Origin of the sequence: Sphingomonas adhaesiva (assembly GCF_036946305.1) — a bacterium.
GTDB classification, from domain to species: domain Bacteria; phylum Pseudomonadota; class Alphaproteobacteria; order Sphingomonadales; family Sphingomonadaceae; genus Sphingomonas; species Sphingomonas adhaesiva_B.
Genome location: NZ_JAQIJJ010000005.1, coordinates 114,373 through 336,765, shown reverse-complemented (window position 1 = coordinate 336,765; position 222,393 = coordinate 114,373). Strand labels below are relative to the sequence as shown.

Here is a 222,393-nt window from a genome sequence, read left to right as displayed (position 1 = left end):
AGCACCCCGCGCGGCATCACCGCGCCCAGCAGGAACCCGCCGAAGACCGCGTGCATCCCCACCGCATCCATCGCGAAGGCGGCGAGCAGGAACAGCATCAGCGCCACGCCCAGCTCCGCCTGCCCGACGCGTCCGGCGCGCTCCGCCCGGCGCCCCAGCGGCGCCAGCAGCCGCGGCCCGAGCGTCAGGACGACGGTGGCGAACAGCAGCGCGCCGCCGATCGCCTTCACCGCCACACCCCCGCCCCGTCGCCCAGCGTCGCCAGCACCACCGCCAGCACCGTCCACGCGCCCGCATCGTCGATCGCGCCCGCCGACAGCGACAGCGTGCCCAGCGGCGTGCCCGACAGCCCGCGCTCGTGGATGATCCGCGCCAGCATCGGGGAAGGCGGTGATCGCGATGCACGCGCCCATGAACAAGGTCGCCTGCGCACCAGACACGCTGGGCGCGAACAGCCCCGGCACCTGGCGCAGCCACGGCGTGATCGCCACCGCGACCAGGAACGGCGCCGCCATTCCGGACAAGGACACCGCGCTGGCGCTGCGCGCATTGCCGCGGAAGTGATCGCCGCGGAACCCCAGCCCGACGACGAACATGTACAACCCGACACCCAGTTGCGCGATCGCGTAGAGCAGCCCGCGCATCTCCTTGGGGAACAGCATCGCCTGCCATTCCGGCGCCAGCAGCCCGAGCAGCGACGGGCCGAGCACCACGCCCGCGATCATCTCGCCCACCACCTGCGGCTGTCCCAGGAAGCGGTGCGCGGCCCAGCCGACCGTGCGCGACACCGCGACGATCGCGAACAATTGCAGGAAAAACAGGATACTGATGTCGGCCAGCGCCATGGCGCACTCCCCCCGGGCGGTCGTTGCGCGCAGCCTGTACAGCAAGTCGCGCGATTTCTCTAACATGGACTAGTCGAACGTCCCGCGTTGCGACATCATGCGCGTCCACGCGTTGGTGCGGGGACCGGGCGTTTACCGGTCGTCAATCCGCGCAGGAGTAGGGCGGTTAGTACAACGGCGACGCAGAAGGACCGTCACATGGCATTGGTAGCCACCCTGTACAGCGACGATGCCCGCGGTGCGGAGCGTCGCCAGGTCGAGCTGGACGGCACGCTGCGCGGTCCGGCGCATACGCCGCACGACGTGCTGGTCAGCGAATTGTCCGCCAACGGTTTCCGCGTTCCCGTGACGGGGGCGCTGTCGGTCGGCGCGCGCATCACGCTGGGGCTGAACGGCGTGGGCGCACGCGCCGCGCGGATCGTGCGCCGCGCGGGCGAGGACCAATATGGCTGCGAGTTCGTCTCGCCGCTGACCCCGGGCGAGCTGGCGGCGGCGCTGAACGCGGAGCCGGCGGAGCTGATCCGCTTCCCGCAGACCGCGATGGTGGTGCCCGCCGACGCGCTGCCGGAGCCGGACGTCGGCCGCTTTCCCGGTCCGGTGCGGCTCGCCATCCTGATGGGCGGCGGGCTGATCGCCTGGGGCGCCACGATCGCGGCGGCGATCGCGCTGTTCTGACGCGATCGCCGGGGTCGCGCGCGCCGCTACACCGGGACCGACAGCGGCGCTGATGTCGTCTTCGTCGTCGTCGCCAGCATCCGCGCCACCTGCGCGGCGAAGGCGTCGACCGCGAACGGCTTCGTCATCAATTCCATGCCGTCGTCGAGGAAGCCGGAGCGCACGCGCGCCTGCTCCGCATACCCCGTCACGAACAGCACCTTCAGCCCCGGCATCGTCGCGCGCGCATGGTCGGCGACGGCGCGGCCGTTGACCCCGGGCAGCCCGACGTCGGTCACCAGCAGCCGGATATCGGGACGCGTGTCGAGCAGCGCGATCGCCTGATGGCCGTCGACCGCCTGGATCACGCGACAGCCCAGTTGCTCCAGCACCTCGACCGCCAGCATCCGCACCGCGGGATCGTCCTCCACCAGCAGGACGCCCGCGCCGGCGTCGATCGCGACCGGCGTCGCGGCGTGCAGCGGTGCGGCCACCACCGCGTCGGGGGCGGCACGGCGCAGCAACAGCGTCACGGTCGTTCCCTCGCCCGGCTGCGACACGATGCGCGCATGTCCGCCGGTCTGGCGCGCGAAGCCATAGATCATCGACAGCCCCAGCCCGGTGCCATGCCCGATCGGCTTGGTGGTGAAGAACGGATCGAACGCCTTGGCGATCGTGTCCGCCGACATGCCGATGCCGGTGTCGGCGACGCTGACGGCGATATAGTCGCCCGGCTCCGGCGCGTCCGTCCCGCCGATCTCGCCGCGCTCGACGCGGCGACGTTCGGTGGCGATGGTCAGCCGCCCGCCGTCCGGCATCGCGTCGCGCGCGTTGATCGCCAGGTTCAGCAGCGCGCTTTCCAGCTGGTTGGCATCGGTCGTCGCGGCACCGGCATCCGCGGCGAGCGCCAGGTCGAGCGCGATATCCTCGCCCAGCGTGCGGCGCAGCAGGTCCTCGACCGAGGCGACCGCATGGTTGACGTCGACCGCGCGCACGTCGAGCGACTGGCGCCGCGAAAAGGCGAGCAGCCGCTGCGTCAGCCCCGCGGCGCGCTGCGCCGATGTCGCGGCGGCGTCGATATAGCGATCGACGCGCTCCATCCGCCCGTCGGCGATGAAGCGGCGTACCAGCTCCAGGCTGCCGATGACGCCGGTCAACAGATTGTTGAAATCGTGCGCGATGCCGCCGGTCAGCTGGCCGACCGCCTCCATCTTCTGGCTCTGGCGCAACTGTTCCTCGGCCAGCGCCAGTGCCGCGCTCTGCTGGCGCCCGGCGGTGACGTCGCGCAGCACGGCGTAGATCATGCCGTCGCGCGGCACCGCATGCCAGCTCAGCCAGCGATGGCCGCCGTCGCGGGTGCGATAGCGCACCTCCAGCCCGGCGACGCGCTCGCCGCGCGCCAGCGCCGCGAGCGCCTCCTCGATCGCGGCGCGGTCGTCGTCATGGACCAGCCCGGTCACCGCCTGTCCGGCCAGGTCCGCGACGCGCCAGCCCAGCGTGTCCTGCCACGCCGGGTTCAGCTCGCGATAGCGCCCCTCCGGGGTGACGACGCACAACAGGTCGGGCGACGCCTGCCAGATCTGGTCGCGCTCGCGCGTGCGCTCCGCCACCGCTTCCTGAAGCGAGCGTTCGCGCTCCTTGCGCTCGGTCTGGTCGAGCATCGCGCCGATCATCCGCGTCGCGCGCCCCTCGCCATCGCGGATCACGAAGCCGCGATCGCGCACATCGGCATAGCTGCCGTCGGCGCGGCGGAAGCGATAATCGTCCGTCCAGGCGCTGCCGCTGCCGTCGATCACCGCATGGATGCTGCGGTCGATCCGCGCGCGATCGTCGGGGTGGATATGGTCGAGCCACCATTGCCCGCTGCCCTCGATCGCCTCCGGCGCATGGCCGTAGGCGGTGGTCAGCGCCTCGTTCCACAGCACCTGGTCGCGCACCAGATCCCAGTCCCAGATCGCGTCGTTGGTGGCGCGATTGGCCAACCGCAGCCGCTCCTCCGTCTCGCGCAGCGCTCCCTCGGCGCGGCGTTCCGCGGTCACGTCCTGCACCGTGCCGATCAGCCGCACCGGCACGTCATTCTCGAACATCGCGATGCCGCGCGCGCGGATGTGCCGCTCCACCCCGTCGGTCAGCCCGATGGTGCGATAGCCGACGTCGAACAGCCGCGAACCCGTAGGGTCCAGCGCCGCCATCACCGCCGCGGTCGCCGCCGCGCGATCGTCGGGGTGAAGCCCCAGCACGAACGCGTCCTCGTAACTGACCGGCGCACCGGGCGGCAGGCCGAACAGCTCGCGGCAGCGGTCGTCCCAGTCCAGCCGCCCCTGTTGCGGCGCATAGTCGAACTGCCCCAGCCGCGCCGCGCGCGTGGCGAGTTCCAGCCGCTCGCGATGCGCAGCCAGCGCGGCGCGCGCCTCGTGCTCGCGGGTGACGTCGTGCGCGAAGCCGAACCATTCGACCAGCGTGCCGTCGCGGTCCAGCATCGGCACCGCGCGCGACCGCGCCCAGCCGATCGACCCGTCGGCGCGCCGCACGCGATGCTCCATCTCCAGCGCGCGCCGGTCGCGTAGCGCGTCCGCGGCCTGCGCCAGCACCGCGTCGCGCTCGGACGGCAGCAGATAGCGCTCGGTCCAGTCCGTGCTGGGCGACGACGTGTCCGCCAGCAGCCCGCGCCCCTCCAGCATCCGCAGCTCGCGCCAGTCGGGGCTCATGCGATAGATCACGTCGGCGCCGGTCGCGGCCAGCGCGCGGAACCGCGCCTCGCTGTCGCGCAGCCGCTGCGTCTCCTGCTCCAGCCGGCGGGTGACCTGCACCCGCTCCGTCACCTCCGTCACGCAATCGAGGAAGCCGGCCACCGCGCCGCTCTCGTCGTGCAGCGGGCTGAAGCCGAAGCTCCACCACGTATCCTCGCTGACGTCGCCGCGCTGGGTGCGGAACAGGATGTCGTTGAGCAGCATCGGCCGCCCCGCCAGCGCCTCGTCGATCAGCGGCGCGAACGACACCCATACGTCGCCCCACACCTCGCGCACCGGGCGGCCGATGCGGTCGTCGCGCCGCCCGGCGATGATCGCGGCATAGGCGTCGTTGTAGATGACGGTCAGGTCGCGGCCCCAGCCGAGGCACATCGCAATGCGCGACGACAGCATCATGTCGACGATCGCGCGCAGCGACGCCGGCCAGTCCGCGCGCGCGCCCAGCGGGGTGGCGGACCAGTCGAACGCGGCGATCGCCGCGCGCATCGATGGCGGGTCTGCCGCAGGGGGCGGCGAGCCGGCGGGGGAAGGGGGCGTGAAGCGATCCGAAGCCGGCGGCATGGCGGCGATCATATCGCCGCCTATCGCCCAAGTCACCGGAATTACGTGTGGTTTGTACGCTTGTGTTCGGTCGCGGTGCCGATACGCTGGGCCTGACGACGACGCACGACAGGGGGCGGTGATGCGGCAGATGATGACGATGGCGGCAGCGGTGATCGCGGCGGCGTTGCCGGTTTCGACGGCTGCGGCGGCACCGCGCGACGATGCCGCCGCGCAGGCGCTGGACATCGCGAAGCGCGCGATCGCCTTCCGCAGCGTGGCCGGCCCGGGCAACCAGACGCCGCAGCTCGCCGCCTATCTGAAGTCGGTGCTGGTCGCGGGCGGGTTCGCCGCGAACGAGGTGACGATCACCCCGATCGACGACACCGCCTATCTGGTCGCGCGCTGGCCCGGCAGCGATCCCAAGGCGAAGCCGCTGGTGATCTCCGGCCATATCGACGTGGTGGAGGCGAAGCCCGCCGACTGGCAGCGCGATCCCTTCACCCCGGTGGTGGAGAACGGCTATCTCTACGGCCGCGGCGCCACCGACATGAAGCTGGACGCCGCGGTCGCGATGGCCACGCTGATCGCGATGAAGCGCGACAGCTATCGCCCGCGCCGCGACATCGTGCTGGAATTTTCCGGCGACGAGGAAACGCGCATGAAGACCAGCGCGCTGATCGCCGAGCAGTTGAAGAATGCGGAGATGGTCATCAACATCGACGGCGGCGGCGGCCGCTTCGGCGAGGATGGAAAGGCGCAATTCTTCACCTGGAACGGCGCGGAGAAGACCTATGCCGATTTCGAGCTGACCGTCACCAATCCGGGCGGCCATTCGTCGGCGCCGCGCCCGGCGAACGCGATCAACCAGCTGGCCGCTGCGCTGGTGCGGATCGGCAACTATCGCTTCACCCCGCAACTGTCCGACATCACGAAGACCTTCTTCCAGGAAGCGGCCAAGCAGCAGACCGGCGAACTGGCCGCCGCGATGCGCGCCTTCGCCGCCGACCCGACCGACCAGAAGGCGATCGCCACGCTGGCGGCGAACCCGGCCTATGTCGGGCAGATCGGCACCACCTGCGTCGCGACGATGGTGTCGGGCGGACATGCGATCAACGCGCTGCCGCAGCGCGCCACCGCCAACATCAACTGCCGCATCTTCCCCGGCACGAAACCCGCCGACGTGATGGCGACGCTGCAGCAGGTCGCGGCGGAGCCCGCGATGACGATCAAGGACGTGACCGAGGGGTCGGTCGCCAACGACGCGTCGCCGATGCGCGCCGATTTAGTCGCCGCGGTGACGAAGGCGATGGCCGCCACCCGCCCCGGCGTGCCGGTGTTCCCCAGCATGTCGGCCGGCGCCAGCGACAGCATGTGGTTCCGCTATCACCACGTCCCCAGCTATGGCGCCAGCCCGACCTTCATCAAGGAATCGGACGATTTCAGCCACGGGTTGAACGAGCGTACTCCGGTCGAGAATATCGCGCCGGGGATCGCCTATTATCGTTCGCTGTTCACCGACCTTTCGAAGTAACTGATTGATACGGATCAGCTTTGCGCGGGAAACACGGAACCCGTGATCGTCCCCTCCTGTTCAGCGCGCACGATTGCCGAACAGGAGGGATGATCATGAAGACTGTTTCCGTTGCCGCCATCGCCGCCGTCGCCTGGCTCGCTGCGCCTGCGGTGGCACAGGCGCCGACCACGCCCGCGGGCTATGTCGCCGCGGCCGGCGCCAGCGACCTCTACGAGCGCCAGTCGAGCCAGCTGGTGCTGCAATCGACCGCCAATCCGAAGGTGCGGTCGTTCGCGCAGATGATGGTCGCCGATCACGCCAAGAGCACCGCGCAGGTGAAGGCCGCCGCCGCGCGCGCCGGCGTGAAGGCCGCACCGCCCAAGCTGATGCCCGAGCAGGCCAAGATGATCGCGGACCTGCGCGCGCAGACCGGCACCGCGCGCGACACGGCCTATGTCACGCAGCAGAAGACGGCGCACCAGAAGGCGCTGGCGCTCCACCGCGGCTATGCCGACAACGGCACCGCCGCCCCGCTCAAGACGGTCGCCGCCGGCATCGCGCCGGTGGTCGAGCATCACATCGAAATGCTGAACGCGATGTGAGGTGAAGAGGCGGTTTCGGTGAGACCCGGCCCCGCCACTAGAAGCCCCTCCCTGAAGGGGAGGGGAATAACAAACAAAAGCCCCTCCCCTTTAGGGGAGGGGTTGGGGTGGGGCAGTCAAAGGCGTCACTCTCTGCGAGGCTCCCCCCACCCCTGACCCCTCCCCTGAAGGGGAGGGGCAGAGTTCCTTCATTCGCTTAGCCCCAAAGACGCTTAAGCCGGCGCCCCCACCACGGTCTTCACCTCCATGAAGTCCGCCAGCCCGTACTTGCCGTTCTCGCGCCCGTTGCCCGATTGTTTGTACCCGCCGAACGGCGCCGCGATGTCGGGCGACCAGCTGTTGATCGTCACCAGCCCGGCGCGCAGCTTGCCCGCGACCTCCGCCGCCTTCGCCGGATCGCCGGAGACGGTCGCCGACAGCCCGTATTCGGTGTCGTTGGCGATCCGCACGCCGTCCGACAGATCGTCGTAGCTGGTGATCGTCGCCACCGGGCCGAACGTCTCCTCGCGCGCGATGCGCATGTCCGGCGTCACGTCGGTGAACAGCGTCGGCTGGATGAAGAAGCCGGAGTTGCGCCCGTCCGGCCGCCCCGGGCCGCCGGTCACCAGCGTCGCGCCTTCGTCGATCGCGGACTGGATCAGGCCCTGGATCTTCTCATACTGTGCCTTGTTGACGACGGGGCCGATATGCTGGCCTTCCTCCAGCGGGTTGCCGACCTTGGTCTGCTCCATCATCGACTTCACGATCGCGGTCGCGTCGGCGACTTGCGAGGAATGGACCAGCAGCCGCGTCGGCGCGATGCAGCTCTGCCCGGAATTGGCCAGCACGCCCGCGACCGTCGGCGGCAGGACCTGTGCCAGATCCGCGCCCTCCAGCACCAGATTGGCCGCCTTGCCGCCCAGTTCCTGATGCACGCGCTTGACGGTCGCGGCGGCGGCCTGCGCCACCGCGATCCCGGCGCGGGTGGAGCCGGTGAAGCTCACCATGTCGACGCTCTTGTGGGCGCTGAGCGCCGCGCCCACGCCCGGCCCGTCGCCGTTGACCAGGTTGAACACGCCCGCCGGCACCCCCGCCGCGTCGAGGATCTCGGCCAGGATCGCAGCGCAGCCGGGCGCTTCCTCCGACGGCTTCAGGATCATCGTGTCGCCCGCCGCCAGCGCCGGCGCGACCTTCGCGCAGATCTGGTTGAGCGGCCAGTTCCACGGCGTGATCATGGCGACCACGCCCAGCGGCTCGTGCACCACCTTCGCCTTGCCGACCGTCTCCTCGAAGGTGAACGTGTCGAGCGCCTTCAGCGTCGTCGCGAAATGCGCGAGGCCGGTCGGCGCCTGCGCCGCCATCGCGAGGCCCAGCGGCGCGCCCATCTCCTGCGCCATCGACGTCGCCAGATCGGGGATGCGCTTCTTATATTCGCCGATGATCGCGGTCAGCAGCGCCTTGCGCTCGTCGATCGAGGTCTGCGACCACGTCTCGAACGCGCGCCGCGCGGCGGCGACCGCCTTGTCGACGTCGGCGGCGGTGCCCAGGGTGATCTCGGTACAGGGCTGCTCGGTCGCGGGATCGATCACCTGATAGGGGCGTCCGCCCTCGCTCTCCACCCAGGCGCCATCGATATATTGCTTGAGGTAGCTCTGCATCACGCTCTCCGTTGCTCTTTGCCGCGGATCATGCGGTGGCCGCGATTGAGTTGCAAGGCGAAACGGGACGGATGGTGCGGGGCGCGCGGCCTGTAAGCGGCCCCTCCGTCATGCCGGGCCTGACCCGGCATCCATCTTCCCACACGCGCTGCGCTCGCGGACAGATGGACCCCGGGTCAAGCCCGGCGTGACGACATGGGAGGGGCAGGGCGTACCTCCCCCCGTCATCCTCGCCGCAACGCCCAGCGCACCAACCGGCTCATGCCGCCTGCCCCCGCGCGGATCGCCGGCCGCGCCAGCGCCGGGGGACGGCGGTCGTGCATCGCCGCGGCCCAGTCCGGCAGCAGGTCGACCGCGGCGGCGCTCGCCAGCGACAGCCCGGCCGCCTGCGCCGCATCCTCGCCCGGCGCCAGCAGCGCATCGGCCACCGCGCGCACGCGATGGTCGCCGCGCAGCAGCGGGCGGACCTGCGCGAGATAGGCCGTCACCTCGGCGCGGGATCGCGGCACGTCGCGCGCGCCCAGCCGCTCGGCGACGATCGCGACATCGGCCAGGTAACGGTCCTGCTCCGCCGCACCCAGCGTCGCGTCGCGATAGCGCAGATAGGCGCGCAGGAAGCTGTCGACCTCCGCGACATGCACCCAGGTCAGCAGCGCGGGGTCGTTGGCGTCATAACGTGTGCCGTCGGGCCGCGTCCCGTGGACGCGATCGTGGATCGCGCGGACATGCGCGATGGCGGTCTCCGCGGCGTCGGTCGCGCCGAAGGTCGTGACCGCGATGAACTGCGCGGTACGGCGCAGCCGCCGCAGCCGGTCGTTGCGGAAATCGCTATGGTCCCACACCCCGGCGAGCGCGCCGGGGTGCAGCATCTGGAGCAGCAGGGCGGAGATGCCGCCGATCATCATCGCGGCGAAATCGCCGTGCACCGCCCAGGCGGGCGAGGTGGCCGGGATCAGCCCCGGATCGCCCGGCGCGCGCGCGAGGTCCACCTCGCCGCTGCCCACCAGCCCGCGCAGCCGGGCGGCCATCGCGTCGCGCATCGGGGTCGTGATTGCCCCGCCGCCCGACATGGTGCCGCCCGACGCCGCGGTCCTTCTCCTTATGCCTCGGCCGGCGCCGCCTTGCGGCGACCGCGCGGGGCGGGTGCGGCGGCCGGGGTTTCCGCCGCGGCGCTCTCGCCGCCGCCACGGCGCTGGCCCGGCTTGCGACCCAGGCCGATCTTCTTCGCCATGTCGCGGCGCGCCTGCGAATAGCTTTCGGCGACCATTGGATAGTCGGACTTCAGACCATAGCGCGCGCGATAATCGTCCGGGGTCAGGCCATGACCGGCCAGATGACGGCGCAGCGTCTTGTACGGCTTGCCATCGATCAGCGAGATCAGATGATCCTTCGACGCAAGCGATTTGCGCACCGACACGGCGGGCGAGTATTCGGTCGCCGCTTCCTCGACCGGGGCGGGGGAAGTCGTCGACGACAGGTTGGTCACCGCATCGTGCATCGTGCGCAGAAATGCCGGCACGTCCTCACCCGAGGCGCGGGTGTTGGGATTGGCCAGCCACGCGATGGTCAGTTCGGTGGCAAGCTCCACCGCGTTCGTGCCGGTCGAATCTTCGGACATGGTTCTGCTCCTGCAAGAGAATGTCCGGCCTCTAGTCAGCGCCACGATAGGGGTCAACGCCGTTCGGCAATAATGCTGATCGACGTTTATTGTTGTCGCCGCGCCGGAACATTGTTCCCGCCAATAGGAGCCGCGATCGCGGCTTGACGCGATCGGCGCGGAATCGGATGTCGCAAGATATGCCCAAGTCCGCGCTGCCGCTGCTCACCGATCGTTTCGCCCGTGTACCGATGGCCGGTGCGATCGGGATGCGGGTCGTCGAGGGGGAGGGCGATGGCGCCGCGGTCCACGCGATCCTGCCCGCCACGGCGGCGGTGATGCGCGCGGGCGAGGAGACGATCGATCCGCTGGCGCTGCTGCCCTTCATCGACCAGCTCGCCAGCGCTCCCCTGATGGCGGAGGGCGGCGAGGCCACGACGATGGCGACGATCGACCTTGCGATCGGATTCGCGGCGCTGCCGGGGGCGGGCGACCTCACCGGCGTCGCGCGCGCGGTCGGTCCCGCGGGCGGTGCGGCGCGGCTGGTGCAGGCCGAGGTGCGCGACGCCGCGGGCGTCACGGTGGCGACCGGCAGCGCGTGGTTCTCGATGGGGCAACCGCCCGGCGGCAGCGGCACGGCGGAGCATGTCGAGCGCGCGGTCGTCGCGACCGGGCCGTTCCAGACGATGATCGGGCTGGCCGGCGCGGGCGAGGATGAGGCGACGCTGGCGCCGCAGGTGTGGGCGGCGATCGGCTGGACCGGGCTGCCCGCGCTCCACGGCGGCGCCGTCGCGGCGGCGCTGGCGCGCGCGGGGCAGCAGCGCATCGCCACGCTGGGGCGCGACGACCTGCGGCTGGCGAGCATCGCGATACGCTATCTGCGCGCGGCGCGCGACACGGGGGCGCGCGCGACCGCGACGGTCGACGCGATCGGGCGGCGCACCGCGCGACTGTCCGCCACGCTGGCGATCGCGGGGGAGCCGGTGGCCAGCGCGCAGCTGCTGTTCGTCGCTTGACCGCCCCCGATGCCGCCCTGCATGATGGCCGCATCAGGGAGCAAAGAGAAAAAAAGATGAGGGTTCGCAAAAGGATGGTGCGAGGGTTCCTCGCGCTGACGATCGCTGCCGTGCCGCTGGCGGGCTGCGCGGGCGACAAGGAACGGCCGAAGACCGCCGCCGCGAAGGCACCGCCGGTGCCCTATGCGCGCGACCCGTTCCCGTCGACCTATCATGCCTATCCCGGCGTGCCGACGCTGGTGCGCCACGTCACCGTCTTCGATGGCGAGGGCGCACGGATCGACGACGGTGCGGTGCTGTTCGCCGACGGCAAGGTCGTCGCGGTCGGACAGGCGCTCGACGCGCCGGCGGGTGCGCAGGTGATCGACGGACAGGGCAAGTATCTGACGCCCGGCATCGTCGACATCCACAGCCATCTCGGCGACTATCCCAGCCCCGGGGTGCAGGCGCATTCCGACGGCAACGAGGCGACCGCGCCGGTCACCGCGGACGTCTGGGCCGAGCACAGCGTCTGGCCGCAGGACCCCGGCTTCTCCCGCGCGCTCGCCAACGGCGGCGTCACCACGCTCCAGATCCTGCCCGGCTCGGCCAACCTCATGGGCGGGCGATCGGTGGTGGTGAAGAACGTCTATGCCCGCACCATGCAGGCGATGAAGTTTCCCGGCGCGCCTTATGGCCTGAAGATGGCGTGCGGCGAGAATCCCAAGCGCGTCTATGGGACGAAGAACCAGAAGCCGTCGACGCGGATGGGCAATGTCGCGGTCGATCGCCAGACCTGGGCGCGCGCCGCGGCGTACAAGCGCAAATGGGACAAGTACGAGAAGGAGGGCGGCGATCCGCCCGACCGCGACATCGCGATGGACACGCTGCGCGGCGTGCTGTCGGGCGAGATCCTGGTCCAGAACCATTGCTACCGCGCCGATGAAATGGCCATCGTCCTCGATATGGCGAAGGAGTTCGGCTACAAGGTCACCGCCTTCCACCATGCGGTGGAGGCGTACAAGATCGCCGACCTGTTGAAGGCCAACGGCACCTGCGCCGCGGTCTGGGCCGACTGGTACGGGTTCAAGATGGAGAGCTTCGACGGGATCGGCGAGAATCTCGCTATCCTCGACCGCGCCGGCGCCTGCGCGATGATCCATTCCGACGACGCCAACGGGATCCAGCGGCTGAACCAGGAAGTGGCCAAGGTCATGGCCTCGGCGCGCCATGCGGGCATGCCGGTGACGCCGGAACACGCCTGGACCTGGCTGTCGATCGCGCCGGCCCGGGCGCTCGGCATCGATCGCCAGACCGGCAGCCTGAAGCCCGGCAAGATGGCCGATGCGGTGCTGTGGAACGGCGATCCGTTCAGCGTCTATACCCGGCCGGAGAAGGTGTGGGTCGACGGCGCGCTCCTCTATGACGCGACCGATCCGCGCCGCCGCCCGGTGAGCGATTTCGAACTGGGCCAGCCGGGCATGGGAGACGTCAAGTGACGCGCGCGCTCCTCCTCTTGGCGACCATGCTCGCCACCCCCGCGATGGCGCAAACCATCGCGATCACCAACGGCACCGTCGCGATCGGCGACGGCAGCGCGCCGGTCGAGCGCGGCACCGTCGTCATCTCGGGCGGTCGCATCGTCGCTGCCGGGCGCGGCGTGGCGGTGCCCGCCGGTGCGCAGGTGATCGACGCGACCGGCAAATGGGTCTCCGCCGGGATCGTCTCGGCGATGAGCGACCTGTCGCTGATCGATGCCGATGGCGTGTCGGAAAGCAACGACGTCGGCGCGCGCAACTCGCCCTACAAGGCGTCGATCGACGTCTCGGACGCGGTCAATCCCGCCAGCGTGAAGGTCGCTGACGAGCGGCTGGGCGGGGTGACGCGCGCGATCGTCGCGCCGTCCGCGGGCGGGTCGATCTTCGCCGGGCAGGGGGCGGTGATCGATCTCGGCGCCGATGCCGATGCGGTGACGCGCCCGCGCGCCTTCCAATATGTCGAGCTGGGCGAGGATGGCGGCCGGCTGGCGGGGGGCAGCCGCTCCGCCGCCTATGCGCTGCTGCGCGATTCGTTCGAACAGGCGCAGGACTATCGCCGCAATCCGGCGGCGTTCGACGGCCGCACGCGCGAGGCGCTGGTGAAGCGCAACGACGCGCAGGCGCTGCTGCGCGTGCTCGACGGGGCGGTGCCGCTGCTGGTCCATGTCCAGCGCGCCAGCGACATCCGCAACGTGCTGGCGCTGAAGCGCGACTATCCGCGCCTCCGGCTGGTGCTGGTCGGCGCCAACGAAGGCTGGCTGGTCGCGCGCGAGATCGCCGCCGCGCGCGTGCCGGTGATCGCCGATGCGCTCGCCGATCTGCCGATCGCGTTCGAAAGCCTCGCCGCGACCGAATCCAACGTCGGCCGGATGCGCGCCGCGGGGGTGCAGGTGGCGCTGACGGGCGGCGGCACGCAATCGGGCGACCATGTCCTGCGCCAGTTCGCGGGCAATCTGGTCGCCATCACGCGCGTGCCGGGCGCGACCGGGCTCGACTGGGGCCAGGCGTTCGCCGCGATCACCAGCGGCCCCGCCGCGGCGATCGGCATGGACGGCGAGATCGGCTCACTGCGCGCGGGTCGGCGTGCCGACGTGGTGCTGTGGGACGGCGACCCGCTGGAACTGTCGAGCGCCCCGGAGGCGGTGTGGATCGACGGCCAGCCGCAACCGATGGACTCGCGCCAGCGCCTGCTGCGCGACCGCTATCTGGTGCCGGTGGAGGGGGCGTTGCCGAAGGCATATGAGCGTCCCTGATCGCTGATTGATGATAGTTTGGGGAATGATCCTGTCGGCAAACGTCGTAGGCGATCAGATACTGGCGACAACGGAATTTGCCAATCAAACAAGTGGCAATCCTGTTGTCAAATTTTGTTGTCACCAGTATTTGGTAGTCAATCAACGTTGATGACAATGAGATGCATGAAATGAGCGTCAATCGCTTCGACCTGACGGGGGCCGTATCGTATCACATGGGCGAGTTTCCGCCCGCAAAACTCGACTACGAGGCGATTTTGGGACCGCTGGAGGACGCAGCGGCCTCGTTGGCGCGATATGATGCGAAAATGGCGAGCATGGTGAACAGCGAGCTGTTTCTCGCGCCATTGCGCCGCCAGGATGCGGTCAGTTCGTCGCGGATGGAGGGAACGATCTCGACCATCGAAGATCTGTACCGCCTGGAAGCAGACGAGGATGCGGGCGCTGACACGAGCTATCGTGAAGCCCGAAACGATGACGTTGAGACGTATCTGTATTCTCGGGTATTGCGTGACGCACAGCAGGCTATCTCCGAGGGCGCTCCCTTGAGCGAACATTTGATAAAGGCGGCGCACCAGCAATTGCTGTCGTTCGGACGCGGAGCGCGTAAACGTCCCGGTGCTTATAAGGTCGAGCAGAATTATATCGGTGACGATCGCAAGGGGAAGATTTACTATATTCCCATTGCGCCGGAGCAGCTTGCGCCCGCGATGGAACGGCTTGTTCACTTCATGAACGGTGACATGATGCGTCCGCTCCTGCGCACGGCCATGACCCATGTCGAGTTCGAAGCGTTACACCCGTTCGAAGACGGTAACGGCCGGATCGGTCGAATGCTGATTACGCTGATGTTATGGAAGCTGGGGATCATCAGTCAGCCAAATTTCTTTGTGTCCGGTTATTTCGAACGACACAAGGAGGAATATATCGAACGAATGCGGGATGTGTCCGCCGCGGGGGATTGGTCGGGTTGGAGCATATTCTTCCTTCGTGCCATGTATGCACAGGCAACGGTGAATACGCAGACGGCGGACATGATCCTGTCGTTATATGGTGGCCTGCGAGAACGTTTTCGTGGCGTATTGAACTCGCAATATCACGACCGTGTGCTTGATTTCGTGTTCGCTCATCCGGTCTTTCGCAACGATCGTTTCGTGGAGCGGTCCGGTATTCCCGCGTCGTCCGCTCGCATCCTGTCGCGACGGCTGCTGGAGGACGGATTGCTGCGCACGATCGAGCCGGCAGCTGGACGCCGCGCTGCGCTATACGCCTTTGATCCCCTCCTCGATATCCTCAAGGTTTGATAAGGCTGGTCGACCGAGGCGATGCTCTTTCCGCCACTCCCTGGCGCCGCTACAGCATCCCGCGTGACCACCCCGCCCCGCCCCGCATGACCGCCGAAACCGGCCTCGCCGCGCTCTGGTTCGCCGCGGCGCTCGCGGCGTTGCAGGTGCTGCTCGCCACGCTCTCGCTCCGCCGCAACCACGACGCCGCCGCCGCCGCGATCCGCGCGGTCGCGATCGTGCAGGGCGTCCTCACCGCCATCGCGATGGGCGCGCTGATCGCCGCCTTCCTCGCCTCCGACATGTCGGTCGCGCTGGTTGCCGCCAACAGCCATTCGCAGAAGCCCTGGCTCTACAAATTCGCCGGCGCTTGGGGGAACCACGAAGGCTCGATGCTGCTGTGGGTCACCATCCTCGGCGTCGCGGGGGCCGCGGTGGCGCGGTTCGAGCATCGCCTGTCGGAGCGCACGCTCGTCGCCACGCTGGGCGCACAGGCGGTGATCGCGCTCGGCTTCTTCGCGTTCCTGCTGTTCGCCTCCAATCCCTTCGCGCGGCTCTCGCCCGCGCCCGCGGACGGCGCCGGGCTCAACCCGCTGTTGCAGGATCCCGGCCTCGCCTTCCACCCGCCGACGCTCTACGCCGGCTATGTCGGCCTGAGCGTCGCCTTCTCCTTCGCGGTCGGCGCGCTGGTGACGCGCGACGTCGGTCCCGCCTTCGCGCGTGCGATGCGACCGTGGGTGCTCGGCGCCTGGGTGTTCCTGACGCTGGGCATCACCGCCGGCTCCTACTGGGCCTATTACGAGCTCGGCTGGGGCGGCTGGTGGTTCTGGGATCCGGTCGAGAATGCCTCGCTGATGCCGTGGCTCGCTGCCACCGCGCTGCTCCACTCGGTCACCGTGCTCGCGACGCGCGACGGGTTGCGCGCCTGGACGGTGATGCTGGCGGTGGTCGCCTTCTCGATGAGCATGATCGGCACCTTCCTGGTCCGTTCGGGCATCCTCACCAGCGTCCATGCCTTTGCGGTCGATCCCACGCGCGGGTCGTTCATCCTCGCGCTGCTGGTGCTGTACATCGGTGGCGCGCTGGCGCTGTTCGGCGCGCGGATCGGCACGGTGCGGCAGGGCAAATTGTTCGAACCCGTCAGCCGCGAAGGGTCGCTGGTCGCCAACAACCTGCTGCTCACCGTCATCCTCGGCATCGTGCTGATCGGCACCTTCTACCCGATCGTGGCCGGCGCGATGGGGACGCAGCTGTCGGTCGGCCCGCCCTTCTTCGACGCGACGACGGGGCCGATCGCGCTGATCCTGGTGGCGATCATGGCGGCGGGGCCGCTGATGCGGTGGCGGCGCGACGATGCGAACGAGGTGCTGGGCCGCCTCTTCGCGCCGCTTGCCGCCGCCTTGTTCGCGGGCGCGGGCGTGTTCGTGCTGGGCGGGCCGATCGGAATGCTGCCGCTCGCGGGCGTGGCGCTTTCCGCCGGTCTCGCGGTCGCCAGCGTCGCCCCGCTGGCGAAGCGCAACCTGCGCCGCGCGCCGCTGCACCTGTGGGGCATGGTCGTCGCGCACCTCGGCATCGCGGTGTCGCTGGCCGGGATGGCGATCAGCACCGCCTATACGCAGGAGACGCTGGTCGCGGTCGGCGTCGCGCAGCCCGCGCGCGTCGGCGACTTCACCGTCCGCCTCGTCGGTGTCCGCCCCGTGATCGGGCAGAACTGGTCCGCGCTGGAGGGCCGGTTGGAGGTGACGCGTGGAGAGGACGCCACCCCCTTCGTGCTGCGCCCGCAGGTCCGCTATTTCACCGATCCGGTGACCACCACCAACGAAAGCGCGATCGCGACCCGCTGGGACGGCCAGCTCTACACCGTGCTCGGCACGCTGGGTGACGACGGGCGCTGGCAGTTGCGATTGTGGTGGAAGCCGTTCGTGACACTGATCTGGGCCGGCGGCGCGCTGATCGCGATCGGCGGCATGCTGTCGCTGGTGGGCCACCAGTGGCGCCGCTTCCGCCTCGGCCGCCGGCAGGAGCAGTACGCATGAAGCGCTGGCTGATCTGGGCGCCGCTGCTGGTCTTCGTCATGGTCGCGGGGGTGATCGCCTGGGGCCTGTACAAGCCCGCCGATCGCACCATCTGGTCGGCGATGGTGGGCAAGCCGGTGCCCGATTTCGTCCTGCCCGCGATGATCCCGGGCAAGCCCGGCGTGGCGAGCGCCGACTTCCGTCAGGGCAAGCCCCGCCTCCTCAACGTCTTCGCCAGCTGGTGCGTGCCGTGCATCGCGGAGGCGCCGCAGCTGATGGCGCTCAAGGCCGCGGGCGTGCCGATCGATGCGGTCGCGATCAAGGACACGCCCGACGCCGTCACCGCCTTCCTGCGCCGCAACGGCGATCCCTATGCCCGCATCGGCAGCGACCCCCACAGCCGGGTGCAGCTCGCGCTCGGCTCGTCGGGGGTGCCGGAGACGTTCGTGGTCGACGGCCGCGGCATCATCGTGAAGCAGCACGTCGGCGACATCCGCGCCGACGACGTTCCCGAACTGCTCCAAGCCCTGGCGGAGGCGAAATGAGGGTGGCGGCGCGGATGTGGCGTGCTGCCGGGCTGGCACTCCTCGCGCTCGCCACCCCCGTCACCGCCCAGACCCCCAATGCCGCGCTCGCCTACACCCAGCTGCGCGACCCCGCGCAGGAGAAGCAGGCACGCGCGCTGATGGAGACGCTGCGCTGCCTCGTGTGTCAGGGCCAGTCGATCGCCGATTCGGATGCCGATATGGCGGGCGAGATGCGCGCGTTGGTGCGTCAGCGCATCGCCGCGGGCGACACCCCGGTGCAGGTGCGCGACTGGTTGATCCAGCGCTACGGCGATTACGTCAGCTACGATCCGCCGCTGGGCCGCGCCACGATCGCGCTGTGGCTGGCGCCGCTCGCGCTGCTGGCGGCGGGCGTCTGGCTCGCGCGCGGATCCTTCCGCCCCAAGGATCGCCGCCGCGGGTAACTTTTCCTTGGACTCTCCCAACCGATCGACATAGCTTCGGTTCCAGAACAAAACTTATGCTGAGGAGAGTGGCATGGCCGACCGGCTGCGCTTCGGGGCGTTCATCGCGCCCTTCCACCCGCTGGGGGAGAACCCCACGCAGGCGATCGAGCGCGATCTCGATCTCGTCGTCCATATGGACAAGCTCGGCTATGACGAGGCGTGGATCGGCGAGCATCATTCCGCCGGCTACGAACTGATCGCCAGCCCCGAACTGTTCATCGCCACCGTCGCGGAGCGGACCAGGCACATCCGGCTCGGCACCGGCGTCTCCTCGCTGCCGTACCACCATCCGCTGATGCTGGCGGACCGCATCAACCAGCTCGACCATGTCACCCGCGGCCGCGTGATGTTCGGCGTCGGCCCGGGCGCGCTCCCCTCCGACGCGTTCATGATGGGCATCCCGGTGGCGAAGCAGCGCGACCGCATGGACGAGGCGCTCGACGTGCTGGTCCCGCTGCTCCGCGGCGAGGTGGTGACCAAGGAGACCGACTGGTTCACCCTCAACGAGGCGCGGCTCCAGATGCGTCCCTATACCCGCCCCTCGGTCGAGATCGCGGTGGCGAGCCAGGTGTCGCCCACCGGGGCACAGGCGGCGGGGCGCCACGGCGTCGGCATGTTGTCGATCGGCGCGACCCAGGCCGGCGGCTTCAACGCGCTCGCCAGCAACTGGGCGATCGCGGAGGCGCAGGCGAAGGAGGCCGGGCGCATCATGAACCGCGACGGCTGGCGCCTCGTCGGCCCGATGCACGTCGCCGCCACGCGTGAGGAGGCGCGCGCGCAGGTCCGCTACGGCATCGAGCAGTGGCTCTACTATTTCCGCGAGGTCGCCGCGCTCCCGCTCGCGCCGAACGACGGCAGCGATCCGGTCGATTCGCTGGTCGACAGCGGCATGGCGGTGGTCGGCACGCCGGAAGATGCGGTCGCGCAGATCGCGCGGTTGCAGGAACAGTCGGGCGGCTTCGGCGCCTATTTGACGCTCGACACCAACTGGGCCGAATGGGACGCGAAGAAGAAAAGCTACGAGCTGATCGCGCGCCACGTCATGCCGACGTTCCAGGATTCGAACGCCAACCGCGACGCCTCGCTGCGCTGGGCCGCGGACAACCGCCCGCGCTTCATCGGCGAGGCGCAGGCCGCGGTCGGCGCACGCGTCGCGCAGCATGTCGCCGCCAAGGGCAGCGACAACATCCGGCCCGAGATCCTCGCCGCCATGGGCCTCGACAAGAAACCCGAGGCCGCGGAGTGAAGGCCGTCGTCCGGCGCGGCCCCGCCTTGGTGGTCGACACGATCGCCGATCCGGTGCCGTCCGCCGGACAGGTGGTCGTCAGGACATTGTGCTGCGGCATCTGCGGGTCGGACCTGCACGCGGTCCATGGCTTGGATGCCATGGTCGAACTCGGCAAGCGCAGCGGCGAGCCGGGGCTGATCGACCCCGCGGCCGATATCGTCTTCGGCCATGAATTCTGCGCCGAGATCCTCGATCATGGCCCCGGCACCGACCGCCGGCTGAAGCCCGGCACGCGCGTCGTCTCGCTCCCCGTCATGCCGACCGCGAGCGGCATGGAGACGGTCGGCTATTCCAACCGTTTCCCCGGCGGCTTCGCGGAGACGATGCTGCTTGCCGAGCCGCTGCTCATCGAGGTGCCCGGCGGGCTGTCGGATGCGCAGGCGGCGATGACCGAGCCGTTCGCGGTCGGCGAGCACGCCGTCGCCGAATCCGACGCCGGCCCCGATACCGTCAACCTCGTCGTCGGCTGCGGCCCGGTCGGCCTCGCGGTCATCGCCGCGCTCAAGGCGCGCGGGCTCGGCCCCGTCATCGCCTCCGATTTTTCCCCCGCCCGCCGCCGCATCGCCGAGGCGTTCGGCGCCGACGTGGTCATCGATCCGGCCCGCGAAAATCCGCACGCGCGCTGGGCCTCCTATGGCGTCCCCGTCAGCCGCGCCGAACGCTCGGTGCTGGCCATGTCGGGACAGGCGGGCAAGCGCGCGATCGTGTTCGAATGCGTCGGCGTCCCCGGCGTCATCCAGTCGCTGGTGGAGGCGGTGCCCAACGGCACCCAGATCCTGGTCGCCGGCGTCTGCATGCAGAGCGACACGATCGAGCCGTTCCTGTGCATCAACAAGGCGATCGAACTGAAGTTCGTGCTGGGCTACACCCCCGACGAATTCGCCGCCACGCTACGCCACATCGCCGATGCGCGGATCGACGTCGCGCCGGCGATCACCGGCACCGTCCCGCTCGACGGCGTCGCGGGCGCCTTCGCCGCGCTCGCCGACCCCGACCAGCATTGTAAAATTCTCGTCACGCCGCAGGAGTCCCACTGATGCGCCTCGTCAGCGACCATATCGTCGAGGGCCGCGCCGGCCCTTCGTTCGGCCAGACCTATCCGACGCTGCCCGGCGTCGACCTCATCGATATCAAGGGCTTCACCCGCGGCCAGCCCTGGGCCGATTTCGCCGCGATGCGCGAACAGGCACCCGTCATGTGGCACCCGGAGCCGCGCGGCGGCACCGGCTTCTGGGCACTGACCGGCTATGAGGACGTGAAGCGCGTCAACGGCGATCCCGAAACTTTCTCGTCCGAGACCGGCGGCATCCTGATGGCGCTCGGGCCGCAGGAGACGCGCCACCCGACGCTCTTCTCCGCCTCCACCAACTCGATGATCAACCTCGACGGCCGCCCGCACCGTCAGCTCCGCAAGGAGCATATGCCCTATTTCACCGCCACCTATATGCGCGGCCTGCGCGACCGCGTCTCCGCGGAGGTGACGCGCCTGCTCGACACGATGGCCCCGCTCGGCAAATGCGACTTCGTCGAAAAGTTCGCGCAGCGCCTGCCGATCTTCACGCTCTGCGAGATGCTGGGCGTCCCGATCGAGGACCGCGAGCGCTTCATCAACTGGATCCACTTCCTGGAGATGGCGCAGCAGATCGCGATGGAGCAGATCGACCAGCTCGCCGGCCTGTCCGAACCCAATCCGCAGATCGCCGCCTTCATCGAACTGTTCAACAAGAACGTCGCCGAGATGTTCGAATATGGCCGCGACATGCTGGCGAAACGCCGCATGGATCCGCAGGCGGACCTGATGAGCGCGATCGCCAATGCCGAGGTGGAGGGCGAGAAGCTGCCCGGCGAATATCTCGACGGCGCGTGGCTGCTGATCGTCTTCGCCGGCAACGACACCACCCGCAACTCGCTCAGCGGCGCGATGAAGCTGTTCACCGAGAATCCGGAGCAGAAGGCGCTGTTGCAGGATGATGCCGGCCTGCTGACCAATGCGGTGCACGAGATCACGCGCATGGTATCGCCGGTGATCTACATGCGCCGCACCGCGACCGCCGACGTCGAGGTCCACGACCAGAAGATCGCGCAAGGCGAGAAGGTCATCATGTATTACGGCGCCGCCAACCGCGACCCCGCGATGTTCCCCGACCCCGAGCGCTTCGACATCCGCCGCGCCAATGCGGAGAAGAACATCGCCTTCGGCCACGGCCCGCACATCTGCATCGGTCGCATGACCGCGCAATTGCAGCTGGAGGAAGCCTATCGCCAGATCTTCACGCGCTTCCCCGACATCCGCTGGTCCGGCGACATGGACATCGCGCCGAACAATTTCGTCCATGCGATCAAGCGGCTGGAGGTGGAGTTCACCCCGGAGCGCAAGGCGGCCGCGGCGTAGGGAGCGGGACAAGCTCCCTCTCCCCTCCGGGGAGAGGGTCGGGGTGAGGGGTCGGTGTCTCACCGAGAGCAACCTCCCCGTACCCCCCGCACCAACCCCCACTTTCCCCCCCACACGCCAAACTTGCTGGCGACACCCCCGTCGCCACGCCACATACCCCTCCCATGATCGAGTTCACCGACCGCCGCGCCCTGATGGCGATGCTCGTATCGCTCGCCGAATCCGCGGGCGACGTCGTGTGGCGGCATTTCGTCGCCGGCTGCACCGTGATGCACAAGGCGGACGAAAGCCCCGTCACCATCGCCGATCGCGAGGCGGAGGCGGTGATCCTCACCGGCCTTGCCACCATCACCCCCGCCATCCCCGTCGTCGCGGAGGAAGAGGCCGCCGCCGGCCGCATGCCCGATGCCGCGGATGCCTTCTTCCTCGTCGACCCGCTCGACGGCACCAAGGAGTTCATCAAGCGCGGCGACGACTTCACCGTCAACATCGCGCTGGTCGAGGGCGGCGTGCCCACCATGGGCGTCGTCTATGCGCCTGCGCGCAACGCGGTCTATTGGGGCGATGCGCGGGACGGCGCATGGCAGGCAGTGCGCGAACCCGATGGCGAGCGCCACGACACCCGCACCATCCACGTCCGCGCCTGTGCCGACGCCCCGCGCGCGGTCGCGTCGAAGAGCCACGCCATGCCCGGCCTCGACGAATGGCTCGACGCCGGCGGGATCGCCGCGCGCGTCTCGGTCGGCTCCAGCCTGAAGTTCGTGCTGGTCGCCAGCGGCGAGGCGGACGTCTATCCCCGCACCGGCCCGACGATGGAATGGGATACCGCCGCGGGCGACGCCGTTCTGCGCGCCGCGGGCGGGCGCACGCTCGACGTGGATGGTGCGCCGTTCCTCTATGGCAAGCCGGGTTTTCGCAACGCCGGCTTCGTCGCCACCGGCGGCTATGAGCCCGCGCCGCTCCGGCCGTTCCTCGCATGACGCTGACCCATCTCGACCGGCTTGAGGCGGAGAGCATCCATATTCTTCGCGAGGTCGCCGCGGTCGCCGACAAGCCGGTGATGCTCTATTCGGTCGGCAAGGATTCGGCCGTCATGCTGCACCTCGCGCGCAAGGCCTTCTACCCCGCGCCGCCGCCGTTTCCGCTGCTGCATGTCGATACGACGTGGAAATTCCGCGCCATGTACGAGCTGCGCGACAAAGCCGCGCGCGATGCGAGTATGGAATTGCTGGTCCACCGCAACCCCGATGCGCTGGCGCAGGGGATCAATCCCTTCGACCATGGCGCGCTCCACACCGATCTGTGGAAGACGGAGGGGCTGAAGCAGGCGCTCGACCTCCACGGCTTCGACGCCGCGTTCGGCGGCGCACGCCGCGACGAGGAGAAGAGCCGCGCCAAGGAGCGCATATTCTCCTTCCGCACCGCGACCCACCGCTGGGATCCCAAGGCGCAGCGCCCCGAACTGTGGCACCTCTACAATGCGCGCCACGCAAAGGGGGAGAGCATGCGCGTCTTCCCGATCAGCAACTGGACCGAGCTGGACGTGTGGCAATATATCGCGCGCGAGGGGATCGAGATCGTTCCGCTCTATTTCGCGGCACCGCGCCCCACGGTCGAGCGCGACGGCCTGATCCTGATGGTCGATGACGATCGCTTCCGGCTGGCACCCGGCGAGGTGCCGGTCGACCGCTCGATCCGCTTCCGCACGCTCGGCTGCTACCCGCTGACCGGCGCGGTGGAGAGCGACGCGGCGACGCTCAACGACGTGATCCGCGAGATGCTGCTGACCACCACCAGCGAACGCCAGGGCCGCGCGATCGACAAGGACGCCGGCGCCAGCATGGAGCAGAAGAAGCAGCAGGGGTATTTTTGATGGGGACATATGCAATCCTCCCCGGGACGGGGAGGGGGACCGCCGCGCGTAGCGCGGTGGTGGAGGGGGAGCGCCACGACGCGCTTCGCCTGCGGAAGCCCCCCTCCACCAGCCTGCGGCTGGTCCCCCTCCCCGTGCCGGGGAGGATTTGATGACCACCTACCAGCCCGATGCGCTCATCCGCGACGACATCGCCGCCTATCTCGCGCAGCACGAGGCGAAGTCGCTGCTGCGCTTCATCACCTGCGGCTCGGTCGACGACGGCAAGTCCACCCTGATCGGCCGCCTGCTCTACGATTCGAAGCAGATCTTCGAGGACCAGCTCGCCTCGCTCGAGGTCGACAGCAGGCGCGTCGGCACGCAGGGCCAGAACATCGATTTCGCGCTGCTGGTCGACGGCCTCGCCGCGGAGCGTGAGCAGGGGATCACGATCGACGTCGCCTATCGCTTCTTCGCGACGGAGAAGCGCAAGTTCATCGTCGCCGACACCCCCGGCCACGAACAATATACCCGCAACATGGTGACCGGCGCATCGACCGCCGACCTCGCCGTGATCCTGGTCGATGCGCGCAAGGGCGTGCTGACGCAGACGCGGCGCCATTCGTACCTCGCCCACCTCATCGGCATCCGCAACATCGTGCTGGCCGTCAACAAGATGGACCTTGTGGGCTATGATGCGCAAACATTCGAGCGCATCAAACTGACCTATCGCGCCTTTGCGAGCGAGATCGGCATCACGAATTTCACCGCGATCCCCGTTTCCGGGCTTGCGGGCGATAACATCGCCAACATCCGGTCGGAGGCGATGCCCTGGTATCGCGGCCCGACGCTGATCGAGCATCTCGACAACGTCCCCGTCGACGCCGACCGCGACGCCCGCGGTCCCTTCCGCCTGCCGGTACAATGGGTCAATCGCCCCGACCTCGACTTCCGCGGCTTCGCGGGCACGATCGCCAGCGGCGTGGTGAAGCCGGGCGATCCCGTCCGCATCGTCCCCTCCGGGCGCACCACCCATGTGGCGCGCATCGTCGCGCTCGGCGGCGACCTTGCGGAGGCGCAGGCGGGCCAGTCGGTCACGCTGACGCTGGCGGACGAGGTCGATTGCTCGCGCGGCGACATGATCGCCGCCGCCGACGACCCGCCCGAGGTCGCCGACCAGTTCGAAGCGACCTTGGTCTGGATGGCGGACGAGCCGATGTTGCCGGGCCGCTCCTACGCGCTGCAACTGGGCACGCAGAGCGCCTCGGCGACGCTGCGCACGCCCAAATATCAGGTCAACGTCAACACGTTGGAGGAAACCGCCGCGCGCACGCTGGAGTTGAACGCGATCGGCGTCGTCACGCTCGCGCTCGACCGGCCCTTGGTGTTCGCGCCTTATGCCGACAGCCGCGAGCTGGGCGGATTCATCCTGATCGACAAGGCGACCAACGCCACCGTCGCCGCCGGCATGATCCGCTTCGCGCTGCGCCGCGCCGCCAACGTCCACCGCCAGCACCTCGACATCACCCGCGAGAAGCGCGCCGACCTGAAGAATCAGCGCCCTGCGGTGGTCTGGTTCACTGGCCTGTCGGGCGCGGGCAAGTCGACCATCGCCAATCTGGTCGAGAAAAAGCTGGTGCGGATGAACCGCCACACCTTCCTGCTCGACGGCGACAATGTGCGCCACGGCCTCAACCGCGACCTGGGCTTCACCGACGCCGACCGGGTGGAGAACATCCGCCGCATCGGGGAGGTCGCGCGGCTGATGACCGATGCGGGGCTGATCGTGCTGACCGCCTTCATCTCCCCGTTCCGCGCCGAACGCGACATGGTGCGCCAGATGCTGGCGGGCGGCGAATTCGTGGAGGTCCATGTCGACACCACGCTGGCCGCGGCGGAGGCACGCGACGTGAAGGGCCTCTACGCCAAGGCACGCTCGGGCAAGCTCGCCAACTTCACCGGCATCGACAGCCCCTATGAGGCGCCGGAAACCCCGGAGATCCGCGTCGATACCGCCGCCGAGGATGCCGAGGCGGCTGCGGATCGCATCGTCGCCTGGCTGCTGGCGCGCGAGGAGGAATAGCTCCCGTGCTCCTGCGAACGCAGGAGCCCAGGGCCACGAACGCCAACGCGTGTAACCCTGGGTTCCTGCGTGCGCAGGAGCACTACCCCCGCGCTGCCGATCCCCGCACCGCCGCGGACAGGATCGCGCGCGTCCCCGCATGCGTGGGGTCGTATTCCACTACCGTATCCAGACTCTGCGCCATCGCACGGATCAGGCGCGTGCCGACTCCGGTCCCCTTGGGCGGCGCGTCGCCGATGCCGACGCCGTCGTCCTCCACCGTCAGGCGGAAACGGTCGTCGTCCGCCCGCGTCAGCGTGATGCGCACCTGCCCGTGCCCGTCGGGATAGGCATATTTGCACGCGTTGCTGACCAGTTCGGTGACGATCACGCCCAGCGACACTGCGCGATCGGTCGGCAGGTTGAGCGGCGTCGCCTCCAGCGTCAGCTCGCGCGGGCGATCCGCGGTCGACCAAGTGGCGGCCAGCTCGCGGATCAACTGCGCCAGATAATCGCGCATGTCGACATGCTCGACGTCGTCGCCGCTGTACAGGCGACGATGGACGTGCGCGATCGCGGCGATGCGGCGCTCGGTATCCTCCAGCGCGGCGCGCGCCGCCGGATCGGCCACCGCGCCCGCCTGCATCCGCACCATCGCCGAGACGATCTGGAGCGAGTTGGCGACGCGGTGGTTCACCTCCGCCAGCAGCGCCTCCAGCCGCGCGTTGCTGGCGCGCAGGTCGGCCTCCGCGCGCGACTTGGCGGTCGACAGGTCGGTGCGCGTCAGGACCTGGCGGAAGGTCGCGTCGAGCAGGTCGAAGAAATCCTCGCCCGGCGTCTTCACGACATAATCCGCCGCGCCCGCGCGCAGCGCCGCGACCGCGACGCGGCTCTCCTCCGATCCGGTGACATAGACGATCGCCGGCGGCTCCGGCAGCTGCGCCAGCCGTGCCATCGTCTCCAGCCCGTCGATTCCGGGCATGTAATGGTCGACCGCGACCAGATCGAACCGCGCCGCCGCTGCCGCTGCTACGCCCGCCTCGCCGCCCTCCGCGGTGGTGACCGCATAGCCGCGCCGCTCCAGCGCGCGCGTCACCAGCCGCCGGATGCCGGCGTCGTCGTCGATATAGAGGACGTGGGGCGCAGCGCCGGGCGTCATCCCTCGATGTCCGGCACCTGGATCACCGACAGGAACAGCCCCAGCTGACGGATCGCGGTGGCGAAATTCTCATAGTTCACCGGCTTGGTGATATAGACGTTGGCGCCCAGGTCATAGCAACGCTGGATCTCGCGTGCGTCGTCGGTGGTGGTCAGCACCACGACGGGGGTGCGCTTGACCGCACCGTCGCCGCCCTTGATCCGCGCCAGAATGTCGGTGCCGCTCATGTCCGGCAGGTTGAGGTCGAGCAGGATCAGCGCCGGGCCGTTGCGCGCCGGCCCGCCTTCGTCGTTGAAGATATAGTCGAGCGCGCTGGTGCCGTCGGTGAAGTGACGGATGTCGTTCATGATCCCGGCGCGACGGATGTTCTTCTCGATCAGCCGGGCGTGGCCCTCGTCATCCTCGATCATGATGATGTTGACGGATTGCTGCGTGTTCACTGGGGCTTGTCCTGAATCTTGTCGTGGGGGGCGAGGGCGAGGGGGAGCGACAGGCGAAAGGTGGTGCCCTCGCCCAGCGTGGAGGTGAGGTCGATCAGCCCGCCGAGCCGGAAGACGAGTGCGCGCACGGTCGCCAGCCCGATCCCTTCGCCGGGGCGGTCCTGCGCGCCGGAGCGGCGGAACAGGTCGAACACGCGCGCATGATCGGCGGCGGCGATGCCGCGGCCGTTGTCGGCGATCTCGTAGATGATCCGCGCGCCTTCATGCCGGCCGCGGACCGTGATGCGGCCGGGAACGCCGGGGCGCAGATACTTGACCGCATTCTCGATGAGGTTGGACAGGATCTGCTCGACCGAGAAGCGGTCGCTGACCACCGTCGGCAGCCGTCCGGACACCTCCAGCACCGCATCCGCCTCCGTCAGGCGATGCGCCAGCGTCTCGCCGATCTGGTCGACCATCGCCGCGACGTCGAGCCGCTCGGGCGCCAGCGTGCGGCGGCCGTGGCGCGACAGCTGGAGGATCGCGTTGATCAGCCGGTCCATCCGCTGCGTCGAGGAGCGGATGAAGCCGATCGCCTCGGGCAGGTCCTCGCGCGCGGCGAGCGTCGCCGCCTCGTCCGCCAGCGCGGGCGCCTCCGCGGCGACGCGATCGACCAGCGCGCGCAGCGGCGTGGCGGCAGTCTCCAGTTCGGCGGTGAACCCCATCACATTGACCAGAGGCGAGCGCAGGTCGTGGCTGACGATATAGGCGAAGCGCTGGATCTCCTCGTTCGCGCGCGTCAGGTCGGCGGTGCGCTCGGTCACCATCTCCTCCAGATGCGCGTTGAGCGTGGCGAGCGCGTCGCGCGATCGCGACAGGTCGCGGGTATAGCCCAGGATCGTCAGCAACGAGGTGATCGCGACGATCAGCAGCAGCACGCCCGACAGCACCAGCACCGCGTAGAACATCCGCTCGCTGTCGATCACGTCGCGCTCGCGGATCGCCAGCAGCCGTTGCTCCGCCGCGCTCATCTGGTCCAGCGTGTCGCGGATCATGGCCATCGGCAGCGCCGAATGTTCGGTGTCGAACGCGGCACGCGCCTCCGCGACCCGCCCGGTCGCGATCAGGTCGAGCGAGCGTTCGCGGATCACCGCCAGCGCCTGCATCTGCATCAGCAGGCGGGCGTAGAGCGCGCTCTGCTCCGGATTGTCGCGGACCAGCCGCCGCAGGTGCTTCAGCCGCGCGGGCACGGCATGCGCGCTGTTGCGGTAGATGGCGAGGAAATCGCGCTGCGCCGGTGCCAGCAGGTAGCCGCGGCGCGACGTCTCGCCGCGCTCGATCGTCTGGCGCGCGTCGAGGATCGCGTTCTGCACCTCGTAGCTGTGTGCCAGCCAGCGGATATGGGTCTGCCCGCGACTGGTCGTCCACCATGCCGCGATGCCGACGGCGAGCAGCGCCAGAAAGCCCACCACCATGAAGCCGGTCAGCCTGCGTCCGATACTGTCGTCGTTGCGCCCATCGCCGGCCATATCGGACGGGGCGTATCGTGGGGGGTGCCGTTGCGCCAGCGTTACTTTCGTAAAGCGGGTTAGCGACGGCTACCCTGTAACCCTCAAACTACAGCAGCAATTCCTGCGGGTTCATGCGCCCGACGTGCCCGCCGCCGCGACGCCGCGCCATTTCGGTCTCGGCGGTGAAGCGGATGTCGGGGTCGCGGTCGGTCAGGAACTTGACCAGGCTCTCCTCCTCGATCTCGCGCCATTCCTTGCCGCGATCGGGGCCGTAGCGGACGCGTGGCAGCAGCCCCGGCTCCTTCGACCATTGGATCAGCTGCGCCACCGACGCCTCGTTGAGCTGGTCGCGCAGGTGATGCGCGGTGACATAGGCGTCGGGAAAGGCGCGATGCGCGGGCAGCCCGCGCTCATGCTCCATCCCGGCGGGCTTGCGCCAGTAGCGCAGCACCTGATTGGAGAAGCTGGGGCTGTCGGGCCACAGCCGCAGCGCGCATTTCCAGGTGCAGATCCAGTCCGCGCCATGCGTCAGCGCCGGGGTGCAGAACTGCTCCTCGAACGCGGCGCGGTGCGCCGCGAGCGCCACGCGGCGCGGATAGGGGTCCAGCACCTGCCGCGCGATATCGTGCCACCAGGGCGCATCGGCGACGTCCTCGTCGCGGATATGGTGGATCGCCTGGGTGATCGGTGGCATCGGGCGGCCGGGGTTGACCAGGATGTTGCCGCCCTCGCCATACAGCTCCCAGCGGCCGTCCTCGCCCAGTGCCACGTCCTGCCAGCCGACCTCGCACACGGCATGGGCGGGCGGGGCGGAGCCGGTGGTTTCCAGGTCGACGACGCGGATGATCTGCTGCTGGCGGCGGCGGGGGTACATCATGCGTATCCCATGTGGGCCTTTACGCGCGCGAATACCACCATATGCCGTCGCGCACCTCGCGGCGGGCGCGGCCCGTGACCTCCAGATGGCGCAGGTGCGCCAGCGCCTCGCCCGTCGCCATCGCGATCACGTCGGGGCCGATCGGGCGGCGGAACAGCTGGCCGAAGCAATCGACCGCGCGGCGCGGCTCGGTCATGTGCGCGACCAGCGCGTCCAGCCGGTCGCGATGCTCGCGCTCCAGCGCATCGAGCCGGGCGTGCAGGCCATAGAAGGGATCGCCGTGGCCCGGCAGCACCAGCAGGTCGTCGGGCAGTTCGCGGAACCGCTCGATCGAGGCGAGCCAGTCGCCCAGCGGGTCCGCACCCGGCTCATTGGCGTGGAGCGAAATGTTGGAGCTGATCCGCGGCAGCACCTGATCGCCCGCGATCAGGATGCGGCGTTCCTCGTCCAGCAGGCAGGCGTGCTCGGGCGAATGCCCGCTGCCCACCACCACGCGCCAGTCGGCACCGCCGATGCGCAGCACCTCGCCATCACGGATGCGGACATAGCCCAGCGGCAGCCGCGCGATCATCTTCGCGAAATTGGAGAAGCCGCCCTTCGACGCGGTCGCGACCTGCTCCGCATCCCAGCCCGCACCGCGCCAGAAGGCGACCTGCTCCTCGGGCACCTCCGGCCGTGCATCGGCGGACAGCATCCGCGCCATCAGCCATTCGGTGCGCGTCATCAGGATCGGCGCATCGTCGGACCGCCGCGACAGCCATCCCGCCAGCCCGATATGATCGGGGTGCATGTGGGTGCCCAGAATGCGCGTCACGCGCTTCCCCGCCAGCGGCCCCTCCAAAATCGTGCGCCACGCCTCGGTCGACCGCGGCGAGGCGGTGCCGGTGTCGATCGCGAGCAGTTCGTCCGCGCCATCGTCGAGGATCAGGCCGTTGACGTGCTTCAGCGGCCCGCTCATCGGCACGCGCCACCAGCGAATGCCCGGCGCGATCGTCAACAGCTCGCCCGGCTGCGGCGCGCGGTCGCCGAAGGGGAAAGTGAGCCCTTCGCTGCTGGTCGGGGTCAGCCCTTCGTCACCGATGAGCGCGCGCTGGTAATGCGTTGCCATGGCAACGGCGTAGCGCGTGACGGGGGCACACGTCACGCGGTAAATGAAGCGAGCGGCTTAGCGCTCTTCGTCACCCCGGGCTTGACCCGGGGTCCCGCTTTTCATCGACGTCGCGGAAGAAGCGGGACCCCGGCTCAAGGCCGGAGTGACGAGGGGCTTGGCGATGATGCTAGGGCCGTTCACGCCCTCCCTTCGTCATCCCCGCGAAGTCGGGGATCCATTGCCGCTGCCGTGGCGGATCGAGCCGCACCACCTGCGCGTATGGATTCCCGCCTGCGCGGGAATGACGGGGCGCAGGAGTAAAGCGCTGCCAACCTCAGCGGCGGAACGGATCCTCGAACGCCGGGCGCTGCGTCTCGCCCTCCACGCCATTCTCCGCATCGCGCGCCGCCTGGTCGCGCTGTGCGCGCAGCGACGCGATCAGCGCCTCGCGGTCGCCGTCCAGCCGCGTGTCGGTCTGCTGCTGCTCGATGCCCGCCGCCTTCGCGGCCTTGGCCACCGCGGCGTCCAGTTCGCGCTGCGTCGTCAGGCCCAGCGTCACCGGATCCTTCGGCGTGATGTTGCCGATGTTCCAGTGGCTGCGGTCGCGGATCGCCGCGATCGTGGTGCGCGTGGTGCCGATCAGATTGCCGATCGCGCCATCCGAGATCTCCGGGTGGTTGCGGATGATCCACGCGATGCCGTCGGGCTTGTCCTGCCGCTTGCTGACCGGCGTGTAGCGCGGCCCCTTGGTCCGGCGCACCTGCTCCGGCCCCTTGGTCATCTTCATGCGGTAATCGGGATTGGCCTGCGCCTTGTCGATCTCCTCCTGCGTCACCTCGTGCGCGCGGACGGGGTCGCGCCCGGTCAGCTTGGTGGCGGCGGTATCGTCGGCGATCGCCTGCACCTCCAGGATGTGCAGCCCGCAGAAATCGGCGATCTGCTCGAAGGAAAGCGCGGTATTGTCGACCAGCCAGGAGGCGGTGGCATGGGGCATGAGCGGCTGGTTCATGCGGGGAACTCCATAAATGCAAAGGGCCGCCCCTTCCCGGAGCGGCCGCTATCGCCGACCGACTTAGTGCCTGGCGCCCGTCAGGGCAAGTCACGCGGCGATGGCGTGTACGCTGTCGATCGGATGAAGCGCGTCGAGGAACTGGCGCGCGCTCGCCGCCCAGGTGAAGCGCGCGCCCGCGGCGGCGCAATCGGCGCGGTCCAGTGCCAGCGCGCCGGTGATGGCACGGGACAGGTCCGCATCCATCACCCCCGTGCCCGCGGTCAGCACGTCGATCGGCCCCGCGACCGGATAGGCCGCGACCGGCGTACCGCACGCCAGCGCCTCGATCATCACCAGCCCGAACGTGTCGGTACGGCTGGGGAAGACCAGCACGTCCGCCGCACGATAGGCGGCGGCCAGGTCGTCGCCGAACAGCGCGCCCAGGAAGATCGCGTGCGGGTATTGCCGCTCCAGCGCCGCGCGCGCCGGGCCGTCGCCCACCACCACCTTCCTCCCCGGCACATCGGCGGCCAGGAAGGCGGCGATGTTCTTTTCCACCGCGACGCGCCCGACGTGGAGCAGGACGGGGCCGGGCAGCGCCGCCATGCGGGCGTCGCGCGCGCCATGGGGCACGAACTCGCGCGCCACGCCGCGGCCCCAGCGCCGCACGCGGGGCAGGCCATGCGCGTTCAGCGTGCGCTCGATCGTCGGGGTGGAGGCCAGGATCGCCGCGGCAGGCGCATGGAACCAACGGACGTAGCGCCAGATCCATTCCGGATCCGCGCCGGTCCGCGCCGCGACATAATCGGGGAATTGCGTGTGATAGGCGGTGGTGAAGGGCAAGCCGCGCGACAGGCACCAGCGCCGCGCGGCCAGCCCCAGCGGCCCCTCGGTGGCGATATGGATCGCCTCCGCGCCGAACGCGGCGATGCGCCGGCCCACCGCGGCGGGGGTCATCAGCGCCAGCCGGATCTCGGGATAGGTAGGGCAGGGGAGCGAGCGCACGCCCGCGGGCGACACCACCAGCACCTCGTGCCCGCCGCGGCGCAGCTCCGCGATGACCGATTCCAGCGTGCGGACGACGCCGTTGACCTGCGGTGCCCAGGCGTCGGTGACGATCGCGACGCGCATCACGCGGCCAGCGCCGGGGTGGCCGCCGGCGCCTCGCGCTTCGCGATCTCATCGGCCCAGTGGATGATCTCCATCCGCCCGTCGAAATGCTCGACCAGCGCGGTGCAGCCTTCGACCCAGTCGCCGTCGTTGTAATAGTCGACGCCGGCGATCTCGCGGATCTCGGCGGTGTGGATATGCCCGCACACCACGCCATCGACCCCGCGGGCACCCGCCGCCTCGGCGACGATTTCCTCGAAGCGGGAGATGAAGGCGACCGCGTTCTTCACCTTCGCCTTGGCGTGCTTGCTGAGCGACCAATAGGGCATGCCGAAGCGCCGCCGGATTGCGCTGACCCAGCGGTTGAGCGCCATCAGCAGGTTGTAGGCGGCGTCGCCGACATGCGCGAGCCAGCGGTGCGACAGCGTGATCGCGTCGAATTCGTCGCCGTGGAGCACCAGCAGGCGGCGCCCGTCGGCGGTTTCGTGGATCGCCTTGCGCCGGATCTGGATCCCGCCGAAGTCGAGACCCGCGAACTGGCGGAACATCTCGTCGTGGTTGCCGGGGATATAGACCATCTTCGTGCCGCGGCGCGCGCGCTTCATCAGCCGCCAGATGACGTCGTTGTGCGCGGCGGGCCAGAAGAAGCGCTTCTTCAGCTGCCAGCCGTCGATGATGTCGCCGACGAGGTACATGGTGCGGCTGTCGACGTGATCCAGGAAGTCGATTAGCAGGTCGGCGTTGCAACCCCGCGTGCCCAGATGGACGTCGCTGATCCAGATCGTGCGATAGCGCTGGCGCTCGCCGGTGGCGACCTCGGGGCGGTGGGGCCGCGATTCCGCGAAATCGAACAGGTCGGTGACTTCGGCCAGATGGGTGCCGACGGTTGGTTCGAAGCTGGATCGCATGACGCCCTCCCTCGATGCGGCGCTATGCCTGCCTCGTGTGACACCGGCATCACCGGGCCGTGACGGTTTCGGGTCGCGGGAATGGCTGTGGCATGACGGTCACGCTTCGCGCGGGATCGTCATCGTGTCGCGAGGCTGCAACATCGCGCTGCTTTACGCGCGCGATCGATCCGTCGCACAGGGCGGACGTCTCAGGGAGTTACGATGATGCAGCGTTTCACGAAGTCGATCGCCGCCGCCGCGGGCACCGCGATGCTGGTCCTGTCCACCGCCGCCGCCGCCGCGCCGGCCGCCAATCCGGCCGCGTCGCTGTCGGTCGCCAAGTCGTCGCGCGCCGCCGCGCCGTCGGCGAAGTCGAGCAAGATCGGTGCCTCGGTGCCCGGCACCACGCTCATCAGCATCGGCATCCTGGCCGCGCTGACCGCGGTCGTGCTGGTCGCGACGAAGGAAGACAGCGACAGCAATTGATTTTCCCGTTCGTGCTGAGGAGGCACTGAGCCGGTCGAAGTGCCGTCTCGAAGCACCCTTCGAGACGAGGCTTCGACAAGCTCAGCCTCTCCTCAGGGCGAACGGTCGGTTCAAGCCATCGTCAGCACGATCTTCCCCACATGGTCGCCCGCCTCCATCCGGCGGTGGGCGTCCGCGGCCTGCGCCAGCGGGAAGGTGCGGTCGATCACCGGCTTCAGCTTGCCCGACGCGGCATGCGGCCAGACGGTGCGCGCGATCTCGTCCGTCACCAGCGTCTTGAAGCCTGCATCGCGCGCGCGCAGCGTGGAGCCGGTCAGCGTCAGGCGGCGGCGCATGATGTCGAAGATCGGGATCGTCGCGGTGGCGCCGCCCTGTACCGCGATCGAGACATGTCGGCCGTCCTCGGCCAGGCACTTCAGGTTGCGGGGCACGTAATCGCCGCCGACCATGTCGAGCACCGCGGCGCAACCCTTGCCGCCGGTGATCTCCTTCACCCGCTCGACGAAATCCTCGGTGCGATAGTTGATCGCATGATCCGCGCCCAACCGCAGCGCCGCCGCCGCCTTCTCGTCCGATCCGACGGTGACGATGATCTCCAGCCCGAACAGATTGGCTAGCGTGATCGCGGTCGTGCCGATGCCGCTGGTGCCGCCATGGACCAGCACCGTGTCGCCCTCGACCGCGAAGGCGCGCTCGAACAGGTTGGTCCAGACGGTGTACAGCGTCTCGGGCAGCGCCGCCGCCTCGACCATCGACAGTGCGTCCGGGACCGGCAGGCACTGGCCGGCGGGCGCGACCGCATATTCGGCATAGGCGCCGCCCGCGACCAGCGCGCATACCTTCTGCCCCAGCAGCGCGGCGTCGACGTCGTCGCCCAGCGCCACGACCTCGCCCGCAAACTCCAGCCCCAGCGTGGAGGGCGCACCCGGCGGCGGCGGGTAGCCGCCCAGCCGCTGGAGCACGTCGGGACGATTGACCCCCGCGGCGGCGACGCGGACCAGCACCTCGCCCGCGGCCGGCGCGGGCACCGGGCGCTCGGCGGGCACCAGCACCTCCGGTCCGCCGGGCGCTTCGGGATCGATCGCCAGCATCGTCGAAGGGCGGTCGGTCATACGCAGGAAACCTCGTCGCAGCGGCGTTCGCGGGCCTTATTGACTTCGCTCGCCCGGCGGTCAACGCTGCGGCCCATGGACCTGGACGATATCCTGGGGCCACGCCCCGACGATCCGCTGCCCGCGCTGCTGCGCGAGGATCTCGATCGGCTCTCGGTCGCCGAACTGGAGGCGCGGATCGCAGCGCTGGAGGGCGAGATTGCCCGCAGTCGTGCCAAGATCGAAGGCGCCGTTAACCATCGCGCAAGCGCCGACGCGCTATTCAAGCGGTGAGCGCCGGCGTGCCTGACAGGTGCCTTCCACGCCACCTGCCGGCTCGCGCCGCCCCGCTTGATGCGCGGCCCCGCCGTCCCGACATAGGGTCAAAGGCCGCGTGTCGACACGCGTGCCGCCAGGAGTAAACGTCCCATGCCGTCATTCGCCAGCGCTCTGGAGACCACGCTGCACAAGGCGCTGGAGGCTGCGTCCTCGCGCCGTCACGAATATGCCACGCTCGAACATCTGCTGCTTGCGCTGATCGACGACGAACATGCCAGCCAGGTGATGTCGGCGTGCGGGGTGGAGCTGGGCGACCTGCGCACCACGGTCGCGCATTATCTCGATACGGAACTGGGCGCACTGAAGGTCGATGCCGCGACCGATCCCTCGCCCACCAGCGGGTTCCAGCGCGTGGTCCAGCGCGCGATCCTGCACGTCCAGTCGTCCGGCCGCGACGAGGTGACCGGCGCCAACGTGCTGGTCGCGCTGTTCAGCGAGCGCGAGAGCTATGCGGTCTATTTCCTCCAGCAGCAGGACATGAGCCGGCTGGATGCGGTGAGCTTCATCAGCCACGGCGTCGGCAAGGGCGCGGCCGCATCGGAGGCGCCCGCGGTCAAGGGGGCGGCCGAGGAGGAGAAGAAGGAGAAGCCGACGGACGGCAAGAAGGGCGAGAGCGCGCTGAAGCAGTTCACCGTCGACCTCAACGAGAAGGCGAAGGTCGGCAAGGTCGACCCGCTGATCGGGCGCATGGCGGAGGTGGACCGTACCGTCCAGATCCTGTGCCGCCGCTCCAAGAACAACCCGCTTTACGTGGGCGATCCCGGTGTCGGCAAGACCGCGATCGCCGAGGGGCTGGCGCGCAAGATCGTCGAGGGCGACGTGCCCGACGTGCTGAAGCCCGCGGTGATCTATTCGCTCGACATGGGCGCGCTGCTCGCCGGCACGCGCTATCGCGGCGATTTCGAGGAGCGGCTGAAGGCAGTGGTCAACGAGCTGGAGAAGCTGCCGCATGCGGTGCTCTTCATCGACGAGATCCATACCGTGATCGGTGCGGGTGCCACCAGCGGTGGTGCTATGGACGCATCCAACCTGCTCAAGCCCGCGCTGTCGGGGGGCACGATCCGCTGCATCGGCTCGACCACGTACAAGGAATTCCGCAACCATTTCGAGAAGGATCGTGCGCTGTTGCGCCGGTTCCAGAAGATCGACGTCAACGAGCCGTCGATCGAGGATACGATCAAGATCCTGGCCGGCCTGCGTTCCGCGTTCGAGGAGCATCACTCGGTCAAGTACACGCCCGACGCGATCAAGTCGGCGGTGGAGCTCAGTGCGCGCTACATCAACGACCGCAAGCTGCCCGACAAGGCGATCGACGTGATCGACGAAGTGGGCGCGATGCAGATGCTGGTGGCGCCCAGCAAGCGCAAGAAGACGATCACCACCAAGGAGATCGAGCAGGTCATCGCGACCATGGCGCGCATCCCGCCGAAAAGCGTGTCGACCGACGACAAGAAGCAGCTGGAAACGCTGGAAACCGACCTGAAGCGTGTCGTCTTCGGGCAGAATGCGGCGATCGAGAAGCTGGCGTCGGCGATCAAGCTGGCGCGCGCCGGATTGCGCGAGCCGGAGAAGCCGATCGGCAACTATCTGTTCACCGGCCCCACCGGCGTCGGCAAGACGGAGGTCGCCAAGCAGCTGTCGACGATTCTGGGCATCCCGCTCCAGCGGTTCGACATGTCCGAATATATGGAGCGCCACTCGGTCAGCCGGCTGATCGGTGCCCCCCCGGGCTATGTCGGGTTCGACCAGGGCGGCCTGCTGACCGATGCGGTCGACCAGAACCCGCATTGCGTGCTGCTGCTGGACGAGATCGAGAAGGCGCACCCGGACCTGTTCAACATCCTGTTGCAGGTGATGGACAATGGGCGTCTGACCGACCAGCACGGCAAGACGGTCGATTTCCGCAACGTCATCCTGATCATGACGACCAATGCGGGCGCCGCCGACATGGCGCGCGAGACGATCGGCTTCGGCGCGCTGACCCGCGAGGGTGAGGACGAGCAGGCGGTGCAGAAGATGTTCTCGCCGGAGTTCCGCAACCGCCTCGATGCGATCGTGCCGTTCGGCTATCTGCCGCCGGAGGTCGTCGCGCGTGTGGTCGACAAGTTCATCCTCCAGCTGGAGCTGCAACTCGCCGACCGCGACGTCCACATCAAGCTGGACGACGAATCGAAGGCGTGGCTGACCGAGAAGGGCTATGACAAGCTCTACGGTGCGCGCCCGATGGGCCGGCTGATCCAGGAGAAGATCAAGCAGCCGCTCGCCGAGGAACTGCTGTTCGGCAAGCTGGTCCATGGCGGCGAGGTGACGGTGAAGATGAAGGACGGCGCGCTCGCCTTCGCGATCGAGCCGGCCGCGCCGAAGAAGCCGGGCAAGAAGAAGGGCGGCAAGGCCGCGCCGGTCGAGGCCGGCTGACGCACGCCATCGCGTGACAGGAGCGACGGGCCGGGTGGCGACACCCGGCCCGTTTCCTTGTGCGGCGGGGATCGACGACCGCACAAAGCGCCGACGGTGTTGCTTGTGTTAACCCTCTCTTTGCGGAGCCGGGCTACAGCGGGTCATGGTTCGGGGTATGGCGGCACGACTGGTGACGGCGCTGGGGGCGTTGCTCGCGTTCGTGATGATGGCGCCCGTGGCGCAGGCGAACGCTGGCATGCCGCTGGCCACCTGCATCCGCGCGGCACACGCCGGCGAAAGCGCCGCCGCCATGCTGGCGCACCCCGATGGATTCGATTGCACCACGAAGCAGCGGCGCTGGGGCGCGGGCGATTTCTGGGTCCTGTCGCAGCCGCTGCCGGCGACGCAGGCGACGCTGGTCCGCTCGGTCAGCCTGTACCAGCAATCGGCCACGATCCATGTTCTATATGCCGATGGCGCGATCCGCCGGGTGGCCTTCGACCATCGCGACGCCTGGCGCCACCTGAAGCTGGGCGCGGTGTTCGAGGTGGCGATTCCCGCGCATGCCGCGCGTCCGGTGCGATTGCTGTGGCAGATCCGGGGAGCAGCCAACACGCGCGGCATCCTGCTCAGCCCGAACCTGGCCACACCGGCGCAATCGCAGCGGCACGAGGTCGGGCTCGCCGCGCTCTATGCCGCTTTCGCGGGCGTGTGCGCATCGCTGCTCATCTCCAACCTGGCGCTGTGGCGCTCGCTGCGCCAGCGCTTCCAGCCGCCCTATTGCGCGATGGTGGCGTGCCTGATGGTCTATGGCCTCAGCACGTCGGGCGTGCTCGGCCCGCTGCTGCGGATGGACAACAACCAGCGGCTGCTGCTCAACATGATGCTGCTGGCGACGACGCTCTTCTTGGCGATCGCCTTCGCGCGGTCGTTCTTCGGCCTTCCCGTCCTGTCGCGGCGGATGCGCTATGTCGCCGATGCGGTGATGGCCTATCTGCTGGCGATCTCGGCGACCTACGCACTGCTCATGCCATGGCATTCGGTGATCCTGGATCGGCTGGTGACGTTCGGCTTCGCCGCCGGGCTTTCGCTGACGGTGCCCGTCATATGGGGCGCGTGGCGCGCACGCCTGCCGTATGTTCGCACCTTTGCGCTCGCCTGGGGCGTGCCCGTCATGGTCGCGGGACTCAGGATCGGGCAGGCGTTGGGGTTGATCGGCTGGAGCTTCTGGGTCGACAATTCCACGCTGATCGCGATGGTGATGGAAGCGGTGACGAGCGCGATGGTGATCGCGTGGCGCATCAAGCTGATCTCGCAGGAGCGCGACGCGGCGCGCGAGAAGGAGTCGCTGGCGCTGCGGCTGGCGGATTGCGACCCGCTGACCGGATTGCTCAACCGGCGCGCGCTGCTCCGCGAGGTGCTGGCGAGCGGCAGCATGGCGCCGCGCTTGCTGATCCTGGTCGACATCGACCATTTCCGCCAGGTCAACGATGCGCTTGGGCACGACGGCGGGGACGAGGTGCTGCGCAACTTCGCCCGCACGCTCCAGGCCGCGGCACCGCCCGACGCGCTGGTCGCGCGGCTGGGCGGCGAGGAGTTCGCGGTCATCTCGCCATCGCAGACCACGATCCTGCCCGACCGGCTGCTGGATGCGATCCGCGGCACGCGTATGCCTTTCGACCTGCGCGTCACCGCCTCGCTGGGCAGCAGCATCGGTTATCTGGAGGACGAGAGCGACTGGACGCGGCTGTATCGCGAGGCCGATCGGGCGCTGTACGTTGCGAAAAACGCGGGACGCGACCGTGCCCGTTGGGCGCAGGCGGCGTGAATCCCCTGTTGTGTCGAGCCGCTTTGGCGTAAGGCGAGGCGGAAACCACGCCGGGACATCACGCCATGACGCCGACGCCGCCGGAACTTCGTCGCCGCCGCCTTGCGCTCGCGCTGCTGGCGTTGAGCATGCTGGCGATGTCCGACCTGCGCGACCGGCCGGTGATCGGCACGCTGTCGCTGTCGTTCGATCTCGACCGTGCGCCGCGCGTGGAGGCGGTGCTTACCCCGCCGCTCGCCACCGCCGCCGCGCTGCTGGCCGATGTCGCGGACCGCCTCATCCGGTAGCGCTTGCCGCGTGCGCGGCGCTTGCTTACAGCCGTGTCAATGACGCACGAGCATGACTGGCGCGAGGCCTATCGCCATCCGGTTCCCTGGGACCGGGCGCTTGCGCCGCGGTCGATGGCGGAGCTGTTCGACGAATCGACCCGCCGTTTCGCGACCCGTCCCGCGATCGAGTTCATGGGGCGACGCTACGATTATGCGGAGCTGGGGGACGGTGCGCGCCGCGTCGCGACCGGGCTGGCGCGGATGGGCTATGGCAAGGGGGACCGGATCGGATTGTTCCTGCCCAACGTGCCGCATTACCTCGCTGCCTATTTTGGCGCCTTGTGGCTGGGCGCGACGGTGGTCAATTTCTCGCCGCTCTATACCGTCGACGAGCTGTGCCACCAGGTCGAGGATTCGGGCACGCGGGTGCTGATCACGCTGTCGGCGAAGCAGCTGCTGCCCAATGCGCTGGCGGTGCTGGAGAAGAGCGGGCTGGAGCGCGTCGTCGTCGGCTCGGTCGCGGGTGCCTTGCCGCCGGCCAAGTCGCTGCTCTACCGCCTGTTCAAGCGGGCGGAGACGGCAGCCCGCCCGGCCGATGCCCGCGTCACCGCCTTTTCCGCGCTGATCGACAATGCCGGCGACCTGCCGTGCGCCGCGATCGACCCGCTGCGCGACGTCGCGCTGCTGCAATATACCGGCGGGACGACCGGCGTGCCCAAGGGTGCGATGTTGACCCAGGCCAATGTCGCCGCCAACGCGCGGCAGGTGGCGTGGCTGGATCCGCATCCCGATGCGACCGACCGCATTCTGGGCGTGCTGCCGCTGTTCCATGTCTTCGCCAATACCTGCGTGATGAACCGCACGATCGTGACGGGGGGCGAGATCGTGCTGCTGCCGCGCTTCGACGCCGGGCAGGCGCTGGCGACGATCGCGCGCACGCGCCCGACCGCGTTGCCGGGCGTGCCGACGATGTACCGGGCGCTGCTGGATCACCCGGCGCTGGCCACCACCGACCTGACGTCGCTGCGCACCTGCATCTCGGGCGGGGCGCCGCTGGCGGCGGAACTGAAGGAGCGGTGGGAGGCGGCGACCGCGTCGACGCTGGTCGAGGGCTATGGCCTGTCCGAATCGAGCGGGGTGCTGACGACCAATCCCTATGAGGGCCTGCAGAAGCCGGGGACGATAGGTCAGCCGCTGCCCGCCACCCGGCTGCGGCTGGTCGACAAGGAGGACGCCACCCGCGACGCGCCGGCCGGCGAACCCGGCGAGATCGTCGCCGCCGGGCCGCAGGTGATGGCGGGATATTGGAACCGCCCCGATGCGGACGCCACCACCTTCGTCACCGATGCCGACGGGCAGCGCTGGCTGCGCACCGGCGACGTCGGGACGATCGATGCCGACGGCTATGTCGCGATCGTCGACCGGTTGAAGGACATGATCGCGGTCGGCGGGTTCAAGGTCTTCCCCAGCCAGATCGAGGCGATCCTCTACCACCATCCCGCGGTGCGCGAGGCGCTGGTGATCGGCATGCCCGACCCGTATCGCGGCGAGGTGCCGCGGGCCTATGTCAGCCTGGGCGTGGAGGCGGAGGAGGACGGCGTCGCGATCCGCGACTGGTTGAACCCGCAACTGGGCAAGCACGAAAGGGTCGATGCGGTGGTGGTGCGCGATGCGTTGCCCAAGACGATGATCGGGAAGCTCAGCCGCAAGGACCTGATCGCGCAGGTGCAACAGGAAGCGGGCCACGCGCTTCCCTGACCTGCCCCATCCTTGACCGGCCCCGACCCGCGTCGCATAGCGCGGGGATGGAGCAGGATCTCGAAGAGCTGTCGTTCGAAGCCGGTCTGCGCGAGCTGGAGACGATCGTCGGCCGGCTGGAATCGGGCGATACCCCGCTGGAGGAGGCGATCCGGCTCTACGAACGCGGCAGCCTGCTGCGTCAGCGCTGTGCCGAGCGGCTCGACGCGGCGCAGGCGCGGATCGAGGCGATCCGGCTGGGACCGGACGGAAAGCCCGCGGGCGTCCAGCCGTTCGCCGCCGGATGAGCATCACCGCCGCCGCCAGTCCCGCGTTGAAGGCCGCGCTGAAGGAAGTCGCGGCGGAGATGGACCGCCGCTTCGACGCGCTGCTGAAGGTGCCCGACGATGCGCGCGCACCGCTGTACCGCGCGATGCGCCATGCCGCGATTGGTGGCGGCAAGCGGCTGCGCCCGTTGCTGGTCTTCGCCACGGCGCGGCTGTTCGACGTGTCGCGCGATGCCGCGGGGCGGGTGGCGACCGCGCTGGAGGCGATCCACGTCTATTCGCTGATCCATGACGATTTGCCCGCGATGGACGACGACGACCTGCGCCACGGCAAGGCCACCGTCCACAAGGCATTCGACGAGGCGACCGCGATCCTGGCGGGCGACTGCCTCCATGCGCTGGCGTTCGAGGTGCTGGCCGATCCCGCGACCCACGCCGACCCGTTCGTGCGCGCCGAGCTGATCGCCGATCTGGCGCGCGCGTCCGGCCCGTCCGGCATGGCGGGCGGACAGGCGATGGACCTGGCCGCGGACGGCGCGAAGTTCGACCTCGGCACCGTCACCCGCTTGCAGCAGATGAAAACCGGCGCGCTGATCGGCGCCGCGGTGGAGGCGGGTGCGATCCTGGGGCGCGTACCGCCCGACGGGCGGCGTCACCTGCGCGGCTATGCGCACGATCTAGGGCTGGCGTTCCAGATCGTCGACGACCTGCTGGATGTCGAGGGCGACGAGGCGCTGGCGGGCAAGAAGCTGCGCAAGGACGGCGAGCAGGGCAAGGAGACGTTCGTCTCGCTGCTGGGCGTCGAGCGGGCGCGCCAGCAGTCGCAGATGCTGGTCGATCAGGCGATCGACCACCTGCGCACCTATGGCCCGGAGGCCGATCTGCTGCGCGCGATCGCGCAGTTCGTCACCGACCGGCGCGGTTGAGAAGGGGATGACCACGGCATGACCACCAGGACCCGCATCGGCGTCTATCCCGGCACGTTCGACCCCGTCACGCTGGGGCATATGGACATCATCCGCCGCGGGGCGAAGCTGGTCGACCGGCTGGTCGTCGGCGTCACGACCAACGCCAGCAAGTCGCCGATGTTCTCGCTCGACGAGCGTATGGCGATGGTGCGGCGCGAGGTGGAGACGATCGGTGGCGAGATCCATGTCGTCTCGTTCGATTCGCTGCTGATGAACTTCGCCGAGCGCGAGGGCGCCAGCGTCATCGTCCGCGGGCTGCGCGCGGTCGCCGATTTCGAGTATGAATATCAGATGGCGGGGATGAACCAGCAGCTGAACGACCGCATCGAGACGGTCTTCCTGATGGCGGACGTCAGCCTGCAGCCGATCGCATCGAAACTGGTGAAGGAGATCGCGATCTTCGGCGGCGAGATCGCGAAATTCGTCAGCCCTGCGGTGCGCGACGATGTGGTGGCGCGGGTGGAGAAGATCGGACGGCGCGGCGATTGACGACGAACGCCGTGCCGCGGTGCCACGCACATTCCGTCACCCCCGGATCACGTCCGGGGTGACCGCCTCCATTCAGTTTGGCGCAAGCCCCGATTTGCTCTAGGAACGCCCGGTTCCACGCTCCTGCCGCGAAAGTCCCGATGCGTCCCTTCGCCTTGCTTGCCGCCATCGTCGCGGCCTTCGTTGCCACCCCCTCGCTGGCGCAGCAGGCCGCGCCGACGCCCGCGCCCGCCGCGATCGATAAGGACAATGTCTGGCTGCTCGACCTGTCGAGCGGTGGACGGGTCGAGATCCTGCTGCGTCCCGATGTCGCGCCCAAGATGGTGGAGCGCATCAAGACGCTGACCCGCCAGCATTTCTACGACGGGCTGGTGTTCCATCGCGTGATCGACGGCTTCATGGCGCAGGGCGGCGATCCGCGCGGCGACGGCAGCGGGGGCAGCACGCTTCCCGACCTGCCGGCCGAGTTCAACTACCTGCCCCATGTCCGCGGCGCGGTCGCGGCGGCGCGGGCGGAGAAGGAGGACAGCGCGAACAGCCAGTTCTACATCGTCTTCCAGCCGCGTCTCCAGCTCGATCGCAAATATACCGTCTTCGGTCGCGTGATGTCGGGGATGCCGGTGGTGGACGCGATCCAGCGCGGCGAACCGCCCGCGAACCCGACACGGATCGTCCACGCCTATATCGCGAGCGACAATCCGCCCGCTTTCGCGCCCGCGCCGCCGCCCACGCTGGCACCCGCGACGCTGCCCACGCTGCCGGGGACGAAGGCGCCCGCACCCGCCCGGAAGCGCGCGCCGAAGCGCTGACGCCGATGGACGTCGACCTTTTCGACTTCGCCCTGCCGGCGGAGCGGATCGCGCTGCGCCCCGCGTCGCCGCGCGACGCGGCGCGAATGCTGGTGGTGACGCCGGACGGCCTCGCTGACCGGCAGGTGTCGGACCTGCCGGCGCAGTTGCGGGCGGGCGATCTGCTGGTGTTCAACGACACGCGCGTCATCCCCGCGCAGCTGGAGGGAACGCGCGGCGATGCGCGGATCGGCGCGACGCTGCACAAGCGCGAAGGGCCACGCCGCTGGCGTGCGTTCGTCCGCAACGCGCGACGGCTACGCGACGGCGATTCGATCGATTTTGGCGCCGATGTAATCGGAATAGCGGCGGATCGCGGCGAGGACGGCAGCTGGGCGCTCGATTTCGCGGGCGATGAGCCGGTCGAATGGCTGCTGGAGCGCGCCGGCCGGATGCCGCTGCCGCCCTATATCGCGGGAAAGCGCGCTACCGACGCGCGGGATGCCGATGATTACCAGACGATGTTCGCCAGCGAACCCGGCGCGGTCGCGGCGCCCACCGCCGCACTCCATTTCACGCCCGCGTTGATCGCGGCGCTGGAGGCGGCGGGGATCGGCCATACGACGCTGACGCTGCACGTCGGCGCGGGCACCTTCCTGCCGGTCAAGGCGCAGGACACCGCGGACCACCGCATGCATGCCGAATGGGGCCGTATCGATGGAGCGACCGCCGACCGCCTGAACGCTACGCGTGCCGCGGGCGGGCGGGTGATCGCGGTCGGCACGACCTCGTTACGGCTGATCGAGAGTGCGACCGGCGAGGATCAGGTGGTGCGCCCGTTCGATGGCGACACCGCGATCTTCATCACGCCCGGCTATCGCTTTCGCGGCATCGACGGCCTGATGACCAACTTCCATTTGCCGCGCTCGACGCTGTTCATGCTGGTATCGGCGCTGATGGGGCTGGACGCGATGCAGGCGGCCTACGCGCATGCGATCGAGCGCGAATATCGCTTCTATTCCTATGGGGACGCGTCGCTGCTGCTGCCGTAGCGGCGCGTCCCCGGTCGCGTGTCAGCGGCTGCAGCCGCGCGGATTGTCGGCGCGGGCGACCGCATTGCCGGCCAGCGCGCCGGCGCCGGCGCCGATCACCGTGCCCAACGTGCGATCGCCGCGGCGGTCGATCGTCCGCCCCAGCAGACCGCCCGCGAGCGCGCCGACCAAAGTGCCGACGGTGCCGTCCTGGCAGCGGCGATAGCGATAGCGCGCGTCGCGGTCGTCGCCGCGGCGGTCGTATTCGGCATAGCGGGGGGCGCGGTTCCAGCCGTCGCGATACGCCTCGCGATAGGCGCGGTCGTGGTCGCGATAGCCATCGTCGTCATAGGCGCGCGCATCGTGGCGGTCGCCGTAATAATAATCCTGCGCCTGCGCTGCCACCGGGGCCAGTGCCGCCGTCGCCAGAGCGACCGAACCCAGACCGATCGAGACCTTCTTCAGCATCTTCTCGCTCCCACGACGCGATCCGCCAACAGGATCGCGATGGGAGTGACGTAGAAGCTGGCGGCTGAGCGCGTTCTGAATGCGCCCGTTATCGACCGTTCAGGCGCGCGTTCCGGCCAGTCGGCGTGCCTGCGCATAGAGCAGCGCGGCGATGCCCGCGAAGACCGCGACGCCCAGCAGCAGCGCGGGCGTGCCGTCACCGGCCACCAGCGCGAGCGGCGCATCGGTCCCCGCCTCATAGACGATGCCGGCGAAGATGACGTTCCACAGGCTTTCGCCCACGATCATGCCCGTCGCGGTCAGCACGCCCAGCCGCTTCGCTCCCTCCACGTCGGTGCGGCGGTCCGCCCAGCGGTCATAGACATGGCCGATGACCGATCCCGCCACGACGGTCAGCGTCGCCGCCATCGGCAGGTAGATGCCCAGCCCCACGCCCAGCGGGGGCAGCCGCATCCGCCCGGCGCGCCCCAGCGCCTCGTCCACCACGATCGCCAGCACGCCGACCGCGGCACCCCAGCCGATCATCGTCCAGTTGAGGTTGCCGCCCAGCACGCCCTGCGCCAGCGCGGAGATCAGCGCCGCCTGCGGTGCGGGCAGCGCGTTCGGCCCCGCGCCCGGCATGCCGGCGAAGCCGAAGGAGGTGTAGAGCAATTGCATCACCGGCGGCACCACCAGCGCGCCGAAGCCGACACCGATGACGAGCGCCACCTGCTGCTTCCACGGCGTCGCGCCGACCAGCTGCCCGGTCTTCAGGTCCTGAAGGTTGTCGTTGGAGATGGTGGCGATGCCGAAGACGATGCCGGTGACGATCAGCGCATAGGCGACCAGTGCCGAGGTTTGCGCCGGATCGCCCGCGGGGCGCCCGAACCAGCCGACCAGCATCAGCGAGGCGGCGATCACCGACAGGATGCCGATTCCGGACACCGGCGAGTTCGACGCGCCGATCAGCCCGGCCATATAGCCGCACACCGCCGCGATCACGAGGCCGATGACCAGCACGAACAGCAGGCTGGCCGCGATCAGCAGCAGCTCCGCACCCGCCAGCGGCCCGCCCGCGACGACGTGGTGAAGCAGGATCGCGATCGGCACCAGCATCGCCAGCGCGCCGCCCGCGACGATCGGGAAGGGCAGGTCGCGCTCCTCCAGCGCCACCGCCTCGCCGTGCGCGCGGCGGCTGCCGGCGAGCGAGGCGCGCAGCCCGCGCGCGACCGGGCCGGCGATGCGCAGCAGCGTCCAGATCGCCGCCACCCCGATCACGCCTGCGCCGAAGAAGCGCACGTCGTTGCGGAACACAATATTGGCCCATTGCGCGACATCGCCCGCCTGCGGCGAGGCGGCGGTCAGAATCGGCAGCACGATCCACCAGCCGACCGCGACGCCGGCCAGGATCGCCATCCCGGCCGACAGGCCGATCAGGTGCCCCGCACCCAGCAGCGCGAACGACAGGCCACCGACCACCCCGGTCGCGCCGCCGCCGATGCGGAAGAAGGTGGCGGCTTCCGCCGCGACCAGCCGGGTTTGCGTCAGGATCGCGAAGCCGGCCGAGGCGAGCGTGCTGGTGACGATCGCGCGCATCCCGCGCGCGCTGTCGGCGCCGCCGTGGCGGCTTTCCTCGCCCACCTTCAGCACCTCGGCAGCGGCGCGGCCTTCGGGATAGGGGAGGTCGGTGTCGACCACCAGCGCGCGGCGCAGCGGGACCGAGAACATCACCCCCAAGACGCCGCCGGTCGCGGTGATCGCGGCGGTGGTGACGAAGGGGAAGCCCTGCCAATAGCCGACCATGACGAGGCCCGGCAGGACGAAGATGATTGCCGCCAGCGTGCCCGCCGCGGACGCGACCGTCTGGACGATGTTGTTTTCCAGGATCGAGGAGCCGCGAAAGGCGCGCAGCACCGCCATGGAAATGACCGCCGCGGGGATCGAAGTGGCGAAGGTCAGCCCGATCTTGAGCCCCAGATAGACGTTGGCGGCGGTGAACAGCAACGTGATCGCGCCGCCCAGCAGGATGCCGCGCAGTGTCAGCTCGGCAGGGGAGGCGGACGGCACGGGCGGCGTGGCATCGGGACGGGACATGCCGGCAGCGTGGCACAGTTGCGGCCGGGCGGAAAGCGGCCGGCGCGACCGGCGGAGACTGTAAAGCGTGATGACTGGACCGGGGGGAGCGGGTCCGGCGCCGCTCACCCCGTCTGGCCGCGAATGCCGGTCCTACCGGCGACATCCCATCCTGCGCGCTGATCTGTTTTCGGGTGCGAGCCCACAGGCAATAGCCTAGCGCGAGGCCAAAAAAAAGGCCGGGCAAGGCCCGGCCGAAAAGTTTTTAGGAGAGGATGCCTGAAAGGCACAGTCCTTGTGCATCGCAGCACGTTTTTGTGCAAGTGCAATCTGCTTGCTGCGTAATTGCAAAAGCTGCAATCGTTTCACATCGGGCCGTCTCGACAGTCCGGCGCGAACCGCCTAGGCGGACGCCCTGGGCTTGGAGGCGGGCATGGCGGACGCGTTGCGGGTGGCATTGGCGGGACTGGGGACGGTCGGGGGCGGCGTGATCCGCGTCCTGGACGCCAATCGTGATCTTATCGCCCGCCGCGCCGGACGCCCGATCGAGGTGGTGGCGATTTCCGCACGCGATCGCGCCAAGGATCGCGGCATCGATCTGTCGCGCTTCGACTGGATCGACGACACTGCGGCAATGGCCGATGTCGATGCCGATGTGATGGTGGAACTGATCGGCGGCTCCGACGGGCCGGCGCTGGCGCTGGCGCGGCGCACGCTGGCCGCGGGCAAGGGGCTGGTCACCGCGAACAAGGCGCTGCTGGCGCACCACGGGCTGGAACTGGCGCGAGCGGCGGAGACGAACGGCGCCGCGCTGAAGTTCGAGGCCGCGGTCGCGGGCGGCATCCCGGTCATCAAGGGCTTGCGTGACGGGGCGGCGGCGAACGTGATCGCGCGCGTCTATGGCATCCTGAACGGAACGTGCAATTTCATCCTGTCCAAGATGGAGGCGGAGGGCCGCGACTTCGCGGAGGTGCTGGCGGAGGCGCAGGCGCTGGGCTTCGCGGAGGCGGATCCGTCGTTCGACATCGACGGCGTGGATGCGGCGCACAAATTGTCGATCCTCGCCAGCATCGCGTTCGGCACCGCGCCCGCGTTCGGCGAGGTCGCGATCGCTGGCATCCGGCACGTGTTGGCGGCGGATATCGCGGAGGCGGCGGCGCTCGGCTATCGCATCCGCCTGATCGGCGTGGGCGAAATGGGCGCGGACGGGCTGCTGCAACGCGTCCGCGCGCATCTCGTCCCCGCCGCGCATCCGCTGGCGCATGTCACCAGTGCCACCAATGCGGTGGTGGCGGAGGGCGATTTCGTCGGCCGGCTGCTGTTCCAGGGCGCCGGCGCGGGCGAGGGGCCGACCGCGAGCGCGGTGGTCGCCGACCTGATCGATATCGCGCGCGGCGAATTCGGTGCGCCTTATGCGATGCCCGCCGACGCACTGACTCAGGCGACCCGCGCGGACGGCGGCGAGCGGCGCGGCCGTGCCTATCTGCGCTTCGCGGTGCCCGACCGCGTCGGTGTGCTGGCGGAACTGGCCGCGGCGATGCGCGATGCGGGGGTGTCGATCGAGAGCCTGATCCAGCGCGGCGCGCAGGCGGACGGCCATGTGCTGGTCGTGATCGTCACCCACGACGGACCGGAACGCTGCGTGGCCGCGGCGCTGGAGCGGCTGCGCGGATCGCAGAGCGTGATCGGCGAGCCGATGTGGATGCCGATCCTGGCGTGACGCTGCTCCGGCGCTGGGGTCGATCGACATTCAGCTTTTGTGGCGAGAGAGTCGTTCACGTCCCTCTTCGTCATCCCCGCGAAGGCGGGGATCCATTGACGCTGCCGTGGCGGATTGAGCCGCATCACCTGCGTGTATGGATTCCCGCCTTCGCGGGAATGACGGAGCGGAGGAGGAAAGCGCTGAATGTCGATCCGGCCTAGGGTAGAACTCGGCCCGTCGGCGGCGTGTCGTCGAGCGGGATCGGGATGCGATTGCTCTTGTCGGGCTTGCGGCGGAACAGTTTCCCCGCACCCTTGCCCGCATCCACGATCAGCCGCCCCGTGCTGGTGCCCTCGCCCGGATCCTCGCAGCAGCTGCCGGGCGCCACCAGCTTCTGCACGCCGCGAATCAGCGCGGTGCCCATGCCCAGCACGTCGACGCCGACCTGACAGCCGCCGGTCAGCGAGGCGCAAGGCGACGCCTCCGCCGCCAGCGCACCGGTGCCGGTCCTCGCGCGGTTGACCGGGACAGGACGCGGCGACACCGCCTCGTTGGGCAGGGGAAGCGCCTGTTCGGGCAGCGGATCGGCGCACACCACGATCTCGTCCGGCGCCTTGCCGCGCGTGCAGGGCTGAACTGCGACCGGCGCCAGGATCGAGAACCGCTCCGGCGCCCGCGCGGCCGGGGCCGCCTGCAACAGGATCGCCGCCCAGATCATGCGGCCAACCTGCGCGTGGGGCAGCGCGGCGTCAATGCCGGCGCTAGGGCTTCAGCGCCACGTCGTCGCGATCGTCCAGATCACCGTCTTCCGCGACCGCATCGTCGTCGAAATCCTCCTGCATCTCGTCCTCCGCGACGTCGGAATCGTCCTGCTCGACGCTGCCGTCGGTCTGGCCGACCTCGCCATCGGTCAAGTCCAGTTCGTCCTCGTCCTCCGCATCGTCGTCCTCGCCGACGTCGGGATCGAGATCGACGATGATCGTGCCGTCGCTGGGGCCGTCGCGCGTCGCCTCCAGGATCTCCGCACGCTGGCTCTCGTCATAGCCATCCTCGTCATAGCCGTCGTCGCCGGAACCCTGGCCATGGATATGCTGACCGCCCATGATGAACCTCCTGCTGGGTGGGCGGGGAACGGCAGACCGCGGCGCGCGGTTCCGCCGCCCCGCTAGCATGACGCACGCGAAACGCCTATCTGTCGGAGAACATTCGACAGGATTGCACGATGCTCGACACCCCCGCCGCCCAGGTTCCGACGCTGAGCCTGACCGATCAGGATCGCGATCCCGATGCGTTCGCCGCTGCGCTGGGTGGCTCGTTCGAACGGTTCGGCTTCGCGATCGTCGCCGATCATGGCGTGCCGCAGCCGCTGATCGCGCGCGCCTGGCGCGAGACGGAGGCGCTGTTCGCGCTGCCCGAGGCGGAGAAGCGCGGCTATCACGTCGCCGGGGGCGGCGGTGCGCGCGGCTACACCCCGTTCAAGACTGAGATCGCGAAGGATGCGCGCCACGTCGACCTCAAGGAATTCTGGCACGTCGGGCGCGAACTGCCCGCGGGGCATCGCTTCGCCGACGAGATGGCGGCCAACATCTGGCCGGCACGGCCGGAAGGCTTCAAGGACACGTTCGTCGAACTGTTCGCCGCGTTCGACCGCGCCGGCGACCGGCTGCTGTCCGCGATCGCACGGCATCTGGGGCTGACGCCCGACTGGTTCGATCATGCCGTGAAGGACGGCAATTCGGTGCTGCGGCTGCTGCACTATCCGCCGATCCCGGCGGACGCGGAGGGCGTGCGGGCGGGCGCGCACGAGGACATCAACCTCATCACGCTGTTGTTGGGGGCGGAGGAGGCTGGGCTGGAACTGCTCGACCGCGCGACCGGGCAATGGCTGGCGGTGAAGCCGCCGGAGGGCGCGATGGTCGTCAATGTCGGGGACATGCTGCAACGGCTGACCAACCACGTCCTGCCGTCGACCACCCACCGCGTCGTCAACCCGCCGCCTGAGCGGCGCGGGCATTCGCGCTATTCGATGCCCTTCTTCCTCCACCCCGCACCCGATTTCCTGATCGAGACGCTGCCGCAGACGGTCACCGCGGAGAACCCCGACCGCTATCCGCAGCCGATCACCGCCAACGGTTATCTGCGCGAGCGGCTGGTGGAGATCGGGCTGATCAAGCCCTGACGTGCGGATGGCGTGCATGACCGGCATGCCCGGCTGAACCTCAGGTGATCCGGTCCGGCACCTCCGCCGCATCGGCCGCGATCGCGCTGTCGGGGGCCATCGCCTCCCAGGGGAAGACGAACCAGTCCTTGGTCACGTCGCGATCGATCGTGCGCGCGGCATAGTCGACGCGCTGGTGCGAGCGGACATTGTCGATCAGCGTGGCGAAGCGCACCGCCCCTGACGGCGCCTCTTCAAGCGCCATCATCGCGCGCAGATGGCCGATCGTGCGGCCGCTGTCGTTGATATCGTCGACGAACAGCAGCCGCTCGCCGGCGCGGGTGCGCGCGGCCAGCCTGGCGATGGCGTCCGCGGCCAGTTCCTCCGATTGCGACGAATAGTCGACCGACCGCATCGGCCACCCCGTCGCGTGGCTGAGATACACCGCCGGGATCAGCCCGCCGCGACCGATGCCGATGATATGCGTCGGCATCCAGTCGTCGGCCCGGAGCGCGCCGGCAAGCGTGCGGATGAGCGCGACGATGTCGGCATGCGGGATGGCGGTGAAGATCGGCATCGGGGCGGCCTAGCAAGTGGCGCTACCGTCGTCATCTTCGGCATAGATTCGGCGAAGGCCGGGGAGAGGGTAGCGCGCTATCGCCGCAGCAGCCCGCCCAGCACCCCGCGCATCACCTGCCCCAGCAGCCCGCCGCCGCTCCTGCCGCGGCCGGAGCCCAGCACCGCCTTGGTCACCTCGTTCGCGACGCTGCGCCCGATCGCGGAGGAGGCGGAGCGGCTGGCGGAGGTGAGCGCCTTGTTCCACGGGTTGTTCGCCGCCTCGCGCTCGGCGGCGCGGCGTGCGCGCTCGTCCTCGCGCGCCTGGCGATCGGCGTCGCGTTGCGCGGCGACGTGCGTGCGCTCGGCATCCTTCGCGGCCTTCGCCTGCTCCTTCGCGGCGAGCGCCGCCGCCTTCTCCGCATCGTCCTTCGCGCGGGCGGCGGCGAGCGCGGCGGCGGCCTCCTGCGTCTTGGCGGCGAGCAGCTCCTCCGCCGATTCGCGGTCGACGACGGTGTCGTATTTCGCGCCGATGCGGTCGGTCTGGATCAGCACGCGGCGCTCGTCGGGCGTCACCGGGCCAACGCGGCTGGCAGGCGGTGCGATCAGCGTGCGTTCGACCGGCGCTGGCGCGCCATCGGGCTGAAGCAGCGACACCAGCGCCTCGCCCGTCTTCAGCTCGGTGATCGCGCTGGCGACGTCGACCGCCGGGTTGGCGCGAAACGTTTCCGCCGCGGCGCGCACCGCTTTCTGGTCGCGCGGGGTGAAGGCGTTCAGCTTGTGCTGGATGCGGTTGCCCAGTTGGCCGGCGACCTTGTCGGGGATGTCGATCGGGTTCTGCGTGATGAAATAGACGCCCACCCCCTTGGAGCGGATCAGGCGGACGACCTGCTCTACCTTCTCCATCAGCGCGTCCGGCGCATCGTCGAACAGCAGATGCGCTTCGTCGAAGAAGAAGCACAGCGTCGGCTTCTCCGGGTCGCCGACCTCGGGCAGATGCTCGAACAGTTCCGACAGCAGCCACAGCAGGAAGGTGGCGTAGAGCTTGGGCGCGGCCATCAATTTGTCCGCGGCCAGCACGTTGACGATGCCACGGCCGCGGTCGTCGGTGCCGAGGAAATCGTCCAGCTCCAGCGCCGGCTCGCCGAAGAAATTGGCCGCACCCTGCGAGCGCAGCTGGAGCAAGGCGCGCTGGATCGCGCCGATCGACTGCTTCGACACATTGCCGTAGCTGGTGGTCAGCTCCTCGGCCCGCTCCGCGCAATGCGCCAGCATCGCCTGGAGATCGTCGAGATCGATCAGCAACAGCCCTTCGGCATCGGCGACGTGGAAGGCGATGGTCAGCACGCCCTCCTGCACCTCGTTCAGCCCCATCAGCCGGGCGAGCAGCAGCGGCCCCATCTCGCTGACGGTGGTGCGGACGGGATGGCCCTGTTCGCCGTACAGGTCCCAGAATTGTACCGGCGTATCCGCATAATGCCAGTCGGTGTCGCCGATGTCCGCGGCGCGCGCGGCGAAGGCGGCATGGGTCTTGGCGGCGGGCGAGCCGGCGAGCGCGAGGCCGGAGAGGTCGCCCTTCACATCGGCGACGAAACAGGCGACGCCGGCGGCGGAGAAGCCCTCCACCACGCCTTGCAGCGTCACCGTCTTGCCGGTGCCGGTCGCGCCCGCGATCAGTCCGTGGCGATTGGCGCGGCGCAGGTTGAGATGCTGCGGTGCCGTGCCACCGGGACCTGCGCCGATGAAGATGCCGTCGTCGCTCATGCCCGCTCCTCCACGATTGGGGGGAGCTTAACTTGACTTATCGGCAACGTCATCCCGAACCCACGTCGTCATGCCGGGCTTGTCCCGGCATCCAGGGTTCCGCAAGCCTCGCCAGCATTGGTGCGCGGAACCCTGGACCCCGGGACAAGCCCGGGGTGACGGAGGGGGCGCGGGCAGCCGCCTAGCGGATCTTCACCGGGATGAAGACGCCGCTGGTGCGCTGGCGGGTGATGTTGAGCAGCACCTGCGGGCGGCCCGCCGACTTGGCCGCGGCGACGATGCGCGCGACATCGGCGGCGGTGCGGACCGGCTGCGAGTTGATCGAGGAGATCACGTCGCCACGCTTCAGCTTCTGACCCGCATCGCTCGACGGATCGACTGCGCTGACCACCACGCCCTGCACCGTCGAATCGACGCCGACCTGGCGTGCGATCTGCGGGGTCAGCGGCTGGACGGTCACGCCGATCGAGCTGGGTGCGGTCGCCTGCGCGCCATCGTCGGGCATCGCATCGTCGTCGTCCCCGGCACCGGTCAGCGAGGCGAGCTGATCCTCCGACGGGCGGGTCGCGACGGTGGCGGTGAGCGTCGTCGGCTTGCCGTCGCGGATGACGTTCATGCGGATCGTCGACCCCGGCGCCGCATTGGCGACGAGGTAGGACAAGGTGCGATCCGGCGTCACCGCCTCGCCGTTGATCTGCGTCACCACATCGCCCGCGCGCAGGCCGGCGCGCGCGCCCGGGCCGCCCGGCTCGACCCGGCCGATGATCTCGCCCTGGTTCTTGGGCAGGCCGAGCGCGGCGGCGATGTCGTCGTTCACCGGCTGGATGCCGACGCCCAGATAGCCGCGCTGGACCTTCTGGCCCTTCATCAGCGTATCGAGGATCGGCTTCGCCTCGCTGGCAGGGATGGCGAAACCGATGCCGATGTTGCCGCCCGACTGCGAATAGATCTGGCTGTTGATGCCGATCACGTCGCCGTTCATGTTGAACATCGGGCCGCCCGAATTGCCCTGGTTGATCGCGGCGTCGGTCTGGATGAAACTGTCGAACGGACCGTTCCCGGTAGCGCGATGCACCGCCGAGACGATGCCCGCGGTCACCGTGCCGCCCAGCCCGAACGGCTGGCCGATCGCGACGACCCAGTCGCCGACGCGCGCTTTGGTCGAATCACCCAGCCGGACGAACGGCAGCGGCGTGCCCGATTCGATCTTCAGCACCGCCAGGTCGGAGGTGGGATCGCGCCCGATCAGCTTCGCCTTATATTCCTTGCGATCCTGCAAGGTGACGGTGATCGATTCGACGGTCGCCCCGCGCGCGGCGGGGGCGATGACGTGGTTGTTGGTGACGACATAGCCGTCGGCGGAGATCAGGAAGCCGGAACCCAGCGACTGGCCCTCGCGCGTGACGGGCGCACCGCCGCTGCCGCCCCCACCGCCGCCGAACTGGCCGAACAGCTCGCCGAACGGCGTGCCCGCGAACGGGTTCGCCTGCTGCTGGACGGTGACCTTCTGCGTGGTGGAGATGTTGACGACCGCGGGCTGGAGCTTCGCGACCATGTCGGCGAAGCTCATCGGGGCGCCGGCGCGTGGCGCGGCGGCGTTGATCGCGCCGGGCTCGTTCTGAGCGACCTGCGCGGTGGCCGGGTTCTGCAGCGTCAGCGACGCCGCGGTGCCGCCGAGGAGGATGGCGCCGGTGAGGGCGTAGGCGTACCGCACTTTCTTCATGTCCTCTCAATCACCCGTCAATGTAAGGGGAACGACGCGTCGCACAGTGTCGATCGTGCGATGAACGCCGATTGAATATGAACGCGGGACAACGGCTTTCTGTCCCGGGCCGGGCCAAGGCCGCCGATGTTGGCGATGTCAGCGCCCACGGCCGTTGAATTCGCGCAGATAGGCGTTGTTGGGGCTCATGATGATGTTGGTCGAGCCTTCCGGACGCGGCCCGCCATCGGCGCCGAAGGTATGCCGATAGCTCTGCATCGCGCGATAGAAGTCGTAGAAGTCGGCATCCTTGCTGAAGGCATCGGCATAGATGCGCGCGGCCTGCGCATCCGCCTCGGCGCGGACGATCTGCGCCTGCTTCTGGCCCTGGGCACGAATCGTGTTCGCCTCCTGCTGCCGCGCGGTGCGCATCCGCTGGAGCGCGCTGTCGAGCGGGCTGCCCTCCGGCAGGTCGGCATGCTTGATGCGGACGTCGACGATCTCCGCACCGTACTGGCGCGCATAGCGCTGCAGCGAGTCCTGGATCGCGTCCATCACGCGGCCGCGCTCGGGGCTGAGCAGGATCGAGAAGGGCACCTTGCCCAGTTCGTTGCGCAGCGCGGTGCCGAGCAGCGGGCGCAGCTGGTCCGCGACGCGCTCCTCGGTGTTCGACGTGCTGCCGGTGGAGGTCACCGCCTTCAGCGGATCGACGATGCGGAAGCGCGCGAAGGCGTCGACGTTGAGCCGCAGCTGGTCGGTCGAGAGCACCAGCGTATTGTCGAGATCGGCGTCGAGCACGCGCTTGTCGACCCACACGATCTTGTCGACGAACGGGATGCGCGCGATCACGCCCGCGCCGGTGCGGCCGATGACCTGCCCCGGCTGCCACTGGTTGACCAGTCGCACCGGGTTGTTGAGCCGCAGCACGACCGCCTGCTGCGTCTCCGGGACAATCGCGAAGGTCGCGGCGGCGATGATGACGAGCGCGAGCGCGAGCAGGCCCGCGGCGACGGGATTGCGCAACCAGGCGGGCATCAGCGCTGCCCCCCCTGCTGCTGGGGTGCAGACTGGGATTGCGGCTGGGCGGCGGCCGGCGCGGCCTCCTGCGCGCCCGGTTCCGGAAGCCGGCGGGCGCGATCCAGCGGCAAGTACGGCGTCACACCCGGCGTTTCCACGATCGTCTTGTCGGTCCTGGCCAGCACGGCCTCCATCGTCTCGTAATACATGCGGCGACGCGTCACCTCGGGCGCGAGGCGATATTGTTCGTACACCTGGTCGAACGCCGATGCCTCGCCCTGCGCGCGCGCGATCACCTGCTGCGAATAGCTGCGCGCGTTGTTGAGGTTGCCGACCGCCTCCTGCTGCGCGGCGGTGACGGCGTTGAAGTCGTCGGCCAGCTGCGACGGCGCGGACGCCTGCTTGATCGACACGCCCTGGACGCGCACGCCGGCCTGATAGCTGTCGAGGATCTGCTGCATCATCTGCGCCACGCGCGCCTCGATCGTGGTGCGGCCCGCGCCGATCGCCTCGGTCAGGGTCGTCGTCGCCAGCACCGCGCGCATCGCGCTCTCCGCGGTGGCGCGCACGGTCTGTTGCGGATCCTTGATCTCGAACACGTAATTGCGCGCATCCGACACGCGCCAGCGCACCGTATAGGCGAGGTCGATGATATTCTGGTCGCCGGTCAGCACCATCTCGCCCCCGTCCTGCGGGAATTCGTCGGTGCGCACCTGCTCCACGTCGACCTTCACCACGTTGACGAAGGGGGCGGGCAGCGTGACGCGGATGCCCGGCTCCAGCTCGCCCGAATAGCGGCCGAGATAGGTGACGACGCCGCGCTGCTGCGGCCCGATCTGATGCACCGAGGTGAAGATCACCCACAGCCCGACCAGCAGCGCCGCGCCGATCATCCACAGCGCGCGTGCGTTGGCGCCCAGCGGCAGTTGCGGCCCGCCGCCGTTGCCTCCCCCGCCGAAGCCGCCGCCACCGCCGCGCGCCTTCTTCAGGAAATCGTCGAGCGCGGTCGGCTTGTTCGTCGGGCGACGCCCGCCGGGCGGCACCGACCACGGGTTGCGCGGGCCGGCATTGTCGTCGTTGCCGCCGCCCCAGGGGCCGTTGGAATTGTCGGCGGCAAGGATGATCGGGCGCCGGAGCCAGCGTCGCAGGATGGTCATGAGGGTCTTTATAGGTGTCGCGGTGGCGAAAAACAGTGGCAAGCCGCCTCGCCGCGCGTAACGGATCGTTGCCATGGACGAAGTAGCAGTGAAGGCGGCCGTTTCCGCGGTCGCGGGAACGCGCGCGACGGTGCGGGTCGAGGGGCGGCGGATCGGCGTGGTGATCGACGCCAGCGGGCTGGATGCGCCCGCGCGCGACGCGCTGGAGGCGAGCGTGCGGATGGCGGCGGCGGTGCCGGGCTATGAGGTGCGTACCGTCGTCACCGCGGAGCGCGCGGCGCGGCGCATCGTCGCGGTGGCCAGCGGGAAGGGCGGGGTGGGCAAGTCGACGCTGTCGGCCAATCTCGCCATCGCGCTGGCGCGCGCCGGGCGGCGTACCGGGCTGGTCGATGCCGATATCTACGGTCCGTCGCAGCCGCGGCTGATGGCGGTGGAGGGCACCCGCCCCGAGGCGCGCGACAAGGTGCTGCTGCCGGTGGCGACGCCCTATGGCGTGCCGCTGTTGTCGATGGGGCAGCTGGTGGAGCCGGGGCGCGCGCTGGCGTGGCGCGGGCCGATGACCGCGGGCGCGCTGGGGCAGCTGGTCGAGGCGGACTGGGGCGTTACCGATACGCTGGTGGTCGATCTGCCGCCCGGCACCGGGGACGTCCAGCTGACGATGGTGCAGAAGCATCGCCCGGCGGGCGCGGTGATCGTGTCGACGCCGCAGGACCTGGCGCTGATCGACGCGCGACGCGCGATCGACCTGTTCCGCAAGGCGGGCGTGCCGATCATCGGGCTGGTCGAGAATATGGCGGGCTATGCCTGCCCGCATTGCGGCGAGGTGTCCGACCCGTTCGGGCGCGGCGGCGCGGAGGCCGCGGCGCGCGAGGAGGGGATCGCGTTCCTGGGGCGGGTGCCGCTGGATATCGCGATCCGGCGGGCGTCGGATGCGGGGCAGCCGCCGGCCGCGGGGGCGGACGACCGCGTGTTCGCGCCGATCGCGGCGCAGGTGGTGGACTGGCTGGGTTCGCATTGATGTCGCCCCTGCGCAGGCAGGGGCCTATGTCTGCGGCGTCCTGGCGAGGCGTTGACACATGGCCGTCGCCCGTGTGTCGGCAGGTCTCAGTTACTCGACAGTGATAGGCCCCTGCCTGCGCAGGGGCGACGGCAACCCAGCGAGAGTGTCGGCGTTACCCTTTCAAAGGAGAGCCGCGATGCCGTTGACCGCCGATGCCGATATCAAGGCGCTGCTGGAGGAAACCCGCACGATCGCCATGGTCGGCGCGTCCGACCGGCCCGAGCGGCCGTCCTATGGCGTGATGGCGACGTTGCAGGCGCATGGCTATCGCGTGATCCCGGTCAATCCGCAGATCACCGGCGAGCATGTCCATGGCGAGTTCGTCTTCCGCGACCTGCACCAGCTGGGCGATGCGATCGACATGGTCGATATCTTCCGCCGCTCGGACAAGGTGGGCGAGGTGGTGGACGCGGCGATCGCGATCGGCGCCAAGGCGGTGTGGATGCAATTGGGCGTGATCGACCAGGCCGCCGCGGCGCGCGCGGAGGCGGCGGGGTTGAAGGTGGTGATGGATCGCTGCCCGGCGATCGACATCCCGCGGCTGGGCGTGGCGCGGGTGGGGGAGGCGGAAGGGGGCGAGGCGTAGTCTGTTTTTGCCCCTCCCCTTCAGGGGAGGGGTAGGGGGTGGGGGAGGTCTCACCGAGACCGGCGCCCGTGGCTTGTGACTGCCCCACCCCAACCCCTCCCCTGAAGGGGAGGGGCTTTTATTCCGCCGCGATCTTCGCCAGCAGCGTGCCTTCCGTCACCTGCGCGCCGGTTTCCACGTTCAGTTCCGCCAGCGTGCCGTCGAAGGGCGCGGTCAGGCTGTGTTCCATCTTCATCGCCTCCAGCGTCAGCAGCTTCTGCCCGCGGGTCACGGTCGCGCCCGCGGCGACCTCGACCGCGATGACGCGGCCCGGCATGGTCGCGAGGATCGCGCCGTCCGCCGCGCCGCCGGCCGCGCCGCCCGCGGCGCGGTACGGCGCCAGTGCCCAGGTCTGGCCGCCTTCGGAGATCAGCACCGCGGTGTCCTCGCGTTCGTCGGGTGCGGGCACATCGGCGAAATCGATTGCGACCGGCGCGCCGTCGAGCAGGAACATGCCCTCGCGCCGCGGAGCCGCGTTCAGCCGGAAGCCGGGTGCGAACGCCGGACCTGCCAGCGCGGCGGCGGCGGCGGCGAGCGCTTCCTCGCTGGGTTGCGCGGGCGGCATCAGCGCCTCGCCCTCGCGCGCGATCAGCCCGGTGTCGACGCGACCGGCGACGAAATCGGGGTGGTCGAGCGCCTCGACCAGAAACCCCGCGTTGCTGCGCACCGGCCAGACGATCGCCTCGTCCAGCGCATCGGCGAGCCGCTCGCGCGCCTCCTCGCGGGTGTCGCCGTGCGCGATCAGCTTGGCGATCATCGGATCGTAGAAGGGCGAGATGATGCTGCCCTGCTCGACGCCGGTATCGACGCGGACGTCATCCCCCAGGTCGAACGCCTCCAGCGTGCCGATCGAGGGCAGGAAGCCCTTGGCGGGATCCTCGGCATAGAGCCGCGCCTCGATCGCATGGCCGTGGATCGCGAGCTGGTCCTGCGTGCAGGGCAGCGGCTCGCCGGCGGCGACGCGGAGCTGCCATTCGACCAGATCCTGCCCGGTGATCGCCTCGGTCACGGGATGTTCGACCTGAAGGCGGGTGTTCATCTCCATGAACCAGATGCGGTCGGCGCGCAGTCCCTCGCTGGCGTCGGCGATGAACTCGATCGTGCCCGCGCCGACATAGTCGACCGCGCGCGCGGCCGTGACCGCGGCGTCGCACACCGCGGCGCGGGTGGCGGCGTCCATGCCGGGGGCGGGCGCCTCCTCGATCACCTTCTGGTGGCGGCGCTGGAGCGAGCAGTCGCGCTCGAAGAGGTGGACGACCTGGCCGTGGCGGTCGCCGAACACCTGCACCTCGATATGGCGCGGCGAGAGGATGTACTTCTCGATCAGGACGCGATCGTCGCCGAACGCGGCGGCGGCCTCGCGCCGGCACGAGGCGAGCGCGTCGGCGAAGGCGGCGGCGTCGTCGACCTGCCGCATCCCCTTGCCGCCGCCGCCCGCGACCGCCTTGATGAGGACGGGGTAGCCGATCTGCGCGGCCTCCGCGGCGAGGCGGTCGGTGGACTGGTCTTCGCCGAGATAGCCCGGCGTGACGGGGACGCCGGCGGCGATCATGCGCGCCTTGGCGGCATCCTTCAGCCCCATCGCGCGGATGCTGTCGGGGTTGGGGCCGACCCAGATCAGCCCGGCGTCGATGACGGCCTGCGCGAAGTCGGCATTTTCGCTCAGGAAGCCGTAGCCGGGGTGGATCGCCTGCGCGCCCGTCTCGCGCGCGGCGGCGAGGATGCGCTCGGGGACGAGATAGCTCTCGCGCGCCGGGGCCGGGCCGATCGCAACCGCCTCGTCCGCCTCGCGGACGTGGAGCGCCTGTGCGTCGGCCGCGGAATGGACCGCGATCGTGCGCACACCCATCGCGCGCGCGGTGCGGATGATGCGGCAGGCGATCTCGCCGCGGTTGGCGATCAGGAGGGAGTGGATCATGGGTGATTCCTGTTCCTCCCCGAGCTTGTCTCGGGGAGGGGGACCATGCGAAGCATGGTGGAGGGGTGGACGTGATGCTGAGGGATGTGGCGCCACGGGCGCGCCGCGGCGGGGTGAAGCGTGCCCGACGCTTGCGGCGTGACATGACGCTGCCGGAGGTGCTCCTTTGGCAGCGGCTGCGTGGCGCGCCGAACGGGTGCAAGTTTCGGCGACAGCATCCGGCAGGCGCTTACGTGCTCGACTTCTACTGTCTGGACGCGCGTCTCGCGATGGAGATCGACGGGCAGGGACACGCCGATCGACAGGATCGGGACGCGCGGCGAGATGCCTGGTTTGCCGCGGCGGGTATCAGGACCGTGCGCATCGCAGCGGCGCGCGTGCTGGCAGATGCGGATAGAACGGCCGCGGCGGTGCTGGCACTCGCCGTGTCGCGGCTGCCCCTCCACCACCCGGCTGCGCCGGGCGGTCCCCCTCCCCGAGACGAGCTCGGGGAGGAACGATAGCGTCGGTTCCCTCACATCCGGAACACGCCAAAGGTGGCGCGCTCCGGGATGGGGGCGTTGTGGCAGACGCGTAGCGCGAGGCCGAGGACGTCGCGGGTCTGCGCCGGGTCGATGACGCCGTCGTCCCACAGCCGCGCGGTGGCGTAATAGGGGTTGCCCTCCTCCTCATACTTGGCGCGGACGGGAGCCTTGAAGGCGTCGGCTTCCTCCGGGGTCCAGGTGTCGGCGTCGCGGTGGACGGTGGCGAGTACGCTGGCGGCCTGTTCGCCGCCCATCACGCTGATCCGCGCATTGGGCCAGGTGAACAGGAAGCGCGGGGAATACGCGCGGCCGCACATGCCGTAATTGCCCGCGCCGAAGCTGCCGCCGATCAGGATCGTGATTTTCGGCACACTCGCGGTGGCGACCGCGGTCACCAGCTTCGCGCCGTGCTTGGCGATCCCCTCCGCCTCGTAGCGGCCGCCGACCATGAAGCCGGAGATGTTCTGGAGGAACAGCAGCGGGACCTTCCGCTGGCAGGCCAGTTCGATGAAGTGCGCGCCTTTCTGTGCGCTCTCGCTGAACAGGACGCCGTTGTTGGCGAGGATCGCGACCGGCTGGCCGTGGATGTTGGCGAAACCGCACACCAGGGATGCGCCGTAGAGCGACTTGAATTCGTGGAAGGTGCTGCCGTCGACCAGTAGCGCGATCACCTCGTGGACGTCATAGGGCGCGCGGACGTCCTGCGGGACGATGCCGTAGAGATCGTCGGCGGGGTACAGCGGCGGGGCGCCGGCGGGCAGCGCGGCGGTCGACGGAGGCAAAGTGGCGACGATGTCGCGGATGATCGACAGCGCGTGCTCGTCATTCTCGGCGACATGGTCGACCACGCCGGAGCGGCGACCGTGCGTTTCCGCGCCGCCCAGTTCCTCCGCGGAGATGATCTCGCCGGTCGCGGCCTTCACCAGCGGCGGGCCGGCGAGGAAGATCGTGCCCTGGTTGCGGACGATCACCGTCTCGTCCGACATCGCCGGCACATAGGCGCCGCCCGCGGTGCAGCTGCCCATGACGCACGCGATCTGCGGGATGCCCAGCGCGGACATGTTCGCCTGGTTGAAGAAGATGCGGCCGAAATGCTCGCGGTCGGGGAAGACCTCCGCCTGGTGCGGCAGGTTGGCGCCGCCCGAATCGACCAGATAGATGCAGGGCAGGCGGTTCTCCTGCGCGATCTCCTGGGCGCGCAGATGCTTCTTGACGGTAAGCGGGTAATAGGTGCCGCCCTTCACGGTCGCGTCGTTGCACACGATCATGACCAGACGGCCACTGACGGTGCCGATGCCCGCGATCATGCCGGCGCCCGGCACCTCGTCGTCGTAGAGGCCGTTCGCCACCAGCTGGCCGATTTCGAGGAACGCGGTGCCGGGGTCGAGCAGGTGCTCGACTCGGTCGCGGGGCAGGAGCTTGCCGCGGGCGACGTGGCGCTCGCGGCTTCTGGCGTTGCCGCCCCGTGCGGCGTGCGCGACGCGGGCGCGCAGCTCGTCGGCAAGCGCGCGGTTGTGGTCGGCATTGGCGCGGAAGGTCGCGTCGTCGCGCGACAGCGCGGTGGGGAGGGTGGGGCCGGTCATCAGATCCTCCCCGTGCCGGGGAGGATGTTCAGCGCGCTCATGCGACGGCTCCGATCAGTTCGCGGCCGATCAGCATGCGGCGGATCTCGTTCGTCCCCGCACCGATGTCGAGCAGCTTGGCGTCGCGCAGATAGCGTTCGACCGGCCAGTCCTTCGTGTAGCCGGCGCCGCCCAGCGCCTGCACCGCGTCGCCCGCGACGCGGAAGGCGTTCTCGCTGGCATAGAGGATCGCACCGGCGGCGTCGAAGCGGGTCGTCTTGCCCGCGTCGCACGCCTGCGCCACCGCATAGACATAGGCACGCGCGGAATTGAGCGCGACGTACATGTCGGCGACCTTGGCCTGCATCAGCTGGAAATGCCCGATCGGCGTGCCGAACTGCTGCCGCTCGCGGACATAGGGCAGGACGGTGTCGAGGCACGCCTGCATGATGCCGAGCTGAATGCCCGCCAGCACGGTGCGCTCGTAATCCAGCCCGCTCATCAGCACGCCGACGCCGCCATTCTCCGGCCCCATGACGTTTCCGGCGGGCACCTCGCAATCGGTGAAGACCAGCTCCGCCGTGGGACTGCCGCGCATCCCCATCTTGTCGATCTTCTGACCGATCGAGAAGCCGGGCATGTCCTTCTCGATCAGGAAGGTGGTGATGCCGCGCGAGCCTTCGCCGGTCTTGGCATAGACGACCAGCACGTCGGCATGCGTCGCATTGGTGATCCAGAATTTGGTGCCGTTGAGGACATAGCCCCTGTCCGTCCGCTGCGCGCGCAGCTTCATCGAGACGACGTCGGAGCCGGCGGAGGCCTCCGACATGGCGAGGCTGCCGACATGTTCGCCGCTGATCAGCTTCGGCAGGTATTTTGCCTTCTGCTCCGGATTGGCCCAGCGGCGGATCTGGTTGACGCACAGGTTGGAATGCGCGCCGTAGCTGAGGCCGATCGAGGCGGAGGCGCGGGCGACCTCCTCCTGCGCCACGACATGTTCGAGATAGCCGAGGCCTAGGCCGCCGTCGGCTTCGTCGACGGTGATGCCATGAAGGCCGAGTTCGCCCATCGCGGGCCAGAGTTCGTCGCGCGGGAACCAGTCGTCGGCGTCGATGCGCTGGCTGAGCGGCGCGATGCGGTCGTCGGCGAAGCGGCGCGTGGTGTCGCGGATCATCTCCGCGGTCTCGCCTAGCGCGAAATCGAGGCCCTGCATGCGTCTCTCTCCATCCTGCTCCGTCATTCCCGCGGAGGCGGGAATCCATTCGCGCAGGTCGCGGCAAGAGCCGGACGGGCAGCGGCAATGGACTCCCGCCTTCGCGGGAATGACGGGGAGTTTATGCTCAAGAGCCTTGCGAGTAAAATTGCCGGGAGGCGCGCCAAACGATAGATGGCGTCTATGCTTGACCGCTCGCTGCTGCGCTATTTCCTCGCCGTGGTCGATCAGGGGAGCTTCACGCGTGCCGCCGCGGCGTGCCGCGTGACGCAGCCGACGCTGTCGGCGGGGATCGCCAAGCTGGAGGGGCTGCTGGGCGAGCCGGTGCTGATGCGCACCAGCCGGCGGGTGGAACTGACCGCGGCGGGCAGCCGGCTGGTGGGGCATGCGCGCCGGATCGAGGCGGAGTTCGCGCGGGCGGAGGGCGGATTGTCCGACGCGAACGTGCGGCTGATGCGGGTGGGGATCGTCTCCACGCTGCCCGCGCGGCTGATCCGCGCGGCGGTGGCGCGGGCGCTGGCGGCGGCGCCGGGCGAGCGGCTGGAACTGGTCGAGGGGCGCGATCGCGAGCTGGCGGCGGCGCTGGATCGCGGGCGCGTCGATGCGGTGGTGGCGCCCGACATGGGCGGCGCGGCGCTGTTCGAGGAAGGCTATGGCGTGGCGATGGCGGCGGGGCACGCGCTGGCCGGCGAGGCGCAGGTCGCGGCCGAGCGCATCGCGGCCGAGCCGATGATCGTGCGGCGGCATTGCGAGGCGCTGAGCGAGGTCAGCCGCCATTTCACCAGCCGCGGCGTGCGCCCGTTCATGGCGGCGCGGACCACCAGCGACGATCGCGCCGCGGCGTTCGTGGCGGCGGGGCTGGGGGTTACGGTGATGCCGGCGTGCTTCGCGGGCGATGGCGTGGCGGTGGTGCCGCTGGAGGGCTTTGCAAGGCGACGGGTCGTGGGGCTGGCGACGGTGGCGGATTCGGCGCGGCGGGTGGCGGACAGCCAGGTGGTGGAGGCGCTGGTGGGGGCGTTGCGGCGGGCGTCACCCCGGGCCTGACCCGGGGTCTATCGTGCCGCGAACGCATCGGCTTCAGTGTGCGCGGAACTCTGGATGCCGGGTCAGGCCCGGCATGACGGGTGGGTTTCGCGCGCTTCACACTACGCCTACACGTATCCGCTGACACGATAAGAAGAAGGGGGACGATGAGCCTGTTTCGCAGGAAGCCGATCGCGGTCGAGCAGCAGGCCGGCACGGTGCTGGCGCGCACTTTGTCGTGGCCGCATCTGGTCGCGCTGGGCGTGGGCGCGATCGTCGGTACCGGGATCCTGACGCTGATCGGCGTCGGCGCCGACCGCGCCGGGCCGGCGGTGATCCTGTCGTTCGTCATCGCCGGCGCGATCTGCGCCTGTGCCGCGCTCGCCTATGCTGAGATGGCGACGATGATCCCCGCCTCGGGCAGCGCCTATACCTATAGCTATGTCGCGCTGGGGGAGGTGATCGCCTGGGTGATCGGCTGGTCGCTGATCCTGGAATATTCGCTGGTCGTCTCTACCGTCGCGGTCGGCTGGTCGGGCTATGCCAGCGCGCTGCTGACGCCATGGGGCTTTCCGGTAGCGCTGACGCAGGGGCCGGAGCTGGGCGGCGTGGTCAACGTGCCCGCGGTGTTCATCATCGCGGTGGTGGCGGGGCTGCTGTCGCTGGGAACGAAGGAGAGCGCGACGCTCAACGCCGTGCTGGTGGTGGTGAAGCTGGTCGCGCTGGCGGTGTTCGTCGCGGTGGCGGTGCCGCATTTCGATGGCGCCCATCTGGATCCGTTCATGCCGTTCGGGTTCGGCAAGTCGGTGTCGCCCGATGGCGTCGAGCGCGGGGTGATGGCGGCGGCGGCGATCATCTTCTTCGCTTTCTACGGCTTCGACGCGATCTCCACCGCGGCGGAAGAGACGAAGAACCCGGGGCGCGATCTCGCGATCGGGATCGTGGGGTCGATGGTGGCGTGCGTCATCATCTACATGGGCGTGGCGGTGGCCGCGGTCGGTGCGTTGCGCTTCTCCGCCTTTGCCGACTCGCCCGAACCGCTGGCGCTGATCCTGCGCGGGATCGGGCGGCCGGGGTTCGCGACCTTCCTGGCGGCGAGCGCGGTGATCGCGCTGCCCACGGTGCTGCTGGGGTTCCTGTTCGGACAGAGCCGCATCTTCTTCGTGATGGCGCGCGACGGTCTGTTGCCGGCGTCGCTGGCGAAGGTATCGCGGCGCGGCACGCCGGTCCGGATCACGGTGCTGACCGCCTTGCTGGTGGCGGTGATCGCCGGCGTGATGCCGATCGACGCGATCGCGGCACTGGCCAATGCCGGGACGCTGGCGGCGTTCGTCGCGGTGTGCGTGGCGATGCTGGTGATGCGCCGCCGCGCGCCGGATGCGAAGCGGACGTTCCGCACCCCGCTGGCGCCGCTGGTGGGCACGGTGGGGGTGCTGGGGTGCGTGTATCTGTTCTTCAGCCTGCCGTCGAAGACGCAATGGTATTTCGTGCTGTGGAATGCGGCGGGGCTGGCGGTGTATTTCGCCTGGGGGCGGAAGCGCGCGGGGAGGCGCTTGGTGCCTGACGCCCGTCACCCCGGACTTGATCCGGGGTCCCGCTGTTGATAGGACGTTGCTGAAGAAGCGGGACCCCGGCTCAAGGCCGGGGTGACGTGAAACTAGGGATTCGGAACGATCCCCTCCCACAGATCGCGATGGTCGGCGTCGTGGCCTTCCATCCCCGGCTTGGTCAGGTAGCCGCGTGCCTCGGGGATGTGGCTGTAGATCATCCGCAGCGGCTTTTCGTGCCATTGCAGGTTGAACGCCCAGCGAACCGGAAAGAATTCCATCGACGAATAGGGCAGATGGTCGTGGACCCACCAGGCGATCCGCTTCCAGTCGTCGGGTGCGGTGAAGGCCTGCGCGAAGCTGGGGACGACGATGCAGGCGGTCGCGCCCATCTGCCCGGCGGCATCGCGGCGGTCCCAGATGTGGCCCGCGAAGTTGCGCTCGTTCGATGCGCAATTGTGCCCCTTGGCATTGCCGAGCGCGTTGACCTCCGCGGAGCGAAAGGCGGAGCGGATCGCGATGCGTCCGAACGCATCCTGCAACGGTTCCAGCAGATCCTCGCACAGCCGCGTGCCGGCGGCGATCGCCAGGTCGGGGTCGTCGGGGATGTTGGACAGGCCGTGCAGCGCGGCGATCTCCGAATAGAGGAAATCGCGCATGTAGAAGCTCTTCGACAGTTGGACCCGGCCCAGTTCGTTGAGCCGCGAGACGGTCTGCGGTTTCTTCACGCTCACTCTCCCCTGCACCCGACGTAGCGCGGGTGCGGGGGAAAGGCGAGATCAGCGCTTCCTGACGAATTCGGCGCGCAGGACGAGGCCCTTGATGCCGTCGAACTTGCAGTCGATCTCCTGTTCGTCGCCGGTCAGGCGGATCGACTTCACCACCGTGCCGCGCTTCAGCGTCTGGCTGGTGCCCTTGACCTTCAGGTCCTTGATCAGCGTGACGCTGTCGCCGTCCGCCAGCAGATTGCCGACCGCGTCGCGGACCTCGACCGCCGACGTGGCGGGTGCGGGCGCCACGTCGCCCGCGGCCACCCATTCGCCGGTCGCTTCGTCGTAGATGTATTCGTCGCTCATGATGCTCCCCCCGGAACGAAGAAGGGAGGGCACGATGGCCCTCCCTTCCGGTTTTCGATGATGTTTCCTGCGCTTAGGCGGCGAGGTTGCGCAGTACGTACTGGAGGATGCCGCCGTTGAGGAAATATTCCAGCTCGTTGACGGTATCGATCCGGCAGCGGGTCAGGAACTTCTCGGTGGTGCCATCCGGGCGCGCCAGCGTGACCTCGACATCCTGACGCGGGCGCAGGCCCGCGACATTGTGGATCGTGAAGGTTTCGTCGCCGGTCAGCTTCAGCGTCTCGCGCGTCACCCCGTCCGCGAACTGGAGCGGCAGGACGCCCATGCCGACGAGGTTCGAACGGTGAATGCGCTCGAAGCTCTCGGTGATGACGGCGCGGACGCCGAGCAGGTTGGTGCCCTTCGCCGCCCAGTCGCGCGACGAACCGGTGCCATATTCCTTGCCCGCGATGATGACGAGCGGGGTGCCGTCCGCCTTGTGGCGCATCGCGGCGTCGTAGATCGGCATGACCTGGCCGTCGTAGCGGCTCATCCCGCCCTCGACGCCCGGAACCATCTCGTTCTTGATGCGGATATTCGCGAACGTGCCGCGCATCATGACCTCGTGATGGCCGCGGCGCGCGCCATAGCTGTTGAAGTCCTGCTTCGACACCTGATGCTCCTGGAGCCAGGTGCCAGCAGGGCTGTCCGCCTTGATCGAACCGGCCGGCGAGATGTGGTCGGTGGTGATCGAATCACCCAGGATCGCCAAAGGCTTGGCCTCGATGATGTCGGTCACCGGGGCCGGGGTCATCCCCATCCCCTCGAAGTACGGCGGGTTGGCGACATAGGTGGAGCCGGCGCGCCAGGTGTAGGTGTCCGAGCCGGTCACGTCGATCGCCTGCCACTTGGCATCGCCGGCATAGACGTTGCCGTAGCGGGCGCGGAACATGCCGTCGTCGATGTTGGCGTTCATGAGGTCCGACACCTCCTGATTGGTCGGCCAGATGTCGCGCAAGTACACGTCGGCACCGTCCGAACCCTGTCCGATCGGCGTCTCGTTCATGTCCGAGGTCACCGTGCCCTTCAGCGCATAGGCGACGACCAGCGGCGGCGAGGCGAGGAAGTTGGCGCGCACGTCCGGCGACACGCGACCCTCGAAATTGCGGTTGCCCGACAGGACCGAGGCGGCGACGATGTCGTTGCCGTTGATCGCGGCCGAGATCGGCGCCGCCAGCGGACCCGAATTGCCGATGCAGGTGGTGCAGCCATAGCCGACGAGGTTGAACCCGATCGCGTCGAGGTCCGCCGACAGCCCCGCCTTGTCGAGATAGTCGGTGACGACCTGCGACCCGGGCGCCAGCGAGGTCTTCACCCACGGCTTGGGCTGCAACCCCTTCTCGCGCGCCTTGCGGGCGACGAGGCCGGCGGCGACCAGCACCGACGGGTTGGAGGTGTTGGTGCAGGACGTGATCGCGGCGATCACGACGTCGCCGTCGCCGATGTCATGCCCGCGGTCATCGACCGCGACACGCACAGCGGCGTCCTTCTTGTAGGTCTTGGCGAGGTCGGCGTTGAACACGTCGTCGACCTGATCCAGCGCGACCTTGTCCTGCGGGCGCTTCGGCCCGGCGAGCGACGGGACGACCGTCGACATGTCCAGCTCCAGCGTGTCGGTGAACACGGGATCGGGGCTGTCGGCGTGGCGCCACATGCCCTGCGCCTTGGCATAGGCCTCGGTCAGCGCGACCACCTCGTCCGGGCGGCCGGTCAGGCGCATATAGTCGAGCGTCTTGTCGTCGACCGGGAAGAAGCCGCAGGTCGCGCCGTACTCGGGCGCCATGTTGGCGATCGTCGCACGATCGGCGAGCGTCATCTGGTCCAGCCCGGGGCCGTAGAATTCCACGAAGCGGCCGACCACGCCCTTGGCGCGCAGCATCTGCGTGACGGTCAGCACCAGATCGGTCGCGGTGATGCCCTCGCGCAGCGCGCCGGTCAGCTTGAAGCCGACGACCTCGGGGATCAGCATCGACACCGGCTGGCCGAGCATCGCGGCCTCCGCCTCGATCCCGCCGACGCCCCAGCCGAGCACGCCCAGACCGTTGACCATCGTGGTGTGGCTGTCGGTGCCGACCAACGTATCCGGATAGGCGATCGACGCGCCACCCTTGGCGTGGTCGCCGCTCTCGGTCGAGGACCAGACGGCGTGCGCCACATACTCAAGGTTCACCTGATGGCAGATGCCGGTGCCCGGGGGCACGACCTTGAAATTGTCGAGCGCCTTGCTGCCCCACTTCAGGAACTCGTAGCGCTCCGAATTGCGGGCATATTCGAGGTCGACGTTATCCTCGAACGCCTTGGGCGTGCCGAATTCGTCGACCATGACCGAGTGATCGATGACGAGGTGGACGGGCACCTGCGGGTTGATCTTCGCCGCGTCGCCGCCCAGCTTCGTGATCGCGTCGCGCATCGCGGCGAGATCGACCACGCAGGGGACGCCGGTGAAATCCTGCATCAGCACGCGCGCGGGGCGATACTGGATCTCGCGGTCGGAACGACGCTCCTGCTGCCAGTCGACGATCGCCTTGATATCGGCCTCGGTCACGGTCACGCCGTCCTCGAAGCGGAGCATGTTCTCCAGCAGCACCTTCATCGAGAAGGGCAGGCGGCTGATATCGCCGAACTTCGCCTCGGCGGTCTTGAGCGAGAAATAGTCGTAGGACTTGCCGCCGGCCTGAAGCGTGGTGCGGGCGTTCAACGTATCCTGGCCGATGGCCGTCATGGGCGTGGTCCTTTCCTCAGGGCCGTCGCGCGCTCGGGGAGGCGGCGGGAACCGCGCGGGCACGGACGAAGACGAATATCCGGTATGGCGCGCGCGATAGCGCACAGGTGCGCGGGGGGGAAGGGGGGAGGGCTGGTTCGCTGTCGATGCGGCGCGGGGGGCCGTTTGTTCCGGGCGCGTAGTCGGGGGCGGGGTGTTCCCGCAAAGGATGGTGAAACGGGAAACCGGCACTACGGCGAACCGTGACCGTTGATGATGTTCCGCTCCTTCGATAGCCTCTCCCGATGCGGTTGTTGTTCATCTATGGGCCTCCGGCCTCCGGCAAGCTGACGATCGGTCGCATGGTTGCCGATCGTACCGGCTTCGCGCTTTTTCATAATCACCTGATCGTAGATGCGGTCGCAGCCGTGTTTCCTTTTGGCTCGGACAACTTCGTCCAGCTACGCGAGCGCTTCTGGCTCGATACGATTTCGGCTGCTGCGCACGCAGGACGGTCGATCATCTTCACCTTCGCGCCCGAACCCACCGTTGCCCCCGACTTCCCATCTCGACTGTATCAGGTGGTCGAACATGCCGGTGGCGAGGTCCTGAGTATCGCGCTCAACGTAGAAGACGCCGATCAGGAAAAGCGATTGATTGCCGCTGATCGCGCAAAGTTTGGCAAGCTGCAATCACTGGACCTGCTACGAGAGCTTCGACCAGCGATCACCGCGTGCATGAGTACGATGCCGCCTGCCACACTGAGGATCGATACAGGCCAAACTACACCGGGCGAGGCGGCCGAGGCGATCACGCAGCTAATCGGTTCGTCGGCGAGCGCTCGCTGACGCCGCTTATGCCCTTCCCGTTTGGGAATCCGTAGCGGGACGGCGACGCGGCTTCGTTCGCCGGTTGCTCCCCATGGCAGCGATATTCCCGAAATCCGTTCCCGACCGCTCTTTCCCGAAACGGTGAGGCAGGGACGTGGAAACGGGAAGGTCGCGCGGTTTTGCGCTGTCCTACACCCATCGCCTCGCGGTATCGACGGGCGGAGGGCGTGGGGGATCGGCGATGGATGGCGAGCGGGGTCATGGTCATGGCGGTGAGGTGACGGCGTTCCGGCATCGGCACGATGGCTGGACGCCGGCGCGGCAGGTGGCGTTCCTGCGTGCGCTGCGCGAGACGGGGTGCGTGCAGGCGGCGTGCCGGCATGTCGGGCTGTCCACCACCTCGGCCTATCGGGTGCGGCAGCGCATCCCGGCGTTCGGCGATGCGTGGGACCAGGCGCTGGCGTTCGTCGCGCCGGTGCTGGAACGCGCGGCGCTGGAGCGGGCGGTCGAGGGCTGGCTGGAGCCGATCATGTACAAGGGCGAGGTGGTGGCGCACCGGCGGCGCTATTCGGACGCGATGCTGCGGCTGTTGTTGCTGCGCGAGGACGCGCGCAAGGTGACGCCGCCGCCGGGGCGGCGATCCGACCTGCGGCGCGAGGCGGCCAATGCGTTGCTGAAGCAACTGCGGGCGCAGGCGCGGCGAGGGGGGACGCCGGAGCCGGAGTGAGGGGGCTTCAAGCCCCTCCCCTTCAGGGGAGGGGGTGGGGGAGGTCTCACCGAGACCGTCGCCTGTGACTGCCCCACCCCAACCCCTCCCCTGAAGGGGAGGGGCTTTAGAAGGATTACAACCCTTCGATCATCTCCGTCAGGACTTCGAGGCACGATACCGCCAGTGCCTTCGACCGTTCGCCGCTCCACGCGAATTCGGCGTCGGGGTTGGGGTCGTGGTCCTTGAACGGCATCTCCAGCGTCACCGATACCGCGCCGAAGCGTTCGGCGAGCTGGTTGGTCGACATGGCGAGGTTGGCGGTGCCCGGTGCGGAGCGGTCATAGCCCTTCTCGGTCTGGAAATCGGGGGTGTGCGCCGCCAGCCGCCGGCCGAAATCGTTGAACTTCGCGCCATGCGCGTCGGTCCATGACGGGATGCCTTCGTAGCCGGCGATGAAATTGGCGGGGATCGCTTCGTCGCCATGGACGTCGATCGCGAAGGTGACGCCGGTGCGGTCCATCTCCGCCAGCACGCAGGCGACCTCCGGGCTGCGCTGCGGCGTCGGGTTGGCCCATTCGCGGTTGAGGTTCACGCCCGCGGCATTGGTGCGCAGATGCCCGCGCCGCGTGCCGTCGGGGTTCATGTTGGGGACGACATGCACGGTCGCCGCCGCCAGCAGCGGGGCGGCGGCGGGGCTGGTGAGCCAGTCGAGCGCGCCCTCCATCCACCATTCGGCCATCGATTCGCCGGGATGCTGGCGCGCATAGAGCCACACCTGCTTCGCGCCGGTGCCGATCCGCAGATAGTCGATCGCCTGCCCGTCGAGCGTGGTGCCCAGCTCGCGATGGGTGACCCCCGGCCGCGTGGCGATGCGGGCGATCAGGCGCGCGTGCATCTCCATCGTATAGGGCGCGAAATAGGCGAACCACACGAGGTCGCCGTTCTCCGCGCCCGTCCAGTCGAACGACAGCACGCCGCCCTCGTAGCGCGTGTCGATCGTGCGCCACGCGGCGAGATCGGTCGAGGCGCGGGTGCGATAGCCGGGCCAGCCGAACGGATAGGCGCTCTGCCCCGCGTTCAGGATGCGGAAGGTGACGCGCTTCCCCGCGACGCCCGCCGCGCGGAAATAGAACCACTGGAAGAAGTCCGACTGGTGATCGTGGACGATCTCCAGATCGCAGCGGATATGGTCGCCGGCCTCGTGGATCGCCACGGTGCGGATGTTGCCGCAGTCGAAGGCGGCGTTGATGGACAGCGTCATTTCACCTCGATCGTGCGACCCGATTCGCCGGGGAAGTCCTTGAACATCGCCGATGCCAGCCGCGCCGCGACGGAGGCGGCGTCGGCATCGGGGGCGTTGGTGTCGGTCAGCGACTGCGCCTGACCCTCCCACACCGCATCGGCGCCGTGGCGGATGCGCACCGCCAGTTCGGTCACCACACCCCAGCGCGCGGGCGAATTGCCGATCGGGAAGTTGATCCCGCCGCCGATCCCGCCGCCGCCGCGCCAGCCGCCGCTGCCCGCGCCCGCCCCCAGCCCGATCCGCACCGGCGAGCCGCGCGGCGGCAGCGGGCGATCGGCGCGGGTGAAGCCGACGGTGGCGATATAGTCCGGCTTCGCGCCGGGCGCGGGGCTGGTGAAGCCGTTCTTGAGCAGCTCCGCCTGCACCGCGGCGGCATAGGTCTTGTATTCCAGGCTGGCGGAGGAGGGGCCGGGCAACGGCTCCACCGCGACGGTGCCGCGCTGCGCCACCGCATCATAGTGGAAGCGCGTCGCCTCCACCGGGAACACCTGCGGGCCGGAGACGCAGGCGGCCAGCGGCGCGGCGGCGAGGAGGACAAGGACGGCGCTACGCATGACGGACCCCCGGAAAACGGTATATCGTTGCGACATAGCAACGCGGCGGCGCGCCGCAAGGTCCGTGGTTCCGCCGGGGAGTCCGGTTGACTTTCGGGGCCGCGCTCTCTAGGCGGCGCGCTTTCCAGATTTCCAGCCGAAGAAGCGTCCAGCCATGAAGATCCGCAACAGCCTCAAGTCGCTCAAGGACCGCCATCGCGACAACCGCGTGATCCGTCGCCGTGGGCGCACCTATGTCATCAACAAGACGAATCGCCGCTTCAAGGCCCGCCAGGGCTGATTGAACGGCGTGAATCCGACGTCGGTCATCTTCGACGTCGGGCACGTCCTCTACGATTGGGATCCGCGGATCCTGTACGGGCGCCTGTTCGACGACGAACGGGCGCTCGACGCGTTCCTGACGACGGTCGTCACGAAGGAATGGCATTTCCAGCATGACGCCGGACGCCCGTTCGCGGAGACATCGGCCGAGCTGAGCGCGCTCTATCCGCAGCATGCGGCGATGATCGCGCTGTGGGGGCCGCGCTTCGGCGAGCAGATCCCGGGCACGATGCCGGGCATGGCGGCACTCGTCGACGAACTGGACGCGGCGGGCGTGCCGCTGTTCGCGATCACCAATTTCTCTGGCGAGTTCTTCGCCGATTTCCGTGCGCGCGAGGCATGGATGTTCGACCGCTTCCGCGACATCGTGGTGTCGGGCGACGAGAAGATGGTGAAGCCCGACCCGGCGATCTTCCGGCTGGCGCTGGCGCGATTCGGGGTGGCGGCGGAGGCGACGTATTTCGTCGACGACAATGCCGCCAACGTCGCCGCCGCGCAGGCGCTGGGGATCCGCGCGCACCTGTTCCGCGATGCCGACACGCTGCGCGCCGAGATGGTGGCGCTGGGGCTGCTGGATCAGACGCCGAACCACAGCGCCGCGGCGAGCGCCAGCACGCTGGGATAGAAGGTCAGCGCGAAGCCGAACGCGCGCGCCGCCGCCCCCTGGCGATAGCCGGCGTGGAACAGTACGCGGCCGGCGACGAACAGCCCGGCCAGCGCCGCCACCGGCGTCGCCGACCGTTCGAACGTGGCGGTGAGCGCCAGGTGCGCGCCGGTCGCCAGCACCGCCTGCTCCAGCGTGTTCTGCAGGATCGCGCGCGCGGCCAGGACGTCGGCCGAGGCGTCGGGTGCGGTCGCGCCGGCGATATCGCGCGCCGACAGGAACCGCCGCCGCGCCACGTCGCCGATCGCGGCGGCGAGGCAGAGCAGGACGAACAGGTCGGCATGGAACGTGACGCGCAGCCGCTCGATGAAGGGCTGCGCCACGCCGGCCCGCGCCAGCGCCACGCCCAGCACGACCAGCGCGGTCGCCAGCGCCGCGGCCATCGCGGCGGCGACGTGGCGCTGTTCGCGGCGGAAGGGTTCGGGCGTCATCGCCGCGCAGCATGGCGCCGCGCGATCCGTCCGTACAGCGGAACCGACCGCGCGCTGGCTCGCTGACGCGGCTCACTAGAACGGAGCCGCACCATGGAAGACGATCGCATCTGGGCCTTCGAGGAGAGCCTGTGGACCGGCGATGCACAGCATTACCGCGACTCGATCGATGCGGCCTGCCTGATGGTGGTGCCGACGCCGCCCTATGTGCTGGAGGGCGAGGCAGCGGTCGCGGCGGTCAGCGATACGCCGCGGTGGGAGCGGGCGACGCTGGACGACCGCCGCGTGGTGCGCCCGCAGGAGGGGCTGATCGTGGTCGGCTATACCGCGCGCGCCGAACGCGGCGAGGAGCGCTATGTCGCGCATTGCACCTCAACCTATCGCCGGCTGTCGCACGACGAATGGCGCGTGGTGCAGCACCAGCAGACGCCGCCGCTGGTGGCGGAGGTGCGGGGGTAGGGGCGCGTATACTTGCGTTTAAACTATCGCAGGTACCCCCTTTTACATCTGGCGACAAAGCGAGATGTAGATGCTTTATTGGCGGCTCGGATTTAATGGGCTTCCTTCCTTGTGAGGTGAGCGGCCTGTTGGCCGCTCACCTTAGTTATGCAGCTAGCGCTTGAATCATGACTCGCTTCGCCGTCGAGACGGCGGCTTCAGCGTTGGCGCGATGGAAGTATGCTTCGTTTGAACGAGCTACGATCGTTCGATTGGCATCGAAGCAATACCACCTCCACATGAAATCATGATCCATATGCAGCCAGAAGTTGAGGGAATCCATCGGAGCCTCTTTTGTATGGCTGTCAGGTGCAATTGCGATCCGTTTTCCTGCAAATCACGAGAGAAAACCTTATAGCTGCCAGAATTCCGGTTCAACGTTCAGTTAAGTCTGTGTGTGATCGCCCGTCTTCTCGCAAAGATCATAATAGGGCGATTATGGGCTCATGTGACTTACTCCTTCTTAACACAAGCGCTTGAAAATCGCTCGGCTCCGGATGGATCATCACCCGGAGCCGGCGGCTTACTCCGCCGCCACGCCGGCGCGGGCGAACATGTCGGCGGTGTCGCCCGCGTCCTCGTTCGCGGCCTTTCCGCCCTTCGCCTTCTGGCGCTTGTCGAACGAATCCCATACGTCGTTCCACTGGCCCTTGGTCGCGGCCTTCGAATATTCGGTCGCGCGGGTTTCGAAGAAGTTGGCGTGCTCGACGCCGTTGAGCAGCGGGGTGAGCCAGGGGATGGGATGTTCGTCGATCATGTAGATCGGCTTCAGCCCCAATTGGCCCATGCGCCAGTCGGCGATGAAGCGGATATACTTCTTGATGTCCTTGGGCGTCATGCCGTTGACCGGACCCATCTCGAAGGCGAGGTCGATGAAATTGTCCTCCAGCCGGATCGTCGTCTGGCAGACGTCGGCGATGTCGTCCTTCACCGCCTTGGTCAGGCACTGGCGCTCCTGACAGAAGGTGTGGAACATCTTGATGATGCCCTCGCAATGCAGGCTCTCGTCGCGCACCGACCACGACACGATCTGCCCCATGCCCTTCATCTTGTTGAAGCGCGGGAAGTTCATCAGCATCGCGAAGCTGGCGAAGAGCTGGACGCCCTCGGTGAAGCCGCCGAACATCGCCAGCGTGCGCGCAATGTCCTCGTCGCTGTCGACGCCGAAGTTCTGCATGTAATCATGCTTTTCCTTCATCTCGGCATATTCGAGGAAGGCGCCGTACTCGCTCTCGGGCATGCCGATCGTGTCGAGCAGATGGCTGTAGGCGGCGATATGGACCGTCTCCATGTTGCTGAACGCGGTCAGCATCATCTTGATCTCGGTCGGCTTGAACACGCGGCCGTATTTCTCGTGGTAGCAGTCCTGCACCTCGACATCGGCCTGGGTGAAGAAGCGGAAGATCTGCGTCAGCAGGTTGCGCTCGTGATCCGACAGCTTCTGCGCCCAGTCGCGGCAATCCTCGCCCAGCGGCACTTCTTCGGGCAGCCAGTGGAGTTGCTGCTGACGCTTCCAGAATTCGAACGCCCAAGGGTATTCGAACGGCTTATACTGTTTGGAGGCTTGGAGGAGGGACATGGGATTACTCCGACGGCAAGATTAGAAGATCAGGGATGAGATAAGGAAGAACCAGGCCAGCGCGACCAGGCCGGCGACCGTGCCGCCGATGGCGAGCGCCACGTTCAGCGTGCGACGCGCCCACGGCCGGTTCGGCTCCAGCCGCCCGGACATGCCCGCCCAGAACAGCAGGGCCGAGATGCCGAGCGCCAGCGAGATGGCGAACGAGGCGCTCATCCTTCCACGCTCCATTGCCAGATCGCGGTGGCGCTCATCGCGAGGACGATGCCGCCGGCGAGCGCCATGATGCCGGTCATGCGATAGGCATAGACGCGCGCCTCGCTTTGCGGGCGACGCAGCCGGAGGAGCAGCCACGCGCCGGCGAGCGCGAGGACGATGGCGACCGCGAACATGATCGCGGCCTGAAGCGGGAGCGTGTCGAGGGTCATGCGACCAACGCCTTTGTGGCGCGTTGCGCAGGCGGGTTCACCACAGGAGAATGACGATGGCCGATGCCAGCCAGATCAAGGAACACGCCAATGTGATCGGGGCGGACGGCGTGCATGTCGGCACCGTCGACCATGTCGACGGCGACCGCATCAAGCTGACCAAGAACGACTCGCCGTCCACGCAGGACGGGCGGGGCGCGAAGCACCATTATCTGCCGCTCGGGCTGGTGGCCGAGGTGGAGGGCGACACGGTGCGCCTGTCCGCGACCGCGCAGAACGCGCAGGATATGTTCGAAGAGGCGGAATAGACCGTTCGATCCCTCTCCCGGCGGGAGCATCAGGTGGACAGCGCCCCGCGCTGTCCAATCCATGCCGGGGGCATGGATGACCTGATGCTGGAGGGAGGCCCGCAAGGGCCGGAAGGGTGAGGGCGCTGCGGTCATGCCGTGGCGCCCTTTCTTGTGGTTGGGTCACCCTCACCCTTCCGCGGCTGCGCCGCTCCCTCCCTCTCCCGCAGGGAGAGGGAGATGTGGGTCAGGACGCCGTCCAGGTTTTCCATGACGTCGGTGTTGGTGACGCGCAGCGTGCGGAAGCCTTCGCGCGCGATGACGGCGTCACGGCGCGCGTCATCGGCGGCGGCATGGGTGTCGCCGTCGACCTCGATCACCAGCTTTTCCGAGAAGCACAGCATGTCGGCGTAGAAGGGTCCGATGGGCGCCTGATGACGCCATTTGAGATGCGGGAAGGCGGTGCGCAGCGCGCGGAGCAGGCGGCGTTCGGGGGTGGAGGCGTCGCGGCGGAGCGAGCGGGCGCGATCGACGGTGCCGGCGGGCTGGTCGTGGTAGAGCTTCATGTTGCGCTCCTTTTACTCGACCTCTGGCTCACCCTCACCCTTCCCACCCGGCTTTGCCGGGTGGGCCCCTTCCCTCTCCCGCCGGGAGAGGGAGGGAGGCGCGTAGCGCCGGAAGGGTGAGGGTGATCCGCTCACCCAGCCATGCCGTGGCGTCTCCCGGATGGCTCACGCCATCCGGGAGCGCCCGCACCTCACTGACACGCCAAGCACTCGTCATAATCCGTCGTCTCGCCGAACTCGTACTTCGGCTTCTCGATCGTGTTGTCGGTCTCCACCCCGCCGGCGAAACCCGCGCGCTGGACGCTCTTCGAGCGCAGATAATAGAGCGACTTGATGCCCAGTTCCCACGCACGATAGTGGAGCATCAGCAGATCCCATTTCTCGACATCGGCCGGGATGAACAGGTTGAGCGACTGCGCCTGGTCGATGAACGGGGTGCGGTCGCCGGCCAGTTCGAGCAGCCAGCGCTGGTCGATCTCGAACGAGGTCTTGTAGCAGTCCTTCTCGTCCTGCGTCAGGAAGTCGAGATGCTGGACCGAACCGCCATGCTCCAGGATCGAATTCCAGACGGTGTCCGAATTCTTGCTCTTCTCGACCAGCAGCTTTTCCAGATACGGGTTCCGGACCGAGAAGCTGCCCGACAGCGTCTTGTGGGTATAGATGTTGGCGGGGATCGGCTCGATGCAGGCGCTGGTGCCGCCGCAGATGATGCTGATCGACGCGGTCGGCGCGATCGCCATCTTGCAGGAGAAGCGCTCCATCACCCCCATGTCGGCGGCGTCGGGGCAGGGGCCGCGCTCCTGCGCGAGCATCATCGACGCCTCGTTCACCTGTGCGTTGACGTGGCGGAAGATGCGCAGGTTCCAGCTCTTGGCCATCGCCCCCTCGAACGGCAGCCCGCGCGCCTGGAGGAAGGAGTGGAAGCCCATGACGCCCAGCCCGACCGATCGCTCGCGCCCCGCGCTATAGGCGGCGCGCTCCATGCCCGGCTCGTGGCGGTCGATATAATCCTGAAGGACGTTGTCGAGGAAGCGCATCACGTCCTCGATGAAGCCCTTCTCGTCCTTCCACTCGTCCCACGTCTCCAGGTTGAGCGAGGAGAGGCAGCAGACCGCGGTGCGATCCTCGCCGAGATGGTCCTTGCCGGTCGGCAGCGTGATCTCGCTGCACAGGTTGGAGGTCGACACCTTGAGGCCCAGCTCGCGATGGTGCCGGGGCATGTTCCTGTTCACGTGATCGGCGAAGACGATATACGGCTCGCCGGTCGCCAGCCGGGTCTCGACCAGCTTCTGGAACAGCGCACGCGCGTCGACCTTGCCGCGAACCGACTGGTCCTTGGGCGATTTCAGCTCCCACTCCGCGCCGTCGCGCACCGCCTCCATGAAGGCATCGGGGATCAGCACGCCGTGGTGGAGGTTGAGCGCCTTGCGGTTGAAGTCGCCCGAGGGTTTGCGGATCTCCAGGAACTCCTCGATCTCCGGATGCGAGATGTCGAGGTAGCAGGCGGCCGAGCCGCGGCGCAGGCTGCCCTGCGAGATCGCGAGGGTGAGCGAATCCATCACGCGGACGAAGGGGATGATGCCGCTGGTCTTGCCGTTGAGGCCCACCGGTTCGCCGATGCCGCGGACATTGCCCCAATAGGTGCCGATGCCGCCGCCCCGCGAGGCGAGCCAGACATTCTCGTTCCACGTGTCGACGATGCCGTTGAGGCTGTCGGGGACGGAATTGAGATAGCAGCTGATCGGCAGGCCGCGGCCGGTGCCGCCGTTCGACAGCACCGGCGTCGCGGGCATGAACCACAGCCGGCTGATATAATCGTAGAGCCGCTGCGCGTGCGCGGCATCGTCGGCATAGGCCGAGGCGACGCGGACGAACAGGTCCTGATAGCTTTCGCCCGGCAGCAGGTAGCGGTCCTTGAGCGTTTCCTTGCCGAAATCGGTCAGCAGCGCGTCGCGGCCGTGGTCGACCTCGACCGGATACGGCTTCTTCAAGACGCCCTGCGTGGTGGTGGTGGTGGCGGTGTCGGTCGCCGCCTCGATCGTGTCGGTGGTCATCGCCTCGCCGTCCGTCCCTCTGAAATCCATGCCCGCCTGCGCTCCCGCGTTCCCGTATCGTTCGCGAATCGGGGAATGCCCCGATCCTACAAGGTCTTAGAACAGAACGGGAATCAAAAGGTCGCGCCGACCCTTCGCCTTCCCGTCGCGGCGGCGGTGACCGCCAGCGTCGTTCTACCACATCTGGGTCCGCCGATCGGCGTGACAGCTACAGATTGTGTCAGTTTGGGGAACGGCACAAGACGGTAAAAGGGTCCGCAACCGGCTCTACCGCGGGCGAAGGGGGCGGTGGCCGGCGGACGACGCGTGGACTTCCGCGGGGTTCGCGGATTGCAAGGGAACGGGGCGCGAACGCAAATATTTTCGGGCGGTCGCCTGGGTCTCTCCCTTGCGGGGAGAGGGAGGAAAGGGGCGATGTGGTCGCTTCTAGCCCTCTCCCCCGCGGGGAGAGGGTTGGGTGAGGGGCGGCCGCGGGCGGTGGCGCTGGTGGTGGGCGGTGCCGTGCCTCACGGCCCCTCACCCCGGCCCTCTCCCCGCAGGGGAGAGGGAGAAGGGGGCGACGTCGTTGCTTCTGGCCCTCTCCCCCGCGGGGAGAGGGTTGGGTGAGGGGCGGCCGCGGGCGGTGGCGCTGGTGGTGGGCGGTGCCGTGCCTCACGGCCCCTCACCCCGGCCCTCTCCTCGCAGGGGAGAGGGAGATCCGTTAGCGGCGGCCTTTGATCGCGCGCTTGGGTTTCCTGGCCGCGGCGGGCGGGACGTAGCCGGGTTCGCCGAGCCAGGCGCGTTCGCGGAACCACTTGGTGACGATATATTTGTCGCCGCGGATCACCGGCTTGCCCTGGTGGAGCGTGTAGCGGTTGGGCTTGCCGTCGGGGCCGATGTTGTTCCAGCACAGGATCGTGCCCTGCGTCGGCACGAATGCGTGGTCGAGATAGGCGAAGGCGGTCTCGCCGCCTTCCTCGGGCTCGTTGAGGTAGATCATCGCGGTCCAGGTGCGGTTGCCGCAGCGGTCGCGGTTGCTGGCGGTGTCGGGGTGGTGTTCCTCGAAATAATCGTGGTGCAGCTTGAACTCCTGCCCCACCGCATAGCGCTGGCCCTGGATCGGTTCGCCGCATTTGGGCGAGATGCCGAGCAGCATCGATAGCCTGAGGTCGAGCAGGCGCACGACCGGTGCGGCGGCGTCGAAGATGCACGTCTCGCTGGTGCGCGCGCCGGCATCGCCATAAGCGACGCGCGAGGGCTGCTTGTTGGCGTCGATGTAGCGCATCAGGATGTCGCATTCCTCGGGCGCGAGGAAGGCGGGCATCGTCCACAGCTCGACATGCGGGCTGGGGAAACGCTCCGCGCCCATGAAGCGGGTGGCGCGCAGCATATCCTCGTCGATGAGGGCCGCGATCGACAGGGGATCGGGAGCGATCGGTTGCTGGACAGTCACGCGCTATCTCCGTCGCGGTCGCGCTGCACGGCCGCCCTGCGAGGGAGGTAGGCGAACAGGGTAAAGCGCGCGTTAACGATGCTGGAGGAAAGGCGCCGTCACCCCAGGCCTGACCCGGGGTCCCGCTGTTATCCAACGTTGCAGAAAGAAGCGGGACCCCGGCTCAAGGCCGGGGTGACGAACGGAGGTCAGCCGCGCCCGCCGGAGGCGGCCTTGGCCAGCGGGGCCGGCTCCGCCGCCGGCGCGGGGGGGCTCAGGCGATCGCCGTCGACCGCATGGTCGAAGCGCAGCCCGGCGCGGCCGTCGCCGATCCAGCTGATCGTGGCGGGGGTCCATTGTCCCTCGCCCAGCTCGACGCGGACGGGATGGCCGATCGCCTCGTCGGGCAGATCGACCCCGTCGATCATCGCGCCGGTATCGGAGAGGTTGCGCAGCCGCACCTCGCCGCTCTCCTCGCCCAGCAGCAGCCGTACCGAGCGCAGCATCCGCTGGCGCGGCGCGCGGCTCTTCTTGAACCCGATCGGCACCGCGAAGCCGCCCGCGGCACCCAGCTGCTCGTGCACCTGCGCGGTGCGCGCGGGGCGGCCATAGACATAGCCCTGGATATGGCTGCACCCCAGGTCGCGGATCAGCGCGATCTCGTCCTGCTGCTCGACCCCCTCGGCGGTCGTCTCCATCCCCAGCGTCTCGGCCAGGCTGACGATCGCCTTGATGATCGCGGCGTTGCGGTTGCCCGGCTGGATCGCGCCGCGCACGAAGCTCTGATCGATCTTGATCTTGTCGAACGGCGCCTTCTTCAGATAGCCGAGCGAGGAATAGCCGGTGCCGAAATCGTCGAGCGCAAGCCGCACGCCCAGTCCCTTGAGCGCCCTGAACATCCGTTCCGACGAGGCATCCTCGTTGAGGAACACGCCCTCGGTGATCTCCAGTTCCAGCCGGTGCGGCGGCAGGCCCGACGCGCCCAGCGCGCTGGCGACGATGCCGGGCAGCGCGGGGTTGGCGAACTGGATCGGCGAGACGTTGACCGCGACGCGGACATGGTCGGGCCAGGTCGCCGCCTCCATGCAGGCGCTGCGCATCACCCATTCGCCGATCGTCTCGATCAGCCCGCATTCCTCCGCCACCGGCACGAAATCGGCCGGGCTGATGGACCCGCGCTCCGGATGGTCCCAGCGCAGCAGCGCCTCATAGCCCATGATGCGCTCGTCCGCGGTCGAGACGACGGCCTGATAGGTGAGGTGGAACTGGTTGCCGCCCAGCGCGGCGCGCAGGTCGTCCTCCAGCCGCTTGCGGTTCTGTGCGCCCTCCAGCAGCTCCTCGCGGTAGAAGCGGTGGACGCCGCGCCCGTCTGCCTTGGCGGCATAGAGCGCGAGGTCGGCGTTGCGCACCAGCGCCTCGGGCGTGTCGCCGTGAAGCGGAGCGACCGCGACGCCGACCGAACAGCCGATCGACAGCGTCGCGGACTGGATGTGATAGGGCAGCGACAGCGCGGCGATGACGCGGTCGGCGAGCATCCCCAGCCGGTCGCGATTGCCCTCGCCGGGGACGACCACCTGGAATTCGTCGCCGCCCAGCCGCCCGACGAGGCCGGCATCGCCGATGGTCCGCTGTAACCGTTGCGCCACCTCCTTGAGCAGTTCGTCGCCCATCTGGTGGCCCAGCGTGTCGTTGACCGCCTTGAACCGGTCGAGGTCGAGCAGCAGCAGCCCGGTGGAGGTGGGCGCGCCGCTGCGATGCGTCAGCGTCTGTTCCAGCGCGAGGCGCATGCGCTGGCGGTTGGCGAGCCCGGTGAGGCTGTCGAACAGCGCCAGCCGCGTGATCTCCGCCTCCGCGCGGCGCTGCTCGGTCAGGTCGGAGCCGGCGCCGGCGAATCCCTGAAACCGGCCCAGCTCGTCGATCAGCGGACGGCCGGAGATCGACCACCAGCGATCGGGCGCGCCATCCATCGCCGGGCGGATGCAATAATCCGCGAACGATGTGCGCGACGACAGATGGAAGGTCAGCGTCCGCTCGGTATCGACCAGCGCGCTGTCGACGCGGAACAGCGCGGTCAGCGGCTCGCCGATCGGCTCCACGCCCAGCCGGCGCAGCTCGCGCGCGACCTTTTCCGACAGATAGCGGACGCGGCCGTGGCGGTCGGCCTGCCAGAACCAGCCGGGGCCGTGTTCCTCGACGGTGGCGACCAGCAGGCGCGCGCGCTGCTGCTCCTGATGCGCGACGCGGCGCAGCCGGAAGGTGCGCTGCTCGACCAGCGCGAGCCGGGTCGTCGCAACGACATGGATCGCGGCCACCGCCACCGCGGCGAGCGACGCCTGGGTGATGCCGCGGGTCGCCACCACCATCGTCGCCAGCGTCGCCGCGAAGGCGATCGCGGCGGCGCGCGCGGGCTGGAACGCGATCGCGGTCAGCATCGTCGCGCCCAGCAGCGCGACCTGCCCGGCGGCGGCATCGTGCGGCGGCAGGGTGGCGGCGGAATCGAGCAGCAGCCCGATCGAGATCGCGATCCAGGTCGCCGCCAGCACCAGCGCCGCGATCCGCCGCACCGACGGCTGCCGCGCGGCGCGGGGATGCGCCAGCATCGCCCAGCCGGCGAGCGCGAGCGTCATCGCGGGCGCGGCGCGCGCCATGATCGTCGCGGGCGAATCGCCGCCCAGCCCCAGCGCGCGCTGCGCCAGCATCACCAGCCCGATCGCCGCCGCCAGCAGCATCAGCGCCGCGGCCGGCCACAAGGCGGCGCTGGCGGCGAGCGCGATGCGGCGCTCGTCTTCGACGATATCCTCGCGCGCGCCGCGCAGCCCGACCGCGTCGATCATGTCGCGCGGGGAGGGCAGGGCGGCGGAATCGAGCAGGCGGCGCATGGGGGAGATGGTAGGCGGGGGATGGTTACGGAAGGGTGTGCGGGGGACGTTTGCATGGCCGTCGCCGTCTCCGTCCCCGTCACCCCGGCCTTGAGCCGGGGTCCCGCTTCTTGCGTGGGTAAAGACAGAGCGGGACCCCGGCTCAAGGCCGGGGTGACGGAGCGATGGGGTGGATGGCGTGGATGGCTTGGGCCGGGCGGCGGTTGCGACGTTCGCGGGCACGATCTACAGCACGCGGCCATGACGACGACGATCCGCGAAGCCGACCTGATCGAGAGCGTGGCCGATGCGCTCCAGTTCATCAGCTACTATCACCCGATGGATTATATCCGCGCGCTGGGCGACGCCTATCGGGCCGAGCAGGGGCCGGCGGCGAAGGATGCGATCGCGCAGATCCTGACCAACAGCCGGATGTGCGCGGAGGGGCATCGCCCGATCTGCCAGGATACCGGCATCGTCAACGTGTTCGTCAAATGGGGCATGGACTGCCGGCTGGACGTGACCACGCGCTCGTTGCAGGAGGTCGTCGACGAAGGCGTGCGGCGCGCGTACCTGCACCCGGAGAACAAGCTGCGCGCCTCGGTGCTGGCCGATCCGGCGTTCACGCGGCGCAATACGAAGGACAATACGCCCTGCGTGCTGCACGTCGAGATGGTGCCGGGCAGCAAGGTGTCGGTCGATGTCGCGGCCAAGGGCGGCGGGTCGGAAAACAAGTCCAAGTTCAAGATGATGAACCCCAGCGATTCGATCGTCGACTGGGTGGTCGAGATGCTGCCGCAGATGGGCGCGGGCTGGTGCCCGCCCGGCATGCTGGGGATCGGCATCGGCGGGACGGCGGAGCATTGCGTGCTGCTCGCCAAGCAGGCGCTGATGGAGCCGATCGACATGGGCCAGCTGAAGGCGCGCGGGCCGAGGAACGATATCGAGGCGCTGCGGATCGAGATCTTCGACAAGGTCAATGCGCTGGGCATCGGCGCGCAGGGCCTGGGCGGGCTGTCCACGATCCTGGACGTGAAGATCAAGGACGCGCCGTGCCATGCCGCGGGCAAGCCGGTGGCGATGATCCCCAATTGCGCCGCGACGCGCCACGCGCATTTCACGCTCGACGGCAGCGGGCCGGCGTATCTGGAGGCGCCGAAGCTGGATGAGTGGCCCGACGTCAGCTGGACGCCCGACAAGGCCGCGATCCGCGTCGACCTCGACACGCTGACGCCCGACGTGGTGCAGTCGTGGAAGCAGGGCGACCGGCTGCTGCTCAACGGCAAGATGCTGACGGGCCGCGACGCCGCGCACAAGCGCATCGCGGACATGCTGGCGGCGGGCGAGGAGCTGCCGGTCGCGTTCCGGGGCCGCGTGATCTATTATGTCGGGCCGGTCGATCCGGTCGGCGAGGAAGTGGTCGGCCCCGCCGGCCCCACCACCGCGACGCGGATGGACAAGTTCACGCGCATGATGCTGGACCAGGGCCTGCTGGCGATGGTCGGCAAGGCGGAGCGCGGCCCGGCCGCGATCGACGCGATCCGCGATGCGAAGAGTGCCTATCTGATGGCGGTGGGCGGTGCGGCCTATCTGGTGGCGCGCGCGATCAAGGGCAGCAAGGTCGTCGGCTTCGAGGATCTGGGGATGGAGGCGATCTACGAATTCGAGGTCAGCGACTTCCCGGTGACCGTCGCGGTGGATAGCGAGGGCAACAACGTCCACCAGCTGGCGCCGCTGGTATGGCGCGAGAAGATCGCGAAGGAAGGATTGCTGGTCGGGGCGTGAGGGGGGAGATCGTCGTCGAACGCCCAATTGCGGACATTCTCGAAGCCTGCGAGAGTTGGTCTGTGAGCCGCGACCTAGAGAAAATTGCGTCTGATTGGATTGCGTTCGCTCGCTATGGGGCGAGTGAAGCGCCAGACCGGATTCACGCCGCCGGCTGGGTTTTGTACGATCTAGTGGAAGACGCGCCAGCTACAGCGTGGGACGTGATACAGATTGTTGTCCGAAGGCATACGTTGGGCGACCTATATTCATTTGCGAAAACAGAGGCCCAGGATATTGTCGGCCTCACGGCGGCAGGGCCTTTGGAAGATCTCATCTCTTCCTGTGGCCACGACTACATAGATGCCATCGAGCAGGAAGCGCACCGGGATCAGCGGATGGCTTGGACGCTTGGGGGCGTTTGGCAATCAACCACGCCGGACGAAGTCTGGTATCGAGTACAGCTCGTTGCTGATAATTCGTATTGGGAACGTCCGATGCGCAACGGCAGCTAACCACCAAAGTTCGTCATTCCCGCGAAGGCGGGAATCCATAAACGCTGACGTCGCGCCTCTATCGCCAGACCTGCGCGTATGGATCCCCGCCGCCGCGGGGATGACGGTGATGGCGGGGGCGGCGTTCTCACCCGCCCACATATGAGAAGAGGTTGCCGGATGTCGCCGTGGCGGCACCCGACAACCCCTAAACATGGTCAGCGGCCGGAGAGCTCCAGCCCGGGAGACCATGCAGGCCTCCAGAAATCCGTGGCGATCCGCGTTGACTGGGGGAGGATACCCCCCGCGGCGCGCCGGCGATCCCTAGAAGCGCGTCCCCCGAACGAACTGAACCGACCCCATTGCTGAACCATGAGACATCGGATCACCTCCTTTCGCTGGTTGATAACGAGCGCGGCCTTGTCGACCGCACCCGCAATGTGAGGCGGCGCGCGGGCACATGCAAGACTTGTATTTCGTGCGGAAACGGACGATTCTCGCCCGCTCGCGTCAACCGCGGCAATCCTCCACCACGCGCGCCAGCTCTGCCCAGGGCGGCAGCACCGTCGGCACCGTGCCGGGCTGTTCGATCGTGAAGCGCCCGCGGCTGAAGATCATCGCGTCGAGCAGCCGGTCGTTCGGATCGAGCCGCGCCGCGACATAGGCGGGGGTGCCGCCGGTCGGCTGCGCCGGGACGACGCGGGTCGCGGACGTGGTGCGGATGGTGAAGGCGCCCGGCGCCTGCCCCGCGCGCGACAGGAAGATCGCGCGTTCGCCGCGGTCGCAGCGCACCAGCACTGTCGCATCCGCGCCGGCGCGGCCATAGAGCGCGCGGCTGCCGCGGGCATCCTGCTGATAGGTCCAGGTGCCCGGGGTCCATGGCCGGTCCTGCCAGTCGACGGGCGCGGGCAGGGGCGCGGCGGTCGTCGGCACCGGGGCGGGGGTCGGCACCGGCGCGGGCGGCGGCGCGGGCGGGGGCACGCAGCCGGCGAGCAGGGTCGCGAGAAGCAGGGTCGCGGTGGAGAGGGGCGCGGCGGGGACGGCCGGTGGCGGGGAGAACGCGGGACGGGTCACCCCTGCGGCTATGCCGGAAGGCGCGCGCCGGCTCAACCGTGCGCCCCGGAACCGGCGCGGCGGGCCGTGGGTTCTCCGCGGCGACAGCTACATTCCTGATCGGAGACCCTATGAGCGACGACGCGCCGACGCAGATCCTGGTGCAGGCGAACGTGTCCGGCACGATGAAGGTCGACAGCCGCGACGGCGACCACATCGGCTCGGTCAGCGCCTTCATGATCCACAAGACGACCGGGCGCACCACGCATGCGGTGCTGAGCCTGGGCGGGTTCCTGGGGATGGGGAAGAGCTATTATCCGCTGCCGTTCGCGCTGTTGCAGTTCGATGCGGTGCGCGACGTCTATGTCGTGACGGTGGACCGACGGCTGCTGGAGGGCGGGCCGAGCTGGGCCAACAACGCGCCGGTGTTCGACCAGGCCTATGCCGACCGGGTGGCGAGTTACTACCAGGTGGAGCGGGAGAATCTGGCGTTGGTGTGAAGGCGAGTTTAGCCCCTTCCCTTCAGGGGAGGGGTTGGGGGTGGGGGAGGTCTCACCGAGACCGTCGCCCGTGACTGCCCCACCCCAACCCCTCCCCTGAAGGGGAGGGGCTTTTCGTTTCAGCCGCCCTGGATCACCCATTCATGGTTCTCGATCAGCCAGGCGGGGACCGGATGGCCGTCCGCATCCAGCGACGGGCGATAGCGGAAGCGTTTCTGGATCAGGCGGCAGGTGGTGTCGTCGAGCGTCGGGTTACCGCTCGACCGCAGGATCTCGCAGGTGCGGACGCGGCCGTCGGTCCAGACCATGAACTTGACCGTGACGGTGCCGTGGATCCCCGCCTCGCCGACCGCGCCGGGATAGTCGCCGTCGTTGAGCCGCCCGCGCAGCCAGCGCGGCGGCGTCTCGTCCATGCCGCCGCCATCGCCGTCGCCCCGGCCGCCGCTGCCGGTGCCGTCGCCGACACCGCCCGCACCGGTGCCGGGGCCGGCGCGCGGGGCGGCACCCTGCGTCGCGTCATTGCCCGCGAAGGGCTTGAGTGCGACCGTGATCGGCGGCGGGGGGCAGCGGCACGACCACGATCGGGCGCGGGGCGGTGACCTCGGTCGCCTGCGAGCGGATATTGGGCGGCGCGGCGCGGCCGGACGGGCGGGAAGTGTGCGTCTTCTTCGGTATCACCTTCGCGGGCGGTCGCGGCGGGGGCGGGGGCAGGACGCGGAACAGCGCGAGGCCGTCGTCCACCTTCGCGCGGATCGTGGCCCCGGCGAGGCCGGTCAGCAGCGCCCAGCCCATCGCCGCGGTGACCGCGGCGGCGGCCAGCGCGGCACCGAGGCGTTCCTGGCGGGGCGGGGCGTACATGGGATTGGGTCTAGCGTGGGTGGGATGAATGGGGGCTGAGGGGGGCTGGGGGTACAGAGGCCGCGCCCATCCTCTTCGTCATGCCGGACTTGTTCCGGCATCCAGGGTTCAGCGCGCCTCACCCTCGCTGGGTGAGCGGAACCCTGGACCCCGGAACAAGTCCGGGGTGACGATTGCGTGGGGTGAGGGGCGCGCCACCGTCATCTCTTACCGCCGAACTTGCGCTGGGTCTTGCCGAAGCGGGTCTTGCGGGTGCCGGGCTTGCCCTCGTTGCTGCGGCCCATCAGCGGCGCCTTCTGATGCTCGACGGGAAGGCCCAGCTCCTCCTGCTCCAAGGCACGGATCTCGTCGCGCAAGCGGCCGGCTTCCTCGAACTCCAAGTCCGATGCGGCCTTGCGCATCTTCTTCTCCAGCTCCTCGATATAGGCGCGCAGGTTGTGGCCGACCATGTGCGGGCGGTCCTCATCGATCTCGACGGTGACCTGGTCCTTCGAGGCGACGTGCGCGATGATGTCGCCGATGTTCTTGCGCACCGTCTGCGGCGTGATGCCGTGTTCGAGGTTGTACGCCTCCTGCTTCTCGCGGCGGCGCGCGGTTTCGTTCATCGCGCGTTCCATGCTGCCGGTGATGCGGTCGGCATAGAGGATGACGCGCCCGTCGACGTTGCGCGCGGCGCGGCCGATGGTCTGGATCAGCGAGGTTTCCGATCGCAGGAAGCCTTCCTTGTCGGCGTCGAGGATCGCGACCAGCCCGCATTCGGGGATGTCGAGCCCCTCGCGCAGCAGGTTGATGCCGATCAGCACGTCATAGACGCCCAGCCGCAGGTCGCGGATCAGCTCGATGCGCTCCAGCGTTTCGACGTCCGAATGCATGTAGCGGACCTTGATCCCCGCCTCGTGCATGTACTCGGTCAGATCCTCCGCCATCCTTTTGGTCAGCGTGGTGACCAGCGTGCGATAGCCGAGCGCGGTGGTCTTGCCGCATTCGACGATCAGGTCCTGCACCTGCTCCTCGACCGGCTTGATCTCGACCGGGGGATCGATGAGGCCGGTGGGGCGGATGACCTGTTCGGCGAAGACGCCACCGGCCTGCTCCATCTCCCACGTGCCCGGGGTGGCGGAAACGCAGACGGTCTGCGGGCGCATCGCGTCCCATTCGTTGAAGCGCAGCGGGCGGTTGTCGATGCACGACGGCAGGCGGAAGCCATACTCCGCCAGCGTGATCTTGCGACGATGGTCGCCACGCGCCATGCCGCCGACCTGCGGCACGGTCTGGTGGCTTTCGTCGACGAACAGCAGCGCGTTCTCGGGCAGATATTCGAACAAGGTGGGCGGCGGCTCGCCGGGGAGGCGGCCGGTGAGGAAGCGGCTGTAATTCTCGATGCCGTTGCAGCTGCCGGTGGCGGCGATCATCTCCAGGTCGAAATGCGTGCGCTGCTCCAGCCGCTGGCGTTCGAGCAATTTGCCCTCCGCCTCCAGCTCCTTGAGCCGCTCGGTCAATTCGTGGCGGATCGCGTCGGCGGCCTGCTTCATCGTCGGGCCGGGGGTGACATAGTGCGAATTGGCGTAGATGCGGATCGAGTTCAGCGACGCCGATTTCTGCCCGGTCAGCGGATCGAACTCGACGATCTCCTCGATCTCGTCGCCGAAGAAGGACACGCGCCACGCGCTGTCCTCGTAATGCGAGGGGAAGATTTCGAGATTGTCGCCCTTCACGCGGAAGTTGCCGCGCTGGAAGGCGGCGTCGTTGCGCTTGTATTGCAATGCCACCAGCTTGCGCACGATCTCGCGCTGGTCGACGCTCTGCCCCTTCTTCAGGTCGAAGATCATCGCCGAATAGGTTTCGACCGAGCCGATGCCGTACAGGCAGGACACGGATGCGACGATGATGACGTCGTCGCGCTCCAGCAGCGCGCGCGTCGCCGAGTGGCGCATCCGGTCGATCGATTCATTCACCGAGCTTTCCTTCTCGATGTACGTATCCGACCGCGGCACATAGGCCTCCGGCTGGTAGTAATCGTAATAACTGACGAAATATTCGACCGCATTGTGCGGGAAGAAGCTCTTGAACTCGCCATAGAGCTGCGCGGCGAGGATCTTGTTGGGGGCGAGGATCAGCGCGGGGCGTTGCAGCGCCTCGATCACCTTGGCCATGGTGAAGGTCTTGCCCGAGCCCGTGACGCCGAGCAGCACCTGGTCCTTCTCCCCCGCCAGCGCGGCGTCGACCAGCTCGCCGATCGCGGTCGGCTGATCGCCGGAGGGTTCATAGTCGCTGACCAGTTCGAAGCGCTTGCCGCCCTCCACCTTGGCCGGGCGCTGCGGCCGGTGGGGCACGAACGACTCGCCGGTTTCGGGTTCGGCCAGGTTGGTGCGGATCTGGATCGCCATCGTCGCGATATGGGGAAGGTCGAAAACGGGAACAAGCGCAGGATGATTTGCGATCCATTCGCAAAAAAAGCTTGCATCATGTGTGGCAAGAGTATCTTGCGGGGTGGCGGGCGAACGGCCAGATGGCGCGTGTTGCGTTGCAGGGTCGCGTCGCGGCCTGTCGCCGCCTGTCGTCCGCCGGCAGCGGGAAGACCCCGCCGGCGCGCACGCCGATGCCATCGCCATGGAGACTGACTGAGTGAACATGCATGTCCGCGCGCCCGTGCTGATCCCCGACAGCGCCGCCTTCACGACGGTGGCGGTGAAGTGGGTGAAGCATTGGAACGAGCATCTGTTCAGCTTCGCGGTGGAGCGGCCGGCGTCGTTCCGCTTCCGCTCGGGCGAGTTCGTGATGCTGGGGCTGCCGGGTCTGCCCGGCGCGGACGGTCAGCCGGGCAAGCCGGTGATGCGCGCCTATTCGATCGCCAGCCCGTCATGGGCGGAGGAGCTGGAGTTCCTGTCGATCAAGGTCACGGACGGCCCGCTGACCGGGCGGTTGCAGGCGGTGAAGCCGGGCGATCAGCTGTACCTGGGCAAGAAGCCGACGGGGACGCTGGTGCTCGACGCGCTGCTGGGGGGCAAAAGGCTGTTCATGCTGTCGACCGGCACCGGCCTTGCACCGTTCCTGTCGGTGGCGCGCGATCCGGAGGTGTATGAGCGGTTCGAGCAGGTGGTGATCGTCCATGGCGTGCGCCGGGTCGACGATCTGGCGTGGCGCGACATGCTGACCGCGCAGCTGGCGGACGATCCGCTGGTGGCGGATCAGGCGCTGTTGCAGTTCCACTATCTGCCCGCGGTCACGCGCGAACAATTCCACACGATGGGGCGGATCACGACGCTGATCGAGGACGGGCGGCTGTTCGATGCGCCGGTGGTGGGGGAGCGGAAGTTCGATCCGGAGACGGATCGCGTGATGCTGTGCGGGTCGACCGAGATGATCCGCGAGACCGCGGGGATGCTGGAGGCGGCCGGGCTGATCGAGGGGTCGAACGCGAACCCCGGGCAGTTCGTGATCGAGCGGGCGTTCGTGGGGTGACGGAGGTTTGGTGGCTGTCACCCTCACCCTTCCGGCGCTTCGCGCCTCCCTCCCTCTCCCCATGGGAGAGGGAAGGGGCCCATCGGCAAAGCCGATGGGAAGGGTGAGGGTGACGCCCGTAACCTATACCCGCACCATCCCCTTCATCACCTTGTCGAGCGTCAGCGGATAGTCGCGGATGCGCGCGCCGCACGCGTTATAGACCGCGTTTGCCACCGCCGCGCCGGCGCCGCACAGGCCGAGTTCGCCGACGCCCTTGGCCTTCATCGGCGAACTCTTGTCGTCGAGCGTGTCGAGGAAGACGACCTCCTGATGCGGCACGTCCAAGTGGACGGGGACGTGATATTCGGCGAGGTCGTGGTTGACGAAATAGCCGAAGCGCGGGTCGACCACCGCATCCTCCATCAGCGCAGCGCCGATCCCCATCGACATGCCGCCGATCACCTGGCTGCGCGCGGAGACGGGGTTGAGGATGCGGCCGGCGTCGAACACGCCGGCCATGCGGCGCACGCGGATCTCGCCGGTATAGGCATCGACGCCCGCCTCGACGAAATGCGCGCCGAACGTCGCCTGCGCATAATCGTCGTTGAGGCGGCCGAACTCGATCGTGTCCTCGCCGCTGATGCCGTCGTCGCCCGCGGCCTTCGCCAGATCGACCGAGCGGTTGCCGCTGGTCACCTTGCCGTCGGCGAAGGTGATGTCATCCGAATTGAACCCCAGTTTCTGCGCGATGCGGCGGCGCAGGTCGACGCAGGCGGCATAGACGCCCGCGGTCGAGCTGTTGCCGCCCCATTGCCCGCCCGATCCGGCGGATTCGGGAAAGCGGCTGTCGCCCAGCAGGACGACGACCTTGTCGAGCGGCACGCCCATCATCTCCGCCGCGGTCTGCGCGATGATCGTGTAGCTGCCGGTGCCGATGTCGGTCATGTCGGTGGCGACGGTGACGACGCCCTTGCGATCCACGCCGACGCGCGCGCCGCTCTTCATGTTCATATTGTTGCGGAACGCCGCCGCCACGCCCATGCCGACCCACCAGCGGCCGTCGCGGACCTGCCCCGGCGTCGCGTTGCGGCGCGACCAGCCGAAGCGGCGCGCGCCTTCCTCCAGACAGCGCACCAGATGGCGGTCGGAGAAGGGGCGCTCCGGCTTTTCGGGATCGACCATCGTGTCGTTGAGGATGCGGAAGCGCACCGGGTCGATGCCGAGCTTCTCCGCCATCTCGTCCATCGCGACCTCCAGCGCCATCATGCCGGGCGCTTCGCCGGGCGCGCGCATCGCATTGGCCTCGGGCAGGTCGAGCACCGCGAGCCGCGTCTCGGTCAGGCGGTTGGCGCCGGCGTAGAGCAATTGCGTCTGGTTGGCCGCCGTCTCCGGCCCGCCGCCGGGAAGGTCGCCCGACCAGGTCTGGTGCGCGATCGCGGTGATCTTGCCGCTTTTGTCGGCGCCGATGCGGATGCGCTGGATCGTCGCCGGGCGATGGGTGGTGTTGTTCATCACCTGCGGCCGCGCCAGCGCGACCTTCACCGGGCGCTTCGCGGCGCGCGCGGCGAGCGCGGCCATCACCGCGTCGGAGCGCACCCACAGCTTCCCGCCGAAGCCGCCGCCGATATAGGGCGAGACGACGCGGATCTTCTCCTTGGGGATCAGCAGCGTCTCGCTCATGTCGCGCACCGCCCAGGCGATCATCTGGTTGGAGGTCCACAGCGTCAGCCGGTCACCCTCCCACGCGGCGATGGTGGCGTGCGGCTCCATCATCGTATGGCTCTGGTCGGGCGTGGTATAGGTGGCGTCGAGCGTCACCGGCGCCGCGGCGAAGGCGCCCGCGAAGTCGCCGCGCGCGGTCTTCATCTTCTCGCCCGGTGCGATCTCTGCGGCGGGCTTGGCGGCGACGAGGTCGTAGCGGCCCCTGGTGCGGGCATAGTCGACGCGGACGCGCTTCGCCGCGTCGCGCGCCTGTTCGAACGTCTCCGCGACGACGACGGCGACCGCCTGGTCATAATGTTCGACCGTGGGGCCGGCGAGCATCGTGGCGGTGTGCGCCTTCGCCTTGGCCAGCTTGCCCGCATTCTGGTGCGTGACGACGGCGATGACGCCGGGCGCGCGCATCGCATCGGCGGTGTCGATGCGGGTGATGCGACCCCGGGCGACCGAACTGCCGACGATCACGCCATAGGCATGGCCGGGCGCGACGTCGTTGCGTTCATAGGCGTAGGGCGCGGTGCCGCTGACCTTGAGCGGGCCGTCGATGCGCGGGGTCGGCTTGCCGATCACCCGGCCCTGATCGATCGGGTTGGTGCCCGCGGGCGTCTCGAACTTCATGCGCGCGCTCCTTCCGCCAGTACCGCGGCGAGCGTGCGCTCCGCCAGCGGCAGCTTGAAGGCGTTCTGTTCGGTGGGGGTGGCGCCGGCGAAGGCGGCGTCGGTGATCGCCTTCGAGCCCGCATCGACGCGCTGTTCCGCCGCAGCCACCCGCCACGGGCGATGCGCGACGCCGCCGAAGGCGATCCGCGCCGGTCCCTTTATGGGGTTCAGCACCGCCGCGACCGAGACGGCGGCAAAGGCATAGGAGGCGCGGTCGCGCACCTTGCGATAGATGTGGGTGCCGCCGATCGGCGCGGGGAGGGTGACCGCGGTGATCATCTCGGCGGGCTTGAGCGCGGTTTCGACCCAGGGGGTGTTGCCGGGCAGGCGGTGGAAGTCGGCGATCGGGATGCTGCGCGTCGCGCCGGTGGCGTCGACCGTCTCCACCGTGGCGTCGAGCGCGCGCATCGCCACCGCCATGTCGCCGGGATAGGTGGCGATACAATCCTTGCTGGTGCCGATCACCGCCAGATTGCGGCTGAACCCGCCGATCGCGGCGCAGCCGGAGCCGGGCGCGCGCTTGTTGCACGGCTGGTTGGTGTCGTAGAAATAGGGGCAGCGGGTGCGCTGGAGCAGATTGCCCGCGGTGGTCGCCTTGTTGCGCAACTGGCCCGAGGCGGCCGACAGCAAGGCGCGCGACAGCACGCCGTAATCGCGGCGCACGCGCGGGTCGGCGGCGAGCGCGGTGTTGCGGACCAGCGCGCCGATGCGCAGGCCCCCGTCCGCGGTCGTCTCCACCGTGTCGAGGCCGAGGCGGTTGACATCGACCAGGTGGCGCGGCGTCTCCACCTGCAATTTCATGAGGTCGAGCAGGTTGGTGCCGCCCGCGACGAACTTCGCGCCCGGCGTCCGCGCCACCGCGGCGGCGGCGGCGGCGGGGGTGGCGGCGCGTTCGTAGGTGAAGGGCTTCATGCCACGTCCTTCCCGGCGACGTCGGCGATCGCGGCGATGATGTTGGAATAAGCGGCGCAGCGGCAGATGTTGCCGCTCATCCGCTCGCGCAGCTCCTCGCCGGTCAGCGTCGGGGCGGCGGCGAGGTCGGCGGCGACATAGCTGGGGACGCCGTCCTTCACCTCCTGCAACACGGCGACGCTGCTCATGATCTGGCCGGGGGTGCAGTATCCGCATTGATAGCCGTCGTGTTTCACGAACGCGGCCTGCATCGGGTGGAGATCGCCGGGACGCCCCAGCCCCTCGATCGTGGTGATCGCGTCGCCATCGTGCATCACCGCCAGCGTCAGGCAGGAGTTGATGCGCCGGCCCTCGACGATGACGGTGCAGGCGCCGCACTGGCCGTGGTCGCACCCCTTCTTGCTGCCGGTCAGCGCCAGATGCTCGCGCAGCGCGTCGAGCAGCGTCACGCGCGGGTCGATGTCCAGCGTGCGCTTGCGCCCGTTGACGGTGAACGTGACCGGCAGGGTGGGGGCGGGCGGCTCGGGCGTGCCGGGCTGTGCCGCGGCATCGAGCGGGACGGCGCCCGCGGCAGCGGCGGCCGCGCCGCCGACGAGCGCACTGCGGCGCGAAAGGGTGAAACCGGGATCGTTGCTCATGATGGCCCTGTTGGTCGCACGCTGCGGATCGAGCGGCAAGCAGGGGAACGACGCGGATCGGGATGGTATCCGACTGTATTCGGGGGGATATGGAGATAGGGGCGGGAGCGTACTGTTCGTCGCCCCGGACTTGATCCGGGGTCCCGCTTCTTTCGCGACGGAGGTGGAGAAGCGGGACCCCGGGTCAAGCCCGGGGTGACGACGGAAATGTAGCGGGCTAGGCTGCCCCAAAGGAGAACCCCGATGGCGACCGTGACCCCGCACCCTTTCGCCTTCCCCGATGCGGCGCTCGCCGACCTCAAGGCGCGGCTGGCGGCGACGCGCTGGCCGGAGCGCGAGCCGGTCGACGGGTGGCAGCAGGGCGCGCCGCTCGACCGCGTCCGCGCGCTGTGCGACCATTGGCGCGACCGGCACGACTGGCGCGCGTGCGAGGCGCGGCTGAACGCGCTGAACCCCTGCATGACCGACATCGACGGGCTGGACATCCACTTCCTCCATGTCCGCTCGCCGGAGCCGGATGCGATGCCGCTGATCCTGACGCACGGCTGGCCGGGATCGGTGATCGAGTTCCTGGAGACGGTGGGGCCACTCAGCGATCCGCGCGCGCATGGCGGGGATTCGCGCGACGCCTTCCACCTCGTGATCCCGTCGCTGCCGGGTTATGGCCTGTCGGGCAAGCCGCGCGATACCGGCTGGAACGTGGAGCGGATCGCGGCGGCGTGGATCGTGCTGATGAAGCGGCTCGGCTACGACCGGTTCATGGCGCAGGGCGGCGACTGGGGTTCCGCCGTCACCAGCGCGATCGGGGCGAGCGGCGATCCGGCGGTGCTGGGCATCCACGTCAACATGGTGGTCGCCGGACCGGCGGAGGACCAGCTGGGCGACCTGACCGATGGCGAGAAAGCGGCGCTGGCGGCGGGGCGTTACTATCAGGAATGGGGCAATGGCTATGCCGTGCTGCAATCCACGCGGCCGCAGACGATCGGCTATGCGCTGACCGACTCGCCGGTGGGGCAGGCGGCGTGGATCTACGAGAAGTTCGGCGACTGGACCGATCACGGCGGCGGCGACGGGCCGGGCGCGCCGGAGGCGGCGCTGTCGCCGGACCGGATGCTCGACAATATCACGCTCTACTGGCTGAGCGCGACCGCGGCCTCCTCCGCGCGGCTGTACTGGGAGAGCTTCCGCCAGTTCACCGGCAAGACGGTGACGATCCCGGTTGGGTGCAGCATCTTCCCGCGTGAGATTTTTCGCGCGTCGCGGCGCTGGGCCGGGCGGCGCTACACCAACATCGTCCATTGGGGCGAGCTGCCGCGCGGCGGGCATTTCGCCGCGTTCGAACAGCCCGCGCTGTTCGTGGACGAGGTACGCGCGACGCGGCGTGCGCTGCCATGAAGGGTGGTGCCGCAATCGACGATGCGGTATGTGCGTTGCCAAATGAAACGAACGGCTTGAGGAGAGCGACGATGGCCACCGTGGCGACCATGGACACCCCCCATTATGCCCCCGGCGAGTGGGAGGCGCGCGTCGACCTCGCCGCCGCGTACCGGTTGGTGGCGCTGTACGGGTGGGACGATCTGATCTTCACGCATCTGTCGGCGCGGGTGCCGGGGCCGGAGCATCATTTCCTGATCAACCCCTATGACATGATGTTCGAGGAGATCACCGCCTCCTCGCTGGTGAAGATCGATGTCGAGGGCAAGCCGGTCGGCGCGACGACGCATCCGGTCAACCCGGCGGGGTTCACGATCCACTCCGCGATCCACATGGCGCGCGAGGATGCGCAGGCGGTGATGCACCTCCACACGCCGCACGGGCAGGCGGTGAGCGCGATGGAATTCGGGCTGTTGCCGCACACCCAGACCGCGATGATCGCTAGCCACGACGTCGCCTATCACGATTACGAGGGGATCGCGACCGACCTGGAGGAGCGCGAGCGGCTGGTGGCGGACATCGGCGACAAGAATGCGATGATCCTGCGCAACCACGGCACGCTGGCGGTGGGCGACAGCGTCGCCTCGTGCTTCCTGCGGCTCTATTTCCTGGAGCGCGCGTGCGAGGCGCAGGTGCTGATGCTGTCCGCCGGGCGCGACGGCCTCAACAACCCGCCGCAGGGCGTCGAGGACAAGGTGGCGGGGCAGTCCAACCCCAAGGGCATGGGCGGGCTGGCGCAGAAGCTCGCGTGGCCGGCGCTGCTGCGCAAGCTCGACCGGATCGATCCCAGCTATCGGCATTGATGTTTGCGTCACCCCGGCCTTGAGCCGGGGTCCCGCTTCTTCCGCGACGGTGGAGAATCAGCGGGACCCCGGGTCAAGCCCGGGGTGACGGGTGAGCGGCGTCCTTCACCACCACGGATACCCCTTCGGCATGTCCGTCGCGATGCGGCCGGGGAAGGCGGGGGCGCGCTTTTCCAGGAACGCCGCGACGCCCTCGCGCACGTCCGGCCCCGCGCCCAGCCGCTGCGCGAAGGGGCCATCCACCGCCAGCAGGTCGAACGGCAGCGGCGCGCCCGCGAAGCGCCACAGCATCTGACGCGTCAGCGCGATCGAGACGGGCGCGGTGTGGTCGGCGATCTCCTGCGCGATCGCGCGGGCGCGCGGCAACAGCGCGTCGGGGGCGAGCACCTCGCTCACCAGCCCGCCCGCCAGCGCCTCCGCGGCGTCGAACACGCGGCCCGACAGGCACCAGCGCAGCGCCTGCGGCAGCCCGACCAGCTGCGGCAGGAACCACGCGCTCCCTGCCTCCGGCACCAGCCCGCGGCGCGCGAAGACGAAGCCGATCTTCGCGGTGTCGGAAGCGATGCGGATGTCGCACGGCAGGGTGAGCGTGATGCCGACGCCGACCGCGGGGCCGTTGATCGCCGCGATCGTCGGCTTGGCGGAATCGAACAGCGCGCCGACGAACCCCGCGCCGTCGCGCGGGCGGTCGGGCGCGGCGAAGTTCGGCCCCGCCGCGCCGAAGCTCTCCGCCCCGCCCGATATGTCCGCGCCCGCGCAGAAGCCGCGCCCCGCACCGGTCAGGACGATCGCGCGCACCGCATCGTCGGCATTCGCCTGCGCGATGGCATCGGTGATCTCCGCGCCCATGACGGCGGTATAGGCGTTGAGCTTGTCGGGGCGGTGCAGCGTGATCGTCGCCACCGCCCCGTCCACCGCATAGTCGATCTGCTCATAGGCCATTGATCGCTCTCCCATTTTATTAGGTCGATCGACTTATATGATGTGTGGTGACGTGGCGAGACGTATCTCGACCCGCCTACGGCAGACCCTTCGAGACGAGGCTTCGACAGGCTCAGCCTCTCCTCAGAGCGAACGGTCTTCCGTCCGAAGGGGGGAATTGGCGTGAGACCGGGTGAGCCGTCACCCCGGCCCTGACCCGGGGTGACGCGAAGGAGAAATGGAAAAGGCCCCGGCATCGCTGCCGGGGCCTTTCCTGTTTCTGCCCTGATGGCGGTCGCTTAGTCGCGGTCGCCGGTCAGGAAGGCGGGGGCGAAGGCCGGGGCGTCGCCGTCGTCCTTGGCGCCGTCGCTGCGCTCGCGGCGCGGGCCGCGCCCACCCTCGCGGTCGCCGCGGGGGGCGCCGTCACGGTCGCCACGGCCTTCGCGGCGCGGGCCACGGCCACCGCCGTCGCGATCACCACGGGGACCGCCTTCGCGACGCGGGCCGCGGTCGCTGCGCTCGCCACGATCACCGCGCGGCTCGCGTGCCGGGCGGGTGTCCTCCAGCTCGGCGCCGGTTTCCTGATCGACGACGCGCATCGACAGGCGCACCTTGCCGCGCGGGTCGATCTCCAGGACCTTGACCTTCACTTCCTGGCCCTCGGAGACGACGTCGGTCGGCTTCTCGACGCGCTCGTTCTTCATCTCGGAGACGTGGACGAGGCCGTCCTTGCCGCCCATGAAGTTCACGAACGCACCGAAGTCGACGATGTTGACGACCTTGCCGGTGTAGATCTTGCCGACCTCGGCCTCCTCGACCAGCCCCTTGATCCACGCGATCGCCGCGTCGATCTGCGCCGGGTCGGACGACGACACCTTGATGACGCCCTCGTCGTCGATATCGACCTTCGCGCCGGTGGTGGCGACGATCTCGCGGATCACCTTGCCGCCGGTGCCGATGACGTCGCGGATCTTCGACTTGTCGATCGAGAAGGTCTCGATCCGCGGCGCATGCGCCGACAGCTCGGTCCGGGTCGACGACAGCGCCTTGGCCATCTCGCCCAGGATGTGCGCGCGGCCTTCCTTCGCCTGCGCCAGCGCGACCTTCATGATCTCCTCGGTGATGCCGGCGATCTTGATGTCCATCTGAAGGCTGGTGATGCCCTCCGACGTGCCCGCCACCTTGAAGTCCATGTCGCCCAGGTGATCCTCGTCACCCAGGATGTCGGACAGGACCGCGAAGTTCTTGCCCTCCAGGATCAGGCCCATCGCGATGCCCGAGACGGGGCGCTTGATCGGCACGCCGGCGTCCATCAGCGACAGCGAGCCGCCGCAGACGGTGGCCATCGAGGACGAGCCGTTCGACTCGGTGATGTCCGACGTCACGCGGATCGTGTAGGGGAACTCCTCCTTCGTCGGCAGCACGGCGTGCAACGCGCGCCAGGCGAGCTTGCCGTGACCGACGTCACGCCGCGACGGCGCGCCGAAGCGGCCCACTTCGCCGACCGAATAGGGCGGGAAGTTATAGTGCAGCATGAAATGCTGGTACGACAGGCCGTTGAGGCCGTCGATCATCTGCTCCGCATCGCGCGTGCCCAGCGTGGTGGTGGCGATGGTCTGCGTCTCGCCGCGGGTGAACAGCGCCGAGCCGTGCGCACGCGGCAGGAAGTGGACCTCGGCCTCGATCGGGCGCACCGTCTTGGTGTCGCGGCCGTCGATGCGGCGCCCGGTCTTCAGGATCGCGGTGCGGACGATCTCCGCCTCCAGCTTCTTCACCAGCTTCAGGCTGGCGAGATAGGCCTGCGGATCGCTGTCCTTCAGGTCCGCCATGCCCTCGCGCGCCTTGGTGCGCGCGTCGTTGATCGCGGTCTGGCGCGCCTGCTTGTCGGTCAGCTTGTAGGCCGCCTCCAGGTCCTTGCCGATCAGCTTCTTCAGCTTGGTCTTCACCGCCGCGCTGTCGGCCTGGACCTTCAGCTCCCACGGCTCCTTCGCGGCCTGCTCGGCGAGGCGGATGATCGCCTTGATGACGTCCTGCGACGCCTTGTGCGCGAACATCACCGCGCCCAGCATCACGTCCTCGGACAGTTCGCTGGCCTCGGACTCGACCATCATCACCGCGTCATGGGTGGCGGCGACCATCAGGTCCAGGTCGCCGGTCGCGACCTCCGCGTCCGATGGGTTGAGCTGATACTCGCCGTCCTTGTAGCCGACGCGCGCCGCGCCGATCGGCCCCATGAAGGGCACGCCCGACAGCGTCATCGCGGCCGAGGCGGCGATCATCGCCAGCAGGTCCGGCTCGTTCTCGCCGTCATACGACATCACCTGCGCGATGCAGTTGACCTCGTTGTAGAAGCCCTCCGGGAACAGCGGGCGCAGCGGGCGGTCGATCAGCCGGCTGACCAGCGTCTCACGCTCGGTGGCGCCACGCTCGCGCTTGAAGAAGCCGCCGGGGATGCGGCCGCTGGCGGAGAACTTCTCCTGATAGTGAACCGTCAGCGGGAAGAAGTCCTGGCCTTCCTTCACGCTCTTGGCCGCGGTGACGGCGCACAGCACGACCGTTTCGCCGAGCGTCGCGAGCACCGCGCCGTCGGCCTGACGCGCCACGCGGCCCGTCTCCAGAGTGAGGGTCTTTCCGCCCCACTCGATTTCCACCTTCTTGGTATCGAACATTGTGTTTCCTTCACACCCCGGTGCGGATCACGCGGGGGGCCTTTGAGCGAGCCAGTATCGGCTCGTTGGGGAGAAGACCGGATTGCCTCTTCCCCACCACCCCGGCGGAGGCCGGGGTCCAGCTCCAGCCGCTGGATGAGCGCTCCCGCGCTCGTACTTGCTGGATCCCGGATCGGAGTCCGGGATGACAAAAAGGCGACCCTAAGGCCGCCTTTCCGTCACTTGCGAAGACCCAGCTTCGCGATCAGGGCGAGATAGCGATCGCCTTCGGTCTTGCGGAGATAGTCCAGCAGCGAGCGCCGCTTGTTGACCATCATCAGCAGGCCGCGACGCGAATGGTTGTCCTTCGCATGACCCTTGAAATGCTCGGTCAGGTTCTTGATCCGCTCGGTCAGGATGGCGACCTGCACCTCGACGGAACCGGTATCGCCCTCGTTGCGGGCGTGTTCCTTGATGACTTCCTGACGGCGTTCGGCGGTGATCGACATTCAAGCTTCCTTCGACATCATCTACAGGTTGAAGCCGCGCACGACGCGGACGTTGCCGTCCTGCACCTCGACCAGCGCCACGGGGCTGCTACCCAGCATGGCAAAGGCCTGACCGTCGCCGGCGGCGATCCCGACCAGCACGCGCCCCTGACGGAGCGCCCCTGCCTGGTCGGGGGTGAGCGATAGAGCCGGGATGTCGTCCAGCCCCGCGCTCAGCGGCAGGAGTTGGTGTTCAAGGCTGCGCGCCTTAGCGACTTCGTCGAGTTTGTCCAGCGTTATCGCCTGCGCCAGCGCGAACGGTCCCGCGCGGGTGCGGCGCAGATAGGTGACGTGGCCGACGGTGCCCAGCGCCAGCGCGATGTCGCGCGCGAGGCTGCGGATGTACGTGCCCTTGGAGACGTGGGCCGACAACGTCACCTCATCCAGACCGTCATGCCGGACTTGATCCGGCATCCATCCGTCCGCGGGCGCTGGCGCCTGTGGAAGCATGGACCCCGGATCAAGCCCGGGGTGACGGGAGAGGGAATGCACCGTCACCGCGCGGGTCGCCAGCACCACCTCAGCGCCGGCGCGGGCGAGGTCGTAGGCGCGCTGGCCGTCGACCTTCAGCGCGGAATAGGCGGGGGGGAGTTGGTCGATCGGGCCGGTGAAGCGCGGCAACACCGCCTCGACCTCGGCACGCGTCGGGCGCACGTCGCTGGTCGCGATCACCCGGCCTTCGGCGTCCAGCGTGTCGGTCTGCTCGCCGAGGCGGATCGTGAAGTCATACACCTTGTCGCTGTCGAGCATCCGCCCGGCGAGCTTGGTCGCCTCCCCGATCGCGATCGGCAGCACGCCGGTGGCGAGCGGGTCGAGCGTGCCGCCATGGCCCACCTTCGCCTTGCCATAGCCGCCGGTGCGCAACGCGCGCTTCACCGCGGAAACGCCCTGCGTCGAGCCGAGCCCGAGCGGCTTGTCGAGGATCAGCCAGCCGTGCACGCTCAGCCTCCGATCGCGGTGGCGATCGACAGATAGACCTGCGTCAGCGCCTGCGCCGGCGGGGCGACGAGGCGCTGGACGATATTGGCGCCCGGCACCAGCGCGGGCAGCACCAGCAACAGGATGATGAGCAGCGGGAAGCCGAACCGCGCGAGCCGGTCCCAGCGCTGCGCCAGCGGCTCCGGCAGCAGCCCCGCGACGACATGCCCGCCGTCGAACGGCGGCAGCGGGATCAGGTTGAAGATCGCGAGGAAGACGTTGATGAGCAGGAAGTTGACGAGGTTGGACGCGACGAACGCGCCCAGGCTGCCCGCGGGGGCGGTGTCGATCGTCTGCGCGAAGAGACCCAGCAGGATTGCGCCGGCGAGCGCGAGCGCGAGGTTCATCCCCGGCCCGGCGAGCGCGACCAGCATCATTCCCTTGCGCGGGTTGGGCAAGTTGCGTGCGTCGACCGGCACCGGCTTGGCCCAGCCGAACACCGGCGCCTTGGCGATGGCGAGCATCAGCGGCAGCGCGACGGTGCCGATCGGGTCGACATGGCGCAGCGGATTGAACGACAGCCGGTTGAGCCGCGCCGCGGTGGGATCGCCCAGCGCGCGCGCGGCGAGGCCGTGCGCGACTTCGTGGAAGACGATCGCGATCACCAGCGGGATGAGCCACACCGCCGCCGACCAGATGATGCCGTTCGGGTTCATGGCGCGCAGATAGGGGGGAGGAGGGGGGAAGGCTAGGTGGGGCGCGTTCGCTTGCCGCACCCGCATCGTCATTCCCGCGAAGGCGGGAATCCATTCACGCTGTCGTTGCGCTTCTATCGCCGGACCTGCGCGTATGGATCCCCGCCTTCGCGGGGATGACGTTTGTTGACGAAGATCTGTACCCTGGTCGCTAACGCCAAGAAGCGTCGCAACATGTCGGTCGTCTGGTCGTTTCTCGCGCTTCGAAACTATCCGTCCAGCGCCGCCACGAAATGCCGCCGGCACAGCGCCACATAGCGATCGTTGCCGCCGATTTCCGTCTGCCAGCCTTCGCTGACCGGTCGCCCGTCCGCATCCACGCGCAGGTTCATCGTCGCCTTGCGCCCGCAGGCGCAGACCGACTTGATCTCCACCAGCGCGTCCGCCAGCGCCAGCAGGCGTGCGGAGCCGGCGAACAGGCGGCCCTGGAAGTCGGTGCGCAGGCCATAGGCGAGGACGGGGATGCCGGTGTCGTCCGCCAACCGCGCGAGCCCGTCGACCTGCGGCTCGGTGAGGAATTGCGCTTCGTCGACCAGCACGCAGGCGAGCGGGGTGGCGGCGTGCCGCACCAGCGCCAGCGCGGCGAGGTCAGTCGCGATGTCGAACATCGTCGCCGATGCCGCCAATCCAATTCGCGAGGTGATCGTGCCCGGTTCGAAGCGATCGTCCACCGCGGCGGTGAACAGCATCGTGTTCATGCCACGCTCGCGATAGTTGAAATCGGCCTGCAACAGATTGGTCGATTTCCCCGCGTTCATGCTGGCGTAGTAGAAGTAGAGCTTGGCCATCAGGCGAGCGTTTCGATCGGCAGTGGCGTGTCCGTTGCCGCTTTCGCCACGCCGGTGTCGAAGGTCGCGAACGTATCGGCGGCGCCGCGTGCCGCAATCAGGTGGATCATGTCGGCCCAATCCGCGCCCTGACGAAAGCGTTCGATCGCCCATGCCAAGCCGGCGGGATCGGCCACCTGCACCGTGGCCATCATGAGGATGGTCGACAGCGCTTCGGCGGCGATGTTGCGATCGAGCCCGAGGCGCGTGAACAGCAGCCAGCCCAGCTCCGTCCATACCGGCAGCGACACCCAGACCGGCTGGCGCAGAATGTCGGCGGCGATCGCGGTCTGTCGTGCGTCGTCTTGCAGGATGATGCGCGCCAGAACATTGGTATCGACTGCCCTCATGCCTTGTCGTCAGTATCCGGCGACCAGCCCAGGTGGTCGACGGGCAATGGTGCTCCGGCGTGCCGGTACAAGTCCCGCAACCGCGCCATGGCGTCGTCCACGCTGAGTCGTCCCGGCGCCCGGCGTGGGCGCAATGTGACGGCATCACCGGTTTCGATCACCTCGAGATCGAGGCCCGCGGCCCAGCCGAGCCGGTCGCGAGTCGCCTTGGGAACGACGACCTGCCCCTTTCCCGACAATTTCGTGAACGCGTTCATGCTGGTAAGATGCGTCTTACCTCACTCCCCGTCAAGGTCGCGGGCCACCTCCGGGCGGCGCAGCAGCGCGTCGATATGGCTGCCTTCGTCGAAGCTCTCGTCGGCCAGGAACTTGAGGCGCGCGGCGTATTTCATCTTCACGCGGGTGGCGACCTCGCGCTGGAGATAGGCGGTGTTGGTGCGCAGCGCCTTGAGCACCGCTTCCTCGTCCTTGCCCAGCAGCGGCTTCACGAAGACGGTGGCGTGGCGCAGGTCGGGGGACATGCGCACCTCGGTCACGCTCACCATATGCGTGGCGAGCGTGTCGTCGTGGACGTCGCCGCGTTGCAGGATCTCCGACAGGATGTGGCGGACCTGCTCGCCGACGCGCAGCGTGCGGACGGATTTTTCGGGTTTGTCGGTCATCTTTTCAGCCCTCTCCCAGCGGGAGAGGGAGGGACCCGCTCGGCGAAGCCGAGTGGGAGGGTGAGGATGATGTGATCATCCCTCACTCGCCCTCACCCTTCCGCCGGCTTCGCCGGCTCCCTCCCTCTCCCGCCGGGAGAGGGAGAGGGGATCACAGCGTGCGCTCGCGCAGCTCGACCTCGAACGTCTCCAGGAAGTCGCCCGGCTTGATGTCGACGAAGTTCTGCGAGAAGGTCACGCCGCATTCCAGACCCGCGCGCACCTCCGCCACATCGTCCTTGAAGCGGCGCAGCGACGCGATCTCGCCATTGTAGATGATGACGTCGTCGCGCGTGATGCGGGCCTTGAGCGCCTTGCGGATCGCGCCCTCGACCACCAGCAGACCCGCGGCCTTGCCGTGCTTGCCCGCGGAGAAGACCTCGCGGATCTCGGCGCGGCCGACCACCGTCTCGAACGCCTCGGGGCCGAGCTCGCCCGCCATGCCGGCGCGGATCTCGTCGATCAGGTCGTAGATGACGTCGTAATATTTCAACGCCACCTTCTGCCGCTCGGCGATCTCGCGCGCCTTGGCATTGGCGCGGACGTGGAAGCCGATGATCGGCGCCCCCGATGCCCCCGCCAGCGTCACGTCGCTCTCGGTAATGCCGCCGACGCCCGAGTGCAGCACGCGCGCGCGGATCAGATCGGTCGAGATCTTGTTGATCGACGCCACGATCGCCTCGACCGTGCCCTGCGTGTCCGCCTTCACCACCAGCGGATATTCGATCGCCGCATTGGCGCGCAGCGCGGAGAACATGTTCTCCAGGCTGGTCGGCGCCGAGGTGGTGCGCTTCTGCGTGAGCACGCTCTGGCGGTATTCGGCCACCTCGCGCGCCCGCGCCTCGCTCTCGACCACCTGCAACTGGTCGCCCGCCGACGGAGTGCCGGAGATACCCAGCACCTCGACCGGCATCGATGGACCCGCCTGCTTGAGCTGGCGGCCCTTGTCGTCGACCAGCGCACGCACCTTGCCGCTCTCCGCGCCGACGACGAAGACGTCGCCGACCTTCAGCGTGCCGCGCGTGATCAGCACCGTCGCCACCGGGCCGCGGCCCTTGTCCAGCTTCGCCTCGATCACGCTGCCCTCGGCGGCGCGATCGGGGTTGGCCTTGAGGTCGAGCAGCTCGGCCTGGAGCTGGATCTTCTCGATCAGCTCGTCCAGCCCGGTCTTCTTCAGCGCGGATACCTCGACGTCCTGCGTCTCGCCGCCCATCATCTCGACCTGGATGTCATGCTCCAGCAGCCGCTCGCGCACCCGCTGCGGGTTGGCATCGTGCTTGTCGACCTTGTTGATCGCGACGATCATCGGCTTGCCGGCCGCCTTGGTGTGGTTGATCGCCTCGATCGTCTGCGGCATCAGCCCGTCGTCCGCGGCCACCACCAGCACGACGATGTCGGTGACGTCGGCACCGCGCGCGCGCATCTGCGTGAACGCCTCGTGGCCCGGCGTGTCGAGGAAGGTGATCCGCGACTTGTCCTTCAGCGTCACCTGATAGGCGCCGATATGCTGGGTGATGCCGCCGGCCTCGCCCTTCACCACATCGGTGCCGCGCAACGCGTCGAGCAGGCTGGTCTTGCCGTGGTCGACATGGCCCATGATCGTGACGACCGGCGGGCGCGGCTGGAGCGTGTCCTCCGCATCCTCGGTCGTGTCGATCGCGAGGTCGATGTCGGAATCCGACACGCGCACGATATTGTGGCCGAACTCGGTCACCAGCAGCTCGGCGGTGTCCTGATCGATCGTCTGCGTCATCGTGACGGGCATGCCCATCTTGAACAGCGTCTTGACCAGGTCGGCACCGCGCTCCGCCATGCGGTTCGCCAGCTCCTGCACCGTGATCGCCTCGGGCACCTGCACGTCGCGGACCTGCTTGGCCTGCGGCTCGCGCGGGCCGCCGAAGCCACGCTTCTCCTTCTCGCGCGCACGCTTCAGCGCGGCGAGCGAGCGGGCGCGCGCGCCATCCTCGTTGAGCGCGCGATTGACGGTCAGCTTGCCGCCGCGACGCTCGTCGCCCTTGCGGTCGCGCTGCTGCGGACGCGCCGGGACCGCGCTGCGTGAGGGCGCGGCACCGCCCGGCAGCGTGCGCGGAGCGGACGTGCCGCCCGCGCTCGGCGCGGCGGTCGCCGCCGCGGGCTTCGGCTCCGGCTTCGGCTCGGGCTTGGGCTGCGGCTTGGGGATCTCCGGACGCGCGACCGGCGAGAAGCGGCGCGGTGCGGGCATCGCGGGGTCGCGCGCCAGCTCCAGCACGGGCGGCGGAGGCGGCGGTGCGGCGGGCGCAGGCGCCGGCTTCGGCGCGGCCGCGACCGGTGCGGGCGCCGGCGTCGGCGCGGGTTTGGGCGCAGGCGCAGGCGCAGGCTCGGCGACCGGCTGCGGCGCTTCCGCGACCGGGGCAGGTGCCGGCTCGGGCGCCGGGGTCGGCACAGGCGCGGGTTCCGGCGTCGCGGAAACGGGGGCCGGCGTAGGGGCAGGCTCAGGCGCGGGTGCCGCAGCCTCCGCTTCGGCGCGGGCGCGCTCCTCCGCCTTTTCCTCGGCGCGGCGGCGCTCCTCGTCGGCGGCGCGCTGGCGCGCGGCCTCGTCGCGGCGACGTGCCTCTTCCAGCGCGTGCATGCGCTGATCCTCGGCCTCGCGCAGCAGGCGGGCCTGGCGCTCCTGCGGCGTCTCGTTGGAGACGGGCGGGCGCGGCGCGGGGGCCGCCGGCGCCGGGGTCGGCGCGGCGACGGGCTCGGGCGCCGGTGCGGGAGCGGCCTCTGCCGCCGTGCCCGCGCCCTGCGGACCGAGCACGCGGCGACGCTTCACCTCGACCACCACCGTATTGCTACGGCCGTGGCTGAAGCTCTGCTTCACCTTGCCGGTCTCGACCGTGCGCTTCAGCCCCAGCGGCTGGCGCATTCCGAGTTTCGGCTTGTCGTTGTCGGTCTCGCTCACTCAATATCCTCGTCTGTCGTCACGGCCGGTCGTGCCGGCGCGGAACCGGGCGCCGATGCGCCTTGCGCGGCCGTAGCGCAAGGTGCGGGGGTCAGATCGGGGCCGATAAAATGCAGCCAGCGGTCGAGCGCTTCGCTCAACCGTCCGGCAGCCGCGCGGTCGTTGACGCCGATGTGTACCACATTTTCGCGGCCCAGCGCCAACGACAATATGGTGCGATCGACCGGCAACGCCAAGCCCCTCAGGTCACTTCCTTCGGCATCGCTGCCGACGCGCCACGCCTGCGCCAGCTTGCGGCACCCGTCCTCGCGCGCGTCGGCGGCGTGGTAGAGCGCGTGGAGCTTGCCGCTGCGCGCCGCGGTCTCGATCCGGTCCGAGCCGGTCAGCAGCGTGCCGGTGCGCGACTCCAGCCCCAGCCGGTCGAGCGCGTTGCGCTCCAGCGCGGCGGCGATCAGCGCGGGCAGATCGTCGGGAATGATGATGTCGGCGTCGCGCAGCGTGCGCGCGAGCTGGCCGCGCAGCTTGCCCTTGGCGATCGCGGTGTCGAGTTCCGCGCGCGTGACGCCGATCCACGCGCCGCGCCCCGGCGCCTTGGCGCGCACGTCGGGCAGGACGCGGCCATCGGGCGCGAGCGCGAGGCGGATCAGCGCCGCGGGAGACGCGCGCTCGCGGGTGAGGATGCAGGAGCGGACGGGATCGGTCATGTGCGCTTCCCCGTTATCGTCATGCCGGGCTCGACCCGGCATCCATGGAGCCGCGGGCGCTGGCGCTCGCGGACGGATGGACCCCGGGTCAAGCCCGGGGTGACGGTGGGTTGCGGGGCGACGCCACGTGCGACATCATCCGAACCATGCGCGAGCGACATCCGTGCGTGTACATGCTGGCGAGTGGGCGACTGGGCACGATCTACGTCGGCGTGACGTCCAACCTCGTCGGCCGAATCATCCAGCATCGCGACGGAACCTTTGGCGGGTTCACGGAGCAATATGCTGTCCACCGGCTCGTTTGGTACGACATGGCGGACACGATGGAGGCTGCCATTGCCGCCGAGAAACGCCTCAAGCGTTGGCATCGCGACTGGAAGATCGAGCTGATCGAACGCGCCAATCCACACTGGAACGACCTGGCGCTTGGCCTGGGATTGCCGCCACTCGCGTAGCTTCGTCATGCCGGGCTTGACCCGGCATCCATGGTGCCGCGAGCGTAACGCTCGCGGACGGATGGACCCCGGCGCAAGGCCGGGGTGACGGTGATAGTGGAGCGCTACCGTGTCATTGCGAGGGTTTCGCATCGGCGACCTCCCTCGGTGCATCGCGGTGGGCGATCAGTACGCCGCCGGCGCCGTAATTCTCCGTCGCGACTTCCTCGATCACGACTTGGACCGCGGCCGGGTTCTTGCCCAGCCGCGTGACCAGCGAGGACGTGACGTCGGCCACGATCCCCGCCTTCTGCTCGACACTCGCGGTGCCGGCCAGTCGGATCGAGACGAACGGCATCAGGCCTCTTCCGCCTCCGAACCGGCCTCGGCGGCAGGCTCGTCATCGAACCAGTGCGCGCGTGCGGCCATGATGATCTCGTTGCCCTGCTCCTCGGAGAGGCCGTATTCGCCCAGCACGCCGCCCTTGTGCTCGGGGCGCTTGGGGGCGTCCTCGTTGCGGCGGCGCGGTTCCTGGCGCTTCTTCTCGATCAGCTCGTCGGTGGCAAGGTCGGCGAGATCGTCGAGCGTCTTGATCCCGGCCTTGCCGAGCGTCACCAGCATCGCCTCGGTCATGTACGGCAGGTCGGCGAGCGCGTCGTCGACGCCCAGCGCCTGACGCTCCTCGCGATTGGCCTGCTCGCGGCGCTCCAGCGCTTCCTGCGCACGGCTTTGCAGCTCCTGCGCGAGATCCTCGTCGAAGCCCTCGATCCCGGCCAGCTCGTCCAGCTCGACATAGGCGACCTCCTCCAGCGCGCTGAAGCCCTCGGCCACCAGCAGCTGCGCCAGCGTCTCGTCGACGTCCAGCTCGTTCTGGAACGTCTCGGAATTCTTGACGAACTCGTTCTGGCGCTTCTCGCTCGCGTCGGTCTCGGTCAGGATGTCGATCGCCTTGGCGGTCAGCTGCGAGGCGAGGCGCACGTTCTGGCCGCGACGGCCGATGGCGAGCGACAACTGGTCGTCCGGCACCACGACCTCGATCCGGTCCTCTTCCTCGTCGATCACCACGCGCGCGACGTTCGCCGGCTGCAACGCGTTGACGACGAAGGTCGCGGTGTCGGGCGACCAGGGGATGATATCGATCTTCTCGCCCTGCATCTCCTGCACGACGGCCTGGACGCGGCTGCCCTTCATGCCGACGCAGGCGCCGACCGGGTCGATCGACGAATCGTGGCTGATGACGCCGATCTTCGCGCGGCTGCCCGGATCGCGGGCGGCGGCCTTGATCTCGATAATGCCGTCGTAGATCTCGGGCACTTCCTGCGCGAACAGCTTCTTCATGAAGTCGGGGTGCGCGCGGCTGAGGAAGATCTGCGGCCCGCGATTCTCGCGCACCACCTTCAGGATCAGCGAGCGGATGCGGTCGTTCACGCGCACCACCTCGCGCGGGATTTGCGCATCGCGGCGGATGACGCCCTCGGCACGGCCCAGGTCGACGACGATATGGCCGAACTCGACCCGCTTGACGACGCCGGTGATGATCTCGCCCGAGCGGTCCTTGAACTCCTCATACTGGCGCTCGCGCTCGGCATCGCGGACCTTCTGGAAGATGGTCTGCTTGGCGGCCTGCGCCTGGATGCGGCCGAACTCGATCGGGGGCAGGGGATCGACCAGATAGTCGCCGACGACCGCGCCCGCCTGGAGCTTCTGCGCGCCCTTCACGTCGACCTGCTTGTACAGGTCGTCGACCTCCTCCACCACCTCGACCACGCGCCACAGCCGCAGGTCGCCGTTGTTGGCGTCCAGCTTCGCGCGGATGTCCATTTCCTGGCCGTAGCGCGTGCGCGCGGCGCGCTGGATCGCGTCCTCCATCGCCTCGATGACGATCGCCTTGTCGATCATCTTCTCCGACGCGACCGAATTCGCGATCGCGATCAGCTCCGCACGGTTCGCGGTGACGCCGGTGGCCATCAGTGGTTTTCCTCTTCGTGAAGCTCTTCTTCGTCCGCACCCTCGACCGAGAGCGGGACGGTTGCTGCGATCAGTTTGTCGGTCAGGACCAGCTTGGCATCCGCGATCAGCGCGAACGGCACCTGTGCCAGTTCGCCGGTGCGCGGGTGGCGGATCGCGATCTGCCCGTCCGCATAGATGCCCTCCAGCTCGCCCTTGAACTGCTTCTGCCCGTCGACCGCCTCGGTCAGGACGATGCGCGCCTCGTGGCCCGCCCAGTCGGTGAAGTCCTGTGTGCGGGTCAGCGGGCGGTCGATGCCGGGGGAGGAGACCTCCAGCCGGTACGCGCCCTCGATCGGGTCGCGGCCCGCTTCCTCCAGCGCGTCGAGCTTGTCGGACAGGCGGCGCGACAGTTCGGCGCAATCGTCGATCGTCAGCTGGCGGGTGTCGGGGCGCTCCGCCATGACCTGCAACGTGCGCTCGTCACCCTTGCCGAACAGCCGGACGCGCACCAGCGCAAAGCCGAGTCCCTGCGCCTCGGGTTCGACCAGTTGGAAAAGAGCAGCGTTGTCGGCCAAGCGGATGTCCTGTGGATGCGTTTGTTGCCGCCGCGGAGCGAGCCCCGCAGCCCCTTGCACCTTGCGATGTAAGAGAAAGCGAGCGGGATATAGCGCTGTCCTCGTATCTCCGCAAGCCGGTTGCCCGCGACTCCCGCGCTTCCTAGATCGCGGACGATGACCGGCAGCTACGGCCCCCCCGACCGCTTCAACGAGGAAACCGCCACTTACACCGTGCGCGGCGCCGATACGCCCGACCTGGAGGGGGGCGTGGCGGCGATCCGCAACGTGCTGAAGACGCTGCCGATGAAGCCGGGCGTGTACCGGATGCAGGATGCCAAGGGCGACGTCCTGTACGTCGGCAAGGCGCGCGCGCTGAAGAATCGTGTCGGCAATTACGTCCAGGTCGATCGCCTGTCGAAGCGGTTGCAGCGGATGGTGTCGCTGACGCGGTCGATGACGATCGTCACCACCAACAACGAGGCGGAGGCGCTGCTGCTGGAGGCGCAGCTGATCAAGCGCTATCGCCCGGCGTACAACGTGCTGTTGCGCGACGATAAGAGCTTTCCGTTCATCCTGTTGCGGGCGGACCACGACTTTCCGCGGATCCAGAAGCATCGCGGCGCGCGGCGCGCAAAGGGCGATTATTACGGGCCGTTCGCGAGTGCGGGGAGCGTCAACAATACGCTGAACGCGCTCCAGAAGCTGTTCCTGCTGCGGTCGTGTACCGATGGCTTCTTCAAGACGCGCGACCGGCCGTGCCTGCTGTACCAGATCAAGCGCTGCTCCGCGCCGTGCGTCGGGCGGATCGACGCGGCGGGCTATGCCGAGCTGGTGGGGGATGCGAAGAAGTTCCTCGCCGGCAAGGCGACCGACGTGCAGGCGAAGCTGGGCGCGCAGATGCAGGCGGCGTCCGACGCGATGGATTTCGAGCTGGCGGTGGTGCTGCGCGACCGGCTGAAAGCGCTGACCTTCGTGCAGGGGACGCAGTTCATCAACGCCGAAGGGGTGGGCGACGCCGACATCTTCGCGCTGGCGGCGCATGAGGGACTGATCGCGATCGAGGCCTTCTTCATCCGCGGCGGGCAGAATTGGGGGCATCGCAGCTTCTTCCCCGCGCACACCGCCGATGTGCCGGAGGAGGAGGTGCTCCAGCTGTTCCTGATGCAATTCTATGACGAGGTGCCGCCGGCGCGGACCGTCTTCATCGACCGCGTGCTGCCCGAAGCGGAGGTGCTGGCGCAGGCGCTGGGCGAGCAGGCGGGGCGCAAGGTGGAGCTGACCGTGCCGCAGCGCGGCGTGCGCCGCCGCCTGCTGGACCAGGCAACGCGCAACGCGAGGGAGGCGGTCGAGCGGCGGCTGGCGGAGAGCACGACGCAGGCGAAATTGCACCGCGAGGTCGCCGAATTGTTTGAACTGCCCGACGCGCCGGACCGGATCGAGGTCTATGACAACAGCCATATCCAGGGCGCCCATGCGCTGGGCGCGATGGTGGTTGCGGGGCCGGAGGGGTTCCGCAAGGGCCAGTATCGCAAGTTCAACATCAAACAGGCCGCGACCGACGACGATTTCGCGATGATGCGCGAGGTGCTGACGCGGCGCTTCGCGCGCGCGCTGGAGGAGGATCCGGATCGCGACGGCGGCGCGTGGCCCGACCTGGTGCTGCTGGACGGCGGGCGCGGGCAGCTGAACGCGGCCAAGGCGGTGCTGGAGGATCTGGGGATCGAGGACGTGTGCCTGGTCGGCGTCGCCAAGGGACCGCACCACGGACGCGAGGGGCGCGAGGTGTTCCACCTGATGGACGGGCGCGAGATCACGCTGCCGGTCAATGCGCCGGTGCTGTTCTATCTCCAGCGGCTGCGCGACGAGGTGCACCGCTTCGCGATCGGCGCGCACCGGGCGAAGCGCGCGAAGGCGATCGGCGCCAGCCCGCTGGACGAGGTGCCGGGCATCGGCCCGGCGCGCAAGAAGGCGCTGCTGATGCATTTCGGAACGGGACGCGCGGTGCGCAACGCGAGCCTTGAGGATCTGCGCAAGGCGCCGGGCGTGTCGGCGGCGGTGGCGCAGCAGGTGTACGATTTCTATCACGCGCGGTGACCGGCGCGCGCTTTCGCGCGACCGCGACGCTCGCTAGGGTGCTCCCCGGGGACATATCCGGGGGGAATGATCGATGCGGCGAGCGCCGTTGTTTTTCGCATTGCTGGCGAGCGCGGCGGGCGCGCATGCGTCGGACACGGTACGCTATGCGCCGGCCGCGGCGTGGGTGACGCCCGCGCCCGCGATCGCGCCGGCGCAACTGGCGGCGGATGCGCCGGTGATCGTGCTGATGGACACGCAGGCGCGGCTGTCGGGTGCGACCACCGACACCTATGTCGATGCCGCGACGCGCGTCGCGACCGAGCAATTGCTGACGCAGCTCGGCAATGTGTCGATCCCCTGGATGCCCGATCGCGGCGACCTGACGGTGCATCGCGTCGAGATCCTGCGCGCCGGCAAGGTGATCGACCTGCTGGCGGGCGGGCAGCGCTTCACCGCGATCCGTCGCGAACAGCAGATGGAGCAGAACGTCCTGACCGGGATGATGACCGCGACGCTGCCGGTGGCCGGGCTGCAACTGGGCGACGTGCTGCGCGTGTCGTTCACGATCGGTCAGAGCGACAAGGCGCTGGGCGGCCATACCACCGCGACGGTGCCGACCCCGCCCGCGCCGTTCCGCGCCGGCTTCGCGCGCTCGCGGCTGTTGTGGCCCAAAGCGGAGGCGGTGCGGTGGAAGGGCTATGGCGAGGGGCTGACCACCAGCGAGCGCGACCTGGACGGGATGCACGAGGTGACCGCCGCGCTGCCGCTGCCCAAGCCGACCGACATGCCCGACGACCTGCCGACGCGGCTGGTGCGGCTGCCGGTGCTAGAGGCGGCGTCGTTTGCCGACTGGGCCGACGTGTCGCGCACCATGGCGCCGCTGTATGCGACCGCGGGACTGATCGCGCCGGGCAGCCCGCTGGACGGCGAGGTGAAGGCGATCGCGGCGGCGGAGAGCGACCCGCTGCGGCGCGCGCAACGGGCACTGGAACTGGTGCAGGGCAAGATCCGCTATCTGGCGGTGGCGATGGACGGCGGCGGGCTGACCCCGCAGCCGCCCGCGACGACGTGGGAATTGCGCTACGGCGACTGCAAGGCGAAGACGCTGCTGCTGCTGGCGATGCTGCATGCGCTGGGGGTGGAGGCGGAACCCGCGATCGCCAGCGTCCAGACCGGCGGGCTGGTGACCGCGCGGCTGCCGTCGGCGGCGGCGTTCGACCATATCCTCGTGCGGGCGACGGTGGCGGGCGAGACCTTGTGGCTGGACGGCACCGGGCTGGGCGCGCGGCTGGACGACATCCGCGACGTGCCGCCGTTCCATTCCGTGCTGCCGCTGCGCACCGCGGGCACCGGGCTGGAGACGCTGCCGCAGCGCGCCGATGCCCGCCCCGAGCGGATCGTCGAGCTGACGTGGGACCAGCGCGCCGGGCTGGATTTCCCGGCGACGTTCGACGCCAGGATCACGCTGCGCGGGCGCGGGGCGGAGATGATCGCGACGCTCGCCAACCAGGCCGATGCCGAGCAGAAGCGCGAATGGCTGGACCAGATGATCGCGTCGGAGGCGGGGGAGGCGCAATTCTCCGCCGAGGCGCTGCGCTACGATCCGGTCACCGCGACCGTCGTCATCACCGGCAGCGGGATCGCCAGCACCGGCTGGTGGCGGCAGAACCGGCGCTATCGCCGCATCGTCGATCGCGCGGTGGGCGCGATGGATTTCGCCCCCGACCGTGCGCGGCAGGCCTGGCGCGAGCTGCCCGTGGCGACGGGCATGCCCGGCAGCACCGCCTATCGCACCGTGATGACCCTGCCGGACGGTGGCGCGGGGTTCGAGCTGGAAGGCGCGCGCACGCTGCCCGCGACCCTCGCCGGGCGGCAGGTGCGCCGGACCGTGGCGCTGACCGGTGCGACGCTGACGATCGAGGATCGCGTCGATGCGGTGGGGGCGGAGATCGCGCCCGCCGCGCTGGCGGGCGAGCGCGCGCGCTATGCACAGGCCAAGGCGGACGCGCTGCGCGTGCTGGCGCCGGTGCAGGTGCCGACGCGGGTCGAGCAGGTGGTCGCCGCGCGCAAGGACGGCCGCTTCGCCAGGCTGGAACAGGCGTTCGCGGCGGCGATCGCGCGCGATCCGAAGGAGGAGACGGGCTATATCAGCCGCGCCTCGTTCCGCTCCGGCATCTATGACGTGACCGGCGCGGTTGCCGACCTGACGCGCGCGATCGACCTGAAGGATTCGGTCGAGCTGCGGCTGCGCCGTGCCGCGCTGTTCACCAAGGCGGGCAAGCCGCGCGAGGCGATCGCCGATTACGAGGCGGCGCGCGCGCTGGAACCCGATAACGACGGCGCGCTGATCGGGCTGGCCAACGCCAGGGCGCGCACCGGCGACCGCGCCGCCGCCTATGCGCTGCTGGACGAACGGATCGCGCGCGGCGATCGCGACCGGTTCGGCGCGGTGGTGGAGCGGGCCGAACTGCTGGCGCTGGAGGCCAAGCCGGCCGAGGGCGTCGCGCTGGTCGACGCCGCGATCGTCGAGCGGCCGGGCGATCCCAACCTGCTCAACTCGCGCTGCTGGGTGAAGGGGCTGGGCAATGTCATGCTCGACAGCGCGCTGAAGGATTGCACGCGCTCGATCGAGCTGAGCGACAGTCCGGCGGCGGCGCTCGACAGCCGTGGTCTCGCCTATCTGCGGATGGGGAAGATCGAGGAGGCGCTGGCGGACCTCGACGCCGCGATCGAGCTGATGCCGCAAAGCGCGGGCACGCTGTACCTGCGCGGGCTGGCGCGGCGGCGCGCCGGGCGGCAGGCGGAAGGCGCGGCCGACGTGGCGGCGGCGACGCTGATGGACCCGCAGGTGGCGACCGAGTTCCGGCGCTTCGGCGTGACCGAATAGCGGCAACGAAGCCCTTACCTCTTGTCGGTACACGGACGGGCATCATGCCCGCCGTGTTCCTGACGATCGATACCGAGTTCCGCTGGGGGCATCATGCCGCCGGACTGGCGCTGCCCGCGATCGGGGCGCGGTCGATCGAGCCCGCGGGCGTGGGGCTGGCGTGGCAGCTGGAGGTGCTGGCGCGGCACGGGTTGAAGGCGTGCTTCTTCGTCGATCCGATGCCGGCGCTGGTCTATGGCGCGGCGGCGATCGAGCGTATCGTCGCGCCGATCCTGGCCGCGGGGCAGGAGGTGCAGCTGCATCTCCACCCCAATTGGGTCGGGGCCTGTCCCGGCGACCGCGGCGCACGCCACGGGCGGTTCGAGCTGATCGACCATTCGCGCGACGCGCAAGGCGCGCTGCTGGCGAAGGCGATCGCGCTGCTGGCCGCGGCGGGCGCGCCCGCACCGGTCGCGTTCCGCGCCGGCAGCTATGCCGCGAACGACGATACGCTGTCGGCGCTGGCGATGCTCGGCATCCGCTACGACAGCAGCCACAATGGCGCGCACGCGCCGTGGCCGAGCGCGATCGGCTTGCCGCCGGGACAGATCGCGCCGGTGGCGCGGCGGGGATTGGTGGAGGTGCCGGTGACGGTGATCGAGGATCGCCCGGGCAGCTATCGCAACCTTCAGATCTGCGCGCTGTCGGCCGCCGAGATGCGTGCCGCGCTGGACCATGCGGTGGCGCACGACCATGCCGCGGTAACGATCGTCAGCCACAGCTTCGAACTCGCCAATCGTGCCGGCACCGCGCCCAACCGCGTCCATGTCCGCCGCTTCGACGCGCTGTGCGCGATGCTGGCGGCACGCGCCGACGTGCTGCCGACGCGGCACTTTGCGGAGCGCCCGGACCTGCCGCTCGATCGCGCCGACCGGCCGCTGCCGCCCAGCGCGATGCGGCGGCACTGGCGGCAGGTGGAACAGGCGTGGTCGACGCTGGTCGCGGAGCGCGCGGCGTGACGCATCCCCCCAAATCCCGGGCGCTGGCGTTGCAGGTCGGCGCGCGGACGCTGGCGACGATCCCGCGGCGGCTGGTGCGCGTCGGGCTGTCGCTGGACGAGGCGCTGGCGGGCGGGGCGCCGGTGCTGCCCGCGCTGGACGGCGCGGACGGCTGGCATGTGACCTCGCTGCCCGCGGCGGTGGCGCTGGAGGCGCCGGGGCTGGCGTGGGTGCGGCAGCGCTACATGCGGTATTATGTTGATCTGGCCGCGGGGGAGGCGGCGTGGCGGGCGGGCCTGTCCGCCGCGACCCGCGCGACGATGAAGCGCAAGGCGAAGAGGCTGGCGGCGGCCGGCGGCGGCCGGATCGACATCCGCCGCTATCGCACCGCGGACGAGATGGCCGCGTTCCACCCGCCGGCGCGCGCGGTGGCGGCGACCACCTATCAGGAACGGTTGCTGGGGGCGGCGTTGCCGGCCGATCCGGCGGCGGTGGCGCAGGCCGCGGCGGGGGATGGCGCGCGCGGCTGGCTGCTGTTCGTGTGCGACGCGCCGGCGGCGTATCTATGGTGTACCGCGCAAGGATCCGCGTGGCGGTACGACCATGTCGGGCACGATCCGGCGTTCGCGGCGCTGTCGCCCGGCGCGGTGCTGATGGAGGCGGCGCTGGGCGACCTGTTCGGTGATCGATTGGCGCGGTTCGACTTCACCGAGGGCGAGGGGCAGCACAAGCGCACGCTGGCGAGCGGCGGGGTGGCGTGCCGCGACGTGGTGGTGCTGCGGCGGACATGGGCGAATCGCGCGGCGCTGGGGGTGGTGCGCGGGTTCGATAACGCGGTGACCGCGGCGAAGCGGGTGCCGGTGGCGCGGGCGTTGGCGGCGCGAGTGCGGCGGTAGGCGACGCGCCGGACGTCATGCCAGCGCAGGCTGGCATCTCTGGCGACGGAGGCGGGCAGGCGCCGCGGGAGGCCCCAGCCTGCGCTGGGGCGACGGATGGGGGCGGGACGAACGGGGGCGGCGCGTGTATCACCCGCCGCGATGCACCTGATCGCCGATGCCATCGTCCTGTCGGTTCGCGCGCATGGCGAGCATGGCGCGGTGGTGCGCGCGCTGACCCGCGACGACGGGGTACGTGCGGGCTATGTCCGCGGCGGGCATGCGCGGCGGTTGCGCCCGGTGTTGCAGCCGGCCAATCTGGTGCGCGGCGAGTGGCGCGCGCGGAACGACGAACAGCTGCCCGCGCTGACCGTCGAGCTGGTCCACAGCCGCGCGCCGCTGCATGCCGAGGCGCTGCCCGCCGCGGCGCTGGACTGGGCGACCGCGCTGACCGCGGCGGCGCTGCCTGAGGCGCAGCCCTATCCGCGGCTCCACGATGCGCTGTCGGGCGTGCTCGACGCGGTCGAGGCGGCGCCGTCCGCGCGCGGCTGGGCGGCGGCGCTGGCGCGGTACGAATTGCTGCTGCTGGCGGAGCTGGGGTTCGGGCTGGACTTGACCGCCTGTGTCGCGACCGGGGCGACCGACGACCTCGCCTTCGTCAGCCCCAAGAGCGGCGGCGCGGTGAGCCGCGGCGCGGCGGCGGGATATGAGGCGCGGCTGTTCGCGCTGCCGGCCTTCCTGACCGTCGGGGGTGCGGCATCCGGCGAGGAGGCGCTTGCGGCGCTGGCGATCACCGGGCATTTCCTGGCGCGCGACGTGCTGACCGACCGGCGGCGCGACGTGCTGGCGGCGCGCGAGCGGCTGGTGGCGCGGTTGCAGCGCGCGGTTGCGTAACGACGCGCGGCGCGCCATGCGCTGCGGCCATGACGAACCTGATCGCGATTCTGCCCGGCGACGGCATCGGCCCCGAAGTGACGCGCGAGGCGCGCCGCGTGCTCGACACGCTCGACCTGGGGCTGGCGTTCGAGGAGGCGCCGGTGGGCGGCGCGGCCTATCACGCGCACGGCCATCCGCTGCCCGACGCGACGCTGGACCTCGCCAAACGCGCCGACGCGATCCTGTTCGGCGCGGTGGGCGATCCGGCGTGCGACGCGCTGGAGCGGCACCTGCGCCCCGAACAGGCCATCCTTGGGCTGCGCAAGCATCTGGCGACGTTCGCGAACCTGCGCCCCGCGAAGATCTTCGCCGGGCTGGAGGAGGCCAGCACGCTGAAGCCGGAGATCGCGGGCGCGATCGATCTGGTGATCGTGCGCGAGCTGAACGGCGACGTCTATTTCGGCGAGAAGGGGCGCCGCACCACCGACGCCGGCCTGCGCGAGGGCCACGACCTGATGCGCTATGACGAGGCGGAGGTGCGCCGCATCGCGCATATCGGCTTCCAGACCGCGGCGAAGCGGCGTGGCAAGCTGTGTTCGGTCGACAAGGCGAACGTGCTGGAGACGTCGCAGCTGTGGCGCGACGTGGTGATCGAGGTGGCGGCGGACTACCCACAGGTCGAACTGACGCACATGTACGTCGACAATGCCGCGATGCAGCTGGTGCGCAACCCGGGCGCGTTCGACACGATCGTGACCGGCAATCTGTTCGGCGACATATTGTCGGACCAAGCGAGCATGTGCGTCGGCTCGATCGGGATGCTGCCCTCGGCGTCGCTGGATGCGCAGGGCAAGGGCTTGTACGAACCGATCCACGGTTCCGCGCCCGATATCGCCGGGCAGGGGAAGGCCAATCCGTGCGCGGCGATCCTGTCGGCGGCGATGATGCTGCGTCACTCGCTCGACATGGCGGCGCCGGCGGACCGGATCGAGGCGGCGGTGGCCGCGGCCTTGCGGAGCGGGGTGCGGACGCCGGATCTGGGCGGTGAAGCGTCGACGCGGGTGATGGGGGATGCGGTGCTGGCGGCGCTGTGATGCTGGTCACCCTCACCCTTCCCATCGGCTGCGCCGATGGGCCCCTTCCCTCTCCCATTGGGAGAGGGAGGGAGGCGCGCAGCGCCGGAAGGGTGAGGGTGAGTTGCTGATGACCCGCCCCCTCGACCTCGCGGTCGTCATCCCGACGTTCAACGAGCGCGGCAATGTCGCGACCGTCGTCGCGCGGCTCGATGCCGCGCTGGCGGGCTGGGCGTGGGAGGCGATCTTCGTCGACGACGACAGCCCGGACGGCACCGCCGAGGCCGCGCGCGAACTGGCGCGGGTCGATCCGCGGGTGCGCGTGATCCAGCGCATCGGGCGGCGCGGGCTGTCGACCGCGTGCATCGAGGGGATGTGCGCGACCGCCGCGCCGCTGGTGGCGGTGATGGATGGCGACCTGCAACATGACGAGACGCTGCTGCCGAAGATGGCGGCGGCGTTGCAGGCGGATGCGGCGCTGGACCTGGCGGTCGGATCGCGCTTCGTCGCGGGCGGCGGGACCGGCGAGTGGGACAGCGACCGCGTCGCCAAGTCCGCTTTCGCGACGCGGCTGGCGGGGATGGTGCTGCGCTCCGACCTCAGCGATCCGATGAGCGGCTTCTTCATGATCCGCACCGCGACGTTGCGCGATCTGGTGCCGGGGCTGGGCGGGATCGGGTTCAAGATCCTGCTCGACATCATGAGCGCCAGTCCGCGACCGCTGAACGCGATCGAACTGCCCTATACCTTTCGCGTGCGCACGGTGGGGGAGAGCAAGCTCGACCATGTCGTGGCGCTGGAATATCTGATCGCGCTGTACGACCGGAAGGTCGGGCGGATCGTGCCGGTACGGTTCGCGATGTTCTCCGCGATCGGGGCGCTGGGCGCGGGCGTGCACATGGCGGTGCTGGTGTTGACCTACGTCGTCGCCGGCTGGTCGTTCCTGGCGGGCACGATCGCGGCGACGCTGGTGGCGATGACGTTCAACTTCTTCCTCAACAACGCGCTGACCTATCGCGACCGGCGGTTGAAGGGCGCGCGCGCGCTGCTGGACGGGTGGGTCGCCTTCTGCCTCGTCTGTTCGGTGGGTGCGGTGGCGAACGTGGGGGTCGCGGCGTTCCTGCACGACGTGCGGCAGGGCGCGTGGGCGGCCTCCGCGATGCTGGGCGTCGCGGTGGGGGCGGTGTGGAATTACGCGCTGTCGTCGCGGTTCACCTGGGGGCGGTATCGCTGATCCGCGTCATCCCGGGTCAAGGCCGGGGTGACGGGAGCGGCTAGACCCAGCTCGCGAACCACGTCCAGCGGCTGAACGCGCCGGCATGCGCCAGCGCCTGTGCGGAGAGCACCGGGAGGAAATACAGCGCCAGCGCGACGGCGAGCAGCAGATACGCCTCCACCCAGCGCCTGATGTCGCCGCGCCATTCGTCCAGCGCCACCGCGGCCGCGATCGCAACGAACACGCTGGCGGGATAGTAATAATAATAGAAGCCCAGCGACTTGGGGATCACCGCGAAGATGCCGACCGCGAAGGTCCACAGCATCGCCGGTGCCAGCAGCCGCGCCGCGCCGGTCTTCACCCAGCCCGCGAAGCATGCCGCGACCGCGACCAGCCCGCCCCACATCACCGCCGGATTGCCGATCAGCAGGATGCCGCGCTGCGCGCCGTCGGCGGGTTCGTACAGATACCAGATCGGGCGGATCAGCAGCGGCCACGTCCACCAGTTCGACTGATAGGTGTGCGGCGGCAGCCCCTGCGTCTGGCGCTGGTACATCTCATACTGGAACGGCAGCAGCCCGCGCAGCGTCAGCGCGTCGTGCGCGTAGAAGAAGGCGGGCAGGAAGGTGAGGAAATAGACCGCGACCGACACGCCCCCCAGCAGCGCCAGCGCAAGCACGGGGTGCATCCCCGGCCAGCGATCCGCGCGCCCGCGGCGCAGCACCAGGAAGGCGACGCCGGCCGCGGCAACATAGGGCGCGGCGGCCCATTTGCACGCGGTCGCCAGCCCCAGCAGCACCGCGCCCGCGGTCCAGCGCGTCCAGCTGCCGCTGCGCATGCTCGCCGCCAGCAGCACGATCGCCCAGATCAGGAAGGCGAGCATGAACGTGTCCAGCATCGCGATCCGTGCCTGGATATAGACGGTGAAGCCCAGCAGCGTCAGCACCGCCGCCAGCACGCCCGCGCGGACCCGTCCGGTCATCACCTGCGCCAGCGCGAACGCCCCCGCCACCGTCGCCGCGCCCGCGATCGTGGAGGCGAAGCGCCAGCCGAACGGCGTATCGCCGAACGCCAGCATGGAGGCGGCGATCAGTTCCTTGGCGAGCAGCGGATGCTCGATATTGACTGGCATCGACAGCGCGATCAGCGCACGCGCGGCGGCGACGTAATGCACCTCGTCGAACACGATCATGTGCGGGACGGCGAGGCGGAAGAGGAACAGTGGCCAGACCGCCAGCGCGATCAGGAGGCCGAGGATCGCGGGGTGACGGGTGACGGTCGGCATGGCAGCCGGGCGTATCCGAAGCGGCGGAGGATAGAAAGCGGGACCCCGGGTCAAGCCCGGGGTGAGGGTTCCCCTTGTCGTCACCCCGGGCTTGACCCGGGGTCCCGCTTCTTCTGCACGGCCATCCGCCCCCTTGTATCAAATGGCGCCGGGGGGCAAAGCGGCGCGCATGAAGCGGCGCACCGGACAGGACCGATCGATCACGCAACACTGGCGTCCCGCGACGCTGGCGGTCCGCGGCGGCACCGCGCGATCGGAATATGGCGAGACGTCGGAGGCCTTGTTCCTCACCTCCGGCTACAGCTACGACCGGGCGGAGGATGCCGCGGCGCGCTTCGCGGGCGAGCAGCAGGGGATGACCTATTCCCGACTCCAGAACCCGACCGTGGAGATGCTGGAGCAGCGTATCGCGCTGCTGGAGGGAGCGGAGGCGTGCCGCACCATGGCGACCGGCATGGCGGCGATGACCGCGGTGCTGTTGTGCCAGTTGCAGCAGGGCGACCATGTCGTCGCAGGGCGCGCCGCGTTCGGATCGTGCCGCTGGCTGGTCGATACTTTGCTGCCGAAGTTCGGCATCGCGACCACGACGGTGGACGCGCGCGATCCGCAGGCGTTCCAGGATGCGGTGAAGCCCAATACGAAGGTGTTCTTCTTCGAGACGCCGGCCAATCCGACGATGGACGTGGTCGATCTGCGCGCCGTCTGCGCGATCGCGCGTGAGCGCGGGATCACCAGCGTGGTCGACAATGCCTTCGCCACGCCCGCGTTGCAGCGGCCGATGGAATTCGGTGCGGACGTGACCGCTTATTCCGCGACCAAGATGATGGATGGGCAGGGCCGCGTGCTGGCCGGCGCGGTGTGCGGGACGGAGGATTTCATCCTCAACACGCTGCTGCCGTTCACGCGCAACACCGGGCCGACGCTGAGCGCGTTCAACGCTTGGGTGGTGCTGAAGGGGCTGGAGACGCTGGACCTGCGCATCCGCCGCCAGTCGGAGAATGCGGTGGCGGTCGGGCGCTTCCTGGAGACGCGCGTGCCGCGTATCCTGCACCCCGGGCTTGCCAGCCACCCGCAGCATAACCTCGCCATGTCGCAGATGGAGGCCGCCGGTCCGATCTTCGCGTTCGAGGTGGCGGACCGCGCGCAGGCGCAGGCGCTGCTCAACGCGCTGGAGTTGATCGACATCAGCAACAACATCGGCGACTCGCGCTCGCTGATGACGCATCCGGCCTCCACCACGCATTACGGTGTCGCGCCCGAGGCGCGTGCGGAGATGGGCGTGACCGAGGGGCTGTTGCGGCTCAACGTCGGGCTGGAGGATCCCGCCGACCTGATCGACGACCTCGACCGCGCGCTGACCGCGGTGGGGCTGTAGCGGCGATGATCGAGGCGCTGTTCCCCGATGCCGAGACGACGGGCGCGGTGACGGTGCGCGTCTCGGTCAGCTATCTGCCCGAACAGTCGGAGCCGGCGCGCGGACGCTGGTTCTGGGCCTATCATATCCGTATCGAGAACGAGGGCGCGGGCGCGGTGCAGCTGCTGACCCGCCACTGGATCATCACCGACGGGCGCGGCGCGCGCCACACGGTGGAGGGCGAGGGCGTGGTCGGCGAACAGCCGCTGATCGCGCCGGGCGCCAGCTACGATTATGTCTCCGGCTGCCCGCTGGCGACGCCGACCGGATCGATGCAGGGCAGCTATCGCATGATCGCGGAGGACGGGCGGACGTTCGACGTCGCCATCCCCAAGTTCGCGCTGGCCGCGCCCGCGGGGGTCCAGTGAAGCGCACGCACCTGCCGCTGAACGGACTGCGCGTGCTGGATGCGGCGGCACGGCATCTGTCGTTCACGCGCGCCGCGGACGAGCTGGCGGTGACGCCCGCTGCGGTCGGGCAGCAGATCCGCGCGCTGGAGGATACGCTGGGCGTCGTCCTCTTTCGCCGTACCACCAAGGGGCTGGAGCTGACGCCCGAGGGCGAGGCGGGGCTGGCGCCGCTGCGGCAGGGCTTCCTGGAGTTCGAGGAAGCGGTGCGCGCGATGCAGGCGGGGCAATCGTCCAAGTCGCTGACGATCGCGGCGCCGCGCGACGTGATCGAGAAGTGGCTGCTGCCGCGGCTGGCCGAGGTGTCGGCGGCGGACAGCGACATCCGCTTCGCATTGGTGACCGCGGACGAGGCGGTCGATTTCACCGAGGCGAACCTCGATCTCGCGATCCGCTGGGGCGAGGGGCCGGGCGGGATCGAGGGCGAGGCGATCGAGAGCGAGGGGCTGGTGACGGTGGAGCGTCCCGGCGGCGGTGCGGACACGGTCATCCTGTGGCCGGGGGCGCCGGGGGCCGATGCCGCCGCGCTGATCCGTGTCGGCGATGCGGGGCTGGCGATCGACGCCGCCGCGGCCGGGCTGGGACGCGCGACCGTGCCCGAGCTGCTGGCGGCGCGCGACATTGCCGAGGGCCGCGTCGTGCTGCTGGGCGCGCCCGAGCCGTCGCGACTGGGATACTGGCTGGTCGCACCGACGCCGCAATGGCGCCAGAAGAAGGTGCAGGCGCTGGTCGAGGCGCTGGCGGGCTAGGGGCGGGCTAGGGATGACGAACGGGTGCCTTGCCCGTCCCCGTGCTCCTGCGCAGGCAGGAGCCCAGGGTTTGGGTCGCCAACGGATGGTTGCGCGCGGAACCCTGGGTTCCGGCGTGCGCCGGAACACGGTGCGGCCGTCGTGCCGGGTTCGTGCCGGTATGCGGGGTGACGCGCGCCTCCCGTTGGTGGGGTGCGCGGAACCCTGGACCCCGGAACAAGTCCGGGGTGACGGGGCGATGGGGGCGGGCATCCTGCCTTCTCGTCACCCCGGGCTTGACCCGGGGTCCCGCTTCTTCTCCACCCTCGCGAAGAAAGCGGGACCCCGGGTCAAGCCCGGGGTGACGGTGGGGAGGGTATGACGCTCGCTCCGCTGATCGCGCGCGTCCAGGCGTGGGCGCAGACCCCCGGTGCGAAGCGCATCGGGCGGGTCGCCCGTATCCTTTTCTTCGTCGCGATCGTCGCGATCCTGCTGCTTCAGCTGCGCGCGATCGGCTGGGCGGAGGTGCTGCGGTCGTTGCCGGCGAACCCGTGGTTCTACATCCTGTTCTTCGTCAATTTCATGGTGCTGCCGGTCAGCGAGCTGCCGATCTTCCGGTTGCTGCTGGGGCAGAAAATCCCCGGCGCGCTGCCGGTGATGATCCGCAAGCGCATCGTCAACGCGGTGCTGGTCGATTATTCGGGCGATTTCTATCTCTATAGCTGGGCCAAGTCGCGGCTGGGGATTGATTCGCGCACGCTGCTGCTGGCGGTGAAGGACAATGCGATCCTGTCGTCGCTGGCGGGCGCGGCGGCGGCCGGCGTGCTGATCGTCACCTTCATCGCGCGGGCGCCCACGGGGCGGATCGCGTCGTGGCTCGACAGCAGCTGGGGCGTGATGCTGGCGGTGGTGCTGTGCGGCAGCCTGACATTGCCGCTGCTGCTGCGCTTCCGCCATGCGATCCTGTCGGTCAGCGGGCGCGTCGCGGGGCAGGTGTTCGGCATCCATGTCGCGCGCACGATCGTCAATCTGACGATCCAGGTGGTGCAATGGGTGATCGTGCTGCCGGGCGAGCATTGGACGACCTGGCTCAGCTTCCTGACCGCGCAGCTGGTGATCGCGCGGCTGCCGTTCATCCCCAATCGCGATCTGCTGTTCATGGCCGCCGGATTGCAGATGAGCGGGGGGCTGACGGTGCCGCGCGATGCGATGGCGGGGTTGCTGGTGGCGGGCGCGGCGCTGACGCAGGGGACCAATCTGGTGCTGTTCGTGCTGACCGCCTGGTGGATCAAGCCCGAGAAACCGGCGGTGATCGCGGAACCCTGACCGCGTTCGCCGATTGGGGCGCGCATGACCGACAACCGCGCCAGCGCCTATCCGCTCCTCGCCGTCCCCCACATCCAGCTCCACGGCACCGTGGACGGACAGATGTACGACAATTTCAAGATGCAGCTCGCCCATGCGCCGGGCGACGGCCCGGTGGTGGTGTCGATCACCACGCTGGGCGGCGATCCCGAAATGGCGCGCGCGATGGGCGATTCGATCCGGCTGCTGCGCGAATATACCGGGCGCGAGGCGCTGTTCCTAGGCAAGGTCGCGGTCTATTCCGCGGGCGCGACGTTCATGTCCGCCTTTCCCGCGGACAAGCGCTTCCTGACCAAGAATTCGCGGATCATGATCCACGAGCGGATCATGAATTCGACGATCACGCTGTCCGGCCCGCTCAACACGCTGTCGCCGCTGCTGATGGCAAAGCTGCACGAGATCGAGGATTCGATCCGCATCCAGGAAGAAGGCTTCGCCGCGCTGGTCGAGGGGACGCAGGTGACGCTGGACGAGCTGAAGGAACGTGCGCCGAAGAATTGGTATATCGAGGCCGAGGAGGCGCGGCGGCTGGGGCTGGTGCTGGATATTATCTGACACCCGTGTTCCGTTGTCATCCCAGCGAAGGCTGGGATCTCTGTGAGGGGGGCGTCACGCTTTCCTCATCGAGACCCCAGCTTGCGCTGGGGTGACGTGTGGGGAGCGGTCAGGCGAACGCCGGCGCCTGTCTCAATTGCTGGTACGCCGCGATGACCTTGCCCAGTTGCGCCTCGTGGCTGCGGTCGCCGCCGTTGCGGTCGGGGTGGTAGCGGCGCACCAGTTCCGAATAGCGCTTGCGCAGCGCGCTGCGGTCCGCGTCCGCGGGCAGGCCGAGCACGTCGAGGCTGCGGCGATCCTCGCCCGACAGCGGCTTGCCATCGGTCCGCTCCGGCGCATGAGTGCGGCGAAAGCGCGCGCCGATCGCGTCGAGTGGGTCGGCATAATCGGCCCAGCGCGGTCCGGCATCGCCCATCCCGGCGCGGGCGAAGGCGCGCGTCTCGCGCTCCCAGCCGGCCATCGGGCGCTGCGCATGGTGGATCTCCTCCGCGGTCATGCCGTCGAAGTAATTGTACCCCGCGTTGAACGCGCGGACGTGATCGAGGCAGAAGAAGCGGAAGCGCGGGCGGCCCTCTGCATTGCCCGGTCCCTCCAGCGGGGGCGCGCGAAACTCGCCCGCCGCCTCGCAGCCGGGGTGCGCGCAGGGCTGACCGGTTCCTTCCATCCGCCCGTGGAAGCGCGTGTGCGGGCGATCCTTGTTCGAAGCCACCTTTTAGACCGTCATCCTTGTGTCAATTCGCCTATATGGGGCGGATGACCGATGCTTCCACCGGCCCCGTTCAGGCCGAAATCACCGCCCGCCTCACCGCCGCGCTGTCGCCAACGCGGCTGGAGGTCGTCAACGAGAGCGCGCAGCACCGCGGGCATATGGGCGATGACGGCAGCGGCGAAAGCCATTTTCGCGTCGTGGTGGAAAGCGCGGCGTTCGTCGGGCGTTCGCGGGTGGACCGCCAGCGGCTGGTCAACCGCGCGCTGGCGGACCTGCTGGCGGAACGGGTCCACGCGCTGGCGATCGTCGCGCGCGCGCCGGGGGAGGGGTGATCCTCTTCGCGTCACCCCGGCTCAAGGCCGGGGTGACGAGGGTTCCTTCCGCGGCAACGCCGCCAGCGCGGGGAGGACGAACAGCGTCAGCAGCGTGGCGGAGATCAGCCCGCCGATGACGACGGTCGCCAGCGGCTTCTGCACCTCCGCGCCCGCGCCATGCCCCAGCGCCATCGGCACGAACCCCAGACTGGCCACCAGCGCGGTCATCGCCACCGGGCGCAGCCGCTGGAGCGCGCCGGTGCGCGCCGCGGTGGCGCGGTCCAGCCCGCTGCGCATCAGGTCGCGGATCGAGGAGATCATCACCAGCCCGTTCAACACCGCGATCCCCGACAACGCGATGAAGCCGACCGCGGCGGAGATGGAGAAGTCCATCCCGCGCAGCGCCAGCGCCAGCACCCCGCCGACCAGCGCCAGCGGTACGCCGGTGAAGACGATCGCGGCATCGCGCACCGAGCGCAGCGCGCCGTAGAGCAGCAGCAGGATCAGCGCGAGGCAGGCGGGGACGACGAACTGCAACCGCTCCCGTGCGGAGGCGAGGTTCTCGAACTGGCCACCCCATGCGAGGTAGCTGCCCGGCGGCAAGCGGACATCGCGTGCGACTGCGGCCCGAGCGTCCGCCACCACGCTGCCGACGTCGCGCCCGCGGACATTGGCCTGAACGACGATGCGGCGCTTGCCGTTCTCGCGCCCGATCTGGTTGGGGCCATCGACGATGCGGATGTCGGCGACGCCCGCCAGCGGCACGAACGCGCCCGAGGGGGTGGGCACCTGCACCCGGCGCAGCAGGTCGAGGTCGGCGCGCTCCGCCTCCGACAGCCGCAGCACCACGGGGAAGCGGCGGTCGCCCTCGAAGATCACGCCCGCCTCGCGCCCGCCCACGGTCGCGGAAACGGTGTCCTGCACGTCCTGCGCGGTGACGCCGAGCCGCGCCATCGCGTCGCGACTGACGCGGATGTCGAGCATCGGCAGCCCCTCGGTCTGCTCGACCTTGACGTCGGCCGCGCCCGGCGTGCGGCGCAGGATCGCGGCGATGCGCTCCGCGGTCTGTCCCATCGTCGCGAAATCGTCGCCGAAGACCTTGACCGCGACATCGCCGCGCACGCCCGCGATCAGTTCGTTGAAGCGCATCTGGATCGGTTGGGTGATCTCATAGGCGTTGCCGGGGATGGTGGCCAGTTTGCCCTCGATCCGCTCGACCAATGCCTCCTTCGACAGCGACGGGTCGGGCCATTGTTGGCGCGGCCTCAGGATCACGAACATGTCCGTCGCATTGGGTGGCATCGGGTCGGAGGCGAGTTCCGCGGTGCCGGTCTTGGAGAAGACGAAGCGCACCTCGGGCTGGCGCGCCATCATGCGTTCGATCGGCACCTGCATCGCCTGGCTCTGGCGCACCGACGTGCCGGGGATGCGCAGCGCCTGGATCAGCAGGTCGCCCTCGTCCAGCTGGGGCAGGAACACCTGCCCCAGCGAGAGGAAGGCGGGGACGGCGAGGACGACGCCCGCTATGCCCGCGGCGACGGTCGCCCGGGGACGCGCGATGGCGCGGGTCAGGCCCGGTTCGTAGCGGCGCTTGAGCCACGCGACGATGCGGCCGTCCTTCTCCTCGACCGGCTTCGTCAGCAGGCAGGCGATCATCGCCGGGACGAAGGTGAGCGACAGCACGAAGGCGAAGGCGAGCGCGATGATGACGGTCAGCGCCATCGGCACGAACGTCCGCCCCTCCACCCCGGTCAGCGTCAGCAGCGGCAGATAGACGAGGATGATGATCGCCTGGCCATAGACGGTCGGGCGGATCATCTCGCGTGCCGCCGCGGCGATGGCGGCCAGGCGCTCGGGCTGGTCGGGGGCGCGGCCCTCGCGGTGACGGACGTCGGCAAGGCGGCGCAGCGCATTCTCGACGATGATGACCGCGCCGTCGACGATCAGCCCGAAGTCGAGCGCGCCGAGGCTCATGAGGTTGGCCGAGACGCCGGCATGGAGCATCCCGAACCCGGTCAGCAGCATCGTCACCGGGATGACCAGCGCCGCGATCAGCGCGGCGCGGACATTGCCGAGCAAGGCGAACAGCACCGCGATCACCAGCAACGCGCCCTCGGTCAGGTTGCGTGCGACGGTGCGGATGGTGGAATCGACCAGCGCGGTACGGTCCAGCACCGGCTGCACCACGACGTCGGGGGGCAGCGAGGCGTTGATCGAGGCGAGCCGGTCGGCGACCGCGGTGGCGACGGTCCGGCTGTTCTCGCCGATGCGCATGATCGCGGTGCCGACCACCACCTCGGTGCCGTTCTCCGATGCGGAACCCATGCGGATCGCCTGTCCGGTGCGGACGCTGGCGACCTGGTCCAGCGTCACCGGCACGCCCTCGCGCGTGGCGACGACGGTGCGCGCCAGTTCGTCGGCGTTGCGGATCAACGCGTCGGAGCGCACCGCCAGCCCCTCGCCATTGCGCTCCACCACGCCGCCGCCGATGCTGGTGTTGTTGCGCTCCAGCGCGGTGGCGAGCTCGGTGAGCGTCAGGCGCATCGCCGCCAGTCGCGCGACGTCGGGGACGACCAGATATTGCTTGGCATAGCCGCCGATCGAATCGATCCCGGCGAGGCCGGGCGTGTTCTTCAGCAAGGGCGTGACGATCCAGTCCTGCGCGGTGCGCAGATAGGTCGCCTTGTCCTCCTCGCTGGTCAGCCGCTCACCCTCCGGCGTGATATAGCTGCCATCGGGCTGCATCCCCGGCTCGCCGGGCATGTGGCGGTCGTCGGCCCGATGATCGAGCCGGACGGTCCACATATAGATTTCGCCCAGCCCGGTCGCGATCGGCCCCATCTCGGGCTGGACGCCGGCGGGCAGCGTCTCCGTCGCCTGCGCCAGCCGCTCACCCACCTGCTGGCGCGCGAAGTAGACGTCCGTGGAGTCATCGAACACCGCCGTCACCTGCGCGAAGCCGTTGCGGCTGAGCGAGCGGGTGTGGTCGAGGCCCGGAATGCCCGCGAGCGCGGTCTCGATCGGGAAGGACACCTGTTTCTCGACCAGCTCGGGTGAGAGCGCAGGCGCGCGGACGTTGATCTGCACCTGATTGTTGGTGATGTCGGGCACCGCGTCGATCGGCAGCCGGTAGAGCGCGGCTGCGCCGATGACCGCGGCCACCGCGGTGAGGGCGAGGACCAGCCAGCGCTGCGCGACCGCCCAGGTCACGATCCGTGCGATCATGGCTCAATGATCCTCGTGGCCGGCGTCGCCCTTGCCGAGTTCGGCCTTGAGCGTGAAGCTGTTGACGGTGGCGATCTGCTCGCGACCGGTCAGGCCGGTGCGCACGATCATGCTGTCGCCCGCGGTGTCGCCGATCGTGACCGGTGCGGCGCGGAACCCCGTGGCGGTGCGGACGAAGACGACGCGGCGGCCCTCGATCGACTGGACCGCCGTCAGCGGCACGCGGATCGTGCCGGCGGCATCGCCCCCGGCGAGGCGGATCGAGGCGGTCACCGCCTCGCCGATGCGCCATTGCCCGGCGCGATTGTCGAGCGTGGCGATGGCGGGGACCAGCCGTGTCTGCGCATCGAGCGCGGGCGAGACGAAGGTGACGCGCGCTCCCCCCTGTCGGCCGGGCGCGCGGACGGTGACCGCGGCGCCCGGCGGCACGCGCCCCGCGTCGGCGGGTTGCAGGTTCAGCGCGACGGACACGCTGCCCAGTGCGGCGATGCGGTACAGTTCGGCGTCGGGGGGCGACGCTCTGCCCCAGCAATGCGGTGCGCGCGATGACGCGGCCGGAGATGGGCGCGGCGATGGCGAGGCGGTTGGAACCGGCCGCGCCGCCGGTGCCCGCGGCGGCGACCTGTCCCTGCGCCTGGCGCAGGGCGATCCGCGCCTCCGCGGCGGCGGTGCGCGCGGCGATCAGGTCCTGCTCCGGGGTGACGCGTTGCGCGAACAGACGTTGTTCGCGCGCCAGCGTGGATTGCGCGAGCGACAGGCGCGCGCGGGCGGCGGCGACTTCGCCGTTCAATTGCGCGGCCTCGCGGCTTTCGATCACCGCCAGCGTCTGGCCGCGCGTCACCGCCTCTCCCAGGTTGCGGGTGAGCGCGACGATGCGCCCGCCGCTGCTGGCGGCGACCACCTGCGTCGCGGCGGGATCGCCCTCGACGATCGCGGGCAGGTCGATCGTCGCGGCGCCGCCGATCGTGGGGCGGTCCAGCTTGATGCCGGCGGCGGCGATCTGTTCGGCGGAAAGGGTGACGGCGCTTTCGTCGTGATGGTCACCGGCCTCCTCTTGCGGGGCGGCGTCGCTGGTGGGTTCGGCGCTGCCGCAGGCGGCGAGCAGGAGCAGCGCGAGGGCGGTGGTGGCGCGGAGCGTCATGGATCAGTTCCCCTGAAGGGCGGGCGCGGGAGCGGTCAGGCGCTCCAGCCGGGCGCGGGCGAGCCGATAGGCGGCGAGCGCGTCGATCGCGGCGAGGCGGGTGTCGGCGAGGGTGCGTTCGGCGTCGAGCAGTTCGAGCTGCGCGAACTTGCCCTCGCGATAGCCGATGCGCGCGATCCGTGCGGCCTCCTGCGCGGCGGCGAGCGCGGGGCCGCTGGCGGTGCGGGCGGTGACGGCGGCATTGTCCGCCTCCGCCTGTGCGTCGGCGATCGCCTGTTCGACGTCGAGGCGGGTGGCGCGGCGCTGCGCCTCGACGCGGGTGCGCTCCGCGGTGGCCTGTGCCACCGCGCGGCGGCCGGTGTCGAAGACCGGGATCGGCAGCGACAGGCTGATGACCGCGGCGGTGTCGCCGGTCTGCGACAGCCGGCGCAGCGCCGGGCTGATGGCGAGATCGGGGACGCGCTGCGACCGCGCGAGGCGGACGCCGGCATCGGCCACGGCGAGGTCGGCGTCGGCGGCGGCGAGCGCGAGCGTGCCCTCGACGGCGGCCGGAAGCGGCGGCCCGGCGGTGGCGGGGGGGACGGTGTCGAGCCACCTCGGGTCGAGCACGGTGGCGTCGCGGCCGATGCGCCGCGACAGGTTCTGTGCCGCGGTCTGCGCGAGGCGGCGGCTCCGCTCGACCTGCGCCTCGGCATCGAGGCGCACGACCTCGGCACGTTGCTGTTCCAGCGGGCTGGCGCGCCCGGCCTGCACCCGTGCCTGTGCCGCGCGTGCGGCGTCGCCGGCGATGCGCGCCTGATCGCCTGCGATGGCGGCGCGGCGCGTGGCGGCGGCTGCCTCGACGAAGAGCGCGGTCACCTGCTGACGGATATCGGCGTCCGCGATCGCGCGGTGCAGCCGCGTGCGCGCCAGCGCGGCATCGGCGGCGGCGACGCGCGCGCCGCGCTTGCCGCCCAGCTCGATCGGGATCGAGACTCCGACGGTGGTTTCCGCGCTGCGCAGCCCGGCATAGGCGCCGCTGCCGGCGATATTCTCGACCTGCGCCTGGAATTGCGGATTGGGACGCAGCGCGGCGACATCGCGCGCGGCCTGTGCCGCGGCGAGTGCGGCGGTGGCGGCATCGGCGGCGGGCGCAGCGCCGCCCGCCGCGACGACCGCCTGGTCGAGCGTGAGCGGCGCCCCTGACGCTGCACTATCCTGTGCAGGCGCCGGCGCCGCGAGGGCGCACGACGCGGCGGCCGTAACGGCCGCGACGAAGCATTTCATGGTGATGGTTCTCCCGACGATGGACGTCGGGGCGCGACGATGCGCCCCGGCGGATCGTCAGGCTTGCGGCGGGCGCTCCGCCACCGCGGCGCGGGTGCCGGACAGCGTGGCGACGGGGGGCGGCAGGCGCTTTGCGGCGGCCTTCATGTGCGCGAGGGCGGCGACAGGGCGCGCCGGCTCGCCGGTATCGTGTCCGTGACAGCTGGCATGGTGGTGCAGGACGCCCGAGTCGCCATCGGCGGGCACTTCGTCGCCATCGCCGTCGCTATGGACGGTGAAGGCGACACCCCCCAGCGCCCCGCCTGCTGCCTCGGCGGCATGGGCGGCGCCCGACAGCCCCGTCAGGAGCAGCATCAGGCAGGCCAGGAAGGGCAGCAGCGTGCGCATCGCGCGCGGGACGTATCACGCGTCGGGCGATGCGTCGACCGGCGCGTTGGAAAGGTTCACGCGAAGACGCAACGGTGGCCCGTATGCCGCAGCGTTCTGCACCGACGTGGACGGAAGCGCCATCGCCGCGACGCGCAACCTCTTCGCGGCTTCGCGTCTTCGCGTGAACCTTTATCCTCCTGCGTCATCCCCGCGGCGGCGGGAATGACAGAAGAACAGGAGGAAAGCGCCGACGGTCGATCCGTCCTACGCCGCCACCTCCTTGGCGCCACGCTCCAGCAGCGGGGCGAGGTAGCGGCCGGTGAAGCTGCGCGGTTCCGCCGCCACCGTCTCCGGCGTGCCCTCGGCGACGATCTCGCCGCCCTTGACGCCGCCTTCCGGCCCCAGATCGATGATCCAGTCGGCGGTCTTGATGACGTCCAGATTGTGCTCGATCACCACCACCGTATTGCCCTGCTCGACCAGCGCATGGAGCACCTCCAGCAGCTTGCGCACATCCTCGAAATGCAGGCCGGTGGTGGGTTCGTCGAGGATATACAGCGTGTTGCCCGTCGCGCGGCGCGACAGTTCCTTGGCCAGCTTCACCCGCTGCGCCTCGCCGCCCGACAGCGTCGTCGCCTGCTGCCCGACCTTGACATAGCCCAGTCCCACCTCGACCAGCATCGCCATCTTGTCGCGGATCGGCGGCACGTTGGCGAAAAAGGCGGCGGCATCCTCGACGGTCATGTCGAGCACGTCGGCGATGCTGTGGCCCTTGAACTTCACCTCCAGCGTCTCGCGATTGTAGCGCGCGCCGTGGCAGACGTCGCAGGTGACATAGACGTCGGGCAGGAAGTGCATCTCGATCTTCAGCACGCCATCGCCCTGGCATGCCTCGCACCGCCCGCCCTTGACGTTGAAGCTGAAGCGGCCGGGCTTGTAGCCGCGCGCCTGCGATTCCGGCAGCCCCGCGAACCAATCGCGGATCTGCGTGAACGCGCCGGTATAGGTCGCCGGGTTCGACCGCGGCGTGCGCCCGATCGGCGACTGGTCGATGTCGATGACCTTGTCGAGATGCTGTAGCCCGGTGATCTTGTCGTGCTTGCCCGCCAGGATGCGCGCGCCGTTCAGCTGGCGCGCGGCGGCGGCATAGAGCGTGTCGATCGTGAAGCTCGACTTGCCCGACCCCGACACGCCGGTGATGCAGGTGAAGGTGCCGAGCGGGATCGATGACGTGACCCCGGTCAGATTGTTGGCGGTGGCGTTGTGCACCGTCAGCTTCTTGCCCGATCCCTTGCGCCGCTTCGCCGGCAGCGGCACCTCGCGCGTGCCGTTCAGATAGTCGGCGGTGACCGAGGTCTTGCTCTTCAGCAGTTGCTTGACGGTGCCCTGCGCCACCACCTTGCCGCCGTGGACGCCCGCGCCCGGCCCCATGTCGATGACGTAATCGGCCATGCGGATCGCATCCTCGTCATGCTCGACGACGATCACGGTATTGCCGAGGTCGCGCAGCCGCCGCAGCGTGGCCAGCAGCATGTCGTTGTCGCGCTGGTGCAGGCCGATCGACGGCTCGTCCAGCACGTAGAGCACGCCCGACAGTCCGCTGCCTATCTGCGACGCCAGACGGATGCGCTGGCTCTCGCCGCCCGACAATGTGCCGCTGGTGCGGTCGAGGTTGAGGTAATCCAGCCCGACATTGTTGAGGAAGCCGAGCCGCTCGACGATCTCCTTCAGGATGCGCTCCGCGATCGCGCGCTGCTGGTCGCCCAGCTTCTCCGGCAGCGCGGTGAAGAAGGCGAGCGCGTCGACCACGCTCATCCGCGTCGCATGGCTGATATCCTCGCCCGCGACCTTCACCGCCAGCGCCTCCGGCTTCAGACGCGCGCCGTGGCACACCTCGCACGCCTGCGAGGACTGGTATTTGGACAGCTCCTCCTTCATCCACGCGCTCTCGGTCTGGAGCAGGCGGCGGTTGAGGTTGCCGATGACGCCCTCGAACGGCTTCTTCACGTCATACGACTTCTTGCCGTCGACGAAGGTCAGCGTGACGGGCTTGCCCCCGGTGCCGTGGAGGATGACGAGCTTCACCTCGCCGGGCAGCTCGCCCCAGGCGGTGTCGAGCGAGAAGCCGAATTCGCGCGCGAGGCTGGCCATCACCTGCATGTAATAGGGCGAGGGCGGGTTGCTCTTCGCCCAGGGCACGACCGCGCCCTTCTTGATGCTGAGGTCGTGGTTGGGGACGACGAGGTCTTCGTCGAAGATCATCTTCTCGCCCAGCCCGTCGCATGCCGGGCAGGCGCCCTGCGGCGCGTTGAACGAGAACAATCGCGGCTCGATCTCCGCGATGGTGAAGCCGCTGACCGGGCAGGCGAACTTCTCGGAAAAGACGATGCGTCCCGGCGGGGCGTGATCGCCCAGCACGACGCTCTCGGGCGTGCGCGGCTCGACCGGATCGGCGGGGTCGACATAGGCGAGGCCGTCCGCCAGCTTCAGCGCGGTCTCGAAACTGTCGGCCAGCCGGGTGCCGACATCCTCGCGCACCACCAGGCGGTCGACCACCACCTCGATGTCGTGCTTGTACTTCTTGTCGAGCGCAGGCGCCTCGTCGATCTCGTGGATCTGGCCGTCGATGCGGACGCGGGTGAAGCCCGCCTTCTGCCACTCCGCCATCTCCTTGCGATACTCGCCCTTGCGCCCGCGCACGACGGGGGCGAGCAGGTAGAGCCGCGTCCCCTCGGGCAGCGCCATCACGCGGTCGACCATCTGGCTGACCGTCTGCGCCGCGATCGGCAGGCCGGTGGCGGGCGAATAGGGGATGCCGACACGCGCCCACAGCAGGCGCATGTAATCGTAGATCTCGGTGACGGTGGCGACGGTCGAGCGCGGGTTGCGCGACGTCGTCTTCTGCTCGATCGAGATCGCGGGGGAAAGACCCTCGATATGGTCGACGTCGGGCTTCTGCATCAGCTCCAGGAACTGGCGCGCATAGGCCGACAGCGACTCGACGTAGCGGCGCTGCCCCTCGGCATAGATGGTGTCGAAGGCGAGGCTGGACTTGCCGCTGCCCGACAGGCCGGTGATGACGGTCAGCGTGTCGCGCGGGATGTCGACGCTGACGTCCTTGAGATTGTGCTCGCGCGCGCCGCGGACCGAGATCGTGGTGAGAGCCATGCGGGGGTATGTTCCATATCTGTTCGCCCGCGTCCAGCGCGGCTTGTGCGCCGCGATGTGGGGCGGGTATGCCGCGCGGGCAAGGCAGGCGAGGGGGCGGGCCGATGTTGATGATGGGGATGTTGCTGGCGGCGGCTGCGGCGCCGTTGCGGCTGGAGCCGAGCGGCAAGTGGATCGTGGATTATGGGAGCAATGGCTGCCTTCTGGCGCGTGCCTATGGCAAGGGCGCTGACGATGTCACGCTGGCTTGGCGAGTACTGCCGGCCAGCGATCGTGCGGATCTGCTCGTCAACCGACGCATGTCGAAGGATGTCAGGCGTCGAAGCACGGTGACGATTTCGCTTCCACCCAATCCGCCGCAGACGGTGTCGTTCGACGCCTTCTCCTACGGCGACGAAGATAAGCGCCGTTATCGGATAAGCGTGGACACCGCGATATTCGCAGCCGTTGTACCCGACGCCGTCCTGACCATTGAGCCTTTGCATGAGCCGGCGTTGCAGTTTCCCGTCGGTGGACTGGCCAAGGCGTGGTCGGCGGTGATGGAATGTAACACCACCTTGCTGAAGCGGTGGGGGCTCGACCCGGCAGAGTTGGCGCGCGTCGTGACGCCGGCGAGGGCGGTCGGCAGTTTGGCCGACTGGATCACTTTTGACGATTATCCGGCCGAGGCGAGAAAGCGGGGAGAATTCGGGGAAACCGCGATCCTGTGGACGATCGGGATCGATGGGCAGATCGAAACCTGCCGGACCGTGAATTCGAGCGGTTCGGACGCGCTCGACAATGCCGCGTGTGACGCGATCAGGCGGCGAGGACGCTATACGGCTGCGCGCGATGCGGCAGGCAAACCGATCCGATCGGTACAGACGCGGCGAGTCGACTGGAGCCTTCCCGGCGCCTGGATAGAGGACAAGGAATATCGCGCGTACCGCGCGAGGATGGCTCGGGAATGGCAGGAGAAGCAGCGCGCGCAACGCGACGCCGTCCAACCCTGAGTTGCACTCCCCCTCCAGTGTCTTATATCCCTGCCACACCGGCGTGAGGATGATATGGGCAAGAAGGCGAAGAAGGGCAGGCTGCCGAAGGAAGTGCTGGGGGTGAAGCTGCCCAAGGAGCTGCGCAAGGCGGGCGACCAGCTGATCGAGCATGCCGCCTCGCCGCAAGGGCGGCAGGCGATCGCCGGGGCGCTGACGATGGCCGCTGCCGCGGCCACCGCGGCGATGGCGCGCGGGCGGGACAACGGGCGGGACAGGGCGTCCGATGCCGGCGAGCCGGCGCAGGGCACGACGCGCGCGCCCGATCCGCAGGCGGTCGCCGATGTCGTCGGCAAGGCGGCCGAGGCGGTGCTGGGCAAGCTGTTCGGCAAGCCCGCGTGATGGCCACGTCACCCCGGGCTTGACCCGGGGCCCCGCTTCTTTCCGACGGCTGCGATAAAGCGCGACCCCGGGTCAGGTCCGGGGTGACGAAGACGCAATGCCATTGACCTCGCCCTCCATAAGTTCTGTTATGGTTACGACAAACGGAATGAGGAGAGATGCGATGGCGTATGAGCAGATCATCTACGAGGTGGCCGATGGCGTCGCCACGATCACGATGAACCGGCCGGAGAAGCTCAACGCCTTCACCGGCACGATGATGGCGGAGATGATCGCCGCGTTCGACGAGGTGGATGCCGACGACGATGTGCGCTGCGTGATCGTGACCGGTGCGGGGCGCGCCTTCTGTGCGGGTGCGGACCTGTCGGGTGGCAGCAAGACGTTCGACTATGAGAATCGCAGCGAGGATTCGCCGGTCGGGCCGAACGGCGAGCTGCGCTATTCCAGCCAGAGCGCGCGCGACGGGGGCGGGCGGCTGACGCTGCGCATCTTCGAATGCCTGAAGCCGGTGATCGCGGCGATCAACGGGCCGGCGGTGGGGATCGGCTCGACGATGACGCTGCCGATGGACATCCGGCTGGCGAGCGACGGCGCGCGCATGGGCTTCGTCTTCGCGCGGCGCGGGATCGTGCCGGAGGCGGCGTCGAGCTATTTCCTGCCGCGCGTGGTCGGGATCAGCCAGGCGCTGGAATGGTGCTATTCGGGCCGCGTGTTCGATGCGGCGGAGGCGCAGGCGGGCGGGCTGGTCAAGGAGGTCGTGCCCGGCGACCAGCTGCTGGCGCGGGCGCGGGAACTGGCGCGCGAGATCGCGGACAATACCGCGCCGGTGTCGGTCGCGCTGACGCGGCAGATGATGTGGCGCGGGCTGGGCTATACCCACCCGATGGACGCGCACAAGGTGGACAGCCGCGCGATCCTGTCGCGCGGGCGCTCGGGCGATGCGAAGGAGGGGGTGACCTCGTTTCTGGAAAAGCGCCAGCCGAGCTATCCGGATCGGGTGAGCAGCCACATGCCCGACTTCGTGCCGTGGTGGGAGGAGCAGGCGTATTCCTGATTTTCTTGGGGTTCACGCGGAGGCGCGGAGAATTGCGTATGCTGGCGCGCAGCGCCTTCATCTCGAACCGGGATGGAGCGGTGCGCCGTCCCCGCGCGCATCCTCTCTGCGCCTCCGCGCCTCTGCGTGAACATCATCGGTTCGCCCAAGGTGACCGGGTTGTGGTTCGCGCGAAGACGCGGAGACGCAAAGAGGTTGCGCAAAGAGGCGGCGTCTTGCCCGCCATCTGCCTGTCATCCCCGCGCAGGCGGGAATCCAGACACGCTGCCGTGGCGGATCGGGCCGCACCACCTGCGTGTATGGATTCCCGCCTGCGCGGGAATGACGGGGGGCAAGGGCGCTGGCGCGTCCGACGTGCAACTTCCTCGCATCTTCATGTCTTCGCGTGAACCTACAGTCGCGTCGGACGCGTTGATTCCACGATGATCGAGGACGACAAGCGACGGGCCGCGCAAGCCGCGGTGGCGGAGGTGCGGGACGGGATGCTCGTCGGGCTGGGCACCGGCTCCACCGTCGCGTTCGCGATCGACGCGCTGGTCCGCGCACGGCCGCGGATCGAGACGGTCGCGACCAGCGAGGACAGTGCGCGCAAGGCGCGGGCGGGTGGGCTGGTGGTGCGCGACTTCGCCGATGTTGCGCACGTCGACCTGACGATCGACGGCGCGGACGAGATCGATCCGCAGTTCCGCGCGATCAAGGGCGCGGGCGGGGCGATGCTGCGCGAGAAGATCGTCGCCGCCGCCTCCGCGCGGATGATCGTGATCGCGGACGCCTCGAAACGCGTCGCCACGCTAGGCGCGGCGAAGCTGCCGGTCGAGGTGCTGCCGTTCGCGCGGGCGTTCGTCGCGGCGCGGCTGACGGCGCTGGGCGCGCGGGTGGAGCCACGCAACGGATTGAGCGACAACGGCAATATCATCCTCGACGCGCATTTCGGCGTGATGGCCGATCCCGCTGCGCTGGCGCGTGCGATCGAGGAGATTCCCGGCGCGCTGGGGCACGGGCTGTTTCTCACCGAGGTGGACGCGGCCTATATCGCGGAAAACGGCGTCGTTACGCGGCTGGAACGCGGGGCTGCGAGCGGTTAAGGGGGCCGGGACTCGGCAACCGGCAAGGCGCCGGTGCGTTCGTTGGCCATTCCCGACAAGAGGTTGTTCATGACCGATACCGCCACCCCGCCCGCGGGCGTTCATGAGGACGGCAGCGCGCAGCGGCTCCAGATCGATACCATCCGCACGCTGTCGATGGACGCGGTGCAGAAGGCGAATTCGGGCCATCCCGGCACGCCGATGGCGCTGGCGCCGGTCGGCTGGACGGTGTGGACGCAGTTCCTGCGCTACGATCCCGCGCATGCCGACTGGCCCAATCGCGACCGTTTCGTGTTGTCGGTCGGCCATGCCTCGATGCTGCTCTACAGCCTGCTGCACCTGGCGGGCGTCGAGGAGATCGATCGCGACGGCAAGAAGTCCGGCAACCCGGCGGTCAGCCTGGAGGATATCCGCCAATTCCGCCAGCTCGGCTCCAAGACGCCGGGGCATCCGGAATATCGCCACACCACCGGCGTGGAGACGACCACCGGGCCGCTGGGGGCGGGCTGCGGCAATTCGGTCGGCATGGCCATCGCGGAGCGCTGGCTGGCGGCGCGCTACAACAAGCCGGGCTTCACGCTGTTCGACCATGACGTCTATACGCTGTGCGGCGACGGCGACATGATGGAGGGCGTTTCCGCCGAGGCGGCGAGCCTCGCCGGGCACCTGAAGCTCAGCAACCTGTGCTGGATCTACGACGCCAACCAGATTTCGATCGAGGGCGCGACCGACCTGGCGTTCGACGAGGATGTGGGCAAGCGCTTCCAGGCCTATGGCTGGAACGTCATCCATGTCGACGACGCCAACGACGTCGAGGCGTTGAAGCGCGCGTTGCAGGCGTTCCGCGACGAGAACGAGCGCCCGACCTTCATCGTCGTCCATTCGGTGATCGGCTGGGGTAGCCCGCGCGCCGGCAGCGAGAAGGCGCATGGCGAGCCGCTGGGCGCGGAGAATGTCGCCAAGACCAAGGAGGCCTATGGCTGGCCGGTCGACAAGGACTTCTACGTGCCCGAGGGCGTCAAGGAGGCGTTCACCGCCGCCGTCGCCGATCGCGGCGCCACGGCGCGCGATGCATGGGTCGCGACGTTCGACCGCTACCGCAGCGAGCATGCCGATCTGGCCGCCGAGCTGGACCTGATGCTGAAGGACGAGCTGCCCGCGGACTGGGACAGCGAGATCCCGACGTTCGACGCGGACGAGAAGGGCGTGGCCAGCCGCGACGCGGGCGGCAAGGTGCTGAACGCGATCGTCAAGAAGGTGCCGTGGCTGCTCGGCGGTTCCGCCGACCTCGCGCCGTCGACCAAGACCGACATCAAGGGCGCGGCCTCGTTCGAGGCGGGCAATTACGGCGGCAGCAACTTCCACTTCGGCGTGCGCGAACATGCGATGGGCGCGGTGGTCAACGGCATGGCGCTGTCGCACCTGCGCAGCTACGGCTCCACCTTCCTCGTCTTCCTCGACTATATGCGCGCGCCGGTGCGGCTGTCGGCGATCATGGAGATCGGCGCGGTCTGGGTGTTCACGCACGATTCGATCGGCGTGGGCGAGGACGGGCCGACGCACCAGCCGATCGAGCATCTGGCCACGATGCGCGCGATTCCCGGGCTCGACACGATCCGCCCGTGCGACGCCAACGAGGTGGCCGAGGCATGGCGCGCGGTGATGCGCGATCCGTCGCGCCCCGCCGCCTTGGTGCTGTCGCGCCAGGCGCTGCCGACGCTGGATCGCAGCAAATATGCGCCCGCCTCGGGACTGGAGAAGGGCGGCTATGTGCTGGCCGGTGGTGAGGGGACGCCCGACGTCATCCTGATCGCGACCGGCTCCGAAGTGTCGCTGGCGGTGCAGGCCTATGAGCAGCTGACCGCGGACGGCGTGACGGCGCGTGTCGTGTCGATGCCGAGCTGGTATCGCTACGAATTGCAGGACGCCGCCTACAAGGAAAGCGTGCTGCCCAAGGCGGTGCGCGCGCGGGTTGCGATCGAGATGGCGGGTGAGATCGGCTGGGACCGCTATGTCGGGACCGATGGCGCCACGATCACCATGTCGACCTTCGGTGCCTCCGCCCCGATCGCCAAGTTGCAGGACAAGTACGGCTTCACGGTCGATCACGTCGTGAAGGTGGCGAAAGAGGTGATGAAGGGCTGACCCGTCATGCCGGACTTGTTCCGGCATCCACGGTGCCGATATCGCTGACGTGCGGGCTTGTGGACGGGTGGACCCCGGAACAAGTCCGGGGTGACGAAGGAGTATGATGTGAGCAAGTTGCAGCAACTGTCGCAGGCCGGCACCGCGGTGTGGCTCGACTTCGTCGACCGCAAGTTCCTCAGCGAAGGCGGCCTCAAGAAGCTGGTCGACGAGGACGGGCTGACCGGCGTCACCTCCAACCCGACCATCTTCGAAAAGGCGATGGGGTCGGGCGAGGCCTATGACGAGGGCTTCGCCGCGTTCGACGAGGCGCATCCCGGCGCGTCGGCGATGGAGCGCTACGAGAGCCAGGCGATCAAGGATATCCAGGCGGCGTGCGACACGCTGCTGCCGGTCTATCGAAAGCTGGACGCGGCGGACGGCTATGTCAGCCTGGAGGTATCGCCGTACCTCGCGCTCAAGGGGCCGGAAACCGCCGAGGAGGCCGAGCGGCTGTGGAAGGCGGTCGACCGGCCGAACCTGATGATCAAGATTCCCGGCACCGACGACGGGGTGCGCGCGATCCGCGACACGATCGCCAAGGGGATCAACGTCAACGTCACGCTGCTGTTCTCGATCGAGGCGTACAAGAAGGTCGCGATGGCCTATGTCGAGGGGCTGGAGGAGCGCACGTCCAAGGACCTGTCGATCGACCGCATCGCCAGCGTCGCCAGCTTCTTCGTCAGCCGGATCGACAGCAAGATCGACGACGCGATCGATGCGGGCACGGGCGGGGACGAGGCCAAGGCGCTGAAGGGCAAGGTGGCGATCGCCAATGCGAAGCTCGCCTATGCCTGGTTCGAGGAATTCGTCGCGTCCGACCGCTGGCAGAAGCTGGCGGCGAAGGGCGCACGGCCGCAGCGGCTGCTGTGGGCGTCCACGGGCACCAAGAACCCGGACTATCCCGACACGCTGTATGTCGACACGCTGATCGGCGCCGACACGGTCAACACCATGCCGCCCAAGACGATGGACGCCTTCCGCGACCATGGCACCGTCGCACCGACGCTGACCGCGGATGTCGACGACGCCCGCCACGTATTGGCGGAGACGGAGCGGCTGGGGCTGGACCTCGACGGCGTGACGAAGACGCTGGTGGATGAAGGCGTGGCGAGCTTCTCCAAGTCGTTCGACGATCTGTTGAAGGTGATCGAGGCGAAGCAGCCGAAGGGGTGAGCTTCTTGCCGTCACCCCGGGCTTGACCCGGGGTCCCGCTTCTTCTTCGTCGACGGTCGATGAAAAGCGGGACCCCGGCTCAAGGCCGGGGTGACGCCTCACACCCTCCGATACCCCCGGAACCAGTCCACGAACGCCGGCAGTCCCGTGTCGATCGGCGTCGTCGGCGCATAGCCCAGGTCGCCGCGGATCGCGTCGATATCGGCATAGGTGGCGCGCACGTCGCCGGGCTGCATCGGCTGATAGTCCTTCACCGCCGCGCGCCCGCATGCGGCCTCCAGCACCGCGATGAAGCGCCCCAGTTCCTCGGCGCGGTTGTTGCCGATGTTGTAGAGCCGGTGCGGCGCGTGGCTGCCGCCCGCTTTCGCCGCGTCGTCGTCGGGCGGGGGATTATCGTGCGCCGCGACGACGCCACTGACGATGTCGTCGATATAGGTGAAGTCGCGCTGCATCCGCCCTTCGCCGAAGACCTTGATCGGGCGTCCCGACAGGATCGCGTCGGTGAACAGCCACGGCGCCATGTCCGGGCGCCCCCATGGGCCATAGACGGTGAAGAAGCGCAGGCCGGTCTGCGGCAGGCGATAAAGATGCGCATAGGTCTCGCTCATCAGTTCGTCGGCGCGCTTGGTCGCGGCGTAGAGCGAGACGGGATGGTCGACACGGTCCTCGACGCGGAACGGCAGCGTCGTGTTGCCGCCATAGACCGACGACGACGAGGCATAGACCAGGTGATGCACGCCGCGATGGCGCGCCAGTTCCAGCACGTTGACATGCCCCATCAGGTTGGAGCGCACATAGGCGTGCGGATTCTGGAGCGAGTAACGCACGCCTGCCTGCGCGCCGAGGTGGATGATGCGGTCGACGTCCTCGCCCGCGACCGCGGCGGTCAGCGCGTCCATGTCGGCGAAGTCGAGGCGGTGGCAGATCGCGCGTTCGCCGAACCGGCGCGTCAGATGCGCGAAGCGATCCTCCTTCAGTTGCGGGTCGTAATAATCGTTGAACGAGTCGATGCCGATCACGCGCTCGCCGCGCGCCAGCAGCCGCTCGGCCACCGCCATGCCGATGAACCCGGCCATGCCGGTGACGAGGGTGGCCATGTTCGAAACGCTCCCGTGCTGCGCGGCCCGTGTATGCGCGCAGGGGTTAAGGGAGCGCAATCATCGCCCTACCGTCACCCCGGGCTTGACCCGGGGTCCCGCTTCTCATCCCGGTAGCAGAAAAAGCGGGACCCCGGATCAAGTCCGGGGTGACGAAGATGGGATCAGCGCCCCACGCCCGTATAGGCGAAGCCCGCGCGCTCCACCTCGGCCAGCGAATAGATGTTGCGCAGGTCGACCATTACCGGCTGCGTCATCAACCCCGCCAGCCGCTTCAGGTCCAGCGCGCGGAAGACGTTCCATTCGGTCACGATCACCACCGCATCCGCGCCGGTCGCGGCGTCATAGGCGTCGCGGCAATAGGTGATGTCGGGCATCAGCGCGCGCGCCGCCTCGACGCCCTCGGGATCGAAGGCGCGCACCGCGACGCCCGCGTCCTGCAACGCCTGCACGATCGCGAGGCTGGGCGCATCGCGCATGTCGTCGGTGTCGGGCTTGAAGGTGAGGCCCAGCACCGCGACCGTCTTGCCCTTGGCGCCTTCGATGCCGCCATTGTCCGTATTGGCAGCGTGTAGCGCGTGGAGCACCTTGCGCCCCATCGCGCGCTTGCGGGCGTCGTTGACCTTCACCACCGCCTCGACGATGCGCACCGGCGCCTCGAAATCCTCGCCCGTCTTCAGCAGCGCCAGCGTGTCCTTGGGGAAGCACGACCCGCCATAGCCCGGCCCGGCGTGGAGGAACTTCGACCCGATGCGATTGTCGAGGCCAATGCCGCGGCTGACGTCCTGCACGTTGGCGCCGACCGCCTCGCACAGGTCCGCGATCTCGTTGATGAAGGTGATCTTGGTCGCGAGGAAGGCGTTGGCGGCGTATTTGATCAGCTCCGCGGTGCGGCGCGCGGTGAACAGGATCGGGCTTTCGTTGAGATAGAGCGGGCGATACACCTCGCGCATCACGCTCCTCGCGCGCCCATCATCATTGGCGTCTTCGGTGCCGATGACGATGCGGTCGGGGCGCTTGAAGTCGCCGATCGCGGCGCCTTCGCGCAGGAACTCCGGGTTGGAGACGACCGCGACGGCGGCCGCGTCATGCCCGGCCTCGCGCAGGATCGCCTCGACCTTGTCGCCGGTGCCGACCGGGACGGTCGACTTGGTGACGACGACGGTGGGGCCGGTGATCGCGGCGGCGATCTCCTGCGTCGCGGCGAAGACGTAGCTGAGGTCGGCATGGCCGTCGCCGCGGCGCGACGGCGTGCCGACCGCGATGAAGATCGCGTCCGCACCCGCGACCGCGCCGGCGAGGTCGGTGGTGAAGGTCAGCCGCCCGGCCTCGACATTGGCCGCGACCAGCGCGTCGAGCCCGGGTTCGTAGATCGGCATCCGCCCCGCCTTCAGCGCTTCGATCTTGCCCGCATCCTTGTCGACGCAGGTGACGTCGTGCCCGAAATCGGAGAAGCAGGCGCCGGAGACGAGGCCGACATAGCCGGAGCCGATCATCGTGATCTTCATGCTGTATCCCTTAGCGGTAACGCGCGCGCTCTACGGGGGCGGCGTGCTGGCGGCAATGACCACGATCAGTCGAGGAACGGCGCCGCGATCTCCGGCCGCACGCGCAGCAGCCGCCCGGTGGCGCGATCCAGCAGCGCCCAAGTGGTGACGCCCTCCACCCGCACCCGCCCGTCGCCGCCGGTGAAGCGGAAATGCCGGTCGAAGCGCGCGCCGCGCGGCGCCTCCGGCACCCAGGTTTCGCCGGTCACCCTCTCGCCCTCGGCCACGTTGCCGCGATAGTCGATGGCGTGTCGGGTCACGACCCAGACGAACGCGGCTTGCTGCTCGGGCGGGGCGACCGCCGCCCAGTGCGCGACCGCCAGGTCCTGGATCCAGCGGACCCAGACCGCATTGTTGACATGGCCCAATTCGTCGATGTCGGCCGCCTGTGCGGTGAAGGCGTGGGTGAAGGTCATGCCGGGCGGCTCCGATAGCGGTGGAGGAGGGCGATCGCGATGCCGGCGCCGATCAGCCCGCCGACCAGCCACCACAGGCGGTGGTCGTCCGCCAGGCGGCCGACGATCGCCTCGAACGCATGGCCGAACCAATAGCCGATCGCGCAGAAGATCACGCCCCAGGTGAGCGCGGACGCGGCATTGACCGCGGCGAACAGCCGCGGCGAGACGCCCGCGGTGCCGATCGCGATCGGGCTGATCGTGCGAAAGCCGTAGATGAAGCGGAAGGCGAAGATGAACGCGACGGGATGCCGCTCCAGCATCGCCATCGCGCGCGCGAAGGCGGGCTTTGCGCGCGCCGCGACCACCCAGCGATGGTCGCGCATCCGTCGCCCGGCGAAGAACCACGCCTGATCCGCGCTGAACGACCCGGTGGCGGCGGCGAGCATCGCCGCCCATAGCGGGAACAGGCCGTGGTGCGCGACGACCCCGCCGGCGACCACCGCCGCCTCGCCCTCCAGCGCGGCACCCGCGAACAGCGCGGCGAGGCCGTATCGCGCGACCAGCGCCTCGATGGTCATGCGGTACGTGTCCGTGTGGTATCCGCCATGCCCCACGCGCTCGTCACCCCGGACTTGTTCCGGGGTCCAGGGTTCCGCGCGCCTGACGATGGCAAGGCGCGTGGAACCCTGGATGCCGGAACAAGTCCGGCATGACGGATAGGCGAGGGGTCGCCGTAGTTGCTCACCCCTCCACCCCCAGCTGCCACAGCACGAAGGCATGTTCCTCCGCCGCCTCGCGCAGGCTGTCGAACCGGCCCGACTTGCCGCCGTGGCCCGCGCCCATGTTGGTCTTGAGCAGCAGGATATGATCGTCGGTCTTGGTCGCGCGCAGCCTGGCGGCCCATTTGGCGGGTTCCCAATAGGTCACGCGCGGGTCGTTGAGCCCGCCGGAGATGAACAGCGGCGGATAGTCCTGCGCGCGGACGTTGTCATAGGGGGAATAGCTGCGGATCAGCTCGAAGGCGGCCTTGTCCTCAATCGGATTGCCCCATTCGGGCCATTCGCCGGGCGTCAGCGGCAGCGTATCGTCCAGCATCGTGTTCAGCACGTCGACGAACGGCACGTCGGCGATCACCGCGCCCCATAGCTCGGGGTCGGAATTGACTACCGCGCCCATCAGCTCGCCGCCGGCCGAGCGCCCGGCGATCGCGATCTTGCCTGCGCTGGTCCAGCCGTCCGCCACCAGCGCGCGCGCCACGTCGACGAAGTCGGTGAAGGTGTTGGTGCGCTTCTCCAGCTTACCGTCATGATACCATTGCTGGCCGAGATCGTCGCCGCCGCGGATATGCGCGATGGCATAGGCCATGCCGCGGTCGAGCAAACTCATCCGCCCGGTCGAGAAGCCCGGCGCGATCGCATGGCCATAGGCGCCATAGGCGTAGAGGAATAGCGGGCGCGATCCGTCGCGCGGGAAGCCGGCCGGATAGACGATCGACACCGGCACCTTCGTCCCGTCGCGCGCGACGATCTCCAGCCGCTCGGTCGCGTAGCGCGACGCGTCATAGCCGCTGGGGATGTCCTGCACCTTCAGCACCGTCATCTCGCCGGTGGCGGTGTCATAGTCATAGACGGTGCCCGGCGTGACCATCGACTCATAGCCCAGCCGGATCACGGTCTGGTCATATTCGGGATTGTCGCCGGTGCCCGCGGCATAGCTCGCCTCCGGAAACGCGATCCGCTTCGGCGCATCGCCGGCGTAGGAATGCAGCTCGATCTGGTCGAGCCCGTCCTCGCGCCCCTCGACGATGAAGAAGTCGCGGAAACACTCGACGCCGGTCATGTAGAAATGCGGGCTGGGCGCGATCCGCTCGGTCCATTCGCCGGGCGTCGCGATCGGCGCGGTACACAGCCGCCACATCGGATCGGTGTCGTTGGTGTGGACGAACAGCGTGTCGCCATACGTGTCGACGTCATATTCGCGCCCTGCCTGCCGCGGCGCGATCAGGATCGGCTCGGCGAAGGGATCGTTCGCGGGGTAGAGGCGGATTTCGCTGGTGTCGTGGCTGCTGGTGACCAGCGCGATCCAGCGGCGGTCGCTGGTCTCGCTGACCCCGACCGAGAAGACGGGATCCTCCTCGTAATAGAGCGTCGCGTCGTCCGCGGGGGAGGTGCCCAGCCGATGCACCTTGATCGTGCGCGTGCGCCAATGTTCGTCGGTCAGGCCGTAGAGGATGTGGCGTCCGTCGCTGGTGAAGACGATGTTGCCGATCGTCCCCTCGATCGACACGTCGCCCCATTTACCCGACGCGCCCGGAATGACCTCCGCCAGATCGGCCGACCCGTCGAGGCTCTTGAAGCGGATCGTGTAGCGCTCGCCGCCGTCGTCATCGACCGAATAGGCCATGACGCGGCCGTCCTCGCTGATCGCGATCGCGCCGACGCGGAAATATTCCTTCCCTTCCGCCAGCGCGGGTTCGTTCAGGATCAGCTCGTCGGGGCCGCCCGCCACCGGCTTGCGCCACCACAAGCGATACTGGCCGCCGGTCTCGAACGCGGTCCAGTAAAGCCAGTCGCCGTCCTTCTGCGGCACGCTCGATTCGTCTTCCTTGATGCGCGCCTTCATCTCTTCGTACAGGCGGTCGACCAGCGGCTGGTGCGGCGCCATCTGCGCCTCGAAATAGGCGTTCTCCGCCTCCAGATAGGCGAGCACGTCGGGGTCGGTGACGTCCGGGTAGTTCGGATCGCGCAGCCACGCCCATGGATCCTCGATCGTGATGCCGTGGCGGGTGAAGGAATGGGGGCGCGTGGCCGCGACGGGGGGCGTGATGGTCATCGCGGCGTGATAGCCGCGGACTTGATCGCGGGTCCATGCCCGCGCACATCGCAAGGATGGTGACGACACGCTTCGCGCCGTCGCCCACCGGGCGGCTGCATCTGGGCCATGCCGCGTCGGCGATCCTGGCGCATGATTACGCGCGCGAGCGGGGCGGGCGGTTCCTGCTGAGGATCGAGGACATCGACGGCACGCGCAGCCGGCCCGAGCATGTCGCGACGATCGTCGAGGACCTGACGTGGCTGGGGCTGACATGGGACGCGCCGATCGTGTTCCAGTCGCAGCGGCTGGACCGTTACGCCGCGGCGCTCGACCGGCTGCGGGAGATGGGGCTGCTCTACCGCTGCTATTGCACCCGCGCGGAGATCGCGGAGGCGATGAGCGCGCCGCACGGGGCGGTCGCGGTCTATCCCGGTACCTGCCGCCATGCGGGCGAGCGCGATGCGCCGCATTGCTGGCGCCTCGACATGGCGGCGGCGGTGGCGCGCACCGGACCGCTGACGTGGCGCGATCACGGACGCGCCGTGGTGGCGGACCCGCAGGCGCAGGGCGATGTGGTGCTGGCGCGCAAGGATGCGCCCGCCAGCTATCATCTGGCGGTGACGGTGGACGATGCCGCACAGGGCGTGACCGATGTGGTGCGCGGGCGCGACCTGTTCGAGGCGACGCATATCCACCGGCTGCTCCAGGCGCTGCTCGACCTGCGGGTGCCGGACTATCACCACCATGCGCTGCTGACCGGGCCGGACGGGGAGCGGCTGGCGAAGCGCCACGGCGCGCCGACGCTGGCGGCGATGCGCGCGGCCGGCGAGGACGGCGCGGCACTGGCGGCGCGGTTGCGGGCGATTGGCACAGCGTCATGCCGGACTTGATCCGGCATCCAAGGTTCCGCGCACGCTGCCGCCGATGCGTGCGCGGTGACATGGACCCCGGGTCAAGCCCGGTGTGACGGTGGTGAAGATGTTGCCCGCTGCCTCGCCACCCCCTACATCTCTCGCATGAACACCTTCCTCGTCATCCTGCTGGTTGCGGCGATGATCGCCACGGTCGTCGCGCTGGTGCGCGGGATCGTCACCTTCCTCCAGACCGCCTCGCTGGAGGCGCGGGGCGAGGGGGACGGGCCGACCGCGGCGCAGCTGAAATCGAACAAGATGATGCAGATGCGCATCTTCTTTCAGGCGCTGGCGGTGTTGATCGTCGTCGTCATCCTGTTCGCCGCCGGACGGACCTGACCGCGATGGTCCGGCTCAACCGCATCTATACCCGCACCGGCGACGCGGGGACGACGGGGCTGGTCGACGGCAGCCGCGTGTCGAAGGCCGACGCGCGGATGCAGGCGATTGGAGACGTGGACGAGGCGAACAGCACGATCGGCGTCGCGCTGACCACGCTGGAGCATGAGGAGGTGCGGCGCGAGCTGGCGCTGGTGCAGAACGACCTGTTCGATCTGGGCGCGGACATCGCCACGCCGCGCGTCGACCAGAATGACGATTTCGCGCCGTCGGAGATGGTGCTGCGGATCGTGCCCGCGCAGGTCGAGCGGCTGGAGCGCGCGATCGACACGCTCAACGCCGGTCTGGAGCCGCTGCGCAGCTTCATCCTGCCCGGCGGCGCGGCGGCGCACCTGCACGTCGCGCGCGCCACGGTGCGCCGCGCGGAGCGATCCGCGGTGGCGATCGCGGACGGCGCCAATCCGCAGGCGCTCACCTACCTCAACCGGCTGTCGGATTTTCTGTTCGTCGCGTGCCGGGTGGTGAACCAAAGCCGGGGCGGAGACGTTCTGTGGGTAGCGGGGGCCAATCGATAAATCGGTGACGCCTGCAACCGTCGCCTTTCGCGGCGGCAGGAGCAGGTTTCATGGAAGCAGTACGGCCCGCGACCGACGACGCGACGACGCTCGCGGCGCGCTATGACGCGGTGCGTTCGCTGACCGAGGCGCTGGTGGCGCCGCTGTCGGACGCCGATGCCACCGTCCAGTCGATGGACGATGCCTCGCCCGCCAAATGGCATCTGGCGCACACCACCTGGTTCTTCGAAACGTTCGTGCTGCGCGATCATGTCGCCGGCTATCGCGCCTATGACGAGCGCTTCGCGTTCCTGTTCAACAGTTATTACGAGGCGGAAGGGAAGCGCCACGCGCGTGCGCGGCGCGGGATGGTGACGCGCCCGGCGCTGGCGGAGGTGATGGCGTATCGCGCCGCGGTGGACGCCGCGCTGCTCGATGCGCTGCCGACGCTGCCCGATGCGGCGGTCGCGCTGGTGGCGCTGGGGTGCCAACACGAGGAACAGCATCAGGAACTGCTGGTCACCGACATCCTGCACCTCTTTTCCGAAAACCCCTTGGAGCCGGCGATCTGGCCCGCGGCGCGCAAGGTGCCCGTCGCGCTGCCGGGACCGGTCGCCTGGATCGAGCGGCAGGAACAGGTGGTGGAGATCGGCCATGACGGCCGCGGCTTTGCGTTCGATTGCGAGGGGCCGCGGCACCGCGCGCTGGTTCCTGCCCATGCCATCGCCGATCGCACCGTGACCAACGGCGAATGGGCGGCGTTCATCGCCGATGGCGGCTATCGCGAGGCCCGCTGGTGGCTGTCGGACGGCTGGGCGTGGGTGCAGCGCGAGGGCATTGCCGCACCGCTCTATTGGGAGGAGCGCGACGGCGCGTGGACCCGCTTCGGGCTCGACGGGCGGCGCGCGATCGATCCCGCCGCGCCCGTGACGCATGTCAGCTTCTTCGAGGCGGATGCCTATGCCGCCTGGGCGGGGGCGCGGCTGCCGACCGAGATCGAATGGGAGGTCGCCGCCGCCGGGCACGACGCGCGCGGTGGCAACCAGCTGGACACCGCCGGCGCGGTCGAACCGCGCCCGGCCGCGGGCGGCCCGGCCTTCTTCGGCGATGTATGGGAATGGACCGGATCGGCCTATCGCCCCTATCCCGGCTTCGCCGCGGCGGAGGGGGCGGTCGGCGAATATAACGGCAAGTTCATGAGCGGGCAGTTCGTGCTGCGTGGCGGCAGCTGCGCCACCCCGCGCGGGCATGCGCGCGCCAGCTACCGCAACTTCTTCTACCCGCACCAGCGCTGGCAGTTCACCGGCGTGCGGCTTGCAAAGGATGTGTGACACGATGCTGAAGCCGGAGATCGAGGACGGTCAGGCGAGCCTCGCCGACCCGCAATTCCGCGCCGATGTGCTGGCCGGGCTGGCGCGCCGCCCGCGCGCGATCCCGGCGCGCTGGTTCTACGACCATCGCGGCTCGCAATTGTTCGAGGAGATTACCGCGCTGCCGGAATATTATCCGACGCGCACCGAAACCGCGCTGTTGCAGTCGCTGTGTCCCGAGCTGCGCGAGCTGACCGGCGAGGGGCGTGCGGTGGTGGAGTTCGGGTCCGGTTCCTCGACCAAGACGCCGATCCTGCTCGATTGCGTCCACCCGTCTGCTTACGTTCCGATCGACATCTCGGGCGATTTCCTGCGCGAGTCCGCGCGCGATCTGGCGCAGCGTTTCCCCGACCTGCTGATCCTGCCGTTCGAGGCGGACTTCACGCGCCCGCTCACTTTGCCGCGCACGATCGCGGACGCGCCCAAGCTGGGGTTCTTTCCGGGTTCGACGATCGGCAATCTGATCCCGCTCGCCGCGATCGACCTGCTGCGCGCGATGCGTGCGTCGCTGGGAGAGGGGGCGATGCTGCTGATCGGGATGGATCGGATAAAGGACGAGGACGTGCTGGTCCCCGCCTATGACGATGCGCAGGGCGTGACCGCGGCGTTCAACCTGAACCTGCTGGCGCGGATCAACCGCGAGCTGGACGGCACGGTGCCGGTCGACGCCTTCGCGCACAAGGCGGTGTGGAACGACGACCGCGCGCGCGTCGAGATGCATCTGGAGGCGCGCCGCGACGCCGCGTTCGAGGTCGACGGCCGCGCGTTCGACATCGCCGCGGGCGAGACCATCCATACCGAGAACAGCCACAAGTACGGGCCGCGCGACGCACGCATCCTGCTGCGCGCGGGCGGCTGGACCCCAGTGCGCGAATGGACCGACGCGGACGGCAAGTTCGCGGTGATCCTGGCGGAGGCGCAGGCGGAACGGCCGGCGCCCTGACACGCTGCCATCACCCTCACCCTTCCGGCGCTGTGCGCCTCCCTCCCTCTCCCGCCGGGAGAGGGAAGGGGCCCATCGGCGAAGCCGATGGGAAGGGTGAGGGCGACGGAGACGCTGTCCTTCAATTCACCACCACCCGCGCACGCCATGTCGTGATGTAATCCACCGACCCGCGGCACTCACCCATCAGCGATTGCTCCACCAGCCGGAAGCGCGCGCCGTCCCAGGCGAAGGACTGGTGCGAGCCGCAATCGCCGATCCCGCGCGCGCGGACATAGCTGGTCAGGCGCCGCGTGCGCGCATCCCATCCGCCGGTGACGACCTGATTGTCGGGCGCCTCGCCGAAGCCGGAGGGCGCGTCCAGCACCGCGGGCACCGGCCTGCCCTTGTCGGGCACCACGAACAGGCTGGTATAGAGATTGTAGGCGCCATTGCCGCACGGATGGTCGATCGTCACCAGGCTGTGCGTCGCATCCAGCCGATAGGCCTTGGGCGCGACGGGGCCGGTCGCATAATCGCACACCGCCGCCTCCGCGCCGATCAGCCGCGTGGCGTCCTTCACGGACAGGGTGCGCGGCGGCCTGCCGGTGACCGCCGGCTGCTGGACGACCGGCAGCGCGGGCGGCGGCGGCACCTGCGACGCGGGGGCGGCGCCGGGGCGACGCAGCGCGGTGCGCGTGCCGATGCGGCGCTGCGCCTCGTCGATCGCGAGCGCGGTGGCGGCCAGCCCGGCGAGCGAGGCGTGCGCGATCTTGCGCCCGCGCGGGTCCGCCAGCGTGACCTGCTTGCCCTCCATCAGCGCCTCGGCCAGCGTGCCCTGGAACGGCAGCGCCAGCCCGCCGCCCTTGCCGGGTGCGACGACCTGCGCCAGCACCTTGCCGTCGACCGCCAGCGACAGCTTCGTGCCGCGCGCGACCGCGTCCGGGATCGGCAGCGTCAGCCGCGCCAGCGCCGCCGCGGCGGCATCGCGGCGCAGCACCAGCATCAGGTAGTGGTCGCCGTCCTCCGCCTCCGGTACCAGCGCCACCGCCTGACAGACGCGTGCATTGTCGCATCCCATCGTCCAGTCGGTGAAGGTGCGCAGGTCGCCGGGTGCCGGGGCGGCAGCCTGAACGGCGGTGGCGAGCAGGATCGCAAAGGGCGTCATCGAACCTCCATGCTGGCGCAACCGTGCGCCGCCTGCTTAGAGGGGATCGAGGATGAACGGGAGATGGGCATGCAGGCTGTCGGGGTGATCGGTGCGGGACAGATGGGGGCCGGCATCGCGCAGGTGAGCGCGGCCGCCGGCTATCGCGTGATCCTGAGCGACGTGGACCAGGCGCGCGCCGAGGCGGGCAAGGCAGGGATCGCCAGGCGGCTGGCACGCGACGTGGAGAAGGGCAAGATCGACGCCGACGCGCGCGATCGCCTGCTGGAGCGGATCGAGGCGGTGGGCGATGTCGCCGCGATGGCGCCGTGCGGGCTGGTGATCGAGGCCGCAACCGAGCGCGAGGAGATCAAGCGCGCGATCTTCGCCACCGTCGGCCCGGTGCTGGGCGCCGATGCGGTGCTGGCGTCGAACACCTCGTCGATCCCGATCACGCGGCTGGCGCAGGCGGCGCCCGACGCCGCGCGCTTCATCGGCGTGCATTTCTTCAACCCCGTGCCGGTCATGGGGCTGATCGAGGTGATCCGCGGGCTGGCGACGGCGGATGCGACGGTGGCGACGGTCGAGACCTATGCCGCGGCGCTGGGCAAGCAGGTGGTGCGCGCCAACGACGCGCCGGGCTTCATCGTCAACCGCGTGCTGATGCCGATGCTGAACGAGGCGTGCTTCGCGCTGGGCGAGGGCGTGGCGACGATCCGCGACATCGATCTGGCGTGCCAACTGGGGCTGAACCATCCGATGGGGCCGCTGACGCTGGCGGATTTCATCGGGCTGGACACCTGCCTGGAGATCACGCGCGTGCTGTTCGAGGGGACGGGCGATCCCAAGTTCCGGCCCGCGCCGCTGCTGGTGAAATATGTCGAGGCGGGGTGGTACGGGCGCAAGAGCGGGCGCGGGTTCTACGATTATGCGGGCGCGGAGCCGGTGCCGACGCGGTGATGGCCTCGTAACGTCACCCCAGCGAAGGCTGGGGTCTTTCGCGGCAGGGAAGAGCAAGAGTCGCGGGAGGTCCCAGCCTTCGCTGGGACGACGCATGAGATTGAACCCTCCCTCCGTCATCCCAGCCTTCGCTGGGACGACGCATGAGATTGAATCCGCCAACCGTCATCCCAGCTTCCGCTGGGACGACGGAGGGAGGGTTCAGCCCGCAAACCCCGCCAGCCGCTCACGCACGCGCTCCAGCACCGTCGCGCCGGCCATGTCGGGCACGAAGCGTTCGCCGGTGATCGTCTCATACGCCTCGACGTACACGCCCGACGTATGCAGGATCATCTCGTCGGGAATCGCGGGGATCGCGTCGCCATAGGGATCGCAGCGTTCCGCCACCCAGGCGCGCACCACGTCCTTGTCGAAACTGTCGGGCCGCTCGCCGCGATCGAACCGCGCGTCATAGGTCGCGGCCTTCCAGTAGCGGCTGCTGTCCGGCGTGTGGACCTCGTCCGCCAGCAGGATGCGGCCGTCTTCATCGACGCCGAATTCGTATTTCGTGTCCGCCAGGATCAGCCCGCGCTCCGCCGCCAGCGTCTGCCCGCGCGCGAACAGCGCCAGCGCGGTGGCGCTGATCTCGTCCCATTGCGCGGCGGTCAGCAGGCCGTTGGCGAGGATCTCGTCCGGGGTCAGCGGCGCGTCGTGGCCGCCGTCGAACTCCTTGCTGGTCGGCGTGATGATCGGTGTGGGCAGCCGCTGGTTGTCGCGCATCCCGTCGGGCAGCGTGGTGCCGTACATCGTCCGCTCGCCCGCCTTGTACAGCGTCAGGATCGAGGTGCCGGTGGTCCCCGCCAGATAGCCGCGCACCACGATCTCGACCGGCAGGATCGTGAGGCGCCGGCACAGCAGCACGTTGGGATCGGGATAGTCGATGACGTGGTTGGCGCAGATGTCCGCCGTCCGCTCGAACCACCAGCGCGCGACCTGGGTCAGCACCTGCCCCTTATGGGGCACCGCGCACAGGATGCGGTCGAACGCGCTCAGCCGGTCGCTCGCGACGATCAGACGGCGTCCGTCGGCGAGGTCGTAATTGTCACGCACCTTGCCGCGATAATGGTTGGGCAGGAACGGCAGGTCGACCGCGTCGAGCGTGCGCGACAGCAATGTGGCGGGGGCGGTCATGCCGGGATCTGCTGGCTGATGCAGTGGAAGCTGCCGCCGCCGGTCAGGATCGCGTCGGCGCGCAGCCCCACGACCTCGCGATCGGGGAAGATCGCCCGGATCGCGGTGACCGCGGCCTCGTCCTGATCGGTGCCATAGAGCGGGACCACGACCGCGACATTGCCGATGTAGAAGTTCATGTAGCTGGCTGGCACCACTTCCTCCTCGCGCATCACGCGCCCGGGGGAGGGGATCTCCACCACCTCCACCCCGGCGGCACGCGCGCGCTCCGCGGCATCCTGATAGACGCGCCAGTTGGGATCGTTCTCCGGCGCGCGCGGGATCGCCAGCCGGTTCTCGCCCACGAAGCGCGCCAGATTGTCGACATGGCCGTCGGTATGGTCGTTGAGCAGACCGTCGCCGAGCCACAGCACGCGCTCATAGCCCAGGTCCTGCGACAGCAGCCGCTCGATCCCCGCCTTCGCCAGCCCCGGATTGCGGTTGGGGTTGAGCAGGCATTGCTCGGTCGTGACCGCCAGCCCGGTGCCGTCGCCATCGACCGCGCCGCCCTCCAGCACCCAGTCGCACGGCAGGATCGAGATGCCGCGCCGCCGCGCCAGCCGCGCGCCGATATCCTCGTCGCCGGGCAGGTCGTACTTGCCGCCCCAGCCGTTGAACCCGAAATCGCGCGCGCGTCCGTTGCCATCGATGATCGGCGCGGTGTCGCGCAGCCAGATGTCGCCGAACAGCTCGATCGTCACCTCCGCGAAGGGCGCCAGCTGGCGCGCGGTCGCGGCGGCGTCCTTGTTGGCGGCGACCAGGATCACGTCCTCGCCGCGCCCCTCGGCATGGACCGCGCGCGCGAAGGCGGCGACCTCCGCCTGCGCCTGTTCCAGATCGTCTTCCCACAACTCGGGATGGCTGGGGAAGCCGATCCACACCGCCTTGTGCGCCGCCCATTCCGGCGGCGGGGTGATCTGACCCAGAGTCGTCACGTTCGTCATCCCCTCACTGCGCTCCGGCGCGGCTCTTGTCGCGGATGGCGCGGAATTCGTCGCCCGCGACCCAATTGGGCCAGGCGTCGCCCTCGGCCAGCGCGCGCCCGACCGCATAATATACCCGCACGTCCTGCACCACGCCCGACCAGTCCCAGGCGGGATAATATTCGTCCTTGGGGCCGTGATAGCGATGCGCCTCGTAATCCTCCGCCGCGGCCTTGCCCGCCGCCTTGCCGCCCTTCACGAGATCGTCGCCGGCATCGAAGTACAGCATCGGGACGCCCAGCTTCGCCAGGCTGAAATGGTCGGAGCGATAGTAGAAGCCCTTCTCCGGCGTCGGCTCCGCGGTGGCGACGCGGCCCTGCGCGGCGAGCGCGCGGTCGAGATAGCCGTCCAGCTCCGACTTGCCCTTGCCGACGACCACGACGTTGCGCGCCGGCCCCGCCATCGACAGCGCGTCCATGTTCACCCCGCCCACCGTCTTCGCCAGCGGCACGATCGGGTTGGCGGCGTAATAGGCCGAGCCGAGCAGCCCCGATTCCTCGCCCGTCACCGCCAGGAACAGCTGGCTGCGCGGCGTTGGACCGGCGCGCTTGTTCGCCTCCGCCAGCGCGACCAGCGCGGCGGTGCCGGTCGCATTGTCGATCGCGCCGTTGCAGATGTCGTCGCCGTCGGGCGCCTTCTCGCAATGACCCAGATGATCCCAATGCGCGGTGTAGAGGACGTAATCGTCCTTGCGCGTGGTGCCGGGCAGCACACCGACGACGTTGCGCGACATGTGCCGGCGGATCGTATTGTCGAACGACACCGACGCGGTCACGCCGGGCAGCGCCACGGCGCGAAAGCCCTTGCGCCCCGCGGCAGCGGTCAACGCGTCGAAATCCATGTCCTTGCCCGCGAACAGCTTCCGTGCGGCATCCTGCTGGATCCAGCCGATCGCCGCGCTTTGGTCGGCGCCATCGTTCTTCGTCGCGGCGACCTGCTGCGCGCCGGTCCAGCTCGACTGGACGACGTTCCAGCCATAGGCCGCAGGTTCGGTCTGGTGGATGATGATCGCGGCGGTGGCGCCCTGTCGCGCGGCTTCCTCGAACTTGTAGGTCCAGCGGCCGTAATAGGTCATCGCGCGCCCGCCGAACGGCCCGTCCAGCCCCGGCGTCTTCCAGTCCGGGTCGTTGACCAGGATCAGCACCGTCTTGCCGCGCACATCGACCCCGGCATAGTCGTTCCACCCCTTTTCGGGCGCGACGATGCCATAGCCGACGAAGACGACCGGGCTGTCCTTGACCGCGATCGCCGGGGCGACGCGATAGCTGCCGATCACCGCCTGCGGGCCGTAGGCGAGCGCGATCGGCGCGCCGGCGCCCCGGAACACCAGCGGCGAGACGTTCGTCGCGGTGATCTCCACCATCGGCACGTCCTGATACCAGCTGCCCTTGTTGCCCGGCTGCAGCCCCGCCGCGGCGAAGCGCCGGGCGAGATAGGCGATCGTCTTCTCCTCGCCCGCGGTGCCCGGCGCGCGGCCCTCGAACGCGTCGGAGGACAGCTCCTTCGTGACGTCCTTCAGCGTCTGTTCGGAGATGGCGGGCGCGGTCTGCGCCGCGGCGGGAGTGGCGCTGGCGAGCAGGAGAGCGGGAAGAAGGCGATGACGCATGAACAAACTCCGCAAGGGAATGGCGCGCCTTGTGCCAAGACCGCGCGCGGCTGTCCACGCGATGGTTGCGGCCCCGATCCGCGGCGTTAAGCTGCGCGGCGGGGGAGATACCGATGAACGGACGACGGGGTGCGGTGGCGGTGCTGTCGCTGCTGTGGGGGACGACGGCGATTGCGGGCGCGCCGGGCGATCTGGCGACGCGGTTCGGCGCGCGTGAAATGGTGGCGGCGATCAGCCTGGCGCCGGACGGAAAGCATATCGTCTATGTCACCCCGACCGGCACGCGCGGCAGCGCGGCGGTGGTGGTCGATCTGGACAGCGGCAAGCTGTCGGGGATCCGGCTGAGCGAGGGCGACCGGATGACGCCGGTGAATTGTGGCTGGGCCTCGGGCGCGCGGCTGATCTGCAAATTCTACGGCATCGACGATTATGTCGGGATGCGCATTTCCTACACGCGGACCTTGGGCTTCGACGCGGATGGCACCCATGCGCTCTATCTGGGGCGCAACGCGCGTGGCGGCGACCGGCTCAACCAGTTCGACGGCAACGTCATCGATTGGCGGATGGGGGATGGCAAGGTGTTGATGACGCGCGATTTCGTGCCGCAAAGCACCAGCACCGGATCGCATATGGGTGGCGATGCGCGCGACGGAATGGGGGTCGAGCTGGTCGATGCCGCTACCGGCAAGGCGCAACTGATCGAGCGCCCCGACCCCGACGCCACCGACTTCTACGCCGACGGGCAGGGGGTCATCCGTATGAAGGCGGTGATGCCGACGTCGGGCACCGGGCAGTTGAAGGGCGACGTGATCTATTCCTATCGCCCGACCGGCGAGACGGGGTGGAAGCTGTTCAGCCGGTCGCTGCGCGACGACAAGGATTCGCTCGACCCGCTGGGCGTCGACGGCACGCGCAACATGGCCTTCGCGACGAAGCGGCTGAACGGGCGGCTGGCGCTGTACGGCGTCGCGCTCGACGGATCGATGAAGAGCGAGCTGGTATCGAGCAACCCCGACGTCGACGTCGATTCGATCGTGCGGATCGGGCGGCGCGGGCGGATCATCGGCGCCACCTATGTCACCGACCGGCGGCAGATCGACTATTTCGATCCGGAATACAGGAAACTGGCGGCGGCGCTGGCGCGGGCCTTGCCGAAGACGCCGCTGATCCGGCTGATGAGTGCGACCGCGGATGAGTCCCAATTGCTGGTGTTCGCGGGCAGCGACGTCGATCCCGGCAGCTATTATCTCTATACCAAGGCGAACCGCCACCTGGAACAACTGGTCCGGGCGCGCCCGACGCTGGAGGATGTCGCGCTGGGGCAGATGCGCGCGGTGCGTTTCCCCGCGGCGGACGGGACGATGATCCCGGCCTATCTGACGCTGCCGCCCGGCGGCGCGACCAAGGGGCTGCCCGCGATCGTGATGCCGCATGGCGGCCCGGCCTATCGCGACGAATGGGGGTTCGACTGGCTGGTGCAGTTCTTCGCCGCCTCGGGCTATGCCGTGCTCCAGCCGCAGTTCCGCGGCTCGACCGGCTATGGCGATGCCTGGTTTGCCAACAACGGCTTTCGTTCGTGGCAGCTGGCGATCGGCGACGTCGGCGATGCCGGGCGCTGGCTGGTGAAGGAGGGGATCGCCGATCCGGCGAAGCTGGGCATCGTCGGCTGGTCCTATGGCGGCTATGCCGCGTTGCAGAGCAACGTCGTCGACCCCGACCTGTTCAAGGCGGTGGTGGCGATCGCGCCCGTCACCGACCTGGGCCGGACCAAGGACGAGGCGGAGGGCTTCACCAACCGCGAACTGGTCCAGCGACAGATCGGATCGGGCGAGAATGTCGCCAACGGCTCGCCCGCGCGCCATGCCGAGCGGTTCAAGGCACCGGTGCTGCTGTTCCATGGCGATACCGACGTCAACGTGGGCGTCGGCCAGTCGCGGCTGATGGACAAGAGGCTGCGCGCCGCGGGCAAGGAATCGACTCTGATCGTCTTCCCGAAGCTGGACCACCAGCTCGACGACAGCGCAGTGCGCACCGAGATGCTGGCGAAGAGCGACGCCTTCCTGCGCAAGGCGTTCGGGATGTGAGGGCGGAAAAAGCCTCTCTCCTTCAGGGGAGGGGTTGGGGTGGGGCAGTCACGAGCGTCGGACGTAAACGTCCGCGACGGCGAGAATCCATCGACGCCGACGCCGATGAAACCGCGCCACCTGCTCGCAGCGTTCCTGTTCCCCGGCGAAAGCGGGGGTCCAGTAATGGTTCGCTCGTAAGATGCTGAAACCGCTCGCGACTGGACCCCGGCCTGCGCCGGGGAACAGAAGGGGCTAAAGGCCTGGCCCACGCTGGAAAGAGAAGGGGCGGCCCCTCGCGAGGCCGCCCCTTCTCGTTGTCCAACCCGCCGCGGCGGAGCCGCGTCGCCGGTCCTTGCTTTAGCGAGGCCGGCCGGTCGTCGGATTCTATTCGGCGCTTAGCGCGAATAGAATTCAACGACGAGGTTCGGTTCCATCTTCACCGGATAGGGCACCTCGTCCAGCGTCGGCACGCGGATGAAGGTGACCTTGGCATTGCCGTCCGGCGCGACGTAATCGGGCACTTCGCGCTCGGCGAGCTGCTGCGCTTCCAGCACCAGCGCCATCTCGGTCGCCTTGTTGCCCAGCGAGATCTCCTCACCGACGTTGACGCGGCGCGAGGCGACGTTGCACTTCACGCCGTTGACGCGGATGTGGCCGTGGCTGACCAGCTGGCGCGCGGCGAAGATCGTCGGCGCGAACTTGGCGCGATACACGATCATGTCGAGGCGGCGCTCCAGCAGACCGATCAGGTTCTGCGAGGTATCGCCCTTCATCCGCGACGCTTCGTCGTAGCAGTGGCGGAACTGCTTCTCGGTGACGTCGCCGTAATAGCCCTTCAGCTTCTGCTTGGCGCGCAGCTGGATGCCGAAGTCCGACATCTTGCCCTTGCGGCGCTGGCCATGCTGGCCGGGGCCGTATTCACGCTTGTTCACCGGGGACTTGGGACGGCCCCAGATGTTCTCGCCCATGCGGCGATCGAGCTTGTACTTGGCGCTCTGGCGCTTCGACATGTGTATTCCTCAGCAATCTAACGAACGACGTTTTTCCCGGTATCGCGCCGTGTATCGTGGAAGATACGCAGGCCCACCGCTTCACCGGGGTACGGGGGCAATTGCGAAGCGGCGCGCCTAGCCGCGGCAGCAGGCAGAGTCAAGCTGGACGCCGCCTGCGGGTCCGCCTAGCAGCACGGGGATGAGCGACATCCTGCCCGGCCCGGACTGCACCACGATGGCGGAGGTACGCGCCGGCGTCGACGCGCTGGACCGCGAGCTGGTCGCGCTGCTGCGCCGCCGCTTCGACTATATGGACGCCGCCGCGCGCATCAAGCCGGCGCGCGGGCAGGTTCGCGACGAGGCCCGCAAGGCACAGGTGATCGCGCAGGCACGCGCCGCGGCGGAGGCGGAAGGGCTGCCGGGGGCGGCGATCGCGGACCTGTGGGAGCGGCTGGTCGAGGCGTCGATCGCCTATGAACTGGCGTCGTTCGACGAGCGGGCGGGCTAACGCCCCTCACGTCATCCCAGCGACGGCTGGGATCTCCCGATGGTACGCGCGGCGCCATCCAGGCAGAAGACCCCAGCCTTCGCTGGGGTGACGCGTGCCAAGGTGACGGACCTCGGTCGCCTCACACCTTCGCGGCGTAGATCATCCGGCCCGGCCCCAGCCGCTCGAACACCTCGGCCAGCTCATGCTCGCCGACCGCGAAGCAGCCCTGGCTGCGGCCCAGCATGCCGCGTCGCGCGATCATGTCGGGGTTGGCGTACCACGCGGCATGGACCACGATCGCGCGTTCCAGCGCATTGTCGTTGGTGGGGTCCAGCCCGATCAGCCGCTGCGACTTGCCGTGTTTCCCGACGTAATAATTGTCGGTCAGGAACGCGCCCTCGCACGACGCATTGGAGCCGTTGCCGTTGGAGAAGCGCTGGACATAGCCGGTGTGCGCCGGATCGGAGCCGCTGCCGTGCGCCACCAGCTTGCTGGTGACGCGCCCGTCCTCCAGGTTGATGAGGTGGAAGCGCGGGCGGCTGGAGCCGGCCGAGAAGTCCGCCACCGCGATCCGGTCACGCCGCGCGATGCGGCTGCCGTGGCGGTCCATCGCCGCCATCGCACGCTGCATCAGCCGCTGGTTGACGCCGGGCGCCAGCACGCTGCGCGACACCGGCTGTGCCGCGACCGCGGCACGCGGCGTGTGGAAGGTATCGGGCAGCAGCGATTCCGGCTTGCCCCGCACCCCGCGTCCGTCGCGCATCCCCGCGGACACCGCACTCGGGATCATCAACGCGCCGGCAAACAGACCGCCGGTCTTCAACAATGCACGGCGCGACGGCACCGCATCCTGCGACCACTTCATCGGTTCGAATTATCCCCGCTCGAATGACGGTCAAATAGCAGAAAATGAGTGAACAATCCGCAACCTCCGCGACTGCTTGCGATCAAGTTGCGGACATCCGGCGTAGAATCCCAACGTTTCGTCGCCCCGGCACCAATTCGGGCGCCGCACGTTCCATCGGGTGACGCCCGCCCGGTCTGTTCGGGCGAGCATGGACGAAAGGGATCCGAGATGCGGCGATTCGCCACCCTCACGATCGCGCCGGTCCTTGCCGGCATCCTGGCGATCACGCTCGCCTCCGCCCCCGCCGACGCGCGCGCCGCGAACGGGGCGATGGACGAATATGCGCTGACCGAGGCGGCCGCCGATCTCGCGCCCAACCGCTTCCTGTGGACCGACGCCAGGGTCGACGGCGCGGTCAGCGTGCTGATCTCCATCCCCGACCAGCGCGCCTATGTCTTTCGTGGGCAGACGCTGATCGCCGCCTCCACCGTGTCGACCGGGACCGACGACAAGCCGACACCGACGGGCACCTTCACCATCCTGCAGAAGAAGGCGATGCACCGCTCCAACCTCTACGACGACGCGCCGATGCCCTATATGCAGCGGCTGACGTGGGACGGGGTGGCGCTGCACGCCGGGCGCAACCCGGGCTTCCCGGCCTCGCACGGCTGCGTCCGGCTGCCGTCCGCCTTTGCCAAGAAGCTGTTCGAAGCGACGCAGCTGGGCGCTACCGTTGAGGTGACCGACATGGCCTATGTCTCGGGTGGTGGCGCGCCGCTGGGCGGCGAACGCGGACTCGACCCGCTGCTGGCGAGCCGTTAGCCTCCGCCCCGACAGGCCGCCGCCTGAGCGGCCGAGCGGGAGATGAGAGGATGCGCACGCCGATCTGCGCGATGTTGGGGATCGACTTTCCCCTGCTCGCCTTCAGTCATTGCCGCGACGTGGTCGCCGCGGTCAGCCGCGCCGGCGGGTTCGGCGTATTGGGCGCGACCGGACATACGCTGGAGACGCTGGAGACCGAACTCGCGTGGATCGACGCGCATGTCGACGGCAAGCCCTATGGCCTCGACGTGTTGATCCCCGAGAATCTCGCGACCGGCGGCGCGAAGGGGATCAACCGCGCCTCGCTGGCGGACAAGGTGCCGCCGCAGCACCGCGCCTTCGTCGAGACGCTGGCGGAGCGGCATCATTTCACGATGCCCGCCGAGCGTGCCGACAGCGGGGCGCCGGCGCCGTTCGACCCCCATCTGGCGCTGGCGATGCTGGACGTCGCGTTCCGCCATCCGATCAGGCTGATCGCCAACGCGCTGGGCGTGCCGCCGCCCGCGATGATCGAGATGGGCAAGGCGCACGGCGTCCCCGTCGCCGCGCTGGTGGGGGCGAAGGAACATGCGCTGCGCCAGGTTGCTGCCGGGGTCGACATCCTGGTCGTGCAGGGCGGCGAGGCCGGCGGGCATTGCGGCGAGGTGTCGACGATGGTGCTGGTGCCCGAGGTGATCCGCGAACTGGAGCGGCGCGGCAGCCGCGTCCCCGTGCTGGCGGCGGGCGGGATCATGACCGGCGAGCAGATGGCGGGCGCGATGGCGATGGGCGCGGACGGCGTGTGGACCGGATCGGTCTGGCTGGCGACGCCGGAGAGCGAATGCTCCGACGTGTTCCGCGAGAAGATGGTGGCGGCCACCAGCCGCGACACGGTGCGATCGAAGAGCCGCACCGGCAAGCCGTCGCGCCAGCTGCGCTCCGCCTGGACCGACGCATGGGAGGGCGAAGATTCACCCGGCGCGCTGCCGATGCCGTATCAAAGCCTGATCAGCGAACCCGCGATCCGCGCGTGCGAGAAGGTGGCCGAGCGCGGCGACGCGGAGGCGCGTGCGATGGTGACCTATTTCGTCGGGCAGGGCGTCGGGCTGGTCGAGCAGGTCCGCCCGGCGGGGCAGGTGGTGCAGGACTTCAAGCAGGGCTTCGCCAGCGCGATGGAGCGGATGATGGGGATGGTGGAATAGGGCGCTCGTCACCCCGGACTTGATCCGGGGTCCCGCTTCTTCCTTCAGGCCGGTGGGAAGCGGGACCCCGGATCAAGTCCGGGGTGACGTGGGGTATTTGATCGGCCTATCCTCCTCCCATGCGCAACATCGTCATCCTTACCGGCGCCGGTATCTCCGCCGAATCCGGCATCGCCACCTTCCGCGGCCCCGGTGGCCTGTGGGAGGGGCATCGCGTCGAGGACGTCTGCACGCCCGAGGCGCTGGCGGCGGATCCGGCGCTGGTGCATCGCTTCTACGACCTGCGGCGTGCGGCGCTGGAGACGGTGCGGCCGAACCCGGCGCATGAGGCGCTGGCGCGGCTCGATCGCGCATGGTCGGGCGAGTTGCTGATCGTGACGCAGAATGTCGATGACCTGCACGAACGTGCCGGCGCGACGCGGATGCTCCACATGCATGGCGAATTGCGCTCCGCCTTGTGCGCGGCGTGCGGCGAGCGGCATGCGTGGACGGAGGCGCTGCCGCCGGGGACGGCGTGCGCGGCGTGCGGGGCGGCGGCGATGCGCCCGGACATCGTGTTCTTTGGCGAGATGCCGTACCGGATGGAGCGGATCGAGGCGACGCTGGCGCGTGCCGATCTGTTCGTGTCGATCGGGACGTCGGGGGCGGTCTATCCCGCCGCGGGGTTCGTGCGCGCCGCGCGGGCCTATGGCGCGGCGACGCTGGAATTGAACCTCGATCGGTCGGAAGGGAGCGCGTGGTTCGACGAGACGCGGCTGGGGCCGGCGGGGACGCTGGTGCCGGCGTGGGTGGACAGTTTGCTTTCTTCGTCACCCCGGACCTGATCCGGGGTCCCGCTTTCACCCTGACGTTGCGGGAGAAGCGGGACCCCGGGTCAAGCCCGGGGTGCCGGAGGGCGTCACACGTCCAGATTGGCGACGCTCAGCGCATTCTCCTGGATGAACTCGCGGCGGGGTTCGACCACGTCGCCCATCAGGCGCGTGAAGATCTCGTCCGCGACGTCCGCCTGATCGATCGCGACCTTCAGCATCGAGCGGTTGGCGGGGTCGAGCGTGGTTTCCCACAACTGTTCCGCGTTCATCTCGCCCAGCCCCTTGTAGCGCTGGATCGACAGGCCCTTGCGCCCCGCCGCCAGGATCGCGTCGAGCAGCTGCGACGGACGTGCCACCAGCGCCTCGCCCTTGCCGACGGCCAGCGTGTCCTCACCCTCTTCGTCGGTGGCGACGGCATCCGCGGGCGCCTCGACCGCGGCGCCCTTCACCGGCACCAGCTTGGCGGCATGTGCGAACACCTCCGCCTGTTCGGCCGCCAGCGTGTGGAGCTTGCGCGCCTCCGCCGATGCCAGGAACGTCGCCTCGACGATGTGATGGTCGGTCACGCCGCGCCACAGCCGCTGGAAATGTATGCTGCCTTCCTCGGTCAGCTGCGCGGTCCAGGTCGCCTCGACGTCACCCTGGTCGAGCCGGCGCGTCACCTCCGCCACCGCCGCCTCGCGGCTGGCGCGCGTCGCCTCGGGGTCGAGCGCGCCGCCCAGTGCCAGCGCCTCGATGATGACCGGATCGTAGCGCCGCGGGACGTAGCGCATCAGCGTGCGCATGCGGCGCGCGTGCTCGACCAGCGGCCGCAGGTGCGCGCCGGTCAGCGTCTCCGCGCCGCGCTCCAGCGCCATCGCGATCAGCCCGGCGTCGACGAGGTAATTATCCAGCGCGGCATCGTCCTTCAAATACACTTCCGACCGCCCCTTGGTCGCCTTGTAGAGCGGCGGCTGCGCGATATAGAGGTGCCCCGCCTCGATGATCTCGGGCATCTGGCGGTAGAAGAACGTCAGCAGCAGCGTGCGGATATGCGCGCCGTCGACGTCGGCGTCGGTCATGATGACGATCTTGTGATAGCGCAGCTTGGCGAGGTTGAAGTCGTCGCGCCCGATGCCGGTGCCCATCGCCTGGATCAGCGTGCCGATCTCCTTGGAGCCGAGCATCCGGTCGAAGCGCGCGCGCTCGACGTTCAGGATCTTGCCGCGCAACGGCAGGATCGCCTGAAAATGCCGGTCGCGCCCCTGCTTCGCCGAGCCGCCGGCGGAGTCGCCCTCCACCAGGAACAGTTCGGACCGGGCGGGATCGCGCTCCTGGCAGTCGGCCAGCTTGCCGGGCAGCGAGGCGATGTCCATCACGCCCTTGCGCCGCGTCAGTTCGCGCGCCTTCTTCGCCGCCTCGCGTGCGGCGGCGGCGTCGATCACCTTCTGCACGATTGAGCGTGCGTGCTGGGGGTTCTCCTCCAGCCATTCCGCCATCTTGTCCGCCATCAGGCTTTCGAGCGGCTGGCGCACCTCGGACGAGACCAGCTTGTCCTTGGTCTGCGACGAGAATTTCGGGTCGGGCAGCTTGACCGAAACGATTGCGGTCAGTCCCTCGCGCATGTCGTCGCCGGTCAGCGACACCTTCTCCTTCTTCAACAGCCCCGACTTGTCGGCATAGGCGTTGAGCGTGCGCGTCAGCGCGGCGCGGAACGCCGCGATATGCGTGCCGCCGTCGCGCTGGGGGATGTTGTTGGTGAAGGCCAAGACGTTCTCGTAATAGCTGTCGTTCCACTCCAGCGCGACCTCGATCCCGATCTGGTCGCGCATCCCGCTCACCGAAATGGGATCGGGGAACAAAGGCTGCTTGTTGCGGTCCAGCCACTTCACGAAGGCGGCGATCCCGCCCTCGTAATATAGCTCTACCGAGCGCGGCTCCTCGTGCCGCGCATCGTTTAGGAACAGCCGCACGCCGGAATTGAGGAACGCCAGCTCGCGATAGCGATGCTCCAGCTTGTCGAAATCGAACTCGACGATCTTGAACGTGGCGGGGGAGGGGAGGAAGGTGACGCGCGTCCCCTTCTGCCCCTCGGCCTTGCCGACGACCTTGAGCGGGGCGACCGCGTCGCCGTGCGCGAAGCGCATGTAATGCTCCTCGCCGTCGCGCCAGATGGTCAGGTCCAGCCACTCGCTGAGCGCGTTGACCACCGACACGCCGACGCCGTGGAGGCCGCCCGACACCTTATAGGCATTGTCGTCGGACGTATTCTCGAACTTGCCGCCCGCGTGCAGCTGGGTCATGATGACCTCGGCCGCGGACACGCCCTCTTCCGGGTGGATGCCGGTGGGGATGCCGCGCCCGTTGTCGGTCACCGACACGGAGCCGTCGGCGTTCAGCGTGATGTCGATGCGGTCGCAATGCCCCGCCAGCGCCTCGTCGATGGCATTGTCGCTCACCTCGAACACCATATGGTGGAGGCCCGAGCCGTCGTCGGTATCGCCGATGTACATGCCCGGACGCTTGCGCACCGCGTCCAGACCCTTCAGCACCTTGATCGAGGAGGCGCCGTAGTCGCTGGTATTCTGCTGTTCTGCCATGCCCATCATATAGGCATGGCGGGCGTGCAACGAAAGCGAAATAGGGGCGTTTCAGGCGGTCGCCGCCGCCTGCGCATGGGGCAGCGCGCGCTCGCGCAGCGACAGGTACAGGATCGCGGTCAGAGTCAGCGCGCCGGACGCGATGCCCAGCGCCACATCATAGCTGCCGGTGGCGTCGTACAGCCGCCCGAACCCGACGATCCCGGTCGCAGTGCCGCCCAGCGCCATCAGCACCAGCCAGCCATAGATCTCGCCATAGGCGCGCAAGCCGAACAGCCGCGCGGTGAAGAAGGGCAGCAGGTCGTTTTCCGCACCGTTCATCATGCCCGCGAAGAAGACCAGCACCATCAGCAGCGCGAAGCCGGGCGCGGGCACCTCCAGCAGCGCGAAGGCGAGTGCGGAGACGAGCGCCACCGCGGCGGCGATCAGTTGCGGCGTCCAGCGATCGATCAGCGCGCCGATCACGATCCGCGCCACCACCTGCGCGCCGCCGAACGCGGCGAGCAGCAGCGCCGCCTGTGCCGCGGTCAGCCCGCGTTCGAGGCCGAACGGCACCAGCTGCGTGACCAGCCCGGCGGTGGCGAGGTTGATGCAGAAGGCGCTGGCGCCCAGCCGCCAGAAGCGCGCGTCGCGCCGCGTCTCCGCCGCGGTGGGGCCGTCCACCGGCACCTGCGCGGCGGGCGCGTCCGCGTCGGGGCGGGTGGGGCCGGCGGCGGCGCCGCGCACCGCCAGCAGCGCCAGCGGCATCGCCACCAGCGTCGTCACGATCGCGAGCGCGACGAAGCCGCCACGCCAGCCCCAGCCCGCGATCACCCAGGCGACGGCGGGGGGCAGCAGCACCGTCGTGACCGACAGGCCCGAGGTGGCGACCCCCAGCGCCAGCCCGCGATGCGCCCGGAAGCACGCCGCCAGCGGCTTGCCATAGACGATCGCGCTGGTGCCCGGCACGCTGAGCGCGAGCAGCAGCACGAGCAGTTGATATTGCCAGATCTCGCCCTGCATCATCGCGAACCCGCCATAGGCGACGCCCAGCAGCGTCATGCACAGCAGGATCACAGGGCGGATACCCAGCCGGTCGGCGGCCCGCCCGAGAAGCGGGGAGGCGACCGCGCCGATCAACCCGATCCCGGCCGCGGTCGCGATCTGCCCGCGGGTCCAGCCAAACTCCGCCATCATCCCGGGCGTGAACAGGCTCGACAGATTCTGGAACAGCCCCGGCCCGGCGCCGATCCCGATCAGCGCGCCCAGCACCAGCGGCCACCCACGCCGCCATTCGGCGCGCGCGGCGACGCGATTCGCGTCCCTCTCCATGATGTTAGCGTAGCAGGCGCGCCGGCCGCGTCACCCCCCGGCGGCGCGCACCTTCGTCAGCAGCAGGAAGCAGGTCGCGGCCAGCGCCAGCGCGACGCTGCCCGTCACCAGCGCGGCGGCATAGCTGCCGGTCCAGTCGTGCAGCCGCCCGAACCCGACGATGCCGATCGCCGATCCCGACAGCGCGATCGGCATCGCGCTGCCGTAGATCTCGGCAAAGGCGCGCAGCCCGAACAGCCGCGCGGCGAGGAAGGGCAGCAGGTCGTTCTCCGCGCCGTTCATCAGCCCGCACAGGAACACGATCGTCAGCAACGCGCCCAGCCCGCCCGGCCCCCAGGCGAGCAGCAGGAAGGCGAGCGCGGAGACGATCGCGATCGCGGCGGCCACCGGGAAGGGGCGCAGCCGGTCGATCAGCACCCCCACCAGCAGCCGCCCGGCGATCGCGCTGACGCCGAAGCCGGTGAGCAGCAACGCCGCCTCGCCCGCGGGCAGCCCGCGCTCGATCCCGATCGGGACCATCTGCGTCACCAGTCCCGTGGTCGCGAAATTGATCAGCAGCGCGGACAGGATCAGCAACCAGAAGCGCGCGTCGCGGCGTGCCTGCGGCGCGGTCAGCCCCGGCAGTTCCGCCGCCGGGGCGGCGTCCGCGCGCGGCGCCGATGTCGCGAGCGGCGCGTCGCGGATCGCGATCAGGATCGGCGGCAGCGCCACCGCCACCGTGGTGATCGCCAGCGCCAGCAGCGCCGTGCGCCAGCCATAGCGGTCGATCACCAGCCCCAGCAGCGGCGCGACGACGATCGTCATCGTCGCCAGCCCCGACGTGCCCAGCGCCAGCGCCATGCCGCGATGCGCGACGAAGCGCGCCGCGATCAGCTTCCCAAACGACAGGCTGCTGGTCCCCGGCAGCGCCGCCACCACCAGCAGCACGCCGACGGTATAATGCCATAGTGCGCGGTCGACCGAGGCGAGCCACAGATAGCCGAGCGCGAGCACCAGCATCGATGCGATCACGACCGGGCGCACGCCCAGCCGGTCGGCGGCGCGACCCACCGCGGGTGCCGCCAGCGCGCCGATCATGCCGACGCCAGCGGCCGTGGCGATTTCTCCGCGGGTCCAGCCCAGATCGTGCTCCAGCCCGGGCACGAACAGGCTCGACAGATTCTGGTACAATCCCGGCCCCAGCCCCGATCCCAGCATCGCGGCGGCGACGATCGGCCAGCCGCGGCGCCATTCGCCCGGGTGCGCGTCGCTGCTATGGAATATGGTCCTGCGCATGTTCCACAGCCCTGACATCGCTCCCTCCGTCGGTCGGACGCCGCACGCCCCCATGCCGCGGACCATGGCGGGATTTCACGAATTTGTCATAACGCAATCGGAGTAGGACAGGCGATCAAAGCGCGATCCGCGTCGCGGTTCCGGTCGCGGAGAACAGCGCCGGCTCAGTGCCGGTCATCCACGTCTGGCCCAGCGGCTCCAGCCGCCGGAACAATGCGGCGCGACGATCGGGGTCGAGGTGCGCGGCGACCTCGTCCAGCAGCAGCACGGGCGCACGCCCGACCTGCGCCGCAACCAGTTCGGCATGCGCGAGCACGATCGCCAGCAGCAGCGCCTTCTGCTCGCCGGTGGAGGCGGTGGCGGCGGGACGCGCCTTGTCGACATGCGTCACCGCCAGATCGGCGCGGTGCGGCCCCGCCAGCGTCCGTCCCGCAGCGGCGTCTCGCGCGCGGCCCTGGCGCAGCGCCTCGGCGAGCGCCTCCCCCTCGCCCGACCAGCCCTCCAGCGCGACGCGCGCGCGCGGCAGATCGCCCGCAGGCTGCGCCACCAGCGCCGCGTCCAGCGCGGCGATGGTGCGGCGGCGGGCGGCGTCCAGCGCGCCGCCGTGGAGCGCCATCTGCGCCTCCAGCGCGGCGAGCCATTCGGCATCGGGCGCCGCATCGGCCAACAGGCGGTTGCGATCGCGCATCGCCGCCTCATAGCGTGCGGTGTGGCGCGCGTGATCGGGCGCCAGCGCCAGCGTCAGCCGGTCGAGGAAGCGGCGGCGCTCGCCCGCGGCATCGGTGAACAGCCGGTCCATCGCCGGGGTCAGCCACAGCACGCCCAGCCGCTCCGCCAGTGCCCCGGCATTGGCGGCGGCGCCGTTGACGCGGACCACGCGCCGCTCGGGCGCGGACGGCAGCGTGCCGGTCGCCAGTTCCACGCCGTCCGCCAGCGTCGCGGCGACGCCGAAGCCGCCGGCGCCGTCGCTGCGCGCCATCTGTGACAGGGGCGCGCGGCGCAGGCCGCGGCCGGGTGCCAGCAGCGACACCGCCTCCAGCACATTGGTCTTGCCCGCGCCATTGGCGCCGGTCAGCACCACGAACCCCGCGCCCGGCGCCAGCGTCAGCGCGGCATGATTGCGGAAATCGGTGAGGACCAGGCGCGACAGCATCGCCCGTCCAGCGTCAGAACGGCAGCGTCATCGCGTAGAACAGCGCGCCGATCGCCGCGGAGGCGGGGATGGTGATGATCCAGGCGGTGACCACGTTCTGCGCCACGCCCCAGCGTACCGCGGACGCACGCCGCGCCACGCCCGCGCCGATGATCGATCCGGTGATCGTGTGCGTCGTCGATACCGGGATGCCCAGCGCGGAGGCGGTGAACAGCACGATCGATCCCGCCGCGGACGCGCTGAACCCCTGATGCTGCGACAGCTTGGTGATGCGCGATCCCATCGTCTCGATGATCTTCCACCCGCCGGTCATCGTGCCGGCCGCGATCGCGACATAGCAGCTGATCGCCACCCAGTGCGGCACCTCGAACGGGCCGGTCAGATAGCCGGTGGAATAGAGCAGGACGGTGATGATCCCCATCGTCTTCTGCGCATCGTTCAGCCCGTGGCTGAGCGAATAGGCCGCCGACGACAGCAGGTGGAGCGCGCGGAAGCTCTTCTCCGCACCGTGCGCGGTGGAGCGGCGGAACAGCCAGCTGGTCAGCAGCATCACCGCCATCGCCAGGATCATCCCCAGCGTCGGCGACAGCACGATCGCGAGCAGCGTCTTGTTGAGCCCGGACCAGTGGATGCCGTTCAGCCCGGCGTGGGTGACGCCGGCACCGATCAGCCCGCCGATCAGCGCATGGCTGCTGGACGAGGGGATGCCGCGCAGCCAGGTGATGACGTTCCACGACATCGCGCCGCCCAGCGCGCCGAAGATGACCGCGGGCGTGACGACGTCCTGGTCGATTAGCCCCTTGCCGATCGTCTCCGCCACCGCATGCAGGCTGGGGAAGGCGATGGTCAGGAAATAGGCCGCGAAGTTGAAGAAGGCGGCGAACAGCACCGCGGTGACCGGCGACAGCAGCCGCGTCGCGACCACCGTGGCGATCGAATTGGCCGCATCGTGCAGCCCGTTGAGATAGTCGAACGCCAGCGCGACGACGATCAGCGCCACGAGCAGCGGAAAGGCGATCTGGTGCATGGCGGCGGCGCGTCAGGCGTGATCGATGACGATGCCGTCGATCTGGTCGGCGACATCCTCGAACGCGTCGACGATGCGCTCCAGATGCTTGTACACCTCGCGCTCCACGACGAAGCGCAGCGTGTCGGTCTGGCCGTGCTGCTGGAGCGAGCGGCGCAGGCCCGCGGCGTGGATCTCGTCGGCATGGCCCTCGATCCGGATCAGCCGCTCGGTCAGTTCGTGCAGCCGGTCGCCGTTGCGCCCGATGTCGCGCAGCAACGGCATCGCCTCCGCCGCCAGCCGCGCGGCATCGACGATGATCGCCGCCATGTCGCGCATCTCCGGCGCGAAATCCTGTACCTGGTACAGGTCGATCGCGGAGGCCGCAGCGTGCATCTCGTCGATCGTGTCGTCCAGCGCGCCGATCAGTGCGGTGATCGCACCGCGATCGAACGGCGTCAGGAACGTCTTGCGGACCGTCGTCAGCACCTCGCGCGTGATATTGTCGGCGTCATGCTCGCGCTCGACGATCTCGCGGATATGCTCGCGCGCACTGGCGCCGTCGGACGACAGCAGCCGCGCGGTCGCCTCCGCGCCGGCCTGCACCGTCGCGACATGTGCCTCGAACAGCTCGAAGAAATTGCCCGTCCGCGGCAGCAGACGTTGAAACCAGCCGAACATCGAACCCCATCCCGATCCCTGTTGCGCCGCGCGCGCCGCACCGGGGCGACGCAGCGCGGCCTTGAATTCCGTCGGCGCGAACGACCGAAGCAGATCGCGCAGGTCGGGCTCATGGACGACTTCGACCGCTTCCGCGAGAGCGAACCAGCGCCGCTCGCGCTGATCCTGCTCTTTCCAGGACGTCAGCTCCTGCGTGACGGCCAGCGGAAACACCTCGACATCTGCCATCAGCGAGGCGCCACTACTACGCCGCTTGCGATAGCGATAGGTGCCGAGTGGAATCGGGCACAACGCGCCGACGACGCCGGCCTCCTCCTCCGCTTCCTGCGCGGCGGCATCATGCGGGGAGACGCCGGGCGCGATATTGCCCTTGGGCATTACCCAGCGGCGCGTGCCGCGCGAGGTGACCAGCAGGACGCGAACGACGGCGGTATCGTCCGATTCGCCGTCGAGGCGATAGGGAAGGGCGGCGATCTGGCGAATGGCGGCGGGTCCTTGGGTGAGGTGTCGACCGTCCATAGCGCGATCGGTGGCTTTGTCAGTGATCTATGCGAAGGTCGGCCACCTGTCAGCTGTGGACCTGTCAGCTGTGAACCTGTCAGCTGTGTCAGGGGACGCGCCCGCCCGCGATGCTAGGCTGGCGCGCATGACAGGAGAGAGCGAACTGCCCGCCACCTTCGGTGCGGCACTGGCGCATCATGCGCGCGAACGCCCGACGCAGGTGGCGCTGCGGTATGACGGGCGGGTCACCGATTATGCGACGTTCGACCGCCATGCGTCGCGGATCGCCAACGGCTTGCGGGCGCTGGGGCTGGGGAAGGGCGATCGCGTCGCCTATGTCGGCAAGAACAGCGACCAGGCGGTGGAACTGGCGCTGGGTGCGGCGCGCGCGGGGATGGTGTTCGTCCCCGTGATCTGGCGGCTGGCGCCTGCGGAGGTCGATGCGATCCTGCGCGATGCCGCACCCGGTGCGCTGTTCGTCGAACCCGCCTTCGCCGGGCGCGCGGTCGTGCCGGACCATGTCGTCACGATGGGCGACGATTTCGCGGCGTGGCGCGATGCGCAGCCCGATACCGCGCCCGACGTGGCGGTGGACGCGCAGGACGTGGTGCTCCAGCTCTACACCTCCGGCACGACCGGCACGCCCAAGGGGGTGATGCTGACCCATGCCAACGGCATCCGCAGCCGCGCCAACCAGATCGCGGCGGGGATCGACTGGCTGCTGGCGTCCCCGGGCGACGCGACGATCATCGCCATGCCCTATGGCCATATCGGCGGAGTGGGCGTGGCGCTGGGCGCGGTCAACAGCGGGCAGGAATTGATCGTCCATGCCGAATATGATCCGGCGCAGGTGATGGCGGCGGTCGCGGCGCATCGCGTCAAGCGGCTGTTCCTGGTGCCCGCCGCGATCGGCATCATGCTGGCGCACCCCGATGCGGCAACCGCCGATTTCTCCTCGATCCTGACCCTGTCCTACGGCGCCAGCCCGATCCCGCTGCCGCTGCTCCAGCAGGCGGTGGAGCGGATGGGGTGCGGCTTCGTCCAGGTCTATGGCATGACCGAGACATGGGGATCGGTGGTGGCGCTGCCGCCCGAGGATCACCTGCCCGGGCGCGAGGCGAAGATGACCGCGGCGGGCAAGGCGCTGCCGGGTGTCGAGCTGCGCATCCTGGGTGAGGACGGGACGGTGCTGCCGCCAGGTACGATCGGCGAGGTGGCGATCCGCAGCCCCAACAACATGGCGGGCTATTGGGGCCGCCCGGAGGAGACGGCGCGGACGCTGGACGGCGACGGCTGGCTGCGGACAGGGGACGCGGGGCTGCTGGATGCGGACGGCTATCTCTTCATCCAGGACCGTATCAAGGACATGATCATCACGGGCGCGGAGAACGTCTATCCCGCCGAGGTGGAAAGCGCGATCTATGCGCATCCGGCGGTCGCCGACGTCGCGGTGATCGGCGTGCCGGACCCCAAATGGGGCGAGGCGGTGAAGGCGATCGTGGTGCTGCACCCGGGCGCACAGGCCGATGCCGACGCGATCATCGCGCATGCGCGCGCGCGGATCGCGGGGTTCAAATGCCCCAAGACGGTCGATTTCATCGCGGCATTGCCGCGCAATCCCTCCGGCAAGATCCTGCGCCGCGCGCTGCGCGAGCCGTTCTGGGCCGGTCACGAGAGGCGGGTGAACTGATGACCTTCGCACGGACCGACGAACAGCGGCAGCTGGCCGACATGCTGGACGCGCATCTGGCGCGCGGTGGCGTCGATTGGGCGAGCGCGGTGGAGGACAGCGGGGTCGCGTCGCTGGGGATCGCGGAGGATGCGGGCGGGCTGGGCACCGACCTGCGCGATGCCGCGGTGGTCGCGGCGGCGTTCGGGCGCGCCAATGCGGGGCTGGACTGGGCGAAGCATTGGGTCACGAACCGTCATGGCGCCACCAACGAGGATGCGCGGGACGCGCTGGCGATCCTGCATTCGGCCGAGATGGTCGGGCTGTGCGCGACGCTGCTGGCGGATACCGCGGCGTTCCTGAAGGAGCGGCGCCAGTTCGGCGTGCCGATCGCGTCGTTCCAGGCGCTGCGGCATCGTATGGCCGACATGGCGATGGCGCTGGCGCTCGCGGAGGCGGCGGTGGGCGCGGCGGTCGACACGCCGGAGGATGCGCGCGCGGTGGCGGCGGCGCGGGTGCTGGCGGAGGATGCGGCGCGTGTGGTCGGGGAGGGCGCGGTACAGCTGCACGGCGCGATGGGGCTGACCGCGGAGCTGCGGGTCGGCGGCTATTTCCGGCGGCTGCGCGTGCTGATGCAGGGCGATGGCACGGCGCGGAGGATGTTGAAGCGGATGGCGGCTTAGTATTGGGGGCTTTCACTCCGCGAGCCATTCCCCGTTCGTGCTGAGGAGGCACTGAGCCTGTCGAAGTGCCGTCTCGAAGCACAAGCGTTGCGCGTGCCCTTCGAGACGAGGCTTCGACAGGCTCAGCCTCTCCTCAGGGCGAACGGGGGGGCAGGGGGTGCTCTATAGCCCTCACGCGTCGATCGCTTCTCCATCCAGCCGCGCCGCATTCTCCTGGATGAACGCGAAGCGGTGCGCCGGATTCGTCCCCATCAGCCGGTCGACCAGATCCTTTACCCCGGCGCGCTCCTCATATTCCTGCGGCAACGTGATGCGGATCATGCTGCGTTTCGCCGGGTCCATCGTCGTCTCGCGCAATTGCGCCGGGTTCATCTCGCCCAAGCCCTTGAACCGCGCCACCTCCACCTTCTTGCCGCGGAACGCGGTGCGCTCCAGCTCGGCACGGTGCGCGTCGTCGCGCGCGTACAGGCTCTTTGTCCCCGCCGTCAGTCGATAAAGCGGCGGCTGCGCCAGATAGAGGTGCCCACGGCGCACCAGATCGGGCATCTCCTGAAAGAAGAAGGTCATCAGCAGCGTCGCGATATGTGCACCGTCGACATCGGCGTCGGTCATGATGACGACGCGCTCGTAGCGCAAATTGTCGGGGCGGCAGTCCTTGCGCGTGCCGCAGCCCAGCGCGAGGATCAGGTCCGCGATTTCCTGATTGGCGAGGATCTTGGCGCTGGTGGCGCTGGCGACGTTCAGGATCTTGCCGCGGATCGGCAGGATCGCCTGCGTCTTGCGATCACGCGCCTGTTTCGCGGAGCCGCCCGCCGAATCGCCCTCGACGATGAACAGCTCGGTCCCCTCCGGACTGTCGGCGGCGCAATCGGTCAGCTTGCCGGGTAGCCGCAGCTTGCGCGAGGAGGTCGCGGTCTTGCGCTTCACCTCGCGCTCCGCCTTGCGGCGCAGGCGTTCGTCCATCCGCTCCAGCACATAGCCGAGCAGCGCACGGCCGCGCTCCATGTTCTGGCCCAGCCAGTGGTCGAAATGGTCGCGCATCGCCTTTTCGACCAGCCCGGCTGCCTCGGGCGAGGTCAGCCGGTCCTTGGTCTGCGACTGGAATTGCGGGTCGCGAATGAAGACGCTGAGCATCAGCTCGCTGCCGACCATCACGTCGTCGGCGGTCAGCTCCTTCGCCTTCTTGTTGCCGACCAGCTCGCCGAACTGGCGCAGGCCGCGCACCAGCGCCTGGCGCAGCCCCTGTTCGTGGGTGCCGCCGTCGGGCGTCGGGATGGTGTTGCAATACCAGCTGTAGCTGCCCTCGCTCCACAACGGCCAGGCGACCGCCCATTCCACCTTGCCTTGTTGGTCGGCGAAGTCCTGCTGCCCGGCGAAGAAATCCGCGGTGGCGCATTCGCGCGCGCCGATCTGTTCCTTGAGATGGTCGGACAGGCCGCCGGGGAACTGGAACACCGCCTCCGCCGGCGTCTGGTCCTGAAGCAGCTCGGGCGCGCATTTCCAGCGGATCTCGACGCCGGCGAAGAGGTACGCCTTGGACCGCGCCAATTTGTAGAGGCGCGCGGGCTTGAAGTGCAGTTCGGGGCCGAAGATCTCGGTATCGGGGACGAAGCTGACCGTGGTGCCGCGGCGATTGGGGGCGGCGCCGACCGTCTCCAGCGCGCCCATCGTCACCCCGCGCGAGAAACGCTGGCGGTAGAGCTGGCGGTCGCGCGCCACCTCCACCACCGTCTCCGACGACAGCGCATTGACCACCGACACGCCGACGCCGTGGAGACCGCCCGAGGTCGCATAGGCCTTGCCCGCAAACTTGCCGCCCGAGTGGAGCGTCGAGAGGATCACCTCCAGCGCCGATTTGTCGGGAAACTTCGGATGCGGGTCGACCGGGATGCCGCGGCCGTTGTCGACGATGGTCAGGCGGTTGCCCGGTTCCAGCGTGACCTCGATCCGGGTGGCGTGCCCCGCCACCGCCTCGTCCATCGCATTGTCGAGCACCTCGGCGGCGAGGTGGTGGAGCGCGCGCTCGTCGGTGCCGCCGACGTACATGCCGGGCCGGCGCCGCACCGGCTCCAGCCCCTCCAGCACCTCGATCGACGACGCATCGTAGCTGGGGGAGCCGGCGGTGGAGGAGGCGAACAGATCGGACATGCCACCGTCATATAGCGTGCGCGGTGGAAACCAACACCGCGCGGCGGGAAACCAAATGTCACGCAACCTGATCCGGATCAGCCCCGTTGCGGTGTCGACTATCAGGGAGCGTATGGATGAAGGCGTATCTTTTCGCCGCGGGCGCGATGCTCGCGGCCACCCCGGTGCTGGCGCAGGAATCGGTCGGCGGCGATCCGATGGTCAGCAAGGGATTCAGCGGGATCTATGTCGGCGCGGCCGGCGGCTATGACGTGCAGCCCAACGACGGCGGGTCGCGCATCCTGTTCGATCGCAATCTCGACGGGCGCTTCGGCGACAGCGTGCTGACCGCGACCGGCGGCAACGCCTTCGCGCCCGGCTTCTGCGGCGGCGGGGCGACCAGCGCCAACGCGCCGGGCGCGACCAGCGCGAACGCGCCTGCGCTTGCCGCCGGCACCGGCTGCCGCAAGGATCGCGACGCCTGGGGCTATTACGGACGGATCGGGTTCGACCATCAGATGGGCGGCATCGTGGTCGGCGTGGTCGGCGAGTTCGGCAAGACCGAGATCAACGACAGCGTCTCCGGCTTCTCCAGCACGCCGGCCAATTATGTGATGTACCGCGACATTTCGTGGGAAGCGGGGATTCGCGCGCGCGCCGGGTTCACGCCCAACGATTCGACGCTGTTCTACGGCACGTTCGGGCCGGGCTATGCGCGGATCAACCGCGAATTCTCGTCCAGCCAGAGCACCAACACCTTCACCGGGCGCGGCGATCGCAACCAGTTCGGTATCCAGGGCGGCGGCGGGATCGAGCAGCGGATCGGGAACAACTTCTCGGTCGGGCTCGAATATCTGTACCACCAATATCAGGACAACGACTATCGCGTCCGCGTGGCGGGGCCGGCGGGGACGCCGTTCACCAATGCGGCGAACGGCGGGACGGTGGACGGCACCGACCTGCGGCGATCGGACGACAAGTTCCGCTGGCACAGCCTGCGCGCGACCGCGGCGTTTCGGTTCTAGGCGGCGCGTGGCCCGCGCCAGCAGGGCTGGCGCTGGACTCACGCCCGCCCGGCCGGCGTGACGTGGTCACGACCGACGACGCGGCTTCGCCGCGGCGCGCCTCGTAACCGTCGCCCCTGCGCAGGCAGGGGCCTGTCTCTCTATCCTTCGACGATGTCGCTCGTGGAAACAGAGATAGGCCCCTGCCTGCGCAGGGGCGACGGATTTCAGGTTGCTACCACGCGACCCAGTAAAGGGCGCAGGCCAGCGTCCGGCAGCGGCGTTCGGACGGGGGCGTGTCATCGCCGCAGACGTCGCACGTTGCGCTCGACGAGGCGTGAAGCGGGCGGACGAGGTGAGCGAGTAGGCGGCGGATCATGTCTCGATTCTGCACGACCATGGTCGTTAACGCCTTGATGTGCGTCAGCAACCAACCTTGCGCATGGGTTCGCCCGACGTCCTCATCCCGGCGATGCCGGAATTTCTCGCCCCAGCTTCGCTGAGGTGACGGGTGGAACAGGCCTGCCCAGGGGCGGCCCCATGAGCCTGCCCCCGCGCCAGCCGGGCCTAGCGCGCCCGCGGTCCGCCGAACGGCAGGGGCGGGGCGCGGCGGTCGCGGCGGGGCAGCTGCGCCTGATACGCATGGCCGCAATGCGCGACGCAATAGGGGAAGCCGGGGTTCACCTTCTCGCCGCAGAAGTGGAAGTCCGGCTCGCCCGGATGCCCCAGCGGCCATTTGCAGATCTTGTCGTTGAGATCGAGCAGCGAGGTCTTGTTGGCGAACTCGGGCGCGACCTTGGCGGGGACCAGACGGCGCGGCGGGGCGGGGGCGATCGGCGGCTGCTGCTCGCCGGGCGCCTGGCGAACGAACCCGCCCGGGCCGACCGAACGCAGCACCGGCTGCGGCGCGGGCGCCGGGGCGGCGGCCTGCGCGGGGGCGGCCTCCTCCGTCTCGTCTTCCTCCTCCTCGTCCTCGATCGCGGGCGCGGCCGGGCGCGGCGCGGCGGCGGTCACGAACGGCGGCGGGGGTGGCGGGTTCGGGCGCGGGGGGCGGTGCCGCGACGACGGGCTCCGGCTCGGGCGCGGGGGGCGGCGCGGGCGGTGCAGCTGCGGCGGGTGGCGCAGCGGCGACGGGCGCGGCCTTGGCACGCGCCTCCTCCTTGCTGACGACGGGCGAGGGGCGCGACTGGAGGCCCAGGCGATGCGCCTTGCCGATCACGGCGTTGCGGCTGACGCCGCCCAGCGCCTCGGCAATCTGGCTGGCGGTCTGCCCCGCCTCCCACATCGTCTTGAGCGTATCGATGCGCTCTTCGGTCCACGACATTCGTCACTTCCTCACTTCACACGTGCCGGCACGGGCCGGTTGCAGGCGGCGGCGCCAGCGTTTAACCGCAGACGCGATGAGCAGCCAGCCTCCTATCGGTCAGATCCCTTCGGCGATCCGCAGCGCCCCCGGCGAGCCGGTGATCCGCAACGTCAACTGGGGTGGTCTGAAGACGCTCTATGTGAAGGAGGTGCGCCGTTTCTTCAAGGTGCAGCTCCAGACGATCTGGGCGCCGGCGGTCACGACCCTGCTGTTCCTGGTCATCTTCACCATCGCCAACGGTGCGCGCCGCCCGGTGATGCTGGGGGGCGAGGTGGTGCCGTTCGCGGACTTCGTCGCGCCCGGGCTGATCGTGATGGGGATGCTCAACAACGCCTTCGCCAACGCCAGCTTCTCGCTGCTGGTGGGCAAGATCCAGGGCAATATCGTCGATTACCTGCAACCGCCGCTGTCCTCCGCCGAGGTACTGGCGGCGTTGACCGGCGCGGCCGTGACGCGCGCGTTCCTGGTCGGATTCGCGGTGTTCCTCGCCATGTCGCTGTGGCCCGGCGTCAACGTGGTGCCGCGGCATCCGGGCGCGGTGCTGTGGTTCGGATTGCTGGGCGCGGCGTTCCTGGCGCTGGCGGGCGTGCTGACCTCGATCTGGGCGGAGAAGTTCGATCATGCCGCGGCGGTCACCAACTTCGTCATCGCGCCGATGACATTGCTGTCGGGCACCTTCTACTCGGTCGATCATCTGGCGCCCGCGTTCCGCGCGTTCAGCCATGTGAACCCGTTCTTCTACGTCATCTCCGGCTTTCGCTACGGCTTCCTGGGGACGGCCGATTCGCCGGTGCTGCTGGGCAGCGTGGTGATCCTGGCGATCGACGTGGTGCTGGGCGTGCTGTGCTACGTCCTGCTGCGGCGCGGGTGGAAGCTGAAGAGCTGATAACGTCCGCCGTTCGCCTCGAGTAGGGATCGAGCCTGTCGAGTCCCGTATCGAGAGACTGCAACCGGGCGATCCCTCGATACGCCGTTTCGACAGGCTCGACGACTGCTCGAGACGAACGGAGGTCATCCCAGATACGGCCGCAGCGCCGCGACCAGCGTATCGATCATGTCGGGGTGCAACCCCGCCAGATTGGCGCGGCCGTCGTCGGCGACGTAGATCGCATGATCGCGGCGCAGCGCCAGCACCGCGTCGTGGCGGATCGGCAGCAGCGCGAACATGCCCGTCTGCGCCGCCAGCGGGGCGAGCGCGGGATGCGCCGCCGCCAGCCGCTCGCGCAACGCCAGCACGCGCTGCCGCATCACCTCCAGCTCCTCGCGCCACAGCGCGGTCAGCTCGGGCGACTCGAGGATGATGCGGACCACCGCCGCGCCGTGATCGGGCGGCATCGACCAGCAGGTGCGCGCCGGATTGCGCATCCCGCTGCGCACCTTCGCCAGCGACCCGGCGTCGCGCACCTGCGCCCACAGCGCGCCGGTACGCTCACGATAGAGGCCGAAGTTCTTGTCGCAGCTATACGCCACCACCACCGCCTCGACCCGGTCGGCGAGCAGGCGCAGCCCGGCGGCATCCTCCTCCAGCCCGCGGCCCAGCCCCTGATAGGCGAGATCGACGATCGGCAGCAGGCGGCGGCGTGCGACCAATTCGGCGATCCGCTCCCATTCCGGCAGCGTGAAATCGACCCCGGCCGGGTTGTGGCAGCAGCCGTGGAGCAGCAGCGCCTGTCCCGCCTCGGCCTGTTCCAGGTCGGCGAGCATCGCGTCGAGGTCGAAGCGCCCCGCCATCGCGTCGTAGAAGCGGTGGGTGCGCACCGTCACCCCGGCGGCGCGAAACAGGGGGATGTGGTTGGCCCAGGTCGGTTCGCCCACCCACACCACGGGCGTGTCGGACATGGCGGCGACCAGCTCCGCCGACAGCCGCAGCGCGCCGGTGCCGCCCGGCGTCTGCATGCCGACACGGAAGGGATGCGCCGCGTCGCCGAACACGATCGGCGCCAGCCGCTCGACGAAGGCGAGGTCGCCATCGACGCCGAGATAGACCTTCGTCTCCTGCCGCTCCAGCAGGATGCGCTCGGCCGCCTTCACCGCCGCCATCACGGGCGTGTTGCCGTGATCGTCGCGATAGACGCCGACGCCCAGGTCGACCTTCCCGGCGCGCGGATCGGCACGGAATGCCATCATCAGCGCCATCAGGCCGTCGGGTGCCTGCTCGCGCAGGTTGGCGAAAAGGCTGTCGGTCATCGCAATCGTCCCCGCATGATCGTCGCCGACGTCACTACCCGGCGGCGTGCGCACAAACTTGCCGATTTGTGCCCGACAATCGCATGGAAATGGCGCGCGGCGGTGCGTAGCCCGGTGTCCGTTATCCAAGGAGCAGCGCGATGCGCCTCACCCGACGTCAATATCTCGCCGCCAGCACCGCCGCCGCCGCGCTGCCCGCCGCTGCCGTCCGTGCCACGCCGCCGGCTGGGGCACTGGCGCGTGCGGGTGACTTCGCCGCGACCGACATCGCCTATCTCGACAATGGGTCGCAGCATCCGATGCCGCTGGTGGGGAAGGCGGCGGTGGAAGCGTATCTGGCGAAGCGCACGCTCGATCCCGCGGCGCAGGGCTATGTGCTGGACGACGAGGCGCCGCGCGCCGCCTTCGCAAAGCTGATCAACGCCGACGCGGACGAGATCGCCTGGGTGCAGAGCACCACCGCGGGCGAGCAGATGGTGCTGCGCGCGCTGGGCCTGCCGCAGGCGGGCGGGCATATCGTCACCGATACGCTGCACTTCTTCGGCTCGATCCCGCTGTACGAGGAGATGGCGCGGCAGGGATGCGAGGTGACGTGGCTGCGCCCGGTCGACGGGCGAATCCGCATCGAGGACATGCGCCGCGCGGTGCGAAAAGGCACGAAGCTGGTCGCGCTGTCTCTGGTCTCCACGATCAACGGGTTCGAGCACGACCTGAAGGCGGTGTGCGACATCGCGCATGCCGCCGGCGCGCTGGTCTATGCCGATATCATCCATGCCGCGGGCGCGGTGCCGGTCGACGTGAAGGCCAGCGGCGTCGATTTTGCGGCGTGCGCCACCTACAAATGGCTGATGGGGGATTTCGGGCTGGGCTTCCTCTATGTCCGGCGCGACGTGCTGCCGCGGCTGAAGCGGAGCAATTACGGCTATTACGGGATGAAGACCTTCACCCCGCACGTCTATCCGCTCGACCCGCCCGGCGCGACGATCGCGGATTACGACTTCTCGCCCGATGCCACCGGCGCCTTTGCATTGGGCACGCATGCGCATGCGGTGATCGCGCAGCTGGGCGCGACGCTGCCCTATATCGCGGCGCTGGGCGTGCCCGCGATCCAGCGCCATGCGCAGGAACTGACCGACCGGTTGAAGCAGGAGCTGCCGCGGCGCGGCTATCCGCTGATGACCCCGCCGGAGGCGCGCACGCCGATCGTCACCTGCGTGCTGGCGGGCGCGCGCGAGCGGCTGACGGCGCCGATGGCGGCGGCGAAGGTGCGGCTGACCATCGGCGCGAACCGCTTCCGCCTGACGCCGTCGGTGCAGAACGGGCATGCGGATATCGACCGGTTTCTGGGGGCGCTGCCGAAGGTGTGAGGCTGCCACCGTCATCCCAGCGAAGGCTGGGATCTCCTGATTGGCGGACGTGACGGATGACCGCGGAAGACCCCAGCCTTCGCTGGGGTGACGTGGAGGTGGGGAGCGGCGGCTACAACGCCCGCGTGCCGCGGACCGGCAGCGCGGTGGTGTATTTCATCTCGGACAGGGTCACGGTCGACTGGATGTCGATGACGCCGGGCAGCTTCAGGATCGTCTTGAAGATGAAATTCTGATACCAGTCCATCGATGGCGCGATGACCTTGATCATCAGGTCGCGCTCGCCGAAGATCGAATAGCATTCCAGGATCTCGGGCGTCAGCTCCAGCTTGCGCAGGAAGTCGGCGCGCTGCTCCTCGGTCAGCGTCGCGATCTTCAGCGTCGCGAAGATGAAGAGGTTGGGGCCGAAGCGGGTGCGGTCGACCAGCGCCACCTGCCCCTTGATATAGCCTTCGTCGCGCAGCCGCTGGAGCCGGCGCCAGCATGGCGATTGCGACAGGCCGACGCGATCGGCCAGCTCGCTGGTCGACAGCGAGCAATCGCGTTGCACCTGTTCGAGGATCTTCAGGTCGATGGTGGACAGGTCGTCGCTCATCCCGGCATGATTATGCACGCGCGGGCGCAGATCAAGCATGACGTCGCGCAGGGATGCCGACAAGGTGCGCGGCATGGCGGACTTTCCCTTCTTCGATCACGATGCGGTCGTCGCCGCGCTCGACTATCCCGGCTGCATCGCCGCGGTGCGCGAGGCGATGCAGCGGTTCAGCAGCGACGGCGTCGACCAGCCGCTGCGCCAGATCGTCGAGACCGCGCCGGGCAAGCTGTTCGCGCTGATGCCCGGCGGGCTGGGCGCGCCGGCGGCGTTCGGCGCCAAGGTCATCACCGCCTTTTCCGATCCGGCACGCGCGGGGCGATCGGCGCATCGCGGCGTGGTGATCCTGTTCGATCCCGACAGCGGTGCGGTGGCGGCGATCGGCGATGCGGCGGCGATCACCGATATCCGCACCGCCTGCGCCAGCGCGGTGGCAACCGACGCGCTGGCCCGCGCGGACGCGACGACGCTGGGGCTGTTCGGCTGCGGCGCGCTGGCGGCGTCGCACCTGCGCGCGCTGGCGCTGGTACGGCCGCTGTCTGAGGTGCTGGTGTGGGGCCGCGACGCCGCGCGCGTCGAGGCCTTCGTGGCGCGCGAGGCCGCCGCCACCGGGCTGCCGCTCCGCGCGGTGGCCGACCCGCGCGCGGCCGCGGCGTGCGACATCGTGACGACGGTCACGGGCGCCACCTCCCCGATCCTGCTGGGCGAATGGGTCCGCGCGGGCGCGCACGTCAACATCGTCGGTTCCAGCCACGCCGGCCCGGTCGAGGTGGACACCGCGCTGGTGGTGCGCAGCCGCTATATCGCCGACAGCCGCCGCTCCGCGCTGGCCGCGGCGGCGGAGTTCCTGGTGGCGAAGGCGGACGGCGCGGTAGGCGACGACCATATCGCGGGCGAGATCGGCGAGGTGCTGGCCGGGATGGTGCCGGGACGCGAGTCGGCCGAGCAGGTGACGCTCTACAAGTCGCTGGGCCATGTCGTGCAGGATCTGGCGGCGCTGCGGTATCTGGTGGCGCGGGGCTGATTGTCTCCCGTCACCCCGGGTCAAGCCCGGGGTGACGCCCGTTCCGTTCCTCAGAACCGCACCCGCCCGGTCACGCCATAGGTGCGCGGCGGGGCCAGGAAGGTGCCGTAGGTGCCCGATTGCAGCGGCTGGTCGACGACGACCTGCGTCACCTGCGCATCGGTCAAATTCTGCGCCCAGACCTCCAGCGACCACGACTTGCTCTCCGGCCCGACGCCCAGCCGCGCGTTCACCAGCGCGAACGGCTGCTGCACCTTGAGCGGGTCGAGGTTCGATCCGGTGTTATAGGCAGAGGTCCATTTCACCGAGGCGCTGGACGTCAGTTCCAGCCCGGCACCGACCGGCTGGGTCGAGGTGAAGCCGCCCGTCACGTTCCACTTCGCGGCATAGGGCAGGGTGTTGTTGGGCAGGCGCGCGCTGATCCCGGCGGGCGGGGTGAAGCTGCCGAACTTCGTATCGGCATAGGTCGCGCCCGCGTTCAGCGTCAGCCCCTGGATCCCGGTGTTCCACAGGAAGTCGAAGTCGACGCCGGTGCTGGTCACCTCCGGGATCGACGCCACCAGGAAGCTGATGCCGGTATAGGTGTTGAGCTGGAAGCCGGTGTAGCGCTGGTGGAAGCCCGCGAGATTGGCCAGCACGCGACGATCGAACAGCGTCGTCTTGGTACCGATCTCATAGGCGTCGACCTTTTCGGTATCGAACTGCGTGTCGGGGTTGATGACGCCCGGCCGGATGCGCGCGCGATCCAGGTTCATGCCGCCCGACTTGAAGCCGTTGGCATAGGAACCATAGACCATCACCTGCGGCGAGAAGCGGTACTGCACCTTCGCCGAGCCGTTGAAGCGGCGTTCGGTACGGCGCTGCTGCGTGGTGACGTTGTCGAACGCGAAATCGGCGGTGGGGGCGCAGATCGCGGTCTGTGCCGCCGCGGGGATCGGCCGTGCCAGCGCGGCGCGGCAGGCGTTGCCCGGCGTCAGGTTGCTGAAGATCGAGGTGACGTTCTTGACCTCGTCCGAATAGCGCAGCCCCAGCGTGACATCGAGACCGTCGACCAGCGTCAGCGTATTCTCCGTAAAGGCCGCGAACGACACCGAATTGTGGTAATGCTGGTCATAGGCGCCGGAATCGCTGATGAAATTCTGCCCCACCGGGATCCCGGTCAGCGCCGACACCGTGTTGCGGCTGGCGCCCTGCGACAGCAGCAGCCCGAAATAGCTTTCGTAATCGCGGCCGAAGCGGGTGCCGACCTCCGAATACAGCCGCTCGTTCGAATAGAAGGCGCCGACGATCGACTTCAATCGCTCGCCATTGTATGCGATCCGCGCTTCCTGGCTGAAGACGTTGAACGTATTCTGGCTCTGGTCGATCGGGCGATACCAGATATCCACCGACGAATAGTCGATATCGGAGCCATAGGCGCCCTTGTAATAGCGCCACGCGGTGATCGAGGTGGCGGAGAAGTCGCCGCCCAGGTCGTAATCCACCTGTCCCGACACGCCCCAGTCGGTGATGACGTTGGGCGTATCGCGATTGGCATAGGCGATGCGCGAGAATGGCTTGCCGTTCTGCAACAGCCCCTCGTCCGGCGACAGCGCGTCGACGAAGGCACGCGTCGGCCCCGCGATCAGCACCGTGTTGGCGCAGCAATTCTCGTCGCGCTTCGAATAATCGCCGATGATGCGGATATCGAGGCCGTCGATCGGACGCGCCAGGATCTGTCCGCGCAGCGCGTAATTGTTGACGTCGGCGTCGCGCGTGTTGGTGCGCGGGCCGGCGCCGGTGCGCACCGTCATGAAGCCGTCGCGCTCGCGCTTCAGCCCGAAGACGCTGATCGCGATCTTGTCGGGGATGATCCCGGTGGTGGCGCTGCCCGAGACGGTCCAGGCGTTGTAATTGCCGTAGCTGGCGATGAATTCCGCCTTGGGCGTGAACGAGGGCGCGGCGGTGACGACGTTGATGACGCCGGCCGACATGTTCTTCCCGAACAGCGTCGATTGCGGCCCCTTGAGCACCTCGACCCGCTCCAGATCGCCCAGGTCGCCGAACGCGACCGAGGAGCGCGCGCGATAGACGCCGTCGATGACAGTGCCGACCGAGCTTTCCAGCCCCGGATTGTCGCCCACCGTGCCGATGCCGCGGATGCGGATCGAGGTCTGTGCCTGGCTGGTGGAGGAGGTGACGTTGAGGCCCGGTGTGATCGTCTGCAGGTCCTTGATGTCGCGCACGCCGGCGCTTTCCAGCTGCGCCTGGTTCAGCACGGAGACGACGACGGGGACGTCCTGAAGATTCTGCTCACGCTTCTGCGCGGTGACGACGATGTCGGCGATGCCGTTGTCGCTGGCAGCCTGCGGTTCGCGGCGCGGATCGACGCTGGAGGAAGCGCCGGGGGCGGAGGGCGAGGCCGGCTGGTCCTGCGCAGTGGTGCCCGGCGTGCTGGCGTTGGCGGCATCCTGTGCCCAGGCCGGTGTCGCGGCCAGCATAACGGCCAGCGTCAGCAGCGATACGGTCGTACCCTTCATCCCATCCTCCCGGTCATGCGGTTTGCCCGCTTGTCGACCCGGAGAATTGCTTACGCGCCCGCGTAAATCAATCCCCTTGAATGGATGTAAAGGGAATGGGTGCGATCAGCACGCTGTGGAGCAGTTGTGCGGTGATGTGATCGGCGTAGCGTCGCCGCATCGCATCATCGATGTCGCTGACCCCGAACGCCCATTTGAGCGCGTGGCGCGCCGTGAACAGATAATCGCACGCGCCGATCAGCGAGAAATGGAACAGCGTTGGATCGATATGACGGAACACGCCCTCGCGTTCGCCCTGTTCCAGGATCGCGCGCTGCGCCGCCGCCAGCGGACGCGTGAAGCGCTCCGACATGAAGCGCGCGGTGTCCGAATCGGTTTCCACCGCCAGCGCGGCGATCAGCCGGTTCATATAGGGGTGGCGGAAATAGACCTTGATGACGCCGTGGATATGGTGCGTCAGCTTCTCGATCGCGGGCAGGTCGGCGGCGACCAGCCGCTCCAGATGCGGGAAGGTCGCGCCGGCATCGCGCTCCAGCAGCGCGCGGAACAGCCCCGCCTTGCCCCCGAAGCGATAGTGGATCAGCGCAGAATTGAGCCCCGATCGCGCCGCGATGTCGGTGAAGGTGATGTCGACCGAATTGCGTTCCGCCATCAGCGCGCTGGCGGCATCCAGCAGCACGTCCGCCGATGTGCGCCCAGCACCCGCACCCGCCTGATCATTGGCCGCCACGCCGGCCTTCCGCCCCCTTGCCATCGCCGACATCTACCATCCGGCACCGGCTTGCCAAGTGGTTTAAGTGCTTGCGTAAGGAAGGATGCGGGATCATGATCCCGACATGGCGAGAGGGGATGAGGATCACGCCTGGCCACAGGTGGAGGCGCTGGCCGATGCGGTCGTCGCGCTGGGCGGCGCGACCGGGCTGCCCTATCTCGCGGCGCAGAGCGACTTGGGCGATCCCGGCGCGATGGCGGACCGCGACGGGCGCCCGTTCGCGGCGCGCTTCCGCTGGCTGGATCGCGATGCGGACTATTGGCGCAACCGGCGGCTGGCGCTGGAGGCGACGCTGCTCCATGCGGCACGGCTGATCGCGGAGCCGTTCTGGTATCGCGAGGGACGCGTAGGCACGTGGCGGTCGAGCGGGCTGCTCGACGGCGTCGACCTCAGCGCGGTGACCGCGCGCACCGGCGTCGTCGCGGCGGTGGTCGCGCCGGTGCATCTTCCGGGCGGGCGGCTGGGCGCGGTCGTCTGGGCGGCGGATACGCCGGTCGATGTCGCCGCGGTCTTCGCACAGCGCGGCGAGGCGATGTTCGCCGCGGCGATCCGCTTCCTGGCGGCGCATGCCGAATGGTCCGCACCGCGCCGCCATTTCACCCCCGGACAGCTATCGGCGCGCGAGGCGCAATGCGTCCGCTGGGCGGCGGCGGGCAAGACCAATGCGGAGATCGGGACGATCCTGACGCTGTCGGTGTCGACGGTGCGCTTCCACCTGCGCAACGCCGCGGAGAAGCTGGGCGCGGCGACGCGCGCGCGGATGATCCAGCTGGCGACCGGGCACGGGTTCGTGGGGACGCTGGCGTAAGGTGGGTTCGATCTGTTGTTTCGCTGTCACCACGGGCTTGACCCGGGGTCCCGCTTCTTCACGTCGGTAGCAGAAGAAGCGGGACCCCGGATCAAGTCCGGGGTGACGGTTTGGTTGGAGCGGCTGGGGCCTGACAGGTGCGTCAGGTGCGCCGGCTTCCGTGCCGCGTCATCCTCCGTTCCATGGAGCATCTGCTGACCCCCGCCGACCGCGCCTTCCGCGACGAGGTGCGCACCTTTCTGGCCGAGAGGCTGCCGCCCGATCTTGCCCGCGCGGGGCGGCGCGCGACCAGTGTGTTCTTCCACCCCGACGTGACGCGGCCATGGCAGACGATCCTGCACGAACGCGGCTGGGCCGCGCCCGACTGGCCGGTCGAGCATGGCGGGCCGGGATGGAGCGACATCCAGCGCTATATCTTCGCGGAGGAGTCGGCGCGCGCCCACGCGCCGTCGCTGCCGCCGCAGGGGCTGAAGATGGTCGCGCCTGTCATCATGCATTACGGCACGCCCGAGCAGAAAGCGACGCTGCTGCCGCGGATCCTGTCGGGGGAGGATCTGTGGTGCCAGGGCTATTCGGAGCCGGGCGCCGGATCCGATCTCGCCGCGCTGCGGCTGCGCGCGCTGCGCGACGGCGACGATTACGTGCTCAACGGGTCGAAGATCTGGACCACGCACGCGCACTTCGCCAACCGCATCTTCTGCCTGGTGCGCACCAGCGCGGAGGGACGGCCGCAGCAGGGGATCAGCTTCCTGCTGTTCGACATGGACCTGCCCGGCATCACCGTCTCGCCGATCCTGACGCTGGCGGGGGAGCATGAGTTCAACCAGGTGTTCTTCGACGACGTGCGTGCGCCGGTCGCGGGGCGGCTGGGCGAGGAAAATGACGGCTGGACCGTCGCCAAGCATCTGCTGACCTTCGAGCGCGGTGGGCGTTACGCGCCATCGCTGTCGGCGTGGCTGGACCTGGTGCGCGAGGCGGCGCAGGCGACGGGTTGGTGGGACGATGCGGGCAACCGCGAGCGGTTCGCGCGCGAGGAGGTGGCGGTCGCCGGGCTGCGCGCGATCGAGCTGGCGGCGCTGGAGGGCGGCGGGCCGTCCGCGGCGGTGCGCCCGTCGATGCTGAAGGTGCTGGGAACCGAGACGTCGCAGCGGATCGACCATCTCGCGCTGGAGATCGCCGCCGGGTGGGAGGACGAGGTGGATGACGCGCCGGATGCGATCGCGGTGGCGATGCCGCGCTACCTCAACAATCGCGCGGGCAGCATCTACGCCGGGTCGAACGAGATCCAGCGCGACCTGATCGCGCGCGCGGTGGTGGGGTAGGGGGCGTCCGTTTCTGATCGTCATTCCCGCGAAGGCGGGGATCCATTGACGCTGCCGTCCCGGATCTTTCGAGAACCTGCGCGTATGGATCCCCGCCTCCGCGGGGATGACGGAGTGGGGCATGCCTCACCGCCCTTCGGGAACCGTTCGCCGTCGATCCGGTTATCCGCGGCGTGGGGGACAGGAGGAGGCAGCGATGCGTACCCGTTCCTGCAACACCCTGATCTTGCTGGCCCTTGCCGCCGGCGTGCCGCTGAGCCTGGGCACTGGTGCGCTGGCCGGCGAATATGCGGTGTCCGGGCTCAATCCGGTCTATACCGCCGGCTATGCGATGCCCGAGCGTGCGCTGGCGTCGGAGGACATGCTGTTCCCCAGCGATGCGGGCGACGGCATGCGCGTGGTTCCGGCCGCGGTGGCGTTCGATCCGCCGCAGGAGGCGCGGTTCGATGTGGCGCCCGATCTGACCTGATCCTTACTGCCGTCGCCCCAGCGTAGTCTGGGGCATTTGCGTGGTTGGCGTCGGGCTAGACCAGCAGAAGATCCCAGCTTTCGCTGGGATGACGGTTTGAGTGAGGAAGCGTCACCGTGCGGTGTTGTTCGCGCCGTGCTTTCCCGGTATCAGCGCGTCTCGGGCGATCCGCATCGGGTCGCCCTTGCTCTTTCAGGAGGAGACTGCCCCGTGTCCGTCGCCGCAACCGTTCCCGCGCTGATGCCCGTCTATCCGCGGTGCGACGTGCGACCGGTGCGAGGCGAGGGGGCGTACCTCTATGGCGAGCGCGGTGAGAAGTATCTCGACTTCGCCGCCGGCATCGCGGTCAACGCGCTGGGCCATGGCCATCCGGCGCTGGTGAAGGCGATCGCGGACCAGGCCGCGACGCTGATGCACGTCAGCAACCTGTACGGCAGCCCGCAGGGCGAGAAGTTCGCGCAGCGGCTGGTCGATGCGACCTTCGCCGATACGGTGTTCTTCACCAATTCGGGCGCGGAAGCCGTGGAGTGCGCGATCAAGACCGCGCGCCGCTATCACTATGCCAACGGCAATCCGGAGCGGCACGACCTCATCACCTTCGACACCGCTTTCCACGGACGGACGCTGGGCGCCATCTCGGCGACCAATCAGGCGAAGATGCGCGACGGGTTCGAGCCGCTGCTGCCCGGATTCAAATATGCGACGTTCAACGATCTGGAGGGCGCGCTCGCGCTGATCGACGGCAACACCGCGGGCTTCCTGGTCGAGCCGATCCAGGGCGAGGGCGGCATCCGCCCGGCGTCGATGGACTTCCTCCAGGGTCTGCGCAAGGCGTGCGACGAACACGGCCTGCTGCTGGTGCTGGACGAGGTGCAGGCGGGTTATGGCCGCACCGGCAAGCTGTTCGCGCACGAGCTGTACGGCATCGTGCCGGACATCATGGCGGTGGCCAAGGGCATCGGTGGCGGCTTCCCGCTGGGCGCCTGCCTCGCCACCGCGGAGGCGGCCAAGGGGATGGTGTTCGGCACGCACGGCTCCACTTATGGAGGCAACCCGCTGGCGATGGCGGCGGGCGAGGCGGTGCTGGACGTGATCCAGGGCGACGGCTTCCTCGACCATGTCACGCAGATGGGCGAGCGGCTGCGCTCCGCGCTGGAGCAGTTGATCCCCAACCACGATCATTTGTTCCATTCGGTGCGCGGGCATGGCCTGATGCTGGGCATCAAGCTGACCAGCGACAGCCGGCGGTTCGTGGCGCATTGCCGCGACAACCATGGGCTGCTGCTGGTGTCGGCGGGCGAGAATGTGGTGCGGATCCTGCCGCCGCTCAACATCGAGGAATCGCACGTCGCCGAGTTCATCGAGAAGCTGAGCGAGGCGGCGCGCGTGTACGTGCCCGTCGCGGACGAATAATCGATTTATCCTCCCCGCACGGGGAGGGGACCAGCCGCAGGCTGGTGGAGGGGGATCGCGGCAGGCGGATCGTTCGTGGCGATCCCCCTCCACCACTCGCTACGCGAGCGGTCCCCCTCCCCGCTCCGCGGGGAGGAGCTGATACCATGCGTCATTTCCTGAACCTGTCCGATGCCGGCGCGGACGCGATCGCCGCGATGCTGGCCGACGCGCTCGACCGCAAGCAGGCGCGTAGCCAGTGGCCCAAGGGGAAGGTCGACGCCGATGCGCCGCTCGCCGGTCGCGTGCTGGCGATGATCTTCGAGAAGAACTCCACCCGCACCCGCGTCAGCTTCGACATGGCGATCCGTCAGCTGGGCGGGCAGTCGATCGTGATGGAGGCGGGGCAGATGCAGCTCGGCCGTGGTGAGACGGTGGCAGACACCGCGCGCGTGCTGTCGGGTTATGTCGACGCGATCATGATCCGCACCGACGACCATGCCAAGGTGGAGGAGATGGCGCAGTATGCGACCGTCCCCGTCATCAACGGCCTGACCGATGCGTCGCACCCGTGCCAGATCATGGCCGACCTGCTGACGATCATCGAGCGCGGCAAGGCGCTGCCCGGGCTGAAGGTCGCGTGGCTGGGCGACGGCAACAACGTGCTCGCCTCGATCGTCGAGGCCGCCGGGCTGATGCAGTTCGACGTCGTCGCCGCCTGTCCGCAGGGGTTCCAGCCGGAGGAAGAGGCGATCGTGCGCGGCAACGGGCGCGCGCGCGTCGTGTCCGACCCGCGCGAGGCGGCGGCGGGGGCCGATGTGGTCGTCACCGACACCTGGATCTCGATGGGGCAGGCGCATGCCGAGACCAAGCTCGCGGCGATGATGCCCTATCAGGTCGATGCCGCGCTGATGGCGGCGGCGAAGCCCGATGCGGCGTTCCTCCACTGCCTGCCGGCGCACCGTGGCGAGGAAGTGACCGCGGAGGTGATCGACGGCCCGCAATCGCTGATCTGGGCCGAGGCGGAGAACCGGCTGCATGCGCAGAAGGCGGTGCTGCGCTGGTGCTTCGGGCAGATCGGTTGATCGCGGGCGGGGGCGCCACCACATGGTGCCTCGCCTGATTGTTCTTCGTCACCCCGGGCTTGACCCGGGGTCCCGCTTTTTCTGCGCCACGAGGTAGCGGGACCCCGGGTCAAGCCCGGGGTGACGTCTGTTGGCGGATGGACCTGACCGATGACCCATACGACCACTCCCGACCTCGCCAGCCCCGATTGGGACCGCGCCTTGGGCTTCACCATCCCGGATCGCCACGCGCGCGGGCGCGTGGTGCGGCTGGGGCCGGTGCTGGACACGATCCTGGCCGCGCACGCCTATCCCCCCGCGATCGAGCGGCTGCTGGCGGAGGCGCTGACGCTGACCGCGCTGATCGGCGCGACGCTGAAGGATCCGTCGGCACAGCTGACGATGCAGACGCAGACCGAGGCGGGCGTCGTCACCTTGCTGGTGTGCGACTATCGCGACGGTGAGGTGCGCGGCTACGTCCAGTATGACGCCGAGCGGCTGGCGCAGGCGCCCGCGGAGCCATCGCTGTTCGCATTGTTCGGCAAGGGCTATCTGGCGATCACCTTCGACCTCGCCTCGACCGGCGAGCGCTATCAGGGGATCGTGCCGCTCGACGGCGATACGCTGGCCGATGCGGCGCAGAGCTATTTCTATCAGTCGGAGCAGATCCCGACTTTGGTGCGCGTCGGCATGGCCAAGGATGCAGATGGGCGGTGCGTCGCAGGCGGGCTGCTGCTCCAGCATTTGCCCGAGGGCGAGGTGGGGCGCGAGCGGCTGCATACCCGGCTCGACCATCCCGAATGGGAGCATGTCGCGGCGCTGGGGCAGACGGTCGGGGCGGAGGAACTGACCGACGTCGCGCTGCCGCTGGAGACGCTGGTGTGGCGGCTGTTCAACGAAGAGAGCGAGGTGCGCGTGCTCGCCGCGCAGCCGATCGTGCGCGGGTGCCGCTGCACGATCGAGCACATCCGCTCGGTGCTGGCCAAGTTTCCGTCCGAGGAGCGGATGACGATGGCGGACGAAGCAGGGGTGATCGCGGTCGACTGCGCCTTCTGCGCGACGGTGTTTCCGCTGCGCGCGGAGGATTTGTCGCTGGAGGCGTCGTCGACGCGGCATTGAGCGGACTCGCGCTCCTGCGAACGCAGGAGCCCAGGGTACACGGTACAACGATCGTGAGTCTGCTTGACCCTGGGTTCCGGCGTTCGCCGGAACACGGAAGGCGGCCGTCATGCCGGGCTTGACCCGGCATCCATCGTTCAACGAACGCTGTGCGCGCGGTGAGATGGACCCCGGGTCGAGCCCGGGATGACGGGGTGAGTCACTCTTCGTCCAGCAGCGTCCACCCGCGCGGGCCGAGCATTTCGATCGGGCGGTAGCGGGTCTTGTAGGCCATGCGCGCCGACCCCTTCACCCAATAGCCGAGATAGACATAGGGCAGCGTCGCTTCCCGCGCGCGCGCGATGTGATCGAGGATGATGAAATTGCCCAGCCCCGGGCGCACGTCCTGATCGGTGTCGAAGAAGCTGTAGATCATCGACAGCCCGTCCGCCTGCCGGTCGGTGAGGCAGCAGCCGATCAGCCGCCCCGGCATCCCGCCGGTGCCCGGCTCGCGATATTCGACGATGACCGAATTGACCGGGGACTGTTCGACCATGTCGGCATAGTCCATCTCGTCCATGCCCACCATGCCGCCGCCGGGATGGCGCGTGGCGAGATAGCGGCGCAGCAGCTGATATTGTTCGTCGGTCGCCCAGGGGCGGCAGGCGGTCACCTCCAGATCGGCATGGCGGCGCATCAGCTTGCGCTGGGTGGCGTTGGGCTGGAATTGCGCGGCGATGACGCGGACCGAGACGCAGGCGGCGCAGCCCGCACAGCTGGGGCGATAGGCGACCGACTGGCTGCGGCGGAAGCCGATTCGCCCGAGCGCGTCGTTCAGCTCGGTCGCGTCGGGGCCGGACAGCTCGGTGAACACCTTCCGCTCCTGCCGGCCGGGCAGGTACGGGCAGGGCTGCGGGCTGGTGACGAAGAAGCGCGGAAACCGGAAGGGCGCTGTCACCGCCTGTTATCCCCTGTACGTGTCAGGCCGGCACGGTACGCCCCCCGCGCCGCCTTTTCCAGTGTTCGTACTGCCCCGCAACGGGTCAGGCGTGTTCCACCGTGCTGACCTCGAACCCGGCGGTGCGCAGCGCGGCGATCAACTGATCGAGATGCGCGCGATCGCGCGTCTCGCATTCGATGTCGGTGATCAGGCCCTTCGCCGGCAGCGTGGTGAAGACGCGCTGGTGATAGATTTCGATGATGTTGACGCGCTGCTGGTCGAACACGCGCGCGACGTTGAACAGCGCGCCCGGTTGATCCTGCAGCCGCAGCCGCAGCCGCGCCAGCCGGCCCGACCGCGCCAGATCGCGCAGCAGGACATTGGCGAGCAGCCGGGTGTCGATGTTGCCGCCGCACAGAACCACGCCGACCGTCTTCCCGCGGAACCGCTCCGGATGCGCGAACAGCGCGGCGAGGCCGGCGGCGCCGGCGCCCTCCACCACCGTCTTCTCGATCTGGAGCAGCAGGCTGACCGCCTCTTCCAGCGAGCGTTCGGAAACGAGGACGATGTCATCGACCAGCGCGCGCACCATCTGCGACGTGATGCCGCCCGGCTCCTTGACCGCGATCCCCTCCGCCAGCGTGTCGCCGGCGCAGGGGTGGTCGGTGCCGTTGATGCGGTTGTACATCGACGGATAGAGTTCCGCCTCCACGCCCACCACCTCGATCGCGCGATCCGCGGCGCGCGCGACGGTCGCCATGCCGGACACCAGCCCGCCGCCGCCGATCGGGACCACCAGCGTGTCGATGTCGGGCGCGTCGGCCAGCATCTCGACAGCGACCGTGCCTTGCCCGGCGATGACACGCGGATCGTCGAACGGATGGACGAAGGTGAAGCCGCGCTCCGCCTCCAGCGTGCGCGCATGCGCATAGGCGGCGTCGAACGTGTCGCCTTCCAGGATCACGGTGGCACCATGGCCCTGCGTCTGCACCACCTTCACGATCGGCGTGTTCTTCGGCATCACGATCGTGGCGGGCACGCCCAGCCGGTTGGCGTGATAGGCGAGGCCCTGCGCATGGTTGCCGGCCGAGGCGGCGATGACGCCCTTGGCGCGCGCCTCCGCGGAGAGTTGCAGCAGCGTGTTGAGCGCGCCGCGCTCCTTGTAGGCGGCGGTGAACTGGAGGTTTTCGAACTTCAGGTACACGGTGGCACCCGTCATCTGCGACAGCGTGCGGCTGATGAGGGTCGGCGTGCGCACGATCGCATCGCCGATCCGCGCGTGCGCGGCGCGCACGTCCTCGATCGACACGGGCAGGGCAGGGGCGGACGCAAGCTGAGTGGCCATCGCGCGGCACCTAGCCGATCGCGCGCGCGATAGGAACACCCGGACCCTAGCGGCCTGTCCCGGGAGGCTTTATCAGCCGTCCGCATGAAGATCGCATTCATCGGCACCGGGGTGATGGGCGCTCCCATGGCGCGGCATCTGGCGGCGGCGGGGCACGACGTCACCGTCTATAACCGCACGCGCGGCAAGGCGGAGGCGACGGGCCTCGCGGTGGCGGACACGCCCGCGGCGGCGGCCAACGGCGCGCAGGCGGTGGTCGCGTGCGTCGGCAACGATGCCGATCTGGAGCAGGTGACGCTGGGCGCCGACGGTGCCTTTGCCGCGATGGACGCGGGCGCGGTGTTCGTCGACCATACGACGGTGTCGGCGCGGATCGCGCGCCGGCTGGCGGAGGCACGCGATCTGGTGGTCGATGCCCCGGTATCGGGCGGGCAGGCGGGCGCCGAGGCGGGCAAGCTGTCGATCATGTGCGGCGGCAGCGAGGCGGCGATGGCGGCGGCACGCCCGGTGATGGAGGCTTATGCCGCGCGCATCGTCCATGTCGGCGCGGCGGGCGCGGGGCAGCAGACCAAGATGGTCAACCAGATCTGCATCGCGGGCGTGTTGCAGGGCGTGGCGGAGGGGCTGCGCTTCGCGCAGAAGAGCGACCTCGACCTCGATCGCGTGCTGGAGGCGATCTCCGGCGGCGCGGCGCAGAGCTGGCAGATGGTCAACCGCTGGCAGAGCATGGCGGAGGACCGTTTCGACTTCGGCTTCGCGATCGACTGGATGCGCAAGGATCTGGGGCTGGCGCTGGAGGAGGCGCGGGCGAACGGCGCGACGCTGCCGGTGACCGCGCTGGTGGACCAATTCTATGCCGAGGTGCAGGCGATGGGCGGCGCACGGCAGGATACCAGCGCGCTGGTGCGGCGGCTGGCGAAATAGCCTCGTCTTTTACGTCACCCCGGACTTGATCCGGGGTGACGCTTCTTCTGTGACGTGGCGGTAAAGCGGGACCCCGGATCAAGTCCGGGGTGACGGGTCGCGGATCTACCGCCCGATCGCGAACGCCGCGCGATAGTCCGGCTTCACCGTGGCCAGCAGCCTGGGCGTGACCGGCAGCGTCACCTCGTACATCCCTTCCGCATACGGCCCCGCGACATATTGATCGACCAGCAGTCCGATGCGGTCGATCGCGCGGCGGTCGGTGGAGCCGAGGATCAGCGTCGCCTCCGACACCTTGGGGCAATTGTCGAAGCCGGTGCTGCCGGAGGACCGCTTCACCGGGCCGCCACGGCGCTTCGCGCGCTCGATGTCGAGCCGGTCGCAGAAGGCGCGGCCGATCGCCGACTGGATCGCAGCGGAGGAGGCGAACACCGCGGTCGGCGCCAGCCGGCGCTGCGCGCGTTTGTCCCACAGCAGCGCCAGCGATCCGGTGCCGCCGTGCGCGCCGCCGGTGTAGGTGTAGAGGCTGCCCGACAGGCTGAGGAAGCGTGGCGTCTCGGTGACGACCGACCATCCCTTCTGGAAATCCCAGTCGCGATAGGGATAGCCGTCCTTCTTCGCATCGCGCTTCGCCTCGCGGACATCGGCGGCGAAGCGTGCGTACAGCGTCTTGCGATCCGCCTCCAGCCAGGCGCGCAACGGCGCGACGCGCGCCGCGGCGGGTGGATAGGCGTAGCTGAAGCCCGATGTCTCCGTCGTGGCCGGCGCCGCGATCGCGACCGCCGGCGTCAGCGTGGCCAGCAGCGTACACAGGTATCCGATCCGCATCTCAATCCTCTCGCCAACGAAACGCCATCGCCATATGGCGGGTCCATGTCCGCTTCCCAAGCTTTACGCCGCCTGACCGTCGCCATGTCGATGGTGCTGACGCCCGCACTGGCGCCATCGTCGGCAGGGGCCGATGCGCTGATCGACAACGTTCGCGGCATCACGCTGGACCGCGACCAGCGCGTGGTGCGGTTTCAGGCGATCGTGATCGACGCACAGGGCAAGGTGGTGCGGCTGGTCCCCGTCGGCGAACAGCCGCCCAAGCCGACGAAGAAGAACCCCGGTCCGCGCTACGACTGGCGCGCCGACATGAAGGGGCGGGTGGTGCTTCCGGGCATGATCGACGCGCACGGGCATGTCATCGATCAGGGGCTGGCGGCGCTGACGCTGGACCTGTCGGACACGCGCTCGCTGGCGGAGGCGCAGGCCAGGATCCGCGACTATGCGCGCGCCAATCCGGAGCGCGCATGGATCATCGGGCGCGGGTGGAATCAGGAGCAATGGGGGCTGGGCCGCTTCCCGACCGCGGCGGAACTGGACGCCGCGGTGGCCGACCGCCCGGTGTGGCTGGCGCGGGCGGACGGCCATGCCGGCTGGGCGAATACGGCCGCACTGAAGGCGGCGGGCGTCACCGCCGCGACCGCCGATCCGGCGGGCGGGCGCATCGAGAAGCCGCTGGGCGTGCTGGTCGACAATGCGCAGGCGCTGATGGAGCGCGCGGTGCCGAAGGTCAGCCCGAAGGATCGCACCGCCGCCTTCCTGAAGGCGCAGCAGATCCTGCTCGGCTATGGCGTGACCGCGGTGGCCGACATGGGGACGTCGATCGACGACTGGATGACCTATCGCCGGATGGGCGACCTCGGCGCGCTGCGCGTGCGGATCATGGCCTATGGCGGCGGCATCGACGCGGCGGTCGCGATCGGGGGGACCGGGCCGACGCCGTGGCTGTACGACGACCGGCTGCGGCTGGAGGGGGTGAAGCTGTACGCCGACGGCGCGCTGGGATCGCGCGGCGCGTGGCTGAAGGCGCCCTATGCCGATGCGCCGGGGCAGCGCGGCCTGGGCTTCCTGAGCGACGACCGGTTGCAGAATCTGATGAGCCGCGCGGCGATGGACGGCTATCAGGTGGCGGTCCATGCGATCGGCGACCGCGCCGACCAGCAGGTGCTGGACGCGATCGCGGAACTGTCGGCGACGTACAAGGGCGACCGGCGCTGGCGGATCGAACATGCGCAGGTGCTGGACCCGGCCGACATGGCGGCGTTCGGCCGCTATGGCATCATCGCGTCGATGCAGCCGACGCACCAGACCAGCGACCGCGTGATGGCGGAGGCGCGGCTGGGGCAGGCGCGGCTGGCGGGTGCCTATGCATGGCGGTCGGTGATGGCGGCGGGCGCGAAGCTGGCGTTCGGGTCCGACTTCCCGGTCGAGAAGCCCGATCCCTGGGCCGGCTGGGCGGCAGCGTTCACGCGGGAGGACGCGCAGGGTCAGCCGCCGGGCGGGTGGCAGCCGCAGGAGGCGGTGACGCGCGAACAGGCATGGTGGGGCTTCACCGGCGGAGCGAGCTACGCCGGGTTCGCGGAAGGCAAGTTCGGTATCCTGGCCCCCGGGCAGCGCGCCGACTTCATCGTCGTCGACCGCGATCCGCTCGCCGCGGCGCCGGCGGACCTGCGTCGGACCGCGGTGCAGGAGACGTGGATCGGCGGGCAGAAGGCGTGGGAGCGGAAATGACGCTGGTGGTCGTGGGGACGGTGCGGGTGCCGGTCGACCGGATCGCGGCGGCGCGTCCGGCGATGGACGCGATGGTGACGGCGAGCCGGGCGGAGGATGGGTGCCTCGATTATGCCTATGCGCAGGACATCGCCGATGCCGGGTTGATCCGGGTGACGGAGGTATGGCGCGATCGCGCCGCGCTGGATCGGCATGTCGCGAGCGCGCATCTGGCAGAATGGCGCGCGCATTGGCCGGCGTTGGGGATCGGCGAGAGGGACTTGCGGTTGTACGAGGCCGGCGAGGCGGAACGGTTCTAGCCCGTCTGAGCCCCTCCCCTGAAGGGGCGGGGCTTTAAAGTTGCGCCAGATCCTCCGGCGTGTTCGCGTTGGGGACGATGACACCGGGCATGATCGCCGGCACACCCACATCGTGCGCCCAGCGGCGGATCGACCGATTCCCGCCCGCCCGCAGATGCGCCGCCAGCACCGGTGCCAGCCGGACCGGCCATAGCCCCACCGTCGGCGCCTCCGCCGCATGCGCGCCGTCGCTCGCCAGCAGCGCCGCCACCAGCGCAGGCGGCAGCGTCGGTGTGTCGCATGCGGTGGTCAGCACCGCGTGGAACCCGCCGCGCACGGCATAGGCCAGCGCGCCGGCGATGCCGCCGAGCGGGCCGAGGTCGGGTGCGGGAAGATCCGGGGCCGTCGCGACCGGCGCGTCTGCACGGCCCACCACCACCAGCGCCGCGACATGCGGGCGCAGGCTGGCCAGCGCATGGTCGAGCAGCGTCGCCCGGCCCCAGGGCGCGAGCGCCTTGTCACGGCCGAAGCGGGTGGCGCGACCGCCCGCGAGGACGGCGCCGAGAAGACGGGTCATGGCGCCCTTGTCGCAGGCGCGCGCGCAAAGCGCAAAAACGGCTTCAACCGCCCCCCGCAAAGGAGGGGCGGTCGCCGCTGGTCAGGGCGTGGGGATCAGAGCGTGGTGAAGACCACGCCGACCACCAGCGCCTGAGCCGCGAGCACCAGCGCAGTGCTGGCGGCGGTTTCGAAGATACGCATCTGGGGTCTCCTGTCGTCGGAAGCGTCCGACACGGAGCCATGTACGGATCGTTACGCTGCGGCGCAACAAACGTGCGCAACAATCTTGCTTGCACAGGATGCAATCGTGCATGAGAGGTTAACGAAATTGCATGGGCCTCTTTCGGCCTTCGGTAATGCACGTTGGATAGAATCCCTCTTGTGCGCTGCCGCAAAACTGCAACTATCTGCGTCATCACTGGTTCAGATGCTCGTACCCGCGGCGGTCCGTACAGGATTGCTGCCCAAGCGAAGAGACCGGAATGAAGCAGTCGCCCGCCCTGCACGACGTCAGGCACATCGCGTTGATCGGCAACTACCTGCCGCGCAAATGCGGTATCGCGACGTTCACCACCGATACGCACAGCGCGTTGCGCGCTCGGTTCCCGGACCTGCGCGTCGACGTCTATGCGATGGACGACCATCCCGGGCGCTACGACTATCCCGAGGGCGTCACCGCCGCGATCCCGCACGACGATCGCGCCGCCTATATCGATGCGGCACGTGCGATCGAGGCGAGCGGCGCGCAGGCGCTGTGGTTGCAGCATGAATATGGCATCTATGGCGGCGAGGCGGGGGCGCATATTCTGGCGCTGCTCGACCGGCTGACGATCCCGGTCATCGTCACGCTGCATACCGTGCTGGAGAAGCCGAGCGTCGCGGAGCGCAATGTGCTGGAGGGCATCCTGCGCCGCGCTGCCAAGGTGATCGTGATGGCCGAGCGCGGCCGCGCGATCCTGGAGACGGTGTGGGGCGCCAGTCCGAAGTCGATCGCGGTGATCCCGCACGGGGTGCCGGATCGCGTCTTCGCCGATCCGGCGACGTTCAAGCCGCGCTTCGACTGGACCGGACGGCGCGTGATCCTGACGTTCGGGCTGCTGGCGCCGGGCAAGGGGATCGAGACGCTGATCGAGGCGATGCCCGCGGTCGTCGCGAAGCATCCCGATGCGATGTACGTGGTGCTGGGCGCGACGCACCCCAATCTGGTCGCGCACGAGGGCGAGCGTTATCGCGACTCGCTCAAGGCACAGGCCGAGGCGCTGGGCGTCGGCGGCAATGTCGCCTTCATCGACGCCTTCGTCGATCACGAGGATCTGATCGACTATCTCCAGGCGGCGGATATCTATGCCACGCCGTATCTGAACCCGGCACAGATCACGAGCGGGACGCTCAGCTATGCGGTCGGCGTCGGCAAGGCGGTGGTGTCCACCCCCTATGTCCATGCGACCGAGATACTGGCGGACGGGCACGGCGTGCTGGTCGACTTCCGCGACGCCGCCGCCTTCGCGCGCGAGATCAACGACCTGCTCGGCAGCGAGCGCAACATCGGCCGCCTGTCGGCACGCGCCTATGCCCGCGGGCGCACGATGATCTGGCCGCGCGTGGTGGAGAATGCCATGACCGAGATCGCCACCGCGATCGCGACCCAGCCGTCGCGCCTGCCCGCCGGACCCGCGGGCGAGACGAAGGTGCTGGCCCCCGATATCGCGGCCGTCGAGCGGATGAGCGACTCGACCGGGATGCTCCAGCATTCGATCTTCTCGATCCCCGATCGCCGCCACGGCTATTGCATCGATGACAATGCGCGCGCGCTGATCCTGATGAGTGCGATGCCGGGGCTGGATGCGGCGACGCGCGATCGCTGGACCAGCACCTATGCCTCGTTCGTGCAATATGCGTGGAACCCGGATGCGCGGCGGTTCCGCAACTTCATGAACTACGACCGGACGTGGTGCGAGGATGTGGGGTCGGAGGATTCGAACGGCCGCACCATCTGGGCGCTGGGCGTCACCGCGCGCGACGCGGCGGAGGCCAAGCATCGCGACTGGGCGACCGCGATGTTCGATTCGACTGCGACGCTCGCGCTGGAGCTGGAAAGCCCGCGCGCGCAGGCGTTCGCGATGCTGGGCGCGGCGGCGATGATCGAGGCGTCGCCGGGGCACCAGCTGGCGATGCAGATCCTGCGCCGCTTCCCCGACGAGCATCTGGCGCTGCTCGACGCCGCGCGCCGCCCGGCGTGGGGCTGGTTCGAGATCGTGCTCGCCTATGACAACGCCCGCCTGCCCGAAGCGATGATCCGCGCCGGCATGGCGCTGGACCGGCAGGACCTGGTCGCCTGCGGGCTCGACACGCTGGACTGGATCATCGCCAAGCAGACCGCGCCGGAAGGCCATTTCCGCGCGGTCGGCTCCGAGAGCTTCGGACGCGTCTATGCCGAGCCGCTGCCGTTCGACCAGCAGCCGCTGGAGGCGCAGGCGACGGTGGACGCCTGTTGCGCGGCGTTCGATGCGACCGGCGACGCGCGCTGGTTCGCGGAGGCGAAGCGCGCCTATGACTGGTATCTGGGGGTCAACGACCTCGACCTGCCATTGGCGACGCAGCGCGATGGCGGCTGTTTCGACGGATTGATGCCGACCGGGCTCAACCGCAACCAGGGTGCAGAGTCGATTCTCGCGCTGCAATTGGCGTCCTGCGCGATTTCGGGGCTTTCAAAGCGCGTGAAAAGCGTGGCAGGGACGGGACGCGCCGTCGCCTGACCGGCACATGGCGCGTTCGGGTACGACGTCAAAAAAAGGCGAGGCTGGTCCTTGGAGCTGTTCAACCACCGGCTGCGCTTGCATGCCGACCCGTCGCGCGTCGTGGTACGCCCGTTCCACATCGGCTGGATGGCGCCGCAGCCCGGCGGGATCAGCCGGTCGGAACGGCTGATCGCGGAGGTGCTCGACCTGCCGCCGCAGGCCGCGCGCGACCAGCTGGAACTGGTGCTCAAGGATTTCGAGGCGCGCCACTGGCAGACGCGGCGCGTCTTCATGACGCGCTATGACGAGATCGCCTCGGCGCACGGCCTCGACGGCAGCCGCATCTCGGACGAGAAGCGGCAGTTGATCGGCGCCTATTTCTGCCACGAATACAGCTATGCCGCCGCCGCGCTGATGAACCCCAGCGTGGTGGCGCACCCCGACCAGACGGGCATGGACGACGGCGCGCAGCGTATCCTGATGTCGCTGCGCGCGGTGGGGGAGGGGCATATCTCCTCGGTCGCCTTCCGCGAGGGGATCATCACCAGCGACAACGAGCTGAAGCTGGCGCCCGAGCCGCCGTTCGCGACCGCGACCGATGCGGTGGGCAGCGACGAGGGCGAGATGCCGTCCGGTCCCGTCACCGTCTATCGCCACCGCGACAGCACGCTGTCGGGCACGGTGATCTTCCCGATCACCGAGGCGCAGTCCAAGGGGCTGGAGGACCTGCGCCTCGTCCAGTTCGCGCATGGCGACGGGACGACCGAATGGCTGGGCACCTATACCGCCTATAACGGCAGCGCGATCCAGTCCGAGCTGATGCGCACCAAGGATTTCCGCGCGTTCGATCTGGTACCTATGACGGGCAGCGCGTCGCGCAACAAGGGCATCGCGCTGTTCCCGCGCAAGGTCGGCGACCAATATATCGCGATCGGCCGGCAGGACGGCGAGAACCTGTATTTGCTCAAGACCGACGACCTGACGCACTGGGACGATGGCGAGTTGATCCTGAAGCCCGTCTTCCCGTGGGAGTTCGTGCAGATCGGCAATTGCGGCCCGCCGATCGAGATCGACGAAGGCTGGCTGCTGCTGACCCATGGCGTCGGCGCGATGCGCAAATATTCGATCGGCGCGGCGCTGCTGGACAAGGACAATCCGGCGCGGGTCATCGGGCGCACGCGCTCGCCGATCCTCGCGGCGGCGGATCAGGACCGCGAGGGCTATGTGCCCAACGTGGTCTATACCTGCGGCGCGATGAAGCACGGCGACAAGCTGTTCATGCCCTATGGCATTGCCGACAGCTCGGTCGGCTTCGCGTTCGTCGAGATCCGCGAATTGCTGTCGAAGATGTGACGGCAGGGCGCCGGCGGTCCGGCGCCCCGAATGATGGTACGATGCCGGCGGCGCTCGTGCCAACGCCATGAAAAATCAGCCGAACCTAATACATCGGTATAACCGCGCGGCGGTTAACCATATCCGGACGGATTCGTTTACCGTGCGACGGCGTGATCGGCAGGGTCATTCAGATCGGATCCTGTCATGCCCCGTTCGTCGTCTCATCATCGTTCCGTCAACAGCCGTCGGCTGCGCAGCACGACCTGCATCACCACCATGCTCGCGGGTATCTCCGCGCTGGCGCCGGCGGCCGCGAATGCGCAGCTGCTGACGCTCAACGGCCTGTCCACCGACCTGCTGGCACTGACCGGCACGGTGACCGACCAGGGCGCGAAGATCACCGCGACCACCAATCTGGCCAATACGCTGAACAGCAGCCTGAACACGCTGACCAGCACGGTGAACAGCCAGGTCACCGCGTTGCAGAACGCCACGACCAGCAATGCCACCAACCTTGCCACCGTCACCGCCACGGTGAACGATCAGCGGGCGCTGCTGACCGCCAATACCGATGCGCTGACCACGGTCACCAGCGGGCTGGGGGCGGTCACCTCGGGGCTGGGGACGCTGACCTCGACCGTGGGGCAGCAGGCCGCGACGCTCGGCAACCTCCAGACGTCGCTGGGCGTGACGGTCGGCAATCTGGCCGACGTTTCCGCGACCGTGAACCAGCAGGGGGCGCAGATCACCGCCAATCTGGGCGTGCTGGATGCGCTGCGCAGCGGGGTGTCGACGCTGTCGGGCACCGTGACCGGGCAGGGCGGCGCGATCCAGACGCTGCAATCGACGCTGGCGACGGCACAGGGCGATGTCGGCGCGCTGACAGGGACGGTGAATACGCTGTCGGGAACGGTGGGGACGCTGGGCACGGCGGTGGCCGGGCAGGACGGCGCGATCCGCGCGCTGCGGGATACCGTCGCGACGGCACAGGGTGATGTCGGCGCGTTGACGAACACGGTCGGCACGATCGCGACCGACCTCGCCGCGACCGCGACGCAGGTCGTGCGCGCCAACAGCGACATCGGCGCGTTGCGGGCGGACGTCTCGGCCAATGTCGCCGACATCGCGGGGTTGCGCGCCACGATCGGGTCGACCGGCAGCGACGTCGGCGACCTTCTGGCGCAGGTGAGCGATCACGAGGTGCGGATCACCGCCAACACCGCCGGGCTGGGCACGCTGGGTGCGACGGTAGCGACGCAGGGCGGCGATCTCGCCACCGCGGCGGCGAACATCGCCAGCCTTCAGGGGCTGGTGACCGTGCAGGGCGGGACGCTGACGGCGCTGGGCGCCGACGTCGCCGTGCACGACGCGCGGATCACCGCCAATGCGGACGCGATCCTGTCGCTGCGCAACATGGCGGTCAGCGGCAACGCCAGCCCGGTGCAATATACGACGCCGGCGGCACCGCTGGTGGCGACCACGGGGGCGACCAACGATGTCGCGATCATGGGCGCGCAGGCCGGGCCGGTGCGGGTCCACAATGTCGCCGCCGGACAGGTGACGGCCGGGTCCACCGATGCGGTCAACGGCGGGCAGCTGTTCGACATGGGACAGCAGGTGGGCGCGCTGGACGCGGTCGCGGTGCGCTATGAGGACGCGACGCGCGCGCGGATCTCGCTGGGGGCGCAGGGTGCGCCGGTGACGATCGGCAACGTCGCCGCGGGCCGGGTGGCGACGGGATCGACCGATGCGGTCAACGGCGGGCAGCTGGCGGATACGAACGCCGCGGTCGCGGCGGTGCGCGACGATCTGGGGACGTTGGGGACCAGCGTGTCGGCGCAGGGCATGCTGCTGGGTGCCAATGCCGATGCGATCGCGGTCCTGCGCCGCGATACGCAGAACGGCGCGATCGGGCCGGTGCGCTATGCCGATCCCTCCGCGCCGCTGGTGCCCAACGGCGGCAGCACGACCAACCATCTGGTGCTGGTCGGGCGCGATCCGGCACCGGTGATGCTGCACAATGTCGCCGACGGCACCGTCGCATCGGGGTCGACAGACGCGGTCAACGGCGGGCAGCTGTTCGCGCTGGCGTCCAGCTATCAGGGGCTGGCCGATCTGGCGGTGCGCTACGACGATGCCGACCGCAATGCCGCGACGCTGGGGCGTGCCGGTACGCCTGTGACGCTGCGCAACCTCGCCGCGGGCACGCTGGCGGCGCAGTCGAGCGAGGCGGCGACCGCGGGGCAATTGTACGACACCAACCTGCGGCTGGGGACGTTGGGCGCGCAGCTGACCGACACGATCGGCGATCTGGGCGACGATCTCGACCGGCTGCGCGATGCGGTCGACACGGGCGCGCGCGGGCCGATGCGCTATGCCGACGCGGCGACGCCGACCGTTCCCAATGCGGGTACGGTGTCGCAGGACCTGACGCTGGTAGGCGCGGCGAACGGTGCGGTCCGGCTGCACAATGTCGCGGCCGGCGTGATCGCCTCGACCTCGACCGACGCGGTCAACGGCGCGCAGCTGTTCTCGCTGGGCAATGCCGCGGCGGGGATGTTCGGCAACGGCGTCGCTTATGATCCGCTGACCGGGTTCGCCGGCAACTTCACGTTCCAGGGCGCGCAGCATGGCTCGATTCAGTCGGTGTTCGGCGCGATCGAACAGTCGCTGGCGCAGGCGACCGCGCCGGTCGTCGGCGGAGGCGGCACCGGTGTCGCGCCGACGACGCTGCGCTATTTCAAGGCCAATTCGTCGATGGCGGACAGCGCCGCTTTGGGCTTCGACTCGACCGCGATCGGGCCGGCATCGACCTCCATGGGCGTCGCCGCGATCGCGGTGGGGCGCAACGCGATGGCGGGCGGCGACAGCTCGGTCGCGATCGGCGACGGCGCGATGGCGATGGACGGCAAGGCGGTGTCGATCGGCCTGGGCAACGTCGCCTCGGGCAACGGTGCGGTCGCGATCGGCGACCCCAACTACGCCACCGGCGAGGGCGCGACCGCGCTGGGCAAGGACAATAACGCCACCGGCACCGGCGCGATCGCGCTGGGCAACGTCAACGTCGCGCAGGGCGACGGCAGCACCGCGATCGGCTCGCTCAACACGGCGGACGGCATGGGGGCGGCTGCGCTCGGCTATACCAACACCGCGCAGGGCACGGGCGCGATCGCGATCGGCGCGAACAACGCCGCGGTCGGCAACGGTGCGCTGGCGATCGGCGCCAATGTGACCACCAGCGCCGACGAGACGCTGGCGATCGGCAGCAACACTCGCGCAACCGGCCTTCGCGCGGTGGCGATCGGCAACGCCGCCGACGCATCGCGGGAGATGTCGTCCGCGTTCGGCTATGGCGCGCAGGCGCAGTCGGACTATGCCGCCGCGATCGGCACCGCCAGCCGCGCGACCGGATACGGGGCGACCGCGATCGGCACGGTATCCAGCGCCAGTGGCTTCGCCGCGACCGCGCTGGGTTCCGGCGCGATCGCGGATCATGAGGGCAGCGTGGCGCTCGGCTCCGCGGCGCAGACCACGCGCGGCGCGGTGGCGGCCTATACCGCCTTCGGCGTGGCGGGCACGCAGGCGTCGCAGGGCGAGATCGCGGTCGCGCGCAACATCGCCTATCCCGATCCGGTCAGCGGCAACCCGACCCCGGTCGGCAACCGCCAGATCACGGGCGTCGCGGCGGGCGCGCAGGCGAGCGATGCGGTGAACGTGGCGCAGCTGCGCGGCGTCTCCGGCACGCTGGGCGCGGCGTTCGTCGCCGGGTTCGGCGGCGGCGCCAGCTACGACGGTGCGACCGGCGCGCTGGGCACGCCGCGCTACACGCTGAACGGGGTGACCTATTCCAGCGTCGGCGATGCGCTGGAGGCGATCTCCTCGCGGATCGGCAGCACGACGGGCACCACCACGCCCTCCGCGCCGCCGATGTCGACCGAAACCGAAACCCGCATCGTCGCGGTGGAAACGCGCGTGACGACGGTGGAGGCGAAGGCGGAGCAGGCGGTGGCCTATGACGACGCCGCCAAGACCTCGGTCACGCTGGGCGCCGGCGGACAGGCGGTGGCGCTGCGCAACGTGGCGCCGGGCGTGGCGGCCACCGATGCGGTCAACGTCGGCCAGATGAGCAACGCGCTGGCCGGCGCGGTGGCGGAGGCGAACGGCTATACCGATCGCCGCGTGGCGGCGCTGTCCTTCGACCTGTCGCGGGTCAATCGCGACGCCCATGCCGGCATCGCCGGCGCGCTGGCCATGGCCGGGATGCCGCAGGCCTATGAGGAGGGGAAGAGCATGGTCGCGATGGGCGTCGGCACCTTCCAGGGGCAGTCGGCGGTGGCGATGGGCGTGTCGCGCGTGATGAACGACGGCCGCACCGTCGTGAAGCTGGGCGCGACCTATGACAGCCGCAAGCGCGTCGCGGCGAATGCGGGGGTCGGCTTCCAGTTCTGACCTGGTCCGTCATTCGACGATCTTCGACATTTTACCGTCACCCCGGACTTGATCCGGGGTCCCGCTTTCACCCATCGCGGCAGAAGCGGGACCCCGGCTCAAGGCCGGGGTGACGGGAGAAGAGCAAGGTTCGATCGACCCCACGGAAGCGACAGGCAGGTCCGGCCTCGGCCGGGCCTGCCGTCGCGCGTCAGTCGTGCGCCATCTTCGCGCCCTGCGGCGATTTATAGTCGGGGATCATCCCCGCGATCGACTGTGCGAAGGCGTGGTGGCGCTCGACCGGGATCGAGGAGACCATGGCATCGGCGATGCCCTTCACCTCGGCCTGGGTCAGCACGCCGCGGTTGAACAGCGTCTGGAGCAGCGCGACGACGCCGATATAGGCGGTGTCCGCCTGGTGCATCACCGCTTCGATGGCGCTCGCCACCTTGTGGACGTCGGCCGTGGCCATGGCTCACCTCTCGCTCGATCCGTGGATGCGGGCGAGCATGTGGGCGAGATAATCGTGATGCAAGAGGGATTTAGCGGGCTTCTTGTTGGTGCCAGTCGATCCACGCCCCGTAGGCGTGGCAGGTGGCGAGGTCGACGGTGCGGCCGTCGGGCCAGCTGGTCAGCCGCAGCCGCACTGCGTCGCGCGCGGGCGTCCATTCGAAGCCGATGCGCGCCAGCGGCCGCTCCGCGGTGGCGCGCGCGCCGGCGATGGCCAGCGCGTCCTCCACCGCCGCGCGGGCGGCGGGGGCGAGATATTGCAGCACCATCGAATGGACGACGACGCGGCAGGTGCCGGCGGGCTGCGGTTCGGCGAGCTGCGCCGGAAGCCAATCGACCACATTGCCGCGGTCGACCCGCGGCGGCGCGTCGCGCGCGATGCGCAGTGCGGCGGAAAGACGATCGGCGCGCGCGGCATCGTCGGGCCAGACGAACGCCATCAGCCGGTCGCGCGCGTCCTGTTCGTCGGCGGCGAGCGGGTGCAGGTCCACCCCGCGCGCCGACGCGATCTCGACCGCATGCGCCGGGGGCGGGGGACCGCGCCAATCGGGCGCGATGCGCACCGGCGAGGCGGCATCGCCCGCCGCCACGCCGCCCAGATCGTGCGCATAGCGCGTCAGATTGAGGTTCAGGCCGGCGCTGGCGCCCAGCTCCAGCAGCGCGCACGGCATCGCGAAGCGTGCGCGCAGCACCATCAGCGCCGCCATCGTGGCGGCGGTGCGTCCCACCTCGTTGGTCTGTGGCGGATCGCGGATCCAGTCGGCGACGAAGGCGTCGGCGCGTGCCAGCGCATCGCCGATCGTGCGGTCCATGTCGCCGGTACGATCGCGGTACAGCAGCGCCAGCGCGGCGTCATCACCCGCGCGGGCGAGCGCATGGAGCGCGCCTGCCACGCGCATCGCCAGCGCGTCCGCCGCCTCGTCCCGCGGCCAGTCGGCGACCAGCGCGGAGGTGAGCGGCGCGCGCGCCAGCTGCCGCCCGACCGCGTCGAGCACCGCGGCGACGAAGGGCGAACCCATCGCGCGCACCGCGGCGGCCTGGTCGTGGAAGGGCTTCGACGTCACGATCGGCAGGTCCGTCATCATCGGATGGGCGCGAGCGGGCGCGCTATCAGAAGCTGGACCAGTCGTCGCCACCCGCCACGGCGCGGCGCATCGGTGCGGGGGCAGGCATCACCTTGCCCTCGACGCGACGCGCGGGCATCCGCGCGACGTTCGCCGCCGGGGCCGTGTCCTCGATCGCGAAGGTCGCGACGGAGGCGGCGAGGCGTTCCGCCTCCTTCACCAGGTTGCGCGCGGCGGCCGACGTCTCCTCGACCATGGCGGCATTCTGCTGCGTCATGCCGTCCATCTCGCTGATCGCGATGTTGATCTCGCCCAGGCTCTTGGCCTGATAGTCGGCGGAGCGCGCGATGCCGTCGATCGCGCCGCTGACGCTGCCGACGCTCTCGATGATCCGCGACAGCGCCTGCCCGGTGCGGTCGACCAGCTCGACGCCGGTGCGGACATGGGTGGAGGCGGAGGTGACCTTGGTCTTCACGTCGGTCGCGGCGTCCGCGGCACGCTGCGCCAGCGCGCGCACTTCACTGGCCACCACCGCGAAGCCCTTGCCCGCCTCGCCCGCGCGCGCCGCCTCGACGCCCGCGTTCAGCGCCAGCAGGTTGGTCTGGAAGGCGATGCCGTCGATCAGCGAGATGATCTCCGCGATCTCGTTGCTGGCCTGCTCGATCCCGTTCATCGCGCCGATCGCCTGGCGCACGATCTCGCCGCCGCGCTGCGCCTCGCCCTGTGCCGCGGTCATCGAGGCACTGGCCTCCTCCGCCGCGCTGGCGCCGGCCCCGACCGACTTGGTGATCTCGTCAAGCGCGGAGGCAGATTCCTGAAGGCTGGCGGCCTGGCGCTCGCTGCGGTCCGACAGGTCGGACGCGGCGTGGCTGATCTCGCCGGTGTCGCGCTTGATCGATTCGACGCTGCGGCGGACGCCGGCGAGCACGCCCGATAGGCTGGAGGTGGCGGCATTGTAATCGTCCGACAGCGTGCGGAAGGCGGGCGGCACGTCATGGATGCGCGTGGTCAGGTCCGCCTCCGACAGCTTGTGCAGCGCGCCCCCGATCGCGGACAGCGCGGCTTCACGGTCGCGATCGTCGACCACCTTGGCCACGGCGGTATCGCGGAAGACGGTGATGGCGCGCGCCATGTCGCCCAGCTCGTCGCCGCGATCGGCGGAGTCGATCGTGATGTCGTGGCGTCCCGCGGCGAGGTCCGCCATCACCTGCGTCAGCGAGGAGATGGGGCGCGCGATCTGGCGGCTGAGCACGCGCGACAGCGTGATGGCGATGCCGATCAGCGCGATCGTGCCGATCGCCAGCGTGACCAGCGCGATCTCGATCGCCTTCGCCTGCTGCGCGGCGGCGGCGTCGATATCCTTGGTTTCCTCGGCACGCAGCGCGCGCAGCGGCAGCGCGACCTTGCTGACCAGCACCGCGGCGCCGGCGTTGCGTACCGCCTCCTGCGCGCCGTCGCGGTTGCCGGCCTTCACCTCGGCGATCAGGCGATCGCCCCAGTCGCGGCGCCACTTCAGCGTCTCCGCGCGCGATTCGCGGACCATCGCCAGCTTGGCGGGATCGGTCAGCAGGCGCTCCAGCTCGTCGGCGGTGTCGTCGAACTCCTTGCGCCCTTCCTCGTAGGATTTGAGGTAGGTCGGGTCGGCGGTGACCAGGAAGCCGCGGAACTGGCTGTTCTGGCGCAGGATCGACGTCTCCAGCGTCAGCGCCTTGGCGAAGATCGACTGGCTGAAGTTGCTGCGCTCGGTCGAACCCGAGATCATCATGATATTGGCCAGGAACACCGCCATCACCAGCGCCGCCGACGCGTTGATGGTCAGGAACGACAATGCCAGCTTGCGCGGTATCTTCATGGCTCTCGGGATCCGTCAGTAGGGGGTGGGGAGGGCGGCGGTGCCCTCCCCCGTCAGTCGGCGATCAGAAGCGCGAGCGCAGCGTGATGCCGTAGGTACGCGGCTCGGCCAGGAACGACTGGAACAGCGTGTTCGCGGTAGCGAAGCTGGGCGAGCCGAAGCGCTGCACCTGCGACAGGCTGTTGGCGCCCTGGAACGGCGAGTTGAACGCCACCTGCTGATAGTTGGTGTTGAGGATGTTCTGGCCCCAGAACTCCACCGCCCAGCGCTGTTCCGGCCCACGCAGGCCGATGCGCGCGTTCATCAGGAAGAAGCCGTCCTGCATCTTCTCGGCGAACAGGTCCGACCCGGTGTTATAGTCGCTGGTCATGCGGCCATCGACGTAGAACAGCGCGGTCAGCCCGCTGCCGGCGATCTCCGGCGACCAGGTGGCCGAGGTGGTGACGACATGGCGCGGCGCGTTGGACATCATGCTGCCGGGCAGCAGGAACAGCGCGTTGTTGAGCGCCTCGCCCGCGTTGCTGCCGACCAGGTTGTTGCGATAGTTCGTCTCGGCATAGGTGTAGCCGATGTTGAACGTCACGTCCGGCGCGGGATAGGCGCCCGCCTCCAGCTCCACGCCCTGCGTCACCACGCCCGCCTTGACGGTGCCGGTGCAGGTGCCGGTGGTGGCCGAATTGTCGCGGTCCGCACCGGCCAGGTCGTTGCTGCACGAGCCGATGTTCTGGACGATGTAATTGGTGCCGTTGAAGGTGTTCAGCTGGAAGTTCTTGAACTCCGAGCGGAACGCCGCGACGTTCGCGGTGAACTTGCGCGAGGTGTATTTCACGCCCAGCTCATACGCGTTCACCGTTTCCGGATCGAAGCGCAAATTGGCCGCATTGGCCGCGGTGGGCGTACCGAACACGTTCGCGGTCAGGTCCGACCGGTCGAGGTTGTAGCCGCCCGCCTTGTAGCCGCGCGCATACGAGCCGTAGAGGAGCGTGCTGGGCACCGGCTTCCACGACACCACCGTGGTGCCGGTGAACTGGCCCTCGTCGATCTTGTCGGCGACCGGCAGTCCGGTGATCGCGGACGAGGAATTGCCGGTGCAGCTGAGCGTGATGATGCCGCCGGCGAGACCCGCCAGCGTCGCGTTGCTGCTGGCGAGCAGCGGGCGCAGCGCGGCCTGCTGCGCCGGGCAGGCGGTGTTGTTGTTGTCGAAGCTGGCGCGCAACTTCTTGTGTTCGCTGGTGTAGCGCAGGCCGCCGGTCAGGCTGAGCGTGTCGGTCAGCCGGAAGATGTTGTGCGTGAAGAAGGCGTAGTTGCTGCTGGTCTGGTCGTACAGGTCGCGCACCGCGCCGACGTTGCGGATCGTCGAGAGGCGGTCGATGCCGTCGATCAGCGTCTGGCCCAGCGCGCCGGTCAGCACGCTGCGGCCGGCGGTGCTGAGGCAGCCGGGGTTGGCCGGGTTCTGCAGCGCCGCGGCCGGGTTGACGGTGGCGACGATGCGGCAGGCGGCGAAGGCGCCATATTGCGATCCGAACTTCAGATTGTCGGACACCTGAAGGTCTTCATGCGCGTAATAGCCGCCAACCAGCCAGTCGAGCCGGTTGTCGAAGATCGAGCCGCTGAGGCGCGTTTCCTGCGTGAAGGTCTTGAACTGGCGATAGGACAGGCCGTCGTCGGCGCGATAGATCAGGTCGACGTTGCCGTAATCGACGTCGCCCGCGCCGCCCGCCTTATACTCGCGATAGGCCGAGATCGAGATCAGCTGGATGTTGTCGAAGTTCCAGCCAACACGCGCCGAAACGCCGTAATCCTCGGTCACGTTGGAATAGGAACGCCCGGGAGTCTGGGCGATAAGGCGGTTGTAGGGGTTGCCGTCGCTCGGCAGAACCCCGCCCAAAGAGCGCAGGATGTTGACGATCCGGTTCTGCGGGTTGACGGCATAGTCGCCCGCGACGCCGGGCGTCGGGTCGATCTTCTCGCGCGTGTCCACATAGACCGCGCCGCAGCACTTTTCGTCGCGATGCGTGTAATCGCCGATCAGGCGGACCGAGAAGTCGGTCGTCGGCTTCCAGAACAGCTGCCCGCGGACGAACACACGGTCGCGGTTGTTGTAGTCGGTGTTGTTGACGACGTCGTGATAGAAGCCGTCGCGCTTGCCGTACACGCCGTCGATGCGGAAGGCGAGCGTGTCGCTCACCACCGGGCCGGTGACCGCGCCGGCGACGCGCACCGCGTCGTAATTGCCGTAGCTGACCTCGCCATAGCCGCCGAACGTGAACTCGGGATATTTGGTGTAGATGCTGATCGCGCCGGCCGAGGAGTTGCGCCCCGACAGCGTGCCCTGCGGCCCGCGCAGCACCTCGATCCGCTCCACTTCGCCGAGGTCGTTGAGGCCGGAGCCGGTACGGCTGCGATAGACGCCGTCGATGAAGACCGCGACCGAGCTTTCCAGCCCGGGATTGTCACCCACGGTGCCGATGCCGCGGACGCGCGCGGTGGCGTTCGCCTCCGAACCGGTCGAGGCGACCAGCAGCGACGGTGCGAGCTGCGTCATCTGGCGGATGTCGGTCGCGCCGGAGTTCTGGAGTGCGGCCGCGCCATAGGCGCTGACCGCGATGGGCACGCTGGACAGGCGCTGCGAGCGGCGAGTCGCGGTGACGACGATATCGGCGGTATTGGCCGATTCGGCCGGCTGCGGCGTCGCGGCGGCCGCCTTGTCCTGCGGCGTGGGCGCCACGGTGCGCAGCCCCTGTGCCGACGCCGTCCCCGTTACCGTCAACGCTGCCGTCGATGCCAGCAGGATACCCCAAAGTCGCATTCAAGCCCCCAACCTGTTCGGTGTTGTCGGGGGCGTGGTAAGTCGACAATCATACCCGACCGTTAACCGCACCGGCCAAGTCGCAGATTTTTATCCTAAAGTCGGTGTCGGATCGGAGGTAAAACAGCAGATTCGCATTAAAAAACGTCACCCGCGTGGAGCAGGATTCCCAGCGTCGCGACCATCAGGAAGCCGAGATAGACGATCCCGGCATAGATCGGCGGGCCGGAATTCTCGCCAAAGGCTTCCTTCGCGGTCGGTTCCGGACGGGTGTCGGCGTCGCTCATGACGGTATTCCTCGCTGTCGCGAGGTCAACGTCGCGCCGGCGCGGTCGATCCCGTCAGGCCGGCTGCCGCGTCGCGCGGCGCATGACATCGATATAGCCGTAGGACAGCGAATCGTGGCCGTCGTAGAAGCCGCGCGCGCGCAGCAAGCGGTGCATCGCCGGCAGCCGATAGGGTGGAACCCCGGCGGTCAGATGATGCTCGATATGATAATTGACGTGGTTGGGGGCGATGAACAGCCGCTCCCACCAACGCACCAGCGTGGTGCCGGTATTGCGCCGCGGATCGGCGTCGCCGCGATCGGGCACGACGCCGTGCTCGCCGATCTGGCGCAGCCGGACGATCGCCGGATAGACGAACAGCTGCGCGACCCACCACAGCGCATAGGCCCACCAGCCACCCGCCAGCGCCAGCACCGCGAACAGCGCGACGTGGAAGGTCAGCCATGGCCATTGCCGCTTCAGCTGGAAGCG

At 69.1% G+C, this 222,393-nt stretch carries 193 protein-coding genes and 2 pseudogenes (1 of these 195 only partly in view); 95 read left to right on the top strand and 100 right to left on the bottom strand.

The features are described 5' to 3' along the window. On the bottom strand, positions 1 to 845 hold an 845-nt coding region (locus PGN14_RS10640), incomplete at its 3' end, for a cation:proton antiporter (RefSeq protein ID WP_335299490.1). Between the two features lie 198 nt (positions 846 to 1,043). Here PGN14_RS10640 and PGN14_RS10635 point away from each other — a divergent pair. Further along, a complete protein-coding gene (locus PGN14_RS10635; protein ID WP_335299489.1) occupies positions 1,044 to 1,520 on the top strand; it encodes a PilZ domain-containing protein in 477 nt (158 codons plus the stop codon). Between the two features lie 26 nt (positions 1,521 to 1,546). Here PGN14_RS10635 and PGN14_RS10630 read toward each other — a convergent pair whose 3' ends face one another. Further along, a complete protein-coding gene (locus PGN14_RS10630) occupies positions 1,547 to 4,810 on the bottom strand; it encodes a PAS domain-containing protein (protein WP_335299488.1) in 3,264 nt (1,087 codons plus the stop codon). 121 nt (positions 4,811 to 4,931) lie between these two features. Here PGN14_RS10630 and PGN14_RS10625 point away from each other — a divergent pair, with 121 nt between their 5' ends. Both PGN14_RS10625 and PGN14_RS10620 read left to right on the top strand, forming a co-directional pair. Then, the gene (locus tag PGN14_RS10625) at positions 4,932 to 6,323 is read left to right on the top strand and encodes a M20/M25/M40 family metallo-hydrolase (RefSeq protein WP_335299487.1); all 1,392 of its coding nucleotides are present in this window, start codon (positions 4,932 to 4,934) and stop codon (positions 6,321 to 6,323) included. 95 nt (positions 6,324 to 6,418) lie between these two features. After that, positions 6,419 to 6,907, top strand: coding sequence for a DUF4142 domain-containing protein (locus PGN14_RS10620; protein ID WP_335299486.1), 489 nt, complete (start codon positions 6,419 to 6,421; stop codon positions 6,905 to 6,907). A 212-nt stretch (positions 6,908 to 7,119) separates the two neighbouring features. On the opposite strand, the gene PGN14_RS10615 is transcribed toward PGN14_RS10620, so the two are convergent. The 3 genes from PGN14_RS10615 to PGN14_RS10605 all read right to left on the bottom strand — a co-directional run bounded on the left by PGN14_RS10615 (position 7,120) and on the right by PGN14_RS10605 (position 10,162). Continuing rightward, positions 7,120 to 8,544 (bottom strand): aldehyde dehydrogenase family protein, encoded by a 1,425-nt coding sequence (locus PGN14_RS10615; RefSeq protein ID WP_335299485.1) that lies wholly within the window; start codon positions 8,542 to 8,544, stop codon positions 7,120 to 7,122. A gap of 224 nt (positions 8,545 to 8,768) precedes the next feature. Then, on the bottom strand, positions 8,769 to 9,584 hold the full coding sequence (locus tag PGN14_RS10610) for an oxygenase MpaB family protein (protein ID WP_335299484.1): 816 nt from the start codon (positions 9,582 to 9,584) through the stop codon (positions 8,769 to 8,771). A gap of 59 nt (positions 9,585 to 9,643) precedes the next feature. Continuing rightward, a complete protein-coding gene (locus PGN14_RS10605) occupies positions 9,644 to 10,162 on the bottom strand; it encodes a MucR family transcriptional regulator (protein ID WP_335299483.1) in 519 nt (172 codons plus the stop codon). Between the two features lie 179 nt (positions 10,163 to 10,341). Between PGN14_RS10605 and PGN14_RS10600 the strand changes: the two genes are divergently transcribed. From PGN14_RS10600 to cysN, 13 genes are all read left to right on the top strand, one after another. Further along, complete coding sequence (locus PGN14_RS10600; RefSeq protein WP_335299482.1) at positions 10,342 to 11,157, top strand: PaaI family thioesterase; 816 nt, start codon at positions 10,342 to 10,344, stop codon at positions 11,155 to 11,157. Between the two features lie 56 nt (positions 11,158 to 11,213). Next, positions 11,214 to 12,635 carry an amidohydrolase gene (locus PGN14_RS10595; protein ID WP_335299481.1) on the top strand — a complete coding sequence of 474 codons (1,422 nt, stop codon included), beginning with the start codon at positions 11,214 to 11,216 and terminating at the stop codon, positions 12,633 to 12,635. Next, complete coding sequence (locus PGN14_RS10590; protein WP_335299480.1) at positions 12,632 to 13,927, top strand: amidohydrolase family protein; 1,296 nt, start codon at positions 12,632 to 12,634, stop codon at positions 13,925 to 13,927. The genes PGN14_RS10595 and PGN14_RS10590 overlap by 4 nt, the downstream gene beginning before the upstream one ends. Positions 13,928 to 14,097: 170 nt before the next feature. Then, on the top strand, positions 14,098 to 15,231 hold the full coding sequence (locus PGN14_RS10585; RefSeq protein ID WP_335299479.1) for a Fic family protein: 1,134 nt from the start codon (positions 14,098 to 14,100) through the stop codon (positions 15,229 to 15,231). 86 nt (positions 15,232 to 15,317) lie between these two features. Next, complete coding sequence (locus tag PGN14_RS10580; RefSeq protein ID WP_335299478.1) at positions 15,318 to 17,246, top strand: heme lyase CcmF/NrfE family subunit; 1,929 nt, start codon at positions 15,318 to 15,320, stop codon at positions 17,244 to 17,246. After that, entirely contained in the window at positions 17,243 to 17,770 is a 528-nt protein-coding gene (locus PGN14_RS10575; RefSeq protein WP_335299477.1) for a DsbE family thiol:disulfide interchange protein, read from the top strand. Before PGN14_RS10580 ends, PGN14_RS10575 begins: the two co-directional genes overlap by 4 nt. A 14-nt stretch (positions 17,771 to 17,784) precedes the next feature. Next, the gene (locus tag PGN14_RS10570) at positions 17,785 to 18,195 is read left to right on the top strand and encodes a cytochrome c-type biogenesis protein (RefSeq protein WP_443019497.1); all 411 of its coding nucleotides are present in this window, start codon (positions 17,785 to 17,787) and stop codon (positions 18,193 to 18,195) included. A 73-nt stretch (positions 18,196 to 18,268) separates the two neighbouring features. Further along, on the top strand, positions 18,269 to 19,483 hold the full coding sequence (locus PGN14_RS10565) for an LLM class flavin-dependent oxidoreductase (protein WP_335299475.1): 1,215 nt from the start codon (positions 18,269 to 18,271) through the stop codon (positions 19,481 to 19,483). Next, a complete protein-coding gene (locus PGN14_RS10560) occupies positions 19,480 to 20,562 on the top strand; it encodes a zinc-binding dehydrogenase (RefSeq protein ID WP_335299474.1) in 1,083 nt (360 codons plus the stop codon). The genes PGN14_RS10565 and PGN14_RS10560 overlap by 4 nt, the downstream gene beginning before the upstream one ends. Continuing rightward, a complete protein-coding gene (locus PGN14_RS10555; RefSeq protein ID WP_335299473.1) occupies positions 20,562 to 21,917 on the top strand; it encodes a cytochrome P450 in 1,356 nt (451 codons plus the stop codon). The genes PGN14_RS10560 and PGN14_RS10555 overlap by 1 nt, the downstream gene beginning before the upstream one ends. 164 nt (positions 21,918 to 22,081) lie before the next feature. Further along, a complete protein-coding gene (cysQ, locus tag PGN14_RS10550; RefSeq protein ID WP_335299472.1) occupies positions 22,082 to 22,897 on the top strand; it encodes a 3'(2'),5'-bisphosphate nucleotidase CysQ in 816 nt (271 codons plus the stop codon). Beyond that, positions 22,894 to 23,790, top strand: a complete 897-nt coding sequence (cysD, locus tag PGN14_RS10545) for a sulfate adenylyltransferase subunit CysD (protein ID WP_335299471.1) — start codon at positions 22,894 to 22,896, stop codon at positions 23,788 to 23,790. The genes cysQ and cysD overlap by 4 nt, the downstream gene beginning before the upstream one ends. A gap of 151 nt (positions 23,791 to 23,941) precedes the next feature. Beyond that, positions 23,942 to 25,852 carry a sulfate adenylyltransferase subunit CysN gene (gene cysN / locus PGN14_RS10540; protein ID WP_335299470.1) on the top strand — a complete coding sequence of 637 codons (1,911 nt, stop codon included), beginning with the start codon at positions 23,942 to 23,944 and terminating at the stop codon, positions 25,850 to 25,852. Positions 25,853 to 25,934: 82 nt separating this feature from the next. On the opposite strand, the gene PGN14_RS10535 is transcribed toward cysN, so the two are convergent. The 8 genes from PGN14_RS10535 to PGN14_RS10500 form a co-directional block, all read right to left on the bottom strand. Beyond that, complete coding sequence (locus tag PGN14_RS10535; protein ID WP_335299469.1) at positions 25,935 to 26,990, bottom strand: sensor histidine kinase; 1,056 nt, start codon at positions 26,988 to 26,990, stop codon at positions 25,935 to 25,937. Next, entirely contained in the window at positions 26,987 to 27,430 is a 444-nt protein-coding gene (locus PGN14_RS10530; protein ID WP_335299468.1) for a response regulator, read from the bottom strand. The genes PGN14_RS10535 and PGN14_RS10530 overlap by 4 nt, the downstream gene beginning before the upstream one ends. Then, a complete protein-coding gene (locus PGN14_RS10525) occupies positions 27,427 to 28,938 on the bottom strand; it encodes a sensor histidine kinase (RefSeq protein ID WP_335299467.1) in 1,512 nt (503 codons plus the stop codon). Before PGN14_RS10525 ends, PGN14_RS10530 begins: the two co-directional genes overlap by 4 nt. 88 nt (positions 28,939 to 29,026) lie before the next feature. Continuing rightward, complete coding sequence (locus PGN14_RS10520) at positions 29,027 to 29,797, bottom strand: 3'-5' exonuclease (RefSeq protein ID WP_335299466.1); 771 nt, start codon at positions 29,795 to 29,797, stop codon at positions 29,027 to 29,029. Positions 29,798 to 29,816: 19 nt separating this feature from the next. Next, positions 29,817 to 30,905 (bottom strand): MBL fold metallo-hydrolase, encoded by a 1,089-nt coding sequence (locus PGN14_RS10515; RefSeq protein ID WP_335299465.1) that lies wholly within the window; start codon positions 30,903 to 30,905, stop codon positions 29,817 to 29,819. Positions 30,906 to 31,221: 316 nt separating this feature from the next. Next, positions 31,222 to 31,896, bottom strand: a complete 675-nt coding sequence (locus PGN14_RS10510) for a DUF1013 domain-containing protein (protein WP_335299464.1) — start codon at positions 31,894 to 31,896, stop codon at positions 31,222 to 31,224. Between the two features lie 90 nt (positions 31,897 to 31,986). Beyond that, complete coding sequence (locus PGN14_RS10505) at positions 31,987 to 33,009, bottom strand: glycosyltransferase family 4 protein (protein ID WP_335299502.1); 1,023 nt, start codon at positions 33,007 to 33,009, stop codon at positions 31,987 to 31,989. Beyond that, complete coding sequence (locus tag PGN14_RS10500) at positions 33,009 to 33,896, bottom strand: UDP-2,3-diacylglucosamine diphosphatase (RefSeq protein WP_335299463.1); 888 nt, start codon at positions 33,894 to 33,896, stop codon at positions 33,009 to 33,011. Before PGN14_RS10500 ends, PGN14_RS10505 begins: the two co-directional genes overlap by 1 nt. A gap of 204 nt (positions 33,897 to 34,100) precedes the next feature. Here PGN14_RS10500 and PGN14_RS10495 point away from each other — a divergent pair, with 204 nt between their 5' ends. Further along, positions 34,101 to 34,364: a hypothetical protein gene (locus PGN14_RS10495; RefSeq protein WP_335299462.1), complete on the top strand. Its 264-nt coding sequence runs from the start codon at positions 34,101 to 34,103 to the stop codon at positions 34,362 to 34,364. A 110-nt stretch (positions 34,365 to 34,474) separates the two neighbouring features. Here the strand turns inward: PGN14_RS10495 and PGN14_RS10490 are convergent, their stop codons facing one another. Next, positions 34,475 to 35,476 (bottom strand): NAD(P)H-quinone oxidoreductase, encoded by a 1,002-nt coding sequence (locus PGN14_RS10490; RefSeq protein ID WP_335299461.1) that lies wholly within the window; start codon positions 35,474 to 35,476, stop codon positions 34,475 to 34,477. Between the two features lie 75 nt (positions 35,477 to 35,551). On the opposite strand from PGN14_RS10490, the gene PGN14_RS10485 reads away from it, so the two are divergent. The 10 genes from PGN14_RS10485 (at position 35,552) to queA (ending at position 45,609) form a co-directional block, all read left to right on the top strand. Then, the gene (locus PGN14_RS10485) at positions 35,552 to 35,749 is read left to right on the top strand and encodes a DUF1192 domain-containing protein (protein ID WP_335299460.1); all 198 of its coding nucleotides are present in this window, start codon (positions 35,552 to 35,554) and stop codon (positions 35,747 to 35,749) included. A gap of 135 nt (positions 35,750 to 35,884) precedes the next feature. Then, a complete protein-coding gene (gene clpA / locus PGN14_RS10480; protein WP_335299459.1) occupies positions 35,885 to 38,209 on the top strand; it encodes an ATP-dependent Clp protease ATP-binding subunit ClpA in 2,325 nt (774 codons plus the stop codon). Between the two features lie 157 nt (positions 38,210 to 38,366). Beyond that, the gene (locus tag PGN14_RS10475) at positions 38,367 to 40,019 is read left to right on the top strand and encodes a GGDEF domain-containing protein (RefSeq protein WP_335299458.1); all 1,653 of its coding nucleotides are present in this window, start codon (positions 38,367 to 38,369) and stop codon (positions 40,017 to 40,019) included. A 65-nt stretch (positions 40,020 to 40,084) separates the two neighbouring features. Further along, positions 40,085 to 40,306: a hypothetical protein gene (locus PGN14_RS10470; protein ID WP_335299457.1), complete on the top strand. Its 222-nt coding sequence runs from the start codon at positions 40,085 to 40,087 to the stop codon at positions 40,304 to 40,306. Between the two features lie 39 nt (positions 40,307 to 40,345). Continuing rightward, complete coding sequence (locus tag PGN14_RS10465) at positions 40,346 to 42,046, top strand: long-chain-fatty-acid--CoA ligase (protein ID WP_335299456.1); 1,701 nt, start codon at positions 40,346 to 40,348, stop codon at positions 42,044 to 42,046. 47 nt (positions 42,047 to 42,093) lie between these two features. Then, positions 42,094 to 42,333, top strand: coding sequence for an exodeoxyribonuclease VII small subunit (locus PGN14_RS10460; protein WP_335299455.1), 240 nt, complete (start codon positions 42,094 to 42,096; stop codon positions 42,331 to 42,333). Further along, positions 42,330 to 43,238, top strand: a complete 909-nt coding sequence (locus tag PGN14_RS10455) for a polyprenyl synthetase family protein (RefSeq protein WP_335299454.1) — start codon at positions 42,330 to 42,332, stop codon at positions 43,236 to 43,238. Before PGN14_RS10460 ends, PGN14_RS10455 begins: the two co-directional genes overlap by 4 nt. An 18-nt stretch (positions 43,239 to 43,256) precedes the next feature. After that, entirely contained in the window at positions 43,257 to 43,769 is a 513-nt protein-coding gene (coaD, locus tag PGN14_RS10450; protein ID WP_335299453.1) for a pantetheine-phosphate adenylyltransferase, read from the top strand. A 140-nt stretch (positions 43,770 to 43,909) separates the two neighbouring features. After that, positions 43,910 to 44,578 carry a peptidylprolyl isomerase gene (locus PGN14_RS10445; RefSeq protein ID WP_335299452.1) on the top strand — a complete coding sequence of 223 codons (669 nt, stop codon included), beginning with the start codon at positions 43,910 to 43,912 and terminating at the stop codon, positions 44,576 to 44,578. A gap of 5 nt (positions 44,579 to 44,583) precedes the next feature. Next, positions 44,584 to 45,609 (top strand): tRNA preQ1(34) S-adenosylmethionine ribosyltransferase-isomerase QueA, encoded by a 1,026-nt coding sequence (queA, locus tag PGN14_RS10440; protein WP_335299451.1) that lies wholly within the window; start codon positions 44,584 to 44,586, stop codon positions 45,607 to 45,609. Positions 45,610 to 45,630: 21 nt separating this feature from the next. On the opposite strand, the gene PGN14_RS10435 is transcribed toward queA, so the two are convergent. Then, a complete protein-coding gene (locus tag PGN14_RS10435) occupies positions 45,631 to 46,056 on the bottom strand; it encodes a glycine zipper 2TM domain-containing protein (RefSeq protein ID WP_335299450.1) in 426 nt (141 codons plus the stop codon). Positions 46,057 to 46,155: 99 nt separating this feature from the next. Next, positions 46,156 to 48,129 (bottom strand): OPT family oligopeptide transporter, encoded by a 1,974-nt coding sequence (locus tag PGN14_RS10430; protein WP_335299449.1) that lies wholly within the window; start codon positions 48,127 to 48,129, stop codon positions 46,156 to 46,158. 412 nt (positions 48,130 to 48,541) lie between these two features. On the opposite strand from PGN14_RS10430, the gene PGN14_RS10425 reads away from it, so the two are divergent. Further along, entirely contained in the window at positions 48,542 to 49,828 is a 1,287-nt protein-coding gene (locus PGN14_RS10425; RefSeq protein WP_335299448.1) for a homoserine dehydrogenase, read from the top strand. Positions 49,829 to 50,027: 199 nt separating this feature from the next. Here PGN14_RS10425 and PGN14_RS10420 read toward each other — a convergent pair whose 3' ends face one another. Together PGN14_RS10420 and PGN14_RS10415 are read right to left on the bottom strand one after the other, a co-directional pair. Further along, on the bottom strand, positions 50,028 to 50,528 hold the full coding sequence (locus PGN14_RS10420; protein WP_335299447.1) for a hypothetical protein: 501 nt from the start codon (positions 50,526 to 50,528) through the stop codon (positions 50,028 to 50,030). A gap of 43 nt (positions 50,529 to 50,571) precedes the next feature. Next, the gene (locus PGN14_RS10415) at positions 50,572 to 50,913 is read right to left on the bottom strand and encodes a DNA primase (RefSeq protein ID WP_335299446.1); all 342 of its coding nucleotides are present in this window, start codon (positions 50,911 to 50,913) and stop codon (positions 50,572 to 50,574) included. A gap of 119 nt (positions 50,914 to 51,032) precedes the next feature. Here PGN14_RS10415 and PGN14_RS10410 point away from each other — a divergent pair, with 119 nt between their 5' ends. After that, positions 51,033 to 51,989 (top strand): isopenicillin N synthase family dioxygenase, encoded by a 957-nt coding sequence (locus PGN14_RS10410; RefSeq protein ID WP_335299445.1) that lies wholly within the window; start codon positions 51,033 to 51,035, stop codon positions 51,987 to 51,989. A gap of 40 nt (positions 51,990 to 52,029) precedes the next feature. Here PGN14_RS10410 and PGN14_RS10405 read toward each other — a convergent pair whose 3' ends face one another. From PGN14_RS10405 to hflK, 5 genes are all read right to left on the bottom strand, one after another. Continuing rightward, on the bottom strand, positions 52,030 to 52,545 hold the full coding sequence (locus PGN14_RS10405) for a phosphoribosyltransferase family protein (RefSeq protein ID WP_335299444.1): 516 nt from the start codon (positions 52,543 to 52,545) through the stop codon (positions 52,030 to 52,032). A gap of 77 nt (positions 52,546 to 52,622) precedes the next feature. Then, positions 52,623 to 54,287 (bottom strand): helicase HerA-like domain-containing protein, encoded by a 1,665-nt coding sequence (locus tag PGN14_RS10400; protein ID WP_335299443.1) that lies wholly within the window; start codon positions 54,285 to 54,287, stop codon positions 52,623 to 52,625. Positions 54,288 to 54,468: 181 nt separating this feature from the next. Beyond that, complete coding sequence (locus tag PGN14_RS10395; protein WP_335299501.1) at positions 54,469 to 56,001, bottom strand: Do family serine endopeptidase; 1,533 nt, start codon at positions 55,999 to 56,001, stop codon at positions 54,469 to 54,471. Between the two features lie 147 nt (positions 56,002 to 56,148). Next, a complete protein-coding gene (hflC, locus tag PGN14_RS10390; RefSeq protein WP_335299442.1) occupies positions 56,149 to 57,024 on the bottom strand; it encodes a protease modulator HflC in 876 nt (291 codons plus the stop codon). After that, positions 57,024 to 58,163 (bottom strand): protease modulator HflK, encoded by a 1,140-nt coding sequence (hflK, locus tag PGN14_RS10385; protein ID WP_335299441.1) that lies wholly within the window; start codon positions 58,161 to 58,163, stop codon positions 57,024 to 57,026. The genes hflC and hflK overlap by 1 nt, the downstream gene beginning before the upstream one ends. 73 nt (positions 58,164 to 58,236) lie before the next feature. Here hflK and PGN14_RS10380 point away from each other — a divergent pair, with 73 nt between their 5' ends. Together PGN14_RS10380 and PGN14_RS10375 are read left to right on the top strand one after the other, a co-directional pair. Continuing rightward, the gene (locus PGN14_RS10380; RefSeq protein ID WP_335299440.1) at positions 58,237 to 59,181 is read left to right on the top strand and encodes an Mrp/NBP35 family ATP-binding protein; all 945 of its coding nucleotides are present in this window, start codon (positions 58,237 to 58,239) and stop codon (positions 59,179 to 59,181) included. 178 nt (positions 59,182 to 59,359) lie between these two features. Then, positions 59,360 to 59,809, top strand: a complete 450-nt coding sequence (locus tag PGN14_RS10375; RefSeq protein ID WP_335299439.1) for a CoA-binding protein — start codon at positions 59,360 to 59,362, stop codon at positions 59,807 to 59,809. A 118-nt stretch (positions 59,810 to 59,927) separates the two neighbouring features. On the opposite strand, the gene PGN14_RS10370 is transcribed toward PGN14_RS10375, so the two are convergent. Continuing rightward, on the bottom strand, positions 59,928 to 61,766 hold the full coding sequence (locus tag PGN14_RS10370; RefSeq protein WP_335299438.1) for an acetyl/propionyl/methylcrotonyl-CoA carboxylase subunit alpha: 1,839 nt from the start codon (positions 61,764 to 61,766) through the stop codon (positions 59,928 to 59,930). A gap of 74 nt (positions 61,767 to 61,840) precedes the next feature. On the opposite strand from PGN14_RS10370, the gene PGN14_RS10365 reads away from it, so the two are divergent. After that, positions 61,841 to 62,269: an endonuclease domain-containing protein gene (locus tag PGN14_RS10365; RefSeq protein ID WP_335299500.1), complete on the top strand. Its 429-nt coding sequence runs from the start codon at positions 61,841 to 61,843 to the stop codon at positions 62,267 to 62,269. Positions 62,270 to 62,280: 11 nt separating this feature from the next. Here the strand turns inward: PGN14_RS10365 and PGN14_RS10360 are convergent, their stop codons facing one another. Together PGN14_RS10360 and PGN14_RS10355 are read right to left on the bottom strand one after the other, a co-directional pair. Next, positions 62,281 to 63,873, bottom strand: a complete 1,593-nt coding sequence (locus PGN14_RS10360) for a carboxyl transferase domain-containing protein (protein WP_335299437.1) — start codon at positions 63,871 to 63,873, stop codon at positions 62,281 to 62,283. Between the two features lie 37 nt (positions 63,874 to 63,910). Further along, positions 63,911 to 65,065, bottom strand: a complete 1,155-nt coding sequence (locus tag PGN14_RS10355) for an isovaleryl-CoA dehydrogenase (protein ID WP_335299436.1) — start codon at positions 65,063 to 65,065, stop codon at positions 63,911 to 63,913. A 183-nt stretch (positions 65,066 to 65,248) separates the two neighbouring features. Here PGN14_RS10355 and PGN14_RS10350 point away from each other — a divergent pair, with 183 nt between their 5' ends. Next, entirely contained in the window at positions 65,249 to 66,109 is an 861-nt protein-coding gene (locus PGN14_RS10350) for a LysR family transcriptional regulator (protein WP_335299435.1), read from the top strand. A 146-nt stretch (positions 66,110 to 66,255) separates the two neighbouring features. Then, positions 66,256 to 67,692, top strand: coding sequence for an amino acid permease (locus PGN14_RS10345; protein ID WP_335299434.1), 1,437 nt, complete (start codon positions 66,256 to 66,258; stop codon positions 67,690 to 67,692). A gap of 53 nt (positions 67,693 to 67,745) precedes the next feature. Here the strand turns inward: PGN14_RS10345 and PGN14_RS10340 are convergent, their stop codons facing one another. The 3 genes from PGN14_RS10340 to acnA form a co-directional block, all read right to left on the bottom strand. Continuing rightward, entirely contained in the window at positions 67,746 to 68,363 is a 618-nt protein-coding gene (locus PGN14_RS10340) for a hypothetical protein (RefSeq protein WP_335299433.1), read from the bottom strand. A 51-nt stretch (positions 68,364 to 68,414) separates the two neighbouring features. After that, positions 68,415 to 68,711 carry a zinc ribbon domain-containing protein YjdM gene (locus PGN14_RS10335; protein WP_443019495.1) on the bottom strand — a complete coding sequence of 99 codons (297 nt, stop codon included), beginning with the start codon at positions 68,709 to 68,711 and terminating at the stop codon, positions 68,415 to 68,417. Positions 68,712 to 68,784: 73 nt separating this feature from the next. Continuing rightward, a complete protein-coding gene (acnA, locus tag PGN14_RS10330) occupies positions 68,785 to 71,472 on the bottom strand; it encodes an aconitate hydratase AcnA (protein WP_335299432.1) in 2,688 nt (895 codons plus the stop codon). Positions 71,473 to 71,756: 284 nt separating this feature from the next. Here acnA and PGN14_RS10325 point away from each other — a divergent pair, with 284 nt between their 5' ends. After that, entirely contained in the window at positions 71,757 to 72,299 is a 543-nt protein-coding gene (locus tag PGN14_RS10325; RefSeq protein ID WP_335299431.1) for a shikimate kinase, read from the top strand. A 259-nt stretch (positions 72,300 to 72,558) separates the two neighbouring features. Beyond that, positions 72,559 to 73,008, top strand: a complete 450-nt coding sequence (locus PGN14_RS10320; RefSeq protein WP_335299430.1) for a hypothetical protein — start codon at positions 72,559 to 72,561, stop codon at positions 73,006 to 73,008. 115 nt (positions 73,009 to 73,123) lie between these two features. Here the strand turns inward: PGN14_RS10320 and PGN14_RS10315 are convergent, their stop codons facing one another. Next, a complete protein-coding gene (locus tag PGN14_RS10315; RefSeq protein ID WP_335299429.1) occupies positions 73,124 to 74,251 on the bottom strand; it encodes a M14 family metallopeptidase in 1,128 nt (375 codons plus the stop codon). Beyond that, positions 74,248 to 74,847 (bottom strand): DUF4136 domain-containing protein, encoded by a 600-nt coding sequence (locus PGN14_RS10310; protein ID WP_335299428.1) that lies wholly within the window; start codon positions 74,845 to 74,847, stop codon positions 74,248 to 74,250. The genes PGN14_RS10315 and PGN14_RS10310 overlap by 4 nt, the downstream gene beginning before the upstream one ends. Positions 74,848 to 75,001: 154 nt before the next feature. Here PGN14_RS10310 and ykgO point away from each other — a divergent pair, with 154 nt between their 5' ends. Then, on the top strand, positions 75,002 to 75,127 hold the full coding sequence (ykgO, locus tag PGN14_RS10305) for a type B 50S ribosomal protein L36 (protein WP_003046794.1): 126 nt from the start codon (positions 75,002 to 75,004) through the stop codon (positions 75,125 to 75,127). 9 nt (positions 75,128 to 75,136) lie between these two features. Next, positions 75,137 to 75,793 carry an HAD-IA family hydrolase gene (locus tag PGN14_RS10300; protein ID WP_335299427.1) on the top strand — a complete coding sequence of 219 codons (657 nt, stop codon included), beginning with the start codon at positions 75,137 to 75,139 and terminating at the stop codon, positions 75,791 to 75,793. Here PGN14_RS10300 and PGN14_RS10295 read toward each other — a convergent pair. Beyond that, positions 75,745 to 76,263 carry an MAPEG family protein gene (locus PGN14_RS10295; RefSeq protein WP_335299426.1) on the bottom strand — a complete coding sequence of 173 codons (519 nt, stop codon included), beginning with the start codon at positions 76,261 to 76,263 and terminating at the stop codon, positions 75,745 to 75,747. The two genes, PGN14_RS10300 and PGN14_RS10295, sit on opposite strands and share 49 nt — an antisense overlap. A gap of 93 nt (positions 76,264 to 76,356) precedes the next feature. On the opposite strand from PGN14_RS10295, the gene PGN14_RS10290 reads away from it, so the two are divergent. Continuing rightward, the gene (locus tag PGN14_RS10290; protein WP_335299425.1) at positions 76,357 to 76,722 is read left to right on the top strand and encodes a DUF4440 domain-containing protein; all 366 of its coding nucleotides are present in this window, start codon (positions 76,357 to 76,359) and stop codon (positions 76,720 to 76,722) included. A gap of 562 nt (positions 76,723 to 77,284) precedes the next feature. Here the strand turns inward: PGN14_RS10290 and PGN14_RS10285 are convergent. The 3 genes from PGN14_RS10285 to PGN14_RS10275 are packed head-to-tail and all read right to left on the bottom strand — an operon-like array spanning position 77,285 to position 78,768. Beyond that, complete coding sequence (locus PGN14_RS10285; RefSeq protein WP_335299424.1) at positions 77,285 to 78,340, bottom strand: ribonucleotide-diphosphate reductase subunit beta; 1,056 nt, start codon at positions 78,338 to 78,340, stop codon at positions 77,285 to 77,287. A gap of 21 nt (positions 78,341 to 78,361) precedes the next feature. Beyond that, positions 78,362 to 78,556 carry a hypothetical protein gene (locus PGN14_RS10280; RefSeq protein WP_335299423.1) on the bottom strand — a complete coding sequence of 65 codons (195 nt, stop codon included), beginning with the start codon at positions 78,554 to 78,556 and terminating at the stop codon, positions 78,362 to 78,364. Continuing rightward, entirely contained in the window at positions 78,553 to 78,768 is a 216-nt protein-coding gene (locus tag PGN14_RS10275; RefSeq protein ID WP_335299422.1) for a hypothetical protein, read from the bottom strand. Before PGN14_RS10275 ends, PGN14_RS10280 begins: the two co-directional genes overlap by 4 nt. A gap of 56 nt (positions 78,769 to 78,824) precedes the next feature. Between PGN14_RS10275 and PGN14_RS10270 the strand changes: the two genes are divergently transcribed. Continuing rightward, positions 78,825 to 79,076, top strand: coding sequence for a DUF2171 domain-containing protein (locus PGN14_RS10270; protein ID WP_335299421.1), 252 nt, complete (start codon positions 78,825 to 78,827; stop codon positions 79,074 to 79,076). A 131-nt stretch (positions 79,077 to 79,207) separates the two neighbouring features. Here PGN14_RS10270 and PGN14_RS10265 read toward each other — a convergent pair whose 3' ends face one another. The 4 genes from PGN14_RS10265 to PGN14_RS10250 form a co-directional block, all read right to left on the bottom strand. Further along, the gene (locus PGN14_RS10265) at positions 79,208 to 79,621 is read right to left on the bottom strand and encodes an endonuclease domain-containing protein (protein WP_335299420.1); all 414 of its coding nucleotides are present in this window, start codon (positions 79,619 to 79,621) and stop codon (positions 79,208 to 79,210) included. Positions 79,622 to 79,812: 191 nt separating this feature from the next. Then, positions 79,813 to 81,705 carry a ribonucleoside-diphosphate reductase subunit alpha gene (locus PGN14_RS10260; RefSeq protein ID WP_335299419.1) on the bottom strand — a complete coding sequence of 631 codons (1,893 nt, stop codon included), beginning with the start codon at positions 81,703 to 81,705 and terminating at the stop codon, positions 79,813 to 79,815. 670 nt (positions 81,706 to 82,375) lie between these two features. Then, entirely contained in the window at positions 82,376 to 83,107 is a 732-nt protein-coding gene (locus PGN14_RS10255; RefSeq protein WP_335299418.1) for a prolyl hydroxylase family protein, read from the bottom strand. Between the two features lie 188 nt (positions 83,108 to 83,295). Beyond that, positions 83,296 to 85,965, bottom strand: coding sequence for an EAL domain-containing protein (locus PGN14_RS10250; RefSeq protein ID WP_335299417.1), 2,670 nt, complete (start codon positions 85,963 to 85,965; stop codon positions 83,296 to 83,298). Between the two features lie 240 nt (positions 85,966 to 86,205). Between PGN14_RS10250 and PGN14_RS10245 the strand changes: the two genes are divergently transcribed. Both PGN14_RS10245 and PGN14_RS10240 read left to right on the top strand, forming a co-directional pair. Then, the gene (locus PGN14_RS10245; protein WP_335299416.1) at positions 86,206 to 87,729 is read left to right on the top strand and encodes a fumarate hydratase; all 1,524 of its coding nucleotides are present in this window, start codon (positions 86,206 to 86,208) and stop codon (positions 87,727 to 87,729) included. Between the two features lie 62 nt (positions 87,730 to 87,791). Next, the gene (locus tag PGN14_RS10240) at positions 87,792 to 88,223 is read left to right on the top strand and encodes a DUF6869 domain-containing protein (protein ID WP_335299415.1); all 432 of its coding nucleotides are present in this window, start codon (positions 87,792 to 87,794) and stop codon (positions 88,221 to 88,223) included. Between the two features lie 489 nt (positions 88,224 to 88,712). Here the strand turns inward: PGN14_RS10240 and PGN14_RS10235 are convergent, their stop codons facing one another. Continuing rightward, positions 88,713 to 89,276, bottom strand: a complete 564-nt coding sequence (locus PGN14_RS10235; protein WP_335299414.1) for a hypothetical protein — start codon at positions 89,274 to 89,276, stop codon at positions 88,713 to 88,715. 110 nt (positions 89,277 to 89,386) lie between these two features. On the opposite strand from PGN14_RS10235, the gene PGN14_RS10230 reads away from it, so the two are divergent. After that, the gene (locus tag PGN14_RS10230) at positions 89,387 to 89,755 is read left to right on the top strand and encodes a PRC-barrel domain-containing protein (protein ID WP_335299413.1); all 369 of its coding nucleotides are present in this window, start codon (positions 89,387 to 89,389) and stop codon (positions 89,753 to 89,755) included. A 119-nt stretch (positions 89,756 to 89,874) separates the two neighbouring features. Here PGN14_RS10230 and PGN14_RS10225 read toward each other — a convergent pair whose 3' ends face one another. From PGN14_RS10225 to uvrB, 3 genes are all read right to left on the bottom strand, one after another. Then, entirely contained in the window at positions 89,875 to 90,168 is a 294-nt protein-coding gene (locus PGN14_RS10225; RefSeq protein ID WP_335299412.1) for an energy transducer TonB, read from the bottom strand. A gap of 103 nt (positions 90,169 to 90,271) precedes the next feature. Further along, positions 90,272 to 90,613, bottom strand: coding sequence for a hypothetical protein (locus PGN14_RS10220; protein WP_335299411.1), 342 nt, complete (start codon positions 90,611 to 90,613; stop codon positions 90,272 to 90,274). Between the two features lie 200 nt (positions 90,614 to 90,813). Then, positions 90,814 to 93,000 (bottom strand): excinuclease ABC subunit UvrB, encoded by a 2,187-nt coding sequence (uvrB, locus tag PGN14_RS10215; protein ID WP_335299410.1) that lies wholly within the window; start codon positions 92,998 to 93,000, stop codon positions 90,814 to 90,816. A 244-nt stretch (positions 93,001 to 93,244) separates the two neighbouring features. Here uvrB and PGN14_RS10210 point away from each other — a divergent pair, with 244 nt between their 5' ends. Continuing rightward, positions 93,245 to 94,075 (top strand): ferredoxin--NADP reductase, encoded by an 831-nt coding sequence (locus tag PGN14_RS10210; protein ID WP_335299498.1) that lies wholly within the window; start codon positions 93,245 to 93,247, stop codon positions 94,073 to 94,075. A gap of 123 nt (positions 94,076 to 94,198) precedes the next feature. Here PGN14_RS10210 and paoC read toward each other — a convergent pair whose 3' ends face one another. From paoC to paoA, 3 genes are read right to left on the bottom strand one after another with little or no spacing between them, the layout of a single operon-like run. Further along, positions 94,199 to 96,394, bottom strand: a complete 2,196-nt coding sequence (paoC, locus tag PGN14_RS10205; RefSeq protein ID WP_335299409.1) for an aldehyde oxidoreductase molybdenum-binding subunit PaoC — start codon at positions 96,392 to 96,394, stop codon at positions 94,199 to 94,201. Further along, the gene (locus PGN14_RS10200) at positions 96,391 to 97,347 is read right to left on the bottom strand and encodes an FAD binding domain-containing protein (protein WP_335299408.1); all 957 of its coding nucleotides are present in this window, start codon (positions 97,345 to 97,347) and stop codon (positions 96,391 to 96,393) included. Before PGN14_RS10200 ends, paoC begins: the two co-directional genes overlap by 4 nt. Beyond that, entirely contained in the window at positions 97,344 to 97,985 is a 642-nt protein-coding gene (paoA, locus tag PGN14_RS10195) for an aldehyde dehydrogenase iron-sulfur subunit PaoA (protein WP_335299407.1), read from the bottom strand. Before paoA ends, PGN14_RS10200 begins: the two co-directional genes overlap by 4 nt. A 243-nt stretch (positions 97,986 to 98,228) precedes the next feature. Between paoA and PGN14_RS10190 the strand changes: the two genes are divergently transcribed. Together PGN14_RS10190 and PGN14_RS10185 are read left to right on the top strand one after the other, a co-directional pair. Next, positions 98,229 to 99,380, top strand: coding sequence for an epoxide hydrolase family protein (locus PGN14_RS10190; protein ID WP_335299406.1), 1,152 nt, complete (start codon positions 98,229 to 98,231; stop codon positions 99,378 to 99,380). A gap of 71 nt (positions 99,381 to 99,451) precedes the next feature. Next, the gene (locus tag PGN14_RS10185; RefSeq protein WP_335299405.1) at positions 99,452 to 100,222 is read left to right on the top strand and encodes a class II aldolase/adducin family protein; all 771 of its coding nucleotides are present in this window, start codon (positions 99,452 to 99,454) and stop codon (positions 100,220 to 100,222) included. 105 nt (positions 100,223 to 100,327) lie between these two features. On the opposite strand, the gene PGN14_RS10180 is transcribed toward PGN14_RS10185, so the two are convergent. The 11 genes from PGN14_RS10180 to PGN14_RS10130 all read right to left on the bottom strand — a co-directional run bounded on the left by PGN14_RS10180 (position 100,328) and on the right by PGN14_RS10130 (position 111,520). Further along, positions 100,328 to 101,164 carry an enoyl-CoA hydratase-related protein gene (locus PGN14_RS10180; RefSeq protein ID WP_335299404.1) on the bottom strand — a complete coding sequence of 279 codons (837 nt, stop codon included), beginning with the start codon at positions 101,162 to 101,164 and terminating at the stop codon, positions 100,328 to 100,330. Positions 101,165 to 101,442: 278 nt separating this feature from the next. Then, positions 101,443 to 103,812, bottom strand: a complete 2,370-nt coding sequence (gene pnp / locus PGN14_RS10175; protein ID WP_335299403.1) for a polyribonucleotide nucleotidyltransferase — start codon at positions 103,810 to 103,812, stop codon at positions 101,443 to 101,445. A gap of 218 nt (positions 103,813 to 104,030) precedes the next feature. After that, positions 104,031 to 104,300, bottom strand: a complete 270-nt coding sequence (gene rpsO, locus PGN14_RS10170; protein WP_335299402.1) for a 30S ribosomal protein S15 — start codon at positions 104,298 to 104,300, stop codon at positions 104,031 to 104,033. A 21-nt stretch (positions 104,301 to 104,321) separates the two neighbouring features. Continuing rightward, the gene (truB, locus tag PGN14_RS10165; RefSeq protein ID WP_335299401.1) at positions 104,322 to 105,278 is read right to left on the bottom strand and encodes a tRNA pseudouridine(55) synthase TruB; all 957 of its coding nucleotides are present in this window, start codon (positions 105,276 to 105,278) and stop codon (positions 104,322 to 104,324) included. A gap of 2 nt (positions 105,279 to 105,280) precedes the next feature. Continuing rightward, positions 105,281 to 105,973: a site-2 protease family protein gene (locus tag PGN14_RS10160; protein WP_335299400.1), complete on the bottom strand. Its 693-nt coding sequence runs from the start codon at positions 105,971 to 105,973 to the stop codon at positions 105,281 to 105,283. A gap of 248 nt (positions 105,974 to 106,221) precedes the next feature. Continuing rightward, positions 106,222 to 106,800 carry a thymidine kinase gene (locus tag PGN14_RS10155; RefSeq protein WP_335299399.1) on the bottom strand — a complete coding sequence of 193 codons (579 nt, stop codon included), beginning with the start codon at positions 106,798 to 106,800 and terminating at the stop codon, positions 106,222 to 106,224. Beyond that, positions 106,800 to 107,189: a type II toxin-antitoxin system VapC family toxin gene (locus PGN14_RS10150; RefSeq protein WP_335299398.1), complete on the bottom strand. Its 390-nt coding sequence runs from the start codon at positions 107,187 to 107,189 to the stop codon at positions 106,800 to 106,802. The genes PGN14_RS10155 and PGN14_RS10150 overlap by 1 nt, the downstream gene beginning before the upstream one ends. Continuing rightward, positions 107,186 to 107,446: an AbrB/MazE/SpoVT family DNA-binding domain-containing protein gene (locus PGN14_RS10145; protein WP_335299397.1), complete on the bottom strand. Its 261-nt coding sequence runs from the start codon at positions 107,444 to 107,446 to the stop codon at positions 107,186 to 107,188. The genes PGN14_RS10150 and PGN14_RS10145 overlap by 4 nt, the downstream gene beginning before the upstream one ends. A 21-nt stretch (positions 107,447 to 107,467) precedes the next feature. After that, positions 107,468 to 107,851: a 30S ribosome-binding factor RbfA gene (gene rbfA, locus PGN14_RS10140; RefSeq protein WP_335299396.1), complete on the bottom strand. Its 384-nt coding sequence runs from the start codon at positions 107,849 to 107,851 to the stop codon at positions 107,468 to 107,470. Between the two features lie 151 nt (positions 107,852 to 108,002). After that, positions 108,003 to 110,816, bottom strand: coding sequence for a translation initiation factor IF-2 (infB, locus tag PGN14_RS10135; protein ID WP_335299395.1), 2,814 nt, complete (start codon positions 110,814 to 110,816; stop codon positions 108,003 to 108,005). Further along, complete coding sequence (locus PGN14_RS10130; RefSeq protein WP_335299394.1) at positions 110,813 to 111,520, bottom strand: DUF448 domain-containing protein; 708 nt, start codon at positions 111,518 to 111,520, stop codon at positions 110,813 to 110,815. Before PGN14_RS10130 ends, infB begins: the two co-directional genes overlap by 4 nt. 146 nt (positions 111,521 to 111,666) lie before the next feature. On the opposite strand from PGN14_RS10130, the gene PGN14_RS10125 reads away from it, so the two are divergent. Then, positions 111,667 to 111,975, top strand: a complete 309-nt coding sequence (locus PGN14_RS10125; protein ID WP_335299393.1) for a GIY-YIG nuclease family protein — start codon at positions 111,667 to 111,669, stop codon at positions 111,973 to 111,975. Positions 111,976 to 112,087: 112 nt separating this feature from the next. On the opposite strand, the gene PGN14_RS10120 is transcribed toward PGN14_RS10125, so the two are convergent. The 3 genes from PGN14_RS10120 to rimP are packed head-to-tail and all read right to left on the bottom strand — an operon-like array spanning position 112,088 to position 114,479. Beyond that, the gene (locus tag PGN14_RS10120) at positions 112,088 to 112,312 is read right to left on the bottom strand and encodes a tautomerase family protein (RefSeq protein ID WP_335299392.1); all 225 of its coding nucleotides are present in this window, start codon (positions 112,310 to 112,312) and stop codon (positions 112,088 to 112,090) included. After that, positions 112,312 to 113,922, bottom strand: coding sequence for a transcription termination factor NusA (gene nusA, locus PGN14_RS10115; RefSeq protein WP_335299391.1), 1,611 nt, complete (start codon positions 113,920 to 113,922; stop codon positions 112,312 to 112,314). The genes PGN14_RS10120 and nusA overlap by 1 nt, the downstream gene beginning before the upstream one ends. Beyond that, positions 113,922 to 114,479: a ribosome maturation protein RimP gene (rimP, locus tag PGN14_RS10110; RefSeq protein WP_335299390.1), complete on the bottom strand. Its 558-nt coding sequence runs from the start codon at positions 114,477 to 114,479 to the stop codon at positions 113,922 to 113,924. The genes nusA and rimP overlap by 1 nt, the downstream gene beginning before the upstream one ends. Before the next feature lie 156 nt (positions 114,480 to 114,635). On the opposite strand from rimP, the gene uvrC reads away from it, so the two are divergent. From uvrC to PGN14_RS10075, 7 genes are all read left to right on the top strand, one after another. Then, complete coding sequence (gene uvrC / locus PGN14_RS10105) at positions 114,636 to 116,555, top strand: excinuclease ABC subunit UvrC (protein ID WP_335299389.1); 1,920 nt, start codon at positions 114,636 to 114,638, stop codon at positions 116,553 to 116,555. A gap of 73 nt (positions 116,556 to 116,628) precedes the next feature. Further along, positions 116,629 to 119,424 carry a DUF3857 domain-containing protein gene (locus tag PGN14_RS10100; protein WP_335299388.1) on the top strand — a complete coding sequence of 932 codons (2,796 nt, stop codon included), beginning with the start codon at positions 116,629 to 116,631 and terminating at the stop codon, positions 119,422 to 119,424. 44 nt (positions 119,425 to 119,468) lie between these two features. Then, positions 119,469 to 120,422, top strand: a complete 954-nt coding sequence (locus tag PGN14_RS10095; protein WP_335299387.1) for a polysaccharide deacetylase — start codon at positions 119,469 to 119,471, stop codon at positions 120,420 to 120,422. Beyond that, entirely contained in the window at positions 120,419 to 121,297 is an 879-nt protein-coding gene (locus tag PGN14_RS10090; RefSeq protein ID WP_335299386.1) for a GNAT family N-acetyltransferase, read from the top strand. Before PGN14_RS10095 ends, PGN14_RS10090 begins: the two co-directional genes overlap by 4 nt. 141 nt (positions 121,298 to 121,438) lie before the next feature. After that, positions 121,439 to 122,170, top strand: coding sequence for a DNA repair protein RecO (gene recO / locus PGN14_RS10085; protein ID WP_335299385.1), 732 nt, complete (start codon positions 121,439 to 121,441; stop codon positions 122,168 to 122,170). 29 nt (positions 122,171 to 122,199) lie between these two features. Then, positions 122,200 to 123,246, top strand: coding sequence for a 3-isopropylmalate dehydrogenase (gene leuB, locus PGN14_RS10080; protein ID WP_335299384.1), 1,047 nt, complete (start codon positions 122,200 to 122,202; stop codon positions 123,244 to 123,246). 109 nt (positions 123,247 to 123,355) lie between these two features. Next, entirely contained in the window at positions 123,356 to 124,459 is a 1,104-nt protein-coding gene (locus PGN14_RS10075; RefSeq protein WP_335299383.1) for a glycosyltransferase family 2 protein, read from the top strand. 40 nt (positions 124,460 to 124,499) lie between these two features. Here PGN14_RS10075 and PGN14_RS10070 read toward each other — a convergent pair whose 3' ends face one another. Then, positions 124,500 to 125,726 (bottom strand): glycosyltransferase family 39 protein, encoded by a 1,227-nt coding sequence (locus PGN14_RS10070; protein ID WP_335299382.1) that lies wholly within the window; start codon positions 125,724 to 125,726, stop codon positions 124,500 to 124,502. A 169-nt stretch (positions 125,727 to 125,895) separates the two neighbouring features. Between PGN14_RS10070 and PGN14_RS10065 the strand changes: the two genes are divergently transcribed. The 5 genes from PGN14_RS10065 (at position 125,896) to PGN14_RS10045 (ending at position 130,195) form a co-directional block, all read left to right on the top strand. Then, entirely contained in the window at positions 125,896 to 127,101 is a 1,206-nt protein-coding gene (locus tag PGN14_RS10065) for a trans-sulfuration enzyme family protein (RefSeq protein ID WP_335299381.1), read from the top strand. Positions 127,102 to 127,109: 8 nt separating this feature from the next. Next, positions 127,110 to 127,508, top strand: a complete 399-nt coding sequence (apaG, locus tag PGN14_RS10060; protein ID WP_443019496.1) for a Co2+/Mg2+ efflux protein ApaG — start codon at positions 127,110 to 127,112, stop codon at positions 127,506 to 127,508. Then, the gene (locus PGN14_RS10055; RefSeq protein WP_335299379.1) at positions 127,505 to 128,296 is read left to right on the top strand and encodes a LysR family transcriptional regulator; all 792 of its coding nucleotides are present in this window, start codon (positions 127,505 to 127,507) and stop codon (positions 128,294 to 128,296) included. The genes apaG and PGN14_RS10055 overlap by 4 nt, the downstream gene beginning before the upstream one ends. A 357-nt stretch (positions 128,297 to 128,653) precedes the next feature. Then, positions 128,654 to 129,601, top strand: a complete 948-nt coding sequence (locus PGN14_RS10050; protein ID WP_335299378.1) for a hypothetical protein — start codon at positions 128,654 to 128,656, stop codon at positions 129,599 to 129,601. A gap of 24 nt (positions 129,602 to 129,625) precedes the next feature. Beyond that, positions 129,626 to 130,195 (top strand): ATP-dependent Clp protease proteolytic subunit, encoded by a 570-nt coding sequence (locus PGN14_RS10045; protein WP_335299377.1) that lies wholly within the window; start codon positions 129,626 to 129,628, stop codon positions 130,193 to 130,195. Positions 130,196 to 130,304: 109 nt separating this feature from the next. Here the strand turns inward: PGN14_RS10045 and PGN14_RS10040 are convergent, their stop codons facing one another. Beyond that, positions 130,305 to 130,859 (bottom strand): J domain-containing protein, encoded by a 555-nt coding sequence (locus PGN14_RS10040; protein ID WP_335299497.1) that lies wholly within the window; start codon positions 130,857 to 130,859, stop codon positions 130,305 to 130,307. An 89-nt stretch (positions 130,860 to 130,948) separates the two neighbouring features. On the opposite strand from PGN14_RS10040, the gene PGN14_RS10035 reads away from it, so the two are divergent. Then, complete coding sequence (locus tag PGN14_RS10035) at positions 130,949 to 131,236, top strand: BolA family protein (protein WP_335299376.1); 288 nt, start codon at positions 130,949 to 130,951, stop codon at positions 131,234 to 131,236. Positions 131,237 to 131,257: 21 nt separating this feature from the next. Here PGN14_RS10035 and PGN14_RS10030 read toward each other — a convergent pair whose 3' ends face one another. From PGN14_RS10030 to uvrA, 5 genes and pseudogenes are all read right to left on the bottom strand, one after another. Then, on the bottom strand, positions 131,258 to 134,443 hold the full coding sequence (locus PGN14_RS10030; protein ID WP_335299375.1) for an efflux RND transporter permease subunit: 3,186 nt from the start codon (positions 134,441 to 134,443) through the stop codon (positions 131,258 to 131,260). A 3-nt stretch (positions 134,444 to 134,446) separates the two neighbouring features. After that, a pseudogene (locus tag PGN14_RS10025) lies at positions 134,447 to 135,584 on the bottom strand (efflux RND transporter periplasmic adaptor subunit). 3 nt (positions 135,585 to 135,587) lie between these two features. Next, the gene (locus PGN14_RS10020; RefSeq protein WP_335299374.1) at positions 135,588 to 136,850 is read right to left on the bottom strand and encodes a TolC family protein; all 1,263 of its coding nucleotides are present in this window, start codon (positions 136,848 to 136,850) and stop codon (positions 135,588 to 135,590) included. A 57-nt stretch (positions 136,851 to 136,907) separates the two neighbouring features. Next, positions 136,908 to 137,237: a hypothetical protein gene (locus tag PGN14_RS10015; protein ID WP_335299373.1), complete on the bottom strand. Its 330-nt coding sequence runs from the start codon at positions 137,235 to 137,237 to the stop codon at positions 136,908 to 136,910. 246 nt (positions 137,238 to 137,483) lie between these two features. Next, the gene (gene uvrA, locus PGN14_RS10010) at positions 137,484 to 140,387 is read right to left on the bottom strand and encodes an excinuclease ABC subunit UvrA (RefSeq protein ID WP_335299372.1); all 2,904 of its coding nucleotides are present in this window, start codon (positions 140,385 to 140,387) and stop codon (positions 137,484 to 137,486) included. A 104-nt stretch (positions 140,388 to 140,491) separates the two neighbouring features. Between uvrA and PGN14_RS10005 the strand changes: the two genes are divergently transcribed. The 6 genes from PGN14_RS10005 (at position 140,492) to tal (ending at position 147,259) form a co-directional block, all read left to right on the top strand. Then, positions 140,492 to 141,379 carry an energy transducer TonB gene (locus tag PGN14_RS10005; RefSeq protein WP_335299371.1) on the top strand — a complete coding sequence of 296 codons (888 nt, stop codon included), beginning with the start codon at positions 140,492 to 140,494 and terminating at the stop codon, positions 141,377 to 141,379. A gap of 54 nt (positions 141,380 to 141,433) precedes the next feature. Next, on the top strand, positions 141,434 to 141,760 hold the full coding sequence (locus PGN14_RS10000; RefSeq protein ID WP_335299370.1) for a hypothetical protein: 327 nt from the start codon (positions 141,434 to 141,436) through the stop codon (positions 141,758 to 141,760). Between the two features lie 163 nt (positions 141,761 to 141,923). Further along, a complete protein-coding gene (locus PGN14_RS09995) occupies positions 141,924 to 142,814 on the top strand; it encodes a crotonase/enoyl-CoA hydratase family protein (RefSeq protein WP_335299369.1) in 891 nt (296 codons plus the stop codon). A gap of 422 nt (positions 142,815 to 143,236) precedes the next feature. Next, positions 143,237 to 143,899: a ribose-5-phosphate isomerase RpiA gene (rpiA, locus tag PGN14_RS09990; RefSeq protein ID WP_335299368.1), complete on the top strand. Its 663-nt coding sequence runs from the start codon at positions 143,237 to 143,239 to the stop codon at positions 143,897 to 143,899. Between the two features lie 69 nt (positions 143,900 to 143,968). Next, on the top strand, positions 143,969 to 146,044 hold the full coding sequence (gene tkt, locus PGN14_RS09985; RefSeq protein ID WP_335299367.1) for a transketolase: 2,076 nt from the start codon (positions 143,969 to 143,971) through the stop codon (positions 146,042 to 146,044). Positions 146,045 to 146,152: 108 nt separating this feature from the next. Next, the gene (gene tal, locus PGN14_RS09980) at positions 146,153 to 147,259 is read left to right on the top strand and encodes a transaldolase (RefSeq protein WP_335299496.1); all 1,107 of its coding nucleotides are present in this window, start codon (positions 146,153 to 146,155) and stop codon (positions 147,257 to 147,259) included. A gap of 98 nt (positions 147,260 to 147,357) precedes the next feature. Here the strand turns inward: tal and PGN14_RS09975 are convergent, their stop codons facing one another. From PGN14_RS09975 to PGN14_RS09955, 5 genes are all read right to left on the bottom strand, one after another. Then, positions 147,358 to 148,356, bottom strand: a complete 999-nt coding sequence (locus PGN14_RS09975) for an NAD-dependent epimerase/dehydratase family protein (RefSeq protein ID WP_335299366.1) — start codon at positions 148,354 to 148,356, stop codon at positions 147,358 to 147,360. A 164-nt stretch (positions 148,357 to 148,520) separates the two neighbouring features. Beyond that, positions 148,521 to 149,864, bottom strand: coding sequence for a UDP-glucose dehydrogenase family protein (locus PGN14_RS09970; protein ID WP_335299365.1), 1,344 nt, complete (start codon positions 149,862 to 149,864; stop codon positions 148,521 to 148,523). A gap of 65 nt (positions 149,865 to 149,929) precedes the next feature. Further along, a complete protein-coding gene (locus PGN14_RS09965; RefSeq protein WP_335299364.1) occupies positions 149,930 to 150,319 on the bottom strand; it encodes an acyl-CoA thioesterase in 390 nt (129 codons plus the stop codon). After that, positions 150,316 to 150,879, bottom strand: coding sequence for a DedA family protein (locus tag PGN14_RS09960; protein ID WP_335299363.1), 564 nt, complete (start codon positions 150,877 to 150,879; stop codon positions 150,316 to 150,318). The genes PGN14_RS09965 and PGN14_RS09960 overlap by 4 nt, the downstream gene beginning before the upstream one ends. A gap of 163 nt (positions 150,880 to 151,042) precedes the next feature. Beyond that, positions 151,043 to 153,133, bottom strand: a complete 2,091-nt coding sequence (locus PGN14_RS09955; protein ID WP_335299362.1) for a S9 family peptidase — start codon at positions 153,131 to 153,133, stop codon at positions 151,043 to 151,045. Between the two features lie 56 nt (positions 153,134 to 153,189). Between PGN14_RS09955 and gluQRS the strand changes: the two genes are divergently transcribed. The 5 genes from gluQRS (at position 153,190) to egtD (ending at position 157,232) form a co-directional block, all read left to right on the top strand. Further along, entirely contained in the window at positions 153,190 to 154,005 is an 816-nt protein-coding gene (gene gluQRS / locus PGN14_RS09950; protein ID WP_335299361.1) for a tRNA glutamyl-Q(34) synthetase GluQRS, read from the top strand. Positions 154,006 to 154,131: 126 nt separating this feature from the next. After that, positions 154,132 to 154,365 carry a twin transmembrane helix small protein gene (locus PGN14_RS09945; protein ID WP_335299360.1) on the top strand — a complete coding sequence of 78 codons (234 nt, stop codon included), beginning with the start codon at positions 154,132 to 154,134 and terminating at the stop codon, positions 154,363 to 154,365. Positions 154,366 to 154,370: 5 nt separating this feature from the next. Beyond that, a complete protein-coding gene (locus PGN14_RS09940) occupies positions 154,371 to 154,940 on the top strand; it encodes a cob(I)yrinic acid a,c-diamide adenosyltransferase (RefSeq protein ID WP_335299359.1) in 570 nt (189 codons plus the stop codon). A gap of 50 nt (positions 154,941 to 154,990) precedes the next feature. Then, the gene (egtB, locus tag PGN14_RS09935) at positions 154,991 to 156,250 is read left to right on the top strand and encodes an ergothioneine biosynthesis protein EgtB (protein ID WP_335299358.1); all 1,260 of its coding nucleotides are present in this window, start codon (positions 154,991 to 154,993) and stop codon (positions 156,248 to 156,250) included. A gap of 4 nt (positions 156,251 to 156,254) precedes the next feature. After that, positions 156,255 to 157,232, top strand: coding sequence for an L-histidine N(alpha)-methyltransferase (gene egtD, locus PGN14_RS09930; RefSeq protein ID WP_335299357.1), 978 nt, complete (start codon positions 156,255 to 156,257; stop codon positions 157,230 to 157,232). A 121-nt stretch (positions 157,233 to 157,353) separates the two neighbouring features. On the opposite strand, the gene PGN14_RS09925 is transcribed toward egtD, so the two are convergent. Next, a complete protein-coding gene (locus PGN14_RS09925) occupies positions 157,354 to 158,379 on the bottom strand; it encodes a DUF1176 domain-containing protein (protein WP_335299356.1) in 1,026 nt (341 codons plus the stop codon). 69 nt (positions 158,380 to 158,448) lie between these two features. Here PGN14_RS09925 and PGN14_RS09920 point away from each other — a divergent pair, with 69 nt between their 5' ends. Next, a complete protein-coding gene (locus PGN14_RS09920; RefSeq protein ID WP_335299355.1) occupies positions 158,449 to 159,318 on the top strand; it encodes a 3-hydroxybutyryl-CoA dehydrogenase in 870 nt (289 codons plus the stop codon). A 201-nt stretch (positions 159,319 to 159,519) separates the two neighbouring features. On the opposite strand, the gene PGN14_RS09915 is transcribed toward PGN14_RS09920, so the two are convergent. Genes PGN14_RS09915 through PGN14_RS09905 form a run of 3 tightly spaced genes read right to left on the bottom strand, consistent with a single transcriptional unit; the run spans position 159,520 to position 163,116 of the window. Next, positions 159,520 to 160,488 (bottom strand): phosphoribosylaminoimidazolesuccinocarboxamide synthase, encoded by a 969-nt coding sequence (locus PGN14_RS09915; RefSeq protein WP_335299354.1) that lies wholly within the window; start codon positions 160,486 to 160,488, stop codon positions 159,520 to 159,522. Beyond that, positions 160,485 to 161,471 (bottom strand): agmatine deiminase family protein, encoded by a 987-nt coding sequence (locus tag PGN14_RS09910; RefSeq protein ID WP_335299353.1) that lies wholly within the window; start codon positions 161,469 to 161,471, stop codon positions 160,485 to 160,487. Before PGN14_RS09910 ends, PGN14_RS09915 begins: the two co-directional genes overlap by 4 nt. Positions 161,472 to 161,475: 4 nt before the next feature. After that, positions 161,476 to 163,116 (bottom strand): M28 family metallopeptidase, encoded by a 1,641-nt coding sequence (locus PGN14_RS09905; protein WP_335299352.1) that lies wholly within the window; start codon positions 163,114 to 163,116, stop codon positions 161,476 to 161,478. A 113-nt stretch (positions 163,117 to 163,229) separates the two neighbouring features. Between PGN14_RS09905 and PGN14_RS09900 the strand changes: the two genes are divergently transcribed. After that, complete coding sequence (locus PGN14_RS09900) at positions 163,230 to 165,200, top strand: alpha/beta hydrolase family protein (RefSeq protein ID WP_335299351.1); 1,971 nt, start codon at positions 163,230 to 163,232, stop codon at positions 165,198 to 165,200. 377 nt (positions 165,201 to 165,577) lie between these two features. Here the strand turns inward: PGN14_RS09900 and rpsD are convergent, their stop codons facing one another. Beyond that, positions 165,578 to 166,192: a 30S ribosomal protein S4 gene (gene rpsD / locus PGN14_RS09895; RefSeq protein WP_335299350.1), complete on the bottom strand. Its 615-nt coding sequence runs from the start codon at positions 166,190 to 166,192 to the stop codon at positions 165,578 to 165,580. Between the two features lie 181 nt (positions 166,193 to 166,373). Here rpsD and PGN14_RS09890 point away from each other — a divergent pair, with 181 nt between their 5' ends. Further along, entirely contained in the window at positions 166,374 to 166,682 is a 309-nt protein-coding gene (locus PGN14_RS09890; protein WP_335299349.1) for a chorismate mutase, read from the top strand. Between the two features lie 121 nt (positions 166,683 to 166,803). Here the strand turns inward: PGN14_RS09890 and PGN14_RS09885 are convergent, their stop codons facing one another. Further along, positions 166,804 to 167,529 carry a murein L,D-transpeptidase catalytic domain family protein gene (locus PGN14_RS09885; protein WP_335299348.1) on the bottom strand — a complete coding sequence of 242 codons (726 nt, stop codon included), beginning with the start codon at positions 167,527 to 167,529 and terminating at the stop codon, positions 166,804 to 166,806. Positions 167,530 to 167,739: 210 nt separating this feature from the next. On the opposite strand from PGN14_RS09885, the gene PGN14_RS09880 reads away from it, so the two are divergent. The 3 genes from PGN14_RS09880 to PGN14_RS09870 all read left to right on the top strand — a co-directional run bounded on the left by PGN14_RS09880 (position 167,740) and on the right by PGN14_RS09870 (position 170,338). After that, on the top strand, positions 167,740 to 168,333 hold the full coding sequence (locus tag PGN14_RS09880) for a L,D-transpeptidase family protein (protein ID WP_335299347.1): 594 nt from the start codon (positions 167,740 to 167,742) through the stop codon (positions 168,331 to 168,333). A 50-nt stretch (positions 168,334 to 168,383) separates the two neighbouring features. Further along, positions 168,384 to 169,514, top strand: a complete 1,131-nt coding sequence (locus PGN14_RS09875; protein WP_335299346.1) for an NAD(P)H-dependent flavin oxidoreductase — start codon at positions 168,384 to 168,386, stop codon at positions 169,512 to 169,514. Positions 169,515 to 169,633: 119 nt separating this feature from the next. Continuing rightward, positions 169,634 to 170,338 (top strand): NAD-dependent deacylase, encoded by a 705-nt coding sequence (locus PGN14_RS09870; RefSeq protein ID WP_335299345.1) that lies wholly within the window; start codon positions 169,634 to 169,636, stop codon positions 170,336 to 170,338. Between the two features lie 74 nt (positions 170,339 to 170,412). On the opposite strand, the gene gyrB is transcribed toward PGN14_RS09870, so the two are convergent. The 6 genes from gyrB to PGN14_RS09840 form a co-directional block, all read right to left on the bottom strand. Then, complete coding sequence (gene gyrB / locus PGN14_RS09865) at positions 170,413 to 172,905, bottom strand: DNA topoisomerase (ATP-hydrolyzing) subunit B (protein ID WP_335299344.1); 2,493 nt, start codon at positions 172,903 to 172,905, stop codon at positions 170,413 to 170,415. A 51-nt stretch (positions 172,906 to 172,956) separates the two neighbouring features. Continuing rightward, positions 172,957 to 174,216, bottom strand: coding sequence for an MFS transporter (locus PGN14_RS09860; RefSeq protein WP_335299343.1), 1,260 nt, complete (start codon positions 174,214 to 174,216; stop codon positions 172,957 to 172,959). Positions 174,217 to 174,246: 30 nt separating this feature from the next. Further along, positions 174,247 to 175,491: an MFS transporter gene (locus PGN14_RS09855; RefSeq protein WP_335299342.1), complete on the bottom strand. Its 1,245-nt coding sequence runs from the start codon at positions 175,489 to 175,491 to the stop codon at positions 174,247 to 174,249. A gap of 115 nt (positions 175,492 to 175,606) precedes the next feature. Then, positions 175,607 to 176,644: a DNA replication/repair protein RecF gene (gene recF, locus PGN14_RS09850; RefSeq protein ID WP_335299341.1), complete on the bottom strand. Its 1,038-nt coding sequence runs from the start codon at positions 176,642 to 176,644 to the stop codon at positions 175,607 to 175,609. Positions 176,645 to 176,657: 13 nt separating this feature from the next. Beyond that, positions 176,658 to 177,671: an inorganic phosphate transporter gene (locus PGN14_RS09845; protein WP_335299340.1), complete on the bottom strand. Its 1,014-nt coding sequence runs from the start codon at positions 177,669 to 177,671 to the stop codon at positions 176,658 to 176,660. Positions 177,672 to 177,683: 12 nt separating this feature from the next. Continuing rightward, positions 177,684 to 178,850, bottom strand: a complete 1,167-nt coding sequence (locus tag PGN14_RS09840) for a DUF47 family protein (RefSeq protein WP_335299339.1) — start codon at positions 178,848 to 178,850, stop codon at positions 177,684 to 177,686. A gap of 127 nt (positions 178,851 to 178,977) precedes the next feature. Here PGN14_RS09840 and PGN14_RS09835 point away from each other — a divergent pair, with 127 nt between their 5' ends. Further along, the gene (locus tag PGN14_RS09835) at positions 178,978 to 180,522 is read left to right on the top strand and encodes a long-chain-fatty-acid--CoA ligase (RefSeq protein WP_335299337.1); all 1,545 of its coding nucleotides are present in this window, start codon (positions 178,978 to 178,980) and stop codon (positions 180,520 to 180,522) included. Then, entirely contained in the window at positions 180,522 to 181,184 is a 663-nt protein-coding gene (locus PGN14_RS09830) for an acyl-CoA dehydrogenase family protein (protein ID WP_335299336.1), read from the top strand. The genes PGN14_RS09835 and PGN14_RS09830 overlap by 1 nt, the downstream gene beginning before the upstream one ends. A 171-nt stretch (positions 181,185 to 181,355) precedes the next feature. Here the strand turns inward: PGN14_RS09830 and parE are convergent, their stop codons facing one another. Continuing rightward, complete coding sequence (gene parE, locus PGN14_RS09825; RefSeq protein ID WP_335299335.1) at positions 181,356 to 183,332, bottom strand: DNA topoisomerase IV subunit B; 1,977 nt, start codon at positions 183,330 to 183,332, stop codon at positions 181,356 to 181,358. Positions 183,333 to 183,448: 116 nt separating this feature from the next. Between parE and PGN14_RS09820 the strand changes: the two genes are divergently transcribed. After that, positions 183,449 to 184,336 carry an outer membrane protein gene (locus PGN14_RS09820; protein WP_335299334.1) on the top strand — a complete coding sequence of 296 codons (888 nt, stop codon included), beginning with the start codon at positions 183,449 to 183,451 and terminating at the stop codon, positions 184,334 to 184,336. Positions 184,337 to 184,882: 546 nt separating this feature from the next. On the opposite strand, the pseudogene PGN14_RS09815 reads toward PGN14_RS09820, so the two are convergent. After that, positions 184,883 to 185,639, bottom strand: a pseudogene (locus tag PGN14_RS09815) (GcrA family cell cycle regulator). Positions 185,640 to 185,715: 76 nt separating this feature from the next. Here PGN14_RS09815 and PGN14_RS09810 point away from each other — a divergent pair. Next, positions 185,716 to 186,567, top strand: a complete 852-nt coding sequence (locus PGN14_RS09810; protein ID WP_335299333.1) for an ABC transporter permease — start codon at positions 185,716 to 185,718, stop codon at positions 186,565 to 186,567. A 125-nt stretch (positions 186,568 to 186,692) separates the two neighbouring features. Here PGN14_RS09810 and PGN14_RS09805 read toward each other — a convergent pair whose 3' ends face one another. Then, the gene (locus tag PGN14_RS09805) at positions 186,693 to 187,868 is read right to left on the bottom strand and encodes an aromatic amino acid transaminase (protein WP_335299332.1); all 1,176 of its coding nucleotides are present in this window, start codon (positions 187,866 to 187,868) and stop codon (positions 186,693 to 186,695) included. 140 nt (positions 187,869 to 188,008) lie between these two features. Between PGN14_RS09805 and PGN14_RS09800 the strand changes: the two genes are divergently transcribed. Then, positions 188,009 to 189,235, top strand: coding sequence for an aminotransferase class V-fold PLP-dependent enzyme (locus PGN14_RS09800; protein WP_335299331.1), 1,227 nt, complete (start codon positions 188,009 to 188,011; stop codon positions 189,233 to 189,235). Positions 189,236 to 189,347: 112 nt separating this feature from the next. Here the strand turns inward: PGN14_RS09800 and PGN14_RS09795 are convergent, their stop codons facing one another. Next, on the bottom strand, positions 189,348 to 189,830 hold the full coding sequence (locus PGN14_RS09795; protein WP_335299330.1) for an Lrp/AsnC family transcriptional regulator: 483 nt from the start codon (positions 189,828 to 189,830) through the stop codon (positions 189,348 to 189,350). A gap of 37 nt (positions 189,831 to 189,867) precedes the next feature. Here PGN14_RS09795 and PGN14_RS09790 point away from each other — a divergent pair, with 37 nt between their 5' ends. Beyond that, entirely contained in the window at positions 189,868 to 190,851 is a 984-nt protein-coding gene (locus tag PGN14_RS09790; protein WP_335299329.1) for an ornithine cyclodeaminase family protein, read from the top strand. A gap of 50 nt (positions 190,852 to 190,901) precedes the next feature. On the opposite strand, the gene PGN14_RS09785 is transcribed toward PGN14_RS09790, so the two are convergent. Beyond that, positions 190,902 to 193,370, bottom strand: a complete 2,469-nt coding sequence (locus tag PGN14_RS09785; RefSeq protein WP_335299328.1) for a TonB-dependent receptor — start codon at positions 193,368 to 193,370, stop codon at positions 190,902 to 190,904. A gap of 67 nt (positions 193,371 to 193,437) precedes the next feature. Beyond that, on the bottom strand, positions 193,438 to 194,100 hold the full coding sequence (locus PGN14_RS09780) for a TetR family transcriptional regulator (RefSeq protein WP_335299327.1): 663 nt from the start codon (positions 194,098 to 194,100) through the stop codon (positions 193,438 to 193,440). A 106-nt stretch (positions 194,101 to 194,206) separates the two neighbouring features. Between PGN14_RS09780 and PGN14_RS09775 the strand changes: the two genes are divergently transcribed. The 6 genes from PGN14_RS09775 (at position 194,207) to hslO (ending at position 200,316) form a co-directional block, all read left to right on the top strand. Continuing rightward, entirely contained in the window at positions 194,207 to 194,950 is a 744-nt protein-coding gene (locus tag PGN14_RS09775) for a helix-turn-helix transcriptional regulator (protein ID WP_335299326.1), read from the top strand. Positions 194,951 to 195,132: 182 nt separating this feature from the next. Continuing rightward, positions 195,133 to 196,272, top strand: coding sequence for an acyl-CoA dehydrogenase family protein (locus tag PGN14_RS09770; RefSeq protein WP_335299325.1), 1,140 nt, complete (start codon positions 195,133 to 195,135; stop codon positions 196,270 to 196,272). Between the two features lie 196 nt (positions 196,273 to 196,468). Then, positions 196,469 to 196,741 carry a hypothetical protein gene (locus PGN14_RS09765; RefSeq protein ID WP_335299324.1) on the top strand — a complete coding sequence of 91 codons (273 nt, stop codon included), beginning with the start codon at positions 196,469 to 196,471 and terminating at the stop codon, positions 196,739 to 196,741. Positions 196,742 to 196,981: 240 nt separating this feature from the next. Next, the gene (locus tag PGN14_RS09760; protein ID WP_335299495.1) at positions 196,982 to 198,154 is read left to right on the top strand and encodes an aspartate aminotransferase family protein; all 1,173 of its coding nucleotides are present in this window, start codon (positions 196,982 to 196,984) and stop codon (positions 198,152 to 198,154) included. A gap of 146 nt (positions 198,155 to 198,300) precedes the next feature. Next, positions 198,301 to 199,218 carry an ornithine carbamoyltransferase gene (gene argF, locus PGN14_RS09755; RefSeq protein ID WP_335299323.1) on the top strand — a complete coding sequence of 306 codons (918 nt, stop codon included), beginning with the start codon at positions 198,301 to 198,303 and terminating at the stop codon, positions 199,216 to 199,218. 150 nt (positions 199,219 to 199,368) lie between these two features. Continuing rightward, the gene (hslO, locus tag PGN14_RS09750) at positions 199,369 to 200,316 is read left to right on the top strand and encodes an Hsp33 family molecular chaperone HslO (RefSeq protein ID WP_335299322.1); all 948 of its coding nucleotides are present in this window, start codon (positions 199,369 to 199,371) and stop codon (positions 200,314 to 200,316) included. A 199-nt stretch (positions 200,317 to 200,515) separates the two neighbouring features. Here hslO and PGN14_RS09745 read toward each other — a convergent pair whose 3' ends face one another. Both PGN14_RS09745 and PGN14_RS09740 read right to left on the bottom strand, forming a co-directional pair. Beyond that, positions 200,516 to 201,253 carry an arginyltransferase gene (locus PGN14_RS09745; protein ID WP_335299321.1) on the bottom strand — a complete coding sequence of 246 codons (738 nt, stop codon included), beginning with the start codon at positions 201,251 to 201,253 and terminating at the stop codon, positions 200,516 to 200,518. 85 nt (positions 201,254 to 201,338) lie between these two features. Next, positions 201,339 to 202,580: a threonine ammonia-lyase gene (locus PGN14_RS09740; RefSeq protein ID WP_335299320.1), complete on the bottom strand. Its 1,242-nt coding sequence runs from the start codon at positions 202,578 to 202,580 to the stop codon at positions 201,339 to 201,341. An 84-nt stretch (positions 202,581 to 202,664) separates the two neighbouring features. Here PGN14_RS09740 and PGN14_RS09735 point away from each other — a divergent pair, with 84 nt between their 5' ends. Then, positions 202,665 to 203,504: an NAD(P)-dependent oxidoreductase gene (locus tag PGN14_RS09735; protein WP_335299319.1), complete on the top strand. Its 840-nt coding sequence runs from the start codon at positions 202,665 to 202,667 to the stop codon at positions 203,502 to 203,504. A gap of 105 nt (positions 203,505 to 203,609) precedes the next feature. On the opposite strand, the gene PGN14_RS09730 is transcribed toward PGN14_RS09735, so the two are convergent. After that, positions 203,610 to 204,332, bottom strand: a complete 723-nt coding sequence (locus PGN14_RS09730) for a DUF4163 domain-containing protein (protein ID WP_335299318.1) — start codon at positions 204,330 to 204,332, stop codon at positions 203,610 to 203,612. 45 nt (positions 204,333 to 204,377) lie between these two features. Between PGN14_RS09730 and PGN14_RS09725 the strand changes: the two genes are divergently transcribed. Both PGN14_RS09725 and PGN14_RS09720 read left to right on the top strand, forming a co-directional pair. After that, positions 204,378 to 206,063 carry an amidohydrolase gene (locus tag PGN14_RS09725; protein WP_443019493.1) on the top strand — a complete coding sequence of 562 codons (1,686 nt, stop codon included), beginning with the start codon at positions 204,378 to 204,380 and terminating at the stop codon, positions 206,061 to 206,063. Continuing rightward, entirely contained in the window at positions 206,060 to 206,362 is a 303-nt protein-coding gene (locus PGN14_RS09720; protein WP_335299317.1) for a putative quinol monooxygenase, read from the top strand. The genes PGN14_RS09725 and PGN14_RS09720 overlap by 4 nt, the downstream gene beginning before the upstream one ends. A 34-nt stretch (positions 206,363 to 206,396) precedes the next feature. On the opposite strand, the gene PGN14_RS09715 is transcribed toward PGN14_RS09720, so the two are convergent. Then, a complete protein-coding gene (locus tag PGN14_RS09715; RefSeq protein WP_335299316.1) occupies positions 206,397 to 206,918 on the bottom strand; it encodes a molybdenum cofactor guanylyltransferase in 522 nt (173 codons plus the stop codon). Between the two features lie 463 nt (positions 206,919 to 207,381). Here PGN14_RS09715 and PGN14_RS09710 point away from each other — a divergent pair, with 463 nt between their 5' ends. The 3 genes from PGN14_RS09710 (at position 207,382) to PGN14_RS09700 (ending at position 215,421) form a co-directional block, all read left to right on the top strand. Continuing rightward, positions 207,382 to 209,655, top strand: a complete 2,274-nt coding sequence (locus PGN14_RS09710; protein ID WP_335299315.1) for a glycosyltransferase family 4 protein — start codon at positions 207,382 to 207,384, stop codon at positions 209,653 to 209,655. 51 nt (positions 209,656 to 209,706) lie between these two features. Next, on the top strand, positions 209,707 to 210,990 hold the full coding sequence (locus PGN14_RS09705) for a glycoside hydrolase family 130 protein (RefSeq protein ID WP_335299314.1): 1,284 nt from the start codon (positions 209,707 to 209,709) through the stop codon (positions 210,988 to 210,990). A gap of 186 nt (positions 210,991 to 211,176) precedes the next feature. Continuing rightward, a complete protein-coding gene (locus PGN14_RS09700; protein WP_335299313.1) occupies positions 211,177 to 215,421 on the top strand; it encodes a YadA-like family protein in 4,245 nt (1,414 codons plus the stop codon). Positions 215,422 to 215,611: 190 nt separating this feature from the next. On the opposite strand, the gene PGN14_RS09695 is transcribed toward PGN14_RS09700, so the two are convergent. The 6 genes from PGN14_RS09695 to PGN14_RS09670 all read right to left on the bottom strand — a co-directional run. Beyond that, on the bottom strand, positions 215,612 to 215,872 hold the full coding sequence (locus PGN14_RS09695) for a hypothetical protein (RefSeq protein ID WP_335299312.1): 261 nt from the start codon (positions 215,870 to 215,872) through the stop codon (positions 215,612 to 215,614). A 70-nt stretch (positions 215,873 to 215,942) separates the two neighbouring features. Then, positions 215,943 to 216,995 (bottom strand): DUF2332 domain-containing protein, encoded by a 1,053-nt coding sequence (locus PGN14_RS09690; protein WP_335299311.1) that lies wholly within the window; start codon positions 216,993 to 216,995, stop codon positions 215,943 to 215,945. A gap of 25 nt (positions 216,996 to 217,020) precedes the next feature. Next, positions 217,021 to 218,826 (bottom strand): methyl-accepting chemotaxis protein, encoded by a 1,806-nt coding sequence (locus PGN14_RS09685; RefSeq protein WP_335299310.1) that lies wholly within the window; start codon positions 218,824 to 218,826, stop codon positions 217,021 to 217,023. Positions 218,827 to 218,890: 64 nt separating this feature from the next. Further along, on the bottom strand, positions 218,891 to 221,635 hold the full coding sequence (locus tag PGN14_RS09680) for a TonB-dependent receptor (RefSeq protein WP_335299309.1): 2,745 nt from the start codon (positions 221,633 to 221,635) through the stop codon (positions 218,891 to 218,893). Positions 221,636 to 221,772: 137 nt separating this feature from the next. Further along, the gene (locus tag PGN14_RS09675) at positions 221,773 to 221,922 is read right to left on the bottom strand and encodes a hypothetical protein (protein WP_335299308.1); all 150 of its coding nucleotides are present in this window, start codon (positions 221,920 to 221,922) and stop codon (positions 221,773 to 221,775) included. 54 nt (positions 221,923 to 221,976) lie between these two features. Then, positions 221,977 to 222,393 carry the end of a fatty acid desaturase family protein gene (locus PGN14_RS09670; protein ID WP_335299307.1) on the bottom strand. The gene runs 468 nt beyond the window's last position, so only the last 417 of its 885 coding nucleotides appear in the window; its start codon lies off the right edge, out of view — the gene reads right to left on this strand; it ends in the stop codon at positions 221,977 to 221,979.

What these genes read in the sequence shown, in the direction of transcription:
- PGN14_RS10405 (WP_335299444.1), bottom strand. Translation starts at nt 52,545, where the DNA reads ATGCCGATCTTCACCGCCATCCCGCATGCCGACATCGTCGCGCTCATC.
- PGN14_RS10130 (WP_335299394.1), bottom strand. Translation starts at nt 111,520, where the DNA reads ATGACCGATCCCGTCCGCTCCTGCATCCTCACCCGCGAGCGCGCGTCT.
- PGN14_RS09770 (WP_335299325.1), top strand. Translation starts at nt 195,133, where the DNA reads ATGGAGCATCTGCTGACCCCCGCCGACCGCGCCTTCCGCGACGAGGTG.
- egtD (WP_335299357.1), top strand. Translation starts at nt 156,255, where the DNA reads ATGCTGAAGCCGGAGATCGAGGACGGTCAGGCGAGCCTCGCCGACCCG.
- PGN14_RS10635 (WP_335299489.1), top strand. Translation starts at nt 1,044, where the DNA reads ATGGCATTGGTAGCCACCCTGTACAGCGACGATGCCCGCGGTGCGGAG.
- PGN14_RS10225 (WP_335299412.1), bottom strand. Translation starts at nt 90,168, where the DNA reads ATGGACGAGACGCCGCCGCGCTGGCTGCGCGGGCGGCTCAACGACGGC.
- PGN14_RS09900 (WP_335299351.1), top strand. Translation starts at nt 163,230, where the DNA reads ATGAACGGACGACGGGGTGCGGTGGCGGTGCTGTCGCTGCTGTGGGGG.
- PGN14_RS09890 (WP_335299349.1), top strand. Translation starts at nt 166,374, where the DNA reads ATGAGCGACATCCTGCCCGGCCCGGACTGCACCACGATGGCGGAGGTA.
- cysN (WP_335299470.1), top strand. Translation starts at nt 23,942, where the DNA reads ATGACCACCTACCAGCCCGATGCGCTCATCCGCGACGACATCGCCGCC.
- PGN14_RS09725 (WP_443019493.1), top strand. Translation starts at nt 204,378, where the DNA reads ATGTCCGCTTCCCAAGCTTTACGCCGCCTGACCGTCGCCATGTCGATG.
- PGN14_RS10015 (WP_335299373.1), bottom strand. Translation starts at nt 137,237, where the DNA reads ATGCGCACGCTGCTGCCCTTCCTGGCCTGCCTGATGCTGCTCCTGACG.
- PGN14_RS10230 (WP_335299413.1), top strand. Translation starts at nt 89,387, where the DNA reads ATGAGCGACGACGCGCCGACGCAGATCCTGGTGCAGGCGAACGTGTCC.
- PGN14_RS09875 (WP_335299346.1), top strand. Translation starts at nt 168,384, where the DNA reads ATGCGCACGCCGATCTGCGCGATGTTGGGGATCGACTTTCCCCTGCTC.
- PGN14_RS10345 (WP_335299434.1), top strand. Translation starts at nt 66,256, where the DNA reads ATGAGCCTGTTTCGCAGGAAGCCGATCGCGGTCGAGCAGCAGGCCGGC.
- PGN14_RS10600 (WP_335299482.1), top strand. Translation starts at nt 10,342, where the DNA reads ATGCCCAAGTCCGCGCTGCCGCTGCTCACCGATCGTTTCGCCCGTGTA.
- uvrA (WP_335299372.1), bottom strand. Translation starts at nt 140,387, where the DNA reads ATGGCTCTCACCACGATCTCGGTCCGCGGCGCGCGCGAGCACAATCTC.
- PGN14_RS10145 (WP_335299397.1), bottom strand. Translation starts at nt 107,446, where the DNA reads ATGAACGCGTTCACGAAATTGTCGGGAAAGGGGCAGGTCGTCGTTCCC.
- PGN14_RS10535 (WP_335299469.1), bottom strand. Translation starts at nt 26,990, where the DNA reads ATGACGCCCGGCGCTGCGCCCCACGTCCTCTATATCGACGACGACGCC.
- PGN14_RS10410 (WP_335299445.1), top strand. Translation starts at nt 51,033, where the DNA reads ATGCTCGACACCCCCGCCGCCCAGGTTCCGACGCTGAGCCTGACCGAT.
- PGN14_RS10160 (WP_335299400.1), bottom strand. Translation starts at nt 105,973, where the DNA reads ATGAACCCGAACGGCATCATCTGGTCGGCGGCGGTGTGGCTCATCCCG.
- PGN14_RS09970 (WP_335299365.1), bottom strand. Translation starts at nt 149,864, where the DNA reads ATGAAGATCACGATGATCGGCTCCGGCTATGTCGGCCTCGTCTCCGGC.
- PGN14_RS09785 (WP_335299328.1), bottom strand. Translation starts at nt 193,370, where the DNA reads ATGAAGGGTACGACCGTATCGCTGCTGACGCTGGCCGTTATGCTGGCC.
- PGN14_RS09845 (WP_335299340.1), bottom strand. Translation starts at nt 177,671, where the DNA reads ATGCACCAGATCGCCTTTCCGCTGCTCGTGGCGCTGATCGTCGTCGCG.
- PGN14_RS10610 (WP_335299484.1), bottom strand. Translation starts at nt 9,584, where the DNA reads ATGCGCGACGCGATGGCCGCCCGGCTGCGCGGGCTGGTGGGCAGCGGC.
- PGN14_RS10260 (WP_335299419.1), bottom strand. Translation starts at nt 81,705, where the DNA reads ATGGATTTCAGAGGGACGGACGGCGAGGCGATGACCACCGACACGATC.
- cysD (WP_335299471.1), top strand. Translation starts at nt 22,894, where the DNA reads ATGACGCTGACCCATCTCGACCGGCTTGAGGCGGAGAGCATCCATATT.
- PGN14_RS09765 (WP_335299324.1), top strand. Translation starts at nt 196,469, where the DNA reads ATGCGTACCCGTTCCTGCAACACCCTGATCTTGCTGGCCCTTGCCGCC.
- gluQRS (WP_335299361.1), top strand. Translation starts at nt 153,190, where the DNA reads ATGGTGACGACACGCTTCGCGCCGTCGCCCACCGGGCGGCTGCATCTG.
- PGN14_RS10460 (WP_335299455.1), top strand. Translation starts at nt 42,094, where the DNA reads ATGGAGCAGGATCTCGAAGAGCTGTCGTTCGAAGCCGGTCTGCGCGAG.
- PGN14_RS10095 (WP_335299387.1), top strand. Translation starts at nt 119,469, where the DNA reads ATGCCCGCCGTGTTCCTGACGATCGATACCGAGTTCCGCTGGGGGCAT.
- PGN14_RS10100 (WP_335299388.1), top strand. Translation starts at nt 116,629, where the DNA reads ATGCGGCGAGCGCCGTTGTTTTTCGCATTGCTGGCGAGCGCGGCGGGC.
- PGN14_RS09800 (WP_335299331.1), top strand. Translation starts at nt 188,009, where the DNA reads ATGCGCCTCACCCGACGTCAATATCTCGCCGCCAGCACCGCCGCCGCC.
- PGN14_RS09860 (WP_335299343.1), bottom strand. Translation starts at nt 174,216, where the DNA reads ATGGAGAGGGACGCGAATCGCGTCGCCGCGCGCGCCGAATGGCGGCGT.
- PGN14_RS10075 (WP_335299383.1), top strand. Translation starts at nt 123,356, where the DNA reads ATGACCCGCCCCCTCGACCTCGCGGTCGTCATCCCGACGTTCAACGAG.
- PGN14_RS10565 (WP_335299475.1), top strand. Translation starts at nt 18,269, where the DNA reads ATGGCCGACCGGCTGCGCTTCGGGGCGTTCATCGCGCCCTTCCACCCG.
- PGN14_RS09960 (WP_335299363.1), bottom strand. Translation starts at nt 150,879, where the DNA reads ATGACCATCGAGGCGCTGGTCGCGCGATACGGCCTCGCCGCGCTGTTC.
- PGN14_RS09965 (WP_335299364.1), bottom strand. Translation starts at nt 150,319, where the DNA reads ATGACCTTCACCCACGCCTTCACCGCACAGGCGGCCGACATCGACGAA.
- PGN14_RS09855 (WP_335299342.1), bottom strand. Translation starts at nt 175,491, where the DNA reads ATGCGCAGGACCATATTCCATAGCAGCGACGCGCACCCGGGCGAATGG.
- PGN14_RS10630 (WP_335299488.1), bottom strand. Translation starts at nt 4,810, where the DNA reads ATGCCGCCGGCTTCGGATCGCTTCACGCCCCCTTCCCCCGCCGGCTCG.
- PGN14_RS10020 (WP_335299374.1), bottom strand. Translation starts at nt 136,850, where the DNA reads ATGAAATGCTTCGTCGCGGCCGTTACGGCCGCCGCGTCGTGCGCCCTC.
- PGN14_RS09915 (WP_335299354.1), bottom strand. Translation starts at nt 160,488, where the DNA reads ATGACCGCCCCCGCCACATTGCTGTCGCGCACGCTCGACGCGGTCGAC.
- PGN14_RS10325 (WP_335299431.1), top strand. Translation starts at nt 71,757, where the DNA reads ATGCGGTTGTTGTTCATCTATGGGCCTCCGGCCTCCGGCAAGCTGACG.
- PGN14_RS09760 (WP_335299495.1), top strand. Translation starts at nt 196,982, where the DNA reads ATGCCCGTCTATCCGCGGTGCGACGTGCGACCGGTGCGAGGCGAGGGG.
- PGN14_RS09905 (WP_335299352.1), bottom strand. Translation starts at nt 163,116, where the DNA reads ATGCGTCATCGCCTTCTTCCCGCTCTCCTGCTCGCCAGCGCCACTCCC.
- PGN14_RS10125 (WP_335299393.1), top strand. Translation starts at nt 111,667, where the DNA reads ATGCGCGAGCGACATCCGTGCGTGTACATGCTGGCGAGTGGGCGACTG.
- PGN14_RS09910 (WP_335299353.1), bottom strand. Translation starts at nt 161,471, where the DNA reads ATGACGAACGTGACGACTCTGGGTCAGATCACCCCGCCGCCGGAATGG.
- PGN14_RS09880 (WP_335299347.1), top strand. Translation starts at nt 167,740, where the DNA reads ATGCGGCGATTCGCCACCCTCACGATCGCGCCGGTCCTTGCCGGCATC.
- hslO (WP_335299322.1), top strand. Translation starts at nt 199,369, where the DNA reads ATGACCCATACGACCACTCCCGACCTCGCCAGCCCCGATTGGGACCGC.
- coaD (WP_335299453.1), top strand. Translation starts at nt 43,257, where the DNA reads ATGACCACCAGGACCCGCATCGGCGTCTATCCCGGCACGTTCGACCCC.
- PGN14_RS10150 (WP_335299398.1), bottom strand. Translation starts at nt 107,189, where the DNA reads ATGAGGGCAGTCGATACCAATGTTCTGGCGCGCATCATCCTGCAAGAC.
- PGN14_RS09675 (WP_335299308.1), bottom strand. Translation starts at nt 221,922, where the DNA reads ATGAGCGACGCCGACACCCGTCCGGAACCGACCGCGAAGGAAGCCTTT.
- PGN14_RS10050 (WP_335299378.1), top strand. Translation starts at nt 128,654, where the DNA reads ATGACGCTCGCTCCGCTGATCGCGCGCGTCCAGGCGTGGGCGCAGACC.
- PGN14_RS10280 (WP_335299423.1), bottom strand. Translation starts at nt 78,556, where the DNA reads ATGAGCGCCTCGTTCGCCATCTCGCTGGCGCTCGGCATCTCGGCCCTG.
- PGN14_RS10155 (WP_335299399.1), bottom strand. Translation starts at nt 106,800, where the DNA reads ATGGCCAAGCTCTACTTCTACTACGCCAGCATGAACGCGGGGAAATCG.
- recO (WP_335299385.1), top strand. Translation starts at nt 121,439, where the DNA reads ATGCACCTGATCGCCGATGCCATCGTCCTGTCGGTTCGCGCGCATGGC.
- rpiA (WP_335299368.1), top strand. Translation starts at nt 143,237, where the DNA reads ATGATCGAGGACGACAAGCGACGGGCCGCGCAAGCCGCGGTGGCGGAG.
- PGN14_RS09795 (WP_335299330.1), bottom strand. Translation starts at nt 189,830, where the DNA reads ATGAGCGACGACCTGTCCACCATCGACCTGAAGATCCTCGAACAGGTG.
- paoA (WP_335299407.1), bottom strand. Translation starts at nt 97,985, where the DNA reads ATGAGCAACGATCCCGGTTTCACCCTTTCGCGCCGCAGTGCGCTCGTC.
- PGN14_RS09695 (WP_335299312.1), bottom strand. Translation starts at nt 215,872, where the DNA reads ATGGCCACGGCCGACGTCCACAAGGTGGCGAGCGCCATCGAAGCGGTG.
- PGN14_RS10400 (WP_335299443.1), bottom strand. Translation starts at nt 54,287, where the DNA reads ATGAGCGACGACGGCATCTTCATCGGCGCAGGTCCCGGTGGCACGGCA.
- PGN14_RS10310 (WP_335299428.1), bottom strand. Translation starts at nt 74,847, where the DNA reads ATGCGTAGCGCCGTCCTTGTCCTCCTCGCCGCCGCGCCGCTGGCCGCC.
- PGN14_RS10520 (WP_335299466.1), bottom strand. Translation starts at nt 29,797, where the DNA reads ATGATGTACCCCCGCCGCCGCCAGCAGCAGATCATCCGCGTCGTCGAC.
- PGN14_RS10430 (WP_335299449.1), bottom strand. Translation starts at nt 48,129, where the DNA reads ATGTCCCGTCCCGATGCCACGCCGCCCGTGCCGTCCGCCTCCCCTGCC.
- PGN14_RS10315 (WP_335299429.1), bottom strand. Translation starts at nt 74,251, where the DNA reads ATGACGCTGTCCATCAACGCCGCCTTCGACTGCGGCAACATCCGCACC.
- PGN14_RS10030 (WP_335299375.1), bottom strand. Translation starts at nt 134,443, where the DNA reads ATGATCGCACGGATCGTGACCTGGGCGGTCGCGCAGCGCTGGCTGGTC.
- PGN14_RS10435 (WP_335299450.1), bottom strand. Translation starts at nt 46,056, where the DNA reads ATGCTGAAGAAGGTCTCGATCGGTCTGGGTTCGGTCGCTCTGGCGACG.
- PGN14_RS10270 (WP_335299421.1), top strand. Translation starts at nt 78,825, where the DNA reads ATGGCCGATGCCAGCCAGATCAAGGAACACGCCAATGTGATCGGGGCG.
- tkt (WP_335299367.1), top strand. Translation starts at nt 143,969, where the DNA reads ATGACCGATACCGCCACCCCGCCCGCGGGCGTTCATGAGGACGGCAGC.
- PGN14_RS09920 (WP_335299355.1), top strand. Translation starts at nt 158,449, where the DNA reads ATGCAGGCTGTCGGGGTGATCGGTGCGGGACAGATGGGGGCCGGCATC.
- PGN14_RS10595 (WP_335299481.1), top strand. Translation starts at nt 11,214, where the DNA reads ATGAGGGTTCGCAAAAGGATGGTGCGAGGGTTCCTCGCGCTGACGATC.
- PGN14_RS10190 (WP_335299406.1), top strand. Translation starts at nt 98,229, where the DNA reads ATGGCGACCGTGACCCCGCACCCTTTCGCCTTCCCCGATGCGGCGCTC.
- PGN14_RS10065 (WP_335299381.1), top strand. Translation starts at nt 125,896, where the DNA reads ATGAAGCGGCGCACCGGACAGGACCGATCGATCACGCAACACTGGCGT.
- PGN14_RS10455 (WP_335299454.1), top strand. Translation starts at nt 42,330, where the DNA reads ATGAGCATCACCGCCGCCGCCAGTCCCGCGTTGAAGGCCGCGCTGAAG.
- PGN14_RS09820 (WP_335299334.1), top strand. Translation starts at nt 183,449, where the DNA reads ATGAAGGCGTATCTTTTCGCCGCGGGCGCGATGCTCGCGGCCACCCCG.
- PGN14_RS10585 (WP_335299479.1), top strand. Translation starts at nt 14,098, where the DNA reads ATGAGCGTCAATCGCTTCGACCTGACGGGGGCCGTATCGTATCACATG.
- PGN14_RS10605 (WP_335299483.1), bottom strand. Translation starts at nt 10,162, where the DNA reads ATGTCCGAAGATTCGACCGGCACGAACGCGGTGGAGCTTGCCACCGAA.
- PGN14_RS10355 (WP_335299436.1), bottom strand. Translation starts at nt 65,065, where the DNA reads ATGCAGGGCCTCGATTTCGCGCTAGGCGAGACCGCGGAGATGATCCGC.
- PGN14_RS10045 (WP_335299377.1), top strand. Translation starts at nt 129,626, where the DNA reads ATGACCGACAACCGCGCCAGCGCCTATCCGCTCCTCGCCGTCCCCCAC.
- PGN14_RS10220 (WP_335299411.1), bottom strand. Translation starts at nt 90,613, where the DNA reads ATGTACGCCCCGCCCCGCCAGGAACGCCTCGGTGCCGCGCTGGCCGCC.
- PGN14_RS10180 (WP_335299404.1), bottom strand. Translation starts at nt 101,164, where the DNA reads ATGGCCTATGAGCAGATCGACTATGCGGTGGACGGGGCGGTGGCGACG.
- PGN14_RS10425 (WP_335299448.1), top strand. Translation starts at nt 48,542, where the DNA reads ATGGCGGACGCGTTGCGGGTGGCATTGGCGGGACTGGGGACGGTCGGG.
- PGN14_RS10365 (WP_335299500.1), top strand. Translation starts at nt 61,841, where the DNA reads ATGCTGAGGGATGTGGCGCCACGGGCGCGCCGCGGCGGGGTGAAGCGT.
- gyrB (WP_335299344.1), bottom strand. Translation starts at nt 172,905, where the DNA reads ATGGCAGAACAGCAGAATACCAGCGACTACGGCGCCTCCTCGATCAAG.
- PGN14_RS10500 (WP_335299463.1), bottom strand. Translation starts at nt 33,896, where the DNA reads ATGCGATCCAGCTTCGAACCAACCGTCGGCACCCATCTGGCCGAAGTC.
- PGN14_RS09775 (WP_335299326.1), top strand. Translation starts at nt 194,207, where the DNA reads ATGGCGAGAGGGGATGAGGATCACGCCTGGCCACAGGTGGAGGCGCTG.
- PGN14_RS10360 (WP_335299437.1), bottom strand. Translation starts at nt 63,873, where the DNA reads ATGACCGGCCCCACCCTCCCCACCGCGCTGTCGCGCGACGACGCGACC.
- PGN14_RS10295 (WP_335299426.1), bottom strand. Translation starts at nt 76,263, where the DNA reads ATGACGCCCGAACCCTTCCGCCGCGAACAGCGCCACGTCGCCGCCGCG.
- PGN14_RS10570 (WP_443019497.1), top strand. Translation starts at nt 17,785, where the DNA reads ATGTGGCGTGCTGCCGGGCTGGCACTCCTCGCGCTCGCCACCCCCGTC.
- PGN14_RS10525 (WP_335299467.1), bottom strand. Translation starts at nt 28,938, where the DNA reads ATGGCCGGCGATGGGCGCAACGACGACAGTATCGGACGCAGGCTGACC.
- PGN14_RS10495 (WP_335299462.1), top strand. Translation starts at nt 34,101, where the DNA reads ATGATGCAGCGTTTCACGAAGTCGATCGCCGCCGCCGCGGGCACCGCG.
- PGN14_RS10350 (WP_335299435.1), top strand. Translation starts at nt 65,249, where the DNA reads ATGCTTGACCGCTCGCTGCTGCGCTATTTCCTCGCCGTGGTCGATCAG.
- PGN14_RS09715 (WP_335299316.1), bottom strand. Translation starts at nt 206,918, where the DNA reads ATGACCCGTCTTCTCGGCGCCGTCCTCGCGGGCGGTCGCGCCACCCGC.
- PGN14_RS10485 (WP_335299460.1), top strand. Translation starts at nt 35,552, where the DNA reads ATGGACCTGGACGATATCCTGGGGCCACGCCCCGACGATCCGCTGCCC.
- recF (WP_335299341.1), bottom strand. Translation starts at nt 176,644, where the DNA reads ATGCTGTCGCGCCTGGTCCTCACCGATTTCCGCAATCATGCCGCGCTG.
- PGN14_RS10035 (WP_335299376.1), top strand. Translation starts at nt 130,949, where the DNA reads ATGACCGATGCTTCCACCGGCCCCGTTCAGGCCGAAATCACCGCCCGC.
- PGN14_RS10555 (WP_335299473.1), top strand. Translation starts at nt 20,562, where the DNA reads ATGCGCCTCGTCAGCGACCATATCGTCGAGGGCCGCGCCGGCCCTTCG.
- PGN14_RS10040 (WP_335299497.1), bottom strand. Translation starts at nt 130,859, where the DNA reads ATGGAAGGAACCGGTCAGCCCTGCGCGCACCCCGGCTGCGAGGCGGCG.
- PGN14_RS09685 (WP_335299310.1), bottom strand. Translation starts at nt 218,826, where the DNA reads ATGAAGATACCGCGCAAGCTGGCATTGTCGTTCCTGACCATCAACGCG.
- PGN14_RS09810 (WP_335299333.1), top strand. Translation starts at nt 185,716, where the DNA reads ATGAGCAGCCAGCCTCCTATCGGTCAGATCCCTTCGGCGATCCGCAGC.
- PGN14_RS10380 (WP_335299440.1), top strand. Translation starts at nt 58,237, where the DNA reads ATGGACGAAGTAGCAGTGAAGGCGGCCGTTTCCGCGGTCGCGGGAACG.
- PGN14_RS10285 (WP_335299424.1), bottom strand. Translation starts at nt 78,340, where the DNA reads ATGTCCCTCCTCCAAGCCTCCAAACAGTATAAGCCGTTCGAATACCCT.
- queA (WP_335299451.1), top strand. Translation starts at nt 44,584, where the DNA reads ATGGACGTCGACCTTTTCGACTTCGCCCTGCCGGCGGAGCGGATCGCG.
- PGN14_RS09710 (WP_335299315.1), top strand. Translation starts at nt 207,382, where the DNA reads ATGAAGCAGTCGCCCGCCCTGCACGACGTCAGGCACATCGCGTTGATC.
- PGN14_RS10420 (WP_335299447.1), bottom strand. Translation starts at nt 50,528, where the DNA reads ATGATCTGGGCGGCGATCCTGTTGCAGGCGGCCCCGGCCGCGCGGGCG.
- rpsO (WP_335299402.1), bottom strand. Translation starts at nt 104,300, where the DNA reads ATGTCGATCACCGCCGAACGCCGTCAGGAAGTCATCAAGGAACACGCC.
- PGN14_RS10625 (WP_335299487.1), top strand. Translation starts at nt 4,932, where the DNA reads ATGCGGCAGATGATGACGATGGCGGCAGCGGTGATCGCGGCGGCGTTG.
- argF (WP_335299323.1), top strand. Translation starts at nt 198,301, where the DNA reads ATGCGTCATTTCCTGAACCTGTCCGATGCCGGCGCGGACGCGATCGCC.
- PGN14_RS09700 (WP_335299313.1), top strand. Translation starts at nt 211,177, where the DNA reads ATGCCCCGTTCGTCGTCTCATCATCGTTCCGTCAACAGCCGTCGGCTG.
- PGN14_RS10615 (WP_335299485.1), bottom strand. Translation starts at nt 8,544, where the DNA reads ATGCAGAGCTACCTCAAGCAATATATCGATGGCGCCTGGGTGGAGAGC.
- PGN14_RS09945 (WP_335299360.1), top strand. Translation starts at nt 154,132, where the DNA reads ATGAACACCTTCCTCGTCATCCTGCTGGTTGCGGCGATGATCGCCACG.
- PGN14_RS10375 (WP_335299439.1), top strand. Translation starts at nt 59,360, where the DNA reads ATGCCGTTGACCGCCGATGCCGATATCAAGGCGCTGCTGGAGGAAACC.
- PGN14_RS10005 (WP_335299371.1), top strand. Translation starts at nt 140,492, where the DNA reads ATGTTGATGATGGGGATGTTGCTGGCGGCGGCTGCGGCGCCGTTGCGG.
- PGN14_RS09805 (WP_335299332.1), bottom strand. Translation starts at nt 187,868, where the DNA reads ATGACCGACAGCCTTTTCGCCAACCTGCGCGAGCAGGCACCCGACGGC.
- PGN14_RS09680 (WP_335299309.1), bottom strand. Translation starts at nt 221,635, where the DNA reads ATGCGACTTTGGGGTATCCTGCTGGCATCGACGGCAGCGTTGACGGTA.
- PGN14_RS10370 (WP_335299438.1), bottom strand. Translation starts at nt 61,766, where the DNA reads ATGATCCACTCCCTCCTGATCGCCAACCGCGGCGAGATCGCCTGCCGC.
- PGN14_RS09885 (WP_335299348.1), bottom strand. Translation starts at nt 167,529, where the DNA reads ATGAAGTGGTCGCAGGATGCGGTGCCGTCGCGCCGTGCATTGTTGAAG.
- PGN14_RS10445 (WP_335299452.1), top strand. Translation starts at nt 43,910, where the DNA reads ATGCGTCCCTTCGCCTTGCTTGCCGCCATCGTCGCGGCCTTCGTTGCC.
- PGN14_RS10415 (WP_335299446.1), bottom strand. Translation starts at nt 50,913, where the DNA reads ATGGGCGGTCAGCATATCCATGGCCAGGGTTCCGGCGACGACGGCTAT.
- PGN14_RS09870 (WP_335299345.1), top strand. Translation starts at nt 169,634, where the DNA reads ATGCGCAACATCGTCATCCTTACCGGCGCCGGTATCTCCGCCGAATCC.
- ykgO (WP_003046794.1), top strand. Translation starts at nt 75,002, where the DNA reads ATGAAGATCCGCAACAGCCTCAAGTCGCTCAAGGACCGCCATCGCGAC.
- PGN14_RS10245 (WP_335299416.1), top strand. Translation starts at nt 86,206, where the DNA reads ATGACGACGACGATCCGCGAAGCCGACCTGATCGAGAGCGTGGCCGAT.
- PGN14_RS09720 (WP_335299317.1), top strand. Translation starts at nt 206,060, where the DNA reads ATGACGCTGGTGGTCGTGGGGACGGTGCGGGTGCCGGTCGACCGGATC.
- PGN14_RS10250 (WP_335299417.1), bottom strand. Translation starts at nt 85,965, where the DNA reads ATGCGCCGCCTGCTCGATTCCGCCGCCCTGCCCTCCCCGCGCGACATG.
- PGN14_RS09925 (WP_335299356.1), bottom strand. Translation starts at nt 158,379, where the DNA reads ATGACGCCCTTTGCGATCCTGCTCGCCACCGCCGTTCAGGCTGCCGCC.
- leuB (WP_335299384.1), top strand. Translation starts at nt 122,200, where the DNA reads ATGACGAACCTGATCGCGATTCTGCCCGGCGACGGCATCGGCCCCGAA.
- PGN14_RS09955 (WP_335299362.1), bottom strand. Translation starts at nt 153,133, where the DNA reads ATGACCATCACGCCCCCCGTCGCGGCCACGCGCCCCCATTCCTTCACC.
- PGN14_RS10185 (WP_335299405.1), top strand. Translation starts at nt 99,452, where the DNA reads ATGGCCACCGTGGCGACCATGGACACCCCCCATTATGCCCCCGGCGAG.
- rpsD (WP_335299350.1), bottom strand. Translation starts at nt 166,192, where the DNA reads ATGTCGAAGCGCCAGAGCGCCAAGTACAAGCTCGATCGCCGCATGGGC.
- PGN14_RS10335 (WP_443019495.1), bottom strand. Translation starts at nt 68,711, where the DNA reads ATGAGCGACGAATACATCTACGACGAAGCGACCGGCGAATGGGTGGCC.
- parE (WP_335299335.1), bottom strand. Translation starts at nt 183,332, where the DNA reads ATGTCCGATCTGTTCGCCTCCTCCACCGCCGGCTCCCCCAGCTACGAT.
- PGN14_RS10510 (WP_335299464.1), bottom strand. Translation starts at nt 31,896, where the DNA reads ATGAACCAGCCGCTCATGCCCCATGCCACCGCCTCCTGGCTGGTCGAC.
- paoC (WP_335299409.1), bottom strand. Translation starts at nt 96,394, where the DNA reads ATGAAGTTCGAGACGCCCGCGGGCACCAACCCGATCGATCAGGGCCGG.
- hflC (WP_335299442.1), bottom strand. Translation starts at nt 57,024, where the DNA reads ATGCCCGCCTGGTTGCGCAATCCCGTCGCCGCGGGCCTGCTCGCGCTC.
- PGN14_RS10210 (WP_335299498.1), top strand. Translation starts at nt 93,245, where the DNA reads ATGCATGTCCGCGCGCCCGTGCTGATCCCCGACAGCGCCGCCTTCACG.
- hflK (WP_335299441.1), bottom strand. Translation starts at nt 58,163, where the DNA reads ATGACCATCCTGCGACGCTGGCTCCGGCGCCCGATCATCCTTGCCGCC.
- PGN14_RS10070 (WP_335299382.1), bottom strand. Translation starts at nt 125,726, where the DNA reads ATGCCGACCGTCACCCGTCACCCCGCGATCCTCGGCCTCCTGATCGCG.
- PGN14_RS10470 (WP_335299457.1), top strand. Translation starts at nt 40,085, where the DNA reads ATGACGCCGACGCCGCCGGAACTTCGTCGCCGCCGCCTTGCGCTCGCG.
- PGN14_RS10580 (WP_335299478.1), top strand. Translation starts at nt 15,318, where the DNA reads ATGACCGCCGAAACCGGCCTCGCCGCGCTCTGGTTCGCCGCGGCGCTC.
- PGN14_RS10575 (WP_335299477.1), top strand. Translation starts at nt 17,243, where the DNA reads ATGAAGCGCTGGCTGATCTGGGCGCCGCTGCTGGTCTTCGTCATGGTC.
- PGN14_RS10120 (WP_335299392.1), bottom strand. Translation starts at nt 112,312, where the DNA reads ATGCCGTTCGTCTCGATCCGACTGGCCGGCACCGCGAGTGTCGAGCAG.
- PGN14_RS09840 (WP_335299339.1), bottom strand. Translation starts at nt 178,850, where the DNA reads ATGGACGGTCGACACCTCACCCAAGGACCCGCCGCCATTCGCCAGATC.
- PGN14_RS10265 (WP_335299420.1), bottom strand. Translation starts at nt 79,621, where the DNA reads ATGAAGCTCTACCACGACCAGCCCGCCGGCACCGTCGATCGCGCCCGC.
- PGN14_RS10290 (WP_335299425.1), top strand. Translation starts at nt 76,357, where the DNA reads ATGGAAGACGATCGCATCTGGGCCTTCGAGGAGAGCCTGTGGACCGGC.
- PGN14_RS09730 (WP_335299318.1), bottom strand. Translation starts at nt 204,332, where the DNA reads ATGCGGATCGGATACCTGTGTACGCTGCTGGCCACGCTGACGCCGGCG.
- nusA (WP_335299391.1), bottom strand. Translation starts at nt 113,922, where the DNA reads ATGGCCACCGGCGTCACCGCGAACCGTGCGGAGCTGATCGCGATCGCG.
- PGN14_RS09740 (WP_335299320.1), bottom strand. Translation starts at nt 202,580, where the DNA reads ATGGCCACTCAGCTTGCGTCCGCCCCTGCCCTGCCCGTGTCGATCGAG.
- uvrC (WP_335299389.1), top strand. Translation starts at nt 114,636, where the DNA reads ATGACCGGCAGCTACGGCCCCCCCGACCGCTTCAACGAGGAAACCGCC.
- PGN14_RS09790 (WP_335299329.1), top strand. Translation starts at nt 189,868, where the DNA reads ATGACGTCGCGCAGGGATGCCGACAAGGTGCGCGGCATGGCGGACTTT.
- PGN14_RS10505 (WP_335299502.1), bottom strand. Translation starts at nt 33,009, where the DNA reads ATGCGCGTCGCGATCGTCACCGACGCCTGGGCACCGCAGGTCAACGGC.
- PGN14_RS10620 (WP_335299486.1), top strand. Translation starts at nt 6,419, where the DNA reads ATGAAGACTGTTTCCGTTGCCGCCATCGCCGCCGTCGCCTGGCTCGCT.
- PGN14_RS10490 (WP_335299461.1), bottom strand. Translation starts at nt 35,476, where the DNA reads ATGACCGACCGCCCTTCGACGATGCTGGCGATCGATCCCGAAGCGCCC.
- PGN14_RS09835 (WP_335299337.1), top strand. Translation starts at nt 178,978, where the DNA reads ATGACAGGAGAGAGCGAACTGCCCGCCACCTTCGGTGCGGCACTGGCG.
- PGN14_RS09735 (WP_335299319.1), top strand. Translation starts at nt 202,665, where the DNA reads ATGAAGATCGCATTCATCGGCACCGGGGTGATGGGCGCTCCCATGGCG.
- PGN14_RS09995 (WP_335299369.1), top strand. Translation starts at nt 141,924, where the DNA reads ATGGCGTATGAGCAGATCATCTACGAGGTGGCCGATGGCGTCGCCACG.
- uvrB (WP_335299410.1), bottom strand. Translation starts at nt 93,000, where the DNA reads ATGGCGATCCAGATCCGCACCAACCTGGCCGAACCCGAAACCGGCGAG.
- egtB (WP_335299358.1), top strand. Translation starts at nt 154,991, where the DNA reads ATGGAAGCAGTACGGCCCGCGACCGACGACGCGACGACGCTCGCGGCG.
- PGN14_RS09975 (WP_335299366.1), bottom strand. Translation starts at nt 148,356, where the DNA reads ATGGCCACCCTCGTCACCGGCATGGCCGGGTTCATCGGCATGGCGGTG.
- PGN14_RS10465 (WP_335299456.1), top strand. Translation starts at nt 40,346, where the DNA reads ATGACGCACGAGCATGACTGGCGCGAGGCCTATCGCCATCCGGTTCCC.
- PGN14_RS10200 (WP_335299408.1), bottom strand. Translation starts at nt 97,347, where the DNA reads ATGAAGCCCTTCACCTACGAACGCGCCGCCACCCCCGCCGCCGCCGCC.
- pnp (WP_335299403.1), bottom strand. Translation starts at nt 103,812, where the DNA reads ATGTTCGATACCAAGAAGGTGGAAATCGAGTGGGGCGGAAAGACCCTC.
- cysQ (WP_335299472.1), top strand. Translation starts at nt 22,082, where the DNA reads ATGATCGAGTTCACCGACCGCCGCGCCCTGATGGCGATGCTCGTATCG.
- PGN14_RS09830 (WP_335299336.1), top strand. Translation starts at nt 180,522, where the DNA reads ATGACCTTCGCACGGACCGACGAACAGCGGCAGCTGGCCGACATGCTG.
- PGN14_RS09690 (WP_335299311.1), bottom strand. Translation starts at nt 216,995, where the DNA reads ATGATGACGGACCTGCCGATCGTGACGTCGAAGCCCTTCCACGACCAG.
- PGN14_RS10275 (WP_335299422.1), bottom strand. Translation starts at nt 78,768, where the DNA reads ATGACCCTCGACACGCTCCCGCTTCAGGCCGCGATCATGTTCGCGGTC.
- rbfA (WP_335299396.1), bottom strand. Translation starts at nt 107,851, where the DNA reads ATGACCGACAAACCCGAAAAATCCGTCCGCACGCTGCGCGTCGGCGAG.
- PGN14_RS09940 (WP_335299359.1), top strand. Translation starts at nt 154,371, where the DNA reads ATGGTCCGGCTCAACCGCATCTATACCCGCACCGGCGACGCGGGGACG.
- PGN14_RS10515 (WP_335299465.1), bottom strand. Translation starts at nt 30,905, where the DNA reads ATGGCAACGCATTACCAGCGCGCGCTCATCGGTGACGAAGGGCTGACC.
- PGN14_RS10000 (WP_335299370.1), top strand. Translation starts at nt 141,434, where the DNA reads ATGGGCAAGAAGGCGAAGAAGGGCAGGCTGCCGAAGGAAGTGCTGGGG.
- acnA (WP_335299432.1), bottom strand. Translation starts at nt 71,472, where the DNA reads ATGACGGCCATCGGCCAGGATACGTTGAACGCCCGCACCACGCTTCAG.
- clpA (WP_335299459.1), top strand. Translation starts at nt 35,885, where the DNA reads ATGCCGTCATTCGCCAGCGCTCTGGAGACCACGCTGCACAAGGCGCTG.
- PGN14_RS10475 (WP_335299458.1), top strand. Translation starts at nt 38,367, where the DNA reads ATGGCGGCACGACTGGTGACGGCGCTGGGGGCGTTGCTCGCGTTCGTG.